This is a genomic window from Wolbachia endosymbiont (group A) of Bombylius major (assembly GCF_947251895.1).
GTDB lineage: Bacteria > Pseudomonadota > Alphaproteobacteria > Rickettsiales > Anaplasmataceae > Wolbachia > Wolbachia pipientis.
Genome location: NZ_OX366395.1, coordinates 461,372 through 692,057, shown reverse-complemented (window position 1 = coordinate 692,057; position 230,686 = coordinate 461,372). Strand labels below are relative to the sequence as shown.

Sequence of the window (230,686 nt, the reverse complement as noted above, 5' to 3'; positions counted from 1 at the left end):
TCTGCTTTTTTATGATTTGTTCTGACTATTATGAGAAGAGCTATACCTGATAGAGTTTCTGCCTCATTACACCAAATAAAACTGAAAAATTTAAACGATACTCAGTAATTTGATCTGGGTTCCAAGGCCCTTGTGCATCACACATATGAAGCGATAATATATTGCACATGACCAAGTTTGCCCAAAATTCTTGTAATACAGCCTCTCCAGAAAAATTCTCTAACTCTGCTCCTACTTTGAATCGTTTCCTCTATGTGCCACCTTAACACATAAGCTTTGCTCCAAAGTCTCGGTCAAAAACTCTGTTTCTCAGTTGGCTAATGTCAGCACTATAACTCTTACTTTCTGTCCTTTCATTTTATTTTTTAGCTTTTCATTTTCTAATATAAAATCAAAATCTAATTCGCCAGCGTTCCCATAGCTTACTATAATTTCTTTTTTGCAAGCGAAAAATAAAATCTACTTCCAAATCATAATGCTGCTGAATGAATTTTACTGAAGACGATCATAGATAAATAATAATTTCTCTTGATTTAATAAACGCATTTGAGTGATAACTTCGGGTAATTGCTCTGCCGCCAACGTTTGTTCACCTATATTCCAAGCTGCAAGACGAGCACTACAAATCAGCGAAGTACACAAATCAACAAACAAATTGCCAATGGTGCCTGTTGTTCCATTTGGTTCAAACTCGGATACAATTTCCCCAGAGCTGGGTAATCTCATACCAGAACCATCTGCTGCAATAAGTCTTAGGCTGTTTGGATGCTTAAATTCTTGAAAGCCTGTATGGCAAATCTTATACCTTGCTTTAGAAAAAGCTTACTTTGAGGGTACATGTCAATGGCTCCATAAGTTCACATTCTATTCCCAAACTTTTTTTAACTAACTTTAAAATCATAGAAAATACTGTCGAAAAAGGAAGTTTTCTTGTTCGTGTAAAACTCAACACAATGGATTTTCTGAAAAGTTTTCGAGTATATTGCATTTTTAATTTGTAAGATAAGATCTTTTCCTTTTTGCATGCCTCACCTAAAAAAGACACATTTTAAACTTTTTTGTTGCAATAAAATAGAAACAAAAGTGCTGTCCCTTGCACTCTTTGGATAATTTAATGATAAAAAATTTAGAGAGAAATTTTATACACTATCGCTGATATTTTTCCTTAAGTTGACGCCATTGCCTGAACGGATACATGACAAATCTGTCGTTTATCAAATCGTCGGTAAGCCTAAAGCTATAGCCATTAAGCACGATAAAGAAAATCATTCATAATCGCTATAGCAACTAGTGTAGACACTTGACGTTCCTTGTGATTTGATAAATAGAGGTTTTTATCTGACTTCACAACAAGGGCTTCTGGATGACTTTGAAAGTGAACATTACCATGCTTATCTTCAATAGCCTCTATTACCCCCTCACTGGAAAATGCTGCAACTTTATATCCAAGTGACTCCAATTTTCTTCTATTTTCTGGTGTATTACTTACTGCTCCTGAATGAGCATCTGGAAAATATGTTGAAAACCAGCCATTTTCATTAGGTATTAGGAATTTGGCTACTACTTCTGCTAAACGACTATTTGGAACGATCTTTATCTGCTGGAGAGGTACATCCTCTTTCTGTGGATTAGGTGCTGATTTTAAATGAGATCTTTGCTTCTCTTCATCACTCACAACACTCACTACTTCAATTCCCTTTGCATTCATTATGCCTTCACATATGCCAAGTAAATGAATTGCAGGGTTATCATCAACTATTTTTACAATTGCTTCAGTAACAAGCTGGCGATAAGGAGTGGGTGCTGAATGTAAATTATCCGGAATAAATATCCTATTTATTTTGTGCTCTTTAATGAATTGTGCAACTTCAACTTTTATTCGGTCTAATGTTAGCTTTTTTGCCAATGTTTCATCTTGTTTTGCGAGATTAAGTGACTCTATCTGAATTTTTTTAAGGCTAATTATCTTATTATAATCAATCAGTACAGTCTTAACCCCAAAGTTATTAAACATCTCGTAGATATTTTGAGATAGCCCAAGCTCATGTGCTTCTTCCGTTTTCAACAAACCAACAACTATGTCATTATTTACTGTATTTTCTGCCGTCAAGACAGTTGACGCTGGTTCTTCTTTTCTGGTTACATGTTGAGATGCCGGTTTTTCACTAACGCCAGCATAAGTAATATTGCTTAATAATAGAACTATAATTAATAAGATATTAAATAGTTTATTATAATATTTATATACTATGACTTGCCTCCCTAATATTTATATTACGATATAGAGTATTTTATAACAAAAAGGCAAGTTTGCCAAGAAAGAGAAGGTGGCCTGAGCAGGAATCGAACCAGCGACACAAGGATTTTCAGTCCTTTGCTCTACCAACTGAGCTATCAGGCCAACTGTATACTTTCATTTTTAGATAAAAAATGTTATCATGTCTATCAAAAGTTTTTAAAGTAGTTTATATAAAAATAAAGGATGAACATTAATAACAGAACAGGAATCTACCCTGGCACATTTGACCCTATAACTTTTGGGCATATTGACATAATCAAAAGAGCGTGTAAACTAGTCGATAAATTAATAATAGGGGTTGCAGAAAACGTTAATAAGCATACTGCCTTTGACACAAAGCTACGCACAAGCATGGCTGAAAATGAAATTAAAGGACTAGGAATTGATGCAGATGTTATATCTTTTAATGGGTTGCTAGTGAAGTTTGCCAAAGAGCAGAATGCTTCTGTTATTATTAGAGGATTAAGAGCAGTGTCAGATTTTGATTACGAGTTTCAAATGAGTTGGGTAAATTATAAACTTCTTCCTGAAATCGAAACCATATTTCTTCCCGCTTCTGAAGATACTCAATTTATCTCATCAAGTTTTGTAAAGGAAATAGCAAGATTAGGAGAAGATGTTAGCAAATTTGTATCAAAAGGCGTTCAAAACGAATTGATTAACCTGAATAGGATAAAAAATGGAGAATAGTGTTTGTTATTTTTTATTTCTGAATGGGTATATTCAATATATAAAATGTTATAAGCTAAAGGAGCAGCATGTCAAAAGTGAGGGTTAATAATAGAAAAGTTTGTTGTCATGGTGATGAGAATGATGAGGGTTCTGGCCATCCATTAATATATTTAGATATGGGAGAAGAAGAGGAAATAGCCTGCCCTTATTGTGAAAAGACGTTTGTCCATGACTGCACTGTAGAAGCGGTTGGGGAGCTGACTAGGGATGAACTCTAATGGCACTTCTGCAGACTTAGCTTATGTAAATAGCAATAAGAGGGGCAGTAAAAATGAAACTGTCCATACGGTCGAGCACTCCCCCATGGCCAGGTATCATATTTCCACTATCTTTAACACCGTAAGCTCTTTTAACAAGCGACTCAGTGAAATCGCCAAGTTGCGCTAGAATAGCAATTGCAAGGCCAATGATTGGAGAATAAAAAATTGAAAATAGACCAAAAAATATTGATCCAAAAATTGTGCACACTACTCCAGCTAAAATCGCACCAAGAAGTCCTGTCCAAGTTTTTCCAGGGCTAAGAATTGGGCAAATTTTAGCTCCACCAAAATTCTTACCAAATAGGTAAGCGGTAATGTCAATTCCCCAAATGGTTAAGACGAACCATACTAATGCGTATTTTCCCTGTGGTAGATTATATAAATATATTAATGAGGCGCTTGGTAGTGCAATCAATAATAATGCAAAAACGTATAAAATTTTATTTCCTTGGGTTAGATTATACCATTCAAAAGAAGATAAAACTGCTATTGAAAAAATCAATAGGTAAAACGATAAATCACTGAAATATGTAGCAAAGGAAAATATGAATAATATTACTATTGAGGACAACATTCTAATTATAAAATTATTATCTACCATATTTTTTCTCTCTTTTTGTATAATCTTCTAATGCTTTACTCAAATCTTGACAAGAAAAATCAGGCCATAAAGTATCACAAAAATACAATTCAGCATAAGCTGCTTGCCATAATAAAAAGTTGCTTAACCTTTTTTCGCCGCCAGTGCGAATTAATAAATCCAATTTTGGCAAATCTTTAGTATATAGAAATTTTTCAAATTCCTCTTCTGATACACAATCAATATTTTCTTTTATAATATTGCTTATAGCTTGTGTAATTTCTTGCTTTGCTCCGTAACTGACTGCCACAGTGAGTAATAAACCATCGTTCTTATGTGTCATTTCTTCTGCTTTTTTAATTTGATCCAATATTTTACTGGATAACAGACTTAAATTGCCAATAAAATTTAACTTAATGTTACAGTTGCAAATGAAATTGACTTTATCTTCATTAGTTAAGACAGAGTAAAATAAATCAAATAGACAGTCAGTTTCGTTTTTAGGTCTAAGCCAATTCTCCATAGAGAATGCATACAAAGTTAAGTAGGGTATGGTTAAGTCCGTACAATACTTGGCAATATCGTATGCAACTTCACTGCCCTTTTTATAACCATCAATTTTTACCCTTCCTTGATTGTTCGCCCATCTACCATTACCATCCATAATAATTGCTAAATGTTTCGGTAAAGATTCTTGATTCAACATTTAAAGTTCACCCGATGTCATAAAAGTAACTGACACACAGCTATACGAACATTGTGCTACCAGGAGGGTGTCATTCCAGTGCCCCGACACTGGAATCCAGAAATTTGATTGCAAGTGAGCACACTGAGCTGATAAGCATAAAAATAGCTGTCTTATGCTAAAACAAACGTTTTTGACGAGATTGTATGAAAAGCTGGATCCCAGTGTCACGCACTGGGATGACAAAAAAGAGGGCACTGGAATGACATCATTTACTGTATAATATTGTGCAATATTGCAACGTTTGTACGGTTGTGTGCCTGCTACCTCCATGGCACCCTTGCATGTAATTTTTTCTTTTTCACTACTGAAGGCTTCTTTCATATTAACTTAGTGATGCAATATATCCTTTTCTTTGATGGACAATTCACCATCAACCTTTTTTATATTATCATCAGTAATATTTTGTATTTCCTTTTTAGCACCATGAAAATCATCTTCTGAGATTTCTTTATTTTCCTTCATTTTTTCTGTTTCTTCCATAATATCTCTACGTATATTTCTAATGGCAATCCGTGCATTTTCAGCAAACTGATGCAATAATTTCACTAATTTTTCACGGGTTTCTTGTGTTAAGTCCGGAAGAGCTATACGTATGGTATTGCCCTCAACAACAGGATTTAAATTCAAGTTGGCATTTAATATAGCATTTTTCACTTCACCGACAACATTAATATCCCAAATTTTAATTGATAGAGTTTTGTTATCTATAACCGAAACACCTGCAACCTGATTTAACTTTTGATGTCCACCATAGATATTTACAACTATACCATCAAGCAACGATGCGCTAGCTCTACCAGTGCGTACGCCTTTAATATCATCATGAAAGGACTGAATAGTTTTTAGCATTCTTTCTTTTGTTTTAGCTTTTATTTCATTTAACATAAATTACCTACTGTTTACAATCTGAAACTATAGTATAAGTACCTTGACCCTTAATAATATTGACTATTTTTTCTCCCTTCAAAGAAAAAACTATAATTGGAATAGAATTCTCACGAGCAAGTGAAATTGCTGATGCATCCATAACTTTTAAATCACGAGTCAATAAATCCGTGTAAGAAAGCCTATCATACATTACAGCATCCTCATTTTTTTTCGGATCAGCGGAGTATACACCATTTACTTGCGTACCCTTTAGAATAACATCACAATTCATTTCAACAGCACGTAAGGCTGCAGCTGTATCTGTAGTAAAAAATGGGTTGCCTGTGCCTGCTGCAAAAATTACCACTCTACCTTTTTCTAAATGACGAATAGCTTTCCTTCTTATGTAAGGTTCACATACAGTGGCCATGGGTATTGCAGATAATACCCTAGAAGCTATTAAATTTTTTTCTAAAAAGTTTTGTAAAATTAAAGCATTGATTATAGTTGCAAGCATTCCAATATAATCACTACTTGCTCTTTCACAGCCACTTAAAGACGCAGATGTGCCACGAAAGATATTACCACCACCAACAACAATACATACCTGAACTCCAAGCCTGTTAATATCAGCTATATCTTTGCACAATTGGCTTATTATTCCCATATCATAGCCAAAAGACTGTGACCCCATTAAAGCTTCACCAGAAATTTTAAATAACACTCTGGAATATTTTATTTCGCTTTTTTCATTTATTGAGGGAAACATTTTTTACCATTTAGTTTGCACCACCCAAAACAAGTAACTTGTAATTAGATAATTTAATAGCACTCATCTCGCTTGATTTTATAAAATCAGAAACCTTCATTTTATCATCCTTTATGAACTTTTGTTCTAGTAAAACAACTTCTTCATGGTACTTAGCCATTCGTCCATCTACTATTTTTTTTGCTACTTCTTCAGGTTTATTTAAGCCCCTCACTTGCTCTTCAATTATAGAACGTTCATTTTTCAACTTCATTTGATCTAAATCATCTATAGACAAAGCTTCAGGCTTCATAGCAACTACATGCATAGCTATTTGTTTCCCAATCTCTTGTAGCTTCGCCTTATCACCAGATGATTGCAATGCAATTAAAGCACCAATCTTACCTAAGCCACACACATCACCATGTACGTAGCCAGCAATAACTCCATCCTTAGCTTCTAAGTAACAAAGCTTGCTTAACTCTAGCTTCTCACCAAGAACTGATGTACCATTCATAATAGCTTCCTGCACTGTGCCAATGCTTTCATACTTGGCATTTTTTAACTCATCAACGCTAGTACAGCGTTCTTGATGAGCAATTGATGCTAAATTTGAAACTAACTCTATAAATTTCTCATTCCTTGCAACAAAATCTGTTTCGCAATTGAGTTCAACCAATGCACCATAATTTTCAGTCAAACACATAGCAACGAGTCCATCTGAAGCTATTCTATCAGATTTTTTGTCAGCTTTAGCAAGACCTATTGTACGTAACTTATCAACAGCCTTCTTGATGTCACCATCACATTCTTCTAATGCTTTTTTACAGTCACTTAAGCCAAGCCCTGTTCTATCACGTAATTCTCTTATATCATCTGGATTCATCTTCATTTGTTATTACCTCCCTTTCTTCTTCTTTGTAAACTTTATTACGTCTCCTTTTAGTTTGCACAATACCGTCTTCTTTTTCTTGAATAAACTCATCACCCCTTATATCATCAATCTTAACTCCAGATTTTGCTAGACTAGACTCTATTCCAGCTAATATAGAGTCGGTAGCTAATTTACAATAGAGCTCTATTGATTTTCTTGAGTCATCATTTCCAGGTATTAGATAAGTAATACCATCTGGATCAGAATTAGTATCAAGTATTGCAACTATTGGAATTCCTAACTTCTTAGCCTCCTTAACCGCTATATGCTCTTTATTAGTATCAATGATGAATAAGATATCAGGAATTGCTCCCATTTCTCTAATACCGCCAAGCGCCTTATCAAGCTTTTGCTTTTTCTTTTCAATGTTTCCCAATTCTTTCTTTGTTAAAATGCTATCCTCGTCATTTAATATTTTCTCATATTGCATCAAGGTTTTTATCGAAGAAGAAACAGTGCCCCAATTAGTAAGCATACCACCAAGCCAACGATGATTCACATAATATTGACCACAACGAATCGCTTCACTTGCAATAATATCAAAAGCTTGAAACTTTGTACCAACAAATAGAATGCGACCACCTTGAAATGCAACGTCATATAAAGCCTTCATGGCCACCTGTAGCAATGGTAGTGTTTTTCGCAAATCAATTATATGTATACGATTTTCTTGATGCACTCCATATATGTATGGAGCCATTTTTGCGTTCCAGCGACTAATTTTGTGACCAAAATGTACACCAGATTCGGCTAAATCACGTACAGTGACCTTAGGCAAATTTGTCATATATCATTCCTCCAAATAGTTTATCTTCCATGGCATAACCCTAATGGGACTACTTGTACAAGCCATGTGTGAAATTAAATTATTTACATAGTAATAGAAAAGACAGCAAAGCGCAAACAAAAAATATTGACAAAGGGCAACATGTTTATTAGCTTTAAAGTTGAAGCCCGAAAACGCTAAAAAGAAATTAGGGGGGTGTAGCTCAGTTGGTTAGAGCGCATGCCTGTCACGCATGAGGTCGTGAGTTCAAGTCTCATCACTCCCGCCATATTAGTTTTAGCATAATTTAAAATTCGCAACCAGTATTGAGAAATGCTTCCATCAAACTTGACATGGTATGGTATTGCAATTAATACTTAAATAGGTTTATTTTTATCGTTAAAAATTAGGATTAAATATGTTCATTTCTGAAGTTTTTGCAGCAGATGCAACTAGCAATGCATCAAGTATCAGCGCATCTTTTACTAGTTTTATTCCATTGATTTTAATACTTGTGGTATTTTATTTTCTCATTATTCGCCCGCAACAAAAAAAACTAAAAGAACATAGAAAGATGATAGATCAAATAAAACGTGGTGATACAGTCATTACTTCTGGTGGAATAATAGGTGAAGTTAATAAAGTTGATGAGGCAAATGCACAATTTATAATAGAAATAGCACCAAAAGTTGAGATAAAAGTTCTAAAGTCCGCTATATCTGAGGTTTTAAGCAAAGAAACTCAAAAAGTAGCAGCTAAACCAATTAAAAAGGTAAAATCGAAAGAATGATAAAAAGAATATAAATCAACCAGTAATAAAGGCAAAAATGCTTAACATGTTTAGAAAAAAGTTTGTTTGGTGATCCATTTGTGTGCGGAATATTTGGTGTAGTAAGTAGCGGTGATTCAGTAGTACCAACTTTACTAACTGGGTTGCAAAAATTGGAATATAGGGGATATGACTCTTCAGGTATAGCAATCATAAATAACGAAGGTAAGATAGAAGTCAAAAAATCAGAAGGTAAAGTCGAAAGGTTATGTGAAGTTGTTGATGATAGCAAGATGTCTCACAGTACAGTTGGTATAGCACATACTCGCTGGGCTACACATGGAGTTCCAGGCCTTAAAAATGCTCACCCCATTCGTACAAATAATGTTGTTGTTGCTCATAACGGCATAATTGAGAATTACAATCTGCTAAAAAAGGGTCTAGAAGAAAGGGGAATGTCATTCCATACTGACACTGACACAGAGATCATACCAAACATGCTAACCTTATATCTTGATGAAGGATTGTCGCCAGTTGATTCTCTATTTAAGTGTTTAAACAACCTACACGGCTCATTTGCCTTGGTCTTATTATTTGCAGAATATCCAGACGCCTTATTTGTTGCGAAGAGAAATTTGCCTTTAGCAATAGGCTATAACTGTAACACAGTGTTTGCTGCATCTGACTCTAATGCTTTAAGTGCATTTGTGGAAAAAATATCGCATTTGGAAGATGATGACATTGCAGTGATAAAATCTAGTGGAGTTAGTATATACAACAATGGTACACAAGTTAAACGCAGTATAGAAAATAGTAGTCCAAGTGATTTTCTAATTAGCAAAAATGGTTACCCTAGCTTCATGTTAAAAGAGATTTTTGAGCAACCGCGTGCATTAAACAAAACAATAAATCAATTTTACAAGCAATATAAAGAGGTAATATTTGCTAACAAAAAATTGTTTTCTGAGCTGAGTTACATTACTATAGTTGGATGCGGGTCATCTTATTTTGCTGGGCTAATAGCGAAGTATTGGCTGGAAAGTATTGCTCAAGTTCGAGTATATCTAGAAATCTCATCAGAATTTAGGTATAGCAACGTCAAGCTGGAAGAAGGCAGTATTGGGTTATTCATTTCTCAATCTGGTGAAACTGCAGATACCATAGAAGCGCTGCGTTATGCAAAATCACAGAAGCAAACAATCATTAGTATAACTAATACATTTAGCAGCAGCATTGAAAAGATCTCAGATATTGTGTCACATACTCTTGCTGGGCAAGAAATTGGTGTTGCTTCAACAAAAACCTTTTCTGCGCAACTTGCAACTTTAGCATGCTTTGCCGTGGAGCTTGGAAAAATAAAAGGTATACTGGGTGGAGAGAGAATAAAACAGCTAAGCAGTGCTATCAATTCTATTCCCGAGTATGTTGAGCACGTTTTGAATGTGATGAAAATACAACATATATCGGGCAGTATATTAGAACACAATAACGTTATTTTAATCGGCAGAGGAAGTTCATACGGAGTTGCAATGGAAGGCGCATTGAAAATAAAAGAGCTTTCATATATCAATACAACTGGTATTGCAGCGGGAGAAATGAAACATGGTTCTATTGCTTTAATAGACTCTACTGTGCTTGTTATAGCAATTATCCCTTATGATGATTTATTCTTTAAAACGCTATCTAATATACAAGAGATTATTGCAAGAAAAGGCAAAGTAATTGCCTTCAGTGATAAACAAGGAGCGCCATTCCTAAGGGGAGTTTGCGCAGATGTGGTGCAACTTCCAGACACTGATAATTTTATCTCTCCAATCATCTACAGTGTTGCTATGCAATTCCTTGCTTACTTTACTGCAGCAAAAAAAGGGTTAGATGCAGATTGTCCAAGAAATTTAGCTAAGTCTGTCACGGTTGAGTAGTCCATTTAAAGTTAAAGCTAAACTTCTAATTAAGGTAACCAGACTGCATTCTGTGATTTTTAGCAAAACACGATCTTTCATTTGAGCTTCCTTCAATTTAAAATAGATACAGAAACTAGCTATCTTCAAAAATATGGTTGAATAATTGTGTGTATAATTATTAATATTTTTAAGCACTTTGGCTATGGCTTTATCTAAGTTTCTCGACCCTAAGCTGGATTTAACCTTCAAAAAAATATTTGGCACTGAAAAAAATAAGAATATTCTCATACATTTTTTGAATGATATTTTAGGATTTACCGAGATAAATACTATACAAGAAGTGGAATTTCTCAGTACTATAATGGATCCTGAAATTGCATCTGATAAGCAAAGTATAGTTGATGTTCTTTGCAGGGATTCTAGTGGGGCCAGGTATGTGATTGAAATGCAGCTTACTCGCGATAAAGGCTTCGAAAAACGAGCTCAACTATATGCTGCTAAGGCTTACTCAAGGCAAGCTGATAAATCTGGTAAGTACATTGATTTAAAGAAGGTTTTCTTTAAGGAAGAACAGCTAGAAAGCATAGTGGATCGTTGGTTATTTTTCTTCAGTGCGACCTGGAAGGTCATGGTTTTGTGGTGGTTAAATTCCATCTTCCCAGACATCAGGGATAATGTATATCTCACATTTCAAAGAGTGGCAACCTCTGGAATGCAAGCATGAGATAAAAGCAGGTAACACTAAACCTCATGGTGAATCCTTGCAAACAGAGTTAGATATGATTACGAGAGGAACCTATGTTTGAATTGTCGTCAAAGCATAATATGCGAAAAGAGATTGAATTACGCATAGACCAAAATGGTACGAAGCAAAAAGGGAACTAAAGATTGAAGACTTTAGTTATTGATGTTCCAAGCTTCCGGCAAATAGTAGGAATCTAAGTTTAACGTGAAACGAAGCCATGGAACAGAGTAACCACATAGAAGCTCTTATATTCATTAAAATATAAGTAAGTAGCCAACCACAAGCTGCTATGTGGAAGGATTGTTTAAGAAGCTAATGCCCAAAGTAATATCTGGGATATGCAGACGTAAACACTTTAATTTGGAAGGTAAAGTGGTGAATAGTAGTGAATATGTTATGGACCAGCAAAAAGTTAGGTATGAATGGAATGGAATTCCTTGGCGCAAGCTAAAGAAATCTTCATTTAAGCTACAAAAACGAATTTACCAAGCTTCTAAATGTAATGATATCAAAAAGATGCATAATCTTCAGAGATTATTACTCAAATCAACAAGTGCAAAAACACTCGCTGTTAGGAAAGTAACACAGGACAATAGGGGGAAGAAGACTGCAGGTATTGATGGAAAAGCTAACCTTAATCAAAAAGAAAGATTACAACTATCATATTCTTTAGATATAAAAGAAAAAGCAAAGCCATCAAGACGTGTCTGGATTCCAAAATCTGGTAAGCCATCGGAGCATCGCCCGCTTGGTATACCCACTATATCGTGTCGAGCAAAACAAACACTTGTAAAAATGGCTTTAGAACCAGAATGGGAAGCAAAACTTGAGCCAAACACTTATGGTTTTAGACCTGGTAGATCATGTCATGATGCAATTGAAGCCATATTTGATGTGCTCAAACAGAAAACAGCATATGTATTAGATGCTGATATTTCTGGATGCTGTAAAAGACAAGATTTAATCTGACAGAGAAGAATTAACTGACAGAAGAATTGACGTAGTCAAAACTAATATCAGGCTGTTGTTTAATGCTACTAATATTTTTCTGAAAAGCAATATGTTTACTGTCAAAAAACGTTTGCATAGGTGTTTTGCCATAGCAGTATTTGCCTGAGTGAGGCCTTGTCTCATTGTAAGAACGCAACCAATGATCAACATCGATCTGTAGATCCTCCAAAGAATAGTAGATTTTCTTTCTAAAGATAATATTGTAACACTCATCTTGCATAGTTCTATGGAATCTTTCACATATGCCATTAGTTTGTGGAGAGTTGGCTTTGGTTCTAGAATGATCGATATTTTCGATTCCTAAATATAGCTGATAAGCGTGATTTTCGGGCTTGCCACAATACTCCGTACCCCTATCAGTTAGAATGCGTAATAATGGAATTCTCTGCTCATCAAAAAATGGGATAACTCTATCGTTAAGAAGATCTGCAGCTGTAATAGCTGTTCTGTCCGTGTAAAGTTTAACCATTGCAACTCTGGAATAAGTATCAACAAAAGTTTGCTGATAAATGCGCCCTATGCCTTTGATATTGCCCACATAATAGGTATCTTGAGAACCCAAATAACCTGGATGTTGCGTCTCAATTTCACCATGAGCTTCCCTTTGTTCTTTCACTTTTTCTAAAGCTGCAAGTTGTTCTTCAGTTAAAATGATTCCGTCTTGAGCTACTTTTGCCTCCAGTGCTTTAAGTCTCTTTTTCAAAGTTTCAAGGTCATTTCTTAGCCATACAGATCTTACTCCTCCTTGGGAAATTATTATACCTCTTTTTCTCAGCTCATTTGCAGCTCTTTCTTGTCCATATGCAGGAAATTCTGTAGCTATGCCAATTATTGCTCTTTCTATATCTTCCGAAACTCTGTTTGCTAATAGCGGTTTTTTCTTACTTATTTCATGTAATGCTTCTTCTCCCCCATTTTCATATAACTCCTTGAATCGATAAAATGTATCTCTTGAGTATCCCATCACTTTGCACGCTTGAGACACATTTCCTAATTGTTTTGCTAGCTCTAGTAATCCTAGTTTTGGTTTTAGTATTTTTGTTTGTATTGTACTCATTTCTAACACTCCTTATTTTTATTATTCTTAACTTACTTTTTTAAAGTGTCATATCAAGTCCTGTTTAATACACTATAAAAACTATCTAATAGCTACCCAAAACCCTTATTTCCCACTCAAGTTCAACATTAAATTTATCCTTTACTGCATCTTTTACTCTGTTGCCAAGGTTTTCCAAGTCAGATGCAGTTGCATTATCGTAATTGAGCAAGAAGTTACAATGTTTCTTAGAGATTCTAGCTCCACCAATATTTAACCCTAGGCAGCCAGATTTATCAATTAACTCCCATGCTCGGTAGTTTTTTGGATTTTTGAATATGCACCCAGCAGTTTTTCCTCTTATTGGCTGGCTTTTATTTTTTCTCTCAACAATTTCCTTTAACCTTTGTAATATAAGCTCATACTCTGAGTTTACTCCTTTAAACTCAGCTTCAACAAAAATCCAATTTCCTTTTAGGCTATGTCCACGGTAAAAATACCCCATTTCTTCGCTGGAGAACTCATATAGGTTTCCATCCTCTAGATTCACTGCTTTTATGGATTGTACAACACTTGCGATATCACTACCATACGCACCTGCATTCATTTCTATTCCGCCACCAACTGTTCCCGGAATTCCAACTAGAAACTCAAGTCCACTAATTTGTTGCTCTCCTGCAAAGTAAGCAAGGTTCCTGAGCAGCGCAGCACCACCTGCAACAATAGAGTTGTTACCTTTACTTTTTATATATGAAAATTCCTTACCCAATTTTACTGTTATTCCTCGAATGCCACTATCTCGCACTATTATGTTGGATGTTGCACCGATAACGTTAATTGGCAACTCAGTGTTTTTAATCAAGCATGTTAAATCTTCAATATCACGTGGTTTAAATAATATATCAGCTCGTCCACCGACATTTAACCACGTTGCTTTAGACATTAAGATGTCATAACGATAGACTCCACGTACTTTAGGTAAGCTTATAAGCATTTTGATTTCAACTCTAACCCTGCATCCATACCCATTTTCTCCGCATCTTCTATAAATGAAGTGCGCTCAGTAAAGTATATATCTTTTTCATTTGCTAACATACAACGAAAATGTAGCATATTTTCGCTCACATATTCAGCCAAAGCTGCAAGTGGTGTAAAACATGAACCATTCACTGTTTTCATAAAACTGCGCTCTGATTTCACTCTTATAAAAGACATATTATTATTAATTTTCTCTAAAAGATCGATAATTTTTACATCATTCCTTCTACATTGAATACAAACCGCTCCCTGTCCCACTGCACTTAACATAACTTTTTGTGGCAATACCTCTGTAATTAAGTGATGTTTTTCTAATCTTATGAGTCCAGCTTCAGCTAAAATTATTCCATCAAAACTTTGATTTTGCAATCTAGTTGTTACATTTCCACGCAACGGTACTATATTTAAATCTGGTCTAAAATTTAGTAACTGAACTTTTCTTCTTATTGCAGAAGTGGCAATAATAGCCTGTTGTGGCAAAGACTCAAGGCTATTGTGTTTATGAGAAATAAACGCATCGCATGGACTTAGGCTTTCTAAAACACAAGGAATTGTTAAACCCCCTGAGAAAAACGCAGGCACATCCTTTAGCGAATGAACTGCCATATCTATATTATTTTCGAGCAATTCAGTCTCAATTTCTTTAATGAATAATCCTTTGCCTCCTATTTCAGCAAGATTTGCGTTTGCATATTTATCTCCAGAAGTTTTTATTTCAACAATTTCAATAGATAAGTTAGGAAAAGAATCCAGCAACTTTTGTTTTGCTTCCAAAGCCTGGGCAACTGCAAGCTTGCTTCCTCTGGTGCCTATTCTTATTAGCATGTGTACGACTGTTTGTCTGATGTCATTCAAGTAGCTAACTACTTGGATCCAGTTTATATAAACCTTTGCATTTATTGTACTTTAACTTAAAACCAAAAGCAACTTTGACTTTACAAAATAATAACCTTTTATATGCATAAATAAGCTTACTGGATTCTAGTGCCCAAACACTGGTTTCCATCCAAGACGGTGTCATTCCAGTCTGGAATCCAGAAAAAAGAATGGTGTCATCCCAGTGCCCAGACACTGGGATCCAGGAATTTTATTAAGTTGGTAAGCATAAAAATAGATGTTTTACGTTAAAATACAATGTTTTCGATGAGATTATATGGAAAACTGGATCCCAGTGTCAAGCACTGGGATGACAAAAAAAGGAGCACTGGAATGACACCCTTTACGGGCTCTTAAATTGCAACTATAAATATTTAAGAAATTTACCAAATGAAAAAAAAGGCAAAAGAAGCCCCATGGTTAACTAGTTATTTATATGTACTTCAAAATATTGGCGTTTTTTATTCTAAACGCTACGATTCAGCCGCTTTTAAATGCGACTAACCTAAATTATAAACGTTAAGAAATTTACTGAGTGGAAAAAAAGGCAAAGAAAACCCAGGGTAGCTAGCATTCAAATTCTCCCTTGTCTATTTGACGTTTTTTGCTGTCTTAAACGCTTTGTAAGCGCGTTTCAGCTTATATAGGTAAAAACCCAGAAATGTTGTGAAGACATACGGTGCACATAGTGCAAAAAATTAAAAATAAGACGCCAACTACGTTGTTTTTTTTGCTGTTTAATCTGCACAGATGAAGATAACTGAATATTCAGTACCATGATAGGGGGGCTGGCAAAGTTTGTCAAGGAATTTTTATGGCCTAGCGTCACGTGCTGGAATGACATTTGGGAATATGTTATCCGTTTGTCACTTCTAAATGATAAGAGCCTCAATGAATTTATTAGTTTATTACATGTCTCTTTTCATGTATAAATCTATAGAAAGTTTTATACGGAAGTTGTTTTATGAGCAAAATTATAGAAATCAGAGCACCAAAAACTCTTGGTGGTGAGTCAGTTACGGAAGGTATAGTAAAAATAAAGAAAAATATTGGCGAGGCAGTAAAAGTAGATGATCTGATTTTTGAAATTGAGACTGATAAAACAGCACTCGAATTAACTGCAGAAACTTCGGGGCAAATAACTGAATTTCTTGTAAAGGAAGATGATGTAATAAGCCCAGATCAATTGTTAGCGAAGCTTTCCATGGGAGAAGTAAAAGAGGAAGCGGGAAAAGAAGATAAAAGCGAAAGTGCTGCTAAAAAAGATGCTCCATCAGCTCGCAAAATTATGGAAGAAAATGCAATCAGTGCAGAAAATGTCAAAGGAACTGGCATGGGAGGCAGAGTAACAAAGGCAGATGTGATAGGCCACATGAACAAAGCTGAACAGCCTGCAATAAAACAATATGAATTGCCAAAAAGTATAGTAAGTGGAGAGCAAAGAGAGGAACGAGTAAAAATGAGCAAAATAAGGCAAGTAATTGCCGCTCGTTTGAAGGCATCACAAAATACTGCTGCAATACTGACCACGTTCAATGAAATCGACATGAAAAATGTCATGGATCTAAGAGCAAAATATAAGGACGCCTTTGAAAAAAAATATGGAATAAAACTGGGTTTCATGTCGTTTTTTATAAAGGCAGCGGTGCAAGCACTGAAAGAGATCCCTGAAATTAACGCTGAAATCTCAGGCGATGAAATCATATATAAACATTACTATGACATAGGTGTTGCTGTTGGCACTGACAAAGGCCTTGTTGTGCCAGTTATTCGGAGTGCTGATCAGATGTCATTTGCAGAAATTGAGTTGACTTTGGTTGCTCTTGGCAAAAAAGCTCGCGAAGGTAAGCTGCAAGTATCGGAAATGGAAGGTGCAACATTTACTATCTCAAACGGCGGAGTATACGGTTCGCTCCTTTCCACCCCGATAATAAACCCTCCGCAATCTGGAATACTTGGAATGCATTCAATACAAAACAGGCCAGTTGCCGTGGGCAACTCAATTGAAATCAGACCTATGATGTATATCGCTCTCTCTTATGACCACAGAATAGTGGATGGCAAAGGAGCAGTGACTTTTCTTGTTAAAATAAAAAATTATATAGAAGATCCAAACAGATTAGTTTTGGAAGTGTAATTTTAAACATGATCCCATAGCTCAGTTGGTAGAGCGGCTATCAGTAGGTCGTGTATACTGGGATCACTGAACAAGGAGAAGGTTTCAAAAGTTGACGAATTTTACTAAAGTGCATATGAGAAAAAAACAACCTTTTATTAATCCTCTTACACTCCTTTGCTATTATATGTCATTGCTGTAGGCTGCATTTAGTAATATAATCTCATATTAAATAAGACGTTACTTAAGTTTATGCTAGATTCTCCGCTAATTTTGACAGCCATTCTTATATTTTTCATTTTTACGTTGTCATTCTTTTTTATAAGAAAGATATTTGGTTCCACAAACAAGAAGATAATAAAATCCTTTAGGAAAATTGTTCAGCAAATAAATGCATTAGAAACAGAAATGCAGAGCTTATCTGATGAGGAGCTTGCTGGTAAAACTGAAGAATTCAAACGAGAATTGAAAAATGGGAAAACGTTAAATGATCTTCTCGTACCTGCATTTGCAGTTGTGCGTGAAGCCTCTCGAAGGTTTCTTAACATGAGGCACTTTGATGTTCAACTGATTGGTGGAATGGTGCTCCACAATGGCATGATATCAGAAATGAAAACAGGAGAGGGAAAGACACTCGTTGCAACTTTAGCAGCATATCTAAATTCCTTAGAAGGGAAAGGCGTACATGTCGTAACTGTTAACGACTATCTTGCAAAACGAGACACAGAGTGGATGAGCAAATTATATAATTCTCTTGGGGTTTCTGTTGCGTTTATTACGAATAACTTGCCAGACGAAGAGAGGAAAGAGGCTTACAGTGCAGATATCGTGTATTCCACAAATAACGAGCTTGCCTTTGATTACCTGCGAGACAATATGAAATTTTCTCAAGAAGACATGGTTCAGAGAGGCTTTCACTACGGAATAGTTGATGAAGTGGACTCAATACTCATTGATGAAGCTCGCACTCCGCTTATTATTTCTGTCCCGGTTGAGGAAAACAATCAGATATATAAGCATATCAATAAAATAGTAACCAAATTAGTTGACTCCGATTATGAAGTAGATGAAAAAGGTAGAACGGTATTCTTGACTGAAGATGGTATTTCACGAGTGGAGGAACTACTAAGGTCATACAATCTCATTCCTGAAAATTTCTCGCTCTATGATACTGACAGCATGATAATGACTCATTATATAGACCAAGCATTACGTGCATATAAGCTGTTTACTGCTGATAAAGATTATATAGTAAAGGATGGCAAGGTAGTGATTATTGATGAATTTACTGGGCGTATGATGGAGGGCAGGAGATATTCCGATGGTCTTCATCAGGCACTTGAAGCGAAGGAGAATCTTGAAATTCAGCATGAAAACCAAACTTTAGCATCGGTCACATTTCAGAATTACTTTCGTATGTACAATAAACTTTCCGGAATGACGGGAACAGCAGCAACAGAGGCAGAAGAGTTTCGTGATATATACAGATTAAATGTAGTAAAAATTCCAACCAATGTACCTGTAAAAAGAGTTGATATTGATGATGAAATTTACGGTACAGAAAAGGAAAAATTTAATGCTGTGTTGAAGTTTATAGAAGAATGCCACAAACGCCTTCAACCGGTCCTTGTTGGCACGGTGAGCATCGAAAACTCTGAGAAGCTTTCTGCGCTTTTGCAAAGCCATTCTCTTAAGCATTCAGTATTGAATGCTCGTTATCATGAACAAGAGGCGTACATAATAGCGCAAGCTGGGGTGCCAGGTAGTGTCACTATAGCAACTAACATGGCAGGGCGTGGAACTGATATTCAGCTTGGTGGAAATGCTGAAATGATCGCAAAGGTAGAGCTCAAGAAAATAAAAAATGCTGATGAAAGAGAAAAAAAATATCAAGAAATAATTGAAAGAGTAAAAAAAGATAAGGAAATTGCTATAAAAGCTGGTGGTTTATGTGTGGTTGGAACCGAAAGACATGAAAGCAGGAGAATAGATGATCAATTACGCGGCCGTTCTGGTCGTCAGGGGGATCCTGGACTTTCTAAGTTCTTTTTATCGCTCGAAGATGACCTAATGAGAATATTTGGTTCTGATAGAATGAGAAGCTTTTTACAAAAAGTAGGGTTAAAGAATAACGAAGCTATTCATCATCCATGGATCAATAAGGCACTCGAGAAAGCGCAAAAGAAAGTTGAAGCTAGAAACTATGACGTGCGGAAATCTCTACTTAAGTTTGATGACGTAATCAATAACCAACGTAAAGTTATTTTTAAGCAGAGAAACAAGATCTTAGGCAACGAAATTAATGACGTATTTGAAGTGTATAGCGAAGTAAATGAGAGCGTAGTAGAAGGTATAATCCAAAGTGGCTATTACGAAGATTATGTTGAAGATATAGCCAAAGAATTCCATACAAGGTATGGAATAACGCTTGATAAAGAAGATTTAGCAAAGTTTTTGAATAAACAAGAAGCTTTGAATTATATAAATGATAAGATACAAGAATTTTTTACTGAGAAAGAAAAATATTTCAACAGTCAGCACACTACAGATTTGTGGAATACGATCGTGAAGCAAATGATGATAATGACACTTGATCATTTATGGAGGGAACACCTTTCAGTTCTAGAGAGCCTAAGACAAAGCATAAGCTTACGTGCTATGGGGCAGAAAGATCCACTGAATGAATTTAAACGCGAAGCTTTCTTGATGTTTGAGTCGATGCTTGAAAAATGGAAGGAACTCACCATTCACCGCCTAGCGCACTTTAAGTTGGCAGACAACCAAGAGATAGGCAATAGGTTACATTCTGCGAGAAATAGCAGACTTCCCAAAGTCTCAAGAAACGACAAGTGCCCTTGTAATTCTGGAAAGAAGTACAAACACTGCCACGGCGCGGTTACTGTGGTGAATTAATAATTATGGTTGTACAGTTTGTGTAAAAGACAAGATTTAATCTGACAGAGAAGAATTAACTGACAGAAGAATTGACGTAGTCAAAACTAATATCAGGCTGTTGTTTAATGCTACTAATATTTTTCTGAAAAGCAATATGTTTACTGTCAAAAAACGTTTGCATAGGTGTTTTGCCATAGCAGTATTTGCCTGAGTGAGGCCTTGTCTCATTGTAAGAACGCAACCAATGATCAACATCGATCTGTAGATCCTCCAAAGAATAGTAGATTTTCTTTCTAAAGATAATATTGTAACACTCATCTTGCATAGTTCTATGGAATCTTTCACATATGCCATTAGTTTGTGGAGAGTTGGCTTTGGTTCTAGAATGATCGATATTTTCGATTCCTAAATATAGCTGATAAGCGTGATTTTCGGGCTTGCCACAATACTCCGTACCCCTATCAGTTAGAATGCGTAATAATGGAATTCTCTGCTCATCAAAAAATGGGATAACTCTATCGTTAAGAAGATCTGCAGCTGTAATAGCTGTTCTGTCCGTGTAAAGTTTAACCATTGCAACTCTGGAATAAGTATCAACAAAAGTTTGCTGATAAATGCGCCCTATGCCTTTGATATTGCCCACATAATAGGTATCTTGAGAACCCAAATAACCTGGATGTTGCGTCTCAATTTCACCATGAGCTTCCCTTTGTTCTTTCACTTTTTCTAAAGCTGCAAGTTGTTCTTCAGTTAAAATGATTCCGTCTTGAGCTACTTTTGCCTCCAGTGCTTTAAGTCTCTTTTTCAAAGTTTCAAGGTCATTTCTTAGCCATACAGATCTTACTCCTCCTTGGGAAATTATTATACCTCTTTTTCTCAGCTCATTTGCAGCTCTTTCTTGTCCATATGCAGGAAATTCTGTAGCTATGCCAATTATTGCTCTTTCTATATCTTCCGAAACTCTGTTTGCTAATAGCGGTTTTTTCTTACTTATTTCATGTAATGCTTCTTCTCCCCCATTTTCATATAACTCCTTGAATCGATAAAATGTATCTCTTGAGTATCCCATCACTTTGCACGCTTGAGACACATTTCCTAATTGTTTTGCTAGCTCTAGTAATCCTAGTTTTGGTTTTAGTATTTTTGTTTGTATTGTACTCATTTCTAACACTCCTTATTTTTATTATTCTTAACTTACTTTTTTAAAGTGTCATATCAAGTCCTGTTTAATACAACTTGGATGATACCTTTTTTCTACTTAGTTTGGGTTATGCAAGAAGTCTATTTACTTCTTAACTTGACGCACATGATGTCTTGCAGCATCATCTACTGCTTCTAAATAAACCATCGCCAAACATATACCACTGTGTACTTCTATATATGCCTCATTGCTCAGGCTTCGATTAAAGCAAGAATTCTTTCCTGGAAAGGCAAGGTTGCTAAGATGCAGTTCCCATTTTAATCCTTTGGTTGATATTTGAGCTCTCGGTATACCAAGTAAAGATATTTTAGTATTTTTTGGCAAAGAAAAAAAATGGATAATACCTTTTTGTAAAGTGTAACCTACCATGGGAGGTGAAGGTGTGTAAAAGATACTGCCCGTACTTAGAAAAATGTTAATATTCTGTGGTATGTGATCAATTGCTCCTCCAGTAATACCCGTTACTATTGATTGCAATAACTTTACTGTTTTTAAGTGAGCCATTGCTTTAGAAAAGTCGCAATAATCTTGATCAGGTAGATATATCGTATTCAAATTAGCACGTAAATCCAGATTTACGCTATCCAAATCTCCTACTACAAGATCAGGTTTTACGCCAATTGATAGAAGCTTGTTTGCTCCTCCATCTACAGCAATAATAGGTATATCTCGTTTAAAAAACGATGAGCTCGGTATTTTTCCATTTAGCACTACAATAGAACGATATTGTTGTTGTGTACTGCAATGCAGCACATGATCATGGTGCAGGTTTTGCATCGTAGTAACATTTTTGAATAATTGATATTATGCTAATCACTAATCCAGCAATATTGCTAAGCACCACAAAAATTGAGCTCTGGTAAAGACCATAGCCAATCCAAGACAATGAACAAATAAGATAGTTTACTAACATTGGCATCGATACATCACGAGTAACTTTAGTGATATATGCTTTATATACTTGAGGTGATAATCCAATTAGAGATGCAATTAACGCAATGAAGCCGAAGCATTCTTCAATATTTATATACATACATTTTCCTACGCTTGCTTTAACAATATCAGGTTCAAAGGGTTGTACTTTATGTACTCTCAGCTTTTCTAGAGCACCCCTAATGCGTGTAATTTATAATATCATTTAGTCTATTAATCAAGAAATTAATAGTGACTTGCATTTATGAAACCCAATCGGCTTCTATGCTAATTATTATCTAAACTAATCGTCGGTTGTGCATCTTGCTCAGAGATTAGGGCAACCAACAAATTATTTATCAATTGAACCTTTTGCTTGCCATCTAATTGTAAGCTTTTGTTTTTTTCAAAATGAGCTATTACTTCCTCGACAATTCCTATTGCATTTTGCACTATATGCCTTCTTGCCGAAGTGATAGCATGTGCTTGTTGACGCCTTAACATTGCTTGTGCAATCTCGGACGAATACGCCAAATGCGATATTCTTGCTTCTGTAATCTCAATTCCTGCAATATCTAATCTTTGTTGTAACATTGACCGCAATTCATCTGAAATTTTATCAGAATTTTTACGTAAAGATTCCTCATCGCTTTCGCTATCATACGGATAATTGCTCGCCAATTCTCTAATTACCGAGTCACTTTGTACAAAAACAAATTCGTGATAGTTGTTAACATTATAATACGCCTTTGCAGGACTGCTCACTCTCCAAACAATTACTGCAGAAATCTCTATTGGACTTCCATTTGCATCATTAACTTTTATTTTTTCTGTGTTAATATTCTGAAATTTTAGGGAAACTATATATTTGCTTGAAAAGGGAAGCGTTACACATATTCCAGACTTAAAATAAGTTCCAATATAATGACCAAAAAATTCTATCACTCTTGCTTCATTAGGGTCATTAATAAAAAATCCTTGAAGAAAAGTCAAAATTGAAACGGCAGCAACTCCAAGTGCAATTGTGCTGTCATATGCCAAAAAAAGCAGCGATAAAATTAATCCTAGCGCTATTAGTACAGGAAAAGCCCGAATTTGACTGAAATTTCTATCGTTTATCGTATTCTTATCCATACTGTCTTTAAACTTCTTTTTCACTTGAACCCTCTCTGTTGATCGTTTTGTTTATCTTATTTACAAATAGTTTAAACTCTCTTAATTCATGATCAGGCAATTTTACTTCAGTTTTATGTGCTATCGTAAGCGGATCGATGTGTTTGCCGTTATATATAACTTCGTAATGTAAATGGGGTCCTGTTGCAACACCAGTGCTACCAACATAGGCAATAACCTGCCCCTGCTTTACTTTAGAGCCTAACTTTATATCGCCACTAAATCTACTTATATGCGCGTAACAGGTTGAATATTCATTTTTGTGTTTTATTTTGATGTAATTTCCATAGCCACCATTCTTTCCTATATATTCTACCACACCCTCTGCAGCAGCGTATATGGGAGTGCCAAGCTTAGCTGCATAATCCACTCCTTTGTGAAAAGCAATTTTACCGCGAACAGGATGCTTTCTATTGCCAAATTTTGAGGATATGCGATAATCTCCATTTAAAGGATTTGCAAAAATTTCGCCATTTTTTAAGCTTATTCCTTCATTATTAAAATACCTTTCTTTGCCGTCTTGCGATTTATAATGATATAAACTAATAGCTTTCTTGTTTATTGTCAGTGAAGCATATAAAATTTTTTCTTCAGTCTTCTGATTATTAGGCAATCTCTCAAAAAGAACCTCCAATTTACTCTTCGGCACAATGTCTTTTTTAAAATCAACACCGAAATCTTTATATATGTTGATCAATTTCACCACTGTATTTGGCGCCAACCCTTGCTCAATTCCCGTGGCAAAAAAGGAAGATTTTATGGTGCTGGATATTAAAAAAGTCTTTTTACTGTTATCTGGAGTCTTAAGGGCGTGTATATTAAATATTGGTAAAATATAAAGCAGTATAAATATAATCAGCTTCATCATTTAAACAGCATCAACAAAAGTAAAATTACCTTCCACATACTGTACATCGTCGTTATCTTCTAGCTCTTCAACCAATGCAGATAATTTATCAATCAACTCTTTATCGCTAATTTCAATCAGATCTTTTGGCTGCCGTGAAAGACGAGCAAGTTCTGGTTCTCCGAATTTTGCATAAAAGGCATCGCGTACTTTACCAAAATCTTTTATTTCACAAGTTATAACGTGTAATCCTTCTTTGTCATTTTCCTCAACATTCAATACTTCTAATTCGATTCCATGACTGAATAAATCGTCAAAATTCATACCTTCTGCTTTATAGATGATTAAGCCTACATGATCGAAAAGGTAACTAACACTTCCTGTTTCTCCTAAATTTCCACCTTTACGAGAAAAGATATAACGCACCTCAGAAGCAGTACGGTTGCGGTTATTAGTCAAGGCATGGACAATGAGTGCAGTGCCAAAAGGCCCATGACCTTCATATTGTATTTCCTCGTAATTTTCTCCAGCAACGTTACCAGTTGCATTTTTTATTGCTGTTTCTATTTTATCTTTTGGTAGATTTTCCTTGCGTGCAGCAAATATAGCAGAGCGAAGGCGCGGGTTGAGTTCGGGATCGGGCAGCCCTTGCTTTGCAGCAACTGTTATTTCTCTAATCATCTTTGTAAATTTTTGAGAGCGCTTTGCATCCTGAGCGCCTTTCCGATGTTTTATATTTGAAAATTGTGAATGACCAGCCATATTCAAATAGTTAAAAACCTAATTATATATCAAAGCATAGAAAAAGCTAAAGCAAATTTTCAAGCCTCTGGCTTGGCATCTTGCAGGTTTTCTGCTAATAACATACTTTCATACTGCTCAGCTTCTAAGTCAAGGCCAAGAGCTGAATGGGCTGCTACTAAATAGTTAATAGACTTAGAAAAATATTTAGAATCCTTATAGCTTGCCATATTCTGGAAACGCTTAATTGCTGCCAAATATTCACCACGCTTCAAGTAAAATTTACCGATAGAATACTCTTTTGTTGATATATGCTCTGTGATTAGCTTTGCTTTTTCCTTTATCTCGCCTACATATTCGCTGCCTGGAAAGAGATTAATGTATTCTGTAGCCAGCTCTAAAGTTTTATATGCAGTTTGCTGTCCAAGTTGCACTTTATTAATTTGCATGTAATAAGATAATACTCTTAAGTAGTATACATATGGTAAATCTTCACCATTTGAATAAACATATATATAATCATCCATATCACTTGCAGCACTGCTATAGTTACCCATATTATAGTGAGAAACCCCAGATAATAATTTCGCTTTCATTGCCCAATAAGACAAAGGATACAAATCCTCTATCTTATGAAATGCCCTAATAGCTTGTTTATATTTTTTCTGGTCAAAAAGTTCAACTGCTTCTTCATATAGTTCAGTTTCAGTTTTTTCAAGATCATTCGCATACGATTGTGTAAAGGAGCAAATTAGAAAAATAAAGCACGTGATTAAAGTCTTATACATAAGATTTTTTTCGATCAAAATAAAGTATAGACCTAAATATTACTTAAATAAATAAATTTCTTAGGCAATAGCCGGCCCTTCTTCTTTATAACTACGGTCAGAACTACCTGCATTTCTTGATTCACCTCGTCCTTCCACTTTTGGATCTTTCAGCGTCTTGCTGTAGGAATGTATAGTTAAGACCTGTACAGCCATAAAAATTGCAATACCTATCAAGCCTAAAGTAGTTCCAACAGCAGGATTTAAGGACGATGCTAATGCCATTAACATTATCCTTCTTATTAAAAATATAGAAGAACCAGCAAGCGCCAATCCGGCTACAGACATATTGCTAGTTTTCTTGCTAGATTTCTCATCAAGATCAGACTTTTCTGTTTCCTTTTTCTTATTTTTTTCATGCTTATCAATATAAGAAACAATAGTTGCAAGAAAAGCAATTGCATTGGCAAGAAATAAAATTGCATCCTCTGCTGCTTCAAGTGAAGATGTTTCACCCATTATCATACCTACAATAACCAGTGCAGTTGTTATAGCCTCAATATAGATCAAACACTGACCTATATCAGAAATATTGTGCTCTTTTTCCTTTACTTCCTTTCCATTTTCAATATTCTCCAACTCTCGTTCTTTTTGTGCTATTTTCCTATTATTGTAAATTAAATATAGCGTACAAATGAGAGATAAGACCATAAAAGGTAATATAGTATGGCCTAATGCGCTGCTTATAACACCAAGTAATACCTGATCGCTATATGTTTTTTCCAGTTCAATCGCCATCAGCAATGTAAATGGGACCATTGTTGCCAATGATGCACATTTTCTATATAGCTCTCTTTTTTTTAGTGCTAATAGTTCTTGTTCTAGCCTTTCTCTTTTGACTTCTTTATCAACTGTTGGCCAAAAATCCCAAAAAAACTCTTCTAATGGTTCAAAATCTCTTTTTTTCTTATTCTTTCCTGGAACCTTTTTAGTAGAAGAAAATTTGCCACTAGGTATTTTCATAATATTAACCTAATTAGTTGTAAGTTAATACAATTATACACCTTTTTGCTTTCTGAGTCAATATCACTAAGATATTAACTACTCTTGTCTATTAACTATTTCCTAGGAGATTTAATCAATCTGTTTGATGCCGGCTAAGATATAATTATAGCCTGACCACATAGTTATAATAGCTGCAACCCATAAACAAATCGCACCTGTATATTGAATCATATAATAATCGTTCATTATTAGCGCTACTACAGCAACCATCTGCAAAAATGTTTTAATTTTTCCAGCTTTGCTTACAGGTAGACTAACATTTGTAGCTATCAGAAACTCCCGTAAACCCGAGACTAATATCTCCCGACAGATGATAATAATCGACGGTACTATTGTAAAATCATTTATCTTATGCTTATAAACTAGCATAATTATCGTTGAAACCACTATTAATTTATCAGCAATTGGATCAAATAGCTTGCCAAACTTTGATTGGACTTTCCACGCACGCGCCAGGTAACCATCAAAAAAATCCGTAATGCACGCAAACACAAAGATTGATATTGTTATCAGGCCTGCATATTTATTTTCTATATAAAAACTTAATATTATTGCTGGTATTGCAAGTGCACGAGAAATTGTAAGCAAATTAGGCACGTTTTTTTTAAGCATGTAATATCATCTTACGTAATAGGTAAACTTATACAGAAGTACAACAGAGTTCACAAGTTAATAGTTTACAATTGAACATTTATAAAAACTCCATATACTTAAAAAATACAAGCTTAAAATATAAGGATGTAATGATGAACGATGATTTAGATAGTACCACAAAACAAGAAGCGCTTAAGTATCACAGCAGAGGTGGTAACCCTGGTAAAATTTCAATCATGCCAACAAAACCTTTATCTACCCAGTATGATTTGTCACTTGCTTATTCCCCTGGTGTTGCAGCTCCGTGCCTTGAAATAGCTAAAAATCCTGAGGTTGTTTATGATTATACAGCAAAAAGCAACTATGTTGCTGTCATTTCAAATGGCACTGCAGTGCTTGGACTTGGTAATATTGGTCCTCTTGCTTCAAAACCGGTCATGGAAGGCAAAGCTGTTTTATTTAAGCGTTTTGCTGATATTGATGCAGTTGATATAGAAGTTGGTACAGAAAATATAGAAGATTTCATCAATGCAGTAAGGTATCTTGGACCAAGTTGGGGAGGAATAAATTTAGAAGATATAAGATCTCCCGATTGTTTTATAATAGAGAAACGCCTGAATGAACTGATGGATATTCCAGTGTTCCATGATGACCAGCATGGAACTGCGGTGGTTGTTGCAGCTGGCATAGAAAATGCTCTTGATATTGTTGAAAAGAAATTAGAGGACGTTAAGATCATTATGAATGGTGCTGGAGCAGCCGGTATTGCATGTTTAGAAATACTAAAGTCCATGGGCGCTAAAAATATAGTGCTGTGTGATAAGCAAGGAGTAATATACAAAGGTAGAAACGAGGATATGAATGAGTGGAAGGAAAAGTATGCAATTGATACTTCCGAACGTTCTCTACTTGATACAATAAAAGGCGCTGATGTATTCATCGGACTATCTGCAAAAGATGTGTTAAATGAAGAGATGTTAAAGAGTATGGGCAAAGACCCAATTATTTTTGCTCTTGCCAATCCCGATCCAGAAGTAAGGCCTGAGTTTGCAAAATCTGTGAGGCCAGATGCAATAATTGCAACTGGTAGGTCAGATTACAACAACCAAGTCAACAACGTAATGGGTTTTCCTTATATATTTAGAGGGGCACTTGATGTACATGCAACAACAATAAATGATGAAATGAAAATTGCAGCTGCAGATGCAATAGCAAAGCTTGCCCGTGAGCCAGTACCAGGTGAGATATCTGCAGTCTATGGCGGTCGTAAAATGGGCTATGGACGTGAATATATAATACCTACTCCATTTAACCCAAGATTAATTTCTATAGTAGCTCCTGCTGTTGCAAAAGCCGCAGTTGATTCAGGTGTTGCAAGAAAGGCAATACAAGATTGGAGTAAATATGAAAATCAATTAAAATCTCGTCTTTCTAATGTTCTCAGCACGCTGAATTTACTATCTTCACATATGTAATTTATTGGATAAAGTTAAAAGTGATAAACCAACCCAAACTCTAAGCCATATATGCCAAACCTATTGGTAATGGTTGCAGTTGTTGATTCAACACGTGCAGTTTCATCAACTTTACTTCCTCCACCGGCAGGAATATATCCTTCACCAGCTAGTATCTTTATTCCTGGTACAATATCTTTAAATTGGTTATCAAGGATACCAAAATAGCGTAAACCAGCAAATGCTTGAGTTTGTGCTGTAAGTTGGTGATTGATACCAAGTTTTGCTTGGTAAGCCAAGGCATATCTGGTTTTTCCTAGAAATTTAACCCTAGTTACACCTGCACCAATACCAACATATGGGGTGAATGGCATTTTTGCTATATTAAAATCACGATATACATTGACCATTCCAGCTAAGTTATTAAAACCTTCATTTTTCATCTTAAATGCAGCTCTGAACTCTGCTTCAACACTACAATTTTCTTGAATGTGAATATCAACCTTTCCACTTCTCCAAGGTGAATTGCATTCCGCTCCAGTAGACGCATCATTGTGACGACGAAGTTCAATATATCTTGCTTTTTTCTTATCTGAATAATCTTCATCATATAAGTTAGTCTGAGAATATAAGCCTTCAAACTCAACTCTCATATTTTTGAATAAATACCCTATTGCAGCACTACCGGCAAACCCTGGAACATATTTAGGACTGTATCCAGCTTCAATTCGCTCCTTCTTATTAAAACTAAAAACCCCCTCTGTTATATTGTCACCTGCATCTTCTTTTCCTTCTAGAGAACCTATTGCATTGAAGAATGCTCCAAAATAGTTAGCTTTGATGTAAACATTCTCTAAGTTATTTATTTTATCATCGTAAGATAAGCACCTAAATGAAAAAGTTAGCAAAACCAATAGATATGTGAATTTAAATCTTTCGCCCACCACAAAGCCTCCCTGCATAATTTGTCATTCCATTATTATAGTATACTTCTATTTTTTATGATAGCAACTTTTTATTGCGCTCAATCGTTTTAGATTTATAATGAAAGTATTGTAATTTAAAGCAAATCAATGACTATTGCAATTCACGAATTAGAGAGGATCATCAAACAATCGTTCCCCGACGCTGATATAAAGATTCATGATCTTGCTGGAGATGATGACCATTATCATTTAAAAATAAACTCCAAGTGTTTTCTTGGAAAGACAAAAATAGAACAGCATAAAATGGTATATAAAGCTCTGGAAGGTCAGTCTATACACGCCTTGCAACTGGAAACTAATACTTAAAAATAAGGTGAATTTATGAGCAATTTTGAACAAATAAAAAAAGATATAACAGAAAATGATGTGGTATTGTATATGAAAGGCACTTCTGATTTTCCTCAATGCGGATTCTCTGGACTCGTCGTGTCAATCCTAAAAAAATTGAACGTGAAGTTTAAGTATATTAACGTGTTGGAGAATGATGAAATACGTGAATCTATAAAAAAGTTTTCTGATTGGCCAACAATTCCACAATTATATATAAAGGAAGAGTTTATTGGTGGTTGCGACATCACTCGCGAGATGTACGAAAAAGGCGAACTGCAAAGTTTATTGAAGGAAAAAAAAATTATTGCGGAATCAGTACCAAGAAACCAGTGCCCAGACGCTGGATAACGTAGTATAGCTATGAAAAAGGATCTTATGTCTTAAACCGTATCCGTTCAGGGGAGCGGCAAAATAAGGTAGACAAAGCAAGATAATAATGTTGATGTTAACACTATTGTCAAGTTTACTGGCCTTTCTATTAGTGAGATTGAAGAATTAAGTGTGAGCGGTTACAAATAATTTACCATTTCTTCTGGTTTCACTATCCTTTCAAACTCCTCCTCAGTGAGCAGTTGAAGTTTTGCTGCTGCTTCTTTTAAAGTGATATTTTCTTTATAAGCAAGCTTTGCTATTTTTGCTGCATTGTCGTACCCTATATGCGTATTTAATATAGTGACCAACATCAACGACTGATTCAGTAAATCTTTTATCCTCTCTTCATTTGCTTTAATACCAACTACACATTTTTCTGTAAAATTTAAACTTGCATCAGCTAAAAGTCTTATAGACTGCAAAACATTGTAAATTATCACTGGCTTAAACACATTCAATTCAAAATGACCGTTTGAACCACTAATGGTTACAGCAACATGATTTCCCATAACTTGAGTGCATACCATAGTCACCGCTTCACACTGAGTTGGATTCACTTTACCTGGCATAATTGAAGAACCAGGCTCATTTTCTGGTAACATTATTTCCCCAATTCCGCATCTTGGACCAGAACCAAGAAGCCTTATATCATTTGCAATTTTCATTAAACTGACTGCTACTGTATTGAGTGTTCCACTGAGCTCAACTAAAGCATCATTTGCTGCTAGCGCTTCAAATTTATTGCCTGCTGAAGTAAATGGAAGATTAGTGATTTTTGCAACTTCTCTAGCAAAATCTTCAGCAAAACCCTTTTTAGTATTGAGTCCCGTGCCAACCGCAGTGCCACCTTGTGCAAGCTCGTATATATCACTTAAAGTTGATTTTACTCTCTCTATCCCCTTTTTAATCTGGGCTGCATAGCCAGAGAACTCCTGTCCCAGTGTTAGGGGCGTTGCATCTTGTAAGTGAGTACGTCCTACTTTTATTATATCTTTAAATTCCTGAACCTTATTATCCAGCACCTTATGCAATTTTTCAAGATTTGGAATAAGCAAGCAGTTTATTTGCTCTGCTGCTGCTATATGCATTGCTGTTGGAAAGGTGTCATTTGACGACTGACCATAATTCACATGATCATTTGGATGTATCGGAGATTTACTACCCAAATTACCACCTAAAATCTCTATTGCACGATTGCTGATCACTTCATTCATATTCATATTAGTCTGCGTTCCGGATCCGGTTTGCCAAACAACAAGCGGAAATTCATTATTAAATTTGCCATCTATTACTTCCCTCGCGGCTGTGCAAATTGCGTCGCCTACCCTATCATCTATAACACCATGTTTCATATTAACACGCGCTGCTGCAAGTTTTACTATTGCTAATGCTTTAATCAGAGGCTCTGGCATTTTTTCTGTGCCAATCTTAAAATTTTCTAAGGAACGCTGAGTCTGCGCTCCCCAGTAATGTTCACTTGGTACTTTTACTTCCCCTAAGCTGTCTGATTCTATTCTCGTCTTTCTATCCATATTTTCCTCCTGGTGTTATGCAAACTGGTTCACTACATAATTTTGCCATATGAACATCTCAATTTCTTGGTTAATTAAATCATACTAGATCCAAGTAGTCAAGTGTACGAACATTGCAAATTTCAGGTAACTTGCATGGTAGATGTGCAACTGTACGAACATTGTCTAGCAGGAGGGTGTCATCCCAGCGCCCCTATGATGTCATCCCAGTGCTTGACACTGGGATGACACCCTTCTGGTGGACTCAAATCACGATGTTTGCACAGCTGTACGCTTAGTTCTGGTTGCACGCTACCATTCTTGCACATCCATAAATAGAAAATTTACGCTTTAAAAGGATCATATACATCGATTTCCTTAGGATTACTCTTTTTCAATTTTTCACTTAATAATCTCAAAATGTGCTGTAAATCATCATTAATTGATAAGCAAAGCACTTCTTTATTAAGATAATTAGCTAGGTGATTCTTCTTTTCCAGAATTTCTACTTCCCTCAATAAGTCGCATTTGTTTAATACTACAATCTCTTCTTTTTTAACAAGATCACCATTGTAAAGTTTTAATTCATTATGGATACAATTATAAGCTGCTATCACATCATCGTGAGTTGCATCAATTAAATGAAGTAAAATTTGACACCTTTCTATGTGCTTTAAAAATTTATGTCCGAGCCCAACTCCAAGGTGAGCATCGGTGATTATTCCAGGAATATCTGCTATTACAACTTCGCTATCATCCACTTTTGTCACACCTAAGTGGGGTCTTACGGTGGTAAATGGATAATCGTCTACTTTTGTATCGGAATTTGAGCAGCGAGTCAAAAATTTTGATTTACCTGCGTTTGGCATGCCAATAATTCCAACATCTGATAAAACTTTTAGTTTTAATAATACATGTTTTTCTTCGCCAGGATGACCGTAAGTAAAATGTCTTGGTGCCTTATTAGTAGAAGATTTAAAATTAGTATTTCCAAGTCCACCTTTTCCACCCTGTGCTATTAAAAATTCCATATCAGGCTTGTCAAGATCGACTATTATCTCTTCACTTTCTTCATCAATTATTTGTGCACCAACTGGAACTTTAAGTATAACGTCTTTCCCTGCTGTGCCAGATCTATCCCTGCCTGCACCATTTTTTCCACTATCTGCTTTAATGTGTCTTCTATAACGAAAATGAAGCAAAGTGTTGAGATTAGCGTCGCTGATGAAAACTATGTTTCCACCCTTTCCTCCATTACCACCATTTGGACCACCAAATTCAACGAACTTTTCTCGACGAAAACTTGCACAGCCATCACCACCGTCACCAGCTTTTAAACACAATTTTACTTCGTCTATAAAACCCATGCTAACCCACGATAATATTTAGCATCCTTTCCTAATGCGCTTTCTATTCTGATTAGCTCGTTATACTTCGCGAGTCTATCAGAACGCGATAGCGACCCGGTTTTTATTTGCCCGCAATTTGATGCAACTGCTATATGAGATATTGTTGTGTCTTCTGTTTCACCTGAGCGATGAGAAATAACAGCTTTATAGCCATTTGATTTTGCCATTTCAATTGCATTAAACGTTTCTGTTAACGTCCCTATTTGATTTGGCTTGATCAGTACAGCGTTTGCCATTTTTCCCTCTATTCCTTTGCATATCAGTTCACAATTTGTAACAAACAAATCATCCCCAACCAATTGAATTTTACTCCCCAATTTTGCAGTAAGTAATTTCCAACCTTCATAGTCGTCTTCACTCATTGCATCTTCTATAGAAATTATTGGATATCTTTCCACAAGGTTACAATAGTATTCAGCCAATTCTTTTGAAGTAAGCTCTTTATTTTCAAATTTGTAAATTTTGTTGTGACAAAAAGTAGATGAAGCAACATCAAGGCCCAGCGCAAAATCACTTTGCGCTGAATAACCTGCTGATTCTATAGCGTATATGATCAAGTCAAGTGCTTCTTCAGTACTTTCAATATTTGGTGCAAAACCACCTTCATCTCCTACGTTTGTGCTATAACCTTTTTTCTTAAGAATGCTACGTAAGTTGTGGAACACCTCCGCAGACATTCTGATTGCTTCACTGAAAGTCTCAGCACCGACCGGAAGAATCATGAATTCTTGAAAATCGAGCTTATTGTCTGCATGTACTCCGCCATTAATTATGTTAATGAGTGGAACCGGCATAACACTTGTCTGCTCTCCCCCCAAATATCTATACAGCGGCATTTTGAAACTGTTTGCTGCTGCTTTCGCAACTGCAAGAGACACACCCAAAGTTGCATTTGCTCCAAGTTTAGATTTATTTTTTGTTCCATCCAGTTCAATTAATGCTTTATCAATTGCATTTTGGTCCGCTGCATTCATTCCAATGATTTCATCTGCTATCACTCCATTTACAGCTTGAACAGCTTTCAGCACCCCCTTACCACAATACCTTTTCTCATCTTGATCCCTGAGTTCCAAGGCTTCTAATTTACCGGTTGAAGCTCCAGAAGGTACAGATACCCTACCTATTGCTCCATCACAGAGCCCAATTTCCACCTCAACAGTGGGGTAACCCCTGCTATCTAAAATTTCTCTTGCAAATATATTGTTGATTATCTTATTCATTACATTAACCCTTTACTAGATTCACAATTGTGTGCACGGAACGTTCTGTCTCGGAAGATGTTATCCCAGCGCTGTAACATTTCAGTGTATGAACATTGCAATATACAGGTAATTTGAGTAGCGGATGGTGTCATTCCAGTGCTTGACACTGGAATCCAGCTTTTACTATACAGCCACCTGGTGTGCTCATTTACGATTAAGTTTTCTGGATCCCAGTGTCTGGGCACTGGGATGACATCATTCTTAGTGGAAGTTACCCCCATATCACAACGTTCGTACAGTTGTGTGCTTCGACACTGGGATCCAGCCTTATTACACAATTTTATCATATAAATCCTCCCAGTCCGGATTCTTTTTCTCAATCAAATTCATTTTCCATATATATAATTGACTAGATTCCAGTTTGCATGACACCAGTACTTGCATTTATTCTATCGTTTAACTAGATGTTTGTATAGTTTCTGCTATGAGCTTTGCAGCTTCCTTTGCCAGTTTAGCTATATTACTACCAGCACCAATAAATAATACTATATCACCTGGACTTGTCGAATCACTAATAAAATGTGAAATGAGCAAAGCATCATTCATAATTTTTGTGTTATTAAATCCATTACTGATTAAAGCTTTTTGTATATCATCAATCCCACAACCAGGAATAGGCTTATCTTTTGGAGGATGAACAGGAGTGAGGATGACATAATCAAACATCATGAAAATTCGTATGAATTCATCAAAAAAATTACGAATGCGAGCAAAACGAAGTGGTTCGATAATTCCTATTATCTTTCCTTTGGTAATCGAACGTGCAGCCGTTAAAGTTGCATATATTTCATTTGGATGATGGGCATAATCCTCAATTAACTTAACACCTTTAATATTGGCAATCAAAGAAAATCTTCTTGCTACTCCTTGAAATTCCAAAAGGCCTTTTTTAATATCTGCATCGCTAATTCCGAGCTTTATCGCAACTGATATTGCAGCTAGTGCGTTACTGACTTTATGCATTCCTATTGTGTTTGATAGTACTACGTTTTTTATTCTGTGGTTATTGTCAATCAACACGTCAAATTCTATGCTGTTAGCATGCTGTTTAATGTTGCTGGCTCTAATGTTACCACTTTTAAACCCAAACATCATAGAGTTACTTACATCATAATTAATGCCTACAGAATCAGGAAAAATTGCAAAATCTGCTTTATTTATAAATTGAGAGAATGCATGCTTAATATCGTCAAATGTACCATAATGATCCATATGATCGTCGTTAATACTCGTTATGACAACAATATTTGCAGGCATTTTTAGCATGGTTCCATCAGACTCATCAGCTTCGATTAAAAAAATGTCACTCTTTCCAAGTCTTGAATTGCTCTGGTATGAATTTAGTATTCCTCCCACAATTACAGTTGCATCGATATTAGAATGATCAAAAATGGAAGCAATCATTGCTGTTGTCGTTGTCTTACCGCTCGAACCTGAAACCGCTATCACATATTTATCTCTTAAAAGTTCAGCAAGCATGTCTGATCTATGCAAAACGATTTTATTGTTATTTTTTGCTGCAATTAACTCCACATTATCAGATTTTATTGCAGAAGAATGTACAACTATTTGAGCTTGGCTTACATTATTAGCATTGTGACCAATAAAAACCTCTATGCCCAGCTTTTGTAACCTATCTACATTGTTGTTTGATTGTGCATCACTACCTTGAACTTTGTAATTGGAATTGTGAAGAATTTCAGCAATAGCGCTCATTCCAATTCCACCTATACCAATAATATGTATTATTTCTTTTTGAGTTTTGTTAATATTTAGCAGTAGATGTTTACTCATTACTAAATTTATTATAGTATAATTTAAAATCCTCATAGTATCGAACCCTCTTACCGAATACAATGATAAAAAACCTAACCTTTCTATGCCTAATATTTGTTTTGATAAGTAGCTGCAGTTTTAGCAACAGGTTTAATTGCACTGCAGGTCATTATAAAATTGGCAGCAGCTACACAATAAATGGCATAACTTATTATCCAAAAAACTGTAAACACTATGAAGAGATAGGGATAGCGTCGTGGTATGGAATAGAAGATCATGGCACGCTTACAGCAAATGGTGAAGTGTTTAACCGTCACTTGATCTCTGCAGCGCATAAGACTTTGCCCCTACCCTGCTTTGTTCTTGTCACTAATTTAGAAAATGGAAGAAAGCTTGTTACAAGGGTTAACGATAGAGGGCCTTTTATTGAAGGCAGAATAATAGACTTATCAGAAAAAGCAGCTCAAGTCTTAGGATTTCATAAATCTGGGCTTGCAAAAGTAAAAGTTCAATACCTAAGAAAGATGTCAGAACAATTGATACAAAATACTCCTCATTACAGAAAGCAATATGAAAAAGAAATGCAGAAACGTCACCCGAAACAAGACAGTGCAGAAAGTAAGGGATATGTTGCATTTTTTAAAAGTGCTCAGGCTGCTAAATCAGCTGCATCAAAGCTTCGCAATCAAGGAATAAAAAATGTTAGATTGCTTTTTAAGAACGATCAATATTGCGTGAAAGTGAGTTATAGGTAGTGGTGAGTGCAGAATTTGAAAGATTTGGTTAATGTAAGGAACGCTGGCTAACTATTGTAAGTTAAAAATGTGATATAAAAAAGATATCAACAATTTATAGCTATACCACCGCGATATCTCTTAACCGCTAACACGTAGCGGAATGACGAGCTTATCGTCACGCCACCGCTAACCGTCATACCGCGATTTATTCGCGGTATCTCAGCCGCTAACAAGTAGCGGGATGACGAGCTTATCGTCATGCCACCGCGAACCGTCATGCCGCGATTCATTCGCGGTATCTCAGCCGCTAACAAGTAGCAGAATGACAGCAATCCTACGTCATACCGTCACGGTATCTCTAGATCCCGCTAACAAGTAGCGGGATACTTGACCTTTACAAGGATGACAGTTGTCGTTTAGCTATAAATGTTAAGAAATTTACCAAATGAAAAAAAAGGCAAAGAAACCCTAGGGTAGCTAGTATTCAAATTCTCCCTTGTCTATTTGACGTCTTTTACTGTCTTAAACACTTTATAAGCGCGTTTCGGCTTGTATAGGTAGAAACCTAAAAGTTTTATAAAGACATGAGGTGCACATAGTGCAAAAAATTAAGCATGATTTACGCCAAATACATTAAGTTTTTTGTCATTAATCCACTGCAGAGATTGCGAAGATAAATAAATAGCTTCAGTTTCATGATAAGAGGGCTGGCGGAGTTTGTCAAGTAAGTTTTTCGTTTCATCCAATGCGCTGCCAAAAGTTTGTTATGCAAGAATGCACTAGCAATTTCTCACAGATTCATTTAAACTTAATCAAGTAGGAGTATTATTAACGCGAAAAGAGTTTAATTAGAGATTTAAGTGATATGGCGCGTGAGGAAGATATAAACCAATTAGTAGAAAATGGATTTGATATTAACTCAAAAGATGCAAGTGGAATCACTCTCTTGCATAAGTTCACAAAAGAAGGCGATTTAGTTGGAGTAAAGTCATTACTAGAGCACGAAGCTGATTTCAATGTCGTAGACAACGAAAATAGAAACCCTCTGCATTACGCCATTATGCATGGACACAAGAAAGTTGCTAAACTTTTTGTTAACCAGCTGACAATTAATTCCAAGGATAAAAATGGATTCACTCCACTGCACCTTGCTGCACTACAAGATGACACGGAATTAATAGATTTTTTGATAACAAAAGGCGCAAAAATTAATGAAAAAGATGCCAAAGAGGGCTATACTCCTCTTCATATAGCTTCACTATACGGTTCTAAAAAAAGCGTCCAAATTTTAATTGATAGCGGAGCAAATCTCGAATGTGAAGATAACAATTTTCGTACTCCTTTGTTTTTAACCATTTATCAATGCACCGCACATTATGACAGCAGAGCAGAAATTATAGAATATCTGATAAAGAAAGGTGCAAATATAGAAGCCAAAGATGCAGAAAATAACACTACGCTTTTCCTAGCAGCGTATAACAACAAAATGCAAATAGTAAAACTTATTGCAAAAAAACAGCAAGCAAGTAACGATAAAATTAAACTTAAAGAGTTTTTTTGCACAAAAAACAACCATGGTTTTGATGCGTTAGATTGCGCTATTGAGCATAATAATAGAAAAATGGTAACATTTCTTGTTTCAAAGGGAATAGAAGCAAACGATCAAGATTTTAATGGTAACGCTAGGCTGCATAAAGCTAGCCATAATGGTAACACTAAAACAGTTAAGCTCTTATTGAAGCTTAAGGTAAACGTTAATGCTGTTACTAAATGTAACAGAACTCCCTTGCTACTCGCAGTTAAAAAAGGCCATACACAAATTGTGAAAATGTTATTGGAAGTTAGAGCCAATATGAACATTTGTGAGCAACAAGGTTTTGCACCTCTACATCTTGCTGTTCAAAAGGATTATTTTGATATAGCTCAGTTGTTAACAGAAAAAGGTGCAGACCTTAACATTAAGTGCAATAACGGTCATACCGCAATAGATATGTTCATTAGCAAGGCTCATAGCAAAAAAAACATCGAAGAAAATTACAAAAAATTTTGTAGATTTTTGATGCTTTACCTGAAAGAGCTACATAGTAAACACAAAGCCTGTTGTATACTTTCAACCCTAGCTCTAAGCTTAACAATTATAGGCTTACCATTTATTTTCAAGCCTATTATTAAATACAGAGAAAGAAGTAAAATATATAAAAAAATTAGGGCTATGCTGGTCTACATTTAAGTACAAGAAGAGTATACAAAAAATACATAGCCAAAGCTAATACACGACAATTATCTGCTCGATGAAAATGAGATTAAATACATTTTTAATATTTTTATAGAAATCTATTAGTATAGATTTTGTATGCTGTTCTAATGGCTATTTTTAAATGCTTAATACTCCTCTTCATTATTTCTTGCACACATCTACCTACCAAGCAATATCCTATTAACATAGACAATTATAAGCACGATTATCCGTTGCAACAATATAACACCTCTTTGGAGATTAATGAACCGGCAATACCAGAAATTATGCCTTTACCAATAGAGTTTCCCGATCTCACAATCAGTAATCAGCTTATTTCTATTAATGTTAGTGAAGAAGTATCAGTAAAAGATTTGCTGATTGAGATAGGAAAACTTTCTGACGTTAACTTGGATATGGACCCAAAAATATCAGGTAATATTATTTTAAAGCTAAAAGATAAGGATATAAACGAAGTAATTCAGAGTATAGCAAATAGCGCCAAACTGCGTTACTCAATAAGTAATGGTGTAATTAGAATTGAGCAGGACTTGCCATACGCGCAAAATTATTACGTAGACTTCATCAATATTCAACATTCTGCTCAAAGCAGTTTCGTCATTAATAACAATATTACTAACAGTGATGGAAGTAACGTTGATAGGGACTATAACAATGTTATGAAGTCTCAATACAGTAGTGACTTATGGAATTCATTAGAAAAAGGCTTGAATGCAATAATGGATGTTAACGGGGTGGATGATGGCGAATTCCTTTCATCCAACAGAGAAGCTGGTGTTATTATTTTGAATGCTAGAAAAGATATCCACAAAGCTGTTGAAGAATATATTAATAAGGTTAAGAAGTTAGCGTCTTCTCAAGTAATGATAGAGGCAAAAATAGTTGAAGTTGTGCTAGATGACAAATACCTTTCTGGTATGAACTTAAATGACTTACAAGATGGAACTAAGTCTATAATAAATCAAGATAACTCCATTATTAACCTAGCAATGAACTTTGGTGCGAATGATCTAGGAGATTTAGTAAAAAATTTAGACAAATTTGGCACTTCAACTGTAATTTCAAGCCCCAGAGTACATGCTATAAATAATCAGCAAGCGATGATTTCATTTACTAAAAACCATATTTATTTTACCTCCGATATACAAAAAGATACTAGAAACTCTAATCAGACCTTAATTACCAAGATGAATAGCGTCCCAATAGGTGTTGTGCTAATAATCCACCCAAGCATTAACATTGATACTAGTGAAATATTCATGGATATACATCCAACTTTATCAAGAATTAACGGCTACACTAAAGATCCAGATATAGAGTACGTTGCACAGCAGAGTAAAATGAAATTAAATAGCGACATTCCAATTGTTGAAATCAGAGAAATGAACTCTATGTTAAAAATTAAGAGCGGTGAAATTATGGTAATCGGCGGGCTTATAGAACATAGAGAAGATAAGCAAAGCTTATTGCATCAGAAATCAAAAAGGCTAGCGAATAATATTAGAACAGTAGAAACTGTCATTTTTTTAAAAGCAACAATCGTACCAACATTTGGTTTGTTAGATAGAAAAGATAAGAATTTATATATATATTAAATTATCACTAAAAATTAAATATCAAACCAACTTCAATATTGTGAGTAGATATGTCATCTGCAACAGGTATCGGAACGCTAAAGTAACGATAGCCGAGAAAGGTTTTGACTTCTGGGATTATTGAATAATCAACACCAAGTTTTATTTGATAAGCAAACCAAGGAACATTAAGTGGCATTGAATTTTGGGGTGACCAACTAATCCTTTTTAATCTAAAAACTGTTGGCCCTATACCAAGACCGATGTACGGAGCAAATTGTGTACCCTGAATGCTGGGATTATAATAGAAGTTTAACAAAAACGCAAATACACTTGCTGATTTATCAAATACCGGAGGAGAATTACTATCTTCAATATTGGCTATAGAATACGCGGCTTCAAAATCAATTTTACCATTTTCTCCAGCATAGTAACCTAAAGACATGCTGCTAAACCACTGGAAATCAATTTTACCATCAAATTGCTGTATACTTTTAATTTCATCTGCCACTATATTTTTTATTATAAAACCATAATGACTTTCAACTAAAGTTAGGACTCTCTCCCCTATTGCCTTTATACCCTTTACAAATGTTTCTGAATTATCATGGTATACCTTACCACCGTTAGCGCTCACATAAAAATCAAGTTTTTTTGATTTTTCTTTTGTAGGCTCAGCTTGATCTGCAATACGTGACCACATATTTTTCTGATCAGCTACTTGGAGAATAGAAGGTTGTTCAATAGGACTATTTTCAGGTTCTTGATATTTTAAATTCTCTGTTAGTACTTCTTTTTCAGTAACCTCTTTAGAATGCATTACATCTTCATTATTGTCCGTTTCTAGTTTTAAGAGTTGTGTTCCAATAACTTGTTCAACGTGTACATAATTACCGATATAAGTAATAAAAAAATAGACACATGAAATTAAAATCAAAAATAAAGTAATAGATCTTTTAGTTATCACAAATGAACCCATAATTATCATTTATAGTATAACCATCATATCATATATTTCTTTAATGTACAAAAATTAAGAAAGAGTATTTCCAATTAAATAATTATTCTCTACGCCTGTAACATTAACTTTCACAATACTTTTAGCTTGCGCTCTTGATTCAAGCTTTATTAATGCAAAATTTTCTGCTCTACCGACATTATTTTGCTCAACCAGAACACTTTGCTTAGTGTTGATCAAGGATTGACAAAAACTGCTCATAATTTCTTTATTTACTTCTCTTAAATTTTTTACTCGTTCTTTACGCACATTCTCTGGTACTTGTGGCATTCGTGCAGCAGGTGTATTTTTCCGCTCTGAATATGGAAAAGCATGTAGGTAAACTATATTTGTTTTTTTCAGTAAATCAACTGTATCCTGAAACATTTCATCAGTTTCTGTTGGAAATCCAGCAATAATATCAGCGCCAAATGCTATATTAGGCCTCAAGCTCTTCATTTTATGACAAAATTCTATCACTTGTTCTCTGTTGTGACGACGCTTCATTCTCTTTAGTATTAAATTATTACCAGATTGTAGACTCAAATGTAAATGAGGCATAAGTCTTGACTCATTAGCTATTAAATCCATTAATTCGTCGTCAACTTCAGCAACATCGATAGAGGAAAGTCTTAGCCTCTTCAACTCTGGTATATCCTTTAAAACTCTCCTAATCATTGAACCAAGTGATGGCTTACCCAACAAATCTGTACCAAAGTCAGTAATATCAACCCCTGTAAACACTACTTCTTGATATCCATTTTCTACAAAGATCCTGATTTGCTCTATAATACTGTTTATTGGCACAGATCGATTATTCCCTCTTGCCTCAGTAATTGAACAAAATGTGCAGCTATGATTACAACCATTTTGAATTTCAATAAATGCCCTTGACTTATCTTCAAATCCATTAATTAGAACAGGTTCTACTTGGTTATCACTGACCAAGATTTTATCGTCATTTAGTAAGTAATTTTCAGCTTTTAGTTTATCTTGATTACCGAGCACTTTACTTACACCAGGAATGCTACTGTAAACTTCTGGATCCAACTGAACAGCACAACCAACTACGATAATTTCTTTATTTGGATCATTTTTGTAAATCTTACGTATCTTTTGCTTTACCTGACGTTCTGCTTCGTTTGTCACTGCACAGCTATGCACCACAACAACATTTTCTCTCTTTGCTTTTTTTAATGCTTCTTTGATTAACTCACTCTCGTAAAAATTGAGACGACAACCAAATGTTATCACTTCATTCATGTTAGTATTTTTTGCTTTAATAGACCTAAATTATATCAAATATCCAAGCAAAGTCTCTTGCATGACTATTTTTTTGTAAATAAATGCTATGCAAGCAGCAGACACTGGGATCTCAACGATTTTCACTCAGACACAGTATCACTCCTTTGCTTATTATAGTCTTTTGACCTTTTTAAGATACAATCCGGATTGGATACTGAGTTGGTGAGTATAAAAGTATAGCTTCTACGTCATACCGCTGCGGTATCTCTTAGCCGCTAACAAGTAGCGGGATGACGATTGTCGGTGAATCTAAGTTACCTTAGCTACATTTCTAGCTGTAACTATAAATGTATGGATTTTTTATCGTGCCATGTTATAATTAACGTCTTGCTAAAAATTAAATATTGATGAATGAACTAAGAAAGTTAAGTATTACACAAATGCATGACGGGCTCAAAAAAAAGAGTTTTTCTGCCGTTGAACTCGTAGAGGCGCACATCAGTGCGGTTGAAAATGAGAAATTAAATGCATTTATAACAAAAACCCCAGAGATAGCAATGAAAGCTGCTAAAGCTGCAGATGAACATTTCTCTAGGCAAAAGGATGATTTAATCTCGCCGCTCATGGGTGTACCAGTTGGCATCAAAGATCTATTCTGTACAAAAGGAATAAAAACAACAGCATGCTCAAAAATGCTGGAAAATTTCGTTCCGACTTACGAATCTACGGTGTCTGACTTGCTTTTAAAAAGTGGAGCAGCCATGCTCGGTAAGCTTAATATGGATGAATTTGCTATGGGTTCTGCGAACACAAATAGCTATTTTGGCCCTGTTGAAAATGTGTGGATTAGAAAAAGTGATGGGGAAAAAGTTGTTCCTGGTGGATCATCTGGTGGATCTGCAGCATCGGTTGCTGGATTTTTATGCGCTGGAGCGTTAGGGAGCGACACCGGTGGATCTGTACGCCAACCAGCAGCTTATTGTGGAGTGGTTGGAATAAAGCCAACTTATGGAAGATGCTCGCGTTTTGGTATGATTGCATTTGCGAGTTCTCTGGATCAAGCAGGAGTCATTACTCGTTCTGTCTCTGATTCAGCATTAATGCTGGAAGCAATTTGTGGCTATGATACAAAAGATTCAATATCGAGCGAAAAGCCAGTGCCTAAATTTTCTAGCTTTATAAATGGTGATGTCAAGGGTAAGTGTATTGGTATACCAAAAGAATATAGGATGGATGGAATTTCAGAGGAAATAGTTCATAATTGGGAAAGAGTTGCTTCCTATTTAAAAGAAAATGGCGCTGAAGTTGTTGACATTACTCTGCCACATACTAAATATGCAATACCAGTCTATTATTTAATCTGTTCTGCTGAAACTTCATCCAATCTTGCTCGTTACGATGGTGTGCGTTATGGATTAAGGGTTGATGCTGATACCCTTGAAGAAATGTATTCACTAACAAGAGCAGAAGGTTTTGGTAAAGAGGTGAAAAGAAGAATTTTAATTGGCGCTTATGCGCTTTCTTCAGGTCATTATAATGAATATTACGAAAAAGCGCAGTGCATTAGGGCATTAATCAGAAATGATTTTATAAAAGCGTTTGAAAAAATAGATTACATACTTGTGCCATCTGCTCCAACAGAAGCTTTTGGCTTAAATGAAAAGCCAGATCCGCTAATTATGTGCATCAATGATGTGTTTACTGTACCGGCAAGTCTGGCAGGACTGCCTGCTATTTCTGTTCCTGTTGGGCTCTCCAATGAGGGTTTACCACTTGCCTTGCAAGTGATTGGAAATTATTATGACGAAGCTGGAATATTAAATGTGGCAAGCGTGATAGAGCAAAATTGCGGCAGAATAATTAGACCTCTTGCATAATCTATTTTTTGATAGTAATTTTTGCATTAAAATTTGCTTACGCTCCTCAACGTACTCTATGGTTCCATTTTTAGATGAATAGCAAAAACAGGGTATATTAATCTATTTACAAAATTTTCGTGTAACAGTTCACACTTAATTAAACAGACTGAATTCTGTAATTTTGGGATGTTGAAAAATTTACCTCACGTTGTCATTCCAGCGCATAACGCTGAAATCCAGATTTATAGAAACGAAAAAACTTGCTTGACACATTCCGCCAGCCCCCTTATTATGATAAGGGGGCTGGCGGAATGTGTCAAGTAACTTCTAGCCCCGTCTCTTGGCTATGGTATTGCTAATCAAACAATGACTATGCAAAAAACCTAATAACATGTATAATCTATAAATAATTTCTGAGGTAGATTGTGAAACTAGGTGTTAATATCGATCACGTTGCAACCCTCCGCAACGCACGCGGAACTTCTTATCCAGATCCATTGAAAGCAGCAGAAATAGCCATTGACGCTGGAGCAGACTTTATTACTGTACACTTACGAGAAGATAGAAGGCATATTAGAGATGAAGACGTATTTAACCTAAAAAAAAGCATTAGCACTGAGCTAAATCTTGAAATTGCAGCCACGGAAGAAATGCTTGAAATAGCAAAAAAGGTAAAACCCTATTCGATTAGTATAGTACCAGAAAAAAGAGAAGAATTAACAACCGAAGGTGGCCTGGATATCGTGAATATGCACAGTAAACTTTCTAGTATAATAGAGGAAATGCATAGCTCTAGCATAAAAGTCTCACTGTTTATCGATCCAAATATTGATCAACTAAAATATCTTGAAAAGCTAGGGACAAAACCTGACATAATAGAAATTCACACAGGGGATTACTGTGATAATCCATCAGAAAAAAAGTTACAGTTAATTACTAATGCTGCAGAGTACGTCAATAAATTAGGAATAGAATGCCACGCAGGACATGGCATAACTTATAAACACGCTAAGAAGATGACAAGAATACCTCACATCTCAGCTCTTAACATAGGCCACTATTTAATTAGCGAAGCTGTATTTTACGGCTTACACAGCGTAGTAAAAACAATGAAAATGACAATGTCTAACTAACTGCTGCTTTTTCCTTCTCATTTAAAATACTTAAAAGAGTTTGGCTTGCTTTAAATTTTACCCTTGTCTTTTTAGGAACAGTCATGATCTCACCACTTTGGGGGTTACGACATTGTTTTTCCTGACTGATAGCAGTAGAAAATGTTCCTATTCCATGCAAACGTATTTCACCTTTCCCATGCAGCTCATTCTTCATTATTTTAATAAACGCATCATGAATCTTGCTCAAATCAGATTTTGTTATATCTATATTCTGACTAGAACAATCTTCCTTTAATTGTTTTATTATATCTTCTTTACTCATAAATTACCTTAATATTGAAAAAATCACATAAATAGCATATTATGTTGACACCGATAGTCAACTAAATTCATCACAAAAATAGAGGATATCATACACTTTTGCAAATATTTGTATAATACTTACAAAAAAACACCCCTATAAAATAACTATCTCTTAGAAAATTGACACTTTTTCCGAGCTTTATGTTGACCATATTTCTTACGTTCAACAACACGTGAATCTCTAGTTAAGAACTCACCATTACGTAGTATAGAATGCAAATCTTGGCTTACACTACTTAAAGCTCTGCTTATTCCATGAGCTAGAGCACCTGCTTGACCAGATAGCCCTCCACCTTTTACAGTTGCAAATACATCGTATTTATCCAATGTGGAAGTTGCAACAAATGGCATTTTTACTATTTGGCACACTGACTCTCTTTTAAAATAAGAAATTAGATCGCCTTTTTTGTTAACACTAAATTTTCCACTCCCCGGCTTTATCCATACTCTTGCTACAGATTCTTTTCTTCGGCCTGTAGCATATAAACGACCAAGCGAATCAACTGCTGATTTAATTGTCTTTTCTGACCAATCATTGTTATTTATTGTAGAACTCTTCATTTTTACTCCATTACTTTTTATTTTTACGATTCAAAGAGGCAAAATCTATCTTTTCAGGTTGCTGTCCTTGATGCTTATGCTCTGAACCAGAATAAACATACAAATTTTCAAAGCGTCTACGTGCCATAGGCCCATCATCAAGCATCCTTTTCACTGCCATTTCTATTACACGCTCAGGAAATTTGCCATTTAAAATATTATCTGGAGTAGTTTTCTTCAAACCACCAGAATAACCTGTATGCTTATAGTAAATTTTATCTTTAAGCTTCTTTCCGGTGAAATGCACCTTTTCTGCGTTGATAATAATTACATTATCGCCACAATCCATATGAGGTGTATACTCAGGTTTATGCTTTCCACGTAATAGTGTCGCTACAAATGCTGCAAGCCTCCCTACCACTAATCCTTCTGCATCTATGACAAACCACTTTTTATTGATTTGTTTCTCCTTTAAGAAAAAAGTCTTCATTATTTGATCCAACAATAGTAAGCTATGATATACTTAATTTCTCAATAGTGTCAACAATATTAGTTATTGATTATTAAAGTAATTTATGTTAGTAATTGAGCTGCGCAACCAATATGCATAGGAATTAGAATGTTTCGATTGATTATTACACTTGCGATCATCTTTGGTACTATAAGTTGCTATGCAACCGATGTTGGAGAAGTTATAAGCAAAGCCATCAAAAATAGCTCAAAAATAAAGTCTCAATTTTACCAATATAAAAGCGCAGAAAAATACTATAAATCCTCTGGGTTAGCTGGATTTTTACCTGACATTAGTTTGCAGTACAATTTTGATAGTAATTTTAATCTTGATACATCTGAAAAAAAACTTACATTGCGCCAGAAATTAATCGATGGCGGCGGCACCTTTGCCACATTCAGTCGATCAAGTCATCTTCTCAAAGCAGAAAAAATGCGGTTTCAGCAATCAAAACAAGAGCTTGCACTTAATGCTGTGAAAGCATATGTTAGTGTTTTACAAAAGACAGAAATATTAAAGCTCAGAGAACATAAAGAACGCGTTTCTTTGGAACATTTGTCAGCTATGAAAAAACGCTTTTCCCTTGGAGAGGTAACCAATGCTGAAGTTTTGTTAGCAAAAGCAAAATTCTCGTCTTCTATATCCGAAAGAGTTGATGCTGAAGGTAAATTAAAGTTGGCAAATATTGCTTATTATCATTTGATTGGCGAAGATGCTGATGACCTTTCTGAAGCTAATGATAAACTACCTTCTGTTCCAGAGCTAAATGAATGTTTACAATTAGCAAAAACCAATAATTTATCTCTAAAAGCAGCAGTTTATCAAAAAAGAGCAGCCGGAATGGAAGTGATCGCTGAAAGCTCCAAGTGGCTTCCTTCTTTAAATCTAAGCGCAAGCAAAAATTTTGGGGAGGATGGTATGAAAGTAGACAAACTATTAGAAAATGTTCATGTAGTTTTTACTCTTGATGTTCCAATCTTTAAAAGAGGAGTTAATGCTTTTGGTGTCAGTAAAGCTAAAATGGATGCAAAAAAATCTACCTACGATTATTATGAAACGGTAAAAAAGATAGAACAAGACGTTGTAAATGCTTGGAATAATGTGCTGACAGCAAAGGCCATTATCAAAGCAATTCAAGAAGCGGAAAAAGCAGCATCTCTAGCATTGGAAGGAGTTGAGCAAGAAGTAAACTTAAATTTAAAGAGTACATCTGACCTTTTGGACACTGAAGATGCATTATTTAAAGCACGTTCAGACTTAGTTGAAGCAAAAAGCAATTATGTGATTAGTGTTTACAACTTGCTTTTTATGATAAATAGTATAAACCTCTAAATTTAATGGTATTAGCACTATGTATGATGAACAAGGTAATCAATCTGTAAAAGATATCCTAGAAGATATAAAAAAAGCTATATCGGGTAAAAACGCAAGTAACGATAAAGCAGAAATAAAGGATGAAAATGATGATGTGCTATACCTTGAGGAAGAGTATCCAGAAGAAATAGAAGAAGATGGCAAAAAAGAAAATAATGAAAAAGAGGACATTGATAATGATGACCAAAGTGAGGAAATGGCTTGCAACAATAACCAATTTAATGGCCATAGCTACAATTCAGAAGAAAAAAAAGATATTTATTTGTACGATAATATCCAAATGAGTAATAACAAAGCGAGTAATAGCGGCTTACAAGCGCAAAATAACGATCATCTAATTTTAAAAGAGAATATGGAAGAGATCAAAGCGTTGCTTGGAAAAATGCAAAACGAATTGCAGCATAAACAACAAAAAAAAGCGAACCTTACTGTTGAAGAATTAGTTACATCTCTTTTAAAACCTCAGCTCTCAGAATGGTTGAATAAATATCTACATGCACTGGTAAAAGAAGTAGTTGAAAAAGAGCTTAAAGATATAATCAATAATAAGTAGGGTATTAGCAATAAAAACTAGAGTAAAGACGGCTAGAGGCAGAAAACTATCTTCAACAAGGTGGCTACATCGTCATTTGAATGATCAGTATGTGCAAAAAACTAGCAAGGATGGTTATAGGTCACGCTCAGCATATAAGCTGGTAGAAATGGATAACAAATTTAAATTATTCCAAGAAGGGCAAAAAATTATTGATCTTGGTGCTTCTCCTGGTGGATGGTCACAAGTTGCATCTCAGAAAGGTGCAAATGTAGTTGCTCTTGACATGAAACCAATGAACGCAATTAATGGAGTAGAGTTTATACAATGTGATATTATCAATGAGTTTGAAATTTTAAGAGAAAAATTCAAGGATCAAAAATTTGATGTAATTTTATCTGACATGGCGCCCGAATCTTGTGGTTTAAAATCGTTGGATCATATCAGAATTATGCTTTTATGTGAAGCAGCGCTCAATTTTGCAAAGCATTTCTTGAGCCATGGTGGCATGTTTGTAGTAAAAATTTTCCAAGGAGAATCTGATAAAGATTTTTGTAACGAGCTAAAAAAAATGTTTAAAACAGTAAAATACTTTAAACCAAAGTCAAGTAGATCTGAATCTACAGAAATGTATTTGGTAAGTTTAGGCTTTATTGGCAGCAGACTTTCTATATAATATTAATCCAGGTAGCCCACAGAAACGAAAAAACTTCCTTGACAAACTCCGCCAGCCCCCTTATCATGAAACTGAAGCTATTGTATTTGCTTTCGCCAATCTGCAGATTAAAAGGTAAGGATTACTTAATGTATCGGCGTCTTATGTTCAATTTTTTGCAGTATATAGATACTGTATGTCTTTACAAAACTTCATCTACATCTAGATTTTTATCTAAATAAGCTGAACGCGCTTATAAAGCGTTACAAGACATCAAAAAATGCCAATACTCGACAGAGATAGTAAAAGACTAACTAACTCGGGGATTCTTTGTCTTTTTTTCTGCTTAGTAAATTTCTTAAACATTTGCAGCGTAGGTTAGTTGCAATTAAAAGCAGCTAAATCTTGCTTGTCAAGCGTTTAAAACATAAAAAACGCCAATATTTTAAAGCAGATAATAACCCTAGGGCTTCTTTTGCCTTTTTTTTCATTTGGTAAATTTCCTAAATATTTATAGCTAAACGACAATCGTCATCCCAGCGGGATCTGGAGATACCGCGGCGGTATGACGGTTCGTGGCGGTATGAAGATAAGCTCGTCATCCCGCTGCTTGTTAGCGGGATCTCTTGTTAGCGCCACGGCGGTATGACGTAGGACTGCTGTCATTCTGCTACTTGTTAGCGGATGAGATACCGCGAATGAATCGCGGTATGACGGTTTGCGGTGGCATGATGTAGGACTGCTGTGACACCATTATAGAGTGAACCAGTGTTAGCTACTGGGATGACAGACAAGAAAATGTTTATGACTAATTTTTAGATCAAACATGGAATTTCGACAAATTTAACTTTTTTGTGAGACTGTTTAGCAATAATAAATAAATTAGGTGTAAAAGTTATGGAAATGAAAAGGGAAAAGTTTTTTGAAATAATACAAGAAGTAAGTGAAAGCAGAGACTTAAGCAGTGATAATGTATTAAAAAAAGTACAAGATAAATTAAAAGAAAAGAGTGATGAGAACGGAATAGATTCTCCATATACAATAGTATATAACATATTTAAATCTAACAATTTTTATAAAAATCACGAATTTAAGCTGCAAATGCCAGATGGCACTACAGCACGAGGTACATTATTACATTTTGCTGTACAATGCGGTGATGCATTAATGGTGAAGCTCCTACTGGAAAACAAAGTAAGTGTTACTATGAAAGATCACTCTGGACTGACTCCTTTGGACATTGCTACTTCGAATAGTGATCAAGAGATAGTGCATTTACTAGATGCTAAAGCAAATTCTAAATTAGAAAAAAATAAAGACAAAACTCCAAGAGATATCATAATAAAAACGAATAAAACTCCAGAAGGTTTAGTTGTGAACGGGAATAATGCAGCTGCTGCACCAGCAAATGTTATAAGTCCTTATTTGAAACAACATGATGCTACACGTGATGATAAACAGACTTCTGTTACGGGTGAAAGTAGTGACAGTACAGTAGATAAGCAATACTTACGTGTTAGTGTTAAGAATATGGTACAAAATTTTGAGTCGCCGCAAAAAATAAATGCCACATGTAGTAATGAACAGACCTCTATCTCTTTAAATGAAAGTAGTAGTAGTGACGACAGTGGAATATGTACTGAATCAGAAGATGGAGGAGATATTGATGCAAAAAATGAAGAATCAAAAAGTCATGTAACTGAATATCAGAGTAAATTGGAAGCATTGGAGAAACAAAACCAAAAAGAGAATCAATCACTAAAACAAAAAATACAAGATCTAGAAAGTAAAAACGCAACGCTTAAGGGTGAATTAGAAAAAACTAAAAAAAACGAAGTACCATTAGAAAAAGCGCAAAAGGAACTAACAGAATTGAGAAGTTATATCACTGGACACGAGACTAAATTGGAAGTACTGGAGAAACTCAACGAAGAGAATCAATCACTAAAACAAAAAATGCAAGAGCTAGGAAATGAAAACACAAAGCTTAAGGATAAATTAGACAAAACAGAAAGTCAGTATTCTAAAGCAGAAGCGTTGTTAGAAAAAACGCAAAAGAAACTAGAAGAATCAAAAAGTTGCATAGCTGGACATGAGACTAAGTTGAAAGAATTCAATGAAAAGAATGAATCACTAAAACAAAAAATAAAAAGTCTGGAGAATGAAAACACACCACTTAAGGGTGAACTAGGCAAAACAAAAACTAAAACAAATAAATTGTCACTAGAAAAAGTAAAAAAAAGACAATTCTCCCCAAAAGTTGCCTGTGCGAGCCTTGCAGCTATGTTAGCAGTAGGTGCTGCTCTTAGTATTGCTTCCGGATTGTCTGCTCTATTAATAGTTGCAGCTTCTGTGGTATCTGCACTGATAGCTGGTGGCATTACATACAAAATATCAAAACCCATCGCTGAACCAAAACCTACCACTGAATTGAAAGAAGTGAATATTCAAGGTTCAGCACAACGGTGTTTGTAAAACTTAGCACCTACATCTGTACGAACATTGCAGGTGGCAGATGCAAGTAGCTGCACTGGAATCCCAAAAAAAGGATGATGTTATCTGTATTAAACAGGACTTGATATGACACTTTAAAAAAGTAAGTTAAGAATAATAAAAATAAGGAGTGTTAGAAATGAGTACAATACAAACAAAAATACTAAAACCAAAACTAGGATTACTAGAGCTAGCAAAACAATTAGGAAATGTGTCTCAAGCGTGCAAAGTGATGGGATACTCAAGAGATACATTTTATCGATTCAAGGAGTTATATGAAAATGGGGGAGAAGAAGCATTACATGAAATAAGTAAGAAAAAACCGCTATTAGCAAACAGAGTTTCGGAAGATATAGAAAGAGCAATAATTGGCATAGCTACAGAATTTCCTGCATATGGACAAGAAAGAGCTGCAAATGAGCTGAGAAAAAGAGGTATAATAATTTCCCAAGGAGGAGTAAGATCTGTATGGCTAAGAAATGACCTTGAAACTTTGAAAAAGAGACTTAAAGCACTGGAGGCAAAAGTAGCTCAAGACGGAATCATTTTAACTGAAGAACAACTTGCAGCTTTAGAAAAAGTGAAAGAACAAAGGGAAGCTCATGGTGAAATTGAGACGCAACATCCAGGTTATTTGGGTTCTCAAGATACCTATTATGTGGGCAATATCAAAGGCATAGGGCGCATTTATCAGCAAACTTTTGTTGATACTTATTCCAGAGTTGCAATGGTTAAACTTTACACGGACAGAACAGCTATTACAGCTGCAGATCTTCTTAACGATAGAGTTATCCCATTTTTTGATGAGCAGAGAATTCCATTATTACGCATTCTAACTGATAGGGGTACGGAGTATTGTGGCAAGCCCGAAAATCACGCTTATCAGCTATATTTAGGAATCGAAAATATCGATCATTCTAGAACCAAAGCCAACTCTCCACAAACTAATGGCATATGTGAAAGATTCCATAGAACTATGCAAGATGAGTGTTACAATATTATCTTTAGAAAGAAAATCTACTATTCTTTGGAGGATCTACAGATCGATGTTGATCATTGGTTGCGTTCTTACAATGAGACAAGGCCTCACTCAGGCAAATACTGCTATGGCAAAACACCTATGCAAACGTTTTTTGACAGTAAACATATTGCTTTTCAGAAAAATATTAGTAGCATTAAACAACAGCCTGATATTAGTTTTGACTACGTCAATTCTTCTGTCAGTTAATTCTTCTCTGTCAGATTAAATCTTGTCTTTTACAGTTCATCTACATCTAAACTTTGACTTTCAGCTATAAATACATTTTCGTTTTCCTGTGGCATAATTTTACATTTAAAAAAATATACTATAATATTAACAGATTTCTTTAAAAAATCAACTAATTGTTGGATAAATAAACTTGAGCATTTGGCCAAAATGTTATATAGTAGTCACTTCAAGAAGTACAGTATGGACAATACCATTATAAGAAAATACGATATTAGAGGTATAATAGGCAAAGATTTGCAGATTAATGATGGGTACGAAATAGGCAGAAAGTTTGGCCAAACCGTAGCTAGTGTTTGTGTCGGCTACGACAGCAGAATAGATTCACCAGGTATAGAAAGAGAATTAATTAGGGGCTTAACTTTATCCGGTGCAAATGTTATACGCGTTGGACTATGCTCTTCACCTATGCTTTACGCTGCAACACAAATCACACAGGCGGATCTTGGTATCATAATAACTGCCTCTCATAACCCCAGCGAATATAATGGCTTTAAATTTTTTAGTAATAAAAAAGTCTTCTCAGATCAAGAAATGAAGGAAATTATAAGCAGTCCAATTAAAAACAGCACAAGAATTGGAAGCTTAATTAACATAAATATATATAGTGAGTACATTAGCATATTGAAAAGTGCAGTGAAGAATAATACTACACAGAAATTAAAAATAGCCTGGGATTGTGGAAATAGTCCAGCCAGTGGAATTATAAGGTATATTGAAAAGATCTTGCCTGGTCATACGCATATCGTAACCAATAACTCTATAGATGGGGCATTTCCACTGCATGATCCAGATCCCATAGAGGAAAAGAACCTCGCTCAATTAATTGACATTGTGAAGGAATATGAATGTGATCTTGGCATTGCGCTAGATGGCGATAGCGATAGGGTGCGCTTAATTGATAATAAAGGCAGTGTTGTTTCCAATGACCATTTATTTATAATTTTTGCACGTGAAGTGTTGGAGGAATATCCAGAAAGCAAAGTTATTGCTAACGTAAAAATGAGTATGAAAGTGCATGATTTTGTTAGCAAGTTAGGAGGGCAAGTTATTACCTGCGCTACTGGACATTCACTAGTTAAGAAGAAGATGGTAGAGGAAGAGGCAAAGTTTGCTGGTGAATTAAGCGGGCACTTCTTCTTTTCTGAGCTAGGTTTTGATGATGGGCTATATTCTGCTGTTAAAGCAGCTGACATTTTGCTTAAGAAAAACCAAAGCCTATCTCAGGTAATTGAGGATTTACCGAAGTTATATATCACTCATGAAGTGAAGATTGTAGTGAAAGATGAGAAAAAGTTTCAAATAATTGAATCAATAAAGAAAACACTGGAGCAGCAAAATATTGTATTTTCAGATCTTGATGGTGTTAAGGTAACCGATAATAAAGGTTGGTGGCTTCTTAGGGTATCAAATACGCAAAACTGCATTACAGCAAGATGCGAAGGAGAGACTTTAGAGGGTTTTGAACTTACTAAAAAGGTTTTGTTCCATTACATTGATGAAGCAAGGTCTTTAAATTGTAGCTGCTCATAGAAATAAATTTGATTTATAAAATTGGCATGAAAGTATAAAGATAAATAGGCTAAATGTACTTATCTGTATTAAACAGGACTTGTGTAAAAGACAAGATTTAATCTGACAGAGAAGAATTAACTGACAGAAGAATTGACGTAGTCAAAACTAATATCAGGCTGTTGTTTAATGCTACTAATATTTTTCTGAAAAGCAATATGTTTACTGTCAAAAAACGTTTGCATAGGTGTTTTGCCATAGCAGTATTTGCCTGAGTGAGGCCTTGTCTCATTGTAAGAACGCAACCAATGATCAACATCGATCTGTAGATCCTCCAAAGAATAGTAGATTTTCTTTCTAAAGATAATATTGTAACACTCATCTTGCATAGTTCTATGGAATCTTTCACATATGCCATTAGTTTGTGGAGAGTTGGCTTTGGTTCTAGAATGATCGATATTTTCGATTCCTAAATATAGCTGATAAGCGTGATTTTCGGGCTTGCCACAATACTCCGTACCCCTATCAGTTAGAATGCGTAATAATGGAATTCTCTGCTCATCAAAAAATGGGATAACTCTATCGTTAAGAAGATCTGCAGCTGTAATAGCTGTTCTGTCCGTGTAAAGTTTAACCATTGCAACTCTGGAATAAGTATCAACAAAAGTTTGCTGATAAATGCGCCCTATGCCTTTGATATTGCCCACATAATAGGTATCTTGAGAACCCAAATAACCTGGATGTTGCGTCTCAATTTCACCATGAGCTTCCCTTTGTTCTTTCACTTTTTCTAAAGCTGCAAGTTGTTCTTCAGTTAAAATGATTCCGTCTTGAGCTACTTTTGCCTCCAGTGCTTTAAGTCTCTTTTTCAAAGTTTCAAGGTCATTTCTTAGCCATACAGATCTTACTCCTCCTTGGGAAATTATTATACCTCTTTTTCTCAGCTCATTTGCAGCTCTTTCTTGTCCATATGCAGGAAATTCTGTAGCTATGCCAATTATTGCTCTTTCTATATCTTCCGAAACTCTGTTTGCTAATAGCGGTTTTTTCTTACTTATTTCATGTAATGCTTCTTCTCCCCCATTTTCATATAACTCCTTGAATCGATAAAATGTATCTCTTGAGTATCCCATCACTTTGCACGCTTGAGACACATTTCCTAATTGTTTTGCTAGCTCTAGTAATCCTAGTTTTGGTTTTAGTATTTTTGTTTGTATTGTACTCATTTCTAACACTCCTTATTTTTATTATTCTTAACTTACTTTTTTAAAGTGTCATATCAAGTCCTGTTTAATACAAATTATGTAAATCACAAGAGCAGATTGAAGTACATCACGTACGTAAACTTGCTGATTTGCTAGGTAAACGTAATACTGAACTACCGGAATGGAAAAAGAGAATGATTGAACGACAGAGGAAAACTCTTGTTGTTTGTCATGAATGCCATAAGAAAATCCAATATGGAAAATATGATGGTGACTCCTTAAAACGTTAGATTATTGGAGAGCCACGTGATACGGAAACGATCATGCGTGGTTCGGAGAGGGGTTGTTGGAAAAGTACTTAACAAGTAACTCGCTGGCTGCCCACTCTACTTCATGCACAGTTCTGCGAGAGGCTGGCGGGGAAGGTCCGCCGGTCTACTCTCCCTATATCAATAGCATTGCTTTAAAAAGAGTGCCCATATTTTCAGTCAACCTTAAGAATTCACTAAAGATCCTATTCTTTTGTTCATCACTTGCGCTTTTCATTAAAGCCAGGGTTCTTTCTTTTATGCCAAAAAGATATAAAAATTCTCTTTGAGTTAAAATCTCGCAATCTACGTGTTTTAATGAATCTTTTAATGCTTGAAAGTTTACAAGTGCGGTAATATCACTATTACCAACATTCTCAAGAAAATTAGCATACTTATGTTGTTTTATCGATTGCAAAGTGCTCTTATATGCGGGGTATACATAACCGTAATCTACAATCAAAGCAGCTCCTTTATTATTATATATCTTCTTCTCAAGTTTTTTTAATATTTCAACCCCAGCTGAACATATTTCCACCACTGCACCATTAAAAAATTTTCCATTTGTCATCTGAGTAGCTGACACTGGAATCCATGATTCTTTTTTTCTGGATTCCAGTGTCACGCACTGGCATGACACCAAGAGACTGCCATCATCTTGTTTTGTCACCATATTTTCATACCACCCCTCATCATGATATACAAACTGATCTATCGGAAGAGCGTCAAAGAACTCATTTGCTAAAAAAATGGTTGGTTGTTCTGGTAGGTTGTCAATATTTTTGTGCCAATTAACATCTAAGCTTTTTAATTTTTCCTTTTGTATCTTCCGTAAAGTAGGGCTTATTTCAACTAAGTGGATCAACATTGAATTAAAAAAGCTGCTGTATTTTTTAGTGACTCTTATTATATCGTGAATGAGTGTTCCTTTGCCTGGCCCAAGTTCAACTAGAGAAAATTTTGATGGCTTTCCTAATTTTTCCCATGTATGCATTATCCAAACTGCAATTACTTCACCAAATAATTGGCTGATCTCAGGTGCGGTAGTAAAATCACCATCCTTACCAAGCGGTAATTTACTTGTATAATAGCCGTATTTTTCATGATACAAAACGGCATTCATGAAATCACTGATGGATATTGATCCTTGACTTTTGTCAATTAATTCGTGTATATAAGTGAGCATGTTATTAATAAATGTTTAACTATAGCGTGCCATAATATAAAATAGTAGAGTATTTATATATATAGTATAAACTTAAGTTTGTGAGTAATAGTGCTTCAGTTATGGACGACAAAAACACCGATTATGTTGCCCTTATACCTCAAGATGATAGTATTGAATACAAATTTGAAGAAGCTGTCAATTTTATAGAAAACAAGGTTATAAATGCTGATGGGCTAACTTTAGCGGAAGTGTTTCAAGTGCTAGTTCAAATGCTAGATGGTGATCTAGGATTGGTAAAAAAAGCACTAGCATATGCTAATATTATGGCAAAGCATGGAATGAAGGTAGCAAAAGAGTCGCAATTAAGCAGAGCTGATGTTCGCCGAGCTTTGGAAGGTAGAGAAAGTGTTGTCAATAGACAAGATTTTATAAAGAAACCACCTCTTCCACCTGCTATAAAATCGACCAAAAAGAAAAGTAGAGGTCTTTAAATGGCCGAATCTATAAAAAAATTTACTGTACAATGTGACTTCAAAGGACAAAGTTCACCTTTTGCAATATACATAGGAAATCCAAAAAGTGATGCTCATCCAATTCATCATCAAGATTCCTGGCTTGTAAAAGAACGTGGAGGGAATATTCCTAATAAAGTAAAAGAAAGTCTACAAAAATTATATAAACTATCTCAAGAAAATGGAGTCTCTTTCTCAGAGTTATGCGCGTATGCCATTACTGTGGTTAGTAATAATGATAAAAAAAGCGATAGCAAAAAATAGCAAACTGCTCTCTTATCATCCAATATCTTCTTCCTGTCTTTCCTATACCTTCTCTCTTGTCATCCCAGTGCTTGACACTGGGATCCAGCTAGGTTGGTGAATATAAAAGTAGCTAATCTCATTTATATTAAAACACTACGTTTTTGATGGGGTTGCGTGAAAAACTGGATTCCAGTGTCAAGCACTGGAATGACACCACCTGCCACACAAATTGCCTACAAATTACAATGTTCGTACAGTAAGTACTGAAATGACATCATTTACTATGTAATATTGTGTCATATTACAGATATATAGTTTAATCCCTCAATATTTCATTTATAGAGACTTTCGATCTCGTCTTTTCATCCACTTTTTTTACTATGACTGCACAATAGGTTGAAATGTTATTTTTCGATGGAATAGACCCTGGTATCACTACAGAATAAGGCGGCACTTCGCCATAAAATACCTTGCTAGTTTCTCTATCAATAATTTTTGTTGATGCCCCAATAAACACACCCATGCCAAGGACTGATCCTTCTCTAACTACCACACCCTCGGCTACCTCGCTACGTGCTCCAATAAAGCAATTATCTTCTATAATGACAGGTGAAGCTTGAATAGGCTCAAGGACTCCACCTATTCCCACTCCACCGGAAATATGGCAGTTTTTTCCTATTTGCGCACAGCTACCAATCGTTGACCAGGTATCTATCATTGTTCCTGAATCAACATATGCACCAACGTTGATAAAACTTGGCATTAGAACAACATTTGTACCTATATAAGCAGATCGGCGGACAAAACACCCAGGAATTGCTCTAATTTTTAACTGGCGAAATTTCTCCTCATTCCATTCACTAAATTTGTTACCGATCTTGTCAAACCAGCAATTGGTCTTGTCTATTATTTTGTTTTCTTCAGTGAGAAAATGTAATAATATTGCCTGCTTTATCCACTTATGTACTACCCATTCTCCACTTGATAGCTTTTCTGCTACTCTAATTTTGCCACTATCAAGGAGCTCAATTACCTCTTTAATTGCTATTCTTGCTGTTTCCTTTAGGTTACAGTCATTAAATTTTTCTCTATTTTTCCAAATATTTTCTATCTCACTTTGTGTTTTTTTTAGTTGCAAACCTTCCATTTGTTATATATATTAGTATTAAATTTATAGCTCTGTATCATTTGAGCTTGTTACTACTTTATATGTAAGTGCTATGAAAATACAATGTAATAGTTGTACTAAAACTTACTTAGTATCTCCTAAGCAAATTGGCGCGTCTGGAAGAAAGGTAAAATGTACGAACTGCAATCACATATGGCATGAATATCTAGAAGAAGTGTCAAACAAATCGCACTCTGCTAATATACAGGAAAAAAAAGTTAATGGAAGGGATTTTTTACAAAATCTAGCATTTACCACTCTAGCTTTTGCAACAGCTACAGGGTTATGCGTCGTAATTGCCAATGGCATCTTTCCTAGAGAGATGAACAAAGCATACAAAACGATCAGTTCATATAAGGATTCAATAAGCTATAAATTAGGGTACAAAAAAGAACAAACAGAAAATCCAAATGTAAAAAAACTTGTTGTAAATAAGTTTTATCAAGACTACCTTTTTTTATCTAATTTAAGATCTAGTTAAATAGGCATAAACCATCGCCGATATCGGTATCCAGTTCCTATAGCTACTCAGATGATGCAAATAGTATTAGGGTGACAGAGTTTTAAAAATAAGTTATCTTTTAGTAAAGAACAGCTCATGAGTATTAAAATTGCACCTTCTATACTTTCAGCAGACTTTGCAAAGTTAGGAGAAGAAGTAAGAAAAATTAGCGATTTAGGTGTGGATTACATACACATAGACGTTATGGATGGGAATTTCGTTCCAAATATTACAATTGGTCCTAGCGTTGTTTCTGCAATACGTAAATATAGCAATCTTCCTTTTGATGTGCATTTAATGGTCAAATCTCCTGGTAACCACATTGAAAGCTTTATAAATGCTGGTGCTGATATTATCACTGTACATGCAGAAGCAGAGACACACCTTGAGAGGTTGATAAGAAAGATAAAGTCATACAAAAATGTAAACGACGAAAAAAAACCGATTCAAGTTGGAGTTTCAATTGTTCCTTCAACTTCTCCAAGTGTGCTTGAATACATAATACATGAGCTAGATATTGTGCTAATTATGACAGTCAACCCTGGCTTTGGAGGACAGGAATTCATTCATTCACAGTTGAACAAGATATCTACTATAAAAAAAATGATACAAGAGCGTAACCTTAAAACACAAATTTCAGTAGATGGTGGAATTAACTTTTTTAACGCAGCTGATATAATAAAAGCAGGTGCAGATATTTTAGTTGCGGGATCGGCGATATTCAAGGCTGAAGATATTAAGAAGGCCGTAAACGATCTTAAAAATCTATTGTTGTGACCCTATATAGCTAAAGTGGCTTAGGTTTACCTACAATTTGAAAAACAACAAATTCGTCATTCCGCTACTCGTTAGCGGAATCTATGCTGAGATACCGCGGCGGTATGACGTAGAAAAACCTTTCTTGGGTTGTATCCGTTCAGCTAAGCGGTGTGAGAGATGATAGATAAGAGGTTTTGGAAAGGATTGAGACCCCTTTGTTTCCATGTCAAGTATAATGAAATTATCCGTTCAAGGAATGCATTTCCCCGCTTCGATTGGGTAAAATATGAATTTTTGCGATAAACGACATAATGCCGTATCTGCTGTTCAGCATGGTTGTTTGTCAGCGGAATGTTTTCTGGGTCATCTAAAAAATTCCACATTATTCTTTCAGATTTCAAAATATTTTTTGCAACTCGAGAAGCTCCAATTGCTTCAGGTAAATGTGATATTTCCTTCAAGTAATACCTTGTACGTTTTTGCAACTTTCTGGCACGTCTGGTAAATCTAAAAACATCTATCTCATTTTTTAGCAAGGCCTTTTTTAGTGCAAATAATTCAGTGGCTACGTTTCTTAAGTAACAGCCCAGAACTTTAACTTCAACTATGTGCTAATCTTTCAAAATCTCTTGATAAATGTGCCCAACAGATTTGCCTGTTCTTATCGGCAAAGTAGTTGTATGCTGCGTACCTGTCGGTTACTACTAAGCTATTGCGATTGCAGAACTTACTATTTTGTAAAACCTTCATTCCTCTTGACTCTGTCAATTTTATAAAACTTGCTGTATTACTGGCAAACATCCAGCACCAACCAAGTTTACCTTTGTTATAATGGCTCGTTTCATCGATATGCAGAACTTCACTTTTACTTACTTCTTGCTCGATTTGCTCATATGCTTCTTGGCATTTTTCTGCAACTCTAGCCTTGCTATTTGACACGCTACCAACACTGATGTCCAGGTTGAAAATATTTTTTATAATATTTGCTACTTCTCTTTTCGAGTTCTTGTAAAATCCGCTCAGCGCCGCGATTGTTGACTTAACTTTTGGACCAAATGTATCCGCAGTAACACCTTCTGGTAGCCTGCTACTTTTTCTTTTTCCACACTTGCAACAGCGGCCATTGGTATTCCACAACATAAGGCTTAATTTCTGGCAAATCAACTTTTGATGAATGTATGGCTCTTTCGATATCGCAATTTCTCCTCCGCACTCGCAAGAACTCTATTTTCACCACTTCATCTGCTTCCATTTTAGGGCGATACTTTCCTTCATGCCCAATCTGTGCCCCTATTTTCCTGTCACTTTTTTTCTTTTTCTTCTTTAGCTTGTATAACTCTTTTGAGCTCGGTATCGATGAATTTTGTGAATTCAGACCTAGTCTTTCTTTCAATTCAGCATTTTCGATTCTTAGCGCCTTATTCTCAGATCTAAAATTTTCGTTTTCTATCTCTAACCTCTTTATCTCTGCTTTTAGTTGCTCTATCTCTATTTTAAAGCTTTCACAGAGCTTGAGAAGACTAGCTAGTAGATCAGACATATTTACCACACATACTACTTGTGATATTATGTTTTTAGCACTCCTTGTCTACTTTTTATTTTACCGCTCCGCTGAACGGATACCTTTTTTTTACTGTTTGAGTATGTAAGGATTATGACGACCTATCCCAAACCTCAACTATATCCTCACTAAACTCTATTATCTTTGTTTTTTTAAACTGATAACAGTTGTTAATGAATTGAATCCCTAAATCTCCTACAAAAGGAGTGGCATCATTGCCTAAAATTTTACCACTGCGGCATATTATCAACCTGTCGATTAAATTACACTTTAATAGTTCTGTGATTAACACTCCTCCACCTTCAACTAATAACCTTGTTATACCGATTTCTGAAACAAGTTTTAATGCCATGTCCTTTAGGCAGGCTTTGCCTGCATCGTTTGAATTGACTTTCAAGTAGTTAATATTTTTTATTTTTTCTTTTACTTCTTTATTCGTTATCACCCAAGTTGTTACTTTATCTGCAGTCTTTGCAATGTTATGCTCTTCCTTTAATCTCCCTTGGCTATCTATAATTAGCCTTATTGGCGATCTACTTCCGAGTCCTGGTAATCTGCAAGTTAAGAGTGGATCATCATTAATAAGAGTATTGCTGCCAATCATAATTGCATCATATTTCGTTCTGAGCTCATGCACCCAGTTTCTCGTATTTTCACTTGTTATCCATTTGCTATCGCCTGTAAATGTTGCGATTTTTCCGTCAAGAGTTGTTGCGATTTTGCAAGCTATAAATGGTCTATGTAATTCTTTAGTGGTGAAAAAACCGACATTCAGTTCTTCTGCTTCTTTTTGCATAATACCTTGCTCAACTTCAATTCCTGCTTCTTTCAGAGCTTTAATGCCTCCACCTGAAACTCTACTATCTGGGTCAATAGTTGCAATTACTACTCTTTTTATGCCAGCTTTTATGATTTTTGCAGTGCAAGGCCCCGTGACTCTGTGATGACAACATGGCTCAAGAGTGATATATATAGTTGCGCCATGAGTTGAATCTTTAGCGTTTTGCAAAGCGACTACCTCCGCATGCGGACGCCCACCAATCCCTGTATATCCCTCACTAACAATTGTACCATCTTTTACAATAACACACCCGACAGCAGGATTTGGTGCAACATTTCCAAGATTTTTTTCTGCAAGCCTTAATGCAATTGACATGAAATGATCATCAGTCATTAGAAAGAAGTCATTTCGTATGAGGTATCAAAAATTCTTCTGTGCTCGTGTATAGCAAATCTATCTGTCATACCTGAGATATAGTCACATATTATTACTGAACGCTGAGATTTACAAGCGAGTTTGCTCCACTCTGTGGGAAGTAATCCTGGGTTTTTATAAAAACATTGAAAAAGTTCCTGTATTATGCGTTTTGCTTTGTTCATCGTTCTACTCAGTTTATAGCTTCTGTATATTTTCTCCATGTTGAATCTTTTCATTTCTTTTGTAGCATTCGCAACTTCTGGTGAAAATGTGACTAGCATTTTATTTAGACTTCTTACGTCTTCTACGCTTTTTATTTTGTGATCTTCAATATTTCTTTCAGTCTGAGAAACAACATCACTTATCATAGTTCCTATAGTTCCACTCAGTGATTCATGTATGAGTTTGCTCTGAGGCAATTCTGAATATCTGCTCCTTATGTCTTTAAACATTTTTTCAATTAAAGGAACATTCAGCAAATCTTCGATGGTTACTAAATTCGCCCTGAGTGCATCATCAAGATCGTGAACACTGTAAGCAATATCATCGGCAATTGAAGCAACTTGCGCTTCAATGCTTGAAAATTCTTCAAGTTTTAGATCATATTTTTTGTTGTATTCTAATAACAGCTGATTACTTGTAGAAGACTCCGCGTTTTGACCAAGCAAGGGACCGTTATGTTTTGCAACTCCTTCAATCACCTCCCAACTTAGATTCATACCATCAAAATCAGCATGTTTTTGTTCAAGATAAGTTAAAATCCTTATAGCTTGAACATTATGATCAAACTCATACTTCTCGTTATCAAGATTCAAATCTTGAACTGATTTCTTTAGAGCATCTTCACCTGCATGACCAAATGGAGGATGACCAAGATCATGTGCGAGCGCTATGCATTCAGTGATATCCTCATTTAAGCCAAGTCTACGCGCAATGGACCTTGCAATTTGTGCAACTTCAAGGCTATGAGTAAGCCGAGTGCGATAGTAGTCGTGCTCATAATTGATAAAAACTTGTGTTTTGTACTCCAACTTTCTAAACGCATTAGAGTGAATGATACGGTCCCTATCACGCTGAAAGCAGCTGCGATTCTCATCTTCTGGCTCTTTGAAGTATCTCCCTTTTGTTTTGCTTGGAAAACATGCATAATTTAATAGAAAATTATTGTTTGACATGTAAAATTTCTACTATAATAAGTTATCAATAATAAACGGTGGTTACTATGTCAACAAATTACAACATCAACTTAACTGATAATGCACTAAAAAAAATCCACTCTCTTGCAGAGCAGGAAGGGGATAAGAGTTCCATTTTACGGGTTGCAGTTTCAGGTGGTGGATGTTCTGGCTTCAAATACAATTTTCTTATGGATCAAATGAATAAAAATCTATCTTTGGATGATGAAGACGATGATTACGATGATGAGTTTGATGACGAAGACGAAGATGATGATTATGAAGAAAGCGAGGACTATAGAAGCCACTCCAGTTTTAGCGAAAAAGGTAAAGATATAGTAATTAATGATGAAAATGGCAATCCTGTATTAATGGTTGATAATTGTTCAGCAAAATTTTTAAATAACTCAGTTATAGATTATACTGAGGATCTCAGTGGTTCTGGTTTTCAAATAAAGAATGCCTTTGCTAAATCCCAGTGTGGTTGTGGCAACAGCTTCTCAGTTTAGTCAAAAATTTGATGTCATTCCAGTGCGTGACACTGGAATCCAGCCTTTTACGAAATCCCATCACAAACGTTGTGTTTTAACATAGGATTAGCTACTTTTATGCTCACCAACTTAGTGTCCAATCAAAATTCCTGGATCCCAGTGTCGGAGCACTGGGATGACACTCTTCTCTGGTGGAGGGTGCTCTCAAGTCACAACGTTCATATAGTTGTATACTTGACACTGAGGTTTATTCTTCTATTTCTTTTTTACTGTTCATGCACTATCATTTGCTATGCAAGCACAACATTTGTATGGTTATAGGTCTTTTAAACATGGGTGGTAATGTAGCACTAGAACTAACTTCTGTAGATAAAAGCTTCAAGGACAATTCTGCTGTTGTAAAGGATATCAACTTAAGTGTTACAAGAGGGCAAGTAGTAGCGCTGATTGGCAATTCAGGTGCAGGGAAAACAACTATATTGCAAATCGCAGGCTTGTTGGACAAGCCAACTTCAGGTATAGTTACGATAGATGGAATAAATTGCACACAAGCCAGTAATAAGCATAAAACTCATGTAAGAAGAAATTTTCTTAGTTTTGTTTATCAATTTCACTATTTGTTACAAGAGTTATCGGTGTTGGAAAATATTATGCTTCCTCAACTCATTGCAGGAAAAAGCAAAGCTGAAGCAAAAAAAAATTCGCAAGCAATGTTGGAAAAATTTGGTCTGGAAAACAAAGCAAGTAGCATGGTATCTGAAGTTTCGGGTGGGGAAAGGCAGAGAGTTGCAATTGCAAGAAGCATTGTAAATTCTCCAAAGCTTTTACTTGCAGATGAGCCAACAGGAAACTTAGATCCAACAAATTCTTTTAACGTGTTTTTACTGCTACATTCATACGTAAAGGAAAATAACAGCTCTATGCTTATAGTAACACACAATCATCTCCTTGCAGAAAAGGCAGACTGCATTTTCCAATTGAGAGATCGATCATTAGTGAAGTTGTGAATAGGAAAAATAGCACAATTTCTATGCCTTATACTTATCTAACCAATGATCATTAACAGAGTACAACTCGCATGAAATGCTTTCATTGCTTTTTATACACGGACTTTTTAACTTACGCTGTTTACTTAGGGAACACCCCGATAACATAAACACAGCTAAAACAAAAAATAATAGCTTTTTAAACATAACAAAACCTTTTCATTTATATTACTACACTCATTTCTCTTGTTTGTAAAGATTAGGCATATTCTTTTACCCTTACCTCTTTTTTGACCTTTTGAGAAGAAATAGTTGCACTATTCAAGCGCAGTTTTATATAATTGTCCACGATTTGAGTCACTTCCTCTTCTTTATCCTTTAGAAAGTGATTAGTATCATCTATTATATGGTATTTCATGTGATCACTTCTTACTGAATTTATCAACCTTTTTGCTAATTCTGTTACATCGCTTTCTTCTGAGATTGTATCATTACTGCTTTGTATTATAAGCCCAGAAACTGGACAGGGAGAAAGAAAAGAAAAATCGTACTTAGTTACCGGAAGAGAAAGAGCAATAAAACCCACTATCTCAGGGCGGCGCATTGTTAGCTGCATAGCCACCCATGCTCCAAAAGAAAAACCAGCGATCCAAATTGGAACATTGCTAGGATTATGTTCCTGAAGCCAATCAATGGCTACCGCAGCGTCAGTTAATTCTCCTATACCCTTATCAAAAGTTCCGGTAGATTTTCCCACACCACGAAAGTTAATTTTCAATGCAGAAAAATTGTTATCTATAAAAGACGTATATGTACTATGTACAATTTTACTATCCATATTACCACCATATTGAGGATGATGATGTAAAACCAGCACAACCGGCACGTTGGCATCTTTGCTTTGGTGGTATTCACCTTCTATCTTTCTTGTTGCATTATTTAAAAAAACTTCAACCATGATAACTCCTAATAAGAACCCGCTTGACAGGTATTGATGACGTGAGTTATTAATTATGTATTAATTTCGCTGTTTTTGCAATAAATTTTTTATCGTGTTAAAGCTAACGTACATAGTTATGGCTATAGTTGATGGTAAACTTATTTAAGTGACAGATGAGTCCATTTTCTTTAGAAAATAGTGGTTGTGTATATGCTGATTACAATGCAACTGCTCCAATTAGTGAAAATGTAAAAAAAAGTATATTTGAGGTCTTGTCAAAACAAACGCTCAATCCATCATCACTACATAAGAGAGGACAAGAAGCGAGGAAGATTCTTCAGGATGCAAGAGATAACGTACGTGGTGCTATTGGCGTCTCAAGTGATAAAGAAATAGTTTTTACGTCTGGTGCAACTGAAGCGAATAACCTTGTTATGAGAGGAATAGCAGGCTACCTGCATATAATTTCAGCTATAGAGCATCCTTCAATTCTTAATTCTGCATGTAATCCATATATAATACCTGTTAATCAGGAGGGCATTGTTGACTTTTTAGAGCTAGAAAAAATTCTAAGCGAACTTAAAGGAAACAAAGCAATAGTTTCAGTTATGATGGCAAATAACGAAACCGGAGTTATTCAACCTATTGAGGAAATAGCTAAAATAGTACACAAGTTTGGAGCAATTTGCCACACTGACACTGCTCAAAGTGTTGGGAAAATTAAAGTTAATATGGAAGATTTAGGAGTGGATTTACTCACTTTATCCGCCCATAAATTTGGCGGTGTAGCAGGCAGTGGAGTTTTAATATTCAATAAAGAACTTGCGATAGAACCTATTATAATAGGTGGTGGACAAGAGAAGGGATTTCGTGGTGGTACGGAAAATATTGTTGCAATTGCAGGCCTTTCTGCTGCACTGCAAAATATTCCAGATCTTTTATCAAAAATGGATGAAGTAAAGGAGCTACGCGATCAATTAGAGTGTGAATTATTAAATCTTGCCAGTGACATAAGAATCTTCGGTAAAAACTCTAAGAGGCTGCAAAACACAAGTTTTATTTATATGCCAGGAGTAAAGAGTGATGTGCAGCTCATGCATTTTGACTTGAATTATATTGCAGTTAGTAATGGCTCCGCATGTTCTTCTGGAAAAGTTGAGCCTTCCCATGTTTTGCTTGCAATGGGGGCAACAAAAGAGCAAGCAGAGTGTTCAATTAGAATCAGTATAGGTCCAGAAACTAAACCACAAGACATAAAAAAAATAGTGGATTGTTGGTATAATATCTACAAGCAGAACACCTTGGTATAGATAATACGTGGTATCATGCAGGCACTGGCCGAGCATTAGATGTAAAAAATTACTTTATAACCCCGCGGTATCTCTAGATCCCGCTAACAAGCAGCGGGATGACGGTTGTTAGGCTAGCTGTCATCCAAGTAGCTGACACTGGTTCCTTTATGACGGCAGTGCCCCTATGGTGTCATTCCAGTACTCCTATGATGTCATCCAAGTAGCCTCCCTCCCCTGTCATCCCAGTGCCCTGACTACTTGGATCTAGCAAGCTTTGCTTGCAAATAAGTCTAATACGTGTCGCGTTTTATGCCAAAACACAATTGGAGTTACATGCAAAATAGATCCCAGACTGGGATGACAAAAAAAGAGCACTGGAATGACACCATTTGCTGTGCAATTTACCTTCAAAAATGAATGTTCGTACAGCTATGGATTCATTCGCGGTATCTCACCATAGATCCCGCTGACAAGCAGCGGTATGACGGTTATCAGTAAACATGAATTACTTTAGCTATGCAATCAGGCTTCCTAAAAACACTTTGTAGCCAATCAATTCTTGAGTATAAAAAAAATTCCTTTAATAATAAGGTATGCTAATCAGGAATTTAATAAAACAAGCAACTCAAGTAGGAAGCAGTGAAAATGCAATACGGTATGTCGAATATCTCTATCAATTTGAGAAGTTTAGAAACACATTAAACCTCACTTTATCACTAATAAAGCAAAATAGGCTCTCATTTGAAATATACCAAGAGGGATTAGTGGATATGGAAGAGGGAGTGTGTAAGACAATCAGGTCTTCCAGTGTAAATAGATATGTTATTGTACTGAGGAAGTCAAACCCATACATTATAGTGCATGAACTTTCACACATGGTTGAAAATGAACTGAACTTAAATTTGGAGCAGGAATTCCTCCATAAAGTTTACCAGGATATTGAGCAGAACCTAAAGCAAGCAAATATTCTTGTGCAGAAAATTATCGGCCAAGTTATATTTAAGGAGATACAGGCTTATCAAACTGCAAAATCACGTGCATCTGAATTATTTGCACGCTATTTTGAGCTATTTGCTTGGGCGCAGGAGGTTTACCCTAAAGATAAAGAATACTTAATCCGCATTCAAGACTTAAACAAAGTGTTCCTTGCTACTGACCAATGGAAAAAGAGCTACCTTGATCCACAAATGATGGAGAGAATAGATAAGGAAATCAAGGAATACAGCAATAAAACTGCCACTAAAGACGTAACCAAAGTGCAAAGCAGTTGGACTAATAAATTTTCTCCTGGGGGCAAAAAAATTAGCTCTATATTTGGAGATGATGATTAGCTTATAGTGCAGGCCAGACGTCATACCGCCGCGAACCGTCATACCGCGATTCATTCCACAACTGTACGAACGTTGTAGTTTGGGAGCAATTTCCACCAGTGGGGTGTCATCCCAGTGCCCAGACACTAGGATCCAGGAATTTTATTAAGTTGGTAAGCATAAAAGTAGCCATTTTATGTAAAAATACAACATTTTGATGATTATGAAAAAGCTGGATCCCAGTGTCAAGCACTGGGATGACATCATAGAGGCACTGGAATGACACCTTCCTAGTGGAAATTGCTCTCAAATCATAATGTTCGTACAGTTGTGGATTCATTCGCGGTATAGATCCCGCTAACAAGCAGCGGGATGACGGTTGTCGGTAAATCTTTTAGCTGTAGAAGTTAACTTTGCAGTTAACTTCTACAGCGTTTCAAGATATAGTTTTGATAATAAAGTGCTCGAATATACATGAAAACCATTTTAGCTGTTGAAACAAGCTGCGACGAAACTGCAGTAGCGATTGTAAATAGTGACAAGCAAGTCCTTGCTCACGAAATTCTCTCCCAAGCAGAACACAAAAAACGTGGTGGGGTGATCCCTGAGATAGCTTCACGTGCTCATATGGAGCATTTAAGTGGTCTAATAAAAAGCGCCGTGGAAAAATCTAACCTTAACTTTTGTGACCTCAATGCAATTGCAGCAACATCAGGACCAGGACTCATAGGTGGACTAATAGTTGGTACAATGATGGCTAAAGCAATTGCGCATGTAGCACAAAAACCATTCATTGCAGTGAATCACTTAGAAGCGCATGCATTGGTTATTAGGTTACTGCATGAGGTAAAATTTCCATTTTTAGCCCTACTAATATCAGGTGGTCACTGTCAATTTTTAATTGCACAGGATGTAGGTAAATACATAAAACTTGGAGAAACGCTCGATGATTCACTAGGAGAAGCATTTGATAAAGTTGCTAAGATGATGGGTTTAAGCTATCCCGGAGGGCCATTAATTGAAAAGTTAGCTAAAAAAGGCAATGGTGCAAGATTTAAATTGCCAAGGGCAATGATAAAACGTTCTGGATGTAACTTTTCGTTTTCTGGAATTAAAACAGCAGTAAAAAACTTAGTGCAAGAACTTAAAATGAGCGAGCAAGATGTGTGTGATGTATGTGCTTCGTTTCAAGAGTGTATTAGTGACATACTGCTGGACAGGGTTAGTAATGCGATTATTATGGCCGAATCTTTAAATATCAAAATCAATGACTTTGTGATTACCGGCGGAGTTGCAGCAAATAATTTCTTGAGAGAAAAATTAAAACAACACATAAACTTAAACATATTTTTTCCTCCCAACAACCTATGTACAGATAATGCAATAATGGTTGGATGGGCAGGAATTGAAATGTTACAGAAAAGCTATATAGATTCTCTCAATTTTGCACCAAGACCTAAGTGGGAGTTAGAGAGTTATTAAAAGCTCTCAATTCTGAATTATAGCTAAAGTGACTTAGGTTCTCTAATTGCACATAAGTCAACAATAATTTTCACACAAATCAAAACAGCATATCTTCTCCATAATCCTTGGTAATTTTACATAAGTTAAAAGTAGCATATGGTTCTCTCCGCGGTCTGAGATGACAATAAATTTGTCAAGCCGCATTATATGTAAAAGACAAGAATTAACTGACAGAAGAATTGACGTAGTCAAAACTAATATCAGGCTGTTGTTTAATGCTACTAATATTTTTCTGAAAAGCAATATGTTTACTGTCAAAAAACGTTTGCATAGGTGTTTTGCCATAGCAGTATTTGCCTGAGTGAGGCCTTGTCTCATTGTAAGAACGCAACCAATGATCAACATCGATCTGTAGATCCTCCAAAGAATAGTAGATTTTCTTTCTAAAGATAATATTGTAACACTCATCTTGCATAGTTCTATGGAATCTTTCACATATGCCATTAGTTTGTGGAGAGTTGGCTTTGGTTCTAGAATGATCGATATTTTCGATTCCTAAATATAGCTGATAAGCGTGATTTTCGGGCTTGCCACAATACTCCGTACCCCTATCAGTTAGAATGCGTAATAATGGAATTCTCTGCTCATCAAAAAATGGGATAACTCTATCGTTAAGAAGATCTGCAGCTGTAATAGCTGTTCTGTCCGTGTAAAGTTTAACCATTGCAACTCTGGAATAAGTATCAACAAAAGTTTGCTGATAAATGCGCCCTATGCCTTTGATATTGCCCACATAATAGGTATCTTGAGAACCCAAATAACCTGGATGTTGCGTCTCAATTTCACCATGAGCTTCCCTTTGTTCTTTCACTTTTTCTAAAGCTGCAAGTTGTTCTTCAGTTAAAATGATTCCGTCTTGAGCTACTTTTGCCTCCAGTGCTTTAAGTCTCTTTTTCAAAGTTTCAAGGTCATTTCTTAGCCATACAGATCTTACTCCTCCTTGGGAAATTATTATACCTCTTTTTCTCAGCTCATTTGCAGCTCTTTCTTGTCCATATGCAGGAAATTCTGTAGCTATGCCAATTATTGCTCTTTCTATATCTTCCGAAACTCTGTTTGCTAATAGCGGTTTTTTCTTACTTATTTCATGTAATGCTTCTTCTCCCCCATTTTCATATAACTCCTTGAATCGATAAAATGTATCTCTTGAGTATCCCATCACTTTGCACGCTTGAGACACATTTCCTAATTGTTTTGCTAGCTCTAGTAATCCTAGTTTTGGTTTTAGTATTTTTGTTTGTATTGTACTCATTTCTAACACTCCTTATTTTTATTATTCTTAACTTACTTTTTTAAAGTGTCATATCAAGTCCTGTTTAATACACGATAATTTTTGATAATAAAATCTATCAATTTACAGTAAGCATCCTCTATATTATAGCCATGCAAATCGAGCTTATCGCTTATAAAATATTTACCCCTATCAACTTTTGATTTTGTGTTTTGGTCAAGACAAAATGATGAGTTACTATTATTGGTATTAAGAAAATTCCCTTGTAAGTCGGAGGTACCTTTATCAACCATAGACTTTATATTTACTTTATGATCAACTTTCAAAGTAACTTTTCCACATTCTATTGGCTTAACATTTTTTTGCCAATCCAACTCATCGTCCGACATAAACGCATTAATCGAATTGTATAATTTTACAACAATATCCAAACATAGTAAAATGTTGCTTATTCTATAAAAACCCGATTTTCAATAATACGATAAAATCGTCAAAAACTAATGAGAATTTTTGGCTGTATGGAAAGCACACCTGCATGTCAGCACTGAAGAATAAGAATAGGCGGTGTATAGAACTGTTAGCAACAGAAAATTTCTATAGAGAGCACAAAAAAGAAATTAGGCAATGTGTAGACAGTAAGGGCATTAAAGTTCGATTAGTAGAAAACAAAATACTTAATGACGTTTTACCCAAAGGTGCTAACCATCAGGGAATTGCTTTAAATGTTGCCCCTATTCTTTATAACTTAAGCATTGAAGAAATAGCTGAAAGCTCGAACGATAGCTCTACTATAGTCATTTTAGATCAAGTCACTGACACGCACAATATTGGGTCGATTTTAAGAACTTCAGCTTGTTTTAATGTCAACGCATTGGTTTTACCACATAACCATTCACCGAGTGAAAATGCATCTATTGCAAAAGCAGCAAGTGGGGCTTTAGATATTGTTCCGCTAATATACGTTACAAATATAGTAAAAACTATGCAGTATTTAAAAAAGGTCGGCTACTGGTGTTACGGGTTTGATTGCAATGCTAAAGAAAATATAGATGAAATAAAGAGTTTTGAGAAAAAAAGAGTAATTATTTTTGGTTCTGAAGAGAAAGGAATGCGGAGGTTAGTTAAAGAAAATTGTGATTATCTTTTAAAAATACCAATGTCAAATGCAATTAACAGCTTAAATGTTTCAAATGCAGCAGCAATAGGCCTATATTCTATTTATATTAAAACAAATGCCGGTGCATAGCTGTTTATAATAAAAATACTTGATAAAAATGTGGTTTTATATTATAATGTGTTAAATAATGGACAAAAGGAGTTATACTATGTCTTACATGAGAAATGAACAGGATATTCGCTCTCAAGGCGTTTACTATAGCGCTGGGCTCAGAAGTTACCTAACTAAAGTATATAATTACATGGCTTTAGCTTTGGGCGTTACAGGGCTTGTTGCATTTCTAACGGTATTTTCTGGTCTTTTTCAGATAATTCATTCTAATCCTGTTCTGTTGTATGCGATAACATTTTCTCCACTTTTGCTAGTGCTTTTTGTATATCCAAAAATCTTACATCTTAGTGTTCAGTCCGCGTTTACCGTGTTTTTCACGTTTTCGGTGCTAATAGGGCTCTCCTCATCTTATATTTTTGTGTTTTACACCGCGGAAAACATAGCAAGAGCGTTTTTCATCACATCGATCATGTTTGGTTCCATGGCTTTATATAGCAATACTACAAAAAAAGATCTGACTAGTATGGGTTCTTTTTTGAGAATGGGAGTCTTAGGGTTAATTATCGCGTCTATAGTAAATTTATTCCTTGGAAGTAGTCCTCTCTATTTTGCAATATCGTTCATATCAGTAATAGTATTTACCTTAATGACTGCATATGATGCTCAGAGAATCAAAGACGTTTATTATAGATATAATGATGGCTCAGAGACTGCAGCCACTAAGCTGGCGATACTGGGTGCAACTAGTCTTTACCTCAACTTTATCAATATATTCCTCAATTTACTCAGGTTACTTAACTTGTTCAATAATAGGGACTAGATGTTTTCCTTTTTAAGGAAAGGTAGTAAGAATTCTATAGTTTTCTTTTTAATATCTTTAGTCGTGTTGATGTTATGTCTTGCATATGCATCGGTACCGTTATATAGCATTTTTTGTAAAGCTACTGGATATGGTGGCACAACAAGAAAAGTAACTAATGCAACAATAAGTGCAATTGACCAAAAAATCAGGGTCCACTTCAATGCTGATATAATGTCCGATCTACCTTGGGAATTTAAATCAGAAACTAACTACGTTGATGTAAACATAGGAGAACAAAGTTTAGCGTTTTATTACGCAAAAAATCTATCTGATCAGCCTTCATTTGGAATGGCGGTGTATAACGTTACGCCTTTCAAAGCAGGTAAGTATTTCAATAAAATTGCATGCTTTTGTTTTGAAGAGCAAATGTTGCTACCAAAACAAAAAGCAGCTATGCCCGTATCTTTTTATATAGATCCTGAGATAATGCTTGATAACAATACAAAAGATTTGAGCGAAATAACACTGTCATACACGTTTTTTAAGCTTAAGTAACAGAATGTTTGCAAACCATGTCATTTCAGTAATCAATAGGGTGTCATCCAAGTAGCTGACACTGGGATCCAGAAAAAATGTATAGCTCATACAGATAAGGTTGACTTTTTGCCATCCTATGACTTGATTGTATAAAAAAATCTGGATTCCAGCGTCACGCGCTGGAATGACAGGAGGTAACGCAAGAAGTCTATTGATTGTGAAAACAATAACTTTGCAAAATATTAATTGTTAGATAACATAATCAAAGTTTTTATCTTAATATTCATCATGGTTAGAGCTATACAAATTAAAAAAACTGGGGGACCAGAAGTATTAGAATTTGTAGATAAGAGCATAGGTGAGCCAAAAGGCGAGGAAGTCTTAGTGCGTCACACAACTATCGGCTTAAATCGTTATGATTTAGAGCACAGAAAAGGTACACGCAAAATTAAAAATTTACCATCAGTGCTTGGAGTGGAAGCAGTTGGGGTTATTGAAAAACTTGGTAAAAAAATCAGTGATGGATTCAAAGTTGGAGACAGAGTTGGATATTGCACAGCTCCTCCAGGGGCATATTGTGAAAAGCGCATTATACACCAGAAATATCTGATAAAAATTCCAGATGACATATCTGATGAAGTTGCTGCTGCAGTGCTGTTTAAAGGTATGACAGCTCACTATTTAGTTAATCAATCTTATAAAATCAGGCCTGGTGCTTTCGTGCTAGTTCATGGAGCTAATGGTGGCTTAGGGCAAATAATATGTCAATGGGCAAAGGATAAAAAAGGTGTAGTGATAGGTTCTGTAAGCTCTGATGAAAAAATGAAGATAGCTTTACAAAGTGGCTGCACATACGCAATAAACTACAATGATAAAGACTTCGTTTCTAAAATTATGGAGATTACGCAAAACAGAGGAGTAGGTGCAGTGTATGACCCCATAGGTTACGCTACAAGTAAGCTCTCTTTTGAATCTTTAGGCAGGTTCGGCATATACGTTTCCTATGGGCAGATATCAGGTAACGCTCCTATTAGTTTTTCTTTACTTAGTTCACGTTCGTTATTTGCAACTGGAACCTCAATATACCATTATAAGCATGATAGATTCACATTAGTGCTTACCACAATGGAAATCTTCGAGATGATAAGAAAAAAACTTTTAACTGTACGGATCAATAAAAAATATAAACTTGATGAGATAATTCAAGCCCATCACGATATGGAAAATAGAAAAACGAGTGGGTTAAATATTATTAAAATCTCTCAAATAAATTAGTATTTAAACTAACCATTCATTAAATTATATCAACTAGAATTTCACATATTTCATTCTCCTTTTGGGGGAATTAAAAGCATATAGCTAAACTGACTTAGATTTACCGACAACCGTCATCCCGCTACGTGTTAGCGGAATCTATACCGCGAATAGACTTCTTGCATAATCCAAATTAAGTAGAAAAAGGTATCATCCGAGTAGCTGACACTGGTTCCTTTATGATGGCAGTGCCCCCTCTTGTCATCCCAGTGCTCCTTTTTTTGTCATCCGAGTAGCTGACACTGGGATCTCATTTTACTTTATGATGATGTCATGAAAGTAGCTGACACTGGTTTCCATCCAAGACGGTGTCATTCCTTACTATTACCCACAAATATAAATGGACTAAAAAGTAAAATATTACAATATTAAAGTTTGCAAATATTGAGGGTATAAAAATGGCAAACGAGAGTAATGAATGGGCTAAAAATGAATTTGGAGATGCTGTACTTGGAGATAAAAGATTAACTGACCGATTAGTAAAGATTGCTGATAGTTTGATAAGTTTACCTGAAAGCTCAATTAATGAGGCATGCGGAAGTTGGTCAGAAGCAAAAGCAGCATACCGTTTTTTTCAAAATGAGAATGTAAAAGAAAGTGATATTTTAGCTACACATATTAATAAGACGGTTGAGAGAACAAAAGCTCACAAGAGGGTTCTTGTCATTCAAGATACCAGTTACATTGTATATAATAACCATAAAAAAACAAGCGGATTAGCAAATTTGTCCAGTTATGATACTGCAAAAGGTATTATAATGCATACAGCTCTTGCCGTTAGTATAGAAGGTTTGGTACTAGGGATACTAGATCAAAAAGTTTATTCAAGACCTGAAGAAACTGAGAACCTTAAAAAAAAGAGCGATCGCATTGAAGATAAAGAAAGCGTAAAGTGGTTGGAAACTTTAAGAAAAACAAATAATATTATTGATCCAACTCAAACTGAGACTATAACTGTATGCGATAGAGAAGCAGATATATATGACTTTTTTGAGCTTGCACATAATCTTAATTCGGCAGTGCTAGTTAGAGCATGCAGAGATAGAGCAGTAAATAGAAAATCTCGATATCCTGAAAAAGGTGAGCAGAAGTTATGGGCATTTATTAAATCCTCTCATTGTGCAGGTACGGTAGAAGTTGAAGTTCCTGTAAAAGATAATAAGCCAAAAAGAACAGCACGTTTGGAAGTTAGATTTGGAAAGTTTATGATGAATCCATCTAAGAATAATATTAGGCATAAGACGGAAGAACTACCTAAATTACCACTTTATGCAGTTTATGTTGTTGAGAAAACTCCCCTTCCCTTAAAAAAAACCGCTAGAATGGATGCTATTAACGAATCTTTCAGTTAATACTTTCGATGAAGCTGTTGAAAAAATTAGTTGGTATTGCCTTAGATGGAAAATAGAGATATTACATAAAATTTTAAATCCGGTCTCAAAGTTGAAGAATGTAGGCTTGGAATAGCAGAAAGACTAATGAGATATCTAACAGTTGTGAGTATTATTGCTTGGAGGATCTTCTTTATTACATCAATTGCAAGAGCTAACCCAACATTACCATGTACTACCTTATTAGCTGAAGAGGAATGGAAAGTTTTATACGTTAAAATACACAGAAAACCATGTCCAAGTGTAGTTCCCAACATAAAAGAAGCTGTTTCATGAACTTGGAGGCCATTTAGCAAGAAAAAATGACCCAGAACCAGGACCTTATGTTCTTTGGAAAGGATATAAACGTCTCTTTGATTTAGCAGAAGGATGGCGACTTGCTCACGAACCTCATATTTGTGGGTAATAGTAAGTTGTTAGCGGGATCTGGAGATACCGCGGCGGTATGACGTAGGGAAATCTTACTTATTATAGCTATAGTTCTACATGAATTACAAAAGTAACATTTACTAGATCTTAATATTTTAGATCTATATTTTAATAAATAATGAGCTGTAATTAGTATGAATAATCCATTTAAAAGTGAGAACTATAAAAAAAATCTCGATTCTCTGATCAAAGCTGTAAAGCTAGGAAATGCAGAGAAACAATATAACAAAACGTTAAGGGATTTATCTCATGCATTAGAAGGTTTTACAGGTGAGGCAAAAGGTATAGCTGAGTTTGTTATATATACTGACTTGAACAATTATGTAGAACAGCCATTAGGTCTTTTTAAAACATTAATGAATAGAATTTTGGGAAAAAATTTTCCAACCAAGAACAGTAGTATAAGTAATTTTGTAAATGATGAGTTGTCAAGTTTCACTTTAGAAACAGCAGCTAAGTATACAAGAATTTTAAAAAAAATTGATCTCTTGGAACAATTAGAAAAAGATTTCAGAAAAAATAATATTTTAAAAGATTCTTTAAATTTAGAACAAAGTGAAAAGAGTCAAGGAAAAGATAGATCACACGAAGTGAGTTTGGAAGGTAGAAAGCAAAAGGAAGGTACTTTTGAGCTGCGAAAAGAAGAACAGCCGAAAGAAAAATTAGGTGGTAATCGCATGAGGCAAATAAAGCGACCAACAACAGCACCTCCGGCTGCTCCAGATTCGAGGAAGGTACGCTTTAAATCAGAAATATCCTCAGATGGAGAAAGCAAGGCAAAGTCTACATCTTCTTTACTAAAAGGAGCTAATAGTTTTAGTATGCCTGATGCTAAGGAAAATCCTTCTGAGGATTCAGGCTATGAAAGTTCATTAGATCAGGGGTCTGAATATGAAGACATATCAAATTATCAAGAGAAAAAGCAAAAGGAAAATCCTTTATATGAGCAGAGAGAAGATTCAGGCTATGGAAGTTCATTAAATGAAGAGTCTGTATACAAAGAGATATCAAATTATCAAGAGAAGAAGAGTAAAATTTTAATAGAAAATTCGCAGAGTTCAAAATCGCCCAAAGAAGAGCCAATTTATGCAACAGTTCCTAAAGAACATATAGAAGCAAAAAGAGAACGTAAGCAGAAACAACAACCTCAATCCCTCGTACCACCAAAACCACCGCAAGTGCCAAAAAAAATGTTTACTACTGGTCAAGAAGTTAGACAAGAATCGAAAGTGGTAATCAAAGATAAACCTGCAGTACCGCCAAAGCCTAAAAATCTAAGCCGTGCTAATCAAAAAGTAAGCACAGAGCCAAAAGTAGTAGGAGTAATTCTTAAAAAATCAGCTGAAAGAGTACCACTAAAATCTGAAAATCAAGACAATAGGAAATCAGCACAAAAAGCTGCTGGTAAGGCGATACCAAAAGTAGCAGCAGCTACTATGAAAGGAGGAGCTAATCGCGAGATGGGCAGTAAAGTAAAGGCATTAAAAGAAAAATTTGAGCAAAATCAAGCAAAAGGAAATGCTAATGTACAGCTTGCTGAAAGCAAAACCACTCCAGCAGCACAAGCGGATATCGGTGTGAAGAAAAAACAATCTCATTCATTTCTAACAGAGAATAAAAGATCTGCAACGAAACACGTAACAGCAAAATCTGATCCAAAATCTCATGTCAGCAAAAATTCCCTTCTCACGCATGCAAATGTAAAGGAAATGGTTGCACAAATTGAGAAAGGAAAAGGAGGAAGATGGGAATGTTCAAAAAAGTGTGTCAAAGCGCATTTTTAGTTCAACTCAATTTTCAATCTATCTGGAAAGAAAATATCAAGTTGAGACATAGTTAAAGCCCAATTAGGCAGAGCCATAGTCCATTTTTGCTCTACCTTCTTTATAGCACAATATACCTGTTTATACAAGGCATTTGTGCTGGTAAATGAGCCCTTGGTTTTAGTGAATTTTCTGATCTGTCTGTGCAGCCCCTCAATTGGATTTGTGGTGTAAATTAGCCTTCTAACTGGGCTAGAATACTTGAAATAACCAGATAAATTTTCCCAATTGTTCTGCCACGATTTTATAACTAAAGGATACTTTTCTCCCCATTTTTCTTCCAGCTCAAGTAAGTAATTTTCAGCAATTTCTTTACTTGTAGCACGATATATTTTTTTCAAATCATTCATGAAAACTTTCACATCTTTGCTGGATACATATTTTAGTGAATTTCTTATCTGATGCACTATACATAGCTGTACTTCTGCTTTAGGAAACGCACTATTTATAGCTGCAGGAAAGCTTTTTAGCCCATCTACACATGCAATCAGAATATCTTCTACTCCTCTTTCTTTGAGGTCATTTAGCACTCCCAACCAAAAGTTAGCTCCTTCACTTTCAGCCAAATAAAAGCCCAGGACTTCTTTTCTGCCATTTTGGTCTATGCCCAATATATTGTACATACATTTACTTACGCAATGTCCATCCTCTTTGACCTTAAAGAACATCCCATCCATAAATACTATCGGGTATACTGATTGCAGTGGACGACTACGCCATTCATTGATTATAGGCAGTAATTTGTCGGTAATACTTGATATCTCTGCCGCCGATATTTTGTGATCATAAATTTCCTCAACGTGTGACGCTATATCTCTATAGCTCATACCACTGGCAAATGTGCTCAAAATCTTCGTTTCAAGCTCTGGATGTAAGCTTGTTTGCCTTTTTTTGACTATTTGCGGCTCAAAACTTCCTTCTCTATCCCTTGGCGTCAAAAGTTCAAATGAACCGGCACTTGTCCGTAAAGTCTTTCCATTTCTCCCATTTCTTCGATTATTCTCTTCACTTTCAGCTAATAAGTGGTTTTCTATTTCACCTTCCAAACTTGCTTCCAGCAGCTTTTTTATAAATGGTGTTAATGCTCCCTCCCTTCCTGTCAACGGTCTTCCTTCTCGTATAGACGACAGGATATTTGTTTCCAACTCTTTATAATCTACCAATCCGTTAGTTCTGTTTACTACTTTCTGACTCATTGTCACACCTCCATTTTTTTATATCAATTTATTACTTTTTTTTCGGTTTGACACACTTTTTTGAACATTCCCAGGAAGATAGTAACATTTGGGAAAAAAACATATGTGTCAAGTCAAGAGATTGTGAGCAAATTTAGGAAATTATAGCTAAACTGACTTAGATTTACCGACAATTTGAAAAACCGTCATTCCGCTAACTATAGTATTTTCAAAAGCGAATGATAAAGGTATAATATGTTTTTTTAAAGTAGGGAAAGCAATGGTATATAGTGTAGATTTAAGGGAAAAAGCAGTGTCTTTGGTAGAAAAAGGAAAGTCAAAGGTTGAAGTTGCAGAGGTTTTTGAGATAGGGATAGCAACACTATATAGATGGCTAAAAAAGAAAGCTACTGGCCAAGGTCTCAAAGCGGTAAAAAGTACTGGTTTTATTCGAAAAATAGATCCAGAAATACTCAAAGAATATGTCAAAAAACACCCAGATCACACACTAGCAGAAATGAAACAAAACCTTGGCTTTGGGATAAGTGCAATTTGGTATAGATTAAGACAGCTAAAAATAACCTTTAAAAAAAGTCACATTCTATCAAGAGCGCAATCAAGAAGATAGGCAGCAATTTATCGATAAAGTCTCAAAAATAGACCACTGTAGCATTTTATATATAGATGAAGCAGGTGTAAAAGACAAGATTTAATCTGACAGAGAAGAATTAACTGACAGAAGAATTGACGTAGTCAAAACTAATATCAGGCTGTTGTTTAATGTGTATTAAACAGGACTTGATATGACACTTTAAAAAAGTAAGTTAAGAATAATAAAAATAAGGAGTGTTAGAAATGAGTACAATACAAACAAAAATACTAAAACCAAAACTAGGATTACTAGAGCTAGCAAAACAATTAGGAAATGTGTCTCAAGCGTGCAAAGTGATGGGATACTCAAGAGATACATTTTATCGATTCAAGGAGTTATATGAAAATGGGGGAGAAGAAGCATTACATGAAATAAGTAAGAAAAAACCGCTATTAGCAAACAGAGTTTCGGAAGATATAGAAAGAGCAATAATTGGCATAGCTACAGAATTTCCTGCATATGGACAAGAAAGAGCTGCAAATGAGCTGAGAAAAAGAGGTATAATAATTTCCCAAGGAGGAGTAAGATCTGTATGGCTAAGAAATGACCTTGAAACTTTGAAAAAGAGACTTAAAGCACTGGAGGCAAAAGTAGCTCAAGACGGAATCATTTTAACTGAAGAACAACTTGCAGCTTTAGAAAAAGTGAAAGAACAAAGGGAAGCTCATGGTGAAATTGAGACGCAACATCCAGGTTATTTGGGTTCTCAAGATACCTATTATGTGGGCAATATCAAAGGCATAGGGCGCATTTATCAGCAAACTTTTGTTGATACTTATTCCAGAGTTGCAATGGTTAAACTTTACACGGACAGAACAGCTATTACAGCTGCAGATCTTCTTAACGATAGAGTTATCCCATTTTTTGATGAGCAGAGAATTCCATTATTACGCATTCTAACTGATAGGGGTACGGAGTATTGTGGCAAGCCCGAAAATCACGCTTATCAGCTATATTTAGGAATCGAAAATATCGATCATTCTAGAACCAAAGCCAACTCTCCACAAACTAATGGCATATGTGAAAGATTCCATAGAACTATGCAAGATGAGTGTTACAATATTATCTTTAGAAAGAAAATCTACTATTCTTTGGAGGATCTACAGATCGATGTTGATCATTGGTTGCGTTCTTACAATGAGACAAGGCCTCACTCAGGCAAATACTGCTATGGCAAAACACCTATGCAAACGTTTTTTGACAGTAAACATATTGCTTTTCAGAAAAATATTAGTAGCATTAAACAACAGCCTGATATTAGTTTTGACTACGTCAATTCTTCTGTCAGTTAATTCTTCTCTGTCAGATTAAATCTTGTCTTTTACAACTTAATTCTGCAATTCTTTGATCTCACTCATGGAGAGGCCAGTAAACTTAACAATAGTGGTGACATCAACATTATTAGCTAGCATTGTTTTTGCAACTTCAATTTTTCCTTCCTTTTTAGCATCATCAAGTTTTTGTTCAAGAACAGCCCGTTCATCACGAATACGTTTTATTTCCTGTTCGTAGGCAATAAATTCTTTCTCTGACCAGTTGAATCTATTTAGTTCTTCATATGCCTTTTTAATTATTACATCACTACCTATTATCTTTTCCAATTCTTCTTCGCTAGTTTCATCTGCATATTGTTGTCTAAGTGAAGAAGGTCGCCCTTCCTCACTCGACTGCAAAACCGTACGTGAGACTTTGCGCCTCATACGGCTTCTCTCTAATTTGGTGCTTTTCATGCACACCTCCTGTGTAATTCATCGTGACAATGTCCATGTAACAAAGATAAGTTTGTGATCATATTGTTTTGTCTATTCCGGTCTTTGTGATGTATTTCTATTGTATCATCACTTTTAAACCATAGTCTACAATTATCGCATTTACTTTGTTGCAACCTCAATAATTTTATTACTCCTAGTGGCTTATCTGGTATTTTTCTCAGACGTTTACCCCAATATACCCAATCACCATCATATGGGGATCTGGTTTTTTGCACTTTGATATGTCGTTTAATAACATGATCGCTGTGTATAGTAAGACGTACCTTGTTACTTGTCATAAAGCGCCAGTTTTCGTTATTATACTTCTTAAAGTACTTTCTTTTTATCCAGCATCTCCCTTTGTTTGGGTGCCTAAAAACTGCCCACTTCCAGAGTTTTCTATGCATAATATTATCCAATGAGCTAAAGATTTTACATGAAACTACCGAGGAGTAATATTGACTCCATCCTCTGTTTATTGGATTGAGATCCTTTATCACCCGCTCTTGTGGTGCTCCACGCATTTCTCTGAGCTTATGTTTAATAGCTAGTGTATGTTGTTTTATAGAATTACGACTTGGTTTGATTAATAACTTGTAACCTTTCTTACTTTCTTTTATTGGATATTGTCTTATTGAAAAACCAAGAAAATCAAATCCTGGTTTTGTTTCGTCAATGGTTCTTAATGTATGAGAAACTCTTGTTTTAGAGGGCTTTAATTTTAATCCAATGGTTTCTAACCATTCTTCAACTAAAATTTTTGCTTTAAGAATAATCTCTTCGTTTTCATGTATGATGACAAAATCATCACAGTAGAAAATTACACTAATAGACTTTTGCGCGTTTCTATGCGATATCCTACCATATTTTCTTTTCATGCATTGAAAGAGTTCGTTTGTTAATGCTTTTTTGACATGTTGCTCTAATCCGTGTAATGCAACACAAGCTAGCAACGGTGAGATCGTCCCTCCTTGAATTGTACCACGTTTTGTGGATTGAAGCTTTCCATCTTCCATAACACCAGCTCCTAACCATCCTCTTATGATTTTCTTTAATGTTGGTGTGGTTTTCAAGCAATTTATTATGGTTAATATTGTCAAAGCATCCAGAAATATCAGCATCTAATACATATGCTGTTTTCTGTTTGAGCACATCAAATATGGCTTCAATTGCATCATGACATGATCTACCAGGTCTAAAACCATAAGTGTTTGGCTCAAGTTTTGCCTCCCATTCTGGTTCTAAAGCCATTTTTACAAGTGTTTGTTTTGCTCGACACGATATAGTGGGTATACCAAGCGGGCGATGCTCCGATGGCTTACCAGATTTTGGAATCCAGACACGTCTTGATGGCTTTGCTTTTTCTTTTATATCTAAAGAATATGATAGTTGTAATCTTTCTTTTTGATTAAGGTTAGCTTTTCCATCAATACCTGCAGTCTTCTTCCCCCTATTGTCCTGTGTTACTTTCCTAACAGCGAGTGTTTTTGCACTTGTTGATTTGAGTAATAATCTCTGAAGATTATGCATCTTTTTGATATCATTACATTTAGAAGCTTGGTAAATTCGTTTTTGTAGCTTAAATGAAGATTTCTTTAGCTTGCGCCAAGGAATTCCATTCCATTCATACCTAACTTTTTGCTGGTCCATAACATATTCACTACTATTCACCACTTTACCTTCCAAATTAAAGTGTTTACGTCTGCATATCCCAGATATTACTTTGGGCATTAGCTTCTTAAACAATCCTTCCACATAGCAGCTTGTGGTTGGCTACTTACTTATATTTTAATGAATATAAGAGCTTCTATGTGGTTACTCTGTTCCATGGCTTCGTTTCACGTTAAACTTAGAACCTGTCTTGAAAGGAGTTAAGCAGCTAATTTAGTAAGCATAGAAGTAATCATATTAAATAAGATATTGTTTTTTGAAGTAAGAGGAGAATGCTCGTAATCCTTGCTCATGCGTCTAAAATTGGAAAGCCAAGCAAAGGTTCGTTCTACAATCCAACGTTTAGGAATAACCTGAAATCCTGTATCAACCAATTTCTTGGTAATCGTTAGCAAACATCCAGTTTCCAACAAACATCGATTTTGTAATTTACCTTTGTATCCTTGATCAGCAAAAAACTTACGTAATGTTGGAGCTTTGCATTTAGCTTGAATAAAAAGATTGGTAGCACCATCACGATCCTGAATGCTTGCGCTGTGTACCTCTGCAGTAATTACAAGACCTAGTGTATCTACAATAATATGGCGTTTTCTACCCTTTATTTTTTTACCGGCATCATATCCTCTTGATCCCCTTTTTGAGTCGTTTTCACTGATTGACTGTCAATTATACCTACTGAAGGTGTTTCATTTTTACCAACCATTTTTCTTACCTCTTTTACTAGCATGTCATGTATTTTTTTCAATTTTCCATTATTACGCCACCTGATAAAATAGTCATACACCGTTTTCCATGGGGGAAAATCCTTTGGTAGCATTCTCCACTGGCAACCACCCCTCATTATATACCTTATTGCATTAATAATTGTTCTGATGTTATGTTTTCTTGGTCGTCCTATCGCTCCTTGTGCAACATAGGGCTCTAAAATTTCCCATTCCTTGTCACTTATATCACTTGGATACAATTTACCCTCCTATTTTTTGCTTACCTCATCATACTCTTTTCTTTATTCCCTTTCAAGACAGGTTCTTAGATTCCTACTATTTGCCGGAAGCTTGGAACATCAATAACTAAAGTCTTCAATCTTTAGTTCCCTTTTTGCTTCGTACCATTTTGGTCTATGCGTAATTCAATCTCTTTTCGCATATTATGCTTTGACGACAATTCAAACATAGGTTCCTCTCGTAATCATATCTAACTCTGTTTGCAAGGATTCACCATGAGGTTTAGTGTTACCTGCTTTTATCTCATGCTTGCATTCCAGAGGTTGCCACTCTTTGAAATGTGAGATATACATTATCCCTGATGTCTGGGAAGATGGAATTTAACCACCACAAAACCATGACCTTCCAGGTCGCACTAAAAAAGAAGCACCACCTTTCTATTGTGCTTTCTAGTTCCTCCACTCTGCTTTTTGAAAATTTAGGTAATTCTATAAAGACAAATTGAAAATCTTTTAAGTAATGGCCGTTGGTTTTTATATCACGTATATTGTGAGTAGAAATATACTCAACCTCTTCAGGGAATAGCATACCATTGGAAATAGCAATGAAGAAAACCTTCTTTAAATTAATGTAATTTTTATCAGCCTGCCTTGAGTAAGCCTTAGCAGCATAGAGTTGTGCGCGCTTTTCAAAGCCCTTGTCGCGAGCGAGCTGCATCTCAATTATATATCTTGACCCACTAGAATCCCTGCAAAGAACATCAACTATACTTTGTCTATCAGAGGCAATTTCAGGGTCCATAATGGTGCTTAAGAATTCTACTTCTTGTATAGTATTGACTTCAGTACATCCTAAAATATCATTTAAAAAATGGATAAGAATATTCTTATTTTTTTCAGTACCAAAGATTTTCTTAAATGTTAAATCTAACTTTGGATCGAGAAATTTTGAAAGAGCCATGGCAAGAATGCTTGAAAATATTAATAATTATACACTATTATTAACAATTATTCAATCATATTTTTAAGGAAGACAACTTTTAACTTTGTAAAAGATAGCCAAGAAAGTTGCATTTGCAGCAAATTTTAAGATACCCATCTATGGCCTAACTTAACGCGCATGAACGTTCTCAGAAGCCCTGTTATTCCACCAAGATCTCTCTCTTTCCTGAATAATTTGGAGCACTGACAATACCTTCCTTTTCCATTCTTTCAACAATGTTTGCAGCTCTGTTATAGCCTATTCTAAGTTGTCGCTGAATGTAACTGGTTGAAACTTTTTGATCTCTTTGAATGATGGCCACTGCTTGGTTGTAAAGGTCATTTTCTTCATCCTCTGTTTCATCACCCAATTCCGTAGAAGAATTTTCATCTTCTTTGGTGATTTCCTCCATGTAGTTTGGCTCACCTTGCATTTTCAGATGATCAACTATATCTTGTACCTCATCATCGCTCACAAATGGGCCGTGAATTCGAATAATCTTACCACCAGAGGCCATATAAAGCATATCACCCATACCGAGTAATTGTTCAGCCCCTTGTTCGCCAAGTATTGTGCGGCTATCTATCTTAGAAGTAACAGCAAAACTGATTCTTGTTGGAAAGTTTGCTTTTATCACACCTGTTATCACATCCACAGATGGACGTTGTGTTGCCATTATGATATGTATTCCTGCAGCTCTGGCCATTTGCGCCAAACGCTGAATGGAGCACTCTATTTCTTTGCCGGCAACAAGCATCAAATCTGCCATTTCATCCACGATCACTACAATATATGGAAATGTTTCCATTTTGATTGGCATTTTTTCAAACAGAGGTTTGCCTGTTGTTGAGTTAAAGCCAATCTGTACAACACGTTCTAATTCTATCCCACTATTCATCGCTTCTGTGATTTTTTGGTTATAGTTTATTACGTTGCGCACATTTAAGTATGACATCATGCGATAGCGATTTTCCATCTCTTTTACTATCCACTTAAGAGCGACTACAGCCTTTTTTGGCTCTGTTACCACTGGCGTTATTAGATGCGGTATTGCATCATATATCGAAAGCTCAAGCATTTTGGGGTCGATCATTATCATCTTGCATTCGTCAGGACTTAATCGATAAACGAGCGACAGAATCATAGTGTTAATCGCAACTGATTTACCAGACCCTGTGGTTCCAGCAACGAGCAAGTGAGGCATTTTAGTTAGATCTGCAATAACTGGTTTTCCACTTATTTCTTTGCCAAGCGCAATTGGAAGATTTAAGTTTGCATTTTGGTATTCTGGTGATTCAAGCAAATCACGCAGCATTACAATTTCCCGTTCCTTGTTCGGCAACTCTATTCCCATAGCATTTTGCCCACGAATTATTGAAATACGTGCAGAGAGTGCACTCATCGAACGTGCAATGTCATCTGCAAGGCCAATTACTCTTGCAGATTTCGTACCAGCTTGTGGTTCAAGTTTGTATAAAGTCACAACCGGCCCATAGCATACACTGATAATTTTTCCTTGCACGCCAAAATCACTCAGGACTTGTTCCAGCAGAGATAAATTTTTATTGCTCTCCATTTCATTCAGCTGCTTTCTCTGCAAAGACTCCTCTGCTTTAGAAAGTAAATGAATGCTTGGAAACTCGAACTCACTGAAAATTTCTTTGGTGGCTTTTTTCTGTCTTTCTTTTGGTTGTTGTTTAGTAGTGATTTTAATTCTATGTTTTTCTTCTACTACTAATGGTGCAATTGAATATTCAGTAGTTTTATGTGATCTGAAGAATGGAACATTTACAAATAAGCAAGCTATTTTTTTACATAAGAAGAATAGAGAGTAAATTGTTCTCTTCCAACCAACAGATCCTACAAGACCTATTGATGTTACTATCACAAATATATAAAACGGGCAGTTATTAATTAGTGCATTCCCTATTATTCCACTGTGTCTGTACCTTGCAGTGATGCCTAGCGAAAGTTGTGGTAGTATAGCACATATCCCTAAATTGATTAATATTAAATAGAGAATTTTTAGCAGCCTTTTTGATGGCCTGAAGATCAACAAGTAAACTATGGTTGTAGCTATTGTAACACTAGTTAATCCAAGAAATTGAACCAATATATCAGCTAAATATGAACTTACTATTCCACCTAAATTTGTCACTTCCTCATTTGTAGCTGTGTTTAAGGAAGGATCTTTATAGTTATAGCTAAAAACTGATATATATATATATATTAAGAGTGAGAGATATACTGCTGCTTTTAGATATCTTTTTAGCATCTACTTAAAAGTAGTAATTCATTGTATATTGTACAAAGCGAATTGCTATTAGCAATATCATTATAGATAAATCTAATCCGTTGAACGGTGGTATGTATCTTCTGATAATTTTTAGTGGTGGATATGTCAATTGGTTCAAGATGTGCATTATGCTGCTGACAGTTTCATTATATATGTTCACCATATTAAGTTTAATCAGCCAGTTTAGGATAACCCAACATATTAGAATGAAGCTATAAAGATCAAGTAACGTATTGAGTAGATATATGATTGGATGCATACATATCTATTACACGAAAGTTATATAAAAGACAATTATTTAGCCTTTTCAAACTCAAAATGTTGTTTTTGCTGAACCAAAAAAAACTTCATTTTTTGAGCTGCGCAAAGCCACCTAAAGTAGAGAATGGACAAGGAAGGAGGGGTGTATAATATATATTAATGTTGATATTTATTTCTTATAAATATCATCTCTATGTCCTATCTCTGTGATAGTTACTATATGATCTAATTGATTTACTCTGTAAATTACACGATAGTCACCAACCCTTAGCCTTCTACGTCCTTTTAAGTTATGATGTAGTGGTTCACCAAAATTTATTGGGTCAACTGTAAGACGTTCTTTTATAGCCTTTTGAACTCTTAGCCTTATTGTCTTTGGAAGGTTTGGTAAATCTTTTTCAACAACACTCTTTAGAGACTTAACCTTGTAACGCTCTAATCCCACTTAATATCTTCAAAATCAACTGTTTCTGCACCTTCAACATCACGCTCATCAGAAATTTTAGATACTAAAAAATCCTCCATTTCAAGCTCAACTGCTTCTCTAAATAGTTTTCCTGCTAATTCTTGAACGGGCTGTTTAGTAAATTCAGATAATTCAGCAAGATGCTTTAAAGTTTCTTCGCTAAGAGCTATGTTAATGCCTGAATTTGCCATATGTTTTACCAAAGTCCACTAATAATTATACAACATTTTTTTTAATTTTTCAATAAAGAAAGGAGTGGTGTATAAAAATATATTTAATGTTTCAGTAGGTCCAATATTGCCTGCTTGTAAATATTGTCCCTGTGTCCTATTGAAACAATAATTACTATACGTTTTGCAGTATTTACACGGTAGACAATACGATAATCATCAGCAACTTTTATTCTTCTATGTTCCTTTAATCTCTTGCGTAGCAACACACCGTTACCAATAGGATCAGTCTCAAGATACTCTTTTATTGCATCTTTAATACTTGGCTTTACATCTTCCGGCAAGGAAGGCAAATTTCTTTTAAGAACATGCTTTAGATATTTAATGGTGTATTGCTTATTTCCAGATGTCTTCACTATCCTCTACTTCTTCTGCATCATCAGAATTTAACTCCCTAATAATTTTGGAAAATGCAATATCTTCCGCTTCAAGTTCGATTGCTTCCTTGACTAGCTTTTCTGTTAATTTTTGAACAGACTGCTTGGTGGCTCTAGCTAGTTCAATAAGATGCTGCGAAGTTTCTGGGTTGAAAGTTACACTAACTTTTGAATTTACCATAAGTTTTACCAAAGTCTACTACTATAGCTATTTTACAACATTTTTTTTAATTTTTCAATAAAGAAAGGAAGGAGGGCTGTATAAAAATATATTTAATGTTTATCAAGTAGCCTTCTCATAAATGGTGTCTCTATGTCCTGCTGTAGCAACAAACACCTTATGTTTTGCAATATTTACAGTATAAATAATTCGATAATCACTAACCCTTATTCTTCTATACCCTTTTAGCCTGCCACGTAATGGTTTACCAAATTTAATTGGATCAGTTGTAAGCCGCTCGTTTATCGCTTTTGTAATCCTTGATCTTATTGTTTTTGGAAGATTTAGAAAATCTCTTTCAGTAAAGTTTTTTGAGTAGACAATATCGTATTTCAGTTTATGTCCTCTCCCTTTCAGATAGTACTGTGTTCCAGTCTACATCCTCACATTCCTTAATAGTTTTATATAACGCAATATCTTCTACTTCGCACTCGATTCCTTCGATGACTAACCTTTTTGCTAGTTCTTGAACGGATTCCTTGGTGATTTCAGCTAACTTAGTAAGGTTATGTGAAGTTTTTGGGTCAAAAGTTATACTAATTCCTGAATCTGTCATATGTTTTACCAAAGTCTACTAATAATTATACAACATTTTTCTGAATTTTTCAATAAAGGAAGTTGATGATATGTAAGAAAAATTTTGCCACCTGCGTTAATAAATAATTAAAGATTTAGCATATTTATCTACCCTCTATTCTATTACTTAAGTTAGACCACTTTTTTCTATTAATATTTTTTGTTTATAAAGATGAGCAGTTACTCATCACGCAGTTGATCTATGGATATAATACTACCGTTTGATAGTTTTTCAGTACATTTTTCACTTTTGTATTCTTTATCAGAGTCGATACTGATTTTGTCAAATATTAAAACATCTCCTGAAATTTTATCACGAAACTCACTAATAGCAAAAAACGGTATAGTAATTCGCTCTTGTTTTCCTTGAAAACTCAAACTGACGCTAAATTTATCCTCAGAAACTTTTAAATCATAGAATTGATGCTGTAATATAATAAGCATTTGAGTAGGGTATGACTTTTTCAAACGATCTGGCATGGTCACACCATTAAAATATGTGAAAAATAATATTTCTAAGTGAGGGATAAAACCATTACCTGATATAACATCTAAAGTCTTTTTGATAACTTGAAACTTAGCAGAATTAAGCAGTTTTTTGTAATCTGTTTGCTCCATATAACTTTCACATACGTAAATTTTGGGGGAACTTCTGTTACCCGGCGTTCCCTAAACCGTGCTTTAGTAATAAACCAGTTGTGCTAAATTAAGCAGCAACACGATATTCTTCAGCAGCAAAATTATCGTTTGCATTTAAATTATGAACTCTTAGCGGTGGTGTCTAACCGAGCAAAGCTACCATCTTTACTATGCATGTCGATCCTTAATCGCCCCCGTATAATTAAAAAACATGGTGGAGGCGCCGAGTACTGCCCTCGGGTCCAATACACCTATTACAAGGTAATTTTATTGCTATAGTACACAAAATGTACATAGCTATTATATAGCAACATTAAATAAATGTCAAGATATTATGACCTTAAGTTGATTTATTGCTAAAACAAAATTAAGATTTCCAGTAAAAAATTCTGTGCTCTTAACCTGACACATATGGATTTTTGAATACTTCCAATGAACATATTTATAAATAAATATTTACTCTTCTTTTTTATTGTTTTTAGGTTTTTCTTGATCAACCATTTCTCCACCGATCTCTTTTATTTTTAGTATCAACGACTCTGGTACATACATGTCAATTACTTCTTCTGCTGTCACAAATAAAGCCTGATAAGAGTGTGAATTTATTATCCAATTAGGCAATATGTCTTCTGCTTCTATTTTATACTCTCCCTCTTTTTTGTCATATACTGTGTAGCAATATAAGTGCACAGCAAAAAATAATACATAAGAGAGCAATATTCCTTTAAGCACTCCGAGAAAGATTCCAGTAACTCTATCGATAAACCCTAACCTTATGGGTGATAATATGTACATTAGCCAGTTATTTATTATCATGAATATAAGATTAAGTATAATAAATACAGAGATTGTAGAAAGTATGTTTAGTGTAACTTTAGAATCAAAATATTTACTATAATTTAGAGTGAAAAAATCATAGTGATTAGCTGTCAGAAAAACTGATAAAAATAGAAACATTAGTGCGCATAGCTCTTTTATAAAGCCTCTAGTTACCGAGATTATTACACATAGAACAACAATGAAGATAATTAGACTATCGAAAAGCATATTTTATATCTATATGGTTTTCAAGATATAATAGTTGTAAATAACAAGGTTGTAAAATTAATTGTATTTATGCTGCATCAGTTGATCTAAATACCTAGCGATCATGTCAATTTCTAAATTCAGATAATCATTTACTTTGTTGTACTGAAAAGTTGTATTTTCCCATGTGTAGGGAATTATATTTACTGTAAATTCGGCAGACCCCTTTTGAAATTCGATTTCTGATGGCAATTTTGTTGTCAAAGCTTGACTGTGCTCCTCAAATACATTTAAGTATTCTGCGGTGCTCGCCTGTGCTTCTCCTAAAAATTTCTCACCACAAACAAATTTCGAAAGGGGTCTGGTGATAACTGAGTTCACTGTGAGAGAAACCCCATCTAGTGTAACGGAGCTTTTTTTTGCAACAAATTTAATTAATTCTTGTGGGCACGATAGTTTGATTTCATGAGAATCTAAATTTTGATTAATTGTTAAAATTTTTACTATCCCATCAACATGACCCTGAACCAGGTGGCCATCGATCTTATCGCTTAATCTCATTGCTTGTTCGAGATTTATTTTTTTTCCTATTCTCCACGTATTTAAGTTAGCAACCTTCATAGTTTCTTGAGATGCTTGGACTGTAAATGTATCGCTCATTATATCAACAACAGTTAAACACACACCAGAGCAAGCTATTGAATCTCCTTTACTTATAGAGGATAAATTTTGTGTTTTGATATGGAAAATTTGATCAGAGTTGGGGTGAGTGGTAGTATCAGTTATAGTTCCAATATCCGTAATAATCCCTTTAAACATATGGTGAAAATAAATAATTTTACCATGAAAGATCTCTTAGGACAACTTGTTTACATTTTGGATAAGTTTAAATGCGAGAAGGAGATTTGTTCTGTTCAATAGATTCTATAGAATACTCAGAATATATAAAGTAAGCTAAACTCAAAACACATAATGCAGTTAATATTGGTAACCCTATGTTCAATGCTAGCCCAATACTTTCTCTTTTTTCTGGTGGCACTAATCCTTTTAACATTGACACTTTTCCTGATGGAAAATGCCATAAGCAAAGTGTTGATGCAGATGCTACTATTATAAATAGACAAAAATAAGCCTTTTTTGAGGAAAATACAGTTTTTAACGGTGATTTGAGTGTAATGTTAGTAGGTGGTAGAATTTTAGCTTCATTTGTTGCTGGTGAAGGGTGTGTAGTTTTATTTGGTAGATTTCTGTTTTCACGAGAAATGCTTTCAGGTTGTGGAGAAGGTTGTTGTATATAAACACCTGAAACTAATTTAAGCAATTGCTCTTTTTTTCTATATACTTGTTTTTGTAAATATTCTTTACCTAAAAGTGAGTTACTAAGAGGTTGTGGCCTTTCGAGTATCTGTAATACTTCTGATATTTCACCTGGCTCTAATATTGCACGTAATTGTTTATCTTGAAAGTAAACAATATTGAATACTGAGCTGAAAATATTGCGAAATGTTTCTGGATCTTGATCTTTGTATCCACTCATCACTTCAATAAATATTTCATCGAGTTTTTTCCCCCTGTACTCAATTTGGTTATCTATCATAGCTACTCTAGTATCATTTCGTGCTTGTTTTATGGTAGGTTGTTTTTCTTCCTCTGATAGTTCTTTAGCCTGCTTTTTCGATTTTTTTCTATTAGCTTTAAAATACTCTGTGTGCGAAGTAGTTTGACCTACATTCTGTTCTGCTTCTTGAGGTATTGGATTTTCTATACTACCCCCTGTCATCCGAGTAGCTTGACTACTTGGATCCATGTTTCTTTTTTTCTGGTCAAACGCTGGAATAACACCAAATGGTATATTGTTGCTCTGTATAGAAAATTTTGGCAATTGTTGGGAAAAGAATTGTGACGTATTAAAAAAATTGGGTAGACAGAAAAAAGATCTAAACCAGAAAACGTTTTCATGCATTGCAGCAACTACTATCGAAACACGTGTAACTTGTTTTCCATTATTTGTTACATCGAAGCCAAATGAGCCTGTAACTGGTACGATTTGTTTATTTTGTGCATTTTTTTGGTTAGTTTCACTCTGTTCTTTTTTGTCTTCATTTTCAGTTTTTTCTGCATGTTGTAGCTTTTCATTTAGAAATAACTCGATTTGGTACAAGTTGTCCAGGTTAATGTTTTCAACGTCTGTTTGTAGCGTTATCGTTGTGCCCTGCAGAAGGATTTGAGGCGGAGCACTATTTACGAATTCTTCTACAGTTTTATAACTGTTAGTTTTACAGTAGTTATTATATAGTTCACTGCTTTCTTTGGGCACTTTTATGTTGGCTGTAAATTTTTTTTTCCCGGGAAAGGCAGATTTTGAAAAAATCAATTAAAGAGTTTATTTGAAATAATCTTATATTAAAGGTGTCTTTATCTGTTGCTGTTAGCTCAAATGAAAATTCTTGTATATTACTTTCAATACTTCTCGAGCGAATAGCACTGATCTTAATTCTTTCGCTAGAAAATGCTTTACTTATGTTTCTGGATTTTTCCTTAAAGAGCTTAGGTAAATCCTCTATTTTATACTTATTCTTAGTTTCAGTGTTACTGTTGTGCATAGTTGATACAGCAAATTCATCAACGCAAAGGTAAATAAAAAAGATTAATTAGTCAATAAATTAATAATCAGAATAGGGCAATTTTTCGGATTGTTGATGATATTTAAAATTTCACTATAATGAAAGTTTAAGCCAGCGTTTCTAAGATGAATAAAGAGCTACTGAATGAAATACCTTCACTTGAAGATAAAGCAGTTTCCGAAATTGAGAATGCTTCTTCTTTGCAAGATTTAGAAAAAGTTAGGCTATTATATTTGGGAAAAAAGGGTGTAGTTAGAGCTTATTTTGATAACTTAAAAAAGATAGAAAATGCAGAGAAAAAGCGTGATTTAGGCGCAGTTATTAACGCTTTACGTGATAAGATAGATCATCTTATCATGAATAGGGAAAATGTACTAAAAACAGAAGAAGTTAACTTTAAATTGCAGAACGAGGCAGTTGATATTACGTTGCCCGTTAGACCAGAAAAAATTGGCAAGATCCATCCACTCAGTAAAGTTATAAATGAAGTAAAGCTTATTTTTGCACATATGGGTTTTAAAGCAGTTGATGGCCCTGACATTGAAGATGAATTTCATGTATTTGATGCACTGAATACTCCAAGTCATCATCCTGCGCGAGAGGAGCAAGATACCTTCTACTTAAAGAATAAAATAAACGATAAAAGAATGGTACTGCGCACTCACACCTCATCTGTACAGATTAGAACCATGGAAAAAACAAAAAATTTCCCAATTAAAATAGTAGCCGCAGGTAGAGTATACAGAAATGACTTTGATGCAACTCATACTCCTATGTTTCACCAGATAGAAGGGTTATATGTCGATGAAAACGTCAATATGGGCCAGTTAAAATTTACTATTCATCACTTCCTTAATAAGTTTTTTGGAGATAAAGGGCTGAAGATACGTTTTCGTAATAGTTTTTTCCCTTTTACCGAGCCTTCTGCAGAAGTGGACATAAGTTATAAAGGTAGTAAATGGATAGAAGTACTGGGATGCGGTATGACGCATCCAAATGTATTTCAAAATGTTGGAATAGACCATACTAAATACAACGGTTTTGCGTTTGGCATTGGTATAGAAAGGCTTGCAATGCTAAAATATCAAATTAGCGACTTGAGGAGCTTTTATGACAACAAAATCAGCTGGCTTGATCATTATGGTTTTCATTTTTCATCTTTAAGATAAGTGATAAATAAAGCTCATACTTTTATCATACTTGCTGCCGGGCATGGCAGGCGGATGAATTCAGATTTGCCTAAGGTCCTACACAAAATAGGCAGTTTTTCCATGCTCCAGCATGTCATTTACAATGCAAAACAGCTAAATCCTGAAAACATAGCTGTTGTAGTTGATCTGCCTTTAATTGAAAGACTAAAGTGCTTTAAGGATATACAGTTAATTACACAAGAATTAACACTTGGCACTGGAGATGCAGTCAAAACTGCAATGAGAAACCTAAGAGAATTGCCAGATTCGAACATAGTTGTTGTGCAGTATGGAGATACTCCGCTCATAAAAAGCAGCACAATAACTAAAATGATTAGTTATTTAGAAGGCAAGGCTCTAGTTTGCCTAGGTTTTAGGGCAAGCAATAAAGAATATGGTAGGTTCATCATTGAGAATGGTTCCTTAAGAGAAATCGTAGAAGCAAAGAGTGATAAAAATAATCATGAAGAGTTTCTTGCCAATGCTGGAATAATGGTTGCATGTGCAAAGAATTTACGTGAATTAGTGGAGAAAATAGAGTGCAATAGCTCAACTCATGAATATTATTTGACTGATGTAGTCTCCATTGCAGTGAAGAGTAATTTAAATGTCGGTTATGTTATTACCGGTGGAGAAGAAGCAACTGGAATAAATAACAGAAATGACCTTATAAAAGCTGAATTTTACTTTCAAGAAAATAAAAGAAAAGTTTTTACCGACTCCGGAGTAACGCTTGTTGCGCCAGAAACTGTTTTCTTTTCTCTTGATACGCAAATTGCCAGAGATTCAGTTATTTACCCATATGTTTTTTTCGGTACTGGAGTGAAAATAGAGTCTGGTGCGAAAATACTGCCATTTTCGCATTTAGAAAACTGCTTAATTAAAAGTAATGCTGAGGTCGGTCCATTTACCAGAATACGCGGAAACACAACAATTAGTAATAAGGCAAAAATAGGAAATTTTGTGGAAGTGAAAACAAGTGAAGTTGGTCAAAACACTAGAATAAAACACTTAAGTTATATAGGAAATGCTAAAGTAGGGCAGGAGAGTAATATAGGAGCAGGCACTATTGTTTGTAATTATGATGGGAAAAATAAACATGAAATGAATATAGGGAGCAATTGCTTTGTTGGCGCCAATAGCTCACTAATTGCGCCGCTTAATATTCATGATGAATCTGTAATTGCAGCAGGTAGTGTTATAGTTGAGGATGTACCAGAAAAAAGCCTTGCAATAGCAAGGGAAAAGCAGGTGATTAAGAGAATAAAGTAATTCGCTGTAATTATATTAGACTTCTTGCATTACCTCCCAGGCCACAACTGTCATTCAATAGAAACAAAAAAAATTGCTTTACAAACTTCGCCAGCCCCCTTATTATAGTATTAAGGGTATTTTTGACTCAAAACTTGTTTTTGATCTGCGCAGGTTCAATGACAAAATTCAGTAAAAAACTCAGGGTATCTTTTGGCGGATTACATAAAATTATAGCTGCTGCATGTCTTTTAAATTTTTTCTACATTCAGCCAAACTGCGCTTAAACTAAGCGTCAGCACATTATTATAGCGCCAATTTAAAGTATTAGAGGGTCAAAACCAGCACCACGGGGTTTCTTTTGCCTTTTTTTTCATTTGGTAAATTTCTTAAATATTTATGGCTAAACGACAACCGTCATCCCGCTGCTTGTGAGCGGGATCTAGAGATACCGCGAATGAATCGCGGTATGAAGGTTAAGTATCCCGCTACGTGTTAACGGATGAGATACCGCGAATGAATCGCAGTATGACGTAGAGTTAGCGTTAGCCATAACACAACACTTTTATACTCACCAACTCAGTATCCAACCTGGATCCCAGTGTCTGGGCACTGGGATGACAGGAAGAGAAGGCTACTTGGATGGCAGGGAGGGGCTACTTGAATGACGGTTCTTATCGTCGGTAAACTTAGAGCTATAATAACTATTTGCCTTTTTTCTGCTTAGGTTATGCAAGAAGTCTACTGTCTGAGAAAAAGTAGATAAAGGGTGAAGAAAGATAGAAGTGTTTAGATAGCTCAAAAAGAACGTTAAGTCATGCTTTTTATTTATATTGACAGCGTATATGACATCGTTTACGATTAAAGTTAATAACAATAATTTATATTTATCATGTTTGCAGTAATTGAGACTGGTGGAAAGCAATATTTAGTAAAAGAAGGTAGTATAATAAAGGTAGAGAAGTTAGAAGCTGAAGAAAAAAAAGAGGTGGAAATCAATAAGGTGATTTGTATTTCAAATAATGGCTTATCTTATTTATCTAATGCTACTGTTAAAGCTGAAGTGTTGGAGCAGTGCAGGGGGGAAAAAATTATAATCTTTAAGAAGAAAAGAAGAAAAAATTACCGTAGGAAAACTGGTCATAGGCAGTATATAACTGTTCTTCGTATAAATGAAATTAGTCTTCAAAAGTAAGAGGTAAGATATGGCAACTAAAAAATCAGGTGGTAGTTCCTGTAATGGTAGAGATTCAGCGGGTCGTAGGTTAGGAATAAAGAAGAATGGGAAGGTTATTCCTGGTAACATAATTGTGCGCCAAAGAGGCACAAAATTCCATCCTGGGAAGAATGTTGGTATAGGTAAAGATCATACGATTTTTGCCAAAGTAGAAGGCTGGGTCAGTTTTAGAAGGTCAGTAAATAAAAAGACTTTTATTGATATCGTGCCTACAGATAATATGAAAGCTTCAGCTTGAATAAATCATGGGTCTGTAGCTCAGGTGGTTAGAGCGCACGCCTGATAAGCGTGAGGTCGGAGGTTCAACTCTTCCCAGGCCCACCATTTAGTAGTTACTAACTGTGTTTTCTATAGCGGTTTTGATATTGTATAAGCAAAAACATGAGTTTGTATAAAAATTTAGTAACCAGTGAATCAGTTGCGGCTGGTCATCCAGATAAAGTAGCAGATCAAATGTCAGATGCAATACTTGATAAATACCTTTTTACTGATCCTTTTGCGCGAGCTGCAATAGAGACTTTAGTCACCAAAGATAACGTTATTATAGCTGGGGAAGTGTTTGGGCCTAACATTGAGAATAGCAGGATTGAAAGTATTGTACGGAATACAATAAAAGATATTGGTTACGAGCACGATGGGTTCCACTGGAGAAAAGTGAAGGTAAATATATTGCTGCATGAGCAATCAAATGACATTGCAATAGGGTTGGATCAAGGTGCTGGAGATCAGGGCATAATGTATGGCTATGCAACAACAGAGACAGAAAACCTTATGCCGGCACCCATTTTTTATGCACACTCGATTCTGAAAAATATCATGAGCGCAGTTAAAGAAGCAAAACTTGGTCCAGATGCAAAGTGTAAAAGACAAGATTTAATCTGACAGAGAAGAATTAACTGACAGAAGAATTGACGTAGTCAAAACTAATATCAGGCTGTTGTTTAATGCTACTAATATTTTTCTGAAAAGCAATATGTTTACTGTCAAAAAACGTTTGCATAGGTGTTTTGCCATAGCAGTATTTGCCTGAGTGAGGCCTTGTCTCATTGTAAGAACGCAACCAATGATCAACATCGATCTGTAGATCCTCCAAAGAATAGTAGATTTTCTTTCTAAAGATAATATTGTAACACTCATCTTGCATAGTTCTATGGAATCTTTCACATATGCCATTAGTTTGTGGAGAGTTGGCTTTGGTTCTAGAATGATCGATATTTTCGATTCCTAAATATAGCTGATAAGCGTGATTTTCGGGCTTGCCACAATACTCCGTACCCCTATCAGTTAGAATGCGTAATAATGGAATTCTCTGCTCATCAAAAAATGGGATAACTCTATCGTTAAGAAGATCTGCAGCTGTAATAGCTGTTCTGTCCGTGTAAAGTTTAACCATTGCAACTCTGGAATAAGTATCAACAAAAGTTTGCTGATAAATGCGCCCTATGCCTTTGATATTGCCCACATAATAGGTATCTTGAGAACCCAAATAACCTGGATGTTGCGTCTCAATTTCACCATGAGCTTCCCTTTGTTCTTTCACTTTTTCTAAAGCTGCAAGTTGTTCTTCAGTTAAAATGATTCCGTCTTGAGCTACTTTTGCCTCCAGTGCTTTAAGTCTCTTTTTCAAAGTTTCAAGGTCATTTCTTAGCCATACAGATCTTACTCCTCCTTGGGAAATTATTATACCTCTTTTTCTCAGCTCATTTGCAGCTCTTTCTTGTCCATATGCAGGAAATTCTGTAGCTATGCCAATTATTGCTCTTTCTATATCTTCCGAAACTCTGTTTGCTAATAGCGGTTTTTTCTTACTTATTTCATGTAATGCTTCTTCTCCCCCATTTTCATATAACTCCTTGAATCGATAAAATGTATCTCTTGAGTATCCCATCACTTTGCACGCTTGAGACACATTTCCTAATTGTTTTGCTAGCTCTAGTAATCCTAGTTTTGGTTTTAGTATTTTTGTTTGTATTGTACTCATTTCTAACACTCCTTATTTTTATTATTCTTAACTTACTTTTTTAAAGTGTCATATCAAGTCCTGTTTAATACAAATTATGCCTCTATCAATTCGAATGTCATCCCATCTATTCCTGGTGCCCCATTACTCTTCTTTGTTAGCTTATATGCTTCTTCCAGTGTCTCCATCTTGCAGACGTGAACATAGATTCCCCAGAATCGCCATTCCGGTTCTGCTTTCGCTTTGGTTTCTTCTCAGGTCTTGTAATTTTATTGGCATTTTTATCATTTTTACCTTTACCTTCCTTTTGTTAAAAGATTTCTACTAGCAGGGTGCCTTTGCTCCATGAGCGTTACCTCACTTCTTCACTACTACGGACCCATCCGCCACCCTCTCATCTTCAGTTCACTTCCTGTTTTCCAGTTATAGAACCTATCTCTCCAAGGTATTTCTCCTTGGGATGAGGAGGGCTTCTCCAGTTGCTTTGTATGTCCTCATTGCCATGCCGTTACTAACACCCCGCTGAAGTAGACCAATCGTTTCATTCGTTTTTTGTCTGGTCTATTCTGTCTTCGCCAGTACCAAGATGGCTCGACCTTCAGCATATTCCTTTCGAGGCAATCTGTGTATTCGCTTTCGCTACGGCCTGGTAATTCGCCATTATCCTACGATAATGTTGTTGGTAGGCTTCAACATTTTGGTTTCCCTCCATGCTGCTACCCAAGCTACAGGATTCCGACTTTTATCCTGGTAGGTCTATCTCCTACTGAACAATACTCACCTTCTCTGGACGCACTTGGTTACCTAAAAAATAGACTAGAAATTGAACACACTCGCCATAGATCCCCTGTTAATTTTTTGGTTCATATCTTTTCTACTCTCATTTCCTATTCCATCAAATCCAAAAAGCCTTCTATTTTCTATACTTTCTTCCTTCCTTAATCCAGAATTCGCGTCACAAGAACGGGTGATAAAGGATCTCAATCCAATAAACAGAGGATGGAGTCAATATTACTCTTCGGTAGTTTCATGTAAAATCTTTAGCTCATTGGATAATACTATACATAGAAAGCTCTCGAAGTGGGCAGTCTTTAGGCACCCAAACAAAGGGAAATGCTGGATAAAAAGAAAATACTTTAAAAAGTATAATAACGATAACTGGCGTTTTATGACAAGTAACAAGATACATCTTATTATACACAGCGATCATGTTATTAAACGACATATCAAAGTGCAAAAAACCAGATCTCCATATGATGGTGATTGGGTATATTGGGGTAAACGTCTGAGAAAAATACCAGATAAGCCATCAAGAGTAATAAAACTATTGAAGTTACAACAAAGTAAATGTGATAATTGTAGACTATGGTTTAAAAGTGATGATACAATAGAAATACATCACAAAGACTGGAATAGACGAAACAATATGATCAAAAACTTATCTTTGTTACATGGACATTGTCACGATGAATTACACAGGAGGTGTGCATGAAAAGCACCAAATTGGAGAGAAGCCGTATGAGGCGCAAAGTCTCACGTACGGTTTTGAAGTCGAGTGAGGAGGGGCGACCTTCTTCACTTAGACAACAATATGCAGATGAAACTACAGATGAAGACCTAAGGAATATAGCAGAAAAATCACCAATAGTAAAGCTAGCATATGATGAGTTAGACAAGTTTTGCTGGAATGAGAAAGATTTAGTAGCTTACGAAGAAAGAATAATGGATCTGCGGAAAGAAGAAGGCATCCTCGCTCAAAAACTTGATGAGGGAAAGATTGAAGTAGCAAAAAACCTACTTAAGGCTGACATCTCTATTGATATTATCTCTCAGACAACCGGCCTTCCTCAAGCTGAGATTAAACGACTTCAGGAAGAAATCACCTAAAAGGCTAATGATCAACGAAGAAATTGTAAGAGAGAGCTTAAAAAAAGTCGTAGAACAAGAAAGTGGTAAAACTCTTGGTATAATATCCTCAATCATTATTAAAGGTGGGGACGTTGGTTTTGCGCTTGAAGTTGCCGGTAACACGCAAGCAAATGAAGAATTAAGAAGAAATTGTGAGCAAGCTGTTAAAGCTATACCGGGGGTGACAAAAGTGATCGTGGTTGCTACTTGTCAAAAACAAACTGGGCAACAAAAAGCTAAATTACATATCGAAGGAGTGAAAAATATAATCGTTGTGGCCTCTGGTAAAGGCGGTGTGGGCAAGTCCACAGTTGCGCTAAATCTTGCTCTCTCATTAGCAAAGTTAAAACACAAAGTTGCGCTGGTTGATGCAGATATATATGGTCCTTCAATTCCTAAAATGCTTGGCGCTGAAAAATTAAAGCCAAAAATACAGGATAGTAAAGCAATGCCTATAGAAAAGTATGGACTGCATACTATTTCAATTGGCTATTTTATCGATAAAGATCGTGCAGCAATATGGCGCGGACCTATGATTACAAAAGCACTTTATAATCTGCTAATGGGAACAAAATGGTCCGATATAGAGTATTTGATAGTTGATACACCACCTGGAACTGGCGATGTGCATTTAAGTCTTATGGAAAATTTTAACTTAACTGGGGCGATAATAGTTTCAACTCCACAGGAGCTCTCTTTAATTGATGCTCGCAAAATTTATGATATGTTTACAAAGCTCAGCGTACCGGTTATTGGCATTGTAGAAAATATGAGTTATTTCATTCAAAGCGGCTCAAAAATATACATATTTGGAAAAGACGGTGCAAAAAAAATGTCTGAGGAGCTGGGCATCAAACTTCTAGGCAGAGTTCCTCTAGATCCACAAATATGCCATGCTTCTGATTGCGGAAATCCTTTAATGTTAAGTGAGGATTTGGCAAAAATTTATAAAGATATTGCTTTGGAAACAGTAAAACATTGCATAGCTGTAAAATTCTAAAAAAAACACAGCTTTACGCAAAGAGACTTTAAGAATTCGTCTGTCCTCTTTACTATAAAATAGATATTCGTCTATCAAATATTATCTTCAACTTGAATATATTTAAAGATGTTTTGTGTATCATCTAAAAAGTTATTCTTTATATTAGTTAATTCCGATTGTTTTTGGGATAGATTATCCTTTATTGTTCTATCAAAACAATCAAGATCTCTGCACTTTAATTGAGAATCCATGTCTCCATTTTCATACAAACCTCGTATAATGTCATAATATGCTCGAGTTTCATCAGTTTCTGGTTGTTGCTTTTCTCTGAATATTGCCTTTAATTTCGAATCTATGTCTAATTCTCTTTTTATAGCTTCAACAGCATTTTCATGATACTTTTCATAATCTTCAAAACTCTTTAATATTTTGTCTTTTGCTTTATCTTGTAGCATTTTTAGCAAATCTTTAGCATGAGATTTTTCAATTTTTTGCTTCCAGTCATCATACGTATATTCTGAGTTACCATGTTTTGTATCTTGACACTCGCCTCCTACATTAAATATTTCTTCGTTGTAGATTTTATCACCCTGGTAAAAGTGATCGCTTATATTGATTTTATCATTAGTTAAAGTTTGTTTGATTGCTGCTTTGTTTTCTCCAAGTTCTTCTCTGTACTTACTAATGCAATTTAACATTTTTGCTTTGCAATCTGTAGTCATAAACTAATACCTTTAATAAAATAAGATCTATCTTAGCATGAAGTAATTAACATTTTATTACAGAAGTTTACTTTTAGGTGTTCTCAAGATGATATAGCTAAAGTGGCTTAGGTTTACCGACAATTTGAAAAACCGTCATTCCGCTACTAGTTAGCGGAATCTATACCGCGCACAACTGTACGAACATTCGTTTGTGAAAGCAGTGTGTTAAATGTTATAGCAGGTTTTGCCTCAAACACAAAGGTGTCATCCCAGTGCCCAGACACTGGGATCCAGAAAAATTGATTGTAAACAAACGACTATACAACATTTTCAATAAAATTACAAAAAAGCTGGATCCCAGTGTCAAGCACTGGGATGACATCCTCCCTTGTGGAAATTGCTCTCAAATCACAACGTTCGTACAGCTATGGAATGAATCGCGGTATGACGTAGGGAAACCTTTCTTGGGTTAGCTATAGGTCTTTGTCTATAAAGTTTGTTTAAACTATTTTCAAAACAGATAAAATATAATTTTACAATTAGCGTAAATAAAATGAATTATGATGTAATCATTTCAGGTGGTGGGTTACTTGGTCTTATTACTGCCATTGGCCTCAGTTGTGACTCTGTGTCTGTAGCTGTGATTGAAAAAAATAGTCTACCACGTGTAGTAGATGATAATCGAGCATTTGCTATTTCTCAAGGCTCGAAAAAAATATTGGAAAAGTTAGGGATTTGGCAGTTTGTGGAAAGTGAAGCTGAGCCAATACTTGATATATGCATATTAGATGCGGTTACTGTGCATTACAATCATAAAATGGTTAGCGAAGAGCCAATGGGTTATGTTATCAACAATGCTACTATATGGAATGCAATCAACAATAATTTTCTAAATAAACTGAATATATACTCTCCACATTCCTATAAAACAATTGCTTGTGATTCAGGATATGTGGAAGTGATTCTTGATAATAACCAGGAATTAATATCATCGCTACTTATCTGCGCTGAAGGCAAAAACTCTAAATTACCAGAGTTATTTTCTATACCGACAGTGAAATTTGACTATAAACAAAGTAGCATAGTATTTAATGTAAAGCATGAACTGCATCACCAAAACTTAGCTGTGGAGCGTTTTTTCCCTGGCGGTCCATTTGCAATTCTACCGATGAAGGGTGGCTATACTTCTTCGATAGTTTGGACAGAAAAATCTGAAATTTCAAAAATGCTAATGGATCTGTCTGAAGAAGAATTTATTATAGAGCTTAAAAAAAGATTTGGTTCTTATTTAGGAGAGATAAAATTAGAGGGTGAAAGAAAACTTTATCCTTTAAGTTTTGCTTTCGCAAAAAAGTTATATAAGGGTAGAGTTTTGCTTATCGGCGATGCAGCACATTCAATTCATCCAGTTGCAGGTCAAGGGCTTAATCTTGGAATTAGAGATGTAGAAAGTGTTATAAAGCACGTAGTTGCTGCAAAAGCGGCTGGTACTGATGTTGGCAGTAGTTATTTATTAAAGAAAATTTCACGTAACAGATACTTTGATAATTTTACAATGGCGCTTGCAACTGATGGATTAAATAGGATGTTTTCCAACAGAATATTCTGCGCTAAAGCACTAAGAAATCTTGGCTTGATTGCAGTTGAAAATTCAAATTTCCTCAAAAAACGCTTCATTCGGCATGCTATGGGATTTATATAAATCACTATTTTATAGCTAATGCAAGTCAGGTTTCCCACGTCATACCGCCGCGGTATCTTGGCCGCTAACACGTAGCGGGATGACGAATGTATCTGTTCAGCAGTTGTGTTAAAAGTCAATAGAAAAATTGATGTAGCTGTGGATAAGTACTTTTATCTGTATAAACGTGCTTATCCACAGCTATGCTGGCTCTTAGATAGAGACAGACAGAGAGTTATATTCCTCAGTAAAAACCCTGTCATCTCTGACTAAAGAGTTAGCAAGAATAAGCAATTTCCTCATGGCAGCAGTGGAAGCAATTTTATATGGCTTTTTATATTGACTATATAATCTAGTAAAGAAAGGTTTGATATAGGAATTAGAGATTGTCCGGAAACTAGTAAAAGGCTATAATATCTGAAATTTTTGTAAAAGACAAGATTTAATCTGACAGAGAAGAATTAACTGACAGAAGAATTGACGTAGTCAAAACTAATATCAGGCTGTTGTTTAATGCTACTAATATTTTTCTGAAAAGCAATATGTTTACTGTCAAAAAACGTTTGCATAGGTGTTTTGCCATAGCAGTATTTGCCTGAGTGAGGCCTTGTCTCATTGTAAGAACGCAACCAATGATCAACATCGATCTGTAGATCCTCCAAAGAATAGTAGATTTTCTTTCTAAAGATAATATTGTAACACTCATCTTGCATAGTTCTATGGAATCTTTCACATATGCCATTAGTTTGTGGAGAGTTGGCTTTGGTTCTAGAATGATCGATATTTTCGATTCCTAAATATAGCTGATAAGCGTGATTTTCGGGCTTGCCACAATACTCCGTACCCCTATCAGTTAGAATGCGTAATAATGGAATTCTCTGCTCATCAAAAAATGGGATAACTCTATCGTTAAGAAGATCTGCAGCTGTAATAGCTGTTCTGTCCGTGTAAAGTTTAACCATTGCAACTCTGGAATAAGTATCAACAAAAGTTTGCTGATAAATGCGCCCTATGCCTTTGATATTGCCCACATAATAGGTATCTTGAGAACCCAAATAACCTGGATGTTGCGTCTCAATTTCACCATGAGCTTCCCTTTGTTCTTTCACTTTTTCTAAAGCTGCAAGTTGTTCTTCAGTTAAATGTATTAAACAGGACTTGATATGACACTTTAAAAAAGTAAGTTAAGAATAATAAAAATAAGGAGTGTTAGAAATGAGTACAATACAAACAAAAATACTAAAACCAAAACTAGGATTACTAGAGCTAGCAAAACAATTAGGAAATGTGTCTCAAGCGTGCAAAGTGATGGGATACTCAAGAGATACATTTTATCGATTCAAGGAGTTATATGAAAATGGGGGAGAAGAAGCATTACATGAAATAAGTAAGAAAAAACCGCTATTAGCAAACAGAGTTTCGGAAGATATAGAAAGAGCAATAATTGGCATAGCTACAGAATTTCCTGCATATGGACAAGAAAGAGCTGCAAATGAGCTGAGAAAAAGAGGTATAATAATTTCCCAAGGAGGAGTAAGATCTGTATGGCTAAGAAATGACCTTGAAACTTTGAAAAAGAGACTTAAAGCACTGGAGGCAAAAGTAGCTCAAGACGGAATCATTTTAACTGAAGAACAACTTGCAGCTTTAGAAAAAGTGAAAGAACAAAGGGAAGCTCATGGTGAAATTGAGACGCAACATCCAGGTTATTTGGGTTCTCAAGATACCTATTATGTGGGCAATATCAAAGGCATAGGGCGCATTTATCAGCAAACTTTTGTTGATACTTATTCCAGAGTTGCAATGGTTAAACTTTACACGGACAGAACAGCTATTACAGCTGCAGATCTTCTTAACGATAGAGTTATCCCATTTTTTGATGAGCAGAGAATTCCATTATTACGCATTCTAACTGATAGGGGTACGGAGTATTGTGGCAAGCCCGAAAATCACGCTTATCAGCTATATTTAGGAATCGAAAATATCGATCATTCTAGAACCAAAGCCAACTCTCCACAAACTAATGGCATATGTGAAAGATTCCATAGAACTATGCAAGATGAGTGTTACAATATTATCTTTAGAAAGAAAATCTACTATTCTTTGGAGGATCTACAGATCGATGTTGATCATTGGTTGCGTTCTTACAATGAGACAAGGCCTCACTCAGGCAAATACTGCTATGGCAAAACACCTATGCAAACGTTTTTTGACAGTAAACATATTGCTTTTCAGAAAAATATTAGTAGCATTAAACAACAGCCTGATATTAGTTTTGACTACGTCAATTCTTCTGTCAGTTAATTCTTCTCTGTCAGATTAAATCTTGTCTTTTACATCACTTATCAGACAATTATAACCATTACAACTCATCTGATGGGCTAATGTAATATAGCTAATTTACAGTATCTGTTCAGATGCATGGCTAATGTACAAATATTGAAACAAAAATTCCAGTGCCCCTGTGATGTCATTCCAGTGCTTGACACTGGAATCCAGCTTTTGATCGAAAATGTTGTATAGTACACAATCAAATTTTCTGGATCCCAGTGTCTGGGCACTGGGATGACACTCATTTGTTCCTATAGTTGTCTTTTCTCGTCTACCTTATTTTGCCACTCTGCTGAACAGATATAATTTACAACCACCCCCTACCCTTTTTAGTTGTTCAGCAAATATAGAGAGGCTAAAGGGAGTGGCATCACTTAAATAATTAGATGAAAAATTAGGTGGATCATTCTGAAATTCTTGCATTTTTGTCTATAATTTTGTTAAATAATTTCCCTTTTGGTCATATCGAACCAAATTTTTTTTTCATACCACTTTAATTGCTGACAATAGCCTTGTTAGTTTTTGTCATAATGTGATCAAACACTCCCAATAACCTCTTTAATAGGTTTGGAGTTAGCGAAGAGATAAGATCAACAGATACGTTATTGTTTTTGTCATCACCACTTGCTTTATAGTCTATTGAAACGATTCCCCTACTTTTCCCGCCAGTAAGAAGTTTCCCAATTATAGGAATTTTTAACAAAGATTTATTAATTGAATATGCTGGTATTACCTGTCCTTCAACTTGGAATTTATAATTTCTAATGTCGAGCTTACCGCTAGTGCTAATGCCTAATTCCGCTCCTTCAAGCCAAGATTCTTCAATTTCAACAGAGCCATCTTTGTATGAGAAAGGTACATTACATTTATAAAAGTATACACCTTCATTTTTTATGGCATTTACAATGCCAGGCAATGAAGACATCGACAATAAAGTAGTAAGTAGTGGAGCATCTTTGATGTAGAAATTGCTAATGGATAACGTACCATAATGTTCTCCACTTTCTCTCTGAAGAGAGAGATAAAAAGACAATTTGCCGTTTTTAATTGATTTACTAATGCCTAAGGAACGCAAAAGCATACCTGCATTATCCGCATATATTTCGAGCCCTATTCCACTGTATTCTGCTAGTATGTTGCTGCTATCTTCCAGAAACTGCCCTGTAAATTGACTTCCATTGCAATTACCTTTAGTGCAGGTTACATTCAGCTTAGCATTTTTGATAACGATGCCTTCTTTCATGATTACATTGTCAACATTCATACTAATCTCTATATCTTTGTTTAATCCATTACTGTTTTTGCCAAGCAAGCCTAAAATATCACTCAAATTGATTTTCTCACCATAAATAGTTATGGCATTTTTTTCCTTACCTGATTCAATTTCTATACTAAAATCATTATCAGGCAATTTAAAACTACTAGAATTTAAATATAAATTTCCATTTTCTACTCTTCCGCTGAATTTTATATCTAGGTCATTTCCTACAACATCTAATTTGTCTATTAACAATTCACCTGCTCCTTTTAACCTTGTAGAAAACAAAATTTTATTGTGATCTTCAAAACGATTTTTCCATCCTAAATAACTTGAACGTGATTCAAGCTCTGATAAATCCATATTACCATTAACATGCCCCGTCTTATCTTGATTTATCACCGATTCTATATTTGTATTGACATAGCCACCTATATTTTCATCAAAATTAAGTATTTGAGCGGGTAAATCTCCGGTCAAATTCCAGGCAAAACTTTCATTCCTATTGCTACTTTTCAGGTCAAATAATAGCTGTGTGTTATTCACCATACCACTACCATTTAAATCTATAAAGTCACTGCCAAAACTAAGCTTAATATCATATTTACCAAGACTTGCATTATAGACGGCCAAATTGTCAATTTCAGAATGAAAATTGGCCGAAAAATCTACTTTTTTGTCATCAACGTTTAGATTAAAAATGCGAAAATTAAATACGGATTTTGCCATTCCACTTACTTTATCCCTTTCAACCTTCACCACATCATCCAGCTTAAATCTTATAGGCTCATATAAACCATACGCATCACTTACAGCTTGGCCATTAATGGTTAAAACTGAATTTTCCTTATCGAGAGATTTCATTTCAATATCACCACCATTAATAGTGAAATTCTGAAACTTAGCGCTATTTACAGTAATTTCAAGATCGTTATTCTTGATGATCAAATCACCCTTTAATTCCTTTACTTGCTCAAAATCTTCATCAAATTTTACGCTACCGTTTTCTATATCAGCAACTACTACGATATCTGACAGATCGTCATTAAATAAATTTTTAATTTTGCCATTGAAACTTACAATTGTGTTTAAAACATTCCCATCAATATTATCACAATACCAGCTTTTAAATTTACTATTCACTATACCATCTGGTACATAAGTACATAAATCCTTTGCAGCAAACTTACTAATATTAATTCTAAACAAAGCATGACTTGTACTAAAGTTCATTTTGCCTATCAAAGAGAGATACGTGTCATTTAACTTAAAATGGAAGTTTTTTACACTAATAATTCCATCACTATATGTTAAATTTATATTTACATTAGTTAAGGCCAAATTTTTGTTCAAATAATTTTCTGTATTCAATACGTATATATTTCCATCTACAATTTCATCCTTTTTATTAATTTTCACTGAGAAGCTTCCTTTGAATCCTATATTTTTGTCCAAATTGTAGCTTTTAACTAATGTAGAAAACTTGTTCAATAGTCCCAATTTTAGATCATAAAATGTCCCGTACACATTTAGCAAATTGTTGCGATTTTTTATCGTAATTGATAAATCATCCAAAAATCCCTTTCCATCTTTTGTATTCACATGAATATCTAAAACATTAAAATCTTCCCCCTTCCCTATATATAATTTATCAATAAAAAATTCATCTTCTGTGCTTTTATCAATAGCGATGTTAGTAAATTCAATTTTTGAATCCGCATTTAAGTCAAAAAAAAATTCCCTTATTGTTTTTAATAGATTTTTTGCACTGCTTTCTGTCATCTTGAAATTCTTCCCTGTCATCCCAGTATCTTTTTTTCCTGTCATCCCAGTGCTTGACACTGGGATCCAGGTTTCTTTTTTTCTAGATTCCAGCGTCACGCGCTGGAATGACACCGAAGGAAGGCGGTTATTACTTAAATAATGATTATCCAAAAGGTCTAATGAGTTTTGCGGATTAACATTAGTTTCTTCTCTCTTGATATATACATGCACATTATCAGCTGAAACCTGAGAGAGATTTGTGCTAGCTTCAAATAAGGAACTTAACTTAAAATGTACAAAAAGCTCAGGAACTTTTATAGTAAAATTAGGATTTGCTATTGCCAAATCTGTAATGACTAAATACGGATCTTTACTACCTTTCTGCCAAACAACTGAGGTATTCTCCATATTAACGCTTGAGCCAACAAATATCTTTGATATTTTATGTTTAACATAAAAATTAATATAATTAATATTGATTTCTAAAGGACTCTCACCCTTAAAAAAGACAAATAAGCAGAATACAAACAATAGAACTATGGAAAGTGATATAGTGATTTTTTTAAGCATCGATTATTGCTTTTCTTGCTAAACTATCAGCCTCCTCATTATACTTATCGCCACTGTGTGCTTTAACCCACTTCCAATCAATTTCGTGTTGTGAAGCAACGTCGTCTAGCTCTTTCCACAATTCCATATTTTTTACTGATTTTTTATTACTTGTTTTCCAACCATTCATTTTCCACTTATTTATCCATTCTGTTATGCCATGCTTAATATAAAGACTATCCGTATATAAATTAATATTACAAGAAAATTTCAATACTTTTAGTCCATTGATCACCGCTGTTAACTCCATTTTATTGTTTGTGGTATTTTCTTCTCTACCATAAATGTCTTTTCTATAATCTTGAAATAATATGATAGCTGCCCATCCTCCCGCTCCAGGATTACCAGAACACGCCCCATCTGTATATATTGTCACTTCTTTTTTACTCATCTTTGTTTATATCGGTTAACAAAGTATATAGTTGCTTTTATGAAAGCACAATTTCTAAAGGTAGTTTAAGCTGCACCTTTAAATTTTATTATAGAAACAAAAAAAAGTGTGACAACGAGCATTACCAAAAGGAAAAGGAAAAAATGGTTTTTATGTTTCTGCCGTTCTTTCATAACTAAAATAAATCAATAGAACAAAAAATAATACTGGCGAATAGGGAAAATAGATAAGAAATTGAGTAAGAAAACATTTGTTTCTGTGAGTTGTGGTTCTTGAATCTGAGAATTGATATAGCGTACCAAATAAAGATGCAACCTGCAAAAATTGCCATGCTTAGATAAAGTAAAGCCCTTTTCAAGAATAGAGCTGGAAGCAAGCTAGTTAGCACCAGCAAGACACTATAAATTAATATATATTTTCTTGTTTTTTCCGGACCATAAACAATATTGAACATTGGAATCGATGCCTTTGCATAGTCTTCAGACTTATTTAAAGATAGGGCCCAAAAGTGTGGCGGAGTCCACATAAAAATTACTAAAAATAAAATGAAACTTTCCCAACTGACAGAATTAGTTACAGCTGCCCAGCCAATCATTGGAGGAAAAGCACCTGCTGCACCACCGATAACGATATTCTGCGGAGTACGCCTTTTTAGCCAAATTGTATATACGAAAACGTAAAATAATATGCTAACTGCAAGCAAAGCAGCAGAAATATAATTTACTGCTATTGCCATGATAAATACTGACAATATTCCAAGAGTTATACCAAATTCAAGCGCGCTTTCTGCAGAAACTCTACCTGAAGGTATAGGGCGGTTTTTTGTCCTTTCCATGAGCAGATCTATATCTTTGTCATACCACATATTTATAGCACCTGCAGATCCTGAGCCAAGAGCAACACATATAAGAGATATTAGTGCTAGAAAAGGGTGCATACTACCTGGTGCAGTAACCATACCAGCAACTGCAGTAAATACCACAAGATACATTATCCTTGGCTTCAGCAAACGCCAAAAATCCAGTATTGTTGATTCAACATTTAGCAAAACACTTGTGTACATTCTATTTTACCACTGGTGGTTTTTCGAAAGTATGAAAAGGCGGTGGTGAAGATACCGTCCATTCCAAGGTGTCACCTTCCCAAGGATTATCTCCAGCTTTCTTGCCCCATTTAAAGAGATGTATAACTATAAACACAAAAAACATAACTGAAACAAAGGACATATATGAGCCAATTGAGGATATATAATTCCAAGGGATAAACGCATCAGGATAATCAGGTATACGCCTTGGCATACCAGCTAATCCTAAGAAATGTTGAGGTAAAAAAGTGATATTGGTGCTAATAAAAGTAAGCCAAAAGTGGATTTGACCTAAGCGCTCATTATATTGTTTACCCGACATTTTACCAATCCAATAATAAAAGCCAGCAAAAGCTCCAAATAATGCAGCAAGTGACATGACATAATGGAAGTGAGCAACAACATAATAGGTGTCGTGCAGGAGCTTATCTATTCCACCATGAGAAAGAATTATTCCCGTTATGCCACCGCCAACAAACATAAAAATAAAACCTAGTGCAAATAGCATAGGGGTCTTAAACTCAATTGCTCCACCCCACATAGTTGCAATCCAGCTAAAGACTTTTACACCAGTTATAACACCGATAAAAATTGTGGTAGTGCTAAAAAATGCAGCAGCGTCAGCACTAAGCCCAACAGTGAACATATGATGAGCCCAAACCATAAAGCCAAATACTGCTATACCTATCATTGCATAAACCATCCCTATGTAACCAAATACAGGTCTGTGAGAAAAAGTTGATACAACCTGACTTATGATGCCAAATGCAGGAAAAATAATTACGTAAACTTCTGGATGACCAAAAAACCAAAATAAATGTTGAAATAACACAGGGTCACCACCACCTGCAGGATCAAAAAAGGAAGTACCAATATTGCGATCAGTAAGAAGCATAGTTATAGCACCGGCAAGCACTGGTAAGGCAACAATCAACATAAATGCTGTTAGCAAGACAGACCAAACAAACAGTGGCATCTTAGTTAATGACATTCCTTTTGTGCGCATGTTAAATATAGTAACTATAAAGTTGATCGCCCCAACAATTGACGACATACCAGCAACGTGGAGTGCAAGTATAGCAAGGTCAACTCCTGCACTTGGATGGGACATTACCTGTGATAAAGGTGGATATAAAGTCCAACCTGTACCTGGACCTTCACCAATAAACACTGAGAGAATGAGCAAAATAAAAGATGACACTAACAACCAAAAACTTAAATTATTCATACGAGGAAATGCCATATCTGGTGCGCCAATCATGAGAGGTACAAACCAGTTACCAAATCCTCCCATGAGGGCTGGCATTATCATAAAAAACACCATTATCAACGCATGCCCTGTAACCATTACGTTATATAATTGATAGTTATTGTTAAGTATATTAATGTGCATTAGCTGAGTGCGAATAATCACCGATAATAATCCACCAATAATTCCAGCTAATATGGAAAAAATAATGTACAGTGTCCCTATGTCTTTATGGTTGGTGGAAAACAACCAACGCTTTATGCCCTTTGGTGCGTCACTCATATCTATACTCCAAATTTAACTCACTAATTTTCTATTTTCAATCCACTTATTAAAATCTTCTTTGCTTACTGCTTCAACAACAATTGGCATAAATCCATGGCCTTGACCACACAATTCGTAGCACTGCCCATAATAAACACCAGGCTTTTTGATATTAAACCACGCCTCATTCAGCCTACCTGGTATCGCATCAATTTTTACACCGAAAGCCGGTACTCCCCAACTGTGTATCACATCTCCTGCTGTAACTTGTAAACGAACGTTAGTATTAACGGGTAAAATGATGTTGTTATCAACAGAGAATAGCTTTAAATCTCCTTCGATAAAGTCTTCTTTTCCCTTAATATAACTATCAAATGACACACCTTGATATTCTGGATATTGGTAGCTCCAATACCATTGATGGCCAATAACTTTTAGTGTTATATCAGCTTTCGGTATTTCTTCCTGTAGCTTCAGTAATTTAGCGTTTTCAAAGGCTAATATTCCAACAATAATCGTTGGTATAACAAACCAAACAATTTCTAAAAGAACATTGTGATTAGTTTGGCTTACGTTTGCCACTTTGCTTTTACGAAAGCGAAATACTACATAAGCAAGCAGCGCCCACACAAAGAGCATTATTGCAACCATCACAAGCATCACAAACGAATGTGACCTAACTACAGCCTCCATTACTTCAGTTGCAGGAGCAGGAAATCCAAATTGCCAGGAAGTAGGAGCAGAGGTAACAGATATATTTGAGTAAAATATTATCAATAGTGCAAATAACTTCACCATATCTTTTGTTTGTTTGCTATAAAACTAAGTGATATACTGTATAATAGTGTATATAAACTTACTATGCAAATAGAGATTAGTGATGGTTAATAATTTTTTAGCATTCAACAAGTATAATAGTACAATACTAATTTGAGGAAAAAAGCATTTACATAAATCTATTGTAAGTAAAAATATTATAATATTTTAAATTAAGTATTTACTTTAAGTGAATTCTATAATAAGTTTAATAGTGTCTGTTACTGCTAATAACCCTCTAGCCTCACACCTAAAAGCAGTAACAGACACTATTAAACTTTATGATAAGTTTATGATTTGCAAGATCAAAATCTTGCAAGTATCTTTATTTCATTATACATTGCAGTTTGCTAATTAACTTTTAATGCCTATGGTAGCATTTACTGAACCAAAGGTTTGCGTATTATAGAAAATAATTACAAAAAAAACACACTATTTATATACCATACAAACTTTTTTCATTCTGCATAGCTGAGTTACTAGATTCTGTAAACGAAATCTTTAGAGAAGCCAAATGGGCAAAGTTTCATGAAGGTCTTTGGCATCTCTTAGCATAGATCCCTTACTTAACCGTCATACCGCGATTCATTCGCAGTATCTCAAAGCATAGATCCCGCTAACACGTAGCTGGATGATGATTGTCGTTTAGCCATAAACATTAAGAAATCTACCAAATAAAAAAAAGGCAAAAGAAGCCCCGTGGTAGTTGGCTATTTACTATGTACTAAAATATCGGCGTTTTTTTTATTCTAAAACGCTTGATTAAGAGCGATTTAGTTGCTTTTAACTTGCAACTAACCTACATCGCAAGTGTTTAAGAAATTTACTAAGCAGGAAAAAAGGCAAAGAAACCCCGTAGTAGCTAGCATTCAAATTCTCCCTTGTCAATTTGACGTTTTTTGCTGTCTTAAACGCTTCGTAAGCGCGTTTCGGCTTATATAGGTAAAAACCTAAAAATTTTTAAAGACATGCGATGCACGTAGTGCGAAAAATTAAACATGAGACGCCAAATACCCTAAGTTTTTTGTCATTAACCTGCACAGATTGCGAAGATAAATAAATAGCTTCAGTTTCATGATAAGGGGGCTGGCGGAGTTTGTCAAGGAAGTTTTTCGTTTCTACTGAATAACAATTGTGGCTTGGGAGGTGATGCAAGAAGCCTATTGTCTAATTATGTACCTAAATTTTATTACGGCACTTTCACTACTACTTTAACGAGTGAGCTACCTTTCTATAAAAGACCTATCGACTGTTGCAATTATAGGCGTAAACAAGAATGATAAAAGAGTACGAGATTGAGTAACTATGTACACTTCTGCTGGCATACCAGGGTATAGGTATACGTTTTTAAACTGAGCAAGCTCTGGTTTTGGTATCACTACACGTACTGAATAATAACGCCCTAGCCTTGGATCATCAAGGGCATCGGGAGAAATATTGCTTACTATACCATTAATTAAACTTAAACGACGTGCACTGTAAGCACTTAAACGAACTTTAACCTTTAGCCCTTCTAGCCCATCAATAGAGACTATGTTGCTATCTTTCTTTTGTGCTGACAGTATCTCTTCTATGTTTCTGGTCTGAATTTTAGCATCTATTATTAGGTCATCATCCGATGGCACTACGCTCATGATCGGAACTCCAGATTGTATAACACCACCTTCAGTATGGTATCTTATATCTGTGACTATCCCATCTTGAGGCGATTTAATTATTGTACGTGCTAATGAATCTTCAGCAACCATCAGTCTCTCTTTCAAGTCTGCAATAGACGTACTAACTTCCTTAAGTTCAGCGTTTGCTCTTTCTTGAGAATCATTTCTCACGTTTATAATTTCTAATTCGTTCTCTCCAATTTTTTGCTGCACTTGAGATATTGCAGAACGGTAATGTCCAACTCTGCCTTCAATTTCAGCAAACTGCTTTTCTAAAGCTAAAATGTGTGGTTTGCTTATATGGCCACTATCAAGTAATTGTCTTTTTGTTTCCAACTCCTCAGTTATCAAGTCATATTGCTTATGAGCTGCATTTAGTTGAAAGTTTAGCCCCGCTAATTCATCATTTAACTGCTTTATACGTTGTTGCAGTATGTCTGTTTTTCCCAATATGCTCTTTCTCTGAGAGTTGAACAACTTTACTTGATTCTTTATCGCTTTATTTACAAGTTCATCGTGAGATAATTTTTTAACCTCATCAGGAAACTCGAGCATGTCCAAATCTACTCTGATTGCAAGAAGCCTTGCTTCTGTTGCTAAAAATGATAAGAGCTTCTCTTTGATGATACTTAAATTCGCCTTCTCGTTAACATCACTCAACAAAACTAGAGGCTCATCTTTTTTAACTGCTTGACCCTCTTTTACTAAAATTTTGCTTATTATTCCTCCGCCCAAGTGTTGAACTATTTTTCTATTTGAAGATACAATAACTTCTCCACTTGCATGCACCGCACCGTCAATTGGAGCTATAGCCGACCAAATACCACCTATCCCAAAAAAGATGAGTATTACTACCAGACCAAAAAATAGTGGTCCCCATGTTACTTTCAGGACTTCATTTACGTTATTACTTTCGCGTTTTAAAATAAAATTTATCACTGCATCAATCAATGCAAACGTCTTATCCAAAAATTTTGGGTACTTCTTCTTTTTATTTTTTGCTCCTTGCATATTTATATTATCACTATGGCCAATCAGGCCTGTCAAAGAAAATCCAGTGCTAAGCTTTTTTAACTTACTGATCATAATACTACTGTGAATTTGTGTTAACTCAAGATAACACACAAAAACAAAGAATCTATAATTTAAGCATTCCATTTAGACTGTAGAGCACCAGAATAAACTATTTAGTAACAATTCCCTGCATCAACTATGTTTTTAAAATTTTTTGACGTTTAACTTTATTATAACTTTTTCTTTATTTTGTGAATATCTGAGTTACTTATATTATGTAAGAAATCTATTGCCAACCAGTCAATATTCTGTTAGGAATTAAGATAATATAAAGTTATTATGCTTAAATTGGAAAGCAGAAAGTTCCTGATTACTGGCGCATCAGGCGGAATAGGGCAAGCAATTGTAAAAATTATGCACAAAGCCGGAGCAACTTTATGTATTTCTGGCACAAAAAAAGAAGTGCTCGAAGAAGTTGCTAAACAATATGAAAAAAATATGCACGTACTCCCTTGTGATTTATCAAATGCTGAGGAAGTAAATCAACTAGTAAACAGAGCAAGTGAGCTGATGGAAGGCTTTGACGGGCTCGTATGCAATGCGGGTATTACGCGAGACAGTTTATTATTGAGAATGACAGATGAAGCATGGCAAAAAGTAATTGATATTAACTTGAGCTCTACATTTAAGCTGAGTAGAGAAGCATGCAGAAAACTAATTAAGAATAATTGGGGAAGAATTATAAATATTTCCTCAATAATAGGGCTGACAGGAAACCCCGGGCAAGCAAATTATGCGGCGTCTAAAGCTGGAATAATAGCTATGAGCAAATCTATAGCAAAAGAAGTTGCAAGTCGTAATATAACAGTAAATTGTATTGCTCCTGGATTTATAGATACTAAAATGACTGAAGTTTTAAATGAAGGACAAAAGGGAAAAATATTAGATAATATTCCAATGAAAAGAATGGGAACAGGGGAAGAAATAGCAGCAGGGGTCTTATTTTTAGCAAGTGATGAAGCAAAATATATAACAGGGCATGTGCTTAACATTAATGGTGGGTTATTTATGTAGTAACACTTATGTATGGACAAATTATAATTTTTACTTTAAAATAAAAATAGGTGTAGGTTTAGGTTTGCGTTAGTTTATTATTTAGAGGCAAAAAATGAGCTCTATAATAGGATTTTTTGGTGTTTTTTGTGTAGTATTGCTTTTCTCTTTCTCAGGTTATGCAGCTGACCCTGATATGGATGACACAACTAAAGTAATATGCAATATCATTGGTTATGTTTGGGGGATAGGCGGTCCACTTATGACAATAGTAATAATTGGTGCATCCTTGCTTGCAATATTTGGCAGGATGCCGTGGCCAGCCCTCTTTGCTCTAGGCATGTTCTGTGGTGTATTTTTTGGCGCTAAAACTATTATAACAAAAATTATGCCCAATGTAAGCGATGAAGCAAAAGCTATGTTGGAAAAGTGTGGACGAAAATAACCCATAAAAGTGCAGAAGTGCTTTTTTGTTATCCATTAAATCGCTTCATATCTTCAACTTGCAACAAATAAGGGCTATCTTTTGGTAGGGTTTTAACAGCTAGCTCAGCATATTTTGTAAATTGCTTTAAATTGCCTTCAATACAAGCCTTTTTTGTCAAAGCAAAATAATGCATTGCCGTATCAGCGTCACATTTATATGCAATGCTTAAATATTTCCAGACAAAAGCGTTATTTGGTTCTACATTCAAAATCTGCTCCAGGTAAAAAATCGCCTTTTTTGCATCACTGTGTAATAATAAAGTATGAGATAATGCAAGTTTTACTAAATAACTGTTTTTCTCAGATAAATACCTAAGCGATTCTTCATACATTTTTATTGCTTCACTTAAGTTTCCAGCCTTGTATAGCATTTCTGCTTTTAATTCATATAGGTATGGGTCATTGCGTGACTCTTGAATCAATGAATTCATTTTAGCAATAGCCTCTTCTATCTTTCCTTGCCTATAGCAAACTATAGCATTTACATACTCAGAATTATTTTCATATTTATTAGATAACACATGAATAGGAGCAAAGAAAGAGTCTAGCTTTGCAACCACACGCTCAAACTTTAGTAACTTATCCGCAAAAATTGGTTTTACGTTGTTTTTGACCTTATAATTTTGTACAGCAAATATGCGTTTCTCACTAAGTGGGTGAGTGCGGAAATATTCCTCGGTGTTCTCATGCTCAATACTTTTAAAATAATCAAAAATCTCTTTCATACCTGAATTATCATAGCCAGATTCATCAAGATACCTTAAAGCATAGCTATCTGCTATACTTTCTTGCTCTTGAGAATAGTTAAAAAATAGCCTTGAACTGAACGCTACACCACTAAGCAAAATTGCACCAGCAACCTGAGGGTTAATGATAATACTAGAAACTAATCCTACCATATAACTAATCATTGCTATCGATTGAAAATAACCCATAGCATTACTCATTTGCAATATATGACCAGCAGATATGTGAGCCATCTCATGTGCTAATATACCAAGCAGGACATAAGGTTTAGCCGAATATTGTAAAAGTCCTAAATGAATGAAAATACTGTTATTGTTAATTACAAAAGCATTAATCGAATTGTCATTAATTATAAAAACTTTTATTTGCTCATGATCAATATCCGCAGCAGAAAATAAAGGTTGCGCTAGCTCTTTCACTATTGCTTCCACTTCACTATCTCTAATAATGTTAATAGAGTAAGCATTATTATAATATGCAAAAAAGAACAATAAGGTCAAAAACTTAGCAACTCTAAACATGAAAATTCTGTGCTTGTATAATTTATAGGAATTCTATATTTTAACACTTAAATTATACAAATTTATAAACGCTAGTTTAAATTTTTAACGTAACTGATAAGTTTGTCGATGGTAGTTAACTTAATTTTATGTTGTTCAGCAAATTTAAGTAACTGAGGTAAGCGCATCATAGAGCCATCATCATTCACTAATTCACAAATAACTGCTGAATGATCAAACCCTACTAACTTCGCCATTTCAACACTCGCTTCAGTATGACCAGCACGTTGTGCCACCCCACCTTTATGTGCAATTACAGGAAAAACATGACCTGGAGTTATGATGTCATCCTGAGTACCATCCTTGTTGATAGCAGCATGTATAGTTTTCGTTCTATCCTCTGCTGAAACACCGGTTGTAATGCCATAACGTGCATCAATTGATGTAGTAAATGCGGTATGATTTTCACCTATATTTTTCTTTTCCATGAAATTAAGGCCCAACCTTTTCATGTGAAATTTAGTCATTGCTAAGCAAACAACCCCTGTACCGTACCTAACCATAAAAGCCATATGTTCCGGCTTTATTTTCTCAGCTAAGACAATCAAATCGCCTTCATTTTCTCTATTTTCATCATCAACTAAAATGAATAATTTACCGGAACGAGCATCCTCTAATACATCTTCCACAGAAGAAATACCTGGTAGACTCATTGAAGCATAAGTGGCCTTTACCATAATAATTTACTTAAATTCAATCTTAACTATTTTATACAATTTCTCTCCATTTGGCACTGTCACTTCCACATATTCACCGACTTTTTTGCCGATTAAGGCACTCCCAAGTGGTGAACTAGTAGATATTAACTGCTTTGAAACATCAGCTTCATATTCGCCTACAACCTTATAAACATATTCCACTTCACCGTTATTAACACTTAACATGCTTAATGTCACAGTTGCACCAAACATTACTGAATCACCAGACAAATTTTTTACTTCTATTACTTCCGCATGTAAGAGCTTACTTTCTATCTCCATTATACGGCCTTCAATAAAACCTAACCTTTCCCGTGCTGCATGATACTCTGCGTTTTCAGACAAATCACCTTGATCACGAGCATCAGAAATAGCCTGTATCACAGAAGGTTTTTCTTCCTTTAATTTTTCAAGTTCGGCTTGCATATTCTCAAAACCTTCCCTCGTCATAGGAAATTTATTAATAATGGATGAAGCCATAATCACCACCTAAACGCAATTAAATTGAGTAACGAAATTACTCACAATGTTAAAAATATCACCTTTTATATCATCACTCATGTCATTTGACAACTTTTTTAAAACCCCAGGGTGTACAGTATGAAAATAATTAATAAGATCATGTTCAAATTTATTAATGTAACTTATTTGTACTTTACTTAACTGATTATATAGGTTAGAAAAAATATACATCAGCACTACTTGCTCTTCTATTGACATAGGTAAATGTTGTTTTTGCTTTAATAACTCGACAAGATATTTACCCTTATTCAAGGATAATTGAACACTATCATCAAGATCAGAACCAAATTTTGCAAAATCTTCTAATTCTCTATACTGAGCTAAGCTTAGCTTTATAGAACCAGCAACTTTCTTCACAGACTTTAGTTGTGCAGCAGAACCAACCCGTGAAACTGACAAACCTATATTTACTGCAGGTCGAAATCCTTTATAAAATAATTCAGACTCAAGAAAGATCTGCCCATCGGTGATTGAAATAACATTTGTTGGCACATATGCAGATACATCACCAGCTTGAGTTTCGACAATTGGCAAAGCAGTTAAAGAACCCTGCCCTTTTTTATCAGACATTTTAGCAGCTCTTTCAAGCAAGCGAGAATGTACATAGAATATATCTCCAGGGTAAGCTTCACGACCAGGAGGACGTCTGAGCAATAAAGACATCTGCCTATATGCCACAGCATGCTTAGATAAATCATCATATATAATCAAACAATGCATTCCATTGTCACGGAAAAATTCCCCAATAGTGCAACCAGCATAAGGTGCTAAAAATTGCATAGGCGCGCAGTCAGATGCACTAGCCACAACTACAGTTGTATACTCTAATGCTCCGCTTTCTTTCAGCTTATTTACCACTTTTGCTACTGTTGAAATTTTTTGCCCAATAGCAACATAAACACAGTAAACTTTTTGATTTTCGTTTACCTCATCGTTAATCTTCTTCTGATTGATAATAGTATCAAGCGCAATAGTAGTTTTACCAATTTGTCTATCACCAATAATTAATTCACGCTGCCCTCTACCTATTGGAATTAGCAAATCTATAATTTTAATTCCTGTTTGCAGTGGCTCATGCACAGACTTACGATCAATAATGCCTGGCGCTTTAGATTCTATATCCATTCTGTTTTTAGCTCTAATTTCCCCACCGTCGTCCATAGGATGGCCCAACGCATTTACAACTCTCCCTAACAATTCATGCCCTACAGGCACCTGCACAACATCACCACTACATTTTACAACGTCCCCTTCTTTCACATCACGGTCATTACCAAGCACAACTATTCCAGCCGTATCATGATCTAAATCGAGAACTATTCCTTCTACACCACTTGCAAAAAATACCTTTTCACCGAATTTTGCTTTTTCCAGCCCATAAACCAATGCGATACCATCTGTTACTGAAATTACTTCACCTATATTTTCCCGCTTTATAGGATTATCAAACGTCTCAACCTTTTCTCTTATTATACTTGCTATCTCAGAAACATTCATACTGTTCTTCATACAAAATTCCTTACTTTTAATATTTCCATTTTACTTAAGTCAACTAACCTATCCAAGTAACTTTTTAGCGAAGCATCGATCAAATTAAAACCATACCTAACTACGAAGCCACCTAGTATAGAAGGGTCAACCACATTGCTTACTTTTATTATTTTACCAAGAAAGCTCAAAGATTCAGTAATTATTTTTATATCAGATTCCTTTAAAGTTTCTGCTGACTTTATAGTAATTTCGAATTCATTTTCATTTTCTCTTGCAAGACTTAAGAATTTTTCTAATATAAGGATCAATAAACTAGAGCGTTTATTTGCAAATATAACCATAATAAATTTTACTAAATTCTCACTCAAGTGTTCATTTATAGAAAGCATCACTTCTTTTTTCTGTGCAAAAGAAATCATAGGATGAGATAGGTACACAAAAACATCACGTTGATCCTTAAAAAAAGCCAACAAAAATTCTACTTCTTTCCTTATAATACCTAACCTGCTTCCTGAGACATGAAACAGCACTCTAGCGTAAGATGAAACTAAATTATTGTATTGGGTCTTTTTCATATTAAATCCAGTAAATCTAAATCCATTCAGCTACAAATCTTTCATTCTTCAATCCAAGCATTTTTTATATAAACAGGTCTTCTCTTTAAGGAAAGAAAATATAAATCATATCTGACTGAATAATCTAAAAAACCAAGGTTTCTACTTAAGAAATACTTAGAAGAATTTATAATAGACTGACATTGAAGATGAGATATCGGTATTTCTTTTCCAAGTAAACTTGTTTTAACTTCTATAAAAATCAGCTCCTTTTTTTTAGATACAATTAAGTCAATTTCACCGAACTTACAACGGTAACGGCGTTTTATAACATTATACCATTTCAGTTTTAAATATACTAAAACTAATAACTCGCCAAAGTAACCTACAAAGTAGCGTAACCTACTTACCACAAGAAGAACAATTATGATAACAATTAACTTTGTGTAACTACTTTGCCTCCTTCTTTATTTTTACTATAAACCTTACCTCTTGCTGCAATATCCCTATCAACCAGTTCTATCACTGCCATTGAAGCGCAATCACCCTTTCGAGTGCTAAATTTTATTATTCTAGAATACCCACCTTTACGATCTTGATAACGGCTGGCTAAGACGTTTAATAACTTATCAACTGCTAACTTACTATTATGAAGGCGTGAAAGCAAAAGTCTTCTACCATGTAAAGTATTCTTATTCTTAGCAATTGTAATAAACTTTTCGACATATGGACGAAGTTCCTTAGCTTTTGGTAAAGTAGTTACAATCTGCTCATGGTTAATTAATGAGATAGATAGATTCTTTAACGTCGATAATCTATGTTCAGTGCAACGAGATAGTTTACGTTTTTTTATTCCATGTTTCATATATCACCTAATCTTCATCAGTATGTTGTTTAGCCAACTCATCTATATCCTTAGGTGGCCAGTTTAGCACATTCATACCCAAAGACAAGCCAAAATTAGTCAAAACTGCCTTAATCTCATTCAAAGACTTTCTGCCAAAATTAGCAGTTCTTAACATTTCACCTTCTGTCTTTTGCACAAGATCACCTATATAAGTGATGTTTTCGTTTTTGAGACAGTTATGAGACCTGACAGATAATTCCATTTCATCTACCTTACGCAATAAGACAGGGTCATAACCCAAATCTTTAGCACCACTAGACGAAGAAATCTGCGATTTTTTATAACTTACATCAGAACTAATAAAGGGCTGAAGTTGCTCCTGCAATATTCTTGCAGCAGAGTCAACAGCTTGACTCGGAGAAATTGTACCATCAGTTTCAATTGACAATATCAGCTTATCCTTATCAGTCACTTGGCCAACACGACTGTTCTCTACCCTGTACGAAACCCTGTTGACAGGGCTATACAAAGCATTAACTGGAATAAAACCAATTAAATCCTGTTCACTCATAAGCTTCAAAAGTTCATTTTCTTTATATTTAGTTACAGGAAGATAACCTTTTCCGCTAGCCACATATATGGTCATGTTAAGCTCCACATTTTGCCCCAGCGTACATATTAACAAATCTTTATTAACAATAGAGCATTGATCATCAGTTTCTATCATCCCAGCTAATACCTGGCAAGGCCCTTTAGCGTTTAAATTTAAGCATTTATTAGAAGCACCATTTAATTTACACCTCAACATACCCATATTTAATACTATATCAGTTACGTCTTCTCTCACCCCTTGAATTGAAGTGAACTCATGAGTTACACCTTCAATTTTTATTCCATAAACAGCACTACCTTTAAGAGAAGATAACATTACACGTCTTAATGCATTACCTAATGTTAAAGCAAAACCACTTTCCAACGGTTCTAGCACTATATCACTTTTTTCACTTGAATCATCTGATATTACTTTAACTGAACTAGGTTTAATCAATTTATCTAAATTGCTACAGAGAGAAACATCACTATTATAATACATAAAACAACCTTTTCAAATATCCTATACTCTTCTTTTTTTTCTTAACCTGCACCCATTATGAGGAATTGCGGTTTTATCTGCAATTGAAGTCACAGTCAACCCACAGCTCTGAAGTGCTTTAACCGCAGCTTCGGTACCAAAGCCAGGACCGCGAATTATTACAGAGATAACCTTCATACCAAATCTCTCCATTGCGTTCTTCGCAGCAGACTCCGCAGCCTTACCTGCAGCATAAGGTGTGGATTTTCTCGAACCTGAAAAACCACATGCACCCACAGAAGTTTGACATAGCGTATTACCATGAACATCAGTTACATTTACAAAAGTATTATTAAAAGTTGCACGAATATGGACAACACCAGTAATAAACTCCTTCTTACTCTTACCAACCGTTTTGACTTTTTTCATTAAAACTCACAATAATAATAAATTTTATTTTTTCCCAGCAATAGGCAACCGAGATCTACCTTTACGAGTCTTAGCATTAGTATGAGTCCTTTGCCCTCTCACAGGTAAACCTTTTCTATGTCTCACCCCTCTATAGCATCCCATTTCCACTAAAGATTTTATGTTCATAGCCACTTCTTTTCTGAGCTCACCTTCTATAACATAATTTTGTCTAATGAAACCGCTGATCTTTTCTATATCTTCATCTCGTAATTCTGAAACACGTTTGCGCTTATCAACTTCGCAAGCGTGACAAATTACATTCGCAGTAGCAATACCTATACCATATATATAAGTTAATGCAAAAGGAACACATTTCCTCACTGGAATATTTATGCCTGCAATACGTGCCACTGGTACCTCGATACTTTATTAATAACAACTCTTAATTTATACCATAAAACAACTCAGAGTCAAACCAAATTACAAGAAATTTTACTTTCAATCTCTTGCGTTACCTCATCAACACTCAAATTAGCGTCAATTGTTAATAATTTGCCTTTATAATACTCGCGTAAACCTTTCATTTGAAGGTGATATTCACTTATTCTCTTATCAATTGCAGACATATCAGCATCATCAATTCTTTTCTCTAACCTCGTACTTTTACATTTAGCACAAGTAGTACTCTTAAAAGAAGATACACTATATATGCTTTTACAGTCCAAACACGCGAGACGATTTTTTAACCTATCGATTGCAATATTATCGTCAAGCTGCAGCTCAACTACAATGTCAACATCCCTATTATATTTTTCTTGCAAAACTTGAGTCAAAAAATGAGCCTGGTTTAAATTTCTCGGAAAACCATCTAATAAGCAATTATCATCCACTAATGCAAGCTGGTCACGTAATAATCCACATATAATTTCATCTTGAATTAAATTACCAGATTCCACGGTACCCTTTATTTTTTTACCTAACTCACTACTGCTAGATATAATATTCCTTAATAAATCCCCTACTGAAATTAATTTTAAATTATATTTTGCTATTAACAAGCTTGACTGAGTACCTTTACCAGAACCTGGAGGACCAAAAATCGTAATGATCATCTTACTTTCCTCGTTTTAGACTCATATTTCTTTATCCAGTTGTCGTACCTATTTGAAAAAATATAAGATTGTATTTGCATAATAGTATCAGTAATAACGTTCACTATAATCAGTAAGCTCGTCCCACCAAAAATAAATGGTATATCATAATAATATCTCATAACTTCAGGTACAGTACATATGACTACCAAATACGCAGAGCCAATGAATGTCAACTTAAAAACTATATCTTGAAGGTAATCAGAAGTATGTTTCCCAGGCCTTCTACCAGGTATAAAACCACCATTTTTTTTAAGAAAATCTGCGTTTTCCTCTGGATTAAATATAAAATTGGTATAGAAAAAATTAAAAAATACTATCAGCACCAAATAGGCTACAATATATACTACTTTATTTGCCATAAAGTAATTCAAAATAAAATCAGAAAAAGCGTGCCCCTTATAGAAATTTGCAATTGAAATAGGTGTCAATAAAATTGCATTAGCAAAAATGGTTGGTACTACACCAGATAAATTAATCTTCAATGGAATATAAGTAAAATCGTCATTATGTAATCTTTTAAATTGCTTTTTAGGATGTTGAACAATAACCTTTCTATAAGAAGACTCTACAAAAATGACTAAGAGTAGCAGCAAAAAAAACAATACCAAAACAAAAAGGATAATAAATAACGATACGCTACCGTTTTTATTTAACGTTAACAAAGATGACAAAGCGCTGTGTAACTCTGATATTATACCCGTGAAAATGATTAATGAGATACCATTGCCTATACCGCTAGCGCTGATTCGTTCACCAAGCCATATTAAAAGCATAGTTCCACCTAAAAGGCTGAAAACACCTATTGTACGAAACATAACACCAGGTTCGATTACAACCAATACCCCTTCCCTATTCATCCCTTCCAATCCAACCAAAATTGGAATTGATTGAAATACACAAATTACTATGGTCAGATAGCGTATATAAGAATTCATCTTTCTACGGCCTGACTCTCCATCATTCTTAACTTCCTTCATTCCTTTAATCGCAGAAGAAAGTAACTGAATAATGATAGAAGCCATTATATATGGCATAACGTTCAATGCTAGAATTGTCATTCTAGCCAATGCACCACCAGAAAATAAATTAAATACTCCAAAAACGCCTGAGCCATCTTTGGGAAATATATCATTAATTACATCAAGATTAATTCCAGGAATAGGCACATAAGTACCCAAGCGATAGCAAATTAAAGCTATTAGCGTAAAAAATATACGCTTTAATAAATCGCCTTTATATAACAACGTAGGATCCAAGCTATTAAATGCTGATTTATTGCCCATGACTTACGATAGTATTTCCACACTACCACCAACTGAAGCTACAGATTTTTTTGCAGCTTCTGACGCAAAATCAATATGAAACACAAATTTTTCGCTCAACTTACCTTTATTAAGAAGTTTAATTTTATCCTTAATAGACTTTATAAAACCTAATTTATACAGCCTCTCCTTATCTATAACAGAGTCTTTCACTATTTTTTTAGCTTCCATTAAGCGCTGTATATCGCCAACATTAATTATAGAGTATATGCTCCTACGTATAGGCTTAAAACCTCTTTTAGGCAAACGAGTATATATAGACTGTTGTCCACCCTCAAAACCATTTATAGAAACTCCACTTCTAGCCTTCTGCCCTTTATGCCCTCTACCGGATGTTTTACCTTTACCACAACCGATACCTCTACCCAGCAACTTAGGCTTCTTTTTCTTAGATAATTTAGTAAATATAGAGTTTAATTTTACAGCATTATTCATACTTTACCTGTTTCCAACTATCTCGCTAATCTTTTTGCCTCTTTTGCTTGCTACCTGACGAGGAGATAACATACTATCAAAAGCCTTAAACACCGCACATATAACGTTATGAGGATTATTTGATCTAGTGGATTTAGCTACCACATCCTTTATACCTAACACCTCAAAAACTGATCTAATCGCTCCACCAGCAATAATACCTGTTCCGGCTCTTGCGGTTCTTAAAACTATCTCACCAGAACAAAATTTAGCTTTAATATCATGATGCAAAGTTCTACCTTCACGCAAGTACACTCTAATCATTGATTTCTTTGCAGCATTTACAGCTTTGACTCTTGCTTCAGCAACTTCTGCGTGCTTACCTATTCCACACCCTACCCTACCCTTCTCATCGCCAACAACAACCAAAATTGAAAATGAAAATCTTCTACCACCTTTGGTAACCGTTGTCACTCTTCGTACCGAAACTAAAAGCTCTGATAAATCATTATTATTTTGTAAATTCTTTATAGCCATATTCAAAACCTTCTAAAATTCAAATCCAGAACTTCTTAAAGCCTCAGCAAATTGAGAAACTAATCCTGTGTATTTATACGCTCCACGATCAAACGTAAGCTGCTGCTCTAATTTCATGCCAGACAGACGCTCAACCATTAAAGAAGAAACCTGTTTTATAGTTTCAGCGTTGACTTTCCCTTTACATACATCCTTAATTTTAGCATCCAAAGTAGAAGCTGAAGTGAGAGTTATTCCTTTTACATCATTAATTAACTGGACATAAAAATGCCTATTAGATTTAAATATGGATATACGTAAACGTTCAGCGCTCTTGTCAAGCTTCGCTCTATTACGTAACTTCCTTTTTTCAGAATTACTTAAAAAATTATACGATCTTTTCATTTTTATTACTTCTTTTTACTTACAACCTTACGCAGCATAAATTTGCCTTTTATTACAACACCCTTACCTTTATAAGGATCATATTTTCTAATTTTGCATATATCAGACGCCACCATATAGACCTTCTGCTTATCCATACCACTAACTACTAAGTGAGTTGGCTTTATGCACTTAATCTCAACATCTTTAGGCACTTTATATTTAACATTATGGCTATAACCAAGATACAAAGTCAAATACTTACCATCACACTCTGCCTTATATCCCACACCGTTAATCTCAAGATTAACAGAAAAACCATCAACCATGCCGTTAATGATATTATTAATATTACTCCTATAAGTGCCCCACATAGGCTTTATTTTATCATAATTATCTTTATCTTGATCAACAGAAAGCAATAGCTGATTATCAATAATCTGACACACAACATCCCTGATCAAGCTAACTTCCTTTTCAGCCTTAGCACTCTTTATTAACATACTACCATTATTATATTCAACTGAAACACCATCAGGAATATTGATAGGAGCAGCACCTATACGAGACATGAATTTCTCCTATTATTTAAAACACACGACACAAAACTTCTCCACCAACCTTTAACTTATGTGCATTATAATCAGTCATCACTCCTTTGGGTGTCGATATAATAAAAATACCAAGACCATTATATGCTTTAGAAATGTCCTTATACTTAGAATAACGACGACAACCAGGCTTTGACACCCTCACTATTTCACTAATTACAGGTGACTTCTCATAATACTTCAATTTTACAATGAAAGAAGGTAAATTATCTACAACTTGCTTTTCATAATCAAGGATATACCCTTCCTCTTTTAAAATCTCCAATATAGAAGAATTCATCTTAGAAAATAGTACCCTTGTTGCCCTATGCATTGCCAATTGAGCATTACGTATCCTTGTTAAAAAATCACCAATACTATCAGATAACGCCACAATATACTCCTTATATTATATTTACCAACTAGACTTTGTAACTCCTGGAATTTGCCCAAAAGAACATAAATCACGCAAAACAATTCTACATAAACCAAATTTTCTATATACTCCTCTTGGTCTCCCAGTTAAAGCACACCTATTTCTAATTTTGGTTTTAGAAGAATTTCTAGGCAATTTTTTAATTAATTTATTTTGAGCTGTAAACCTTTCTACAATAGACAAATTCTTATTATTTATTATAGATTTCAATTTTTCTCTTTTTTCTTTATATTGATCGCACAACTTTATTCTGCGAAGATTTCTTTCTATCATAGATTTTTTTGCCATATATTTCTCCTCTCAATTAATCAAAAAAAGGAAATTTAAGAGCCAGTAATAATTCCTTTGCTTCCTTATCACTAACTGCACTTGTTATAATATTAATATCCATACCTCTAATTTTACTTATTTTATCATAGTCTATTTCTAAAAACGAGATATGTTCCTTTATACCAAAGGAAAAATTACCATTACCGTCAAATTGCTTCACACTAAATCCTCTAAAATCTTTTTCCCTTGGCAAAGCAATATATATCAATCTTTCTAAAAACTCATACATTTTATCTCTACGCAAAGTTACTTTGCAACCTACTGTAGCACCTTTTCTGATCTTGAAGCCAGAAATAGATTTTTTTGCAAAAGTTGATAAAGGCTTCTGCCCAGCAATCAAATATAGGCTATCAAGTGGTTCATTTATTGCTTTACTATCTGTAGCAGCATCTCCAACGCCCATATTGATACACACCTTGACAAGTTTAGGCACTTGCATTATATTGCCGTAATTAAACTTATCCTTTAAGGACTTTACTACGCTATCTTTATATAATTCTTTAAACATATCAACCTAATCTATCACTTCTCCAGAAACTTTTGCAAAACGCACTTTTCTACCGTCTATAACCTTAAACCCCACTTTAGTTGGAGTTTTATATTTAGGGTCCAATGTTGCAACGTTGGATATATCAATAGCTAACTCTTTATTTAATATACCACCACTACTACCAGCTTTTGGTTTAGTATGTCTCTTATGCACATTCACTCCAGAAACAATTACTTTCTTTTTAGCATCACGTGCTATAACTTTGATTACCTTACCAATTTTTCCCTTATCTCTACCAGTTAAAACTATAACGTCGTCACCACTTTTTATTTTAGCACTCATTATAAAACCTCAACAGCTAATGACATTATCTTCATAAAAGAACCAGATGATAACTTTTTTACCGGACCAAACACCCGAGTGCCAAGTGGTTCACCTTGATCATTAATCAAAACTACAGCATTGCTAGAAAAACGAATTACAGAACCATCAGATTTTCTAATAGGGCTTTTCACCCTCACCACAACTGCTCTATATACTTTTCCCTTCTCAACCTTCCCTCTTGGAGTAATAGATTTAGTAGATACAATAACTGTGTCACCTATAGATGCAGATTTTCTACCACCCAATAAACCAATACAAAGCACTGCACGCGCACCAGAATTATCAGCTACTTCCAATAATGTATTTTTTTGAATCATGTAAATATCCTATTCAATGTGAGCTATTAACAACAACCCATTTTTTAGTAGTAGAAATAGGCTTGTGTTCTTGTATTAAAACCTTGTCCCCTTCTTTACAACTATTATTCTCATCATGTGCTGTATACTTCTTGTATTTTTTTATAACCTTTTTATACAGCTCATCCTTATACACTTGTAATACCGAAACCTTTACAGTCTTATCACACTCAGCCTTAGTTACAGTACCACAAAAAACCTTTTTAGGCATTCTTTTCCTCTCTTCTTCTTTTATTTAATGTAGTTAGAATACGAGCTATGCTCTTTTTTATTAAGCTAAAACGCGAAATATTGTTGCACTGGCCCAGCTTTTTTTGAAAAACCAAATTAACAAACTCTTTTCTCAAATTCACAAGAATTTCATGCAATTCTTGCGAGGACCTCGATTCAATGTCAGCTATATCCATTGCAACTCCATTTAATTATGATTAGATACAAATTTACACTTCATAGGAAGCTTAGCAGTTGCCTTTTCAAGCGCCAATCTTGCTAAATGCATGGGAACATCACTGCTAATTTCAAACAACATTCTACCGGGCTTAGCTTTAAATACCCAAAACTCAACACTACCTTTCCCTTTACCCATACGCACATCCGCCGGCTTTTTACTAACAGGGGTATCAGGAAAAATTCTTATCCACACTTTACCAGAGCGTTTTAATGTTCTAGATATTACACGCCTTACAGTTTCAATATGCTTAGATTGAATCCTACCTGCTTCCATAGCCTTTAGACCATAATCTCCAAAAGATAATGTGCTACCACCTTTCGTGTTACCCTTAATTCGTCCTTTAAATACTTTTTTATATTTACTTTTTTTAGGAACAAACATTTCAATATACCTAATTAGTTACCAATATAAACCCAGACCTTAACTCCTATGATGCCATATATAGTTTTTGCTTCAGCAAAAGCATAATCTATATTAGCACGTAAAGTATGCAAAGGCAAACGGCCTTCTTTATACCACTCAGTACGAGCTATCTCAGCTCCGCCAAGGCGCCCAGAACAACTTACTTTAATACCTCTAGCACCCATCCTCAAACAACTTTGAATAGCTTTTTTCATCGCTCTTCTAAATGAACCCCTTTTTTCTAACTGCTGTGCAATGCTGTTTGATATTAAAACTGCATCTATTTCAGACCTTTTAACCCCTACTACATTCACTTCCACATTATTTTTTACTTTTTCAGCTATCTTTTGCTTTATCTTCTCAATATCCGAGCCTTTCTTACCTATTATCACTCCAGGTCTAGAAGAATGTATTATTACAGATACCAAATCGATCGTACGCTCTATAATTACTTTAGAAACACCAGCATGCTTAAAAGATTCATTTATATAACTGCGAATAGATAAATCTTGATGCAACCCTTGTTTATAACCCTTCTCAGCATACCAAATAGATGACCAAGTATTAATTATTTTTAACCTAAATCCTTTAGGATTAACGTTTCCCATATTTTTGCACTTTCCTTATTAATTTTCTATTTTTATGAATCATATAATTTCCCCCAATTTTACAGTTATATTACTATAACGTTTACTAACTCTATTAGCTCTACCCATAGCTTTTGGACATACCCTACGCAAAGTAAGAGACTTACCTATTAAAATTTCTTTTATATATAAATTATCGATATCCAATCCATAATTTTGAGCATTAGCAATCGCAGAATTTAATACCTTCCTTATAAGACCTGCAGCTTTCTTTTCACAAAATCTTAATTGCACAGTGGCAAAAGAAACTTTTTTATTACGTACTAAACCAGCAACCAAATTCAATTTACGAGGAGTTGATTTTAAAACCCTAGAACCAGCTTTAACTATTACATCTCTGTTTTTCATATCAATTACCTTCTTGTCGCCTTTTTATCACCACTATGCCCAGTAAATTTACGAGTGGGTGAAAACTCACCAAACTTATGACCTATCATATTCTGATCATTAACATTCACAGGAATGTAATCCTTACCATTATAAACAGCAAATTTTAAACCTAAACAATTAGGAAGAATTACAGAAGCCCTGGAATGAACTTTTATAGCCATGTTAACAAACCCCTTGTTTAAAGCATTATTCACCGACTTTAATATAGAAGGATGACAAAAAGGAGGCTTCCATGCAGATCTACTCATAAACTAACCTTTCAACTGTTTTATATACTTATCACTAGATTTATTTCTCTTCCGAGTTTTCTTTCCTTTTGTTGCAACACCCCAAGGAGTAACAGGATGACGACCACCAGAGGTTTTTCCTTCCCCGCCCCCATGAGGATGGTCAACCGGATTCATTGCAACTCCACGTACAGTAGGTCTAATCCCAAGCCACCTACTTCTCCCAGCTTTACCCAACTTTCTATTCTTATGGTCAGGGTTAGATACTACACCAATAGTAGCCTTGCAAGAAGATAAAATCAACCTAATTTGACCAGACCTGAGTCGTAATAAAACATATTGGCCATCACGACCAACGATTTGTGCATAACAACCAGCAGCTCTAGCAATCGCAGCACCATTACCTGGCTTCAGCTCAACATTATGAACGAAAGAACCAACAGGTATATGCTTGAGTAGCAAACAATTCCCTGGCAAAATATCAGCATCATTCCCAGCTGTAACAACATCACCTGGCTTCATACCTTGAGGAGCTAATATATAAGACTTAATATCATCTTCCTTATATGATATTAACGCCAAAAACCCACTTCTATTTGGGTCATACTCTATTTTTTCAACTATACCTTGACCACTTCTATTACGCTTAAAATCTATCACTCTATACTTCTTTTTGTGACCACCACCCCTATGACGAGTTGTAATTCTACCATGATTATTTCTTCCACCACTGGACTTTTTACCGGATGTAAGAGACTTTTCTGGCTCATCTTTTGATAAACCAACTTTACTTACTAACACAGTCCCACGAGAAGACGGAGTAACAGGATTAAAAAATTTCATACCCATATTAAACGCTCATTATATCTAATTTTTGACCATCCATCAAAGAAAAATAAACTTTCTTTCTCTGTTTTTCACAACCAATCACACCCCTGAAACGCCTATATTTAGGCTTAATTCTCACAACATTTATAGAAGAAACTTTAACATCAAATAGAGACTCTATTGCCAACTTTATTTGACGCTTATTTACATTTACAAAAACATACAAAGAATATTTATTAAACTTCTCCCTCAAAAAAGAGGCCTTTTCTGTAATTATAGGAGATTTTATTATATTATTATATTTGATCATAACAATCTACCTTCAAGATGCTTTAAAGTATCCTTTGTCAACATCACGCATTCGTGATTCAATATATCAAAAACATTTAACCCAATAGGTTTGATTAAGTCTACATAGTGCAAGTTTTTAGCCGCACGCAACAAATCATCTCCATAATCACCAACTATCAAAAAGGAAGAAAATTTAAAATTTTTAATACATTTACACATTTCAGACGTTTTCTTCACATCAATATTTAAATTATCCAGAATAATTACTTGATTATTTAAATACTTTAGAGATAAAGCAATTTTTAAACCAAATTTGCGTACCTTCTTATTAAGAGAATAAGTATGACTCCTCACAACAGGGCCGAAAATAATCCCACCACCTCTAAATTGAGGAGATCGCAAGCTCCCTTGTCTTGCCCTACCGGTACGTTTTTGACCATAAGGTTTAGCTGTTGTACCAGAGACATCACTGATACCTTTTGTTTTATGAGTACCAGCTCTTCTCTTCGCTAATTGCCATCTCACTATATCATGCAAAATACTCAATTTTTGCTTAGCAGAAAATATCAAAGGATTGAGCTGAGCAGTACCTACATTATCATTAGATAGATTAACTAAATTACATTCCATAACTAACTTACCAAATTACTAGCATCATCATTTACATCTAACAGCAGACCTACCGGAAAAGGAACATCTTTATGTAAAGATTTTTTAACTGCATCTCTTACAAAAACATAGGAATTTTTAAACCCAGGAACATTATTACCCTTCACAGCAATTATACTATTTTCATGATCAATGGATAATATCTTCATATTTTGTGCAGTTATCCTGCTGTTACCTAAATGACCAGCCATTTTCTTTCCTTTGAATACTCTACCAGGATCCTGACATTGGCCAGTGGAACCTTGTGATCTGTGAGCAATAGAAACACCATGAGATGCCCTAAGCCCACTGAAATTATGCCGCTTCATCACACCAGCAAATCCTTTACCTATAGAATAACCCGTAATATCAAGATATTGACCAACCACAAAATGATTGATTCCCACTTTTTTACCACATTCTATTCCCGACAGGTCATTTAATCTACTTTCGTATAACTTACATTTATTATTTACACCCTTTTTCTTTAAATATTCCAACTGAGGTTTTGCTATATTTTTAAAATCTCCTGTGCCTAAAATGACTGAATTATAGCCACATTTATCTTGTCCTTTTATATCAACAATATGAGTTTCGCTGAGATGCAATAAAGTTACAGCCATGCGACTATTGTCAGAGTATATAGCAGTATGACCAATATTCGTCATTAATAAACCAATTCTCCTCAGTGAATTTATTCTCTTCATTTCCTTCTCCTAAACCTTAACTTCCTTAACTTTTAAATCCACTTCTACGCCAGCAGAAAAAGATAAACCTGTAAGCATCTGCATCATAGTAGGAGTAAGATCATGTAAAACAATCAAACGCCTAGAAGTTCTCATTTCAAACTGTTCACGAGATTTTTTATCAACGTGAGGAGATCTATTAACAATAAATTTAGAATCTTTTCTTGGCAACGCAATCGGACCAGATAATTTTGCACTGGACCGCTTTAATTCATCAACAAATTTTCGAACACACTCCTCCAATAAAGAACAATCGAAAGCCTTAATGTTAATATATATATCTTGCTTCATCTTAGTTACTACACTCACTCCAAAATTTCAGAAACAACACCAGAACCAACAGTTCTACCGCCTTCTCTTATCGCAAAACGCAATCCCTTATCCATTGCTATCGGTACTTGCAATTCTACTTCTACACTCACATTATCTCCTGGCATTACCATCTCCTTCCCATCTAGTAATTTTATGCTCCCAGTTACATCCGTTGTCCTTAAATAAAACTGTGGCTGGTAATTCGCAAAAAATGGTGTATGCCTTCCTCCTTCCTCTTTCTTTAATATATAAACCTCCGCCTTAAACTTTCTATGCGGCGTTATCGTCCCCGGTTTTGCTAATACTTGCCCTCTCTCCACTTCTTCTCTTTTTGTTCCTCTTAACAATATTCCTACATTGAGTCCTGCACTTCCCTTATCCAGCAACTTCTTAAACATCTCAACACCTGTGCATATCGTCTTTTGCGTCGCTTTCAGACCTATTATCTCTATCTCTTCTCCCGTCTTTATCTCTCCCTTCTCTATTCTTCCTGTTACCACTGTTCCTCGCCCCGATATCGAAAATACATCTTCGATTGGCAATAAAAATGGTAAATCCACAGGCCTTGGTGGAACCGCCACATATTCATCTAACTTTTCCATCAATTTATCTATTGATTTCTTTCCATATTCGCTGCTGTCATCCTCCAGCGCCTTGAGTGCTGAACCAACCACCACAGGCACTTCATCCCCTGGAAATCCGTATTTACTCAGTAATTCCCTCACTTCCATTTCTACTAAATCTATCATATCAGCATCAGCAACATCAGCTTTATTTATATACACCACGATATATCCAACACCTACCTGCTTCGCCAGCAATATATGCTCTCTCGTTTGTGGCATTGGCCCATCAACCCCTGACACTACCAATATCGCCGCATCCATCTGTGCTGCACCTACTATCATGTTCTTTACATAGTCAGCGTGTCCAGGACAATCAACGTGTGCATAATGCCTTTTTTCCGTCTGATACTCAACATGCGCTGTTGCTATCGTTATCCCCCTCTTCCTTTCTTCTGGCGCTTTATCTATCTGATCGTACGCTACAAAATTTCCATAATGCTTCGTTATCGCCGCTGTTAACGTCGTCTTCCCATGATCCACATGTCCTATTGTTCCCACATTTACATGCGGCTTTCCAAATGCTTCCACTATTGCTGTCATAATTTAAACTTTTCTACCTAAAATACAAATACATCAATAAATAATATGTTGATTTTATAAAAATACAACAAAAAAAAGAGCGGATAGTGGGAATCGAACCCACGTCACTAGCTTGGAAGGCTAGAGCTCTACCATTGAGCTATACCCGCACAATGGAGGAGGTAGGATTCGAACCTACGTACGCTCACGCGGACAGATTTACAGTCTGTTACCTTTAACCACTCGGTCACTCCTCCACAAAAATTTGTTAAGAGAACGCTATTTTAGTACCTTAACTCAAGCTTTTATTGTATTTAAATACTAAACACCTAAAATTAAAAAATCAAGCAATAAAACCTACCTTGATTAAAATCATGCAGATTTCATTTTATACAACACAATATTGCCAATAAAACGTCTAAACAAATAATGCGAATCATGCGTACCTGGCGCTTCTTCTGGATGGTATTGTACAGAAAAGACTGAGTAATCCTTCATCATTATTCCCTCTACACTATTATCAAATAGAGAAATGTGAGTAATTTCAACATTACTTGGAAGAGAAGCTGAATCAACAACAAAACCATGATTTTGGCTAGTGATCTCAACTTTTCCACTACTTACATCATAAACTGGATGGTTACTCCCTCGGTGACCAATATCCATTTTAATGGTCTTTGCCCCCAAAGTAATCGCAAGTAGTTGATGGCCCATGCATATGCCAAAAATTGGTATTTTAGATTTTATAATAATGTCTATTTCTGAAACTACACTTTCTCCTATTTCTTGCGGATCACCAGGACCATTTGAAAGCACTATACCATCTGGATTCATACTCAACACTTTTTGAGCAAAACCTGTGCTTGGTCTGATTAATTCAACTGTACAACCAAGTTCTATTAAGCGTGAAACTATACTGATTTTTACGCCAAAATCAACGATTACAACCCTATATTTTGCATTAAGGTCTCTTTTAAAATTACTATGCAAGCTAACTTTATTGGTTATTTCTATCCCATTTACAGATTTGTATTCCTTCAATTTGTCTAACGCATGCGCCTTACTCGATGAGCATATCATTCCATTTTGAGATCCATGTTTTCTCAAATGTCTCGTTAAAGCTCTAGTATCAATTCCTGATATCCCAATCACGTTATTTTTCTCTAACCAATCATTTAAACTGATATATGAAGAAGGGTGGGACATAGAAGAAAGTTCACGCATAACCACACCACTTGCAAAAATTTTCTCTCCTTCATTATCCTTATGGTTTATTCCAACGTTACCAATATGAGGAAAAGTGAACGTTATAATTTGATCGGCAAAAGAAGGATCAGTTATAGTATGCTGATAACCGGTCATACCAGTGGTAAAACAGACCTCACCTATGCACTTACCTTTTTTACCTACTGATTTTCCCCAAAAGCATTTACCATCTTGTAAAATTAAAACTGCGTCCTGCACTTCATTATCTATTTAATTGATTCAAAACAGTATACAAGAATTTCAAATAATACGTAACTCTTTCTAAAACTCCAAATTTAACCACGAAGCAGCAAAAAATAACATGAAAAACTTTTAATACAATCTTTCATATAAAATATATAGTTGACTACCTTCATATTTCGTATTAGATATAGGTAAATCATAAGTAAAGTGGAGGGTAATAATGAACACTGGTACAAATCAATCAAAAAAAATAAATGAGAAGTGGTTAGCTGGAGGAATTGGCGCGCTATTATTTGTAATGATGCTACCGTCGATTCTTCTTTTAGCAAAAATAGCTATAGGGCTAATTATGGTTTCAGTTGCAGCAATAGCGATAAAAGTTGCCTTAAAAACAATATCGAATGCTTTAGAGGATAAACAGGCAGATCAAAGCCAAGCGACGCAACAAACAACACAAAGTAAAATTATAAACCTGGCTATTGGATTAACATCTATATTCGTAGGAGGATTATCACTATTCATTATAGCACAAACTGGCTTAATTGCAGCATGTGCAGCTATAACTGCTTTAGCTCTACACGAATATGTTAAAAATCAAGAAATAGGAAAAGAGATAAATGATAAATTCGATAAGGTAGCTGACGATACAATCAATTTTATTGTTAGCAGTGTTGAAAAACTTATTCCAACAAAGCCGCCAGGCATAACAGCCTAAACTGTCTCCGTTCAGGGCATAAGTGTTACAAGTAGCATTATATAAAGCGATTAATGGCATCCTCCTGATAATAGAATAATTGTATCTGTTCAGGGGCATCGCAAATATTGAAGCAAAAGTGGTCAGTGCTTACTATACGAATATTGTGATTTGAATCCACTAGGGAGGATGTCATCCCAGTGCCCAGACACTGGGATCCAGGAATTTTGATTAGAGATTAAATTGGTGAGTATAAAAGTAGCTAATCCTACGTTAAAATACAACGTTTTTAATGGGATTGCGTAAAAGGGCTGGATTCCAGTGTCAAGCACTGGAATGACACCTTTGTGTTTGAGGAAAACCTGCTATAACATTTCTTCGCAAACAAATGTTCGTACAGTTATGTATCAGCTACTTTCATGACACCATTTGTTGTAAACTCACATTTTCCCTAAATTATCTTTATTTGCCGCTTTCCCGTACGGATGCTCTATAGTTATTCCCTCACCAATAGCCGAGCCAGGTGCACCGGAACCAGGTACAACGATATTCTCGTGCGATTGCGTACTCTTCTTTTCCTCACATGGTGTTTGCTTAATGAAATGTGCTGCTAAAACTTCATGTAAAGCTTTACCTTTTATAAGCACAGCCTCGTTTTGCTTAGCTAATTCTAAAATTTCCTTTGGTTCAACATCTTTACCGTCAATAGTTGATTTTTTAATACTAACTTGACCTAAATTTATATTTAGAACAACAGCACAATTAAGGTCTTTTCCAGATTCATCTTTTGCACCCCAACTAATTTCGATGTCACATATTGCAAATTCTGTAAAGGAGTAGTTCCTCTGTTGTTTCTCATTCTTCTCAATTGTTACTATTCTTTTATCATTACTGTATATTTTTACTCTTTGTATCTCATTTTTAATTGTTTCCACCCTTTTAGTTTTTTTGCTAAAAAGACGACTAGTTTCTAAACTCTGTCCAGGTTTAGTAATGTTGATACTAAGATTATCATAATGATTAACAAGATGTCCTGCCTTTTTGTCTGGCCAATAACATCCATCAAAGAAACCAATTAGATCATCTTTGTTTAGAAATTCTTTTGCATCATTCATTCCTTCGTCAATTCGAAGAAGATATCTACCCAACCTCTTTTTAAAATTTTCTTTTAACTCCTCCTGATCTTTAGAAGTAAGCTTCTTATCCAATATATCCATTATTTCTCTTTGCTTATTCAATATTACATAGTTAAAAAGGGCACTCTCCCCCTTCTTTTCATAATCGTCTGCTATTTTGTCAAAACACTTATTATCCTTAAACTCCAATTTCTCAAAATCTGAGAGCACACTTTGTACCTGAGTCTCATCGAATTGAAGATTTGCTTGAGGAGATAGAAGAGTCAACTTTTCTTCACTTTCCTTGGTACTCGAATTTTTGTACAAACCATTAAATAGATTTACAATAAACATTTCACACCTCTATTGTTATAAGTAAACTTAATTATACCTTAATGCTAAATGTTGTAAAGCTAAAATTAGAAACTAAAAAAGCTAACATAAGTTCTGCATTGTTTGCAGCTTTATCAGCTTGTTAGGTAGAATTATTAAAGAACTAGTTGAACATATGTTATCAACTCCATCCACAAGTTCTCCGCTTGTTACTCCAGTTGCAATGAACACTGATTCACCTTTTGCCATATCTTTTACGGTGTAGATTTTTTCTGGATCGTGAATGTTCAAATCTTTTGCTCTTTCTTTTAACTGATCCGTGTCAAATACTAATCTTCCTTCCATCTGCCCACCTATTGAGCTTAGCGCTGCAGCCGCAAGCACCCCTTCTGGTGCTCCTCCTATACCGATATACATATCGTGATTGCCATTTACTAGTGAAACTACGGCCGCAACATCACCATCATCTATTAGTTTAATTTTTGCTCCTAATTTCCTGATTTTCTCTATTAATTTACCATGCCTTTCACGTTTAAGTGCAGTTACCACGAGATCATTCACTTTGCATTTTTTTGCCTTGGCTAAATTGTCTAGATTCTTCTCAATGCTATTTTTTAGTGAGACTACACCCTCTGGAAGATTTTTTCCTACTGCTATCTTTTCCATATAAACATCAGGTGCGTGTAAAAAGTTACCTTTTTTTGTTGCAGCAAGAACAGACATTGCCCCCTGTTTGTAGTGAGCGCAAATTGTAGTACCCTCAAGTGGGTCAACAGCAATGTCGATTTCAGGACCATTTCCAGTGCCAACCCTCTCGCCAATATATAGCATCGGCGCTTCATCTCTCTCACCTTCACCAATTACGATAGTACCATTTATTTCCATAGAATTTAACACTGTTCGCATTGCATCAACTGCAACCTGATCAGCCTTTTTTTCATCGCCGAAGCCTGCTAGTTTATATGCAGCAAGCGCCGCAGCTTCGGTCACTTTAACTAATTTATAGGCTAAATCTTCCATCATTTGCTTTAAGAACTATATTCAATATATATCATGCTGCTTGAAACTACAATATGCCTTGACTCATTGCGAGAGAGTTGCTATAATAAATTAGATAGTAACAGTGGTAAAATTTGACATGACTTATGAAGAGATAAAGGAATTTGTAACTAACAATCCTAATATAACTGCTGAGGAGTTTGGTGAGAAGCTAAAACAAAATGGGACAACAGATACAAATATTTGTGATTTATTTATGGGTATCATCCGTTCAGGGAAGGGTGATACTTTAAACGATCGTGATACATTTCTAAAAACTGTTGAATTGCTCGTGAAGTCAAACATTAAAATTGATATTGGAGATACTGCTTCTAAGACTGTATTGGATCACGCTGTGATAGGTGGACAACCTGACGTTATAAAGATATTTTTGGATAGCAGTAAATTTGATCAAGAAAGAAAATCGAATGCTTTGTCTACCGCCATTAATGGAGGTAAAGTTCAAGAGTTTGAGGTATTTTTAGATTACGTAGATCATGCAAGCATACAAGGGCATTTAAATGCAGCTCCTTGCAATGAGAACACTAGCATTATGAAGGCATTCTTGGATAACAAGAGATTTACTGGGCAAGAAAAAGCTCATGCTTTAAGTGATGCAGTTATGGATGGTAATGTACTAAAAGTTAAACTACTCTTAGATCATATGACAAGTATACCAGAAGATAGTATAAGGTGCCTCTTAGAAATAAAGAAAGAGAGTAAATTATCACTTGAGAAAGAGCTTAAAATAGATTCTGAATTTAAAGGAAATCCCAATAATCCTGACCATCGTAAATACTTCTCAAACCTTGCAATAATTAAATTGCTTGAATCAGCAATAAACGGTGATAATCGCAATCACGACAATGAAATACCTGTAGTAACAGAGGAAATAAATAATGGTCAAGCTGCCATGCCAAGCAATGAAAGAGAAACTAAATATAAAGAAAGCAAAAATGATTTCTACACCTCATTAACAAAAGATGCTGTTGGAGTTGTTATTACAGGATTATTCATTGCTGCTGCTGTGATGATTCCATTTGTGGCTGGTGCTATAGTTTGTGGTATTATAGCTGCTTTGGTTGCAATATATACCGGGTTGCATATAAAAAATTCTACATTACCAAGCTATAGAGAAATGGAAGAAAATAAAGTTGAACACGTAAATTCACAAGTTGTAAAAATATAGGATGTCATGCCAGTGCATGACACATAACTGTACGAACATTTGCTTTTGTTGAGGTAATTCGCACAACAGATGGTGTCATGCCAGTGCGTGACACTGGCATCCAGAAATTTTATTGTAGAAGCACACTGAACTGGTGAGCGTAAAAGTAGCTGTCTTATACTCAAACAAATGTCTTTGCGAGATTGCATGGAAAACTGGATCCCAGTGTCTGGGCACTGGGATGACATCCTCCCTTATGAAGATTGCTCTCAAATCACGATGTTCGTACAGTTGTGTGTCACGCATGGGAATGACAAAAAAAGGAGCACTTGAATGATAGAGCTCCACAAGGCGATCCAATGTTTTTCACTTACCCAACAAACTTAGATTTTATGCTAAACTGTGCTGCCACTAACTTTGCAATCGGTACTCTATAGGGTGAGCATGAAACATAATCTACCCCTGATTCGATGAGAAACTCTATAGATCTTGGATCTGCACCATGTTCTCCACATATACCCAGTTTTATTTCTTTTCGGGTTTTTTTGCCTCTTTCAATGGCTATCTTGATTAACTCCCCTACCCCTTCAATGTCCAGCACTTCAAATGGGTCGTTTTCAAATATGTTGCTTTCCTTATAAGAATCGAGGAAATTAACTGAATCATCCCTTGAAAGTCCCATGGTTGTTTGTGTTAAATCATTAGTGCCAAAACTAAAAAACTCTGCATGTTTTGCTAACTTATCAGCAATCAGTGCTGCTCGTGGTAGTTCTATCATCGTTCCAATTGAATAAGCCTTGTCTGATGTCATTCCAGCGCGTGACGCTGGAATCTGCGTCTGGATCCCAGCTGAGATGACAGAGGATTCTTTCTTTATTAACTCGCATATCAGAATAAATTCTTTCTCGTTCATTATAAAAGGGATCATGATTTCAGGTTCCACTTCTATCTTCTTTTCTTTCCTTAATTCACTTGCAGCATTAAGTATTGCCCTAATCTGCATGCTATATATTTCAGGATGAGAAATGGCAAGTCTACAACCTCGATGGCCAAGCATTGGGTTCTTTTCTGATAACTGTGCTATTTTATTTTTTACTGACTCAGCTGACTTACTAAGTGATTTGGCAATTTTTTCTATAGTAGACTGATTATTGGGTAAAAATTCATGCAAAGGAGGATCAAGCAAACGTATAGTGACTTCCCTGCCCTCCATAATAGAAAATATTTCTTTGAAATCAGACTTTTGCATTTCTTCCAGTTTAATGAGCGCATTTGCCCTTTCATTTTCATCGTCAGCTATTATCAACTTTTGAATGAATTCGATTCTATCACTAGCGAAAAACATATGTTCTGTGCGACATAAGCCTATACCTTCTGCACCGAATTCTTTTGCAATTTTTGCATCTTTTGGAGTATCAGCGTTCGCTCTCACTTTGATCGTTTTGATTTCATCTATCCAGTTAATTACTGTTTTGAATTCTTGCGATAATTCAGGTGAAATTGTAGGGAGAATGCCAAGCATAACCTCCCCTGTTCCTCCGTTGATGGTAATTGGTTCACCTTTATTTACTTTTGTATCCCCCACAGAAAAGAAAGTTCCATCTTTATCGATATAAAGTCCACTCACACTGCAAATGCATGGCTTACCCATTCCACGGGTTACAACAGCAGCATGCGAGGTCATCCCTCCCCGTGCTGTTACTATGCCACTTGCAGCATTCATTCCATTAATATCTTCAGGACTCGTTTCTGACCTTACTAAAATCACTTTTTTACCCCGCTCTGCAGCTTTTTCAGCATCACTTGCACTAAACACTACATATCCAGAAGCAACCCCTGGAGAAGCCGGCAGCCCCTTCCCTATTGCTTCTTGGTCACTCTTAACGTCAAGAACTGGATGCAATAAATTGTCAAAGGTTTTTGGATCAATTCTCAATATTCCTTCTTCTTTTGTAATCGTTCCTTCGTTTACCATATCAACTATTATGCGAATAGCAGCTTCAGCCGTGCGCTTGCCAGACCTAGTCTGCAAAATCCATAACTTACCGTCCTGCACAGTAAATTCGATATCCTGCATGTCTTTATAATGCCTTTCAAGTTTTTCACATACCACGCATAATTCTCGGTAGACACTTGGCAGCAACTTCTCCATGGTGTTTTTTTGCTCTCCGTCAATTGGCATAGGAGTATAAACACCAGAAACCACATCCTCACCCTGAGCATTAACCAAAAACTCACCAAAAAGCTTTTTTTCCCCAGTTGAAGGATTTCGTGTAAATATCACACCAGTTGCAGAATTATCATTTAAATTACCAAAAACCATTGCTTGCACGTTGACTGCTGTTCCAAGGTTTTCAGGAATATTATGTATTTTTCTATAGGAAACAGCTCTGTCATTTTTCCAAGAGGCAAATACCGCATTAACTGAGTTTAACAATTGCTCTTCAACGTTCTGCGGGAAATGTTTCTCAGTTTTTTCATATACTATCTTTTTAAAATCGTTAACAATTCTCTTTAAAACATCAACATCAAGATCAGCTAAGCTTTTTGCTCCACTCTTTTGCTGCTTATTATCAACAACATCTTGAAATAGGTGATGATCAAGCTGTAGTACAACATTGGAGTACATCATGATGAAACGGCAGTAGCTATCGTAAGCAAAACGTTCGCCACTTTTTTTTGCAAGCCCAACAACGGTTTCATCATTTAGGCCAACATTTAAAATAGTATCAAGCATACCCGGCATTGAACTAACACTACCAGAACGTATTGAAACTAATAAGGGGTTATTTAAATCTCCGAATTTACAACCGATATCATTTTCAAGCATCGTCATGTAGTTTTTGATTCCACTACATATGTCATTCCAGTGCGTGACCACATTTTTTTCTGGATCCGAGTAGTCAGCTACTTGGATGACAGAAAATCTATTGTCTTGATAATAGACTTTGCAAGCAGAGGTGGAAATTGTGAAACCAGGTGGAACAGGAACACCAATGTTGCACATTTCTGCTAAATTTGCCCCCTTCCCTCCCAGCAGATTTTTCATTTCTGCATTACCTTCACACTTGTTCTGGCTGAAGTAATGTATTAATTTTTCTCCCATCATTTTCTCCTGATTTTCACTGATAAACACATTGTACATATAGTTCCAATAAACCTGTGAGAACTTGAAACCTTAGGATAATAAATTTTACAAAATTTGGCAACAACGTTCCTTACAACAACATCAGTAAAGTTAACAAAAAAGACGACAAATTATTGAATTATTATCAATAAGAATATATAATATAAAGATACATTTAAAAATTTTTTTATGGCTCTTTCTAAATTTCTCGACCCCAAGAATGATGTTGCGTTCCGGCGTATTTTTGGTACTGAAAAAAATAAAGACATCCTCATTCACTTTCTCAATGATATTTTGGGGTTCACTGGCAAAGATGAAATAAAAGAAATAGAATTCCTCAGCACTATTCAAGATGCTGAAATTGCCTCTAAAAAACAAAGTATTGTTGATGTACTCTGCAGGGATGAAAATGGGGTGCAAGTAATAGTCGAAATGCAAGTTGCCAAAACTAAAGGCTTTGAAAAACGCGCTCAATATTACGCTGCTAAAGCTTATTCAAGGCAAGCTGATAAAGGTGATCAATATCAGGATCTTAAAGAAATCATTTTTATAGCTATTGCTGATTGTATTCTCTTTCCTAATAAATCTGAGTATAAGTCAGATCATGTAATGTTAGACAAAAATAGCTATGAACATGATTTAAAAGATTTTTATTTTACATTTATTGAGTTACCAAAATTTCCTAAAACTAAAGAAGACCAATTGGAGAGTATAGTTGAAAAATGGATCTACTTCTTTAGTGCGACCTGGAAGGTCATGGTTTTGTGGTGGTTAAATTCCATCTTCCCAGACATCAGGGATAATGTATATCTCACATTTCAAAGAGTGGCAACCTCTGGAATGCAAGCATGAGATAAAAGCAGGTAACACTAAATCTCGTGGTGAATCCCTGCAAACAGAGTTAGATATGATTACGAGAGGAACCTATGTTTGAATTGTCGTCAAAGCATAATATGCGAAAAGAGATTGAATTACGCATAGACCAAAATGGTACGAAGCAAAAAGGGAACTAAAGATTGAAGACTTTAGTTATTGATGTTCCAAGCTTCCGGCAAATAGTAGGAATCTAAGTTTAACGTGAAACGAAGCCATGGAACAGAGTAACCACATAGAAGCTCTTATATTCATTAAAATATAAGTAAGTAGCCAACCACAAGCTGCTATGTGGAAGGATTGTTTAAGAAGCTAATGCCCAAAGTAATATCTGGGATATGCAGACGTAAACACTTTAATTTGGAAGGTAAAGTGGTGAATAGTAGTGAATATGTTATGGACCAGCAAAAAGTTAGGTATGAATGGAATGGAATTCCTTGGCGCAAGCTAAAGAAATCTTCATTTAAGCTACAAAAACGAATTTACCAAGCTTCTAAATGTAATGATATCAAAAAGATGCATAATCTTCAGAGATTATCACTCAAATCAACAAGTGCAAAAACACTCGCTGTTAGGAAAGTAACACAGGACAATAGGGGGAAGAAGACTGCAGGTATTGATGGAAAAGCTAACCTTAATCAAAAAGAAAGATTACAACTATCATATTCTTTAGATATAAAAGAAAAAGCAAAGCCATCAAGACGTGTCTGGATTCCAAAATCTGGTAAGCCATCGGAGCATCGCCCGCTTGGTATACCCACTATATCGTGTCGAGCAAAACAAATACTTGTAAAAATGGCTTTAGAACCAGAATGGGAAGCAAAACTTGAGCCAAACACTTATGGTTTTAGACCTGGTAGATCATGTCATGATGCAATTGAAGCCATATTTGATGTGCTCAAACAGAAAACAGCATATGTATTAGATGCTGATATTTCTGGATGCTTTGACAATATTAACCATAATAAATTGCTTGAAAACCACACCAACATTAAAGAAAATCATAAGAGGATGGTTAGGAGCTGGTGTTATGGAAGATGGAAAGCTTCAATCCACAAAACGTGGTACAATTCAAGGAGGGACGATCTCACCGTTGCTAGCTTGTGTTGCATTACACGGATTAGAGCAACATGTCAAAAAAGCATTAACAAACGAACTCTTTCAATGCATGAAAAGAAAATATGGTAGGATATCGCATAGAAACGCGCAAAAGTCTATTAGTGTAATTTTCTACTGTGATGATTTTGTCATCATACATGAAAACGAAGAGATTATTCTTAAAGCAAAAATTTTAGTTGAAGAATGGTTAGAAACCATTGGATTAAAATTAAAGCCCTCTAAAACAAGAGTTTCTCATACATTAAGAACCATTGACGAAACAAAACCAGGATTTGATTTTCTTGGTTTTTCAATAAGACAATATCCAATAAAAGAAAGTAAGAAAGGTTACAAGTTATTAATCAAACCAAGTCGTAATTCTATAAAACAACATACACTAGCTATTAAACATAAGCTCAGAGAAATGCGTGGAGCACCACAAGAGCGGGTGATAAAGGATCTCAATCCAATAAACAGAGGATGGAGTCAATATTACTCCTCGGTAGTTTCATGTAAAATCTTTAGCTCATTGGATAATATTATGCATAGAAAACTCTGGAAGTGGGCAGTTTTTAGGCACCCAAACAAAGGGAGATGCTGGATAAAAAGAAAGTACTTTAAGAAGTATAATAACGAAAACTGGCGCTTTATGACAAGTAACAAGGTACGTCTTACTATACACAGCGATCATGTTATTAAACGACATATCAAAGTGCAAAAAACCAGATCCCCATATGATGGTGATTGGGTATATTGGGGTAAACGTCTGAGAAAAATACCAGATAAGCCACTAGGAGTAATAAAATTATTGAGGTTGCAACAAAGTAAATGCGATAATTGTAGACTATGGTTTAAAAGTGATGATACAATAGAAATACATCACAAAGACCGGAATAGACAAAACAATATGATCACAAACTTATCTTTGTTACATGGACATTGTCACGATGAATTACACAGGAGGTGTGCATGAAAAGCACCAAATTAGAGAGAAGCCGTATGAGGCGCAAAGTCTCACGTACGGTTTTGCAGTCGAGTGAGGAGGGGCGACCTTCTTCACTTAGACAACAATATGCAGATGAAACTACAGATGAAGACCTAAGGAATATAGCAGAAAAATCACCAATAGTAAAGCTAGCATATGATGAGTTAGACAAGTTTTGCTGGAATGAGAAAGATTTAGTAGCATATGAAGAAAGAATAATGGATCTACGTAAGGAAGAAGCCATTCTTGAATACAAACTTGAGGAAGGTATAGAGAAAGGAAAAATCGAAGTTGCAAAAAATTTACTTAAAGCTGGTGTATCTGTTAATTTAATAGCTGAATCCACTGGCCTTTCTCAAGCTGAAATTGTACAGCTTAAGCAAGAAGTGGCCTAAGTATCACGGTTTTCAGGGCTTTTTTAGCTCGGCAGTGGTCTGAAAAGTCCATTTTTCACTTTATAAAATGTTTATATTTTACCACCTACTTTATTTGAATAAGTTCTTCTGCCACACTCTGAACGGATACTTGAATCAGGCTCAAGTTGACAAGTAGATGTTATCTTGTTATAATAAGTAAGTAAGTATTTATTAATTTAATCTTAACTTAAGGGGGTATTTATGGTAGCAGAAGATAGTGCTTTAAAAAGGTATGCGTTAGCCTATATAAAGAAATTAGGTAATAATAATAATATTGAAGGGTTTCTACAGTATTGTAATAATACACCGAATTTAACTTGGAGCAAGGAGAATTTTAACGATGTGTATAAAAGATTTAATGAGAATCAAAATTCAAGTTATGAACGCAGTAATAGAGAAAACAGAAGCCAGCGAAACAACGCAGGGAATAACGCACAACCTACAAGCTCTCAGACTACACATATACATGTACACAATAATAGAGGTTTAGACTTTTGGGATTATTTACTACTTAGCAACCTGTTTGGTGGTCATACTACGGTTAATAATATAACGAATATTAACAATGGTAATACCACTCATCAAGAGAAAAAAGAGAATAAAAAAGAATCAGAAGATAGTAGGAAGTTATTAGCTTTAGGTATAGCAGTTGCAGTTGTGTGTGTTGCTTTCCATGCTGGTATGTGTTTTTGGTATAACAGCAGCAGAAAAACGGCTAGAAAAGAAGAAAAAATAGATTACCTGGATAATAAACTTAAGATGCTTAGGAATATAGAATTTGCGGTTGGCGCTGTTTCTTTGGCAGCTTTGGTAGCTTGTGCTGTTTACCCAGTCTTACCAGTGTGGGGTTTAGCTATCCTTGGCGTTAATTCTCTCGTATGTTTTGCTGGTGGTTTAGCTTTTCATATGAAGCATGAGGAAGAATCAGAAAATATCGAGAAAGCTAAAGGAGCGGTAGATAGCTGTCTTAGACAAGGGCATGGTTATGGAGATTCTTCTCGTTATGATGCACCACCTCCTTACTTTTCTCAAGATCCTAATACTACTCCAACTGCTCCTCCTTGTAGTGAATTTGATAATCCTAATGCGAAACGGCAGTTTGAGAATTGTGAGGGGTTCACGTATGATAGAAATGAATAGTTTTATTTTTAGCCAAATTAATTGAATCAAGCCACAAAATCTGCTAAAGTTAACTTTATGAAAGCACCCTTAGCTCAGTTGGATTAGAGCATTTGACTACGGATCAAAAGGTCGGGCGTTCAAGTCGCTCAGGGTGCACCACATTTTATAGGAAGCAGAAGTCACACTTGAAATTAATATATGCAATACCTATCTTTAAAGGTTAAGCACTAAACTATTATATATGAGCAAAAAAGACTACTATGAGCTACTGGAAGTAGGCAGAAATGCCAGTATTGATGAGATAAAAAAAGCGTATAAAAAATTAGCGTTAAAATATCATCCTGATAGAAATCCTGGCAATCAAGAAGCAGAGGAAAAATTTAAAGAAGTAACAGCTGCATATGAAGTTCTGTCTGACTCTGAGAAAAGGGCAGGCTATGACCGTTATGGCCACGAAGGTGCTTCTGGTGGATTTCAAGGCTTTAGCTCTGCAGGAGATTTTAGCGACATATTCAATGACTTCTTTGGTGGAGGATTCGGTGGTGGTGCAAGTAGATCGAGAGCAAAAAAAAGTACAACAGGAGTATCTGGAGCAGACCTACGTTATGATCTTGAAATTACCTTAGAAGATGCATTTAAAGGAATACAAGCGCCTATACATTATGTGACAAATGTAAAATGTGATACATGCCAAGGCACAGGTGGCGAAGGAGCAATTAAACCAGTTCAGTGCCACACATGCCAGGGAAGCGGTAGGATTAGAACTCAACAAGGCTTTTTTACCATCGAAAGAACATGTACTACATGCTATGGGGAAGGAGAAATAATACAAAATAAATGTAAGAAATGTGGTGGAAGTGGACGTAGAAGAGATGAAGTAAATATATCCGTTTCAATTCCAAAAGGCATAGAAGAAGGAGCTAAGGTAAGGATAAGTGGTAAAGGAGAAGCTGGAACAAAAGGTGGAAAAAGTGGAGATTTATACGTATACGTGAAAATAATTTTCCATAAAATCTTTACTAGAAATAAAGCAGATTTACACTGTAAAGTGCCTATAAGAATGACACTAGCAGTGCTTGGTGGTGAAATCGATATTCAATCAATTGATGGAGCTAAAATAAAAGTAAAGGTCCCTGAAGGCACTCAAACTGGTACCAAACTACGTTGTAGGGAAAAGGGTATGCCATATATGAACTCACATGTTCGTGGTAATTTATACGTACAGGTAATAGTTGAGACTTTAAATCCAAAAAATTTAACTAAAAAGCAAATTGAACTATTAAAAGCGCTTGAAGAAGAGGAAAATGCAAGTGTACAACAGCAATCTGAAGGGTTTTTTAGTAAAGTAAAAAAAAAATAAGAAATCTGCTAAATGACATAAAGGGGTAACTGTTTACGGGTTTTCATTTAATCCTGCAATTCTTTGACCTTATTAATGGAAAACTTAACAATAGTGTTATTATTAGCCAACAGAAACTTCTTAGTTCCTTAAAACTATGTAAAAGCAATAAATTTCTTTATTTAAGGTCGAAGTTTTGCTATTCTCAGGTTTTAATAATTTAAATTTAATGAATATAAACAAAAATGAGTTTTTATTTCTTCCGCTTGGGGGAGTAGGAAGAATCGGGATGAATGTTAGCCTATATCATTACCAAGGTAAGTGGATTACGATCGACCTTGGTGTTGGTTTTGCAGATGAAACTATGCCAGGTGTTGAGCTGCTCATTGCTGATATAGATTTTATTGCTCAAAGAAAAAAAGATTTACTTGGAATAATAATTACACATGCACATGAGGACCACTGCGGTGCAGTGCCCCACTTGTGGGAAGAGTTGCAGTGCTCCATATATACAACAAAGTTTACGGTTAATTTTCTTAAAGAGAAACTAAAAGAATTTCGATTGGAAGGTATAGTGCCTGTGAAAGAGGTAGACATAAATGGCAGCATAAATTTGGGTCCTTTTACCGTCGAGTTTATAAATGTAACTCATTCAATTCCTGAGGCAAATTCAATATTAATTAGCACTGAAATGGGTAGTGCACTCCATACCGGAGACTGGAAATTTGATCCAAAACCTGTTGTTGGATTAACTTCTAATATGGAGCGTCTAAAAGAAATTGGCGATAAAGGTGACCTGCTTGCAGCAATTTGCGATTCAACCAATATATTAAGCAAGCATCACCCTGAGTCAGAAGGTGAAATTTACAATAATATTTATAACATAATAAAGCGGTCTAAAAAATTAGTTGCTGTTTCGCTATTTGCTTCAAATGTGGCACGAATTGAAACGATAAGCCAAGCTGCAAAAGCACTAAATAGAAAAGTAGTTTTACTTGGTAGATCTTTATGGAGAATAGTGAAAGTTGCGCAAGATAGTGGTTATTTAACTGATTCTCCTCAGTTTCTTGAAGCAAAGGAAGCAGTAAATTTTCCAAGGGAAGAACTGGTGCTACTTTGCACAGGTTGTCAAGGTGAGCCACTGGCAGCTACCGCAAGACTTGCTGCTAAGAGTCATCAAGCATTTAAAATGCAGCAAGGTGATACCATGATCTTTTCGTCAAAAATCATTCCTGGAAATGAAACTCGTGCGCACAACATGCTCAATGCCTTTATTGAGATGGGGGTAGAAGTTATTACTGAAAAAACAGAGCATGTTCATGCTTCTGGGCATCCAACAAGAGAAGAGCTAAAGGAAATGTATTCTTTAATAAAACCGAAGATGTCTATTCCAGTTCACGGCGAATATATTCACACGCATGCACATGTAAAATTTGCTAAAGAGTGCGGTGTGGCAAAAGCAATAATGATTGCACCAGGTGATATTGTTAATTTGGAGAACGGAGAAAAGGTTGATTCAATTGATGTTGACTACTTTGGTATTGATGGTATGTTGCTACGTCATCCGGAGAGCAGTGTTATAAAAATGCGTAAAAGAATGAGAGATGCCGGAGTTATTGTGGTAACAGCAGTTGTAAACAAGAAAAATAAATTGCTTGCTAAACCAAAAGTATTTGTACCTGGTGTTTTTGAAGTGCTAGAAGATGCAGCTACCATACAGAAAATTGTCAAGAAAGTTGAGTCGTTGTTTAGTTTGCAGCCAACAAAAAAAATTAAAAATAAGATTGAAAGTTCAATATTGAGTATCTTAAAGGAATATTTACTAAAAAGACCTATAATTGAGGTTCAGATAGAACAGGTATGAAATGAATGAAGCTATTCGTTCATCTGGTGTTATTTATTTCGTTATTTATTCCTTATTTTACAAAAGCTGCTTTATATGTTGATATAAAAAAAAGCAGTGTTGGTAACATTGGTCTTGTTGTATCTAAATGTACATGTAAAACAGCGTTGGAAAGCGAATTAAGCGAAAATATTGCAAAGGTAATAGGAACAAATTTATCTAATTGTGGCTTATTTAATGTAAAACGTGGCGCGGAAGCTGAATCTAAATCTTGGAAAAGCGATACTGTAGTCACAGTAAGTTTAAGCGAAATATCTGGTAGTGCATTAGAGCTATCATTTCGTTTATTTGACACTTTTACAAAAAGAGAATTACTTACTCAGTCAGTTGTTTTTCCAGCAAAAGACTGGAGAAAAATTGGTCACCTCGTTTCGGATGTGATACATGATAGATTAATTGGTGAGAAAGGGCACTTCAACACAAAAATCACGTATATCGCTGAAGAAAAAGATAGCAACTACAAATCTGTGCGTAAAATTGCTGTGATGAATCAAGATGGAAGTAATATAAAATACTTAACAAATGGCGATAGATTTGTGTCAACACCGAGATTCTCACCAAATGGAAAGGGTATTGTTTATATCTCGTACGCAAATGGTAAAAGTTATATAATATTAAAAAATTTAAAAGATAACACTGAATCAATAATCAGCGCATTTGAAGGAGTTATTTCTGCACCAAGATTTTCTCCCGATGGTAAATCTCTTTTAATTTCCCACTCATTGGGTGGTGAAACGAATATATTATCTTTAGATTTAAGTAGTAAACGAACAAAAAAAATTACTAAAGGTTCAGCTATAAGCACTTCTCCCTCTTTTTCTCCAGATCAAAAGTATATGGCTTTTAGTTCTGATATAAGTGGGAGTCAGCAACTGTACGTTATCGATTTTACTAACAAAAGTAAAAAACCTAAAAGAATTAGTTTTGGAAGTGGAAGATATGCTACGCCTGTTTGGTCGCCAAAAGGAGATCTGATAGCTTTTACAAAGATTCAGTCAGGAAAATTTTACATAGGAGTTATGAAGCCAGATGGCAAAGAAGAACGTCTGCTTTCAGAGGGGCATAAAATTGAATCCCCGTCATGGTTACCAAATGGTAGAGAAATCATTTTTACAAGAACAGAATCACCAAGCAACTCTAAACTATATTTAGTAGACTTAGTAAAGAAAAATCAAAAAATGGTTTCCACTCCCACAAATGCTTCTTTACCGGATTGGTCTTATTTTTGAAAGTAGATTTATTGTATCTGTTCAGATGCATGGCTAATGTACAAATACTGAAACAAAAATTCCAGTGCTCCCTTTCTTGTCATCCCAGTGCTTGACACTGGGATCCAGATTGGGCACTAAGTTGGTAAACACGAAAGCGGTTAATCCTCTACAACGTTTTTGATGGAACTGTGCAAAAGGACTGGATTCCAGTGTCAAGGGGAATGTTCAAAAAAGTGTGTCAAACCGAAAAAAAAGTAATAAATTGATATAAAAAAATGGAGGTGTGACAATGAGTCAGAAAGTAGTAAACAGAACTAACGGATTGGTAGATTATAAAGAGTTGGAAACAAATATCCTGTCGTCTATACGAGAAGGAAGACCGTTGACAGGAAGGGAGGGAGCATTAACACCATTTATAAAAAAGCTGCTGGAGGCAAGTTTGGAAGGTGAAATAGAAAACCACTTATTAGCTGAAAGTGAAGAGAATAATCGAAGAAATGGGAGAAATGGAAAGACTTTACGGACAAGTGCCGGTTCATTTGAACTTTTGACGCCAAGGGATAGAGAAGGAAGTTTTGAGCCGCAAATAGTCAAAAAAAGGCAAACAAGCTTACATCCAGAGCTTGAAACGAAGATTTTGAGCACATTTGCCAGTGGTATGAGCTATAGAGATATAGCGTCACACGTTGAGGAAATTTATGATCACAAAATATCGGCGGCAGAGATATCAAGTATTACCGACAAATTACTGCCTATAATCAATGAATGGCGTAGTCGTCCACTGCAATCAGTATACCCGATAGTATTTATGGATGGGATGTTCTTTAAGGTCAAAGAGGATGGACATTGCGTAAGTAAATGTATGTACAATATATTGGGCATAGACCAAAATGGCAGAAAAGAAGTCCTGGGCTTTTATTTGGCTGAAAGTGAAGGAGCTAACTTTTGGTTGGGAGTGCTAAATGACCTCAAAGAAAGAGGAGTAGAAGATATTCTGATTGCATGTGTAGATGGGCTAAAAAGCTTTCCTGCAGCTATAAATAGTGCGTTTCCTAAAGCAGAAGTACAGCTATGTATAGTGCATCAGATAAGAAATTCACTAAAATATGTATCCAGCAAAGATGTGAAAGTTTTCATGAATGATTTGAAAAAAATATATCGTGCTACAAGTAAAGAAATTGCTGAAAATTACTTACTTGAGCTGGAAGAAAAATGGGGAGAAAAGTATCCTTTAGTTATAAAATCGTGGCAGAACAATTGGGAAAATTTATCTGGTTATTTCAAGTATTCTAGCCCAGTTAGAAGGCTAATTTACACCACAAATCCAATTGAGGGGCTACACAGACAGATCAGAAAATTCACTAAAACCAAGGGCTCATTTACCAGCACAAATGCCTTGTATAAACAGGTATATTGTGCTATAAAGAAGGTAGAGCAAAAATGGACTATGGCTCTGCCTAATTGGGCTTTAACTATGTCTCAACTTGATATTTTCTTTCCAGATAGATTGAAAATTGAGTTGAACTAAAAATGCGCTTTGACACACTTTTTTGAACATTCCCCATCTATTTCATCAAGAAAGAGGTATTTTACTGGCATAGAACGAAGCCCTACACTACTGTTTGCTCCGGTTATTACTACAATTCCCCCAGGAAATTCCTTACTTTGTACAGTATTGCCTGAATCTCTCGACCTTGGGTCTTTTACCTTACTTTTTAAACATGGCGTTTCTTCAATCAGTGGCGCAAATCTTCCCTTTGACCAACGTTTCCCCATTTCTACTGTTGGCTGTACTACCAGCATTGGTCCTGGTGTTTGATCAATTATATACCCTATCCAATTATTTCCTGCTTCTGTTCCTCCAATTTGCGCTCCTTTCATGAATATCACTTTTTCTGCAGGTGAAGATGGGGATAAAGAGTCCATGATTTCTCGAAGGTATGGGGAATGTTCAAAAAAGTGTGTCAAACCGCATTTTTAGTTCAACTCAATTTTCAATCTATCTGGAAAGAAAATATCAAGTTGAGACATAGTTAAAGCCCAATTAGGCAGAGCCATAGTCCATTTTTGCTCTACCTTCTTTATAGCACAATATACCTGTTTATACAAGGCATTTGTGCTGGTAAATGAGCCCTTGGTTTTAGTGAATTTTCTGATCTGTCTGTGCAGCCCCTCAATTGGATTTGTGGTGTAAATTAGCCTTCTAACTGGGCTAGAATACTTGAAATAACCAGATAAATTTTCCCAATTGTTCTGCCACGATTTTATAACTAAAGGATACTTTTCTCCCCATTTTTCTTCCAGCTCAAGTAAGTAATTTTCAGCAATTTCTTTACTTGTAGCACGATATATTTTTTTCAAATCATTCATGAAAACTTTCACATCTTTGCTGGATACATATTTTAGTGAATTTCTTATCTGATGCACTATACATAGCTGTACTTCTGCTTTAGGAAACGCACTATTTATAGCTGCAGGAAAGCTTTTTAGCCCATCTACACATGCAATCAGAATATCTTCTACTCCTCTTTCTTTGAGGTCATTTAGCACTCCCAACCAAAAGTTAGCTCCTTCACTTTCAGCCAAATAAAAGCCCAGGACTTCTTTTCTGCCATTTTGGTCTATGCCCAATATATTGTACATACATTTACTTACGCAATGTCCATCCTCTTTGACCTTAAAGAACATCCCATCCATAAATACTATCGGGTATACTGATTGCAGTGGACGACTACGCCATTCATTGATTATAGGCAGTAATTTGTCGGTAATACTTGATATCTCTGCCGCCGATATTTTGTGATCATAAATTTCCTCAACGTGTGACGCTATATCTCTATAGCTCATACCACTGGCAAATGTGCTCAAAATCTTCGTTTCAAGCTCTGGATGTAAGCTTGTTTGCCTTTTTTTGACTATTTGCGGCTCAAAACTTCCTTCTCTATCCCTTGGCGTCAAAAGTTCAAATGAACCGGCACTTGTCCGTAAAGTCTTTCCATTTCTCCCATTTCTTCGATTATTCTCTTCACTTTCAGCTAATAAGTGGTTTTCTATTTCACCTTCCAAACTTGCTTCCAGCAGCTTTTTTATAAATGGTGTTAATGCTCCCTCCCTTCCTGTCAACGGTCTTCCTTCTCGTATAGACGACAGGATATTTGTTTCCAACTCTTTATAATCTACCAATCCGTTAGTTCTGTTTACTACTTTCTGACTCATTGTCACACCTCCATTTTTTTATATCAATTTATTACTTTTTTTTCGGTTTGACACACTTTTTTGAACATTCCCGTTTTGGATTTTGCTTTGCGTTGTGTGATAGCTTTCTTTAGTGTCTTGACTGCGATAAAATTGATACTGAAAACACATGCAGAAGTTATTGCAAGTGCTGGAAAAGGGGTCAAATTGAACATTGGTAAAATTGCTACAATCGTTCCAGCTGTGAGTAAAAATGCTAACTTCTTGCTTCCAATGATCTTGTTTTTCTTAGCTTTTATCGGATTTAGGCTTTTTAGCTTACCTTTTAGCTTTTTGAGACCATTTTTGAACATTTTTCCCCTTTTTGAATCCTTCTCTACGTGTTTAGTTTTGAATACTTTTATTTTCCACTTGTTATCTTTTTCGATATTTTCTGCTTTAGAGGTTAATTCAACTTTTTTCTGCCATAGCGTAGGTTTCATCACAATTTCAGGGCTTAGCGGTTTCGGCTTATCGTTAGCTTCTTGAACTTTTTTATGTTTTTTCGGCAAAGCTATATTCTTTAAGCCCTTTTTCGCTTTTTTATATAAGTTCTTTATCTTGCTTGGCATTTTTACGTGAATTAAGATACGATATCGCAGAATTTATCTATTAATTCCTGGTTGTCCTCTATCATTGTATTTGCCTCTTGCTGCAGATATTTAATATTTTTGAATGTAATATTATCCATCTCAGCTGATGCTACTTTCAGTTGTGATTGTATTCTTATATATTTGTCGCCTATTACTTGATCGAGCTGATAGTTTACTGCATCTAAACTTGAAGCAAACATCACATGTAGTAGTGGTTTTATCCACCCTATTCTTCCAAATCTCCTTGAATTAGCATACTTTATACTTCTATTTGTTCTTCCAGTACCTATTGATACCAGTACAATATCATCATTTGGAAACAACCTCTTGCCACTTGCATATGCACAAGCAGCTGGATTATTGGCAAATACCCCGCCATCCACTAATACTCTGTCTATCTGGTTGATTTTTAGATGTTTTGGTATGAAATACGTTGGTGCAGCTGTTGTAGCTCTGAGCGCGTCTTTTAGTTTAATAAAGTTTCTGTCTTCTCTCCAGCTTTTAAAGAAAAATGGGCAATTATTGTGAATGTCATAACTGGTAAGCAGTAGATTACTTGAAACATCAGCAATAGTACTTTTGCCGAAGTATTTATCGAGAATGAATTCTATGTTTTTATATGAGTATTGAGCACCATTTAGCCAAGAAGCGATTGACCTTCTCCAGAATGATGATTCAAAGATATATGGTCCATACTTTTCGTAGAGTTCAACTAAATCGTTAGCTGAGTATTTTTGTGTACATAAACCTGCTGCAACAATCCCACCGGTTGAGGTTCCTGCCATAAGATCAAAGATTTCAGCAATCGGTTTCTTTGCTCTCTTTTCTATTTCTGCTAATATTATGGCCGGTATGATGCCTCTTATGCCTCCGCCGTCAACGGATAAGATATACTTTGTCATTGTGAAACTTAGTTATTATTTTTGTTTGTGAATGGCTTCAAGTTCATTGACTTCTTGAGTGAGGTTTTTCACTCTCTCTTCAAGTCGATAGACTATTTCTATTAGTCCTTGGTTTTTTTCTATAAATTTATCATGGATGTGCACCCGTAAATCGAGCTTGGCCAACCACCAGATTACTGCTACGGTTTGGATTAACATGGTAATAATTACCGTAATTGGGATTTTTTGATTTTGCATGTTTATATTGCCGATAATAGCTTATTTTCGGATTTATTCTGATCCTCTGCTTCTGCAAGTAGCTTAATGATTTCCCTGTAAGGTTTATCTTTATTGTGCCGTGATCTTAGTACAGCTACATCTCTTGGATTTTTTCCATCTGTGTCTCTAATGTTAGGGTTTGCGCCTTTTTCTAACAAAAGTTTAATTATCTCTAGGTTACCTTTGTATGAAGCTGCATGTAATGCTGTCCATTTTTCATATTTTGCTGTGTTTATATCAGCTCCTTTCTCTATTAGAAATTTAACAACCTCCAAACATCCTGCACCGGATGCATAATGTAATGCTGTTAATTCGGGAATCTGTGTATTAATATCTAATAGATTATTTGCTGAAAATTTTACAACTTCTAAGTTACAATTTTGAGAAGCAACGCGTAATATTGTTTTATAATTATCTGTAGCTTTTGCTTTCATATAGCAATAGGTAATAACAACACATATTATCATTGTTATACACCACCAAAAATGTAGCTTATTTCTTGAGTCTCTATTCATATTCAATACTTTTTCAACATTAAACATTGGTTTTACTGATTTTCCTTTAACGTTTACTGATAGATGCTGACAATGCAGTGCGATAACCTGAACTATCTAACACATGTTCTGCTCTGTCAATTATCCATTCACCGTCTATATCTTGATGAAACCCTAACAGGCTAAGTTTTGCCTCTGCAAATAGCTCTGGATTACCAGGCATAGTGATATCCAACACTGCATTATTTCGTTTTAGTTGTTTTAATTTAGCATTTGCCGAACTTAATGCTAACTCTGCATTCGAGTAAATTGTTTGTATGATATAACTTGGACTACCAGAGCCAACTGTTTCTGATATAGTTTCACCTCTTTCATAACTATGCCATTTTGCAATCACTGAGTTGTACCTGCTCACGGTAAAGTGCGCTTTCCAATTTATCGCGTCTTTAGGTCTAATCGCTGTTGTTCCTAAAGCTTTTCCAGTTGCCGACTTTGCTTTGCCTTTTGGAATAAAGAGTATATATCCGCCAGCTAACTTTGCCATTGCCTCGCGTTCTATTGCTATTTTTGTTAGTAAACTTATATCACTTTCTTCTGTTTGGTTAATATGTGGAATCAACACATTTTCAAATTCTTCTGCAACTCTGCACCCATATCCGTGTTTTTCTGCTATTTCCTTAACCAAGTTACCTAAAGTAATTTGATGCCATTCTTTAGATACTTTCTCTTTTAATGAGAGTCTTAAATTTGTTGCATGAGCCTTTATTAGTAAGGTTTTAGGTGGACTCTGCACTGTAATTTCATTAACCGTATATATACCCATAGGTACTACTCCAGTTTCTCTGTAACCCAGAGCAATATTTAATTCATTCGGAACATTTAAGTTTTCATCCCTGTAATCAATATGTACTTCGGCTACATCATCTATAGTTCCAGATTCATCGGTAAGGCGCAATGATATAACTTTATCTATAATTGATTCACATTTATCTATTATAAAATCTGGCTGCATTTATTCCCACACCCTTAATTTTGATTTTTGTACTATTTTCTGGATAATAGGAAGCTTTATCTTTAATCCAGCAGGCAAAAAGCTTCCATATTCTGCCAAACCTAAGTTCTCTGCTAGTGCTAATTCCACTACTCCATCAGTAAATCCGTAATGTTTCCAGCAAATCAGATCTAACATCTCATTTTCTTTACTCACATAGTATACAGTCATCTATAGCTCTTCAAACTCAAACTAAATTCAACTTTTCTTGGTAGTCCATTAGGTAAAAAATACATCTGCTTTTCTTCTAACCTAGTAATTACGAATTGTCCTAAAATATTACCTAAACTATCTACTAAAATATGTGGTTTTTCAGCTTCTTTCACACTCTTTAATTGATTTAGCCCGTTGAGATTATGCAGATAAATCATTCCTTCTAAATCTATATTTTCTACACCTTGACCGATATTTTGTAATAGTGGCATATTTTCAATACACTCAATCGTGCTCCAACGATTTTCTCTGCTATACTTTAAACTTGTGGGAGCAAACTTATACGGACCAAGAGATAGCATCAATAAAATGTCTCTACCGTATCAAATAAAACATCACGTGACTTTTCTCTTATCCTTTTTATTACTTCATCTGCAAGACTACGAACATCTTGGTTAGGTTCTGCTTTAATGCTGATAGTGTAATTATTAGTGATGTTCTGAGTTTTATTTTGTTCTTTATTTTCAAACTTACTCCTTGCAAATATCTTATCGCTCTCTGTCTCCTCAATAAGGCTTTTGACTCTGAAGCTATTTTTATTTCTCTTTGAAAATTCTTTAATTATACTGTTACCTAGCACAGGATTTCCACTGTTGAGAATATTACTCTTTATGGGAGTATGGACTGCTTTTATTTCAGTTTTTCTTTTTTCAAATTCTTTCAGTGGGCTATTTTCCAATACTTTTCCAAATACACTTTCCCCTATCCATGAAAAAGCTTTTCCTATAGGTTCAATGAGTGATTTCCACAAGCTAGAGAAAAAGTCTTTCACCTTTTGCCAGTTGGTGATAACAAGAGCTGCACCAGTAACAAGTCCAGCAACTAAAAGTCCTATAGGGTTAGCGAGTGTTATTGCTCTTAGTCCTGTTACTACTGCAGGAAAAACTGTAGCTGATAAAAATGAAAATACTCCAAGTAGGTTTGCTTTCAGACTAAAAATCGTACTTCCTAGCAATGTAAATCCGTATCCTAGTCCTACTGCTACAATTTTTAAACTTATCAAGGCTGCTACAGTACCCATGATCGCCGTGGTTAAAGTTGGATATTTTTCTGCAAACTCTGCTATATATCTAGTTTTTTCTTGTAAAAATTCAGCTATAGATTTTAAAGTAGGCAGCATTACTGAACCCAGATTCATACCAACTTCAGCTATTGCATTTCGAAGAAGTCGTAATTTATTGGCTGTAGTGTCTGCACGATTTTTAAATTCTTTTTGCAGAGAGCTTCCATACTTTTCTGTATTAGCCAATAACTTTATTGCATCTTCGTATTTGTTAAAACTTCCAGCTAATAATGCAATATCATCTTGATATTCCTGACCGAAAAGTTTCATCAGGATTGTAGAGCGTTCCTGGTTATCCATTTTCTTTAGAGTTTGAAAAAAGTGAAGTAGTGCTTCTTCCCCGTTTTCACTGATCCTTTGTACCATTTCTTCTGCAGTTATGCCCATTTCTTCTAGTGCTGCCTTGAACTCTTTTCCTTGACCTTCAGCAGCTTGAAGTTTGCTAAGTAGAGCATTGATTGCAGTTGCAGCTTTTGCTGGTTGTTTGCCTAAACTAATAAAAGTATTTACTAAGCTGCTTGTTTGTTCAAACTTTAATCCAAACTGCTTTGCAGTACCACCAACTATTGCTAGAGCTTCAACCATATCTCTTGCTTTAGCAGCAGTGTTATCTGACAAGTGGTTGATCACATTACCAACGTGCTCCATTTCACTAATATTAATTCCATAAACGTTAGAGAGTTTAGCTATGGAATCACCTGCTTGTTCTGCAGACATATCAAATGCTGTAGACATTTTTGCCACTGTTTCTGTGAACTGAAAAAGATCTTCTTTTTTGATACCAAGTTGACCACCGCTTGCAGCTATTTGTGCCAGTTCTGCCGCTGATAATGGTATAGTATGTGACATCTCTTTCAACTTCTTGGCAAATTTATCAGCTTCCTTTGTCTTTTCATCAAAATCAACTACTTTTGTAACATCAGCCATAGCCGATTCAAAATCAATCGCAACTTTAACTGGAGCTGCAAGCGTTAGCCCAAGCCCAATTGTTTCTATAATGTGTGTCTTAAAATGTGCTTTACTTGTTAAAACACTTTGGTGACTACGTATTGCAGATCCAAGCTTACCATACTTACCTTTCAGAGCTTCAATAGAAGAACCAAGTTTATATTGATCACTTACTAATGACTTAATATTTCTTCCACTTTTCCTTACTTCTTCATTGAATGAATGCAAGGCATCTCTCTTTTTCAAGTATGTTTCTTTTGCTTTTGTTGCTGATGCTTTAGCCTTATCAAACTCAGCTTTTAAAGTTTTGCTCGGTTTCTCTATCGCTTTCATTTGTTTAGCTAAAGATTTTACTTGATCTTCAAAGCCCTTCCATGACCTCCTGCTAGTCAAAACATCACTACCCAACTGCTTAAACTTTGATACTGATTTTAAAGATGAATCAAGCTTTCTTATATTCTCACCAAGACGAGTAAGTTGACTACTACTTCCCTTTATTACAGTACTGAAACTGCCATCCAAGATTGCTCCGATTTTTATAGATAACGTTGACATTTCGCTGCTTCATTCCATAGGATAAATTCATTAATTTCCATATCAAGCAAAGGCTCAATTCCACTACCAATAATAGAACTAAGCGTGATTACTTCTGACCTCAAGTCTTTTGGATAATTGGTGAAAAAAAATCTTTTAATACTTCTTGCACTTTCACATAGTCTGCAATATCTAACTCTTCAATCGCTTCTTTTGCAACTGATGTCAGATTGGCAGTCAAAGTTACTTCCTTACTCAGATCACTACCATTAAGGCGTTCTATTGCTAGATAATCCCTTACTTTTGGACGTCTAATGGTAAGTTCTGAAACAGAAATTCCATCAACTGTTATTGGGTTATTAAGTGTTATAGCTTGCATATTTCTCCTTAAAAAGTTAATTAAATAAAAGTCTGCTTGGCTTTTACATAACTAATTTTTTTATTATGATTGTGGTTCTATTACGCTTGTGCTTTATTGAAGTCCATTTTTCTAAATTTTTTCAATAAAAAAGTTAAAATATATTTAATGTCTACGCAGTATCTTTCTAGCCTTCTCGTAAATTGTATCTCTATGTCCTATTGTAACTATGGTTACTTCATATTTTGCAGTGTTGACATGATATATAGTACGGTAATCACCAACCCTTAGTCTTCTGCATCCCTTAAGACTATGGTGTAGCACTTCACCAAGATTAATAGGATCAACTGTAAGCCGCTCTTTTATTGCACTTATAACCCTTGATCTTACTGTTTTCGGAAGACTTGGGAGATCTCTTTCGAGAGCACTGTCTAGGAAGATAATAGTGTATCCCAATCTACGTCCTCACTTTTAGTCTTTTTTGCACCTTCAATATCATACTCATCAGCAACTGCAGATAATAAAATGTCCTCCTCTTCAAGCTCAATTGCTTCCCTGATTAACCTTTCTGCCAGTTCTTGAGCAGGCTGCTTAGCGAGCTTGGCCAGTTCAGCAAGATGCTGTGAAGTTTCTTTGCTAAGAGCTACATTAGTTCCAAGATTTGCCATATACTTTACTAAAATCCACCACTATGATTATTTTATAATGTTTTTCTAAACTTTTCAATAAAAAAAGCGTTCAAAATATATGCTTTATATTTTAGCATTTTTGTTTAATTTTATCAACCATATCAAATCCCTAAAACCGCTTGTAACAAAGCCATTTGATCAACACCGTTAATTCTCCGAATCATATTTTCAGCATCGATTTCTATTAATTCATTACCACCGATAGTAAGTTTATAGTAATGGGCAGCTACAGTGCATTTGAGAGTTGCTTTTTCAGCAGGTTTCCAGGCTACGTGGAACGCCTGCATCACTTAAGATAGCACTAAAATGGGCAAATATAGAAGATATTACAATTATCGAAGAACCACCTGGTAAACATTTTTTTGAACTGCAAATAGGAATAAAAGATGTTCCAAATGACTTTTTTGTAGATGCAGTAGTAGAACTTGCAAAACTATCACTACCAGCAAGATCGCGGCTAATGAGGATTTTTAATGACCACTACAACGTTGATAGGTTTATTTTAGATGAAAGTTTATTTGGAAGTTTGTTATCAGACTACTCTGGTATAAAAGTTGAAAAAAATGGGCCAGTGTTATCGTTTGGAAGAGTAAATTTTTTCAGTTCTAGAGGTCCGTTAGTAGAGATTGTAGACAACTATTTAAGAGAGCATTATGAACAAACATTTAGTAATGACATATATCGATTAGATGTAGCAGTACTTGGAGAAACCGAGCCTCACACGAAGAATTGTAACGGTATTTATGAAAGAAGTCATCAGTGGAATAATTTAAAAACGTTATATCCGCTACCACAGAGCTTATTACCAGCAATTAAGTTTGCAAAGGCGCAGATAGTATTATCGTACAGTTGGAGTTTAGGAGAAATAAACGCATGTTTTCCGGTTACGAGTGCAGAAGAGAAAGGAAGTAAATTTTTACTAGGAAGTGATAAACTATCCGAACAACTGTGGAATTTAAAATACAAGCCAATTTTAGAAAGGTTTAGCGTTACTCACCACTACAAGGTAGAAGATTTTACCAACCAGAAAGTTATAAGATTTGGTTTAGCAGAAGACAATGTTCATTTTGAAAGCGATTTAAATTCAGAGCAAAAGGATTCAATACATAAATTAGAAAGTTACATTTTAGTATTGTACGGAGGTGTCTTAACTTGGCACGAACATCGACATTTGAATAGAAGTTGGGAAGAAAAACAGGTCATATGTTTAATACGCTAAATACTTATATTTATATCTTCATATATTACATTAACATTCGGTAAAAATGTGTGTTTTTTGAAAAAAAAGAAGTTGCTTTTTGATATCAAAACAGGCATAACTAGAATAGTAGTGGGTAAACATAAGAAGTTTACTTTACGCTAGAATGAGCCAAATTGGCCATTTTATGTATGTTTTTATAGTGAGGTACACAATGAAGTTTAGCAAGGAAAAGAGAGAAGCTTTTAGTAAGTTTTTTAAAGAAGTATCAAGCAACGGATTTAAAAATATTAATAAAAGAAATGAAGAAGGAGAGACGATATTGCATCAAGCAGTAGAAATCTCCGATCACAAAACAGTGAAGTTATTAATAAAAAAAGGAGGGGAGATCAATGCAAGAGATAAAAATGGTTATACACCACTGCACTGTGCAGTATTTGCGAAAAGTTTAGAAAATGTAAAAGTGCTGATAAGGGGAGGAGCAGAAATAAATGCCACTCAATATATCAGCGGATGTGCGCCACTGCACTCTGCATGCAGGATAGGGGCAGGAATTGCAATAATAAAAGAGCTAGTAAAAGCAGGAGCTGCCATTAATCAACTGGATAAATATGGTGCAACACCAGTGTATTATATATGGGAGAGTGAAAGGTATTGCCTATGGGATAATGGAGAGAATGAAAAGGCGAGAAAATTCATGAGAGAACAAGGTGGAATAACAAAAAGTAGAAAAGTGACATGCTATGAAATAGAGAATTTAGTGGAAGAAATAGCATATATGTTGGATAGAAGCTATTTACCAGAGTTAAAAATAATAGAGATAAAAGAAATAAGAAAGAGAGATAAGGCGCTAATAAGGGAAGAGTGTAAAAATTTAGCAAGCAAGATAATGTGCAAAGTGAACGAAATGATAGATGAGGTGGTAAGAAAGAAGGCTTAAAAGAGGGGTTTAAATTTAAAGAAAAGGTGAGGTAAATTATGAGTAAAAAAGGAAAAGAGAAGTCAGCAAAAGAATTATTAGAGAACTCAGGTAAAAATATTAAGGAGACGAAAAAGGAACTGCATTATGCAGTAGACGCAAAAACAGTGAGGTTATTAGCTGAAAAAGGAGCGAATGTGAATGCAGTAGATGTAGGAGGGTATACACCATTGCACTTGGCAGTAACAGCCCAGAATCTAGAAAATGTAAAAGAGCTAATAAGATCAGGAGCAAATGTTAATGCTGAGGAATATGGGAGTAAGAATACGCCATTACACCTAGGATGTATGATTGGTGAAAAAGAGATAGTGGAAGAGCTAGTGGAAGCAGGAGGAGAAATAGAGAAAGAGGATAAGTTTGGGCTGAAAGCGATGGATTATGCAAAAAACAGTAAAGAAGTAACTGAGGTATTAAAGAAAGAAACAGACAGAATTGAAAAGTTATTTGAAAAGCGAAGGGGAAAACCATCTACGAGAGGCTAAAAATATGGAGGAAGAAATAGAAAAAAAGGTAAAGGATTTAGAGAAAGAATCATTAGAAGAGCTGAGGAAAATATGGAAAAAGGTATATGAGAAAGAAGCGCCTAGATACTCAAAGAAATATCTGGTACCAAGATTAGCATATAGGTTGCAAGAGGAGGAGTATGGAGAAATATCAAGAAAAGGAGCAAAAAGACTAGAGTATCTGGCAGATCGGCTAGAGAAGGGAAAAAGAATAAGTAGTGACAAACTTCCGGTAGCAGGAACAGAGCTAATATTAGAAAGAGGAGAAGAGATGCATGCGGTAATGGTAACAGATAGGGGTTTAATCTACAGAGAAGAGTTTTATACGTCATTGTCAGCAGTAGCAGGGAAAATAATGGGAATGAGTTACAACGGACCTTTATTGTTTGGAAGGGAATGTTCAAAAAAGTGTGTCAAACCGAAAAAAAAGTAATAAATTGATATAAAAAAATGGAGGTGTGACAATGAGTCAGAAAGTAGTAAACAGAACTAACGGATTGGTAGATTATAAAGAGTTGGAAACAAATATCCTGTCGTCTATACGAGAAGGAAGACCGTTGACAGGAAGGGAGGGAGCATTAACACCATTTATAAAAAAGCTGCTGGAGGCAAGTTTGGAAGGTGAAATAGAAAACCACTTATTAGCTGAAAGTGAAGAGAATAATCGAAGAAATGGGAGAAATGGAAAGACTTTACGGACAAGTGCCGGTTCATTTGAACTTTTGACGCCAAGGGATAGAGAAGGAAGTTTTGAGCCGCAAATAGTCAAAAAAAGGCAAACAAGCTTACATCCAGAGCTTGAAACGAAGATTTTGAGCACATTTGCCAGTGGTATGAGCTATAGAGATATAGCGTCACACGTTGAGGAAATTTATGATCACAAAATATCGGCGGCAGAGATATCAAGTATTACCGACAAATTACTGCCTATAATCAATGAATGGCGTAGTCGTCCACTGCAATCAGTATACCCGATAGTATTTATGGATGGGATGTTCTTTAAGGTCAAAGAGGATGGACATTGCGTAAGTAAATGTATGTACAATATATTGGGCATAGACCAAAATGGCAGAAAAGAAGTCCTGGGCTTTTATTTGGCTGAAAGTGAAGGAGCTAACTTTTGGTTGGGAGTGCTAAATGACCTCAAAGAAAGAGGAGTAGAAGATATTCTGATTGCATGTGTAGATGGGCTAAAAAGCTTTCCTGCAGCTATAAATAGTGCGTTTCCTAAAGCAGAAGTACAGCTATGTATAGTGCATCAGATAAGAAATTCACTAAAATATGTATCCAGCAAAGATGTGAAAGTTTTCATGAATGATTTGAAAAAAATATATCGTGCTACAAGTAAAGAAATTGCTGAAAATTACTTACTTGAGCTGGAAGAAAAATGGGGAGAAAAGTATCCTTTAGTTATAAAATCGTGGCAGAACAATTGGGAAAATTTATCTGGTTATTTCAAGTATTCTAGCCCAGTTAGAAGGCTAATTTACACCACAAATCCAATTGAGGGGCTACACAGACAGATCAGAAAATTCACTAAAACCAAGGGCTCATTTACCAGCACAAATGCCTTGTATAAACAGGTATATTGTGCTATAAAGAAGGTAGAGCAAAAATGGACTATGGCTCTGCCTAATTGGGCTTTAACTATGTCTCAACTTGATATTTTCTTTCCAGATAGATTGAAAATTGAGTTGAACTAAAAATGCGCTTTGACACACTTTTTTGAACATTCCCTATTTTATCCAATCGAAGCGGGGAATTTGAGTGGATAATTTTGTTATAATTAACTAAGAGCTTGTTAAGTTACGATCGTATCACGTCTGCCGTTAATAACTATTTCACCTACCGCAACTGCTGCAAAAACAAAACAATAATATACTTTTGTTAGTACGATAATGGGTGACAGAGAAGCAATGCTGCTTGCTAGTAATACTTGAGAACCATAAGGTAAGATACTTTTTGTGATCGAAGTAAATACCTCTAATAAGTACGCACTACGGTGTGGTGCAATGTTATATCTTTGTGCAAGTCTTTTTGCAATATTACTAGTTAATAAAATAGCAACAACATTGCTGGAAACTAAAATAGTAAACATAGATGATATTCCTGCAATCATAAGTTCAGCTTGACTTTTCGTAAGATTCACTTCATCGGTGAATTTATCTATCTTTTTCTGACTGTATTCGTACATTAAGTGGCTTAATCCACTACTGAAGAGAATAAATATCATTACTTCATTCATCTTATTAAAACCCCTAAATATGTCATGAGAATATTCAATAAGAGAATAATCAAAAAAAGCTGTTCCTAATATCCCGGCAATAACCATATTAACAGCTAATGTTACCAGAGTGTTTATTTCAAATAAACCCATAATTATTAAAGATATATAAGGTACAATTTTGATTACGGATAAGTAATTCAGACTTGAGATAGAAACAACTTCTGTACTATTTGAAATTATTACTAGATAAATAAGTATTATAACACCTGTAACAGATCCTGTCTTGAGGGTCAGTTTTAGTTTATCCTTTACTGAAGCTCCTTGTGAAGAAGTAGCCGCAATAGTAGTGTCAGATATCATTGAAAGATTGCTGCCAAACATAGAACCACCTATAACGGCTCCAACGCCTACCGCACAATCAAAAGCTCCATTTTGTGCTAGATTCACAGCTATTGGTGTTATAAGTGCAACAACTCCGATTGATGTGCCAATTGCACTTGAAATAAAAGCAGAAACCACAAACATTCCAGGAAGTAATAATCGTACTGGAAGAAAGCAAAGAGTTAAGTTAGTAATAACATTTATACTACCAAGTGATTCAGTAACAGTGGAGAATGATCCAGCAAATAGAAAAATCAAACACACGGTAAGAGTAGTTTTAGTACCCATACCTTTTATAAGAGTATCAATATTGTGCTGAATTTTGTTTTTATTGAGTAGAACAGCGAAAAATAATGCTGATAATAAGCAAACTAACGGTGAAATTTGATGAAAAGGATTATCAAGTCCGATAAAAGAAAAATAAATACCACTTCCAAGGTATAAGACTAGAAAGATAATTAGAGGAAGAAATGCAGCCACTTATATAGTTAAACAATTTAAAAATATACCAGACTAAGCTATTTAAAGCAATCACCAGTATTTTGCTTCCGCTAGTCTCTGTACGAAGTTAAAGGTATATCTATTTTCATAGTAACTCAATCAGAGTTAGATACGTATCCACTGTGATAGTGCAAGCAAGAGGGAGCTATCAAATTACTTTGAGAAGAGCGATAAGACAGCGAGCCTAAAACTGGAAGCTCGCCACCTCATGTACACTACTTTACATCAATTTTCTTAACATGTTTTTCCGACTTAGGTACACTTATATGTAATACTCCGTCTGAGAAATTAGCAGATATTTTATCTTGGTCTACATTAGCTGGAAGTTGAAAAGACCTATAGAAAGAACCATGATACCTCTCACGATGGTAATATTGTTTATCTTCTGACTCTTTTTCGCATTTCTTTTCACCTTTCACTATTAAATTATCACCAGATACACTAATATCTACATTTTCTTTAGAGATACCTGGCAATTCTAAAGATAGGCGATAGTTTTGCTCTGTTTCATACAAGTCACAAGCTGGCAATACACTGCCATCTCTTCTGAGGAGTCCAGGGTTAGTTCCCATAAAGAAGCTATTGAACATGTCGTCAACAGCTTTTTGCAGACCTCTTAAGCTAAAATTATCGCGATTATTGTTTTTATTTGAATGAACTAGATTACTCATGTTATACCTCCTTATCGTTACTCATGCATTATGTAATCATTCTATTCACTAGTTTCAATACTGTGTGATATAGTTAAAATAAACGTGGACAAGATTTTCTAAAACTAAATTGATGTCACGCTTTTTAGTAATACTTGGTTTATTAATTTGTAAAAGACAAGATTTAATCTGACAGAGAAGAATTAACTGACAGAAGAATTGACGTAGTCAAAACTAATATCAGGCTGTTGTTTAATGCTACTAATATTTTTCTGAAAAGCAATATGTTTACTGTCAAAAAACGTTTGCATAGGTGTTTTGCCATAGCAGTATTTGCCTGAGTGAGGCCTTGTCTCATTGTAAGAACGCAACCAATGATCAACATCGATCTGTAGATCCTCCAAAGAATAGTAGATTTTCTTTCTAAAGATAATATTGTAACACTCATCTTGCATAGTTCTATGGAATCTTTCACATATGCCATTAGTTTGTGGAGAGTTGGCTTTGGTTCTAGAATGATCGATATTTTCGATTCCTAAATATAGCTGATAAGCGTGATTTTCGGGCTTGCCACAATACTCCGTACCCCTATCAGTTAGAATGCGTAATAATGGAATTCTCTGCTCATCAAAAAATGGGATAACTCTATCGTTAAGAAGATCTGCAGCTGTAATAGCTGTTCTGTCCGTGTAAAGTTTAACCATTGCAACTCTGGAATAAGTATCAACAAAAGTTTGCTGATAAATGCGCCCTATGCCTTTGATATTGCCCACATAATAGGTATCTTGAGAACCCAAATAACCTGGATGTTGCGTCTCAATTTCACCATGAGCTTCCCTTTGTTCTTTCACTTTTTCTAAAGCTGCAAGTTGTTCTTCAGTTAAAATGATTCCGTCTTGAGCTACTTTTGCCTCCAGTGCTTTAAGTCTCTTTTTCAAAGTTTCAAGGTCATTTCTTAGCCATACAGATCTTACTCCTCCTTGGGAAATTATTATACCTCTTTTTCTCAGCTCATTTGCAGCTCTTTCTTGTCCATATGCAGGAAATTCTGTAGCTATGCCAATTATTGCTCTTTCTATATCTTCCGAAACTCTGTTTGCTAATAGCGGTTTTTTCTTACTTATTTCATGTAATGCTTCTTCTCCCCCATTTTCATATAACTCCTTGAATCGATAAAATGTATCTCTTGAGTATCCCATCACTTTGCACGCTTGAGACACATTTCCTAATTGTTTTGCTAGCTCTAGTAATCCTAGTTTTGGTTTTAGTATTTTTGTTTGTATTGTACTCATTTCTAACACTCCTTATTTTTATTATTCTTAACTTACTTTTTTAAAGTGTCATATCAAGTCCTGTTTAATACAATTAATTACAGGGATAGGTCTTGTTTATCCTCTAATACAAAAACTTGGCATAGCAGGCGATATCTATATTGAAAAAGGTGTTTTATTTTCCGATCACTACTTCAATTTTGATAAGCTTTATAATAAGCCTCGTTATACTACTAATGAATAAGTTTCGTTAGTGGAATTGAATTTCTGCCAAAGTAACCTTCGCCTTAATATTTCAAGATAGGCAACAATAGAGAAGTTTAAGTTATGCAGGTGTGGTTTAGAAGTTTTTAGTGAGTATCAAATTTTACTCAAAGTGTTAGAATTTTATGTAAAAAAAAAGATATTGACTTGTGACTTAATGATAACTAAGGTATACTGATTAATGATGAGAGGGTAGTATGCCAAGTTTTTTTGATAATCCGGTAAAGAAACAGCTAGAACTAGCAATTTATAAAGATGATCATAAGTTAGTCCAGATTCTCTTGGGATCGGAATTCTGTCAGCTTTGGCAATATTGGTTAGCACATGCAATGATTTCGTATAACATGTTAGCGATAGAACGAGATACACAGTGTAATTTACCTTTAAAAATTATCGAAAGGCAAAGAGAGGTTTTAGAAGGGTCGTTGGAATTACTTAGAAGTAGAAAGCGAGCGTTAGACGAAGGTGGGCAAGTTGTTCCGTTACGAGAGGAAGAAAGACGCTTAACTGATATACAAGATTTGATTTCTAAGCTATTTAGAGATGCACGTCAAATAGCTGAGGATCATAAAAGAATTATAGAGCAAGAAAATGTACCAGGTACAAATTTTCTATACTGTACTCAGAATGAGGCTATCATGAGCGAAAGCAATAGCACTGGTGCAGTTGGAGGCAATGAAGTAGGGATTCCAGAGTACACAGCTCATTCATTACGTAATGTAAGCGCAGTCACTCAGTTACATTTTGTAGAAGGATGTAATGTTCTTGTTGATGAAATGGAAAAGATGATTGTAAGCAAAGTATGGGAGCAAACTAATTTCTCTACTAGGGCTGGGTACTACTTAAATGAAATAAATAATTATATAAGCGGTGAAAATGGTCAGGTTTTAGATGAAGCTGTAAATTACATACCAAACAACAGGTACTCTGATCTACTTAGAGGATGTTTAGCAGTGTTTAGGCCATTAGTTAATGGAATGCAAGTGGTAAACAACTATATGAATAATAATTTACAAAATATAAGTTGTGTAGACAGTAAAATAAAGGAAGTCAGTGAAATAAACAGTAAGCTCAGTAGTGTTGCAGCAGAAAAGAGTGGATTGAAAAAGAAGCTATTGGAAGCAAGGCAAGAAGTAAAGGAAAAAGCAGTTGATAGAATGACAGATGGGAAGTTATTTGATAAAGAATTTGTACATACGATGTATGAAAAATTGTTAGATTACTATCTAATGAAAGCGAGGGGAGATGAAAAGAATGTGTTACACAGTGATATAGAAAACAATGGTGTAGATGAGGTAAAAAGGAAAATTCTCAACCAAACTAAGGAGGTGAGTGTTGACACTACTCATGATCTATTAAAATATGCATTGGATAAAAAGCGGGAAGCTAGTGTAAAAGTAGTCAGTGTGTTGCTGCTCAATCTTGCTCATGCTGGGGATCTTTGTAAGAGTCATATAGAAATATGTCAAAATGAAGAAGTAAGGAATTTAAGCAAAAAGTCAAATAACACAATAATGATAGATGTGCACGATAGTTTATTTGATTTTGATGATAAGTTAGTAAATTTAGTATCGGTATTTCCAACAAAAGAGGGTAATTTTGACAAAAGAGGCAGTGAAGATAAGATTATGCTGGAACAAATAGGTGGAAAGAAATACAAGGATATAGTTAAGGAGCTAAAAAGATTAAAGGATGAATTAGAAGAGAAGAGGAAGATATGGGAAAATAAAGAGAATCGAAATGAATGGTGGATTTTTAAACCATTTTTTATGGTTTACGATTTGATTTATCAAGGTCTGAGCGAAGGACAATATACAGTGATAGATAGCCAAGCTGTAGAGTTACATAGAAGGGCATTGTATGCAGATCGGTTTGCTGATGAAGGAATTATGTATGATCATGTAAAAAAAACGAGAGAAGGAGATGTAACAAGTGATAAAGAGGTAAAGAAGTATATAGAACGTTTATATGGGATTGCAAATCAAGGCTGGGGGAAAGCAAAAGGACAGTATACATTTGGTAGCTTTTTAGAGGATACGGGTAGAATGGTAAAGGAATTAAGGCAACGTAGAGATGCTCAGAAAGATGAAATAATAAGAGAAGAAAAACAAGGAAGAAAAGAGACGGAGGAAAAGTTGGAGCAGTTAGGAGAAGTATTAAAACAGGAGGTGCAAGTAAGACAAAGTGCAGAACAAAAGGCTCAACAAGAGGCTCAAAGGGCTCAACAAGAGGCTCAAAGGGCAGAACAGCTTAAGCAAGCATTGGAGCAAAAAGATTTAGAGAGCAAAGTAATGAAGAGTTGTGTGAAAAAGTTAGCAAGATGTGATGAAGAACTACGGGATGCAATAGATGAAGAAAGTGAAGACAAAATTGTCAAAGAAGCGATAGGTTGTAGGATAAGGTCTCCAGAAGAGGTAATTGATGCAATAATAGAAGAGATAAAAGTTAATAGGGAGAAAATAATAAAAGAGGGAAGAGTAAGTGATGAGATAATCGAAGCAGGTATAAGAAGTTTCTCAAATCAGAGTACTTTGCTTAGTGATGTAAATGTAAGTCAGAGTATAGGTGCCGGAGTAGAAAGATGACAAAGGTGTTTGCTGAATGGGCATGTGAGAGTTCTGTATGGCAGGGAAATGTTGTTAAGTTTTTATCAAACAATAAAAAATATCGAGTATGTGGATTGGAGTTTGGCCCTACCTTGTTGGATTACCTATACGGAGTAAAAGAGAGTAAACAGCCGAATTATACAAAAAACGGCTTGTCTATAACTTATAGTATTGCTCCTGTTGTGGCAATAATTTCATTTGCATCGACACGTAGAGCAACATTTACTGCAGCGGCAACTCTTGGGGTAATGTTGTTCGGAATATTAATTACAGTTGCTATTGATTATCAAAAAACAAGAAGAAAAGATACTGGCGGAGTAATAAGTCAAGAATGTTGCGTTAGATTACTAGAAGGACTAGATGAAGTACCAAAGTATTGGTGGTGGCCGTGGGGTAAGAAGGTAAAAGATATTGAAGTAACTGATGAAGAAGTAGAAAGGGCTTTAAGCTATAGTGATAATTCATTTATTGCACGAGTGATGTATTCACTGTTTACGAATGTAAAACTACACCAACTTTATATTGCAAAGTATGGTTATATTTATAATTATCAAGAATTAATGGAGGGAAAAATGCCTAACATTTCTATTCCAAAACCTGTTAAGGATGGATTTAAAAAAGCTAAAAATAAATCTCAAGAAGCCTACAGTGCGATTAGTGATGGCCTGAGTAAAGCTGCAAGTGGTGTAGGTTCAATTATTTTTTCTACAGTCAAAAATGAAGAAATTGCAGATAAGCTGGAAGCAAGGTCAAGTAACCTAATAAGGAGAATCTTCAGCGTAGGGGATGAAACTACTGTTACGGTTAAAAGAGGACTTGAGTCATTTAAAATGGAGTGGTTGCCGCTATATTTAGATAGGAGTTTAGGAGCTGTAAGAGATGGAACAAAAACTATGGAAGATCATAATAAATACTTTAATGAGCAAGTTAGAGAGATATTGAAGCTATCGAAAGTTTACCATCCAGACAAGCAAGAACAAGAAGTTAATAAAAATAGTGAACAGATTTTAATTAACAATGTGACTCAGGCACTAAGGAATATACACGATTATATTACGAAGGATAAAGGAATGGTTGAAAACCGTGTTGTGTATAGGTTGTTTGAGGACGCACCAATAAAAAATATAATAGATCGCGGTGCTTTAAAAGTAGGGAACAAAGTGGCAAAAAGTGAATTAAGTAGCATAGCTTTTTGGGAAGGTGAAATATTAATGAGGGGAAGAAATGAGTATTTAAGTAGTGTAAGAAGTTGTTTGGAAGTATTGAGCAAACTGCCAAGAGATGGAAATGTAATAAATGATGTGAGGAAGGGATTTGATGAAAGTTATAAAAGATACACAGGTTTATATCAAGAAAAGTGGATAAAGAATCTAGAGGAACTAAGTAGAAATTGTATGAGAGTGAAGGAATTAGAGGTAGTGAAAAATGATGTAGATATGTTGTTGAAAGAGAGTAAAGAACAGTATGAAATATTAGCAGGAAATCAAAGATTATTGGAAGGAAAGGCGGATAGAGTGTTTATAGAGCCAATATTAGAGTATTGTAATTTAATGAATATCTATTTTAAGTTTTTCAACGTTACAGGTGGAAAGGGTATAAACGAATGCTCTATGGAGAAGAATGGAATTAGTGAGGAAGGGAAGCAGAATATAGAAAAGCTTTCATATCAAGAGTTGTTAAAGTCTGCATCAGATAGTTGCAATGAGTTAGCAGGCAAGTTAAAGAGAGATAAGAGGGTAGAGTTATCAAATCAGGGAAGAGAGAGCAGAACAAAAGAACTAGGAAAAGTTTTATTTAAGTTGGAGCGTGGGGCAAAGTTGTTGGAAGAGAAATTTAAGGAAAGGAAGACGTTAATGGAAAGAGAAGAAGAAAGAATAGCAGCAGAGAGGAAAGAGAGAAGAGAAAGATTAGAAGCAAAAGAGAATGAAATAAGAAAAGAAGCACAAGGGAGAAAAGAGGCGCAGGAAAAGTTGGAGCAGTTAGGAGAAGTATTAAAACAGGAGGTGCAAGTAAGACAAAGTGCAGAACAAAAGGCTCAACAAGAGGCTCAAAGGGTTCAACAAGAGGCTCAAAGGGCAGAACAGCTTAAGCAAGCATTGGAGCAAAAAGATTTAGAGAGCAAAGTAATAAAGAGTTGTGTGAAAAAGTTAGCAAGATTTGGTGAAGAGCTAAGGAATGCAATAGATGAAGAAAGTGAGGACAAAATTGTAAAAGCAGCGATAGGTTGTAGGATAAGGTCTCCAGAAGAGGTAATTGATGCAATAATAGAAGAGATAAAAGTTAATAGGGAGAAAATAATAAAAGAGGGAAGAGTAAGTGATGAGATAATCGAAGCAAGTGTAAGAAGTTTCTCAAATCAGGGTACTTCACTTAGTGATATAGACGTCAGTCAAGGTATAAGTGTAGGAATGGGTAAAGGTAGTGGAGCTGATTTTTCATAAAATATCTGTTCAGTAATGTAAATTTGCCTGAATAGTTTTTGGAAGTATGAAACAAACTGCCAGGCATAGTAGAAAAGTGTTTTTTATGGGCAAAATGTTTTTAAACAGACATCTCATTTAGCACCATAAAAGGGAATGTTCAAAAAAGTGTGTCAAAGCGCATTTTTAGTTCAACTCAATTTTCAATCTATCTGGAAAGAAAATATCAAGTTGAGACATAGTTAAAGCCCAATTAGGCAGAGCCATAGTCCATTTTTGCTCTACCTTCTTTATAGCACAATATACCTGTTTATACAAGGCATTTGTGCTGGTAAATGAGCCCTTGGTTTTAGTGAATTTTCTGATCTGTCTGTGCAGCCCCTCAATTGGATTTGTGGTGTAAATTAGCCTTCTAACTGGGCTAGAATACTTGAAATAACCAGATAAATTTTCCCAATTGTTCTGCCACGATTTTATAACTAAAGGATACTTTTCTCCCCATTTTTCTTCCAGCTCAAGTAAGTAATTTTCAGCAATTTCTTTACTTGTAGCACGATATATTTTTTTCAAATCATTCATGAAAACTTTCACATCTTTGCTGGATACATATTTTAGTGAATTTCTTATCTGATGCACTATACATAGCTGTACTTCTGCTTTAGGAAACGCACTATTTATAGCTGCAGGAAAGCTTTTTAGCCCATCTACACATGCAATCAGAATATCTTCTACTCCTCTTTCTTTGAGGTCATTTAGCACTCCCAACCAAAAGTTAGCTCCTTCACTTTCAGCCAAATAAAAGCCCAGGACTTCTTTTCTGCCATTTTGGTCTATGCCCAATATATTGTACATACATTTACTTACGCAATGTCCATCCTCTTTGACCTTAAAGAACATCCCATCCATAAATACTATCGGGTATACTGATTGCAGTGGACGACTACGCCATTCATTGATTATAGGCAGTAATTTGGGAATGTTCAAAAAAGTGTGTCAAACCGAAAAAAAAGTAATAAATTGATATAAAAAAATGGAGGTGTGACAATGAGTCAGAAAGTAGTAAACAGAACTAACGGATTGGTAGATTATAAAGAGTTGGAAACAAATATCCTGTCGTCTATACGAGAAGGAAGACCGTTGACAGGAAGGGAGGGAGCATTAACACCATTTATAAAAAAGCTGCTGGAAGCAAGTTTGGAAGGTGAAATAGAAAACCACTTATTAGCTGAAAGTGAAGAGAATAATCGAAGAAATGGGAGAAATGGAAAGACTTTACGGACAAGTGCCGGTTCATTTGAACTTTTGACGCCAAGGGATAGAGAAGGAAGTTTTGAGCCGCAAATAGTCAAAAAAAGGCAAACAAGCTTACATCCAGAGCTTGAAACGAAGATTTTGAGCACATTTGCCAGTGGTATGAGCTATAGAGATATAGCGTCACACGTTGAGGAAATTTATGATCACAAAATATCGGCGGCAGAGATATCAAGTATTACCGACAAATTACTGCCTATAATCAATGAATGGCGTAGTCGTCCACTGCAATCAGTATACCCGATAGTATTTATGGATGGGATGTTCTTTAAGGTCAAAGAGGATGGACATTGCGTAAGTAAATGTATGTACAATATATTGGGCATAGACCAAAATGGCAGAAAAGAAGTCCTGGGCTTTTATTTGGCTGAAAGTGAAGGAGCTAACTTTTGGTTGGGAGTGCTAAATGACCTCAAAGAAAGAGGAGTAGAAGATATTCTGATTGCATGTGTAGATGGGCTAAAAAGCTTTCCTGCAGCTATAAATAGTGCGTTTCCTAAAGCAGAAGTACAGCTATGTATAGTGCATCAGATAAGAAATTCACTAAAATATGTATCCAGCAAAGATGTGAAAGTTTTCATGAATGATTTGAAAAAAATATATCGTGCTACAAGTAAAGAAATTGCTGAAAATTACTTACTTGAGCTGGAAGAAAAATGGGGAGAAAAGTATCCTTTAGTTATAAAATCGTGGCAGAACAATTGGGAAAATTTATCTGGTTATTTCAAGTATTCTAGCCCAGTTAGAAGGCTAATTTACACCACAAATCCAATTGAGGGGCTGCACAGACAGATCAGAAAATTCACTAAAACCAAGGGCTCATTTACCAGCACAAATGCCTTGTATAAACAGGTATATTGTGCTATAAAGAAGGTAGAGCAAAAATGGACTATGGCTCTGCCTAATTGGGCTTTAACTATGTCTCAACTTGATATTTTCTTTCCAGATAGATTGAAAATTGAGTTGAACTAAAAATGCGCTTTGACACACTTTTTTGAACATTCCCAGTAATTTGTCGGTAATACTTGATATCTCTGCCGCCGATATTTTGTGATCATAAATTTCCTCAACGTGTGACGCTATATCTCTATAGCTCATACCACTGGCAAATGTGCTCAAAATCTTCGTTTCAAGCTCTGGATGTAAGCTTGTTTGCCTTTTTTTGACTATTTGCGGCTCAAAACTTCCTTCTCTATCCCTTGGCGTCAAAAGTTCAAATGAACCGGCACTTGTCCGTAAAGTCTTTCCATTTCTCCCATTTCTTCGATTATTCTCTTCACTTTCAGCTAATAAGTGGTTTTCTATTTCACCTTCCAAACTTGCTTCCAGCAGCTTTTTTATAAATGGTGTTAATGCTCCCTCCCTTCCTGTCAACGGTCTTCCTTCTCGTATAGACGACAGGATATTTGTTTCCAACTCTTTATAATCTACCAATCCGTTAGTTCTGTTTACTACTTTCTGACTCATTGTCACACCTCCATTTTTTTATATCAATTTATTACTTTTTTTTCGGTTTGACACACTTTTTTGAACATTCCCCCATAAAAAGTTGAATTATTTACTTTTTTCAAAAATATAAAAATAGTACGTATATTTGTGAGAACACGTTGTGTAAAAATAGGTTTATAAAAATAAAAGTGCAAAGTTATTGCAACAAAGCCAAACAAGTTAGTTCGTATGTAAATATGGTGGAAGTGAGCTAATATAGGTGGTTTTAGGGTATAGCAAAGTTGTTATAAATAAAAGTTCACACGAATCCAGCGGTAGACCAATCCACTCCAAAACGAACAGTTCTCACAACAGATTGTTCCGTTGTTGGAAATAGCAAGATCATTGACTTTTTAATAAAATATATTTTGAAATTAAAGAATATATTAAAAAAGATACGGATCAATCTGATCATCGTTATTACTGTCATCTTTGCTAAACAATTGATCACAATCCTGTTGTTGAGGTTCATCAGTCTTTTCTCCAATAAACCAAAACAAACATGAGAAAAGACTACTGAAAAATATTATAAACAATGGAATAGTATGCATAAGCATGCTAAAAAAACTTTCAGAAGTGCTTGTCTGTTCTTCTGTTTGTGTAGGTGCATTATACTCTTTAGATGTGCTAATGTAATCTACAGCTTTAGTCTTTGCATCAATATCTTCCTGATTTTTCTTTTCTGTGTTTTTATCTTGATCATCTGTTTCTGAATAATTAGTTGATTGTGGAGAATCTTTTGAATTTTTGTCTAATTCAGATTGTGATATATCGATTTGATTATCTACTATTCTAATATTAAGTTTGCCTGCTCCTTTTTTGAGGTATTGTAATGATTGATCATTTTTGTCATTATAATCGACAAATTTTAATAGCCCAAGCTCCTCAGAAGTATGATTAGGCTTATAAGGGGATAATAAACTCATACCAAATGAATTATTACCAGATATCTCATGCAGTATAATATCTATCCCTTGCTCTGTACTCTGAAGAATTGAAATGATACGATCTTTATTACCTATAATATCGTCTTGACCTATAATAAAGTCCCGATCACCATCTAATTTCAGAGGTGATTCATTTTGATATAAAACTATTGTTTTTTTTCCACTGTTCCACCTTAATTTTAAGCCATCACAATTCGGTATTTTTACCCTACCAAGATGTGAATGAATAACATAATCATTATTATCCAAAAATAATCTATAATATGGAATAGCAGTTTTATCCTGGTTATCTTTATCTATAATGAATTCATGTTTTGCCATAATATCTCCATTCAAAATTACTCTAACAACTTTTGTTACCCTAAATAGCCAACAATATTATGATTAATAGCACTTAAGCTCCTCGGAGGCGCTATATCACTAATAAAACTTCTTGGCATTTCATTTTCTGTTGCTATTTTCTCAGTATTAATACAACCTATTTGTTGTTTATTGTTTTTTAATTCCCTTTTCATACTATCTTCAAAAGTATCCAAAAATTTATCTGTTTGTTTATAGTGTGGACAAGCTTCTGCTGCAGCTGAACGCAAGAGTTTAGATAACTCATTAAGATTTTCATCATTAAATAATACCTTACTTAGAATCTTTTTCTCTAGTTTTAATGGATCAAAATTTAAGCTTTTATTTGCAATTCCACATTTTAAAGCTGTTTCTCTTAATACCTTTTCAAATCTTACCACAATATCTGCTGCATTTACTATTTTTGCCACTTGATTAAGCTCCTGTATTTTATTCTTTACTTTATACTCATCTTCTACTACAAAAGGATAAAAGTAATTTATTACTTTTGATATAAATGAAGTTGACCTGCTTGCTCCGCTTTTCACTGGTAGATTATTTGATTTTCCAATTTCCCTTTTCTTTCTAGGAACAGCACAAACTTGATCTCTCAATTCTGGCTTACAAAAGATATCTTTTATTTGATTATAAAGGGCTTCAGTATTGGCCTTGAATACCTGTGCATTGCTTGCAAATTTTTCGGCATCCTTTTTTATAATTTCAGTTATGTTTTTCAACTTTACTACTTCACTATGTAATTCTATAGTCTTATTTTCAGCCTCTTGAGCTTCTTTAGCAGATTTTTCAGAAGCATTTTTAGCTACCCCTGCTGCTTTTTGAGCAACCTGAATTTCAATTTTTGTTTTATTGATCTCAAGCAAAAACTTATCGACCAATTCAGATCCTATTCCATCTTCTCCCTTTGGACCTTGAGGGCCAATTTCTCCTTTTGGTCCTGGTAATCCCATTTTACCCCTATCCCCTTTAGGACCAGGAATTCCAGTATTCCCTTGATCACCTTTTAATCCTTGTGAACCAGGAATACCTTGTGTACCGTTGAAGCCTCTTGGGCTTTGAATACCTTGTTCACCTTTGTCTCCTTTAGTACCCACTGGACCACGATTACCTGTCTCACCTTTCGCTCCAGGCAATCCAACATCTCCTTTTCCACCTATATCGCCTTTAGGACCTACCAGACCTGTATCTCCTTGATTACCTTTAGGGCCAGTTTCTCCTTGTAATCCATCCACACCACGCTCACCTTTTAATCCTTGCAAACCTTGAATACCTTGTTCACCTTTGTCTCCTTTAGTACCCACTGGACCATGATTACCTGTCTCACCTTTCGCTCCAGGCAATCCAACATCTCCTTTTCCACCTATATCGCCTTTAGGACCTACCAGACCTGTATCTCCTTGATTACCTTTAGGGCCAGTTTCTCCTTGTAATCCATCCACACCACGCTCACCTTTTAATCCTTGCAAACCTTGAATACCTTGTTCACCTTTGTCTCCTTTAGTACCCACTGGACCATGATTACCTGTCTCACCTTTCGCTCCAGGCAATCCAACATCTCCTTTTCCACCTATATCGCCTTTAGGACCTACCAGACCTGTATCTCCTTGATTACCTTTAGGGCCAGTTTCTCCTTGTAATCCATCCACACCACGCTCACCTTTTAATCCTTGCAAACCTTGAATACCTTGTTCACCTTTGTCTCCTCTAGTACCCACTGGACCATGATTACCTGTCTCACCTTTCGCTCCAGGCAATCCAACATCTCCTTTTCCACCTATATCGCCTTTAGGACCTACCAGACCTGTATCTCCTTGATTACCTTTAGGGCCAGTTTCTCCTTGTAATCCATCCACACCACGCTCACCTTTTAATCCTTGCAAACCTTGAATACCTTGTTCACCTTTGTCTCCTTTAGTACCCACTGGACCATGATTACCTGTCTCACCTTTCGCTCCAGGCAATCCAACATCTCCTTTTCCACCTATATCGCCTTTAGGACCTACCAGACCTGTATCTCCTTGATTACCTTTAGGGCCAGTTTCTCCTTGTAATCCATCCACACCACGCTCACCTTTTAATCCTTTCCAACCTCTTGGTCCTTGTAGTCCTTTAGGTCCTAGGTTCCCTTGTAAACCTGCAGGACCTTGCTCACCTTTGTCACCTTTATGACCCTGAAGACCCACGCCTACATCTCCTTTTTCACCTTTTAACCCTGTTTTTCCAGGTTCACCTTTCATGCCCACTATACTTAATCCTGGTATTCCTTGATCACCCTTTGGACCAGGAAAACCTATTAATCCTGTTTTTCCCGTTTCACCTTTTGAACCTAGATAACCTCTCTCACCTTTTTGTCCTTGTGGCCCTTGAGGACCAGGAAAACCTATTAATCCTGTTTTTCCCGTTTCACCTTTTGGACCTAGATAACCTCTCTCACCTTTTTGTCCTTGTGGCCCTTGAGGACCAGGAAAACCTATTAATCCTGTTTTTCCCGTTTCACCTTTTGGACCTAGATAACCTCTCTCACCTTTTTGTCCTTGTGGCCCTTGAGGACCAAGAATGCCTGGCTCACCTTTTGGGCCAATACCTGGAATACCACTATCACCTTTTTGGCCTTGTAGCCCTCGGGGACCATGGATGCCTGGCTCACCTTTTGGGCCAATACCTGGAATACCACTATCACCTTTTTGGCCTTGTAGCCCTCGGGGACCATGGATGCCTGGCTCACCTTTTGGGCCAATACCTGGAATACCACTATCACCTTTTTGGCCTTGTAGCCCTCGGGGACCATGGATGCCTGGCTCACCTTTTGGGCCAATACCTGGAATACCACTATCACCTTTTTGGCCTTGTAGCCCTCGGGGACCATGGATGCCTGGCTCACCTTTTGGGCCAATACCTGGAATACCACTATCACCTTTAGGTCCTGATAGACCTGGAAGGCCTGGCAAAGCATCTTGACCCGTAGTACCTGGTTCACCTTTTTGACCTTTTATTCCAGTATACATTAATTCTTGAATTTTATTTTTTAAGAGCCTAACCTGATTTTCTAACTCTAAATACGCCCTAAGATTTACCACATTAACCTCCAAAAAGTTATCAAGATTTTCTAAGTTATAGTAATATGGGTATAAACCTGAATCATAATCATAGTTATATGATATAAATACAGGTTCTAAACCATGAAAATTAATACATGTCCCATTTTTATATGATATACAGCCAATATAGTTATTAAGTAACTTTTCTGCCGTAAAGTAAACATCTTTCAAGCTTTCTATTTCATAAAAAGGGAAGAGTTTAAGGTTATTACCTTCCATATCTAGTGTAGAGACAACACTATTCAGTCTACCGATTTTTTTATCCTCACAATCGTATATTTCAACGCTTTTATAATGTTGATCAATTGAATTTCCCTTTGGAAAGATTTCTCCTCCAGGACGTAGTGAAAATGTACAATTATGTTTTTCAAGATATTGTATAATAGACCTTATACTTTTATTACTTATTATATCTTCGTAATTTATATAAACCGGATAAACAAAATTACCAAAGCTATGGCTATTACCAATGAGTACATGAGGTACCAAAGTGCTAGTTGGATTGTTGTTTATCATGAAATATTCTCCAATCTGCTTCTCGTTGTAATAATAATATTCTCTACGATCATTAACTAAAACTAGTTTATCATTGTCTAGCTTTATTCGTAGCTCCCTAAATCCAGTTACTCTCCCTTTTATCCGCGGGCTCAAACTATGTATAATAAAACCAGAATTATCAAAAGCATAAAATTGATAAGGTAAACTGACTATTACTGTGTCATTTATTTTGATGGCTGCAATAGGGTTTGTATTGTCAAAGTAAATGTACTTTGGTTCTAAATTAAGACGCATTTTTAGCTACTTTTAAAGATAGTACTTTAGATGAGTATTTTATAAATATGAATTAATTGTTAATGGTAGTGACATGTTCAGGGTATCTGTATGGTACAGGACCAATTGATTCCAAGAAAACTAGGCTCTGTGGACAAAATTTTAGAGAAGCCATACAAGAGCCCCGACAAAATTTAGAAAACCCATAAAAACCTCAGCCGTTTTATCGAATCTGGAAAAGATACGCCTAAAGTTCTTAATTTTACCGAAAAAACACTCAATTAAATGACGCTCTTTATAAACGTGTTTATCGTAACCCCTCTGCACTTTTCGATTACGCTTCGGAGGAATGTAAAAGACAAGATTTAATCTGACAGAGAAGAATTAACTGACAGAAGAATTGACGTAGTCAAAACTAATATCAGGCTGTTGTTTAATGCTACTAATATTTTTCTGAAAAGCAATATGTTTACTGTCAAAAAACGTTTGCATAGGTGTTTTGCCATAGCAGTATTTGCCTGAGTGAGGCCTTGTCTCATTGTAAGAACGCAACCAATGATCAACATCGATCTGTAGATCCTCCAAAGAATAGTAGATTTTCTTTCTAAAGATAATATTGTAACACTCATCTTGCATAGTTCTATGGAATCTTTCACATATGCCATTAGTTTGTGGAGAGTTGGCTTTGGTTCTAGAATGATCGATATTTTCGATTCCTAAATATAGCTGATAAGCGTGATTTTCGGGCTTGCCACAATACTCCGTACCCCTATCAGTTAGAATGCGTAATAATGGAATTCTCTGCTCATCAAAAAATGGGATAACTCTATCGTTAAGAAGATCTGCAGCTGTAATAGCTGTTCTGTCCGTGTAAAGTTTAACCATTGCAACTCTGGAATAAGTATCAACAAAAGTTTGCTGATAAATGCGCCCTATGCCTTTGATATTGCCCACATAATAGGTATCTTGAGAACCCAAATAACCTGGATGTTGCGTCTCAATTTCACCATGAGCTTCCCTTTGTTCTTTCACTTTTTCTAAAGCTGCAAGTTGTTCTTCAGTTAAAATGATTCCGTCTTGAGCTACTTTTGCCTCCAGTGCTTTAAGTCTCTTTTTCAAAGTTTCAAGGTCATTTCTTAGCTATACAGATCTTACTCCTCCTTGGGAAATTATTATACCTCTTTTTCTCAGCTCATTTGCAGCTCTTTCTTGTCCATATGCAGGAAATTCTGTAGCTATGCCAATTATTGCTCTTTCTATATCTTCCGAAACTCTGTTTGCTAATAGCGGTTTTTTCTTACTTATTTCATGTAATGCTTCTTCTCCCCCATTTTCATATAACTCCTTGAATCGATAAAATGTATCTCTTGAGTATCCCATCACTTTGCACGCTTGAGACACATTTCCTAATTGTTTTGCTAGCTCTAGTAATCCTAGTTTTGGTTTTAGTATTTTTGTTTGTATTGTACTCATTTCTAACACTCCTTATTTTTATTATTCTTAACTTACTTTTTTAAAGTGTCATATCAAGTCCTGTTTAATACAACTTATCTCAGTAGAAGAAGTAAAGACAGAAGCATTTAATGTTGCAAGAGTAGTAAGAAACAATCTTTTAAACATGCCAGACAGAGTATCAGCATTACTGGCATCGATGAATGATAGAGAAAAGGTCCATGAGACACTGACTGAGGAAATCAGAACTGCGTTGGAAGGATTGGTGGAAAATACATTTTAATGACGACAAGATTATTAAGAAAGCAATTAATTAATCTAATAAGTTTAATCCATATACTGCTTGCAATACTCATTTTAAGTAAGGCATCAGCAGATGTAGATAGAGAATACCTTTTACGCTGAAAGACATAAAAGTGCAAAAGTTGAGGCAGATAGCGTTATAATGTGCAAAAGAACTATAGATGTTAATGGTAAAATAAAATTACTGATATTTACTGTATTTTAATAAATGTAACGTAATAAACGCAGCATAATAATCAATTTTGGATCAAATATAATGGACAGTCGAGAATTCGGGCTCATGCAGTTCACTGGAAGAATACCATTGAGAGCAAATAGTGGCAATCCACCTCCGCCTAGAACAGCAGAAAAGGATAGGGTAAATATTTTACGGTCTATTGAACCACCAAAGCCACCACGTATCAATGGTACCTCATATGAAGACACATTTGAAGAGGCATTGGATGGTGAAACGGAATTAAGTAGCGATGAGTCAATACAAACCATTTGTCTGAGTACAGAAGATCAAAGTAAAAAATCTTCAAAGAGGAGTTTAGAAAGTGATAGTGGAATAGATAATAGAAGTGCAGAGGTGAAAAGGTCAAATTCTCAAGTAACAGAAACGAGTGAGTTTTACGGTAGTCAAGAATGGGAGGATATACCATTAAATCATGATAGTCCAGTTATACTTTCAACTAGCTCAACAGAAAAAAGTGATGGAGAAGTAAATTCAGAAACTCCATTAATTAAAACAGAAAAAAAAACAAATAGAATTTTGCCGAGAGTAAAGTATGCAGTGCAGCAGAAAGGATTTATAATTTTCAGTGTCACTGCTCTTGCACTTAGCACATCTGCAGCTTTAGTATATTTACAGGATAAAGCGCAATTTATCGCATTTTTTGCAAACAACCCTTTCTATATAACTATACCAATTATTGCAATTGCTTCATTACTTACAATTAGTCCGATACTTTGTGCAGTGAAGCAATTTAAAAGTACTGAAGAATGTCAAATACAGGGAAAAAATGCGAATGAAACTTTGAATAAAGTGTTGGAGTACCAGCGAAAGGATAAAGTGATAAAATCAGTAAGACTGGAATACAGCAACGGTACTCATTCAAATTTTACACTTAACGCTTGGAAAAGTGAAAAAAACTTCATTAACATTGATGAAAAAATAATTAGTAGAAGGAATAAAGTAGAAGCAGTAATCAAAGATAGGCCAATATTTACAGCGCTATTGACAGCAGCAGTAGCTACAAATATAGCACTTCCATTAGGACTACTTGCAATAGGTGGAGTTAATAACGTAAAAACATTTTATCAAAATCCTTTAAGTAATAATATAGGATTATCGTTACTAATAGGCTCGAGTATGGTTGGATTACTAATTATATGCCTTGGAGTACATTACTACAGAAAAACAAATTGTACTAACCTTGTATATTCTGAAGAAAGGATTGAGCCTGAAAAGGTTAATGAGAAATTGATTGAGGAAATAAAGGAAGAAAGGACAAAAGTGCTTACACAAAATCACGGCAAGGAAGCTAAGTGTAGCAGTTTAACGCTAGAGCAAGTAGTGGTTGAATCTCACAATTGTAAGGATGCTGTGTATAGTATTGGTTAACAGAGCCAACAAAGAGGTTTCTGTACTGTAACAGCTATAAAAGAAGTCTACTGTAACATCGTTTAATCAAAGTTCACTTTTATACTTGTTATTGGGAAACTTCGATACATGGGCAAAAAGTGCTATTACCGATGAGATTTAGTATTAGCCGTAAAAAATAGAAAATGACAGCAGATGATATATAGTAGTAGTTTCTATGCAGGATTAAAGCCAGATCCACCGCTAAAAGTATCGGAGTGGGCAGATAAGAATCGTCAACTTTCAACAATGGCATCATCAGAGCCAGGAAGATGGAGAACGAAAAGAACGCCATACCTTGGGAATGTTCAAAAAAGTGTGTCAAACCGAAAAAAAAGTAATAAATTGATATAAAAAAATGGAGGTGTGACAATGAGTCAGAAAGTAGTAAACAGAACTAACGGATTGGTAGATTATAAAGAGTTGGAAACAAATATCCTGTCGTCTATACGAGAAGGAAGACCGTTGACAGGAAGGGAGGGAGCATTAACACCATTTATAAAAAAGCTGCTGGAGGCAAGTTTGGAAGGTGAAATAGAAAACCACTTATTAGCTGAAAGTGAAGAGAATAATCGAAGAAATGGGAGAAATGGAAAGACTTTACGGACAAGTGCCGGTTCATTTGAACTTTTGACGCCAAGGGATAGAGAAGGAAGTTTTGAGCCGCAAATAGTCAAAAAAAGGCAAACAAGCTTACATCCAGAGCTTGAAACGAAGATTTTGAGCACATTTGCCAGTGGTATGAGCTATAGAGATATAGCGTCACACGTTGAGGAAATTTATGATCACAAAATATCGGCGGCAGAGATATCAAGTATTACGGGAATGTTCAAAAAAGTGTGTCAAAGCGCATTTTTAGTTCAACTCAATTTTCAATCTATCTGGAAAGAAAATATCAAGTTGAGACATAGTTAAAGCCCAATTAGGCAGAGCCATAGTCCATTTTTGCTCTACCTTCTTTATAGCACAATATACCTGTTTATACAAGGCATTTGTGCTGGTAAATGAGCCCTTGGTTTTAGTGAATTTTCTGATCTGTCTGTGTAGCCCCTCAATTGGATTTGTGGTGTAAATTAGCCTTCTAACTGGGCTAGAATACTTGAAATAACCAGATAAATTTTCCCAATTGTTCTGCCACGATTTTATAACTAAAGGATACTTTTCTCCCCATTTTTCTTCCAGCTCAAGTAAGTAATTTTCAGCAATTTCTTTACTTGTAGCACGATATATTTTTTTCAAATCATTCATGAAAACTTTCACATCTTTGCTGGATACATATTTTAGTGAATTTCTTATCTGATGCACTATACATAGCTGTACTTCTGCTTTAGGAAACGCACTATTTATAGCTGCAGGAAAGCTTTTTAGCCCATCTACACATGCAATCAGAATATCTTCTACTCCTCTTTCTTTGAGGTCATTTAGCACTCCCAACCAAAAGTTAGCTCCTTCACTTTCAGCCAAATAAAAGCCCAGGACTTCTTTTCTGCCATTTTGGTCTATGCCCAATATATTGTACATACATTTACTTACGCAATGTCCATCCTCTTTGACCTTAAAGAACATCCCATCCATAAATACTATCGGGTATACTGATTGCAGTGGACGACTACGCCATTCATTGATTATAGGCAGTAATTTGTCGGTAATACTTGATATCTCTGCCGCCGATATTTTGTGATCATAAATTTCCTCAACGTGTGACGCTATATCTCTATAGCTCATACCACTGGCAAATGTGCTCAAAATCTTCGTTTCAAGCTCTGGATGTAAGCTTGTTTGCCTTTTTTTGACTATTTGCGGCTCAAAACTTCCTTCTCTATCCCTTGGCGTCAAAAGTTCAAATGAACCGGCACTTGTCCGTAAAGTCTTTCCATTTCTCCCATTTCTTCGATTATTCTCTTCACTTTCAGCTAATAAGTGGTTTTCTATTTCACCTTCCAAACTTGCCTCCAGCAGCTTTTTTATAAATGGTGTTAATGCTCCCTCCCTTCCTGTCAACGGTCTTCCTTCTCGTATAGACGACAGGATATTTGTTTCCAACTCTTTATAATCTACCAATCCGTTAGTTCTGTTTACTACTTTCTGACTCATTGTCACACCTCCATTTTTTTATATCAATTTATTACTTTTTTTTCGGTTTGACACACTTTTTTGAACATTCCCAGTATTACCGACAAATTACTGCCTATAATCAATGAATGGCGTAGTCGTCCACTGCAATCAGTATACCCGATAGTATTTATGGATGGGATGTTCTTTAAGGTCAAAGAGGATGGACATTGCGTAAGTAAATGTATGTACAATATATTGGGCATAGACCAAAATGGCAGAAAAGAAGTCCTGGGCTTTTATTTGGCTGAAAGTGAAGGAGCTAACTTTTGGTTGGGAGTGCTAAATGACCTCAAAGAAAGAGGAGTAGAAGATATTCTGATTGCATGTGTAGATGGGCTAAAAAGCTTTCCTGCAGCTATAAATAGTGCGTTTCCTAAAGCAGAAGTACAGCTATGTATAGTGCATCAGATAAGAAATTCACTAAAATATGTATCCAGCAAAGATGTGAAAGTTTTCATGAATGATTTGAAAAAAATATATCGTGCTACAAGTAAAGAAATTGCTGAAAATTACTTACTTGAGCTGGAAGAAAAATGGGGAGAAAAGTATCCTTTAGTTATAAAATCGTGGCAGAACAATTGGGAAAATTTATCTGGTTATTTCAAGTATTCTAGCCCAGTTAGAAGGCTAATTTACACCACAAATCCAATTGAGGGGCTGCACAGACAGATCAGAAAATTCACTAAAACCAAGGGCTCATTTACCAGCACAAATGCCTTGTATAAACAGGTATATTGTGCTATAAAGAAGGTAGAGCAAAAATGGACTATGGCTCTGCCTAATTGGGCTTTAACTATGTCTCAACTTGATATTTTCTTTCCAGATAGATTGAAAATTGAGTTGAACTAAAAATGCGCTTTGACACACTTTTTTGAACATTCCCCATTTGCTGTTTTTTTGCACCACCAACTTCTAATGTACCATCTCCATTGTGTAATATCTGTTGTATTGATTGGTTTAGTACAACATCCAGCCCCTTATTAAATTGCGCTATAAACTTGTCAAATTTCTTCGAACTTAACTTACCAGGACATCCTGCTTCTCTACCAGGGCATGCTTTCTCTACATATGAACTTAAAACCCCTGCAATCTCATTAAATTTACCACCTATAACTTTTCCAGTAATCTCTTTCTCCATTTCCATAAAATCAATATTTGACCGGTGCATTGATATTTTGCTACCCTTTGCAGCTTGCTCTACTACTTTCTCAAATCTCTCTGTAATATTTAACGCATAACCTCTTGCTTCTAACAAAGGTACCGGCTGCTCTACCGTAGAAATATATTTTTGTCCTGTAACTTTTCTCATCAATAAATCAAGTAACATTATTGTACTATTCACATCTATTTTTGCATCAACTTGTGAAATTGAACTTGTAGTCTTCGGCCTTTCCTCAGCTGAAGTAGCTTTAGAATTAAATAATCCACCTATAGAGCTTTTTATCCAGCCAAACAAATCATTTATACGTGAAGATAGCCTTGTACTACTACTTACTGCTATATTACCTTGATTACTTAATTCTCCGACTGCATGTGATAAATCCTGCTTATTATGATGGTGACGACGATGACGTGTTTGCTGTCTACTATGTTCGTGTCTATGCTTGTGACCCATAGGTTGATCAGATAACATCACTTCCGGACTTACTTTACTTCCTGTGTAATGGAAAACATCACTATAGACTTGATCCTTATATTCTTTTTTTACAACATTTATATCCCTTGCAGTACTTATTTTCTCCTGATGATCTTTTAGGTTTATTTCCTTATCAGCAAACTTGATAGATAGTGTTGCCATTTTAGGTGTTTCATAAAACTTACTCAGTACTATTGTGCATAGATCATTCTTAGCAACATTATAGTCAAAAGCATTAGTTATTACTAGATCATTACCATTTTCACGCACAAACTTATAGTTTCCTGCTCTTTTTGCTGTTATTAGTTCAGTGTTTGCCTCTATATCTTGACTGGTTACGATAATAATTTCTTTATCTCTTTCAAACACTAAAGGTAATGGTTTTAAACTCCACTCATTGTTATCAAAGTCTATTCCCATTGGAACATTATTCACAATTACATGAGTCTTGTTATACAAATTCACCCCATCTTTTAGCCTTACAGTAAAATACTCATACTTTTTCATTCCACTTGCCAATGATTCTTCTCTTTTCTTTAATTCAGTTATTTCTCCTTTTAATAATAAATCATTTGCTAATTTTATAATTTTTAATTCAAAACTTTCTTTATTCGATAACTTACCTTTTGCTTGTTGCACTAAATTTCTCAAGTCAATTGTATCTACTGAACTTTCTACATCAAGATCGTAAATCACTACTTCAGGAAGTCTATCAATTTTCTTATCTGTAGAATCAATCACATATATGTTTTCACCACCATTGCCAACCAGATGACTTTTATGTAGTGGATTGTTGTGTATTACCTCATAATTACCACTTCCTATCACCACCGTTTCATTATTTGCTAGTGATTGTATAAGGAATGACATCTTACTGAGTCGATTTGCTACAGGTAAGTAAGCCTTTATAATTTCATCAACAGCTTCATTAGTATTCTGCAGCATATATAGGTTACCTTTATTTCCTACTTTTATTTCACTACCGCTGCCTAATCTATAAGAAGGATTGAATGCACCAGAAATTGTTATATTAAATTCTTTATTCGACATTGGTGCAAAATTGAATGTAATTACATGTGAAGTCTTATTTAGTACATTGATATTTCTTACATTAATATTTTTTATCTCAACTGGTTCATATTCAAATGTAAAAGTATTATTTACATTCAAATCTTCAGAAGAATAAATAAAATCAACTTTAGCACTACCAAGCCCATATGGTACAGTATAATGAAAGTTTCCCTCTAATGCTCGATTATGTATAACAGTATTAGGCCTTATCACTATCTGCATTTCATAGCCACAATTTTCATCGTATATTTCTATTTGATCTTTAAACCTTTCACTACCATCTTGCCCATCTATAAACTTAATATTACTAGTATCACTATTGCATGTAATAAATACTTTATCTGCTTTATCTTTTCTACCTAAGAATCTATTTATTCTACTTATTCCAAGAGAATTATTCTGATCGTAATCTTCAACCCTACCTATATCTAATCTCACATTCATACTCTCTTCTTCTCGAGCAAATGATGTAAGATCCAAAGTATTAATTCCAGCTTCTCCAGATAAGTACCCTTTTATAGCACTTCCCTGTAAAATGAATATATCATCTTTATTACCACCGTAATATTTTTTGAATCCATCATTTACTACAAAGATATTAGGACTATTTGCAAATCCTTTCGCATGATCATCACCTTCTCCTAAATTAATAAGAGTATAATTTCCAGTTTTATTTCTATTTAAATCATTTACCCCCATTGCACTTTCACAAAAATAGGACCCATAACTTGGAGCAGGTTCATAATCTCCTTGTGGTAAACAAAATAACTCTCCACCATTTGGGTCATCTGGTCTTGCTCTGCTCCATTTTATATCAGGTATTTTGCTATCAAGTAGTACTTCATTATTCAAATCTACTTGAAACTTGGTTGCACATTCTTGATAATATTTTGTTACTGTTTGTGTGGCAAAGCACCACTTGCCGTCCAATCCACCACGCCTAATACATTCGATTGCATCATATGGTACTTGTAAGCAAGAATCTGTAACTTGTTTTCCAGTTGGAAAAATATACCTTTTAATATCACTATGCTGCTGTAAATACTCAAGTCCTTGATTAACCAGCTGATTCGGTTATTACCAGCTTATCAAAAAGTGATTCACTAAATTCCGTAAGTACTATTAGCAGCACAGCCGGATTGCTAAATTCTGAAGAGCATAAGCAAGCAAAACTAACTACTTCATTAACACAAAAAGTGTCCTCATTGTTTGGAGGTAAGAAAGTGCGAGAAGAAGCAAGAGAAGATACTAATGTTAAGTATCAAGCTTTGTCTGAATCAGGTACAATACCAACTGCAACAATAGGAGGAAGACCAGGAGTTGCATGACGTAATAGCACTGGCAACCTTACTAAGGCATTAACTCCAAAAGTACCAAATATAGGTGCCTCACTGACTAATTTAGATAATGTTGTGAATTCATCTTCACAAAGTTATCTCAGTGAAGCTGTTTTCAATGATTCTACTGTAAAACAAAATCTCGATGGTTTGTCTAGTGGAACTTTAACTCGCAGTGATTCTGTTAGTAGTTTAGCTTCTAGTAGTAGCTATTTAAGTGTTAGTAGTACGTTAAGTGGTAGGGATGACAGTATTGCTTCTAAAAGCAGTTCTTTCAGTTACCGCAGTGGTTCTGATAGTGGAAGAGGTGAATCTGCTCCTTCTACACCAGAGAAGATAATTATTTCTTCAGATGATTTGAATAAAGCTAGGTCACAATTGAGAAAAGTAAATTCTCAGAAAAAAATAGTAGAACAAAAACTACCTTCTACATACATGTCTGGCCAAGAGCCTATTCAGGTGAGACAATCTTTGCAAACATCGATATAAACAAAATAGCTCACCTTCTTCAAAAGGATGTTACTTATTGAGTAATATCCTTTTATTTCTTATATTCAAGTTATAATGCAAATCTTGTATTATATTTTAGATGAGTTACTAAAAATCTTGACTTTTTTTAATTAAGTCTGGTCAAATTTTAAAATGGTAGTTTGTTACATACCTCACATGGCTAAATTATTAAAATTCTCAACTTTGCTGAATCGATAAGCAATTTAAAAATGTCTAGTGGTTAAAATTACAAACTATTGATGTTCTTTATCCGTAATCGGGAACTCGCGTCTAAATCAAAATTGCAGATGTGCTATTTTGTTAGGTCTCTTTATTAAGTTAAAGAAAAGCTGTTGTGAATATTTCAACTTATAGCTCTTTTCACAATAATCCGAACAGAGCATAATATGCTACTGTCCTACCATAGCCATAAGCACATATCTTACCCTATTCGGACTATTACGAGAAATGCTATACTATAAAAACTCAAAAGTTGCAAAATAATAAAAATATTATGTTTAAATTTGATTTACTCATAATTATGTATTATGCATAATATGTTATCTATTTACTTCCATCCAACTCAAAACATCTTACGTGTATTTTTCTCTTTATCTAAAAGTTAACCGTTCTTAATTTTAGGAGAAGATATAAAATTTTTGACTCTTAATATGAGTTGTGTAATAATGAAAGTATGTGTTTCAAAACTATCTAATTTATGGACTCCAACCGGTGGAAAGAAATCTTTAATCAAGTAGATGCTCCAAGTAACTCCAGCAGGAAAAATTTAATTAGTATAATAAAGGAAGAGTTACATAAACAAAATAACAGCGTATTCAAAGGTTGGGCTAATAATGCATATAGACTAGATCACAAATTCAACATAACATTTACCAGATCAAATTATCAAATTAACCTAACGACTACGTTGCTACATATAGCTGCTTATCATGGTTACTTGGATATAGTTAAGTATTTTATAAGTCAAAAACGCTTGAATAGTAAGTTGAAGGATGATTGTGGTAATACTCCTTTACATATGGCTACTATCAATGGCTGCTTAGATATAGTTAAATATTTTGTAGATGAAAAAAAGGTTGCTCCCGATGTAAAGAACGATAATGGCGATACTCCTTTACATACTGCCGCTAGTTATGGTAATTTACAAGTGGTCAAATATCTTATAGATGAAAAAAAGGTTGCTCTCGATGTAAAGAACGATAATGGCGATACTCCTTTACATACTGCCGCTAGTTATGGTAATTTACAAGTGGTCAAATATCTTATAGATGAAAAAAAGGTTGCTCCCGATGTAAAGAACGATAATGGCGATACTCCTTTACATACTGCCGCTAGTTATGGTAATTTACAAGTGGTCAAATATCTTATAGATGAAAAAAAGGTTGTTCTTGATGTAAAAAATAATGGTGTCGATGATCTTGACAATATTGCTATGCGAAGAGGTTACAAAGAAATATCTGAATGTCTTGCAAGTTTAAAGAAGGTTGCTTCTTATGTAAAAAATAATGATGTCGATAACTCTCTATGCATTACTGGTAAAAATGTCTCCTCAGAAACAACTGAGCCCCGTGTAGATAAAGACATTTTTCCTTGTGTAAAGAACAATTATGAAGATACTTCTGCAACCGAAAAAAATGTTTTGCAAGAAAACGAAAAAAAGGATTCAATACAGGAGTCCATTAATAATAATTATAAGGGGGGTAAGATGATTGATACTGAAGTTACTCAATCTGAAAAGGAATTTCATAAGACAGAAGAGGAGTTCCAAGAGAAAGAGAGAGAGCTAGGTAATACAAAGCAAGAGCTGGAAAAGTCTAAAAGAGAAAATAAAAATCTGGAAGATGAAATCCAAGGGTTGAGAACACAAAATACAATACTGGAGGATCAAAACAAAGAGCTAGATAAAGTTAAAAGTCAAATTAAACAGCTAGAGAGTCAAATCGAAGATCTAAAAACACAACATGACAACAAAAATAAAGAGCTGGATGACACAAGTCAAAAGGTTGTACAGTTAGAACAGGAGCTGAATAGTGCAAAGCAAGAACTAAATAAAAAAACTGACATACTCAATAGTACACAGGATCAGCTTAAAGAACTTAAAAGTGCAAGTAAAGAACTAGCAACAATACAGGAAGAGTTTAAAGACGTAGAAGCTCAATTGCGTAAAGAAAATGAAAAAGTTTTACTGTTAGAGCAGGAGTTGAGTAATGTGCAGCAAAACTTGATTGAGAAAACTAATGAACTTAAGAGTGCACAATCTCAGTTTGCAGAAAAGGAAAAAGAGGTTAGCAGGATGACAGATCAAGTAAATCAACTTACTGACAAAAATAGTCAACTAGAGGAAAGGCTAAATAGTGCACAGCAACGATTTGCAGAGAAGAATAAAGAGCTGAGTAGTGTAAAACAAAAAGTTTCAAATTTGGAACATGGACTAAATGATACGCAGAAAAGACTAACTGAAGAAACTAGTCGAGTGGCTCAACTTACTGAAGAAAAAAGTCAACTGGAAGGTAAGCTCATCGGTATACAGCAAAGCTTGGACAAGAAAGCTGAGAAACTTGGTAGCACGGAAACTGAGCTTGAAAAGCTACAGAAAGAATTATCGGTAAAAACTAAAGAACTTAAGAGTATAGAAGTTCAATTCGCAGAACAGAAGGAAGTAATTAACAAATTAAATGATCAGATAACTGGACTTGCTGACACAAGAGATAACCTTGAAAACATCCTTAAAAATACTAAACAGGATCTTGAAGAGACAAAAACTCAGCTTGAAGAAAAGAATAGAGAGCTGGATGATACAAAGAGAAATGTTTTACAATTAACAGATGAGTTAAGACAAGAACAATCGAGTCAACAAGGGAAAATAGATGATCTTACTAGAGAAAAAGATGAACTTTTATCAAAAAATAATCTGCTTATCAAAGAAAAAGATCTTGATATAAACAACGAAAACAAAAGACCTTCAACAATGAGTGCTCAGAGTAGAAAGCAAGTGACCTATGCTTCCGTTTCTTTTGTGTTATCCGTAGCATTTGCTGTTGGTGCAAGTTTAACAATACCTTACTTAGCAATATGTATTACGCTTGCTATAGTTGCATTTATTTTTCTTGCAACAGGATGTTACTGTTCATATAAAGCAAATACAGCACTTAGTAATATTGAAGTTGATCAAGTCTTAAAAGATCCTGAATGTGTAGTTCCTCAAAATAGTGTTTAGAGTCTTAAATTTGTACCCGTTCAGCTTTTAGCAAGTTCAAAGGTGTGACCCATAAGCTTAAGTTAAGAGGAGGGGGTGTAGAAGAAAAGAAAATATACATTCTCCATGTAATATTGTAGAGTATCTTAGTGAAAGAATTATTCTTAAGTTAGCTTGACTTTATACTAAATATTCTACATAATATATTAATCTAGACTAGGAGGTACAGTATGGTTTCTAATCAATCTATTGAGAAAAACTCAGAACTTGAATTAAGCTCTGAGCATCATGCTTCGAAAACAACTGATTTACTACCACAGGACAGTCAAGATGATTACTATAATTTCATCAAGCTAGACTTAACTTATTTAAATACCTTGATAGACGATAGAAAATACTTAGAGTCTCTAGTATACGAATGGCTCATTGATACACCCAACTTAGAGTTAATATCTAGTCAAAAAAAGTTAAACAAAGAGTTACTAGATAGTATTATAAAAGATTTAATTCAGTACGACTATGATCACTTTTCAAATCTTAAGCAGTATTTGGTAGACAACAAGAATAGTGAAGACCTAAAGACTGTTTTGAACCTTAAAAGAAGCAGGTTAGGAACAACACTACTACATGTCTTTGTAGGACAAGAGAATATGCATGATCTTCTGGAAGCAGGAGCTGACCCAAACATAAAGGATAACAAAGGTAAAACACCTTTGCATGATACTGCCCTGTATAATTGTCGATATGAAGATGTCGATTGTCTATTGGGTCTACACGCTAATCCTAATATACAGGATAGAGAAGGTAAAACACCACTGCACTACTATGCTGCTTATTGTACTAGTAAAAGTAGGGAAATCATGGATTTACTTGTAAAAAATGGGGCTGATCTGAGTATAAAGGATAATGATGGCAAAACTCCCCTGCAAATCGCAAGTGATAACAACAATATTATAGAGTGTCTATTAACCATACGCGTCAAGTTAAGAAAATAAAGGTATGAAGAAGATAGGATAAGAAGGTATAAGTTCTCTCGGATATATTTTAGTGAGAGAACTAATGATGAATAAAATAACTTGCTTATCAAATTACCTAAACAAATTTTTCAATGAAAGAGCAAATGAAGTATCAATTGAAACAGGATTTATAAAAAGGAAGAGAAAATTGAGTGGTTCATCATTCATAAAAGCTATAATTTTGGGTAATATAGGAGTTGCAAACTGCAGCATAGATACAATGTGCCAATTATTAAACGAAGCATCTGTAATAATAACAAAACAGGGTCTAGATTTGAGGTTTACTGAAGAGGCAGTGGAATTTATGAAAAGGATGTATAATGAATCTATGGCTTTATTAAAAAATACCCTGCAAATTGATTGTAGAATCTTGCAGCAATTTAAAAGCGTTAAGTTATTGGATAGTAGCTATATTAGCCTGCCTAACAGTATGGAGAATATGTATAAAGGATATGGTACCAGCTACAGCGGCTATGAAAGTAATACCAAGTCCGGGATAAAGTTGCAATTAGTTTTCGACTACTTAAATCAGACATTTGATCAATTAAATATAACGGAGGGAATAAGGTCAGATCAAGGGTATAGGGAACATTTGAGTAATATATCAAGTAACGATTTGCTAATATCTGATCTTGGTTATTTTGTGCCAAGTTCTTTTAAACAGATTAACGAAATAGGAGCTTATTTTATTAGTCGTTATAAATCTGATACCAATATATATGATATAGAAACAAATCAAAAAATGGAGTTACTGGAATGTTTAGAGGGTAAGCTATTTTTAGAAACTGAGGTATTATTGGGAAAAGAAGCAAAGATTAGAGTAAGAATTATATGTCAAAAGCTAACTGAAGAACAGTCTATAGCCAGGAGAAGGAAGGCTAATAGATTAGCAAAATCACATGGATATACATCTTCCAAAAGGAATCAAAAGTTATTGAATTGGTCAATATTTATAACTAATGTTCCAAAAAGTAAAATTAGTGCTGAACAAGTATTAACAATTTACCGAGTAAGATGGCAAATTGAATTATTATTTAAATTATATAAGAGCCATATAGGACTTGATAAACTAAAAGGAAAACCATATAACCCTAGTTATGGATTAGCCAACAAAGAAAGGAGTAGAAATAGAGGGCTTTTTGGATTTCATGGAGTAGGAAATGAGGGTAGAAAAAATATGGACCAAAAAATTTATTGGTGATCTATGGCGAGTGTGCTCGATTTCAAATTTATTCTTGAGGTAATCAAAAACTGTTTCGATAATCGATCTCTTCCGTAGCAAGATCTTTTCTTTCAGCGAAATTAGTACGTTTTTCATCCCTTTTTTCACTTTAGTAACAAGTTTCAAGCCTCTATTAAGCATCTCCTGGAAAAGCTCTTTTTTGATATAACCCTTGTCACCAAACAATAGCCCAACTAGTCTTTTTGTCAAATTTGGCACAGGTTTCCGATCGTCAACATTGCCTTTGTTGAGAGTAAGTGATTGAATTTCTCCTACTTCATTAATCACCAGATGCAATTTAAAGCCAAAAAACCATCCATAAGTAGTCTTTCCTAGCTTTGCTAATCCCTTAAAAACCTTATTTCTTGAAATCCTTTTGGGATGGCAAACTGCTATTGAAGTGGCATCTATGTATGAAATTCCGGTCATTTTTGCTTGCTCGCAGAACCATTGTAAAAGTAATGCCAAGTACCACAGAACTCTAGGTTTTAACGCAATAAATCTATGATAAGAAGGTAGCTTTGGAAACTCGGATTTGTAGAGTGATTGAAGATAATAAAGGTAAAAAGCCTTAAAATTTTCACATCGAGACTGGTGGTAGAGAAGAATTATTGTAATGATCTCTGAATGCTTAATTTTTCCTACTCTGGTAAGTTTTTTACTCCTTGGCAGAAGTTTATCTGCAAAATTTTCATCGACTCCATTGCAAAAATCATCGACTATACAAAAGATTTCTGTTACTTTTTCTTTCATGGGTACCTCCTATTTAAAATCAATATTAAATATCTTGGAGTTTACCCTTTTTTCCTATCCTCAGCTCCCTTTTTATCTGTTTTTAATCCATAACTAGGGTTTTTAGTATTTTTGTTTGTATTGTACTCATTTCTAACACTCCTTATTTTTATTATTCTTAACTTACTTTTTTAAAGTGTCAGATCAAGTCCTATTTAATACAAGTTTGACTACGTCAATTCTTCTGTCAGTTAATTCTTCTCTGTCAGATTAAATCTTGTCTTTTACAGTTAGGAATGTTTTTTACAAAAAAAGACAGTATCAATAAAAAGGATTTTATTCTATTTGAAATATAAAATTATCATGTATTTTTCTGTTATTCCCAAGTGAATTATTATTAACTTAGCAGTATATATTATTAAAAACACAAGCAATACAATCATTTTTAGCAACCAAAACCAGCAAGCGTGAGAAGATTTTTTTTTGGAATGAGTTGGTCATGATGTTTGTAAAACTTAATTTGTACACTTTACTTACCCCCAGTAATTCTGATATAGTTACTTTAGTTAAAGTCTATAAAAGTTTATAAATGGCAACCTTAAGTGTAAGAGAAGCTTTATGCACAGCAATTAGAGAAGAAATGCAAAACGACTCTGATGTGCTTATCATGGGTGAAGAAGTTGCAGAGTATGATGGTGCTTATAAAGTAACGAAAGGATTACTGAAAGAGTTTGGAGAAAACAGAGTAGTTGATACGCCTATTACCGAACATGGATTTGCTGGCCTTGCTGTTGGAGCGGCATTTGCTGGATTAAAGCCAATAGTCGAGTTTATGACTTTTAATTTTTCTATGCAAGCTATTGACCAAATTGTGAATTCCGCAGCAAAAACAAATTATATGTCAGGCGGACAACTTGGATGCCCTATAGTATTTCGTGGACCAAATGGCGCTGCAGCAAGAGTTGCTGCACAACATTCTCAATGCTTTGCAGCTTGGTATTCGCATATACCGGGGTTAAAAGTAATAGCACCCTATTTTGCCTCCGATTGCAGAGGTCTGCTTAAAGCTGCAATTCGTGACCCTAATCCGGTAATATTTCTAGAAAACGAAATAGCTTATGGACATGAGCATGAAGTTTCTGACTCTGAGCTATCAAACAAAGATTATCTACTTGAGATAGGCAAAGCTGCTGTTATACGGGAAGGAAAGGATGTAACTATCACTGCTTTTTCATTAAAATTAATGGATGCCTTAAATGCAGCAGATTTACTTTCGAGTGAAGGTATAGAAGCTGAAGTTATTGACCTCAGAACCTTAAGACCACTTGACACTCAAACTGTTATTAACTCTATTCAGAAGACTAATAGGTTAGTTAGTGTAGAAGAAGGATGGCCATTTGCAGGAATAGGAGCAGAGCTGTCAGCCGTTGTTATGGAACAAGGATTTGACTACCTTGATGCTCCAGTTGTACGCGTAACTGGCAAGGACATCCCCTTACCTTACGCTGCAAATCTAGAAAAAAAAGCATTACCGCAAGTGGAAGATATAGTTGAAGCCGTGCATCAGGTCTGTTTTAGAAAAAAATAGTTCTTTTTTGTGTCTCCTGTTCCGCATTGGTCCATCAAAGAAGTATTTCCAGTGCCGCCTATACCACCCATTACTTTTATGACGATAGTTTTAGCACCGAAAAATATAGCACAAAATATACCGAGTGCAAAAAGAGCTGGCCATGGCATTCTACCAAATATCGCAAGCAAAGCTGCACCTATTATCACTACGGTCATAAGCGGTCCGCCTATTCCCCAAATGTAGCCAATAATGTTACATATTACTTGAGCAGTTGTATCAGTATTAGTGTCAGCGGCAGCACTCCCAACATGAGAAAAAGAAATAAATAATACTATAAAAAGAATATTAAAAACTTTCCTAGGGTTCATCTCTATACCTTAAATTTAGATATTGCAATTATACCTAAAATACTATAATTTTTAGTAAAACTAGCATAAAGATTGAATAACAAACAGTGCCACAAAAGTAGTTGACACACAACTGCACGAACATTGTAATATGGCACGATATCACATAGTAAACGATGTCATCCCAGTGCCCAGACTACTTGGATCCAGGAAACTTAACTCTACACCAAGTAAATGTACAATAAGAACTAGATTCCAGACTGGAATGACACCCTACTTAACCGTCATACCGCGATTCATTCGCGGTATCTCTTAGCATAGATCCCGCTAACACGTAGCGGGATGACAGCAATCCTACGTCATACCGTCACGGTATCTCATCCGCTAACACATAGCGGAATGACGAAGTTATCGTCATTCCACCGCGAACCGTCATACCGCCGCGGCGCTAACAAGAGATCCCGCTGCGGGATGACGAGGTCAGGGTGTCATGAAAGTAGCTGACACTGGTTTCCATCCAAGACAGCAGTAGCCCCTTCGGTGTCATTCCAGTGCCCAGACACTGGTTTCTATCCAAAAGGGTGTCATCCCAGTGCCCAGACACTGGGATCCAGGAATTTTATTAAGTTGGTAAGCATAAAAGTGTTATGTAAAATACAACGTTCTTGATGGGATTGCGTGAAATGCTGGATCCCAGTGTCAAGCACTGGGATGACAAAAAAAGGAGCACTGGCATGACACCTCTCTTGGACTCTTTTAGCCACAAACATTAAGAAATTTACTAAATGAAAAAAAAGGCAAAAGAAGCCCCGTGGTGCGAGTTTTGACTCTATATTACTGTAAGTGGCGCTGTAATAATGTGCTGACGCTTAGTTTAAGCGCGATTTGGCTGAATGTAGAAAAAATAAAAAAGACATGCAGCCGCTATAATTTTATGTAATCCGCCAATAAATACTCTGAGTTTTTTACTGAATTTTTGTTGTTGAACCTGCGCAGATCAAAAACAAGTTTTGAGTCATAAATACCCTTAATACTACAATAAGGGGGCTGGCGGAGTTTGTCAAGTAAGTTTTTTCGTTTCTAACGGTTGTTGCCAAAAACTATACAAGAAGTCTTTTAAGATCAATCACTTATCTTCAAAGCTTGAATAAAAGCATTCTGTGGAATATTTACGTTTCCTATAGAATGCAACCTTTTTTTACCCTTCTTTTGCTTTTCAAGTAGTTTCATTCTTCGCGTTACATCTCCACCATAGAGTTTAGCTGTTACATCTTTTCTATATGGATTAATTGTTTCTCTGGCAATAATTTTCCCGCCCACTGCTGCTTGAATCGCGATTTTATATTGCTGACGTGGTATTAGATCCTTCAAGCGTGCACATATTTCACGCCCCCTTTTTTCTGCTCTGCTTTTGTGAACAATACAGGCTAATGCATCTACGGGCTCTCCATTAATTAAAAAGCTTAATTTATCTATTTGGCTTACCAGATAGCTGGAAATTTCCCAATCCAAACTTGCATACCCCTTGGAAATTGATTTTAGCCTATCGTAAAAATCAAAAACAACTTCAGACAGTGGTAACTTATATCTTAACAATGCTGTTATTGCGTTACCAATGTAAGATAAATCTTCCTGTTCTCCCCTCCTTTCTTCACATAGAGATAGAATCTCTCCCAAGTATTGATCAGGAACCATTATGGTTGCAGTAATCCATGGCTCTTCCACAATTTCAATTTTCGTTGGATCTGGCATATCACTTGGGTTATGAATATTCAAAACTTCACCACTTCGTGTTGTAACCCTATATATAACACTCGGTGCAGTTGCTGTTAAGTCTAAATCAAATTCTCTCTCGAGCCTTTCTTGAATAACTTCAAGATGCAACATTCCCAAAAAACCACAACGAAATCCATAGCCTAGTGCATTTGAAGTTTCAGCCTCGAAGGTAAAACTTGCATCATTTAAATGTAACTTTTCTAGAGCTTCTCTTAGATATTTAAAATCATCCGTTTTATGAGGAAAAATGCTACAAAATACCACAGGATGCACTTCTTTAAATCCAGGAAGTGCTTTACTACAAGGTCTCTTTTCCTCAGTGATAGTGTCCCCTACCTTGCAGTCTGCTACTTCCTTCATTGAAGCAGTTATAAAACCAACTTCACCCGCTGAAAGCTCACTCGTCATAACTTTTTTAGGGGTGAAAATACCAATATTGTCCACTTGATATGTAGCATTATTAGACATCATAACAATTCTCATGCCTTTTTTTAGCACTCCATTTTTAACTCGCACTAAAATTACTACTCCTAAGTAAGTATCATACCAACTATCAACTAAAATTGCTTGCAATGGAGCATTTACATCACCTTGAGGAGCTGGAAGTTTTGCCACTATTGCTTCCAGTACATCTTTTATTCCAAGTCCAGTTTTTGCTGATATTAAAACTGACTCACTTGCGTCAATACCGATTATTTCCTCAACCTGGAGTTTTACCCCTTCTGGATCTGCAGCAGGAAGATCAACTTTATTGAGCACAACTATTATTTCATGGTTGTTGTCAATAGCTTTATATACATTTGCAAGGGTTTGTGCTTCAACGCCCTGGCTACTATCTACCACTAAAAGTGAACCTTCACATGCGGCTAAGCTTCGACTTACCTCGTAAGAAAAGTCAACGTGACCTGGGGTGTCCATGAGATTTAGGCAATATTGATTACCGTCGTTTGCCGTATAATTAAGTTTTACCGTCTGTGCTTTAATTGTAATGCCACGTTCACGCTCTATATCCATTGAATCGAGTATTTGATTGGTCATTTCTCTTGCTTCAAGGCCGTTACATTCCTCTATTAAACGGTCAGCAAGCGTTGACTTACCGTGGTCTATATGCGCTATTATTGCAAAATTTCTTATGTTGTTCATTTATGGCTATTTTATTTAAGTAGAACCATTTTACATTTTAAGTGTTATGAGGGCAATCCTTTATTAAGAGACTATTTACTCCTTCAACATAGACGACACTTTTTTCGAGCAGGAAATCACTTTATTAATTATATAATTCTCATGATTATTATCTATTTTAGGCAACTCATACAGATAATTTACCATCATTCCAGCCGACTGACTAATACCCTTTTCAGAAGTATCCGCCATCCAGTTTAATTGTTTTATTGATGCGCCATTGCTTAAATGAAAATGCGCCACCGGGTCATAAGTATTTCCATTACTATTATTCACTTTTAGTAAATAATATGCACATAGTTTAAGCATGTATTGTTTAGTTTCATTTGTACATTCAACATTAGTTTTTAATTGCTCTGCACTTTCTAAAATTTCTGCACTAGATTGTTTTATATTTAGTTTGCCCAATAAAGTGACATCTTGGTTTAGATTGTTTTTTAGCCATTTCGTAAAGCCAGGTATTGGAGAAAGAGTTGCGTATGTTTTTATACTTTTAAACTCTTGTGATAGCTTTTCTACAACCCTTTTGATCAAAAAATTACCAAGGCTGATTCCAGATAACCCTGCTTGAGTATTTGATATTGAATAGAATATAGCAGTGCTCGCACTACTTGGATCATTTGAAGGTACCGACTCATCTAAAAGGTGTTGAATGCTATCTGCAATCTTATCCACCAATGCAACCTCTACAAAAATTAGAGGTTCGTTTGGTATCTTGTAATGAAAAAAAGCAAAACAGAGACGATCAGAGTCTAGTCTGTTTTTTAGGTCGCCCCAAGAGGAAATTTTATGCACAGCTTCATATTTTATAAGTTTTTCTAATAATGATGCAGGTGAATCCCAAGTGATTTGACGAAGATCAAGTAGATCAACATCAACCCAAGTATAGAGTATATTTTTTAATTCGTTCTCTAGTGGATTCAAGCTTCTATGTTGGTTCTTTAGCTTAAGCACATCAGAACGCATATCAACAATAAACTTGAGGCCTTCTGGTAAAGAAATAAATTGCTTTAATATTTTAGAACGTGGTGATTCAAGAATTTTTATTAAATCCTGCTCAAATTTATAGTTTAACTCGAGATCTTGATTTTTCTTATATTCTTTAATTTTCTCATCTATTTCCGCTTTGTTCGGATTAAATTTTTCTGCCAGGGTTTGTAGAAATTTTATTTTACCTTTCTCTGATAAGCTCAAGTACAGGTTACCAAGAGATACAGCGTTCTTACGTGCTGAAACCTCTCCTCCCTTTGGATTTAAGCACTCGTTCATCTTCAAGACTAAACTATCGATATCGCGACTGTTGCTTAAATCAGGACTGATGTTACCAATCCACGATCTTACAGCATCTGCCACTCCACCTAGTATTTTAAAAAAGCTTCTTACCGCTTTTTTGTCTTCAACTTTCACTATATCAGTTTTTACCAATGATTCTTTTGTCATAGATTCCCTTTATTATACATGGCTAATGCAAGTCAGGGTCATACCGCCGCGTTATCCCGCTAACAAGCAGCGGGATAACGAATTTGTCGTTTATCAAATCGTCGGTAAACCCAAGTTATTTTAGCTACATATAGCTTAAGTTAAAGGAAAATTCTAGCTACATAGCAGGCACTATTACTGAATTATTAATAATTCAGTAATACAATAGACTTCTTGCACTACCTCCCAAGCCACAACTGTCATTCAGTAGAAACGAAAAAACTTACTTGACAAACTCTGCCAGCCCCCTTATTGTAGTATTAAGGGTATTTATGACTCAAAACTTGTTTTTGACCTGCAGGCTCAATGACAAAATTCAGTAAAAAACTCAGGGTATTTATTGGCGGATTACATAAAATTATAGCGGCTGCATGTCTTTTTTATTTTTTCTACATTCAGCCAAATCGCGCTTAAACTAAGCGTCAGCACATTATTACAGCACCACTTACAGTAATATAGAGTCAAAACTCGCACCACGGGGCTTCTTTTGCCTTTTTTTTCATTTGGTAAATTTCTTAATGTTTGTGGCTAAAAGAGTCCAAGAGAGGTGTCATGCCAGTGCTCCTTTTTTTGTCATCCCAGTGCTTGACACTGGGATCCAGCATTTCACGCAATCCCATCAAGAACGTTGTATTTTACATAACACTTTTATGCTTACCAACTTAATAAAATTCCTGGATCCCAGTGTCTGGGCACTGGAATGACACCGAAGGGGCTTGTAAAAGACAAGATTTAATCTGACAGAGAAGAATTAACTGACAGAAGAATTGACGTAGTCAAAACTAATATCAGGCTGTTGTTTAATGCTACTAATATTTTTCTGAAAAGCAATATGTTTACTGTCAAAAAACGTTTGCATAGGTGTTTTGCCATAGCAGTATTTGCCTGAGTGAGGCCTTGTCTCATTGTAAGAACGCAACCAATGATCAACATCGATCTGTAGATCCTCCAAAGAATAGTAGATTTTCTTTCTAAAGATAATATTGTAACACTCATCTTGCATAGTTCTATGGAATCTTTCACATATGCCATTAGTTTGTGGAGAGTTGGCTTTGGTTCTAGAATGATCGATATTTTCGATTCCTAAATATAGCTGATAAGCGTGATTTTCGGGCTTGCCACAATACTCCGTACCCCTATCAGTTAGAATGCGTAATAATGGAATTCTCTGCTCATCAAAAAATGGGATAACTCTATCGTTAAGAAGATCTGCAGCTGTAATAGCTGTTCTGTCCGTGTAAAGTTTAACCATTGCAACTCTGGAATAAGTATCAACAAAAGTTTGCTGATAAATGCGCCCTATGCCTTTGATATTGCCCACATAATAGGTATCTTGAGAACCCAAATAACCTGGATGTTGCGTCTCAATTTCACCATGAGCTTCCCTTTGTTCTTTCACTTTTTCTAAAGCTGCAAGTTGTTCTTCAGTTAAAATGATTCCGTCTTGAGCTACTTTTGCCTCCAGTGCTTTAAGTCTCTTTTTCAAAGTTTCAAGGTCATTTCTTAGCTATACAGATCTTACTCCTCCTTGGGAAATTATTATACCTCTTTTTCTCAGCTCATTTGCAGCTCTTTCTTGTCCATATGCAGGAAATTCTGTAGCTATGCCAATTATTGCTCTTTCTATATCTTCCGAAACTCTGTTTGCTAATAGCGGTTTTTTCTTACTTATTTCATGTAATGCTTCTTCTCCCCCATTTTCATATAACTCCTTGAATCGATAAAATGTATCTCTTGAGTATCCCATCACTTTGCACGCTTGAGACACATTTCCTAATTGTTTTGCTAGCTCTAGTAATCCTAGTTTTGGTTTTAGTATTTTTGTTTGTATTGTACTCATTTCTAACACTCCTTATTTTTATTATTCTTAACTTACTTTTTTAAAGTGTCATATCAAGTCCTGTTTAATACATGTCGCAACTTTCAACAATTTAATAGCACTGGTGTTTACAACCTCTCCGCCGACACGCTTAGTGACAAAAAACCTCACATAAGGTTTATTCGTATAAGGGTCTCTTAATATTCTCATTCCTCTGTTATCTACAATTTTATAAGCTTGTTTGAAATCTGCCATTGCAATTACTGGTAGCTGAGTGTTTGATGCGGGTGGCATATCGGCAGACTGGTATACTGGCACCCCCATTAAAGTATCTGGAGCTTCAAGCGACAAACTTGGTTGCCAAAGATATTGACCTGTTTGAGCTTTTAGTAGCCTAATGTCCTTCAACGTACTCCTGTTCATCAAAAATGATGCATTCTTGGAATAATATTCATCCAGAGAGTAACACAACATCATTATTGAATCACTATCTAATTTTTCAGTTTTAACTTGCTCTATTTTATTATAACTGTTTCCATTTTCATAAGATAAAATTCCTTTTGGTTGAAAAGTGCCCTCACCCTTAATGAAGGCTTCGCTTTCTTCCTTACTAAAAGTCTCGGCAATCTTTTCCACCAGCCAACTCTCAACATCGACAAACGCATCATCGAGTAACTTTTGTGATATTTGTGGTTGAGCATATAACTCGTAAGTTGTGACGGAAATCTTTTGGATTTTGGGCGTGTCCGTATCTTTTGCAAAATCATACTTAGACTTATTGCCACCGTCCTCATCATCTACTGTTTCACTGCTCCAACCTGCACCGGCGCAGTCAAAATCTTCTATAATGTAATCCAATGTTTCAGTAGAGATTCTTTGACTGGAGCATATTTGTCGCATTGGGGACGAATCAGTTACGCGCTTGTTTATGCGTTTTACAATATGCGGAGTAACTAGATACCCCCCGATATCACTGTCATCTCCACTGAGGGTTTTGTGTGATAAACCGCTTTCCATTCCCTTGCGGATATAATCAGAAAAATATTTATCGCTTGTGCTAAAATCTGTATTTACTTCTGGACGTTGAGCTGCAGTTTCGATCAAGTCTAAACGCTCTTTGCAACTATCAATGGCATTATTTACCTTGCATAGCTGCTCAATTGTTGCAGAATCAGCACGCCCTTTGCTTTCAATTTCTTTTAGTTTGCGATCATTTATTAATTTAAATTGCTCCCATGATGAAGCGAGTTCATTGATACGGTGAGCGATATCGGTAAGTGACATAATAGCCTCCTTTGAAAATGAAATAAAAATGGAAATAAGGTAATAGGAATGGCATCCATAGATGTTTCCCACAGTTGTACGAATATTGCAATATGGTACATAGTAAACGATGTCATTCCAGTGCTCCCTTTCTTGTCATCCCAGTGCTTGACACTGGGATCCAGCTTCTATGCAACTTAATTAAAAACGTTTGTTTTAGCGTAAGACAACTACCTTTAGCTCATCAGCTCAGTTATAAGCAAAATTTCTGGATTCCAGACTGGAATGACATCATCTGTTGTGCAATTTACCTTTAAAAATGAATGTTCGTACAGTTATGTGCTTGGCACTGAAATGGCATCATTTTTTATCTGTTGAAAATGTAAACCAGAAAATAGCGTGGCACTTTGTGCCACACTTAGTACTGTAAGCTTAATCCAGTAATTAAATTAAGCGAGGTAAAATGAAAGATAATAGCACTATATAACGTTTGTTTTTTTGTGTCAAGCACTTTTTTTTATCTACTTCAATTAGATAAGGGATTTCAGTATTAATTCTGCACTACTTGCAGTTTTTGTAATGGGCCTGCCAATGACGATATAATCAGCTCCTGAATTTATTGCTTCTCTTGGTGTTGCTGTTCTTTTTTGGTCGTCATGACCTGGATCTATACGAATTCCTGGAGTAATAATTTTCAAGTCTTCACCGCATTCTCGGCGCACTTCTTGAGCTTCCAATGCAGAACAGACTATTCCATGGAGTCCAATCTTTTTTGCAAGCTTTGCAAGCAAAATTACCTGTGATTTTACCTCTCTTGCTACTCCAAGCTCGTTTAAATCCTCATTGTTCATACTAGTTAGCACTGTCACTCCAATCAGCTTTATTTTTGTGCCTTGCACTACACTTAGCGCTTCTTCAAGCATTTTTGTTCCACCGCTGATGTGCAGAGTTAACATTTCAATGTTCAGAACTTTTATTACTTCAACTGTTTTAGCCACAGTGTTTGGAATGTCATGCAATTTCAGATCTAAAAAAATTGGTACATTGGATTTTGCAACTTCTTGCACTCCAGAGAGACCATGAGCAGCAAAAAATTCTAACCCCAGCTTTACCATGCCAACTTTACCACACAGAGCATTAGCTAGAGAAATAGCCTCATTTAAGTCTTGTGTATCCAGTGCACATATTATTGGGTTCATTATCTTGCATGATTTATTTTATAATAAGACTAATTGTTGTATTGTCAAGTTCTACATTCCGAAATTGACTGCGTTTACAACGTTCTGTCCACGGTAAATCTGGCAATTTGATCGGAGTGGATGAGCGACTGACAAATAATGATTCATATCCAAGATCTTCCAGCGAAGAAGAAGGCGTTTCGTCTGGCAAAAGCCGTGCAATTTCTCCTTGTAACGCAGACTTTAATATTTGAATCGTATCTAATATTGCTTTTCCATCATTATTTCTTATTGGTTCTTCTATATTGTCTGTTACGCATCTTATCAACAGTTGCGCAAAATTCACTTGTTTTTCTTTCTCTTTCAAAAAATCTTCTATTTGACTGTCTCGTTCTAAAAGTGAATTTCTTAAACTTTTTACTTCATTATTACAATCTTTTCTTATCCCATCTAACTCAAAAGATTGATTTTTAATTAAACCATTTGCTTCATCTAACTCTTCAAATTTCTCTTTTAATTCTTTAGATAAATTTTTCTTTTCTTTGTTGACCTCTTTAATTTTACATTGTAGCTTATCTAAGTTTGCATGCAGCCTTTCTTGTTCTTCACGTAATTCCTCTACTTCTTTAGAAAGTTTATTTTTTTCCTTATTCAATGCCTCTACTTTTTCACTAAGTTCATGTTTTTTCTCACGTAGTGCCTTTTGTACTTCACGTAACGTTTCTATTCTATCATTCAACCCCTTATTCTCTAGCTCTAAATGTTTATTATCATCCACTTCCATCTTCAGCTTTGCAATAAATCTACTTCTTTCTTCCAACTGTTTCTTCAAACATGAGATTTCAAGTTTTAATTTCTCTTCCTGCTCATTAAGCTTACCTATTTCCTTTCTTGTTTTGTCCAATTCATTGTCTATTTCAAACGTACGATTCTTTGCTGTTTCTAATTTTTTCTCTAAAGATTTTTTTTCTTCAAGAAGAGATTCTCTCTCAACTTCTGACTCATTTACTTTCTGATTCAATTTTTTTGCTCTCTTGTCTAAATTTTGCTTCTCTCTAGTTAATTCATGTAATTGATTCTTCACTTCTTTGTTTGCAGCTTCTTCAGCTTCTTTTTCCAGAGTTATTTTATTTTCTAACTCTTGCTCTTTCTGAGCGAATTTATTTCTCTCAACCTCTATTTTTTTATTATTACTAATTATTTTATACGAAAGTGCAAGCACCAAAATAGATAATGTAGCTAAAGCAAGAATTAGAGGAAGAGGTACATTAGAAGTTACAATAAGCGCTAAAGATGTAAGTAACGTAAGAGTAGCTAAGGAACTAGCTATAAAATAAAATGTGTTAGCCTCACTAAGCAGATTGCTCATTACTCCCCTCCTCCCCCCACGTTCAGCAGTTTTGTATATATTTATTAAAATTCTCTTATCTGTGGAGGAATTATAGTGCTGCACCTACAACAAACTTCCCATTTTCAGTCTACTAGCTAAAAATGGCTAAGGTTTTATGTATCCAGTGTACAACTGTACTCAAAATGTGTGGTAGCTATTGATCGGGATAGAACATCTACTGGGAATGTTCAAAAAAGTGTGTCAAAGCGCATTTTTAGTTCAACTCAATTTTCAATCTATCTGGAAAGAAAATATCAAGTTGAGACATAGTTAAAGCCCAATTAGGCAGAGCCATAGTCCATTTTTGCTCTACCTTCTTTATAGCACAATATACCTGTTTATACAAGGCATTTGTGCTGGTAAATGAGCCCTTGGTTTTAGTGAATTTTCTGATCTGTCTGTGCAGCCCCTCAATTGGATTTGTGGTGTAAATTAGCCTTCTAACTGGGCTAGAATACTTGAAATAACCAGATAAATTTTCCCAATTGTTCTGCCACGATTTTATAACTAAAGGATACTTTTCTCCCCATTTTTCTTCCAGCTCAAGTAAGTAATTTTCAGCAATTTCTTTACTTGTAGCACGATATATTGGGAATGTTCAAAAAAGTGTGTCAAACCGAAAAAAAAGTAATAAATTGATATAAAAAAATGGAGGTGTGACAATGAGTCAGAAAGTAGTAAACAGAACTAACGGATTGGTAGATTATAAAGAGTTGGAAACAAATATCCTGTCGTCTATACGAGAAGGAAGACCGTTGACAGGAAGGGAGGGAGCATTAACACCATTTATAAAAAAGCTGCTGGAGGCAAGTTTGGAAGGTGAAATAGAAAACCACTTATTAGCTGAAAGTGAAGAGAATAATCGAAGAAATGGGAGAAATGGAAAGACTTTACGGACAAGTGCCGGTTCATTTGAACTTTTGACGCCAAGGGATAGAGAAGGAAGTTTTGAGCCGCAAATAGTCAAAAAAAGGCAAACAAGCTTACATCCAGAGCTTGAAACGAAGATTTTGAGCACATTTGCCAGTGGTATGAGCTATAGAGATATAGCGTCACACGTTGAGGAAATTTATGATCACAAAATATCGGCGGCAGAGATATCAAGTATTACCGACAAATTACTGCCTATAATCAATGAATGGCGTAGTCGTCCACTGCAATCAGTATACCCGATAGTATTTATGGATGGGATGTTCTTTAAGGTCAAAGAGGATGGACATTGCGTAAGTAAATGTATGTACAATATATTGGGCATAGACCAAAATGGCAGAAAAGAAGTCCTGGGCTTTTATTTGGCTGAAAGTGAAGGAGCTAACTTTTGGTTGGGAGTGCTAAATGACCTCAAAGAAAGAGGAGTAGAAGATATTCTGATTGCATGTGTAGATGGGCTAAAAAGCTTTCCTGCAGCTATAAATAGTGCGTTTCCTAAAGCAGAAGTACAGCTATGTATAGTGCATCAGATAAGAAATTCACTAAAATATGTATCCAGCAAAGATGTGAAAGTTTTCATGAATGATTTGAAAAAAATATATCGTGCTACAAGTAAAGAAATTGCTGAAAATTACTTACTTGAGCTGGAAGAAAAATGGGGAGAAAAGTATCCTTTAGTTATAAAATCGTGGCAGAACAATTGGGAAAATTTATCTGGTTATTTCAAGTATTCTAGCCCAGTTAGAAGGCTAATTTACACCACAAATCCAATTGAGGGGCTACACAGACAGATCAGAAAATTCACTAAAACCAAGGGCTCATTTACCAGCACAAATGCCTTGTATAAACAGGTATATTGTGCTATAAAGAAGGTAGAGCAAAAATGGACTATGGCTCTGCCTAATTGGGCTTTAACTATGTCTCAACTTGATATTTTCTTTCCAGATAGATTGAAAATTGAGTTGAACTAAAAATGCGCTTTGACACACTTTTTTGAACATTCCCAGTAATTTGTCGGTAATACTTGATATCTCTGCCGCCGATATTTTGTGATCATAAATTTCCTCAACGTGTGACGCTATATCTCTATAGCTCATACCACTGGCAAATGTGCTCAAAATCTTCGTTTCAAGCTCTGGATGTAAGCTTGTTTGCCTTTTTTTGACTATTTGCGGCTCAAAACTTCCTTCTCTATCCCTTGGCGTCAAAAGTTCAAATGAACCGGCACTTGTCCGTAAAGTCTTTCCATTTCTCCCATTTCTTCGATTATTCTCTTCACTTTCAGCTAATAAGTGGTTTTCTATTTCACCTTCCAAACTTGCTTCCAGCAGCTTTTTTATAAATGGTGTTAATGCTCCCTCCCTTCCTGTCAACGGTCTTCCTTCTCGTATAGACGACAGGATATTTGTTTCCAACTCTTTATAATCTACCAATCCGTTAGTTCTGTTTACTACTTTCTGACTCATTGTCACACCTCCATTTTTTTATATCAATTTATTACTTTTTTTTCGGTTTGACACACTTTTTTGAACATTCCCCATCTACTAGCATATCGAAAATCTGCTAGCTGAGTGCAAGGAGCTAGAAGATCCTGTAACTGTTTCAACGTTGTAGTACAATCGTTGAATTTTTGTTGATTATCTATATTTAACTTTCTATATATAGGTTGCATAAATTCATCAACTCCTTCTTGTATATGGTCTGTATCTTGCATGTATTGTTGTTCTTCTAAACCAGAAAGTCCTTGCTCTACTCTTTCTTTCACTACATCGAGTACAGTAAATACTGCTTTCGTTACATATTCTCTCTCTTTTTCTTTAAATTTATTTGCAGTTCCCTTGAGATCATCCTTAGCTCTCATTGATTCATCAACAAGTTCTTCCTTGTCTTCTTTTAAAGATAATAATTCCTTTTCCAGCTCCTTAATTTTAGATAAGTACTCTTTCTCCTTTGTACACAATTTATCAACTTCACTTTTAAGATTAGTGCGCTTTTGACGTTCATCACTAACTTTACCTTCTAATTCTTTTATGTCGTTACTTAATTCTTTTTCTCTTTTCTTTAATTCCTCCTTCAGAGAGGAAGCTTCATCACTTTTTATTCTTAACTGCACTACTAATTCTTCTACTTTTTTTCTTAATTCTGTTTCTAATTGTATCTTTTCTTTTTCTAACATAGTTAATTGATGATTTAGAGAAGAAACCTTCTCTTTTAATTTACAAGATAAGTCATTGTATTCATGTTCTAAGTTGCTCAGTTTGTTCTTCATCTCACATAATTCACCTTGTAAATTACCTTTTTTTTCATTTAGTTTCGTATTTTCATCACGTAACTCTTTAGTAAAATCAAGAGAATTTTTCTTTTCACATTCTAACTGACTTACTTTCTTATTCAATTTTTTTATTCTCTCATCTAAACCTTGCTTTTCTCGAGTTAATCTATTTAGTTGATTATTCAATTCCTCCACTTCTTTGCTTGCAGCTTCTTTAGCTTTTTCTCCCAGAGCTATTTTACTTTCTAACTCTTGTACCTTACTCTCTGATTGTTGTTTTACGCTTTCTAACTCTTGCTCTTTTTCAGCAAATTTATTTTTCTCAACCTCTATTTTCTTATTATTACTAATTATTTTACATGAAAATGCAAGCACCAAAATAGAAAGTATAGACAAACTCAAAGCAATAGGAAGAGCTACATTAAAGGCTGCAACTGAAGACAAGAACTTAACATAAGGGGCAACAGCAAGTGTCCCAGACGCAAGCAATACCAAAGTAGCAAGAGCACCAGCTATAAGATATGGTGCATTGGTTTTACTATACAAATCCCTCATTATTCCCTCATACTAATAATGATTACAATAGTATGGATATTAAAGGAAGTAAAGCTATAAAAATCAGGGAATGTTCAAAAAAGTGTGTCAAACCGAAAAAAAAGTAATAAATTGATATAAAAAAATGGAGGTGTGACAATGAGTCAGAAAGTAGTAAACAGAACTAACGGATTGGTAGATTATAAAGAGTTGGAAACAAATATCCTGTCGTCTATACGAGAAGGAAGACCGTTGACAGGAAGGGAGGGAGCATTAACACCATTTATAAAAAAGCTGCTGGAAGCAAGTTTGGAAGGTGAAATAGAAAACCACTTATTAGCTGAAAGTGAAGAGAATAATCGAAGAAATGGGAGAAATGGAAAGACTTTACGGACAAGTGCCGGTTCATTTGAACTTTTGACGCCAAGGGATAGAGAAGGAAGTTTTGAGCCGCAAATAGTCAAAAAAAGGCAAACAAGCTTACATCCAGAGCTTGAAACGAAGATTTTGAGCACATTTGCCAGTGGTATGAGCTATAGAGATATAGCGTCACACGTTGAGGAAATTTATGATCACAAAATATCGGCGGCAGAGATATCAAGTATTACCGACAAATTACTGCCTATAATCAATGAATGGCGTAGTCGTCCACTGCAATCAGTATACCCGATAGTATTTATGGATGGGATGTTCTTTAAGGTCAAAGAGGATGGACATTGCGTAAGTAAATGTATGTACAATATATTGGGCATAGACCAAAATGGCAGAAAAGAAGTCCTGGGCTTTTATTTGGCTGAAAGTGAAGGAGCTAACTTTTGGTTGGGAGTGCTAAATGACCTCAAAGAAAGAGGAGTAGAAGATATTCTGATTGCATGTGTAGATGGGCTAAAAAGCTTTCCTGCAGCTATAAATAGTGCGTTTCCTAAAGCAGAAGTACAGCTATGTATAGTGCATCAGATAAGAAATTCAGGGAATGTTCAAAAAAGTGTGTCAAAGCGCATTTTTAGTTCAACTCAATTTTCAATCTATCTGGAAAGAAAATATCAAGTTGAGACATAGTTAAAGCCCAATTAGGCAGAGCCATAGTCCATTTTTGCTCTACCTTCTTTATAGCACAATATACCTGTTTATACAAGGCATTTGTGCTGGTAAATGAGCCCTTGGTTTTAGTGAATTTTCTGATCTGTCTGTGTAGCCCCTCAATTGGATTTGTGGTGTAAATTAGCCTTCTAACTGGGCTAGAATACTTGAAATAACCAGATAAATTTTCCCAATTGTTCTGCCACGATTTTATAACTAAAGGATACTTTTCTCCCCATTTTTCTTCCAGCTCAAGTAAGTAATTTTCAGCAATTTCTTTACTTGTAGCACGATATATTTTTTTCAAATCATTCATGAAAACTTTCACATCTTTGCTGGATACATATTTTAGTGAATTTCTTATCTGATGCACTATACATAGCTGTACTTCTGCTTTAGGAAACGCACTATTTATAGCTGCAGGAAAGCTTTTTAGCCCATCTACACATGCAATCAGAATATCTTCTACTCCTCTTTCTTTGAGGTCATTTAGCACTCCCAACCAAAAGTTAGCTCCTTCACTTTCAGCCAAATAAAAGCCCAGGACTTCTTTTCTGCCATTTTGGTCTATGCCCAATATATTGTACATACATTTACTTACGCAATGTCCATCCTCTTTGACCTTAAAGAACATCCCATCCATAAATACTATCGGGTATACTGATTGCAGTGGACGACTACGCCATTCATTGATTATAGGCAGTAATTTGTCGGTAATACTTGATATCTCTGCCGCCGATATTTTGTGATCATAAATTTCCTCAACGTGTGACGCTATATCTCTATAGCTCATACCACTGGCAAATGTGCTCAAAATCTTCGTTTCAAGCTCTGGATGTAAGCTTGTTTGCCTTTTTTTGACTATTTGCGGCTCAAAACTTCCTTCTCTATCCCTTGGCGTCAAAAGTTCAAATGAACCGGCACTTGTCCGTAAAGTCTTTCCATTTCTCCCATTTCTTCGATTATTCTCTTCACTTTCAGCTAATAAGTGGTTTTCTATTTCACCTTCCAAACTTGCCTCCAGCAGCTTTTTTATAAATGGTGTTAATGCTCCCTCCCTTCCTGTCAACGGTCTTCCTTCTCGTATAGACGACAGGATATTTGTTTCCAACTCTTTATAATCTACCAATCCGTTAGTTCTGTTTACTACTTTCTGACTCATTGTCACACCTCCATTTTTTTATATCAATTTATTACTTTTTTTTCGGTTTGACACACTTTTTTGAACATTCCCGAAATTCACTAAAATATGTATCCAGCAAAGATGTGAAAGTTTTCATGAATGATTTGAAAAAAATATATCGTGCTACAAGTAAAGAAATTGCTGAAAATTACTTACTTGAGCTGGAAGAAAAATGGGGAGAAAAGTATCCTTTAGTTATAAAATCGTGGCAGAACAATTGGGAAAATTTATCTGGTTATTTCAAGTATTCTAGCCCAGTTAGAAGGCTAATTTACACCACAAATCCAATTGAGGGGCTACACAGACAGATCAGAAAATTCACTAAAACCAAGGGCTCATTTACCAGCACAAATGCCTTGTATAAACAGGTATATTGTGCTATAAAGAAGGTAGAGCAAAAATGGACTATGGCTCTGCCTAATTGGGCTTTAACTATGTCTCAACTTGATATTTTCTTTCCAGATAGATTGAAAATTGAGTTGAACTAAAAATGCGCTTTGACACACTTTTTTGAACATTCCCGTGTCAAGCACTGGAATGACACCCATTTGTTCCTATAGTTGTCTTTTCTCGTCTACCTTATTTTGCCACTCTGCTGAACAGATACGATCTATTATAGGTTTGATATGAGCCTTATTTTACCTTAATCATTTATAACCTTTGGCACTACAAAATACCCATGCTCAGGTTTTGTATTGGACAATATCTCTTCTTTAATGTTTTGAGAATTTATAACATCATCGCGTACATGAATGTCCTTGTCTATACTTCCATAACGCATAGGAGAAACACCTTCAGCATTAACTTGCAATAAAGTATTATGTATCCAATCCAGCATTGTCAGTTCTTTGGAGTAGTGATCAATCTCGTCATTTGATAACTTAATCCTTACAAGCTGTGCAATTTTAAGCATTTCTTCTTTGGTAATTGTTATTTTTCTCTTATTTGCAAATTCTATTAGTGAAGTAATAACGTCTTCTGTTGACTTAGCTGGCATCTTTACCTCCTTGGATAAAGTGAGTTAAAATATCTACGACCGAAACAACTTCTATTTTACCAGTTTTTTCAAGTTTGTGAAGTATGGTATCCGTAATCACTAATTTATCTAAAGAAGAGGAAGAGATTTTCTCAACTGCACTTCCTGAAAGCACGCCATGTGTGATGCATGAAATTACGGACTTTGCTCCGTGGCCTTTTAAAGCAAGAGCTGCATTACACAATGTTCCACCAGAGTCAACTATATCATCAACAATGACACAATTTTTATTCGCAACTTCTCCTATTATGTTCATTACTTGAGATGTGCCTGCTCTCTCCCTATATTTATCTACTACAATAATCTTATCACTTAACCCTATCTTGTACTTTTCCTCTAAAGTCTTTGCAAAAGCACGTGCTCTGCCAATTGCTCCAACATCAGGTGCAACAATTGCCAAATTTTCTGTGTGTATAGAGTCAACAAATGCTTCAAAGCAGTTCAAATTAGTTATCGGTACATCAAAGAATCCTTCAATTTGACTTGAGTGCAAATCAATAACTGCAACAATACTTGCACCTGCAGTTTGAATAAGATTTGCAACTAATTTGGCACTTAAAGCAGACTGCACATTATTGTTCTTGATAATTCTATCTTGCCTGCTATATCCATAATAAGGAATAATTACTACTATCCTTTTGGCTCCTAATCTATTTACTGCATCAATTATGAGCAGAAGCTCCATAAGATTATCATTCACAGGGGGAGAAAGAGATTGTATTATATATACTTCTTGATTATACAGATCATTTGCTACTTCTACATTTACCTCACCATCGGTAAACTTTGATATCCAAGCAGAGGATGGTTGAACATCTAGCCGGTTAACTACTGATTCCCCTAATTCCTTACTAGCATTACCTATTATTATCTTCATAACGCACTAATTGAGTTTTTAAGATTATACAGAAATTGTGAAATAATTGAAATGTAAGTTTCTTTATCTAGTATTCTTGTCGGTGAATTAGGTACCTCTTGTACAATGACCTGTCATTTTCACGCGTTGTTTCAATATACAGACCCAAATTGAAACAACTATACAAAATCCTGCTTATGTTTCAAGATAAATGACTTTAATGAAATATAATTTATCTAGTCATTTGTATCTGCTAACATACTACACTTCCCATTGTAGAGCCTATGCAACTTACTGAAATTTATAATCGCTTTGTAAAAATTTATACTCTTTGCTTAATTGGAGGTGCTACCTCTGCACTTTCTGCTCTGTCTAGGGTACTACTTGGTTTTTCTGCAGTAATTTTTTGAGTGCTACCATCTGCCTTATTCTTGATATCTGCTCCATATGATCTTAATACTTCAATAGCTTTCTCGTTTCCACTATTCAGCGCAATATCCAAAGCATCCATTCCATCATTATTTTTGTGGTTGATAAAATTCTCTAACTCAAAGATTTTTATATATTGCTCAATGATGAATTCTACCACTTTTCCAGGGCAATTATTAGCGGCAGGAAAGAGTACTGCATTGTTATTATTGTCTTTCTTTGTTACATCTGCTTTGAGCTTGTCTATCAAATACTTGATAATTTCTATTCTGCTAACATCTTCTACTTCAGTGCACTGCCTAGCAGCTAAAAACAGAGCTGTTCGCCCATTATTGTCCACATCTTCAATATCTTGTCCCTTATCAATTAAGGCTTGTATTATATTTTTATTCCCATACAAAGCAGCAAAGTGAAGAGGAGTATACCCTTCGGTACTTTCTCTTTCATTAATCAATGCACCATGGCTAGCTAGTAATTCTATAAATTCTGGCGTATTTGCAAAAACTGCAAAGTGCATTGGTGTTAGATCATCTTTACCGTGATTTTGAGTTTTTGCATTAACGTTTGCTCCATTTTTTATCAGCAATTTTGCTATTTCTAATTGTTTGCGTCCGATGGCAATATGCAGTGGCGTACGATTGCGTTCATAATGATCATTGACGTTTGTGCCACACTTTATTAGTAGTTCTGCAGCTTCAATATTACCTTCCTGAATTGCAACGTATAAGGAAGCATATCCATCTTTTGTTTCCTCTGTCATACGAAATTGCGAACATGTTAGTTCATATATTATTAAGGATTATTATTAAGTTTTTATTAATACAATATTAATGTAGCGGGATGACGAGCTTATCGTCATCCCGCCGCGAACCGTCATACCACTGCGAACCGTCATACCGCCGCGGTATCTCTAGATCCCGCTAACAAGCAGCGGGATGACGGTTTTTCAAATTATCGTAAGTCAGTTTAGCTATAGCTACAAGTTTCATTCTTCCCTTACAAATAACTTTACTGCGTCCTTTTTTCGGATTCAGAATTAGCAAGAAACGTTCTTGTAAGGTGGTCTACTAAAATTTTGCTTTATAAAACAATGTCTGAACTATGCAATTAATACATTATCAACACAACTGATTCATAAAAGCAAATATTATAACCACGAAGAGAGGAAATGTTATGCTTAGTTTAATAAGAAAGACCTTGAGAAAAAAAATGACTCATCAGGTAAACGATTCGAAATTGAAAGAGAAAGATGAAAAAAGTATTTTAAAATTAGCATCAAAAATAAAAGGCAAAAAAAGTAGCATTGCTGAAGAACTAGAAAAAATATCTAAAAAGGAAAAACAAAGGATTCTTACTACGGAAGTAAGCAAACATCGGGGTAAAGAACCAACTATTATATCACTTGCTTATGCTATACTACGTAAAGATAGCATAGCTGTTGAGAAAATGTTAAGAGTAGCTAAAGAAAACGGTATTCTGAAAGACATTCTTGACGCAACAACAACTATAAAATATCCAGGTGGTCAGGAAGAAACTTGCACACCACTTACTTATGCCATATTATGTAAAAATAGCAAAACTATTGAAGAAACTTTAAAAGTCTCTAAAGAAAACGGTATTCTGAAAGATATTCTTAACGCAACAACAACTATAAAATATCCAGATGGTCGGAGAGCAACTGTTACACCACTTGATTATGCTATACTGCGTGAAAATAGTATAGCTATTGAAGAAATTTTAAAAATCTCTAAGGAGAACAGTATTCCGAAAGATATTCTTAACGCAACAATAACTATAAAATGTCCAGATGGTCGGAGAGTAACTGTTACACCACTTGCTTATGCTATACTACGTAAAGATAGTATGGCTGTTGAGAAAATGTTAAGAGTAGCTAAAGAAAACGGTATTCTGAAAGACATTCTTAACACAACAATAACCATAAAACATAAAAATAATCAAAAAGTAACTGATAAGTTACTTGCCGCATTACATGATCGCAAAGTTATTCAAGAAATTTTAGACATAGCTAGAGAAAACGATATTCTGAAAGACATTCTTAATGCAACAATAACTATAAAATATCCAGATAGTGAAGAAAAAATCTACACACCACTTACTTATACAATATCATGTAAAAGCAACGAAGCTTTTAATACAACAAGAGCTATAAATCAAGATGGTCAGGAAAAAACTCACATCCCATTTCTTACCGTTTCCGTACTTGATGAAAGAGAAACTGAATTAAAATTAAAAGAAAAAAGACAAAGTAGAAGAGATGAGGGATTAAATTTTAACAATGGTAGTAGTGACAAAAATGTTGAAATAAAAGTTAATGGGGATATCTTGTTGCAGCATAGTAGTGGAACTAAAAATGAAATAAATCATACTGCTGTACGTAATGATGTAGGGGGGGTAAAGCCTCTAATAGAAAGTAGAGTAAATGTTAAAGTACAGAATATAAATGCAGTGATTGCAACTTCTGTGACACTTGAGTTGGTAGCTAGTAAAATAACATGTGTACTGTCAAAACCCACCACTAAATTGGAAGAAGTAGCTATAACATATTTTCAAGGTTTAGCACTATATTTGTGAAACTTAATTTATATGTGCTAAACAAGATGCTGATTAGTTTTATAGCTAACCCAAGAAAGGTTTCCCTACGTCATACCGCCGCGGTATCTCTAGATCCCGCTAACACGTAGCGGGATGACGGTTGTCGTTTAGCTATAAATATTAAAAAATTTACCAAACGAAAAAAAGGCAAAAGAAGCCCTGTAGTGGTTGGCTATTTACTATGTACTAAAATATCAGCGTTTTTTTTATTCTAAAACGCTTGATTAAGAGCGATTTAGCTGCTTTTAACTTGCAACTAACCTACACCGCAAGTGTTTAAGAAATTTACTAAGCAGGAAAAAAGGCAAAGAAACCCCGTAGTAGCTAGCATTCAAATTCTCCCTTGTCAATTTGACGTTTTTTGCTGTCTTAAACGCTTTGTAAGCGCGTTTCGGCTTATATAGGTAAAAACCTAAAAATTTTTAAAGACATGCGATGCACGTAGTGCGAAAAATTAAACATGAGACGCCAAATACCCTAAGTTTTTTGTCATTAACCTGCACAGATTGCGAAGATAAATAAATAGCTTCAGTTTCATGATAAGGGGGCTGGCGGAGGGTGTTAAGCAAGTTTTTCGTTTCTGTGAATCACCTGCTAACCGACAGCTAACATTAACTACCGATATCGTATCTGAAGAAGCCCCCTGGCCATTCTAAAAAATTTAATGCTGAGTACACCTTACTTTTGGCTTCCTCTATAGTGCTCCCTTCTGCTACTATATTTAGCACTCTTCCGCCATCGGAAACTAAGTTACCACTTTCATCCAATTTAGTACCAGCATGAAACACCAACACACCAGGAATGCTTTCAATCTTATCTAATCCTTTAATTACTTCTCCCTTTTGATAATCACCCGGATAGCCTTTACTTGCAACAACTACACAAACTGTAGATTTGTTGTTAAGTTCCACCATTTTGACATTTAACTTTCCTTCTGCAACTGACAACATCAATTTTAACAAATCGCAATTTGAATCAAATCTAGGTAATATAGATTGCGTTTCTGGATCACCGAATCTAACGTTATACTCGAGAAGTTTTGGGCTATCTTTGCAAATCATTAAACCAGCAAAGAGTACTCCTTTATAAGGCGTACCCATGTTAACCAATGCTTGAGCTGTAGGGTATATTATTTTTTGGATAATTTTTTGCTCCATGTCCTTACTTATAATTGAAAGTGATGAGTACGACCCCATACCTCCAGTATTTTGGCTTTCATTACTTTCATCAACTCTCTTATAATCTTTTGCACACCCAAGAGTTACTACTTTCAACCCATCAATAAGAGCAAAAAAACTTACTTCTTCTCCAACTAAAAACTCTTCTATGATTATTTCTTCACCTGATTCACCAAAT

At 35.3% G+C, this 230,686-nt stretch carries 204 protein-coding genes, 6 tRNA genes, 1 other RNA gene, 32 pseudogenes and 1 riboswitch (2 of these 244 cut by a window edge); of the genes and pseudogenes, 92 read left to right on the top strand and 151 right to left on the bottom strand.

Annotated features, from left to right (window positions below):
- Positions 1 to 15 (top strand): annotated as a pseudogene (locus OPR49_RS03315) (IS630-like element ISWpi11 family transposase) (its annotated part extends 93 nt beyond the left edge of the window); the annotation flags it as partial.
- 28 nt (positions 16 to 43) lie between these two features.
- On the opposite strand, the pseudogene OPR49_RS03310 reads toward OPR49_RS03315, so the two are convergent.
- The 3 genes and pseudogenes from OPR49_RS03310 to OPR49_RS03300 form a co-directional block, all read right to left on the bottom strand.
- Positions 44 to 1,025 (bottom strand): annotated as a pseudogene (locus OPR49_RS03310) (transposase); the annotation flags it as partial.
- Between the two features lie 221 nt (positions 1,026 to 1,246).
- Entirely contained in the window at positions 1,247 to 2,110 is an 864-nt protein-coding gene (locus tag OPR49_RS03305; protein WP_265027438.1) for a gamma-glutamyl-gamma-aminobutyrate hydrolase family protein, read from the bottom strand.
- A gap of 218 nt (positions 2,111 to 2,328) precedes the next feature.
- Positions 2,329 to 2,401, bottom strand: a tRNA-Phe gene (locus tag OPR49_RS03300).
- 81 nt (positions 2,402 to 2,482) lie between these two features.
- On the opposite strand from OPR49_RS03300, the gene coaD reads away from it, so the two are divergent.
- Positions 2,483 to 2,989, top strand: coding sequence for a pantetheine-phosphate adenylyltransferase (coaD, locus tag OPR49_RS03295; RefSeq protein WP_265027437.1), 507 nt, complete (start codon positions 2,483 to 2,485; stop codon positions 2,987 to 2,989).
- 68 nt (positions 2,990 to 3,057) lie between these two features.
- On the top strand, positions 3,058 to 3,249 hold the full coding sequence (locus OPR49_RS03290; RefSeq protein WP_006279326.1) for a zinc-finger domain-containing protein: 192 nt from the start codon (positions 3,058 to 3,060) through the stop codon (positions 3,247 to 3,249).
- A gap of 16 nt (positions 3,250 to 3,265) precedes the next feature.
- On the opposite strand, the gene OPR49_RS03285 is transcribed toward OPR49_RS03290, so the two are convergent.
- From OPR49_RS03285 to rpsB, 6 genes are all read right to left on the bottom strand, one after another.
- On the bottom strand, positions 3,266 to 3,892 hold the full coding sequence (locus tag OPR49_RS03285) for a phosphatidate cytidylyltransferase (RefSeq protein WP_265027436.1): 627 nt from the start codon (positions 3,890 to 3,892) through the stop codon (positions 3,266 to 3,268).
- Positions 3,882 to 4,577 carry a polyprenyl diphosphate synthase gene (gene uppS / locus OPR49_RS03280; protein WP_265027435.1) on the bottom strand — a complete coding sequence of 232 codons (696 nt, stop codon included), beginning with the start codon at positions 4,575 to 4,577 and terminating at the stop codon, positions 3,882 to 3,884. The genes OPR49_RS03285 and uppS overlap by 11 nt, the downstream gene beginning before the upstream one ends.
- Positions 4,578 to 4,946: 369 nt before the next feature.
- A complete protein-coding gene (gene frr, locus OPR49_RS03275; protein WP_265027434.1) occupies positions 4,947 to 5,504 on the bottom strand; it encodes a ribosome recycling factor in 558 nt (185 codons plus the stop codon).
- A 7-nt stretch (positions 5,505 to 5,511) separates the two neighbouring features.
- Positions 5,512 to 6,255: a UMP kinase gene (gene pyrH, locus OPR49_RS03270; protein ID WP_220468033.1), complete on the bottom strand. Its 744-nt coding sequence runs from the start codon at positions 6,253 to 6,255 to the stop codon at positions 5,512 to 5,514.
- Between the two features lie 10 nt (positions 6,256 to 6,265).
- On the bottom strand, positions 6,266 to 7,126 hold the full coding sequence (gene tsf / locus OPR49_RS03265; RefSeq protein ID WP_265027433.1) for a translation elongation factor Ts: 861 nt from the start codon (positions 7,124 to 7,126) through the stop codon (positions 6,266 to 6,268).
- The gene (rpsB, locus tag OPR49_RS03260; protein ID WP_265027432.1) at positions 7,107 to 7,955 is read right to left on the bottom strand and encodes a 30S ribosomal protein S2; all 849 of its coding nucleotides are present in this window, start codon (positions 7,953 to 7,955) and stop codon (positions 7,107 to 7,109) included. Before rpsB ends, tsf begins: the two co-directional genes overlap by 20 nt.
- 191 nt (positions 7,956 to 8,146) lie before the next feature.
- On the opposite strand from rpsB, the gene OPR49_RS03255 reads away from it, so the two are divergent.
- The 5 genes and pseudogenes from OPR49_RS03255 to OPR49_RS03235 all read left to right on the top strand — a co-directional run bounded on the left by OPR49_RS03255 (position 8,147) and on the right by OPR49_RS03235 (position 12,321).
- Positions 8,147 to 8,223, top strand: a tRNA-Asp gene (locus OPR49_RS03255).
- 129 nt (positions 8,224 to 8,352) lie between these two features.
- Positions 8,353 to 8,724 carry a preprotein translocase subunit YajC gene (yajC, locus tag OPR49_RS03250; protein ID WP_265027431.1) on the top strand — a complete coding sequence of 124 codons (372 nt, stop codon included), beginning with the start codon at positions 8,353 to 8,355 and terminating at the stop codon, positions 8,722 to 8,724.
- An 80-nt stretch (positions 8,725 to 8,804) separates the two neighbouring features.
- Positions 8,805 to 10,625 (top strand): glutamine--fructose-6-phosphate transaminase (isomerizing), encoded by a 1,821-nt coding sequence (gene glmS / locus OPR49_RS03245; RefSeq protein WP_265027510.1) that lies wholly within the window; start codon positions 8,805 to 8,807, stop codon positions 10,623 to 10,625.
- A 184-nt stretch (positions 10,626 to 10,809) separates the two neighbouring features.
- Positions 10,810 to 11,217: pseudogene (locus tag OPR49_RS03240) on the top strand (Rpn family recombination-promoting nuclease/putative transposase); the annotation flags it as partial.
- A 450-nt stretch (positions 11,218 to 11,667) separates the two neighbouring features.
- Positions 11,668 to 12,321, top strand: coding sequence for a reverse transcriptase N-terminal domain-containing protein (locus OPR49_RS03235; RefSeq protein ID WP_265027430.1), 654 nt, complete (start codon positions 11,668 to 11,670; stop codon positions 12,319 to 12,321).
- A gap of 10 nt (positions 12,322 to 12,331) precedes the next feature.
- Here the strand turns inward: OPR49_RS03235 and OPR49_RS03230 are convergent, their stop codons facing one another.
- From OPR49_RS03230 to hemC, 3 genes are all read right to left on the bottom strand, one after another.
- Complete coding sequence (locus tag OPR49_RS03230; RefSeq protein ID WP_265027486.1) at positions 12,332 to 13,420, bottom strand: IS481 family transposase; 1,089 nt, start codon at positions 13,418 to 13,420, stop codon at positions 12,332 to 12,334.
- 85 nt (positions 13,421 to 13,505) lie between these two features.
- The gene (gene murB / locus OPR49_RS03225) at positions 13,506 to 14,393 is read right to left on the bottom strand and encodes a UDP-N-acetylmuramate dehydrogenase (RefSeq protein ID WP_265027429.1); all 888 of its coding nucleotides are present in this window, start codon (positions 14,391 to 14,393) and stop codon (positions 13,506 to 13,508) included.
- Complete coding sequence (gene hemC, locus OPR49_RS03220) at positions 14,384 to 15,262, bottom strand: hydroxymethylbilane synthase (RefSeq protein ID WP_265027428.1); 879 nt, start codon at positions 15,260 to 15,262, stop codon at positions 14,384 to 14,386. The genes murB and hemC overlap by 10 nt, the downstream gene beginning before the upstream one ends.
- Before the next feature lie 1,015 nt (positions 15,263 to 16,277).
- On the opposite strand from hemC, the gene odhB reads away from it, so the two are divergent.
- Together odhB and secA are read left to right on the top strand one after the other, a co-directional pair.
- Positions 16,278 to 17,450, top strand: a complete 1,173-nt coding sequence (gene odhB, locus OPR49_RS03215; protein WP_265027427.1) for a 2-oxoglutarate dehydrogenase complex dihydrolipoyllysine-residue succinyltransferase — start codon at positions 16,278 to 16,280, stop codon at positions 17,448 to 17,450.
- A gap of 231 nt (positions 17,451 to 17,681) precedes the next feature.
- Positions 17,682 to 20,342, top strand: coding sequence for a preprotein translocase subunit SecA (gene secA, locus OPR49_RS03210; RefSeq protein WP_265027426.1), 2,661 nt, complete (start codon positions 17,682 to 17,684; stop codon positions 20,340 to 20,342).
- 55 nt (positions 20,343 to 20,397) lie between these two features.
- Here secA and OPR49_RS03205 read toward each other — a convergent pair whose 3' ends face one another.
- The 9 genes from OPR49_RS03205 to pgsA form a co-directional block, all read right to left on the bottom strand.
- Entirely contained in the window at positions 20,398 to 21,486 is a 1,089-nt protein-coding gene (locus OPR49_RS03205; protein ID WP_265027486.1) for an IS481 family transposase, read from the bottom strand.
- Between the two features lie 123 nt (positions 21,487 to 21,609).
- Complete coding sequence (locus OPR49_RS03200; RefSeq protein ID WP_265027425.1) at positions 21,610 to 22,302, bottom strand: thiamine diphosphokinase; 693 nt, start codon at positions 22,300 to 22,302, stop codon at positions 21,610 to 21,612.
- A complete protein-coding gene (locus tag OPR49_RS03195) occupies positions 22,283 to 22,558 on the bottom strand; it encodes a SemiSWEET family sugar transporter (protein ID WP_265027424.1) in 276 nt (91 codons plus the stop codon). Before OPR49_RS03195 ends, OPR49_RS03200 begins: the two co-directional genes overlap by 20 nt.
- Positions 22,547 to 22,649, bottom strand: a riboswitch (TPP riboswitch). Its footprint overlaps the gene before it by 12 nt.
- Before the next feature lie 76 nt (positions 22,650 to 22,725).
- Positions 22,726 to 23,571, bottom strand: coding sequence for an SPFH domain-containing protein (locus OPR49_RS03190; RefSeq protein WP_265027509.1), 846 nt, complete (start codon positions 23,569 to 23,571; stop codon positions 22,726 to 22,728).
- A gap of 7 nt (positions 23,572 to 23,578) precedes the next feature.
- A complete protein-coding gene (locus OPR49_RS03185) occupies positions 23,579 to 24,475 on the bottom strand; it encodes a M23 family metallopeptidase (RefSeq protein WP_265027508.1) in 897 nt (298 codons plus the stop codon).
- 3 nt (positions 24,476 to 24,478) lie between these two features.
- The gene (locus tag OPR49_RS03180) at positions 24,479 to 25,219 is read right to left on the bottom strand and encodes a YebC/PmpR family DNA-binding transcriptional regulator (RefSeq protein WP_265027423.1); all 741 of its coding nucleotides are present in this window, start codon (positions 25,217 to 25,219) and stop codon (positions 24,479 to 24,481) included.
- Between the two features lie 59 nt (positions 25,220 to 25,278).
- Positions 25,279 to 25,986 (bottom strand): outer membrane protein assembly factor BamD, encoded by a 708-nt coding sequence (locus OPR49_RS03175; RefSeq protein ID WP_265027507.1) that lies wholly within the window; start codon positions 25,984 to 25,986, stop codon positions 25,279 to 25,281.
- Between the two features lie 60 nt (positions 25,987 to 26,046).
- Entirely contained in the window at positions 26,047 to 26,988 is a 942-nt protein-coding gene (locus tag OPR49_RS03170) for a hypothetical protein (protein WP_265027422.1), read from the bottom strand.
- A 111-nt stretch (positions 26,989 to 27,099) separates the two neighbouring features.
- Positions 27,100 to 27,642 carry a CDP-diacylglycerol--glycerol-3-phosphate 3-phosphatidyltransferase gene (gene pgsA / locus OPR49_RS03165; protein WP_253303417.1) on the bottom strand — a complete coding sequence of 181 codons (543 nt, stop codon included), beginning with the start codon at positions 27,640 to 27,642 and terminating at the stop codon, positions 27,100 to 27,102.
- 134 nt (positions 27,643 to 27,776) lie between these two features.
- Here pgsA and OPR49_RS03160 point away from each other — a divergent pair, with 134 nt between their 5' ends.
- Positions 27,777 to 29,099 carry a malic enzyme-like NAD(P)-binding protein gene (locus tag OPR49_RS03160; protein ID WP_265027506.1) on the top strand — a complete coding sequence of 441 codons (1,323 nt, stop codon included), beginning with the start codon at positions 27,777 to 27,779 and terminating at the stop codon, positions 29,097 to 29,099.
- A gap of 14 nt (positions 29,100 to 29,113) precedes the next feature.
- On the opposite strand, the gene OPR49_RS03155 is transcribed toward OPR49_RS03160, so the two are convergent.
- Complete coding sequence (locus OPR49_RS03155) at positions 29,114 to 30,040, bottom strand: P44/Msp2 family outer membrane protein (RefSeq protein WP_010962631.1); 927 nt, start codon at positions 30,038 to 30,040, stop codon at positions 29,114 to 29,116.
- Positions 30,041 to 30,151: 111 nt separating this feature from the next.
- Here OPR49_RS03155 and OPR49_RS03150 point away from each other — a divergent pair, with 111 nt between their 5' ends.
- Positions 30,152 to 30,370 (top strand): BolA/IbaG family iron-sulfur metabolism protein, encoded by a 219-nt coding sequence (locus OPR49_RS03150; RefSeq protein ID WP_006280012.1) that lies wholly within the window; start codon positions 30,152 to 30,154, stop codon positions 30,368 to 30,370.
- Between the two features lie 15 nt (positions 30,371 to 30,385).
- On the top strand, positions 30,386 to 30,742 hold the full coding sequence (grxD, locus tag OPR49_RS03145) for a Grx4 family monothiol glutaredoxin (RefSeq protein WP_265027421.1): 357 nt from the start codon (positions 30,386 to 30,388) through the stop codon (positions 30,740 to 30,742).
- 161 nt (positions 30,743 to 30,903) lie between these two features.
- Here grxD and fumC read toward each other — a convergent pair whose 3' ends face one another.
- The 5 genes and pseudogenes from fumC to murC all read right to left on the bottom strand — a co-directional run bounded on the left by fumC (position 30,904) and on the right by murC (position 36,778).
- Positions 30,904 to 32,298 carry a class II fumarate hydratase gene (fumC, locus tag OPR49_RS03140; protein ID WP_265027420.1) on the bottom strand — a complete coding sequence of 465 codons (1,395 nt, stop codon included), beginning with the start codon at positions 32,296 to 32,298 and terminating at the stop codon, positions 30,904 to 30,906.
- Between the two features lie 323 nt (positions 32,299 to 32,621).
- On the bottom strand, positions 32,622 to 33,644 hold the full coding sequence (cgtA, locus tag OPR49_RS03135) for an Obg family GTPase CgtA (RefSeq protein ID WP_265027419.1): 1,023 nt from the start codon (positions 33,642 to 33,644) through the stop codon (positions 32,622 to 32,624).
- Positions 33,632 to 34,906, bottom strand: coding sequence for a phosphopyruvate hydratase (eno, locus tag OPR49_RS03130; RefSeq protein WP_265027418.1), 1,275 nt, complete (start codon positions 34,904 to 34,906; stop codon positions 33,632 to 33,634). The genes cgtA and eno overlap by 13 nt, the downstream gene beginning before the upstream one ends.
- A gap of 80 nt (positions 34,907 to 34,986) precedes the next feature.
- Positions 34,987 to 35,136 (bottom strand): annotated as a pseudogene (locus OPR49_RS07560) (WPE palindromic element domain-containing protein); the annotation flags it as partial.
- Between the two features lie 208 nt (positions 35,137 to 35,344).
- The gene (murC, locus tag OPR49_RS03120) at positions 35,345 to 36,778 is read right to left on the bottom strand and encodes a UDP-N-acetylmuramate--L-alanine ligase (protein WP_265027417.1); all 1,434 of its coding nucleotides are present in this window, start codon (positions 36,776 to 36,778) and stop codon (positions 35,345 to 35,347) included.
- 26 nt (positions 36,779 to 36,804) lie between these two features.
- Here murC and OPR49_RS03115 point away from each other — a divergent pair, with 26 nt between their 5' ends.
- The 3 genes from OPR49_RS03115 to OPR49_RS03105 all read left to right on the top strand — a co-directional run bounded on the left by OPR49_RS03115 (position 36,805) and on the right by OPR49_RS03105 (position 41,313).
- Positions 36,805 to 37,479, top strand: coding sequence for a septal ring lytic transglycosylase RlpA family protein (locus tag OPR49_RS03115; protein ID WP_320157608.1), 675 nt, complete (start codon positions 36,805 to 36,807; stop codon positions 37,477 to 37,479).
- Positions 37,480 to 38,326: 847 nt separating this feature from the next.
- On the top strand, positions 38,327 to 39,691 hold the full coding sequence (locus OPR49_RS03110; protein WP_065095203.1) for an ankyrin repeat domain-containing protein: 1,365 nt from the start codon (positions 38,327 to 38,329) through the stop codon (positions 39,689 to 39,691).
- A gap of 119 nt (positions 39,692 to 39,810) precedes the next feature.
- Positions 39,811 to 41,313 carry a type II secretion system protein GspD gene (locus OPR49_RS03105; RefSeq protein WP_458694419.1) on the top strand — a complete coding sequence of 501 codons (1,503 nt, stop codon included), beginning with the start codon at positions 39,811 to 39,813 and terminating at the stop codon, positions 41,311 to 41,313.
- A gap of 7 nt (positions 41,314 to 41,320) precedes the next feature.
- Here the strand turns inward: OPR49_RS03105 and OPR49_RS03100 are convergent, their stop codons facing one another.
- Positions 41,321 to 42,259 carry a P44/Msp2 family outer membrane protein gene (locus tag OPR49_RS03100; RefSeq protein ID WP_265027414.1) on the bottom strand — a complete coding sequence of 313 codons (939 nt, stop codon included), beginning with the start codon at positions 42,257 to 42,259 and terminating at the stop codon, positions 41,321 to 41,323.
- A 66-nt stretch (positions 42,260 to 42,325) separates the two neighbouring features.
- Complete coding sequence (mtaB, locus tag OPR49_RS03095) at positions 42,326 to 43,552, bottom strand: tRNA (N(6)-L-threonylcarbamoyladenosine(37)-C(2))-methylthiotransferase MtaB (protein WP_077188084.1); 1,227 nt, start codon at positions 43,550 to 43,552, stop codon at positions 42,326 to 42,328.
- A 389-nt stretch (positions 43,553 to 43,941) separates the two neighbouring features.
- Between mtaB and gatA the strand changes: the two genes are divergently transcribed.
- Both gatA and OPR49_RS03085 read left to right on the top strand, forming a co-directional pair.
- The gene (gene gatA / locus OPR49_RS03090) at positions 43,942 to 45,411 is read left to right on the top strand and encodes an Asp-tRNA(Asn)/Glu-tRNA(Gln) amidotransferase subunit GatA (protein ID WP_044471200.1); all 1,470 of its coding nucleotides are present in this window, start codon (positions 43,942 to 43,944) and stop codon (positions 45,409 to 45,411) included.
- Positions 45,412 to 45,818: 407 nt separating this feature from the next.
- Positions 45,819 to 46,526, top strand: coding sequence for a pyridoxine 5'-phosphate synthase (locus OPR49_RS03085; RefSeq protein WP_006279877.1), 708 nt, complete (start codon positions 45,819 to 45,821; stop codon positions 46,524 to 46,526).
- Here OPR49_RS03085 and OPR49_RS03080 read toward each other — a convergent pair.
- The 3 genes from OPR49_RS03080 to rplM all read right to left on the bottom strand — a co-directional run bounded on the left by OPR49_RS03080 (position 46,519) and on the right by rplM (position 47,901).
- Entirely contained in the window at positions 46,519 to 46,830 is a 312-nt protein-coding gene (locus OPR49_RS03080; RefSeq protein WP_265021502.1) for an HU family DNA-binding protein, read from the bottom strand. The two genes, OPR49_RS03085 and OPR49_RS03080, sit on opposite strands and share 8 nt — an antisense overlap.
- Before the next feature lie 146 nt (positions 46,831 to 46,976).
- Positions 46,977 to 47,432 carry a 30S ribosomal protein S9 gene (gene rpsI / locus OPR49_RS03075; protein WP_006279875.1) on the bottom strand — a complete coding sequence of 152 codons (456 nt, stop codon included), beginning with the start codon at positions 47,430 to 47,432 and terminating at the stop codon, positions 46,977 to 46,979.
- Between the two features lie 10 nt (positions 47,433 to 47,442).
- On the bottom strand, positions 47,443 to 47,901 hold the full coding sequence (rplM, locus tag OPR49_RS03070; protein WP_010082596.1) for a 50S ribosomal protein L13: 459 nt from the start codon (positions 47,899 to 47,901) through the stop codon (positions 47,443 to 47,445).
- 129 nt (positions 47,902 to 48,030) lie between these two features.
- Between rplM and OPR49_RS03065 the strand changes: the two genes are divergently transcribed.
- The 6 genes from OPR49_RS03065 (at position 48,031) to OPR49_RS03040 (ending at position 55,776) form a co-directional block, all read left to right on the top strand.
- Positions 48,031 to 49,254 carry a TolC family protein gene (locus OPR49_RS03065; protein ID WP_265027412.1) on the top strand — a complete coding sequence of 408 codons (1,224 nt, stop codon included), beginning with the start codon at positions 48,031 to 48,033 and terminating at the stop codon, positions 49,252 to 49,254.
- A 19-nt stretch (positions 49,255 to 49,273) separates the two neighbouring features.
- The gene (locus OPR49_RS03060) at positions 49,274 to 49,849 is read left to right on the top strand and encodes a PopZ family protein (RefSeq protein WP_265021505.1); all 576 of its coding nucleotides are present in this window, start codon (positions 49,274 to 49,276) and stop codon (positions 49,847 to 49,849) included.
- Positions 49,850 to 49,925: 76 nt separating this feature from the next.
- Positions 49,926 to 50,504 (top strand): RlmE family RNA methyltransferase, encoded by a 579-nt coding sequence (locus tag OPR49_RS03055; RefSeq protein ID WP_265021506.1) that lies wholly within the window; start codon positions 49,926 to 49,928, stop codon positions 50,502 to 50,504.
- 876 nt (positions 50,505 to 51,380) lie between these two features.
- Positions 51,381 to 52,958 (top strand): ankyrin repeat domain-containing protein, encoded by a 1,578-nt coding sequence (locus OPR49_RS03050; protein WP_265027411.1) that lies wholly within the window; start codon positions 51,381 to 51,383, stop codon positions 52,956 to 52,958.
- A gap of 157 nt (positions 52,959 to 53,115) precedes the next feature.
- A complete protein-coding gene (locus OPR49_RS03045) occupies positions 53,116 to 54,204 on the top strand; it encodes an IS481 family transposase (RefSeq protein ID WP_265027486.1) in 1,089 nt (362 codons plus the stop codon).
- A 222-nt stretch (positions 54,205 to 54,426) separates the two neighbouring features.
- A complete protein-coding gene (locus OPR49_RS03040; RefSeq protein WP_265027410.1) occupies positions 54,427 to 55,776 on the top strand; it encodes a phosphomannomutase/phosphoglucomutase in 1,350 nt (449 codons plus the stop codon).
- Positions 55,777 to 55,892: 116 nt separating this feature from the next.
- Here the strand turns inward: OPR49_RS03040 and OPR49_RS03035 are convergent, their stop codons facing one another.
- Entirely contained in the window at positions 55,893 to 56,981 is a 1,089-nt protein-coding gene (locus OPR49_RS03035; protein WP_265027486.1) for an IS481 family transposase, read from the bottom strand.
- Positions 56,982 to 57,109: 128 nt separating this feature from the next.
- On the opposite strand from OPR49_RS03035, the gene OPR49_RS07555 reads away from it, so the two are divergent.
- Entirely contained in the window at positions 57,110 to 57,250 is a 141-nt protein-coding gene (locus tag OPR49_RS07555; RefSeq protein WP_406833426.1) for an HNH endonuclease, read from the top strand.
- Positions 57,251 to 57,404: 154 nt separating this feature from the next.
- Here OPR49_RS07555 and OPR49_RS03030 read toward each other — a convergent pair whose 3' ends face one another.
- Complete coding sequence (locus tag OPR49_RS03030; RefSeq protein WP_265027409.1) at positions 57,405 to 58,454, bottom strand: class I SAM-dependent methyltransferase; 1,050 nt, start codon at positions 58,452 to 58,454, stop codon at positions 57,405 to 57,407.
- A gap of 101 nt (positions 58,455 to 58,555) precedes the next feature.
- On the opposite strand from OPR49_RS03030, the gene OPR49_RS03025 reads away from it, so the two are divergent.
- The 3 genes and pseudogenes from OPR49_RS03025 to OPR49_RS07760 all read left to right on the top strand — a co-directional run.
- A complete protein-coding gene (locus OPR49_RS03025; protein ID WP_406833431.1) occupies positions 58,556 to 58,927 on the top strand; it encodes a hypothetical protein in 372 nt (123 codons plus the stop codon).
- Positions 58,928 to 59,212, top strand: a complete 285-nt coding sequence (locus OPR49_RS03020) for a DUF2610 domain-containing protein (protein WP_064125056.1) — start codon at positions 58,928 to 58,930, stop codon at positions 59,210 to 59,212.
- Positions 59,213 to 59,359: 147 nt separating this feature from the next.
- A pseudogene (locus tag OPR49_RS07760) lies at positions 59,360 to 59,455 on the top strand (WPE palindromic element domain-containing protein); the annotation flags it as partial.
- Between the two features lie 55 nt (positions 59,456 to 59,510).
- Here OPR49_RS07760 and dapD read toward each other — a convergent pair.
- Positions 59,511 to 60,341, bottom strand: a complete 831-nt coding sequence (gene dapD, locus OPR49_RS03015) for a 2,3,4,5-tetrahydropyridine-2,6-dicarboxylate N-succinyltransferase (protein WP_265027407.1) — start codon at positions 60,339 to 60,341, stop codon at positions 59,511 to 59,513.
- Between the two features lie 73 nt (positions 60,342 to 60,414).
- Here dapD and OPR49_RS03010 point away from each other — a divergent pair, with 73 nt between their 5' ends.
- Positions 60,415 to 60,843, top strand: coding sequence for a zinc-ribbon domain-containing protein (locus OPR49_RS03010; protein ID WP_265027406.1), 429 nt, complete (start codon positions 60,415 to 60,417; stop codon positions 60,841 to 60,843).
- Between the two features lie 117 nt (positions 60,844 to 60,960).
- Positions 60,961 to 61,641, top strand: a complete 681-nt coding sequence (rpe, locus tag OPR49_RS03005; RefSeq protein ID WP_264337995.1) for a ribulose-phosphate 3-epimerase — start codon at positions 60,961 to 60,963, stop codon at positions 61,639 to 61,641.
- A gap of 143 nt (positions 61,642 to 61,784) precedes the next feature.
- On the opposite strand, the pseudogene tnpC reads toward rpe, so the two are convergent.
- The 3 genes and pseudogenes from tnpC to OPR49_RS02990 form a co-directional block, all read right to left on the bottom strand.
- A pseudogene (gene tnpC / locus OPR49_RS03000) lies at positions 61,785 to 63,163 on the bottom strand (IS66 family transposase).
- Between the two features lie 112 nt (positions 63,164 to 63,275).
- Positions 63,276 to 64,358 carry a bifunctional diaminohydroxyphosphoribosylaminopyrimidine deaminase/5-amino-6-(5-phosphoribosylamino)uracil reductase RibD gene (ribD, locus tag OPR49_RS02995; RefSeq protein WP_265027405.1) on the bottom strand — a complete coding sequence of 361 codons (1,083 nt, stop codon included), beginning with the start codon at positions 64,356 to 64,358 and terminating at the stop codon, positions 63,276 to 63,278.
- Entirely contained in the window at positions 64,358 to 65,557 is a 1,200-nt protein-coding gene (locus tag OPR49_RS02990) for a deoxyguanosinetriphosphate triphosphohydrolase (protein WP_265027404.1), read from the bottom strand. Before OPR49_RS02990 ends, ribD begins: the two co-directional genes overlap by 1 nt.
- 47 nt (positions 65,558 to 65,604) lie before the next feature.
- Between OPR49_RS02990 and OPR49_RS02985 the strand changes: the two genes are divergently transcribed.
- Both OPR49_RS02985 and OPR49_RS02980 read left to right on the top strand, forming a co-directional pair.
- Positions 65,605 to 66,066 (top strand): HesB/IscA family protein, encoded by a 462-nt coding sequence (locus OPR49_RS02985; protein WP_010081891.1) that lies wholly within the window; start codon positions 65,605 to 65,607, stop codon positions 66,064 to 66,066.
- A 314-nt stretch (positions 66,067 to 66,380) separates the two neighbouring features.
- Positions 66,381 to 67,055: an ABC transporter ATP-binding protein gene (locus tag OPR49_RS02980; protein WP_065106727.1), complete on the top strand. Its 675-nt coding sequence runs from the start codon at positions 66,381 to 66,383 to the stop codon at positions 67,053 to 67,055.
- 238 nt (positions 67,056 to 67,293) lie between these two features.
- Here the strand turns inward: OPR49_RS02980 and OPR49_RS02970 are convergent, their stop codons facing one another.
- Entirely contained in the window at positions 67,294 to 67,992 is a 699-nt protein-coding gene (locus OPR49_RS02970) for an alpha/beta hydrolase (RefSeq protein WP_265027403.1), read from the bottom strand.
- Between the two features lie 155 nt (positions 67,993 to 68,147).
- Here OPR49_RS02970 and OPR49_RS02965 point away from each other — a divergent pair, with 155 nt between their 5' ends.
- The gene (locus tag OPR49_RS02965; protein WP_265027402.1) at positions 68,148 to 69,284 is read left to right on the top strand and encodes a cysteine desulfurase family protein; all 1,137 of its coding nucleotides are present in this window, start codon (positions 68,148 to 68,150) and stop codon (positions 69,282 to 69,284) included.
- A gap of 575 nt (positions 69,285 to 69,859) precedes the next feature.
- Positions 69,860 to 70,597 (top strand): WD_0702 family putative metalloprotease, encoded by a 738-nt coding sequence (locus OPR49_RS02960; RefSeq protein ID WP_265027401.1) that lies wholly within the window; start codon positions 69,860 to 69,862, stop codon positions 70,595 to 70,597.
- Positions 70,598 to 70,703: 106 nt separating this feature from the next.
- On the opposite strand, the gene OPR49_RS02955 is transcribed toward OPR49_RS02960, so the two are convergent.
- Positions 70,704 to 70,916, bottom strand: a complete 213-nt coding sequence (locus tag OPR49_RS02955) for a hypothetical protein (protein WP_182319398.1) — start codon at positions 70,914 to 70,916, stop codon at positions 70,704 to 70,706.
- A gap of 134 nt (positions 70,917 to 71,050) precedes the next feature.
- Here OPR49_RS02955 and tsaD point away from each other — a divergent pair, with 134 nt between their 5' ends.
- Positions 71,051 to 72,058 (top strand): tRNA (adenosine(37)-N6)-threonylcarbamoyltransferase complex transferase subunit TsaD, encoded by a 1,008-nt coding sequence (gene tsaD / locus OPR49_RS02950; RefSeq protein WP_265027400.1) that lies wholly within the window; start codon positions 71,051 to 71,053, stop codon positions 72,056 to 72,058.
- 205 nt (positions 72,059 to 72,263) lie between these two features.
- Here the strand turns inward: tsaD and OPR49_RS02945 are convergent, their stop codons facing one another.
- Both OPR49_RS02945 and OPR49_RS02940 read right to left on the bottom strand, forming a co-directional pair.
- Positions 72,264 to 73,352: an IS481 family transposase gene (locus OPR49_RS02945; protein WP_265027486.1), complete on the bottom strand. Its 1,089-nt coding sequence runs from the start codon at positions 73,350 to 73,352 to the stop codon at positions 72,264 to 72,266.
- 59 nt (positions 73,353 to 73,411) lie between these two features.
- Positions 73,412 to 73,720: pseudogene (locus OPR49_RS02940) on the bottom strand (Smr/MutS family protein); the annotation flags it as partial.
- 92 nt (positions 73,721 to 73,812) lie between these two features.
- On the opposite strand from OPR49_RS02940, the gene rlmB reads away from it, so the two are divergent.
- From rlmB to OPR49_RS02910, 6 genes and pseudogenes are all read left to right on the top strand, one after another.
- The gene (gene rlmB, locus OPR49_RS02935) at positions 73,813 to 74,577 is read left to right on the top strand and encodes a 23S rRNA (guanosine(2251)-2'-O)-methyltransferase RlmB (RefSeq protein WP_265027505.1); all 765 of its coding nucleotides are present in this window, start codon (positions 73,813 to 73,815) and stop codon (positions 74,575 to 74,577) included.
- Between the two features lie 79 nt (positions 74,578 to 74,656).
- The gene (locus OPR49_RS02930) at positions 74,657 to 75,379 is read left to right on the top strand and encodes a Bax inhibitor-1/YccA family protein (RefSeq protein WP_265027504.1); all 723 of its coding nucleotides are present in this window, start codon (positions 74,657 to 74,659) and stop codon (positions 75,377 to 75,379) included.
- Positions 75,380 to 75,916, top strand: coding sequence for a cytochrome c oxidase assembly protein (locus tag OPR49_RS02925; protein ID WP_264338050.1), 537 nt, complete (start codon positions 75,380 to 75,382; stop codon positions 75,914 to 75,916).
- A 270-nt stretch (positions 75,917 to 76,186) separates the two neighbouring features.
- On the top strand, positions 76,187 to 77,173 hold the full coding sequence (locus OPR49_RS02920; RefSeq protein WP_182319588.1) for a quinone oxidoreductase family protein: 987 nt from the start codon (positions 76,187 to 76,189) through the stop codon (positions 77,171 to 77,173).
- A gap of 437 nt (positions 77,174 to 77,610) precedes the next feature.
- A pseudogene (locus OPR49_RS02915) lies at positions 77,611 to 79,009 on the top strand (IS4 family transposase).
- A 157-nt stretch (positions 79,010 to 79,166) separates the two neighbouring features.
- On the top strand, positions 79,167 to 80,816 hold the full coding sequence (locus OPR49_RS02910; protein ID WP_265027399.1) for a hypothetical protein: 1,650 nt from the start codon (positions 79,167 to 79,169) through the stop codon (positions 80,814 to 80,816).
- Here the strand turns inward: OPR49_RS02910 and OPR49_RS02905 are convergent.
- Complete coding sequence (locus tag OPR49_RS02905) at positions 80,813 to 82,051, bottom strand: IS256 family transposase (protein ID WP_265026724.1); 1,239 nt, start codon at positions 82,049 to 82,051, stop codon at positions 80,813 to 80,815. The genes OPR49_RS02910 and OPR49_RS02905 overlap by 4 nt on opposite strands.
- Positions 82,052 to 82,310: 259 nt before the next feature.
- Between OPR49_RS02905 and OPR49_RS02900 the strand changes: the two genes are divergently transcribed.
- Together OPR49_RS02900 and OPR49_RS02895 are read left to right on the top strand one after the other, a co-directional pair.
- On the top strand, positions 82,311 to 82,658 hold the full coding sequence (locus OPR49_RS02900; RefSeq protein ID WP_022626382.1) for an IS630 transposase-related protein: 348 nt from the start codon (positions 82,311 to 82,313) through the stop codon (positions 82,656 to 82,658).
- 227 nt (positions 82,659 to 82,885) lie between these two features.
- Complete coding sequence (locus OPR49_RS02895; protein ID WP_265027486.1) at positions 82,886 to 83,974, top strand: IS481 family transposase; 1,089 nt, start codon at positions 82,886 to 82,888, stop codon at positions 83,972 to 83,974.
- A gap of 36 nt (positions 83,975 to 84,010) precedes the next feature.
- On the opposite strand, the pseudogene OPR49_RS02890 reads toward OPR49_RS02895, so the two are convergent.
- From OPR49_RS02890 to OPR49_RS02805, 18 genes and pseudogenes are all read right to left on the bottom strand, one after another.
- Positions 84,011 to 84,313, bottom strand: a pseudogene (locus tag OPR49_RS02890) (nuclease/transposase family protein); the annotation flags it as partial.
- 95 nt (positions 84,314 to 84,408) lie between these two features.
- Positions 84,409 to 84,957: a group II intron maturase-specific domain-containing protein gene (locus OPR49_RS02885; RefSeq protein ID WP_265027503.1), complete on the bottom strand. Its 549-nt coding sequence runs from the start codon at positions 84,955 to 84,957 to the stop codon at positions 84,409 to 84,411.
- A gap of 168 nt (positions 84,958 to 85,125) precedes the next feature.
- Positions 85,126 to 86,083: pseudogene (locus tag OPR49_RS02880) on the bottom strand (reverse transcriptase domain-containing protein); the annotation flags it as partial.
- A 221-nt stretch (positions 86,084 to 86,304) separates the two neighbouring features.
- A protein-coding gene (locus OPR49_RS02875; protein ID WP_156518237.1) for an IS5 family transposase occupies positions 86,305 to 87,068 on the bottom strand; the annotation gives its coding sequence in 2 pieces (ribosomal slippage) (positions 86,305 to 86,714 and positions 86,714 to 87,068; 765 coding nt in all).
- 397 nt (positions 87,069 to 87,465) lie between these two features.
- Positions 87,466 to 88,008 (bottom strand): annotated as a pseudogene (locus OPR49_RS02870) (Rpn family recombination-promoting nuclease/putative transposase); the annotation flags it as partial.
- 181 nt (positions 88,009 to 88,189) lie between these two features.
- Complete coding sequence (locus OPR49_RS02865; protein ID WP_265027395.1) at positions 88,190 to 90,304, bottom strand: FtsK/SpoIIIE family DNA translocase; 2,115 nt, start codon at positions 90,302 to 90,304, stop codon at positions 88,190 to 88,192.
- Between the two features lie 4 nt (positions 90,305 to 90,308).
- Positions 90,309 to 90,584, bottom strand: a complete 276-nt coding sequence (locus OPR49_RS02860; protein ID WP_264719255.1) for a YggT family protein — start codon at positions 90,582 to 90,584, stop codon at positions 90,309 to 90,311.
- 171 nt (positions 90,585 to 90,755) lie between these two features.
- The gene (locus tag OPR49_RS02855; protein WP_265027394.1) at positions 90,756 to 91,031 is read right to left on the bottom strand and encodes a type II toxin-antitoxin system RelE family toxin; all 276 of its coding nucleotides are present in this window, start codon (positions 91,029 to 91,031) and stop codon (positions 90,756 to 90,758) included.
- Positions 91,022 to 91,243 carry a hypothetical protein gene (locus OPR49_RS02850; protein ID WP_006279415.1) on the bottom strand — a complete coding sequence of 74 codons (222 nt, stop codon included), beginning with the start codon at positions 91,241 to 91,243 and terminating at the stop codon, positions 91,022 to 91,024. Before OPR49_RS02850 ends, OPR49_RS02855 begins: the two co-directional genes overlap by 10 nt.
- 83 nt (positions 91,244 to 91,326) lie before the next feature.
- Positions 91,327 to 91,638, bottom strand: a complete 312-nt coding sequence (locus tag OPR49_RS02845) for a type II toxin-antitoxin system RelE family toxin (protein ID WP_265027393.1) — start codon at positions 91,636 to 91,638, stop codon at positions 91,327 to 91,329.
- Positions 91,619 to 91,840: a hypothetical protein gene (locus OPR49_RS02840; RefSeq protein ID WP_265027392.1), complete on the bottom strand. Its 222-nt coding sequence runs from the start codon at positions 91,838 to 91,840 to the stop codon at positions 91,619 to 91,621. Before OPR49_RS02840 ends, OPR49_RS02845 begins: the two co-directional genes overlap by 20 nt.
- Before the next feature lie 102 nt (positions 91,841 to 91,942).
- Positions 91,943 to 92,149 carry a type II toxin-antitoxin system RelE family toxin gene (locus OPR49_RS02835; protein WP_231115925.1) on the bottom strand — a complete coding sequence of 69 codons (207 nt, stop codon included), beginning with the start codon at positions 92,147 to 92,149 and terminating at the stop codon, positions 91,943 to 91,945.
- 67 nt (positions 92,150 to 92,216) lie between these two features.
- Positions 92,217 to 92,435 (bottom strand): hypothetical protein, encoded by a 219-nt coding sequence (locus tag OPR49_RS02830; RefSeq protein WP_006279413.1) that lies wholly within the window; start codon positions 92,433 to 92,435, stop codon positions 92,217 to 92,219.
- Positions 92,436 to 92,635: 200 nt separating this feature from the next.
- Positions 92,636 to 93,073: a ClpXP protease specificity-enhancing factor SspB gene (locus OPR49_RS02825; protein ID WP_006279412.1), complete on the bottom strand. Its 438-nt coding sequence runs from the start codon at positions 93,071 to 93,073 to the stop codon at positions 92,636 to 92,638.
- Between the two features lie 23 nt (positions 93,074 to 93,096).
- Positions 93,097 to 93,426, bottom strand: a transfer-messenger RNA (tmRNA) gene (gene ssrA, locus OPR49_RS02820).
- Between the two features lie 124 nt (positions 93,427 to 93,550).
- Positions 93,551 to 94,141 carry a CvpA family protein gene (locus OPR49_RS02815; protein WP_265027391.1) on the bottom strand — a complete coding sequence of 197 codons (591 nt, stop codon included), beginning with the start codon at positions 94,139 to 94,141 and terminating at the stop codon, positions 93,551 to 93,553.
- 57 nt (positions 94,142 to 94,198) lie between these two features.
- Positions 94,199 to 94,939: a riboflavin synthase gene (locus OPR49_RS02810; RefSeq protein WP_265027390.1), complete on the bottom strand. Its 741-nt coding sequence runs from the start codon at positions 94,937 to 94,939 to the stop codon at positions 94,199 to 94,201.
- A gap of 67 nt (positions 94,940 to 95,006) precedes the next feature.
- A pseudogene (locus OPR49_RS02805) lies at positions 95,007 to 96,723 on the bottom strand (hypothetical protein).
- Positions 96,724 to 96,869: 146 nt separating this feature from the next.
- On the opposite strand from OPR49_RS02805, the gene pheS reads away from it, so the two are divergent.
- From pheS to OPR49_RS02775, 6 genes and pseudogenes are all read left to right on the top strand, one after another.
- Entirely contained in the window at positions 96,870 to 97,913 is a 1,044-nt protein-coding gene (pheS, locus tag OPR49_RS02800) for a phenylalanine--tRNA ligase subunit alpha (protein ID WP_265027389.1), read from the top strand.
- Complete coding sequence (glmU, locus tag OPR49_RS02795; RefSeq protein ID WP_265027388.1) at positions 97,914 to 99,206, top strand: bifunctional UDP-N-acetylglucosamine diphosphorylase/glucosamine-1-phosphate N-acetyltransferase GlmU; 1,293 nt, start codon at positions 97,914 to 97,916, stop codon at positions 99,204 to 99,206. It abuts the gene before it with no gap.
- Between the two features lie 871 nt (positions 99,207 to 100,077).
- Entirely contained in the window at positions 100,078 to 100,380 is a 303-nt protein-coding gene (gene rplU / locus OPR49_RS02790) for a 50S ribosomal protein L21 (protein ID WP_265027387.1), read from the top strand.
- 10 nt (positions 100,381 to 100,390) lie between these two features.
- A complete protein-coding gene (rpmA, locus tag OPR49_RS02785; RefSeq protein WP_265027386.1) occupies positions 100,391 to 100,660 on the top strand; it encodes a 50S ribosomal protein L27 in 270 nt (89 codons plus the stop codon).
- A gap of 9 nt (positions 100,661 to 100,669) precedes the next feature.
- Positions 100,670 to 100,746: transfer RNA gene (locus OPR49_RS02780), tRNA-Ile, on the top strand.
- Between the two features lie 57 nt (positions 100,747 to 100,803).
- Positions 100,804 to 101,280, top strand: a pseudogene (locus OPR49_RS02775) (S-adenosylmethionine synthetase N-terminal domain-containing protein); the annotation flags it as partial.
- Between the two features lie 34 nt (positions 101,281 to 101,314).
- On the opposite strand, the gene OPR49_RS02770 reads toward OPR49_RS02775, so the two are convergent.
- Positions 101,315 to 102,403 (bottom strand): IS481 family transposase, encoded by a 1,089-nt coding sequence (locus OPR49_RS02770; RefSeq protein WP_265027486.1) that lies wholly within the window; start codon positions 102,401 to 102,403, stop codon positions 101,315 to 101,317.
- A gap of 141 nt (positions 102,404 to 102,544) precedes the next feature.
- Complete coding sequence (locus tag OPR49_RS02765) at positions 102,545 to 102,670, bottom strand: hypothetical protein (protein ID WP_259348780.1); 126 nt, start codon at positions 102,668 to 102,670, stop codon at positions 102,545 to 102,547.
- 510 nt (positions 102,671 to 103,180) lie between these two features.
- On the opposite strand from OPR49_RS02765, the pseudogene OPR49_RS02760 reads away from it, so the two are divergent.
- The 4 genes and pseudogenes from OPR49_RS02760 to OPR49_RS02745 form a co-directional block, all read left to right on the top strand.
- Positions 103,181 to 103,324 (top strand): annotated as a pseudogene (locus OPR49_RS02760) (IS982 family transposase); the annotation flags it as partial.
- Positions 103,325 to 103,349: 25 nt separating this feature from the next.
- Positions 103,350 to 103,874, top strand: a complete 525-nt coding sequence (locus tag OPR49_RS02755; protein ID WP_265027385.1) for a group II intron maturase-specific domain-containing protein — start codon at positions 103,350 to 103,352, stop codon at positions 103,872 to 103,874.
- 95 nt (positions 103,875 to 103,969) lie between these two features.
- Positions 103,970 to 104,269, top strand: a pseudogene (locus OPR49_RS02750) (hypothetical protein); the annotation flags it as partial.
- 7 nt (positions 104,270 to 104,276) lie between these two features.
- Positions 104,277 to 105,290: an Mrp/NBP35 family ATP-binding protein gene (locus OPR49_RS02745; RefSeq protein WP_265027383.1), complete on the top strand. Its 1,014-nt coding sequence runs from the start codon at positions 104,277 to 104,279 to the stop codon at positions 105,288 to 105,290.
- A 74-nt stretch (positions 105,291 to 105,364) separates the two neighbouring features.
- On the opposite strand, the gene OPR49_RS02740 is transcribed toward OPR49_RS02745, so the two are convergent.
- On the bottom strand, positions 105,365 to 105,994 hold the full coding sequence (locus tag OPR49_RS02740) for a hypothetical protein (RefSeq protein WP_065094973.1): 630 nt from the start codon (positions 105,992 to 105,994) through the stop codon (positions 105,365 to 105,367).
- Between the two features lie 535 nt (positions 105,995 to 106,529).
- Here OPR49_RS02740 and ubiH point away from each other — a divergent pair.
- Positions 106,530 to 107,678 carry a 2-octaprenyl-6-methoxyphenyl hydroxylase gene (ubiH, locus tag OPR49_RS02730; RefSeq protein WP_213863120.1) on the top strand — a complete coding sequence of 383 codons (1,149 nt, stop codon included), beginning with the start codon at positions 106,530 to 106,532 and terminating at the stop codon, positions 107,676 to 107,678.
- Positions 107,679 to 108,118: 440 nt separating this feature from the next.
- Here the strand turns inward: ubiH and OPR49_RS02725 are convergent.
- A pseudogene (locus OPR49_RS02725) lies at positions 108,119 to 108,805 on the bottom strand (integrase core domain-containing protein); the annotation flags it as partial.
- Positions 108,806 to 108,872: 67 nt separating this feature from the next.
- Here OPR49_RS02725 and OPR49_RS02720 point away from each other — a divergent pair.
- Positions 108,873 to 109,961 (top strand): IS481 family transposase, encoded by a 1,089-nt coding sequence (locus tag OPR49_RS02720; RefSeq protein ID WP_265027486.1) that lies wholly within the window; start codon positions 108,873 to 108,875, stop codon positions 109,959 to 109,961.
- Positions 109,962 to 110,481: 520 nt separating this feature from the next.
- On the opposite strand, the gene OPR49_RS02710 is transcribed toward OPR49_RS02720, so the two are convergent.
- The 6 genes from OPR49_RS02710 to OPR49_RS02685 all read right to left on the bottom strand — a co-directional run bounded on the left by OPR49_RS02710 (position 110,482) and on the right by OPR49_RS02685 (position 120,167).
- Entirely contained in the window at positions 110,482 to 113,580 is a 3,099-nt protein-coding gene (locus OPR49_RS02710) for a DUF3971 domain-containing protein (RefSeq protein ID WP_265027380.1), read from the bottom strand.
- Positions 113,573 to 114,010, bottom strand: a complete 438-nt coding sequence (gene rnhA, locus OPR49_RS02705; RefSeq protein ID WP_265027379.1) for a ribonuclease HI — start codon at positions 114,008 to 114,010, stop codon at positions 113,573 to 113,575. Before rnhA ends, OPR49_RS02710 begins: the two co-directional genes overlap by 8 nt.
- A 175-nt stretch (positions 114,011 to 114,185) precedes the next feature.
- Complete coding sequence (locus tag OPR49_RS02700) at positions 114,186 to 115,073, bottom strand: heme o synthase (protein WP_265027378.1); 888 nt, start codon at positions 115,071 to 115,073, stop codon at positions 114,186 to 114,188.
- 1 nt (position 115,074) lies between these two features.
- Positions 115,075 to 116,625 carry a cytochrome c oxidase subunit I gene (gene ctaD / locus OPR49_RS02695; protein ID WP_182366648.1) on the bottom strand — a complete coding sequence of 517 codons (1,551 nt, stop codon included), beginning with the start codon at positions 116,623 to 116,625 and terminating at the stop codon, positions 115,075 to 115,077.
- A gap of 15 nt (positions 116,626 to 116,640) precedes the next feature.
- On the bottom strand, positions 116,641 to 117,405 hold the full coding sequence (gene coxB, locus OPR49_RS02690) for a cytochrome c oxidase subunit II (RefSeq protein ID WP_265027377.1): 765 nt from the start codon (positions 117,403 to 117,405) through the stop codon (positions 116,641 to 116,643).
- A 1,241-nt stretch (positions 117,406 to 118,646) separates the two neighbouring features.
- Positions 118,647 to 120,167 (bottom strand): HlyD family type I secretion periplasmic adaptor subunit, encoded by a 1,521-nt coding sequence (locus OPR49_RS02685; protein ID WP_265027376.1) that lies wholly within the window; start codon positions 120,165 to 120,167, stop codon positions 118,647 to 118,649.
- Between the two features lie 267 nt (positions 120,168 to 120,434).
- Here OPR49_RS02685 and fabG point away from each other — a divergent pair, with 267 nt between their 5' ends.
- Positions 120,435 to 121,169, top strand: coding sequence for a 3-oxoacyl-[acyl-carrier-protein] reductase (gene fabG / locus OPR49_RS02680; RefSeq protein WP_265027375.1), 735 nt, complete (start codon positions 120,435 to 120,437; stop codon positions 121,167 to 121,169).
- Between the two features lie 94 nt (positions 121,170 to 121,263).
- Positions 121,264 to 121,593, top strand: a complete 330-nt coding sequence (locus OPR49_RS02675) for a TrbC/VirB2 family protein (protein ID WP_265027374.1) — start codon at positions 121,264 to 121,266, stop codon at positions 121,591 to 121,593.
- A gap of 28 nt (positions 121,594 to 121,621) precedes the next feature.
- On the opposite strand, the gene OPR49_RS02670 is transcribed toward OPR49_RS02675, so the two are convergent.
- The 36 genes from OPR49_RS02670 to carA all read right to left on the bottom strand — a co-directional run bounded on the left by OPR49_RS02670 (position 121,622) and on the right by carA (position 142,463).
- A complete protein-coding gene (locus OPR49_RS02670) occupies positions 121,622 to 122,902 on the bottom strand; it encodes a M48 family metalloprotease (RefSeq protein ID WP_265027373.1) in 1,281 nt (426 codons plus the stop codon).
- A 71-nt stretch (positions 122,903 to 122,973) separates the two neighbouring features.
- Positions 122,974 to 123,618, bottom strand: a complete 645-nt coding sequence (ribB, locus tag OPR49_RS02665) for a 3,4-dihydroxy-2-butanone-4-phosphate synthase (RefSeq protein ID WP_265027372.1) — start codon at positions 123,616 to 123,618, stop codon at positions 122,974 to 122,976.
- Between the two features lie 6 nt (positions 123,619 to 123,624).
- Positions 123,625 to 124,119, bottom strand: coding sequence for a transcription elongation factor GreA (gene greA, locus OPR49_RS02660; RefSeq protein WP_265027371.1), 495 nt, complete (start codon positions 124,117 to 124,119; stop codon positions 123,625 to 123,627).
- Between the two features lie 9 nt (positions 124,120 to 124,128).
- Complete coding sequence (gene atpA, locus OPR49_RS02655) at positions 124,129 to 125,670, bottom strand: F0F1 ATP synthase subunit alpha (protein WP_265027370.1); 1,542 nt, start codon at positions 125,668 to 125,670, stop codon at positions 124,129 to 124,131.
- Positions 125,667 to 126,227 carry an ATP synthase F1 subunit delta gene (atpH, locus tag OPR49_RS02650; protein ID WP_265027369.1) on the bottom strand — a complete coding sequence of 187 codons (561 nt, stop codon included), beginning with the start codon at positions 126,225 to 126,227 and terminating at the stop codon, positions 125,667 to 125,669. The genes atpA and atpH overlap by 4 nt, the downstream gene beginning before the upstream one ends.
- A 41-nt stretch (positions 126,228 to 126,268) precedes the next feature.
- Positions 126,269 to 126,619: a YraN family protein gene (locus OPR49_RS02645; protein WP_265027368.1), complete on the bottom strand. Its 351-nt coding sequence runs from the start codon at positions 126,617 to 126,619 to the stop codon at positions 126,269 to 126,271.
- A 23-nt stretch (positions 126,620 to 126,642) separates the two neighbouring features.
- Positions 126,643 to 127,071 (bottom strand): 50S ribosomal protein L17, encoded by a 429-nt coding sequence (rplQ, locus tag OPR49_RS02640; protein ID WP_007550873.1) that lies wholly within the window; start codon positions 127,069 to 127,071, stop codon positions 126,643 to 126,645.
- A gap of 7 nt (positions 127,072 to 127,078) precedes the next feature.
- Positions 127,079 to 128,146, bottom strand: coding sequence for a DNA-directed RNA polymerase subunit alpha (locus OPR49_RS02635; RefSeq protein WP_265027366.1), 1,068 nt, complete (start codon positions 128,144 to 128,146; stop codon positions 127,079 to 127,081).
- Between the two features lie 21 nt (positions 128,147 to 128,167).
- Positions 128,168 to 128,554 carry a 30S ribosomal protein S11 gene (gene rpsK / locus OPR49_RS02630; protein ID WP_265027365.1) on the bottom strand — a complete coding sequence of 129 codons (387 nt, stop codon included), beginning with the start codon at positions 128,552 to 128,554 and terminating at the stop codon, positions 128,168 to 128,170.
- Positions 128,555 to 128,578: 24 nt separating this feature from the next.
- The gene (rpsM, locus tag OPR49_RS02625; protein ID WP_010962745.1) at positions 128,579 to 128,947 is read right to left on the bottom strand and encodes a 30S ribosomal protein S13; all 369 of its coding nucleotides are present in this window, start codon (positions 128,945 to 128,947) and stop codon (positions 128,579 to 128,581) included.
- A 59-nt stretch (positions 128,948 to 129,006) separates the two neighbouring features.
- Complete coding sequence (locus OPR49_RS02620) at positions 129,007 to 129,648, bottom strand: adenylate kinase family protein (RefSeq protein ID WP_265016141.1); 642 nt, start codon at positions 129,646 to 129,648, stop codon at positions 129,007 to 129,009.
- Positions 129,645 to 130,973 (bottom strand): preprotein translocase subunit SecY, encoded by a 1,329-nt coding sequence (gene secY / locus OPR49_RS02615; RefSeq protein ID WP_010962747.1) that lies wholly within the window; start codon positions 130,971 to 130,973, stop codon positions 129,645 to 129,647. The genes OPR49_RS02620 and secY overlap by 4 nt, the downstream gene beginning before the upstream one ends.
- A gap of 3 nt (positions 130,974 to 130,976) precedes the next feature.
- Entirely contained in the window at positions 130,977 to 131,447 is a 471-nt protein-coding gene (gene rplO, locus OPR49_RS02610; protein ID WP_265027364.1) for a 50S ribosomal protein L15, read from the bottom strand.
- Between the two features lie 3 nt (positions 131,448 to 131,450).
- Positions 131,451 to 131,963 (bottom strand): 30S ribosomal protein S5, encoded by a 513-nt coding sequence (gene rpsE, locus OPR49_RS02605; RefSeq protein WP_010962748.1) that lies wholly within the window; start codon positions 131,961 to 131,963, stop codon positions 131,451 to 131,453.
- Positions 131,964 to 131,975: 12 nt separating this feature from the next.
- Positions 131,976 to 132,347, bottom strand: coding sequence for a 50S ribosomal protein L18 (gene rplR / locus OPR49_RS02600; RefSeq protein WP_006279867.1), 372 nt, complete (start codon positions 132,345 to 132,347; stop codon positions 131,976 to 131,978).
- A 5-nt stretch (positions 132,348 to 132,352) separates the two neighbouring features.
- Positions 132,353 to 132,898: a 50S ribosomal protein L6 gene (gene rplF / locus OPR49_RS02595; RefSeq protein WP_265027363.1), complete on the bottom strand. Its 546-nt coding sequence runs from the start codon at positions 132,896 to 132,898 to the stop codon at positions 132,353 to 132,355.
- A gap of 16 nt (positions 132,899 to 132,914) precedes the next feature.
- Positions 132,915 to 133,310, bottom strand: coding sequence for a 30S ribosomal protein S8 (gene rpsH / locus OPR49_RS02590; RefSeq protein WP_265027362.1), 396 nt, complete (start codon positions 133,308 to 133,310; stop codon positions 132,915 to 132,917).
- 21 nt (positions 133,311 to 133,331) lie between these two features.
- Positions 133,332 to 133,640 (bottom strand): 30S ribosomal protein S14, encoded by a 309-nt coding sequence (gene rpsN / locus OPR49_RS02585; RefSeq protein WP_006279345.1) that lies wholly within the window; start codon positions 133,638 to 133,640, stop codon positions 133,332 to 133,334.
- Positions 133,641 to 133,656: 16 nt separating this feature from the next.
- Entirely contained in the window at positions 133,657 to 134,190 is a 534-nt protein-coding gene (gene rplE, locus OPR49_RS02580; protein WP_064124652.1) for a 50S ribosomal protein L5, read from the bottom strand.
- Between the two features lie 6 nt (positions 134,191 to 134,196).
- Positions 134,197 to 134,514 (bottom strand): 50S ribosomal protein L24, encoded by a 318-nt coding sequence (gene rplX, locus OPR49_RS02575; protein WP_065095310.1) that lies wholly within the window; start codon positions 134,512 to 134,514, stop codon positions 134,197 to 134,199.
- On the bottom strand, positions 134,514 to 134,873 hold the full coding sequence (gene rplN, locus OPR49_RS02570; protein WP_006279348.1) for a 50S ribosomal protein L14: 360 nt from the start codon (positions 134,871 to 134,873) through the stop codon (positions 134,514 to 134,516). Before rplN ends, rplX begins: the two co-directional genes overlap by 1 nt.
- 13 nt (positions 134,874 to 134,886) lie before the next feature.
- Positions 134,887 to 135,123 (bottom strand): 30S ribosomal protein S17, encoded by a 237-nt coding sequence (gene rpsQ, locus OPR49_RS02565; protein ID WP_064124649.1) that lies wholly within the window; start codon positions 135,121 to 135,123, stop codon positions 134,887 to 134,889.
- Positions 135,116 to 135,319, bottom strand: a complete 204-nt coding sequence (gene rpmC, locus OPR49_RS02560) for a 50S ribosomal protein L29 (RefSeq protein ID WP_064124648.1) — start codon at positions 135,317 to 135,319, stop codon at positions 135,116 to 135,118. The genes rpsQ and rpmC overlap by 8 nt, the downstream gene beginning before the upstream one ends.
- Before the next feature lie 11 nt (positions 135,320 to 135,330).
- Complete coding sequence (gene rplP, locus OPR49_RS02555; RefSeq protein ID WP_265027361.1) at positions 135,331 to 135,744, bottom strand: 50S ribosomal protein L16; 414 nt, start codon at positions 135,742 to 135,744, stop codon at positions 135,331 to 135,333.
- Between the two features lie 14 nt (positions 135,745 to 135,758).
- Complete coding sequence (gene rpsC / locus OPR49_RS02550) at positions 135,759 to 136,373, bottom strand: 30S ribosomal protein S3 (RefSeq protein WP_264329534.1); 615 nt, start codon at positions 136,371 to 136,373, stop codon at positions 135,759 to 135,761.
- Positions 136,374 to 136,412: 39 nt separating this feature from the next.
- The gene (gene rplV / locus OPR49_RS02545) at positions 136,413 to 136,760 is read right to left on the bottom strand and encodes a 50S ribosomal protein L22 (protein ID WP_007549821.1); all 348 of its coding nucleotides are present in this window, start codon (positions 136,758 to 136,760) and stop codon (positions 136,413 to 136,415) included.
- A gap of 5 nt (positions 136,761 to 136,765) precedes the next feature.
- Positions 136,766 to 137,050 carry a 30S ribosomal protein S19 gene (gene rpsS, locus OPR49_RS02540; protein WP_006279181.1) on the bottom strand — a complete coding sequence of 95 codons (285 nt, stop codon included), beginning with the start codon at positions 137,048 to 137,050 and terminating at the stop codon, positions 136,766 to 136,768.
- A gap of 3 nt (positions 137,051 to 137,053) precedes the next feature.
- Entirely contained in the window at positions 137,054 to 137,878 is an 825-nt protein-coding gene (rplB, locus tag OPR49_RS02535) for a 50S ribosomal protein L2 (protein ID WP_012673181.1), read from the bottom strand.
- Position 137,879: 1 nt separating this feature from the next.
- Positions 137,880 to 138,167: a 50S ribosomal protein L23 gene (locus OPR49_RS02530; protein WP_265027360.1), complete on the bottom strand. Its 288-nt coding sequence runs from the start codon at positions 138,165 to 138,167 to the stop codon at positions 137,880 to 137,882.
- The gene (gene rplD, locus OPR49_RS02525) at positions 138,164 to 138,778 is read right to left on the bottom strand and encodes a 50S ribosomal protein L4 (RefSeq protein ID WP_012673183.1); all 615 of its coding nucleotides are present in this window, start codon (positions 138,776 to 138,778) and stop codon (positions 138,164 to 138,166) included. Before rplD ends, OPR49_RS02530 begins: the two co-directional genes overlap by 4 nt.
- A gap of 2 nt (positions 138,779 to 138,780) precedes the next feature.
- The gene (gene rplC, locus OPR49_RS02520) at positions 138,781 to 139,503 is read right to left on the bottom strand and encodes a 50S ribosomal protein L3 (RefSeq protein ID WP_265027359.1); all 723 of its coding nucleotides are present in this window, start codon (positions 139,501 to 139,503) and stop codon (positions 138,781 to 138,783) included.
- A 9-nt stretch (positions 139,504 to 139,512) separates the two neighbouring features.
- Positions 139,513 to 139,833, bottom strand: a complete 321-nt coding sequence (gene rpsJ, locus OPR49_RS02515; protein WP_012673184.1) for a 30S ribosomal protein S10 — start codon at positions 139,831 to 139,833, stop codon at positions 139,513 to 139,515.
- A 14-nt stretch (positions 139,834 to 139,847) separates the two neighbouring features.
- Positions 139,848 to 141,020, bottom strand: a complete 1,173-nt coding sequence (gene tuf, locus OPR49_RS02510) for an elongation factor Tu (RefSeq protein WP_010962759.1) — start codon at positions 141,018 to 141,020, stop codon at positions 139,848 to 139,850.
- Between the two features lie 78 nt (positions 141,021 to 141,098).
- Positions 141,099 to 141,169 (bottom strand) — tRNA-Gly (locus OPR49_RS02505).
- A gap of 4 nt (positions 141,170 to 141,173) precedes the next feature.
- A tRNA-Tyr gene (locus tag OPR49_RS02500) sits at positions 141,174 to 141,256 on the bottom strand.
- A gap of 115 nt (positions 141,257 to 141,371) precedes the next feature.
- On the bottom strand, positions 141,372 to 142,463 hold the full coding sequence (carA, locus tag OPR49_RS02495; RefSeq protein ID WP_265027358.1) for a glutamine-hydrolyzing carbamoyl-phosphate synthase small subunit: 1,092 nt from the start codon (positions 142,461 to 142,463) through the stop codon (positions 141,372 to 141,374).
- Between the two features lie 205 nt (positions 142,464 to 142,668).
- On the opposite strand from carA, the gene OPR49_RS02490 reads away from it, so the two are divergent.
- A complete protein-coding gene (locus OPR49_RS02490; RefSeq protein ID WP_010962761.1) occupies positions 142,669 to 143,163 on the top strand; it encodes a hypothetical protein in 495 nt (164 codons plus the stop codon).
- A 419-nt stretch (positions 143,164 to 143,582) separates the two neighbouring features.
- Here OPR49_RS02490 and OPR49_RS02485 read toward each other — a convergent pair whose 3' ends face one another.
- Together OPR49_RS02485 and glpX are read right to left on the bottom strand one after the other, a co-directional pair.
- Positions 143,583 to 144,611 (bottom strand): hypothetical protein, encoded by a 1,029-nt coding sequence (locus tag OPR49_RS02485; RefSeq protein ID WP_265027357.1) that lies wholly within the window; start codon positions 144,609 to 144,611, stop codon positions 143,583 to 143,585.
- 81 nt (positions 144,612 to 144,692) lie between these two features.
- Entirely contained in the window at positions 144,693 to 145,610 is a 918-nt protein-coding gene (gene glpX, locus OPR49_RS02480; protein WP_265027502.1) for a class II fructose-bisphosphatase, read from the bottom strand.
- Between the two features lie 118 nt (positions 145,611 to 145,728).
- Between glpX and OPR49_RS02475 the strand changes: the two genes are divergently transcribed.
- On the top strand, positions 145,729 to 146,817 hold the full coding sequence (locus tag OPR49_RS02475) for an ankyrin repeat domain-containing protein (RefSeq protein WP_265027356.1): 1,089 nt from the start codon (positions 145,729 to 145,731) through the stop codon (positions 146,815 to 146,817).
- Between the two features lie 349 nt (positions 146,818 to 147,166).
- On the opposite strand, the gene ppdK is transcribed toward OPR49_RS02475, so the two are convergent.
- Positions 147,167 to 149,902: a pyruvate, phosphate dikinase gene (gene ppdK, locus OPR49_RS02470; protein WP_265027501.1), complete on the bottom strand. Its 2,736-nt coding sequence runs from the start codon at positions 149,900 to 149,902 to the stop codon at positions 147,167 to 147,169.
- Positions 149,903 to 150,112: 210 nt separating this feature from the next.
- Between ppdK and OPR49_RS02465 the strand changes: the two are divergent.
- From OPR49_RS02465 to OPR49_RS02420, 10 genes and pseudogenes are all read left to right on the top strand, one after another.
- Positions 150,113 to 150,661 (top strand): annotated as a pseudogene (locus tag OPR49_RS02465) (Rpn family recombination-promoting nuclease/putative transposase); the annotation flags it as partial.
- Between the two features lie 450 nt (positions 150,662 to 151,111).
- Positions 151,112 to 151,984, top strand: a complete 873-nt coding sequence (locus tag OPR49_RS02460) for a reverse transcriptase N-terminal domain-containing protein (protein ID WP_406833425.1) — start codon at positions 151,112 to 151,114, stop codon at positions 151,982 to 151,984.
- Positions 151,890 to 152,867, top strand: coding sequence for a group II intron maturase-specific domain-containing protein (locus tag OPR49_RS02455; protein ID WP_406833430.1), 978 nt, complete (start codon positions 151,890 to 151,892; stop codon positions 152,865 to 152,867). The genes OPR49_RS02460 and OPR49_RS02455 overlap by 95 nt, the downstream gene beginning before the upstream one ends.
- A 95-nt stretch (positions 152,868 to 152,962) precedes the next feature.
- Positions 152,963 to 153,274 (top strand): annotated as a pseudogene (locus tag OPR49_RS02450) (nuclease/transposase family protein); the annotation flags it as partial.
- A gap of 222 nt (positions 153,275 to 153,496) precedes the next feature.
- The gene (locus OPR49_RS02445) at positions 153,497 to 154,435 is read left to right on the top strand and encodes a hypothetical protein (RefSeq protein ID WP_265027354.1); all 939 of its coding nucleotides are present in this window, start codon (positions 153,497 to 153,499) and stop codon (positions 154,433 to 154,435) included.
- A gap of 63 nt (positions 154,436 to 154,498) precedes the next feature.
- A tRNA-Arg gene (locus OPR49_RS02440) sits at positions 154,499 to 154,576 on the top strand.
- Between the two features lie 82 nt (positions 154,577 to 154,658).
- Positions 154,659 to 155,777: a molecular chaperone DnaJ gene (gene dnaJ / locus OPR49_RS02435; protein WP_265027353.1), complete on the top strand. Its 1,119-nt coding sequence runs from the start codon at positions 154,659 to 154,661 to the stop codon at positions 155,775 to 155,777.
- 208 nt (positions 155,778 to 155,985) lie between these two features.
- Positions 155,986 to 157,620, top strand: a complete 1,635-nt coding sequence (locus OPR49_RS02430; protein ID WP_265027352.1) for a ribonuclease J — start codon at positions 155,986 to 155,988, stop codon at positions 157,618 to 157,620.
- Positions 157,621 to 157,625: 5 nt separating this feature from the next.
- Positions 157,626 to 158,888 carry a Tol-Pal system protein TolB gene (locus OPR49_RS02425; protein WP_265027351.1) on the top strand — a complete coding sequence of 421 codons (1,263 nt, stop codon included), beginning with the start codon at positions 157,626 to 157,628 and terminating at the stop codon, positions 158,886 to 158,888.
- A gap of 271 nt (positions 158,889 to 159,159) precedes the next feature.
- Positions 159,160 to 160,398: an IS256 family transposase gene (locus tag OPR49_RS02420; protein ID WP_265026724.1), complete on the top strand. Its 1,239-nt coding sequence runs from the start codon at positions 159,160 to 159,162 to the stop codon at positions 160,396 to 160,398.
- Between the two features lie 35 nt (positions 160,399 to 160,433).
- On the opposite strand, the pseudogene OPR49_RS02415 reads toward OPR49_RS02420, so the two are convergent.
- The 14 genes and pseudogenes from OPR49_RS02415 to OPR49_RS02350 form a co-directional block, all read right to left on the bottom strand.
- Positions 160,434 to 160,823, bottom strand: a pseudogene (locus OPR49_RS02415) (phage terminase large subunit family protein); the annotation flags it as partial.
- Between the two features lie 24 nt (positions 160,824 to 160,847).
- Complete coding sequence (locus OPR49_RS02410) at positions 160,848 to 162,086, bottom strand: IS256 family transposase (RefSeq protein WP_265026724.1); 1,239 nt, start codon at positions 162,084 to 162,086, stop codon at positions 160,848 to 160,850.
- Positions 162,087 to 162,109: 23 nt separating this feature from the next.
- Entirely contained in the window at positions 162,110 to 162,676 is a 567-nt protein-coding gene (locus OPR49_RS02405) for a hypothetical protein (protein ID WP_265027180.1), read from the bottom strand.
- An 11-nt stretch (positions 162,677 to 162,687) separates the two neighbouring features.
- On the bottom strand, positions 162,688 to 163,599 hold the full coding sequence (locus OPR49_RS02400; RefSeq protein ID WP_265026767.1) for a patatin-like phospholipase family protein: 912 nt from the start codon (positions 163,597 to 163,599) through the stop codon (positions 162,688 to 162,690).
- A gap of 15 nt (positions 163,600 to 163,614) precedes the next feature.
- Entirely contained in the window at positions 163,615 to 163,836 is a 222-nt protein-coding gene (locus OPR49_RS02395) for a hypothetical protein (protein WP_265026768.1), read from the bottom strand.
- Between the two features lie 2 nt (positions 163,837 to 163,838).
- On the bottom strand, positions 163,839 to 164,372 hold the full coding sequence (locus tag OPR49_RS02390; RefSeq protein ID WP_265026769.1) for an ankyrin repeat domain-containing protein: 534 nt from the start codon (positions 164,370 to 164,372) through the stop codon (positions 163,839 to 163,841).
- 46 nt (positions 164,373 to 164,418) lie between these two features.
- On the bottom strand, positions 164,419 to 165,363 hold the full coding sequence (locus OPR49_RS02385) for a contractile injection system protein, VgrG/Pvc8 family (protein WP_265026770.1): 945 nt from the start codon (positions 165,361 to 165,363) through the stop codon (positions 164,419 to 164,421).
- On the bottom strand, positions 165,364 to 165,573 hold the full coding sequence (locus tag OPR49_RS02380; RefSeq protein ID WP_265026771.1) for a tail protein X: 210 nt from the start codon (positions 165,571 to 165,573) through the stop codon (positions 165,364 to 165,366). It lies immediately after the preceding gene.
- On the bottom strand, positions 165,570 to 165,917 hold the full coding sequence (locus OPR49_RS02375) for a phage tail protein (RefSeq protein WP_015589018.1): 348 nt from the start codon (positions 165,915 to 165,917) through the stop codon (positions 165,570 to 165,572). The genes OPR49_RS02380 and OPR49_RS02375 overlap by 4 nt, the downstream gene beginning before the upstream one ends.
- Positions 165,917 to 168,181 carry a phage tail tape measure protein gene (locus OPR49_RS02370; RefSeq protein ID WP_265027350.1) on the bottom strand — a complete coding sequence of 755 codons (2,265 nt, stop codon included), beginning with the start codon at positions 168,179 to 168,181 and terminating at the stop codon, positions 165,917 to 165,919. Before OPR49_RS02370 ends, OPR49_RS02375 begins: the two co-directional genes overlap by 1 nt.
- A 100-nt stretch (positions 168,182 to 168,281) precedes the next feature.
- Positions 168,282 to 168,539, bottom strand: coding sequence for a phage tail assembly protein (locus tag OPR49_RS02365; RefSeq protein WP_254229419.1), 258 nt, complete (start codon positions 168,537 to 168,539; stop codon positions 168,282 to 168,284).
- Positions 168,540 to 168,683: 144 nt separating this feature from the next.
- On the bottom strand, positions 168,684 to 168,974 hold the full coding sequence (locus OPR49_RS02360; protein ID WP_065095400.1) for a type II toxin-antitoxin system RelE family toxin: 291 nt from the start codon (positions 168,972 to 168,974) through the stop codon (positions 168,684 to 168,686).
- Positions 168,950 to 169,186: a hypothetical protein gene (locus OPR49_RS02355; protein WP_265027349.1), complete on the bottom strand. Its 237-nt coding sequence runs from the start codon at positions 169,184 to 169,186 to the stop codon at positions 168,950 to 168,952. The genes OPR49_RS02360 and OPR49_RS02355 overlap by 25 nt, the downstream gene beginning before the upstream one ends.
- A 122-nt stretch (positions 169,187 to 169,308) precedes the next feature.
- A pseudogene (locus OPR49_RS02350) lies at positions 169,309 to 169,476 on the bottom strand (phage major tail tube protein); the annotation flags it as partial.
- Here OPR49_RS02350 and OPR49_RS02345 point away from each other — a divergent pair.
- The 5 genes from OPR49_RS02345 to OPR49_RS02325 all read left to right on the top strand — a co-directional run bounded on the left by OPR49_RS02345 (position 169,452) and on the right by OPR49_RS02325 (position 173,590).
- Entirely contained in the window at positions 169,452 to 170,426 is a 975-nt protein-coding gene (locus tag OPR49_RS02345) for a phage tail protein (protein ID WP_265027347.1), read from the top strand. The pseudogene OPR49_RS02350 and the gene OPR49_RS02345 sit on opposite strands and share 25 nt — an antisense overlap.
- Positions 170,427 to 170,619: 193 nt before the next feature.
- The gene (locus tag OPR49_RS02340) at positions 170,620 to 171,345 is read left to right on the top strand and encodes an ankyrin repeat domain-containing protein (protein WP_265027346.1); all 726 of its coding nucleotides are present in this window, start codon (positions 170,620 to 170,622) and stop codon (positions 171,343 to 171,345) included.
- A 38-nt stretch (positions 171,346 to 171,383) separates the two neighbouring features.
- Positions 171,384 to 171,866 carry an ankyrin repeat domain-containing protein gene (locus OPR49_RS02335; protein ID WP_265027345.1) on the top strand — a complete coding sequence of 161 codons (483 nt, stop codon included), beginning with the start codon at positions 171,384 to 171,386 and terminating at the stop codon, positions 171,864 to 171,866.
- 4 nt (positions 171,867 to 171,870) lie between these two features.
- Positions 171,871 to 172,320, top strand: a complete 450-nt coding sequence (locus OPR49_RS02330) for a DUF2924 domain-containing protein (protein ID WP_265027344.1) — start codon at positions 171,871 to 171,873, stop codon at positions 172,318 to 172,320.
- A 31-nt stretch (positions 172,321 to 172,351) separates the two neighbouring features.
- On the top strand, positions 172,352 to 173,590 hold the full coding sequence (locus OPR49_RS02325; RefSeq protein WP_265026724.1) for an IS256 family transposase: 1,239 nt from the start codon (positions 172,352 to 172,354) through the stop codon (positions 173,588 to 173,590).
- Between the two features lie 98 nt (positions 173,591 to 173,688).
- Here the strand turns inward: OPR49_RS02325 and OPR49_RS02320 are convergent, their stop codons facing one another.
- From OPR49_RS02320 to OPR49_RS02310, 3 genes are all read right to left on the bottom strand, one after another.
- Positions 173,689 to 174,975: a Na+/H+ antiporter NhaC family protein gene (locus OPR49_RS02320; RefSeq protein WP_265027343.1), complete on the bottom strand. Its 1,287-nt coding sequence runs from the start codon at positions 174,973 to 174,975 to the stop codon at positions 173,689 to 173,691.
- Between the two features lie 236 nt (positions 174,976 to 175,211).
- On the bottom strand, positions 175,212 to 175,667 hold the full coding sequence (locus tag OPR49_RS02315; protein ID WP_265027342.1) for an Hsp20/alpha crystallin family protein: 456 nt from the start codon (positions 175,665 to 175,667) through the stop codon (positions 175,212 to 175,214).
- Positions 175,668 to 175,849: 182 nt separating this feature from the next.
- Positions 175,850 to 176,938: an IS481 family transposase gene (locus OPR49_RS02310; RefSeq protein WP_265027486.1), complete on the bottom strand. Its 1,089-nt coding sequence runs from the start codon at positions 176,936 to 176,938 to the stop codon at positions 175,850 to 175,852.
- Between the two features lie 149 nt (positions 176,939 to 177,087).
- Between OPR49_RS02310 and OPR49_RS07550 the strand changes: the two genes are divergently transcribed.
- From OPR49_RS07550 to OPR49_RS02300, 3 genes are all read left to right on the top strand, one after another.
- Positions 177,088 to 177,171 carry a hypothetical protein gene (locus OPR49_RS07550; RefSeq protein ID WP_353286141.1) on the top strand — a complete coding sequence of 28 codons (84 nt, stop codon included), beginning with the start codon at positions 177,088 to 177,090 and terminating at the stop codon, positions 177,169 to 177,171.
- A gap of 207 nt (positions 177,172 to 177,378) precedes the next feature.
- Positions 177,379 to 179,766, top strand: a complete 2,388-nt coding sequence (locus OPR49_RS02305; protein WP_265027341.1) for a hypothetical protein — start codon at positions 177,379 to 177,381, stop codon at positions 179,764 to 179,766.
- Positions 179,763 to 182,228, top strand: a complete 2,466-nt coding sequence (locus tag OPR49_RS02300) for an OmpH/Skp family outer membrane protein (protein ID WP_265027340.1) — start codon at positions 179,763 to 179,765, stop codon at positions 182,226 to 182,228. Before OPR49_RS02305 ends, OPR49_RS02300 begins: the two co-directional genes overlap by 4 nt.
- A gap of 165 nt (positions 182,229 to 182,393) precedes the next feature.
- Here the strand turns inward: OPR49_RS02300 and OPR49_RS02295 are convergent.
- Positions 182,394 to 183,179, bottom strand: a pseudogene (locus OPR49_RS02295) (IS256 family transposase); the annotation flags it as partial.
- A gap of 72 nt (positions 183,180 to 183,251) precedes the next feature.
- Here OPR49_RS02295 and OPR49_RS02290 point away from each other — a divergent pair.
- Complete coding sequence (locus OPR49_RS02290; protein ID WP_265026724.1) at positions 183,252 to 184,490, top strand: IS256 family transposase; 1,239 nt, start codon at positions 183,252 to 183,254, stop codon at positions 184,488 to 184,490.
- Between the two features lie 33 nt (positions 184,491 to 184,523).
- On the opposite strand, the pseudogene OPR49_RS02285 reads toward OPR49_RS02290, so the two are convergent.
- The 5 genes and pseudogenes from OPR49_RS02285 to OPR49_RS02265 form a co-directional block, all read right to left on the bottom strand.
- Positions 184,524 to 184,985: pseudogene (locus OPR49_RS02285) on the bottom strand (transposase); the annotation flags it as partial.
- A gap of 407 nt (positions 184,986 to 185,392) precedes the next feature.
- Positions 185,393 to 186,274, bottom strand: a complete 882-nt coding sequence (locus OPR49_RS02280; protein ID WP_265027338.1) for a hypothetical protein — start codon at positions 186,272 to 186,274, stop codon at positions 185,393 to 185,395.
- A gap of 35 nt (positions 186,275 to 186,309) precedes the next feature.
- Complete coding sequence (locus OPR49_RS02275; RefSeq protein ID WP_265027337.1) at positions 186,310 to 190,200, bottom strand: hypothetical protein; 3,891 nt, start codon at positions 190,198 to 190,200, stop codon at positions 186,310 to 186,312.
- Positions 190,201 to 190,341: 141 nt separating this feature from the next.
- Positions 190,342 to 190,530, bottom strand: a pseudogene (locus OPR49_RS02270) (IS5-like element ISSoc13 family transposase); the annotation flags it as partial.
- Between the two features lie 33 nt (positions 190,531 to 190,563).
- A pseudogene (locus tag OPR49_RS02265) lies at positions 190,564 to 191,652 on the bottom strand (IS481 family transposase).
- A 73-nt stretch (positions 191,653 to 191,725) separates the two neighbouring features.
- On the opposite strand from OPR49_RS02265, the pseudogene OPR49_RS02260 reads away from it, so the two are divergent.
- From OPR49_RS02260 to OPR49_RS02250, 3 genes and pseudogenes are all read left to right on the top strand, one after another.
- Positions 191,726 to 191,914: pseudogene (locus tag OPR49_RS02260) on the top strand (hypothetical protein); the annotation flags it as partial.
- A gap of 324 nt (positions 191,915 to 192,238) precedes the next feature.
- Positions 192,239 to 193,540, top strand: a complete 1,302-nt coding sequence (locus OPR49_RS02255) for a hypothetical protein (protein ID WP_265027336.1) — start codon at positions 192,239 to 192,241, stop codon at positions 193,538 to 193,540.
- 390 nt (positions 193,541 to 193,930) lie between these two features.
- Positions 193,931 to 194,380: pseudogene (locus OPR49_RS02250) on the top strand (transposase); the annotation flags it as partial.
- A gap of 33 nt (positions 194,381 to 194,413) precedes the next feature.
- Here the strand turns inward: OPR49_RS02250 and OPR49_RS02245 are convergent.
- Positions 194,414 to 195,652, bottom strand: coding sequence for an IS256 family transposase (locus tag OPR49_RS02245; RefSeq protein WP_265026724.1), 1,239 nt, complete (start codon positions 195,650 to 195,652; stop codon positions 194,414 to 194,416).
- Positions 195,653 to 195,718: 66 nt separating this feature from the next.
- Between OPR49_RS02245 and OPR49_RS02240 the strand changes: the two are divergent.
- Positions 195,719 to 196,522: pseudogene (locus tag OPR49_RS02240) on the top strand (IS256 family transposase); the annotation flags it as partial.
- Here OPR49_RS02240 and OPR49_RS02235 read toward each other — a convergent pair.
- Positions 196,467 to 199,232 carry a latrotoxin-related protein gene (locus OPR49_RS02235; RefSeq protein ID WP_265027335.1) on the bottom strand — a complete coding sequence of 922 codons (2,766 nt, stop codon included), beginning with the start codon at positions 199,230 to 199,232 and terminating at the stop codon, positions 196,467 to 196,469. The pseudogene OPR49_RS02240 and the gene OPR49_RS02235 sit on opposite strands and share 56 nt — an antisense overlap.
- A gap of 287 nt (positions 199,233 to 199,519) precedes the next feature.
- On the opposite strand from OPR49_RS02235, the gene OPR49_RS02230 reads away from it, so the two are divergent.
- The 5 genes and pseudogenes from OPR49_RS02230 to OPR49_RS02210 form a co-directional block, all read left to right on the top strand.
- Positions 199,520 to 199,708 carry a hypothetical protein gene (locus OPR49_RS02230; RefSeq protein ID WP_265027334.1) on the top strand — a complete coding sequence of 63 codons (189 nt, stop codon included), beginning with the start codon at positions 199,520 to 199,522 and terminating at the stop codon, positions 199,706 to 199,708.
- Positions 199,709 to 199,792: 84 nt separating this feature from the next.
- Entirely contained in the window at positions 199,793 to 200,206 is a 414-nt protein-coding gene (locus OPR49_RS02225; protein ID WP_265027333.1) for a hypothetical protein, read from the top strand.
- 718 nt (positions 200,207 to 200,924) lie between these two features.
- On the top strand, positions 200,925 to 203,444 hold the full coding sequence (locus OPR49_RS02220; RefSeq protein WP_265027332.1) for an ankyrin repeat domain-containing protein: 2,520 nt from the start codon (positions 200,925 to 200,927) through the stop codon (positions 203,442 to 203,444).
- A 209-nt stretch (positions 203,445 to 203,653) separates the two neighbouring features.
- A complete protein-coding gene (locus tag OPR49_RS02215) occupies positions 203,654 to 204,418 on the top strand; it encodes an ankyrin repeat domain-containing protein (protein ID WP_265027331.1) in 765 nt (254 codons plus the stop codon).
- Between the two features lie 67 nt (positions 204,419 to 204,485).
- Positions 204,486 to 205,526: pseudogene (locus OPR49_RS02210) on the top strand (IS4 family transposase); the annotation flags it as partial.
- A gap of 15 nt (positions 205,527 to 205,541) precedes the next feature.
- On the opposite strand, the gene OPR49_RS02205 reads toward OPR49_RS02210, so the two are convergent.
- Complete coding sequence (locus OPR49_RS02205) at positions 205,542 to 206,414, bottom strand: IS982 family transposase (RefSeq protein WP_265027330.1); 873 nt, start codon at positions 206,412 to 206,414, stop codon at positions 205,542 to 205,544.
- A 568-nt stretch (positions 206,415 to 206,982) separates the two neighbouring features.
- Here OPR49_RS02205 and OPR49_RS02200 point away from each other — a divergent pair.
- The gene (locus tag OPR49_RS02200; RefSeq protein ID WP_012673123.1) at positions 206,983 to 207,981 is read left to right on the top strand and encodes a pyruvate dehydrogenase complex E1 component subunit beta; all 999 of its coding nucleotides are present in this window, start codon (positions 206,983 to 206,985) and stop codon (positions 207,979 to 207,981) included.
- On the opposite strand, the gene OPR49_RS02195 is transcribed toward OPR49_RS02200, so the two are convergent.
- The 8 genes and pseudogenes from OPR49_RS02195 to OPR49_RS02160 all read right to left on the bottom strand — a co-directional run.
- A complete protein-coding gene (locus tag OPR49_RS02195) occupies positions 207,957 to 208,331 on the bottom strand; it encodes a TrbC/VirB2 family protein (protein ID WP_265027329.1) in 375 nt (124 codons plus the stop codon). The genes OPR49_RS02200 and OPR49_RS02195 overlap by 25 nt on opposite strands.
- 1,101 nt (positions 208,332 to 209,432) lie before the next feature.
- Positions 209,433 to 211,229, bottom strand: a complete 1,797-nt coding sequence (gene lepA / locus OPR49_RS02190) for a translation elongation factor 4 (RefSeq protein ID WP_265027328.1) — start codon at positions 211,227 to 211,229, stop codon at positions 209,433 to 209,435.
- A gap of 75 nt (positions 211,230 to 211,304) precedes the next feature.
- Positions 211,305 to 212,708 carry a malonyl-CoA decarboxylase gene (locus OPR49_RS02185; protein WP_265027327.1) on the bottom strand — a complete coding sequence of 468 codons (1,404 nt, stop codon included), beginning with the start codon at positions 212,706 to 212,708 and terminating at the stop codon, positions 211,305 to 211,307.
- Positions 212,709 to 213,498: 790 nt separating this feature from the next.
- A pseudogene (locus tag OPR49_RS02180) lies at positions 213,499 to 214,587 on the bottom strand (IS481 family transposase).
- A 48-nt stretch (positions 214,588 to 214,635) separates the two neighbouring features.
- Positions 214,636 to 215,850 carry a phage major capsid protein gene (locus OPR49_RS02175; protein ID WP_265027326.1) on the bottom strand — a complete coding sequence of 405 codons (1,215 nt, stop codon included), beginning with the start codon at positions 215,848 to 215,850 and terminating at the stop codon, positions 214,636 to 214,638.
- Positions 215,851 to 216,359: 509 nt separating this feature from the next.
- A complete protein-coding gene (pyrF, locus tag OPR49_RS02170) occupies positions 216,360 to 217,028 on the bottom strand; it encodes an orotidine-5'-phosphate decarboxylase (RefSeq protein ID WP_265027325.1) in 669 nt (222 codons plus the stop codon).
- A gap of 13 nt (positions 217,029 to 217,041) precedes the next feature.
- Complete coding sequence (locus tag OPR49_RS02165) at positions 217,042 to 218,376, bottom strand: coiled-coil domain-containing protein (protein WP_265027324.1); 1,335 nt, start codon at positions 218,374 to 218,376, stop codon at positions 217,042 to 217,044.
- A 235-nt stretch (positions 218,377 to 218,611) separates the two neighbouring features.
- Positions 218,612 to 218,986: pseudogene (locus tag OPR49_RS02160) on the bottom strand (transposase); the annotation flags it as partial.
- A 73-nt stretch (positions 218,987 to 219,059) separates the two neighbouring features.
- Here OPR49_RS02160 and OPR49_RS02155 point away from each other — a divergent pair.
- Entirely contained in the window at positions 219,060 to 220,298 is a 1,239-nt protein-coding gene (locus tag OPR49_RS02155; protein ID WP_265026724.1) for an IS256 family transposase, read from the top strand.
- A gap of 33 nt (positions 220,299 to 220,331) precedes the next feature.
- Here OPR49_RS02155 and OPR49_RS02150 read toward each other — a convergent pair.
- Positions 220,332 to 220,793: pseudogene (locus OPR49_RS02150) on the bottom strand (transposase); the annotation flags it as partial.
- A gap of 23 nt (positions 220,794 to 220,816) precedes the next feature.
- Positions 220,817 to 222,154 carry a hypothetical protein gene (locus OPR49_RS02145; RefSeq protein WP_458694418.1) on the bottom strand — a complete coding sequence of 446 codons (1,338 nt, stop codon included), beginning with the start codon at positions 222,152 to 222,154 and terminating at the stop codon, positions 220,817 to 220,819.
- A gap of 138 nt (positions 222,155 to 222,292) precedes the next feature.
- Here OPR49_RS02145 and OPR49_RS02140 point away from each other — a divergent pair, with 138 nt between their 5' ends.
- Complete coding sequence (locus OPR49_RS02140) at positions 222,293 to 223,192, top strand: IS256 family transposase (protein WP_406833424.1); 900 nt, start codon at positions 222,293 to 222,295, stop codon at positions 223,190 to 223,192.
- On the opposite strand, the gene OPR49_RS02135 is transcribed toward OPR49_RS02140, so the two are convergent.
- A complete protein-coding gene (locus OPR49_RS02135) occupies positions 223,137 to 224,375 on the bottom strand; it encodes an IS256 family transposase (RefSeq protein ID WP_265026724.1) in 1,239 nt (412 codons plus the stop codon). The two genes, OPR49_RS02140 and OPR49_RS02135, sit on opposite strands and share 56 nt — an antisense overlap.
- 71 nt (positions 224,376 to 224,446) lie before the next feature.
- On the opposite strand from OPR49_RS02135, the pseudogene OPR49_RS02130 reads away from it, so the two are divergent.
- Positions 224,447 to 224,884 (top strand): annotated as a pseudogene (locus OPR49_RS02130) (transposase); the annotation flags it as partial.
- A 155-nt stretch (positions 224,885 to 225,039) separates the two neighbouring features.
- Here the strand turns inward: OPR49_RS02130 and OPR49_RS02125 are convergent.
- The 3 genes from OPR49_RS02125 to OPR49_RS02115 all read right to left on the bottom strand — a co-directional run bounded on the left by OPR49_RS02125 (position 225,040) and on the right by OPR49_RS02115 (position 227,477).
- The gene (locus OPR49_RS02125) at positions 225,040 to 225,393 is read right to left on the bottom strand and encodes an Asp-tRNA(Asn)/Glu-tRNA(Gln) amidotransferase subunit GatC (protein WP_265027322.1); all 354 of its coding nucleotides are present in this window, start codon (positions 225,391 to 225,393) and stop codon (positions 225,040 to 225,042) included.
- Positions 225,383 to 226,309, bottom strand: a complete 927-nt coding sequence (locus OPR49_RS02120; protein WP_265027321.1) for a ribose-phosphate diphosphokinase — start codon at positions 226,307 to 226,309, stop codon at positions 225,383 to 225,385. The genes OPR49_RS02125 and OPR49_RS02120 overlap by 11 nt, the downstream gene beginning before the upstream one ends.
- Before the next feature lie 301 nt (positions 226,310 to 226,610).
- Positions 226,611 to 227,477, bottom strand: a complete 867-nt coding sequence (locus OPR49_RS02115) for an ankyrin repeat domain-containing protein (RefSeq protein WP_265027320.1) — start codon at positions 227,475 to 227,477, stop codon at positions 226,611 to 226,613.
- 413 nt (positions 227,478 to 227,890) lie between these two features.
- On the opposite strand from OPR49_RS02115, the gene OPR49_RS02110 reads away from it, so the two are divergent.
- The gene (locus tag OPR49_RS02110) at positions 227,891 to 229,309 is read left to right on the top strand and encodes a WD_0033/WD_0034 family tandem repeat-containing protein (protein ID WP_265027319.1); all 1,419 of its coding nucleotides are present in this window, start codon (positions 227,891 to 227,893) and stop codon (positions 229,307 to 229,309) included.
- A 632-nt stretch (positions 229,310 to 229,941) separates the two neighbouring features.
- On the opposite strand, the gene purD is transcribed toward OPR49_RS02110, so the two are convergent.
- Positions 229,942 to 230,686, bottom strand: partial view of a phosphoribosylamine--glycine ligase gene (gene purD / locus OPR49_RS02105; RefSeq protein ID WP_265027318.1) — the 3' portion only. It continues 527 nt past the right edge of the window; 745 of the gene's 1,272 nt are visible here — the last part of the coding sequence; its start codon lies off the right edge, out of view; the stop codon is at positions 229,942 to 229,944.

Bases quoted from the DNA above. Each gene is read 5' to 3' on its own strand.
- tsaD (WP_265027400.1), top strand. From the start codon at position 71,051: ATGAAAACCATTTTAGCTGTTGAAACAAGCTGCGACGAAACTGCAGTA.
- rpe (WP_264337995.1), top strand. From the start codon at position 60,961: ATGAGTATTAAAATTGCACCTTCTATACTTTCAGCAGACTTTGCAAAG.
- OPR49_RS02990 (WP_265027404.1), bottom strand. From the start codon at position 65,557: ATGTCAAACAATAATTTTCTATTAAATTATGCATGTTTTCCAAGCAAA.
- OPR49_RS03060 (WP_265021505.1), top strand. From the start codon at position 49,274: ATGTATGATGAACAAGGTAATCAATCTGTAAAAGATATCCTAGAAGAT.
- OPR49_RS03045 (WP_265027486.1), top strand. From the start codon at position 53,116: ATGAGTACAATACAAACAAAAATACTAAAACCAAAACTAGGATTACTA.
- OPR49_RS02410 (WP_265026724.1), bottom strand. From the start codon at position 162,086: ATGAGTCAGAAAGTAGTAAACAGAACTAACGGATTGGTAGATTATAAA.
- OPR49_RS02395 (WP_265026768.1), bottom strand. From the start codon at position 163,836: ATGCAAAATCAAAAAATCCCAATTACGGTAATTATTACCATGTTAATC.
- OPR49_RS02305 (WP_265027341.1), top strand. From the start codon at position 177,379: ATGCCAAGTTTTTTTGATAATCCGGTAAAGAAACAGCTAGAACTAGCA.
- OPR49_RS02530 (WP_265027360.1), bottom strand. From the start codon at position 138,167: ATGATCAAATATAATAATATAATAAAATCTCCTATAATTACAGAAAAG.
- frr (WP_265027434.1), bottom strand. From the start codon at position 5,504: ATGTTAAATGAAATAAAAGCTAAAACAAAAGAAAGAATGCTAAAAACT.
- OPR49_RS02745 (WP_265027383.1), top strand. From the start codon at position 104,277: ATGATCAACGAAGAAATTGTAAGAGAGAGCTTAAAAAAAGTCGTAGAA.
- pheS (WP_265027389.1), top strand. From the start codon at position 96,870: ATGAATAAAGAGCTACTGAATGAAATACCTTCACTTGAAGATAAAGCA.
- OPR49_RS02400 (WP_265026767.1), bottom strand. From the start codon at position 163,599: ATGACAAAGTATATCTTATCCGTTGACGGCGGAGGCATAAGAGGCATC.
- OPR49_RS02970 (WP_265027403.1), bottom strand. From the start codon at position 67,992: ATGGTTGAAGTTTTTTTAAATAATGCAACAAGAAAGATAGAAGGTGAA.
- OPR49_RS02375 (WP_015589018.1), bottom strand. From the start codon at position 165,917: ATGCTATCTCTTGGTCCGTATAAGTTTGCTCCCACAAGTTTAAAGTAT.
- rplR (WP_006279867.1), bottom strand. From the start codon at position 132,347: ATGAAAAGATCGTATAATTTTTTAAGTAATTCTGAAAAAAGGAAGTTA.
- coxB (WP_265027377.1), bottom strand. From the start codon at position 117,405: ATGGTGAAGTTATTTGCACTATTGATAATATTTTACTCAAATATATCT.
- OPR49_RS02485 (WP_265027357.1), bottom strand. From the start codon at position 144,611: ATGTTTATTGTAAATCTATTTAATGGTTTGTACAAAAATTCGAGTACC.
- pyrH (WP_220468033.1), bottom strand. From the start codon at position 6,255: ATGTTTCCCTCAATAAATGAAAAAAGCGAAATAAAATATTCCAGAGTG.
- OPR49_RS02955 (WP_182319398.1), bottom strand. From the start codon at position 70,916: ATGAATCCACAACTGTACGAACATTATGATTTGAGAGCAATTTCCACT.
- OPR49_RS02670 (WP_265027373.1), bottom strand. From the start codon at position 122,902: ATGTTTAGAGTTGCTAAGTTTTTGACCTTATTGTTCTTTTTTGCATAT.
- rplM (WP_010082596.1), bottom strand. From the start codon at position 47,901: ATGAAGACTTTTTTCTTAAAGGAGAAACAAATCAATAAAAAGTGGTTT.
- atpH (WP_265027369.1), bottom strand. From the start codon at position 126,227: ATGAAAAAGACCCAATACAATAATTTAGTTTCATCTTACGCTAGAGTG.
- rpsJ (WP_012673184.1), bottom strand. From the start codon at position 139,833: ATGAAGCAAGATATATATATTAACATTAAGGCTTTCGATTGTTCTTTA.
- atpA (WP_265027370.1), bottom strand. From the start codon at position 125,670: ATGAAGAACAGTATGAATGTTTCTGAGATAGCAAGTATAATAAGAGAA.
- OPR49_RS02860 (WP_264719255.1), bottom strand. From the start codon at position 90,584: ATGCATCCAATCATATATCTACTCAATACGTTACTTGATCTTTATAGC.
- OPR49_RS02325 (WP_265026724.1), top strand. From the start codon at position 172,352: ATGAGTCAGAAAGTAGTAAACAGAACTAACGGATTGGTAGATTATAAA.
- OPR49_RS02370 (WP_265027350.1), bottom strand. From the start codon at position 168,181: ATGTCAACGTTATCTATAAAAATCGGAGCAATCTTGGATGGCAGTTTC.
- OPR49_RS02980 (WP_065106727.1), top strand. From the start codon at position 66,381: ATGGGTGGTAATGTAGCACTAGAACTAACTTCTGTAGATAAAAGCTTC.
- OPR49_RS02635 (WP_265027366.1), bottom strand. From the start codon at position 128,146: ATGTATTATAATAGTGATGTTTCTCTCTGTAGCAATTTAGATAAATTG.
- OPR49_RS02815 (WP_265027391.1), bottom strand. From the start codon at position 94,141: ATGCTTTTCGATAGTCTAATTATCTTCATTGTTGTTCTATGTGTAATA.
- rplF (WP_265027363.1), bottom strand. From the start codon at position 132,898: ATGTCTCGTATAGGTGCTGCTCCTATCAATATTCCTGATGGTGTTTCA.
- grxD (WP_265027421.1), top strand. From the start codon at position 30,386: ATGAGCAATTTTGAACAAATAAAAAAAGATATAACAGAAAATGATGTG.
- secY (WP_010962747.1), bottom strand. From the start codon at position 130,973: ATGGGCAATAAATCAGCATTTAATAGCTTGGATCCTACGTTGTTATAT.
- OPR49_RS03020 (WP_064125056.1), top strand. From the start codon at position 58,928: ATGGCCGAATCTATAAAAAAATTTACTGTACAATGTGACTTCAAAGGA.
- tsf (WP_265027433.1), bottom strand. From the start codon at position 7,126: ATGAAGATGAATCCAGATGATATAAGAGAATTACGTGATAGAACAGGG.
- OPR49_RS02310 (WP_265027486.1), bottom strand. From the start codon at position 176,938: ATGAGTACAATACAAACAAAAATACTAAAACCAAAACTAGGATTACTA.
- OPR49_RS02380 (WP_265026771.1), bottom strand. From the start codon at position 165,573: ATGACTGTATACTATGTGAGTAAAGAAAATGAGATGTTAGATCTGATT.
- OPR49_RS02830 (WP_006279413.1), bottom strand. From the start codon at position 92,435: ATGACAGATTCAGGAATTAGTATAACTTTTGACCCAAAAACTTCACAT.
- OPR49_RS03040 (WP_265027410.1), top strand. From the start codon at position 54,427: ATGGACAATACCATTATAAGAAAATACGATATTAGAGGTATAATAGGC.
- OPR49_RS03115 (WP_320157608.1), top strand. From the start codon at position 36,805: ATGATAAAAAACCTAACCTTTCTATGCCTAATATTTGTTTTGATAAGT.
- OPR49_RS02140 (WP_406833424.1), top strand. From the start codon at position 222,293: ATGAGTCAGAAAGTAGTAAACAGAACTAACGGATTGGTAGATTATAAA.
- OPR49_RS02910 (WP_265027399.1), top strand. From the start codon at position 79,167: ATGAATAATCCATTTAAAAGTGAGAACTATAAAAAAAATCTCGATTCT.
- OPR49_RS03195 (WP_265027424.1), bottom strand. From the start codon at position 22,558: ATGTATATAAATATTGAAGAATGCTTCGGCTTCATTGCGTTAATTGCA.
- OPR49_RS02770 (WP_265027486.1), bottom strand. From the start codon at position 102,403: ATGAGTACAATACAAACAAAAATACTAAAACCAAAACTAGGATTACTA.
- OPR49_RS03155 (WP_010962631.1), bottom strand. From the start codon at position 30,040: ATGCAGGGAGGCTTTGTGGTGGGCGAAAGATTTAAATTCACATATCTA.
- rplB (WP_012673181.1), bottom strand. From the start codon at position 137,878: ATGGGTATGAAATTTTTTAATCCTGTTACTCCGTCTTCTCGTGGGACT.
- OPR49_RS02120 (WP_265027321.1), bottom strand. From the start codon at position 226,309: ATGAAGATAATAATAGGTAATGCTAGTAAGGAATTAGGGGAATCAGTA.
- OPR49_RS02175 (WP_265027326.1), bottom strand. From the start codon at position 215,850: ATGTCACTTACCGATATCGCTCACCGTATCAATGAACTCGCTTCATCA.
- OPR49_RS02425 (WP_265027351.1), top strand. From the start codon at position 157,626: ATGAAGCTATTCGTTCATCTGGTGTTATTTATTTCGTTATTTATTCCT.
- OPR49_RS02390 (WP_265026769.1), bottom strand. From the start codon at position 164,372: ATGAATAGAGACTCAAGAAATAAGCTACATTTTTGGTGGTGTATAACA.
- OPR49_RS03205 (WP_265027486.1), bottom strand. From the start codon at position 21,486: ATGAGTACAATACAAACAAAAATACTAAAACCAAAACTAGGATTACTA.
- ubiH (WP_213863120.1), top strand. From the start codon at position 106,530: ATGAATTATGATGTAATCATTTCAGGTGGTGGGTTACTTGGTCTTATT.
- OPR49_RS02685 (WP_265027376.1), bottom strand. From the start codon at position 120,167: ATGATCAGTAAGTTAAAAAAGCTTAGCACTGGATTTTCTTTGACAGGC.
- OPR49_RS03160 (WP_265027506.1), top strand. From the start codon at position 27,777: ATGAACGATGATTTAGATAGTACCACAAAACAAGAAGCGCTTAAGTAT.
- rplC (WP_265027359.1), bottom strand. From the start codon at position 139,503: ATGAAGAGAATAAATTCACTGAGGAGAATTGGTTTATTAATGACGAAT.
- OPR49_RS03025 (WP_406833431.1), top strand. From the start codon at position 58,556: ATGGACGACAAAAACACCGATTATGTTGCCCTTATACCTCAAGATGAT.
- OPR49_RS02445 (WP_265027354.1), top strand. From the start codon at position 153,497: ATGGTAGCAGAAGATAGTGCTTTAAAAAGGTATGCGTTAGCCTATATA.
- OPR49_RS02215 (WP_265027331.1), top strand. From the start codon at position 203,654: ATGGTTTCTAATCAATCTATTGAGAAAAACTCAGAACTTGAATTAAGC.
- tuf (WP_010962759.1), bottom strand. From the start codon at position 141,020: ATGACAGCAATAGTGGAAGCATTTGGAAAGCCGCATGTAAATGTGGGA.
- OPR49_RS02280 (WP_265027338.1), bottom strand. From the start codon at position 186,274: ATGGCAAAACATGAATTCATTATAGATAAAGATAACCAGGATAAAACT.
- OPR49_RS02885 (WP_265027503.1), bottom strand. From the start codon at position 84,957: ATGCGTGGAGCACCACAAGAGCGGGTGATAAAGGATCTCAATCCAATA.
- eno (WP_265027418.1), bottom strand. From the start codon at position 34,906: ATGAATAAGATAATCAACAATATATTTGCAAGAGAAATTTTAGATAGC.
- OPR49_RS02765 (WP_259348780.1), bottom strand. From the start codon at position 102,670: ATGATAAAAATGCCAATAAAATTACAAGACCTGAGAAGAAACCAAAGC.
- yajC (WP_265027431.1), top strand. From the start codon at position 8,353: ATGTTCATTTCTGAAGTTTTTGCAGCAGATGCAACTAGCAATGCATCA.
- OPR49_RS02475 (WP_265027356.1), top strand. From the start codon at position 145,729: ATGACTTATGAAGAGATAAAGGAATTTGTAACTAACAATCCTAATATA.
- fumC (WP_265027420.1), bottom strand. From the start codon at position 32,298: ATGGATAGAAAGACGAGAATAGAATCAGACAGCTTAGGGGAAGTAAAA.
- OPR49_RS02620 (WP_265016141.1), bottom strand. From the start codon at position 129,648: ATGATCATTACGATTTTTGGTCCTCCAGGTTCTGGTAAAGGTACTCAG.
- rpsS (WP_006279181.1), bottom strand. From the start codon at position 137,050: ATGAGTAGATCTGCATGGAAGCCTCCTTTTTGTCATCCTTCTATATTA.
- OPR49_RS02115 (WP_265027320.1), bottom strand. From the start codon at position 227,477: ATGACAGAGGAAACAAAAGATGGATATGCTTCCTTATACGTTGCAATT.
- OPR49_RS02165 (WP_265027324.1), bottom strand. From the start codon at position 218,376: ATGAGCAATCTGCTTAGTGAGGCTAACACATTTTATTTTATAGCTAGT.
- OPR49_RS03290 (WP_006279326.1), top strand. From the start codon at position 3,058: ATGTCAAAAGTGAGGGTTAATAATAGAAAAGTTTGTTGTCATGGTGAT.
- murB (WP_265027429.1), bottom strand. From the start codon at position 14,393: ATGCTTATAAGCTTACCTAAAGTACGTGGAGTCTATCGTTATGACATC.
- ribD (WP_265027405.1), bottom strand. From the start codon at position 64,358: ATGACTGATGATCATTTCATGTCAATTGCATTAAGGCTTGCAGAAAAA.
- OPR49_RS03175 (WP_265027507.1), bottom strand. From the start codon at position 25,986: ATGTATAAGACTTTAATCACGTGCTTTATTTTTCTAATTTGCTCCTTT.
- OPR49_RS02340 (WP_265027346.1), top strand. From the start codon at position 170,620: ATGAAGTTTAGCAAGGAAAAGAGAGAAGCTTTTAGTAAGTTTTTTAAA.
- rpsB (WP_265027432.1), bottom strand. From the start codon at position 7,955: ATGACAAATTTGCCTAAGGTCACTGTACGTGATTTAGCCGAATCTGGT.
- OPR49_RS02925 (WP_264338050.1), top strand. From the start codon at position 75,380: ATGTTTTCCTTTTTAAGGAAAGGTAGTAAGAATTCTATAGTTTTCTTT.
- rpsC (WP_264329534.1), bottom strand. From the start codon at position 136,373: ATGGGAAACGTTAATCCTAAAGGATTTAGGTTAAAAATAATTAATACT.
- ribB (WP_265027372.1), bottom strand. From the start codon at position 123,618: ATGGTAAAGGCCACTTATGCTTCAATGAGTCTACCAGGTATTTCTTCT.
- OPR49_RS02895 (WP_265027486.1), top strand. From the start codon at position 82,886: ATGAGTACAATACAAACAAAAATACTAAAACCAAAACTAGGATTACTA.
- pyrF (WP_265027325.1), bottom strand. From the start codon at position 217,028: ATGAACCCAATAATATGTGCACTGGATACACAAGACTTAAATGAGGCT.
- OPR49_RS02945 (WP_265027486.1), bottom strand. From the start codon at position 73,352: ATGAGTACAATACAAACAAAAATACTAAAACCAAAACTAGGATTACTA.
- OPR49_RS03080 (WP_265021502.1), bottom strand. From the start codon at position 46,830: ATGAGTAAAGAAGATATAATAAAACAATTAAAGGAAGATTGTTCTAGT.
- rpsI (WP_006279875.1), bottom strand. From the start codon at position 47,432: ATGAAGAGTTCTACAATAAATAACAATGATTGGTCAGAAAAGACAATT.
- OPR49_RS02460 (WP_406833425.1), top strand. From the start codon at position 151,112: ATGCCCAAAGTAATATCTGGGATATGCAGACGTAAACACTTTAATTTG.
- OPR49_RS03035 (WP_265027486.1), bottom strand. From the start codon at position 56,981: ATGAGTACAATACAAACAAAAATACTAAAACCAAAACTAGGATTACTA.
- OPR49_RS02740 (WP_065094973.1), bottom strand. From the start codon at position 105,994: ATGACTACAGATTGCAAAGCAAAAATGTTAAATTGCATTAGTAAGTAC.
- OPR49_RS02335 (WP_265027345.1), top strand. From the start codon at position 171,384: ATGAGTAAAAAAGGAAAAGAGAAGTCAGCAAAAGAATTATTAGAGAAC.
- OPR49_RS02145 (WP_458694418.1), bottom strand. From the start codon at position 222,154: ATGAGGGATTTGTATAGTAAAACCAATGCACCATATCTTATAGCTGGT.
- OPR49_RS02840 (WP_265027392.1), bottom strand. From the start codon at position 91,840: ATGGTAAATTCAAAAGTTAGTGTAACTTTCAACCCAGAAACTTCGCAG.
- OPR49_RS02245 (WP_265026724.1), bottom strand. From the start codon at position 195,652: ATGAGTCAGAAAGTAGTAAACAGAACTAACGGATTGGTAGATTATAAA.
- rpsE (WP_010962748.1), bottom strand. From the start codon at position 131,963: ATGGCTATAAAGAATTTACAAAATAATAATGATTTATCAGAGCTTTTA.
- OPR49_RS03180 (WP_265027423.1), bottom strand. From the start codon at position 25,219: ATGGCTGGTCATTCACAATTTTCAAATATAAAACATCGGAAAGGCGCT.
- OPR49_RS03110 (WP_065095203.1), top strand. From the start codon at position 38,327: ATGGCGCGTGAGGAAGATATAAACCAATTAGTAGAAAATGGATTTGAT.
- OPR49_RS02405 (WP_265027180.1), bottom strand. From the start codon at position 162,676: ATGCCAAGCAAGATAAAGAACTTATATAAAAAAGCGAAAAAGGGCTTA.
- odhB (WP_265027427.1), top strand. From the start codon at position 16,278: ATGAGCAAAATTATAGAAATCAGAGCACCAAAAACTCTTGGTGGTGAG.
- OPR49_RS02420 (WP_265026724.1), top strand. From the start codon at position 159,160: ATGAGTCAGAAAGTAGTAAACAGAACTAACGGATTGGTAGATTATAAA.
- OPR49_RS02195 (WP_265027329.1), bottom strand. From the start codon at position 208,331: ATGAACCCTAGGAAAGTTTTTAATATTCTTTTTATAGTATTATTTATT.
- rplO (WP_265027364.1), bottom strand. From the start codon at position 131,447: ATGAATAATGCTGTAAAATTAAACTCTATATTTACTAAATTATCTAAG.
- OPR49_RS02110 (WP_265027319.1), top strand. From the start codon at position 227,891: ATGCTTAGTTTAATAAGAAAGACCTTGAGAAAAAAAATGACTCATCAG.
- rplV (WP_007549821.1), bottom strand. From the start codon at position 136,760: ATGAAAAACAGAGATGTAATAGTTAAAGCTGGTTCTAGGGTTTTAAAA.
- OPR49_RS02155 (WP_265026724.1), top strand. From the start codon at position 219,060: ATGAGTCAGAAAGTAGTAAACAGAACTAACGGATTGGTAGATTATAAA.
- rplN (WP_006279348.1), bottom strand. From the start codon at position 134,873: ATGATTCAAAAAAATACATTATTGGAAGTAGCTGATAATTCTGGTGCG.
- secA (WP_265027426.1), top strand. From the start codon at position 17,682: ATGCTAGATTCTCCGCTAATTTTGACAGCCATTCTTATATTTTTCATT.
- OPR49_RS02275 (WP_265027337.1), bottom strand. From the start codon at position 190,200: ATGCGTCTTAATTTAGAACCAAAGTACATTTACTTTGACAATACAAAC.
- murC (WP_265027417.1), bottom strand. From the start codon at position 36,778: ATGAGGATTTTAAATTATACTATAATAAATTTAGTAATGAGTAAACAT.
- OPR49_RS02865 (WP_265027395.1), bottom strand. From the start codon at position 90,304: ATGCTAAAAAGATATCTAAAAGCAGCAGTATATCTCTCACTCTTAATA.
- dapD (WP_265027407.1), bottom strand. From the start codon at position 60,341: ATGGAAGGTTTGCAACTAAAAAAAACACAAAGTGAGATAGAAAATATT.
- rnhA (WP_265027379.1), bottom strand. From the start codon at position 114,010: ATGAGTAAAAAAGAAGTGACAATATATACAGATGGGGCGTGTTCTGGT.
- uppS (WP_265027435.1), bottom strand. From the start codon at position 4,577: ATGTTGAATCAAGAATCTTTACCGAAACATTTAGCAATTATTATGGAT.
- OPR49_RS02700 (WP_265027378.1), bottom strand. From the start codon at position 115,073: ATGTACACAAGTGTTTTGCTAAATGTTGAATCAACAATACTGGATTTT.
- OPR49_RS03190 (WP_265027509.1), bottom strand. From the start codon at position 23,571: ATGGATAAGAATACGATAAACGATAGAAATTTCAGTCAAATTCGGGCT.
- OPR49_RS02920 (WP_182319588.1), top strand. From the start codon at position 76,187: ATGGTTAGAGCTATACAAATTAAAAAAACTGGGGGACCAGAAGTATTA.
- coaD (WP_265027437.1), top strand. From the start codon at position 2,483: ATGAACATTAATAACAGAACAGGAATCTACCCTGGCACATTTGACCCT.
- OPR49_RS02490 (WP_010962761.1), top strand. From the start codon at position 142,669: ATGAACACTGGTACAAATCAATCAAAAAAAATAAATGAGAAGTGGTTA.
- OPR49_RS03200 (WP_265027425.1), bottom strand. From the start codon at position 22,302: ATGCAAAACCTGCACCATGATCATGTGCTGCATTGCAGTACACAACAA.
- mtaB (WP_077188084.1), bottom strand. From the start codon at position 43,552: ATGAATGAAGTGATAACATTTGGTTGTCGTCTCAATTTTTACGAGAGT.
- OPR49_RS02330 (WP_265027344.1), top strand. From the start codon at position 171,871: ATGGAGGAAGAAATAGAAAAAAAGGTAAAGGATTTAGAGAAAGAATCA.
- ppdK (WP_265027501.1), bottom strand. From the start codon at position 149,902: ATGGGAGAAAAATTAATACATTACTTCAGCCAGAACAAGTGTGAAGGT.
- OPR49_RS02135 (WP_265026724.1), bottom strand. From the start codon at position 224,375: ATGAGTCAGAAAGTAGTAAACAGAACTAACGGATTGGTAGATTATAAA.
- OPR49_RS02825 (WP_006279412.1), bottom strand. From the start codon at position 93,073: ATGGAGCAAACAGATTACAAAAAACTGCTTAATTCTGCTAAGTTTCAA.
- gatA (WP_044471200.1), top strand. From the start codon at position 43,942: ATGAATGAACTAAGAAAGTTAAGTATTACACAAATGCATGACGGGCTC.
- OPR49_RS02675 (WP_265027374.1), top strand. From the start codon at position 121,264: ATGAGCTCTATAATAGGATTTTTTGGTGTTTTTTGTGTAGTATTGCTT.
- OPR49_RS03230 (WP_265027486.1), bottom strand. From the start codon at position 13,420: ATGAGTACAATACAAACAAAAATACTAAAACCAAAACTAGGATTACTA.
- rplP (WP_265027361.1), bottom strand. From the start codon at position 135,744: ATGTTTGTTCCTAAAAAAAGTAAATATAAAAAAGTATTTAAAGGACGA.
- rplX (WP_065095310.1), bottom strand. From the start codon at position 134,514: ATGAGTGCTAAAATAAAAAGTGGTGACGACGTTATAGTTTTAACTGGT.
- OPR49_RS02300 (WP_265027340.1), top strand. From the start codon at position 179,763: ATGACAAAGGTGTTTGCTGAATGGGCATGTGAGAGTTCTGTATGGCAG.
- OPR49_RS03185 (WP_265027508.1), bottom strand. From the start codon at position 24,475: ATGAAGCTGATTATATTTATACTGCTTTATATTTTACCAATATTTAAT.
- OPR49_RS02905 (WP_265026724.1), bottom strand. From the start codon at position 82,051: ATGAGTCAGAAAGTAGTAAACAGAACTAACGGATTGGTAGATTATAAA.
- dnaJ (WP_265027353.1), top strand. From the start codon at position 154,659: ATGAGCAAAAAAGACTACTATGAGCTACTGGAAGTAGGCAGAAATGCC.
- hemC (WP_265027428.1), bottom strand. From the start codon at position 15,262: ATGCTAATAAGAATAGGCACCAGAGGAAGCAAGCTTGCAGTTGCCCAG.
- OPR49_RS03235 (WP_265027430.1), top strand. From the start codon at position 11,668: ATGCCCAAAGTAATATCTGGGATATGCAGACGTAAACACTTTAATTTG.
- rplU (WP_265027387.1), top strand. From the start codon at position 100,078: ATGTTTGCAGTAATTGAGACTGGTGGAAAGCAATATTTAGTAAAAGAA.
- OPR49_RS02315 (WP_265027342.1), bottom strand. From the start codon at position 175,667: ATGAGTAATCTAGTTCATTCAAATAAAAACAATAATCGCGATAATTTT.
- rpmC (WP_064124648.1), bottom strand. From the start codon at position 135,319: ATGGATATAGCTGACATTGAATCGAGGTCCTCGCAAGAATTGCATGAA.
- OPR49_RS02930 (WP_265027504.1), top strand. From the start codon at position 74,657: ATGTCTTACATGAGAAATGAACAGGATATTCGCTCTCAAGGCGTTTAC.
- fabG (WP_265027375.1), top strand. From the start codon at position 120,435: ATGCTTAAATTGGAAAGCAGAAAGTTCCTGATTACTGGCGCATCAGGC.
- OPR49_RS02220 (WP_265027332.1), top strand. From the start codon at position 200,925: ATGGACTCCAACCGGTGGAAAGAAATCTTTAATCAAGTAGATGCTCCA.
- OPR49_RS02385 (WP_265026770.1), bottom strand. From the start codon at position 165,363: ATGCAGCCAGATTTTATAATAGATAAATGTGAATCAATTATAGATAAA.
- OPR49_RS02185 (WP_265027327.1), bottom strand. From the start codon at position 212,708: ATGACAAAAGAATCATTGGTAAAAACTGATATAGTGAAAGTTGAAGAC.
- rpsN (WP_006279345.1), bottom strand. From the start codon at position 133,640: ATGGCAAAAAAATCTATGATAGAAAGAAATCTTCGCAGAATAAAGTTG.
- OPR49_RS02205 (WP_265027330.1), bottom strand. From the start codon at position 206,414: ATGAAAGAAAAAGTAACAGAAATCTTTTGTATAGTCGATGATTTTTGC.
- OPR49_RS02900 (WP_022626382.1), top strand. From the start codon at position 82,311: ATGGTATATAGTGTAGATTTAAGGGAAAAAGCAGTGTCTTTGGTAGAA.
- OPR49_RS02985 (WP_010081891.1), top strand. From the start codon at position 65,605: ATGTCAACAAATTACAACATCAACTTAACTGATAATGCACTAAAAAAA.
- rpmA (WP_265027386.1), top strand. From the start codon at position 100,391: ATGGCAACTAAAAAATCAGGTGGTAGTTCCTGTAATGGTAGAGATTCA.
- OPR49_RS02290 (WP_265026724.1), top strand. From the start codon at position 183,252: ATGAGTCAGAAAGTAGTAAACAGAACTAACGGATTGGTAGATTATAAA.
- OPR49_RS03050 (WP_265027411.1), top strand. From the start codon at position 51,381: ATGGAAATGAAAAGGGAAAAGTTTTTTGAAATAATACAAGAAGTAAGT.
- OPR49_RS02200 (WP_012673123.1), top strand. From the start codon at position 206,983: ATGGCAACCTTAAGTGTAAGAGAAGCTTTATGCACAGCAATTAGAGAA.
- OPR49_RS02365 (WP_254229419.1), bottom strand. From the start codon at position 168,539: ATGCAAGCTATAACACTTAATAACCCAATAACAGTTGATGGAATTTCT.
- OPR49_RS02355 (WP_265027349.1), bottom strand. From the start codon at position 169,186: ATGGCAAATCTTGGAACTAATGTAGCTCTTAGCAAAGAAACTTCACAG.
- rplE (WP_064124652.1), bottom strand. From the start codon at position 134,190: ATGTTTAAAGAATTATATAAAGATAGCGTAGTAAAGTCCTTAAAGGAT.
- OPR49_RS02850 (WP_006279415.1), bottom strand. From the start codon at position 91,243: ATGGCAAATTCAGGCATTAACATAGCTCTTAGCGAAGAAACTTTAAAG.
- OPR49_RS02125 (WP_265027322.1), bottom strand. From the start codon at position 225,393: ATGCCAGCTAAGTCAACAGAAGACGTTATTACTTCACTAATAGAATTT.
- lepA (WP_265027328.1), bottom strand. From the start codon at position 211,229: ATGAACAACATAAGAAATTTTGCAATAATAGCGCATATAGACCACGGT.
- ctaD (WP_182366648.1), bottom strand. From the start codon at position 116,625: ATGAGTGACGCACCAAAGGGCATAAAGCGTTGGTTGTTTTCCACCAAC.
- OPR49_RS03150 (WP_006280012.1), top strand. From the start codon at position 30,152: ATGACTATTGCAATTCACGAATTAGAGAGGATCATCAAACAATCGTTC.
- glpX (WP_265027502.1), bottom strand. From the start codon at position 145,610: ATGGAAGATTTAGCCTATAAATTAGTTAAAGTGACCGAAGCTGCGGCG.
- rplQ (WP_007550873.1), bottom strand. From the start codon at position 127,071: ATGAAACATGGAATAAAAAAACGTAAACTATCTCGTTGCACTGAACAT.
- OPR49_RS02965 (WP_265027402.1), top strand. From the start codon at position 68,148: ATGAGTCCATTTTCTTTAGAAAATAGTGGTTGTGTATATGCTGATTAC.
- OPR49_RS02720 (WP_265027486.1), top strand. From the start codon at position 108,873: ATGAGTACAATACAAACAAAAATACTAAAACCAAAACTAGGATTACTA.
- rpsK (WP_265027365.1), bottom strand. From the start codon at position 128,554: ATGAAAAAAGTCAAAACGGTTGGTAAGAGTAAGAAGGAGTTTATTACT.
- OPR49_RS03010 (WP_265027406.1), top strand. From the start codon at position 60,415: ATGAAAATACAATGTAATAGTTGTACTAAAACTTACTTAGTATCTCCT.
- OPR49_RS02430 (WP_265027352.1), top strand. From the start codon at position 155,986: ATGAATATAAACAAAAATGAGTTTTTATTTCTTCCGCTTGGGGGAGTA.
- OPR49_RS02810 (WP_265027390.1), bottom strand. From the start codon at position 94,939: ATGTTTAAAGGGATTATTACGGATATTGGAACTATAACTGATACTACC.
- OPR49_RS03285 (WP_265027436.1), bottom strand. From the start codon at position 3,892: ATGGTAGATAATAATTTTATAATTAGAATGTTGTCCTCAATAGTAATA.
- greA (WP_265027371.1), bottom strand. From the start codon at position 124,119: ATGGCTTCATCCATTATTAATAAATTTCCTATGACGAGGGAAGGTTTT.
- OPR49_RS03065 (WP_265027412.1), top strand. From the start codon at position 48,031: ATGTTTCGATTGATTATTACACTTGCGATCATCTTTGGTACTATAAGT.
- rplD (WP_012673183.1), bottom strand. From the start codon at position 138,778: ATGGAATGTAATTTAGTTAATCTATCTAATGATAATGTAGGTACTGCT.
- OPR49_RS03170 (WP_265027422.1), bottom strand. From the start codon at position 26,988: ATGAAAATACCTAGTGGCAAATTTTCTTCTACTAAAAAGGTTCCAGGA.
- cgtA (WP_265027419.1), bottom strand. From the start codon at position 33,644: ATGGGTTTTATAGACGAAGTAAAATTGTGTTTAAAAGCTGGTGACGGT.
- rpsQ (WP_064124649.1), bottom strand. From the start codon at position 135,123: ATGCCTAAAAAGGTTTTTTGTGGTACTGTAACTAAGGCTGAGTGTGAT.
- OPR49_RS02960 (WP_265027401.1), top strand. From the start codon at position 69,860: ATGCTAATCAGGAATTTAATAAAACAAGCAACTCAAGTAGGAAGCAGT.
- OPR49_RS03030 (WP_265027409.1), bottom strand. From the start codon at position 58,454: ATGCTCACTTATATACACGAATTAATTGACAAAAGTCAAGGATCAATA.
- pgsA (WP_253303417.1), bottom strand. From the start codon at position 27,642: ATGCTTAAAAAAAACGTGCCTAATTTGCTTACAATTTCTCGTGCACTT.
- OPR49_RS02710 (WP_265027380.1), bottom strand. From the start codon at position 113,580: ATGCTTAAAAAAATCACTATATCACTTTCCATAGTTCTATTGTTTGTA.